Here is a 182,717-nt window from a genome sequence, read left to right on the forward strand (position 1 = left end):
GCCGGTCTTGGAGACGAAGTCGAGCGCCTGATCCGGATCGGTCAAAAGTTCCTCGCGCGACAGCTTGCCCTCGAAGCCGTGCCCGTCTTCCTTGTCGCCGGCGCCCGTTTCAAGATTGCCGAGACAGCCGAGCTCGCCCTCAACCGAGACGCCGGCTGCATGCGCGATCTTCACGACTTCCGCGGTGACGTCGACATTGTACTCGTAGCTCGCGACCGTCTTGCCGTCGGCGAGCAGCGAGCCGTCCATCATCACCGAGGTGAAGCCGTTGGTAATCGCCGAGATGCAGGTCGATGGCTGGTCGCCATGGTCGAGATGCAGGCAGATCGGGATGTGCGGGTATTCCTCGGCCGCACCGAGGATCAGGTGGCGCAGGAAGGCGTCGCCGGCATAGGCGCGCGCGCCGCGGCTTGCCTGCAGGATCACCGGCGAATCCGTCGCGTCAGCCGCGCGCATGACGGCCTGAATGTATTCCAGATTGTTCACGTTGAACGCGGGCAGCGCGTAGTTGTTCTCAGCAGCATGATCGAGCAACTGCCGCATGGTAATCAACGCCATTCCGTTTCTCCCTTTTCGAGTAGCCTTCGTCGACGGCACTAATCACAGATGCGCCGAGCCTGGCAACAGCCCTCGGCGCAGGAAAATATCACCAAATCGATTGAAACCGATTCAAATCGATTAGCAATAAATTTCAACATCTTAATATCCACATAGCGGGTCATGATACCGCTTGCAACATAGGCGATCGGAGCATGAGCGGTGAAATTCCACGCCCTCGGGAAAGGAGAGAGTTACAGCTGAAACGTCATGAGAATTTATGCTGCATTTTCAGTGTGCTAGGCGGGGATTAACCGTTCAGCCTTGGGTGTTGCGGCTTATTGGCCTTTGCCGCCGCCGACGCGGCGATCCGTGGCCACTTGCAGTGCGAACGCCGCAGCAGTCTCCTTCCGGCAGGGCCCGCCGGAAAGCAAAGGGCGGCTGGATCGCCGCCCTCACCCGCTTGTTGTCTACGCCCGATCCCGCTCGAAGCGGGTCACCAGCGCTGGCAGCTCCGTCGCCAGCCACTCGGCAAGCCCCGGCGACCGCCGATCGTCGATCGCAAACCGCGTCACGGTCCCGGTCCGCTCGATCACGACGGCCTCTCGCCCCGCTCCGTCCTTGATCGCGCTCCTGCTCGAGGCCGGCTTCTCCTTTGCCTCCAATAGCGAAAGCAGCATGGCAAAGCGCGCGTCACTGTCGGCGCTCAGCCACTTGTCGGAGGACATCAGACCGTTTGCCGCCGACGAACGCCCGGCCGGCAATTTGCGCTCGAAGAAATGCGCTGCGAGCTTTTCCCACTTCGGTCGCCCGGTCTTCGGTGCCGGACCGATCTTGCGAACGATCTCGGGCGCCAGCGCGGCAGCCAGTGACGTGAGGATCGAGATGTAGGCGAGCCCCTTGTCCTCGCTGCGGCCGAGGGCAGCCGCAATCGTCTGTCGATCAAAGCCGCGTTCTTTCAGTTCCTGCGCAAACAGCGCCTGCTCGATGAAGGACAGATCCTTGCGCTCGCTGTTTTCCTTGCCCTGAGCGATGACCAACGCATCGTCGGAAAGTTCGCGCACGATCGCCTTGACCGGCCGGTTCAGCGTGTTCGCTGCCCGCCAGCGGCGATGACCATAGGCAATCTGGTAGTGGCCGGGCCGGTCCGGGTGCGGACGGACGAGGATCGGCACCTGTTGACCGTGCTCGCGCAGGCTGCGGACCAGGTCATCGAGACCGGGATCGACGTGCTCCTCCATGCGGTCGCGCACGAAGGAGGGCACGAGTTGGTCCGGCGGAATCTCGATCACGGCTTCGGCGCCAGCGATCTGCTCGCGCAGCCGCACATTCTCGTCCTCGATCGCCGAAAAGGAATCCTGCATCGAGCGCACGGCGCCGGAGGAGACGCGACGGCCCGATTGCGAAAGCGGCGAGGGGGCAACGGCGGCCGCAAGTTCCTCAGGATTGATGCCGCCAAACATGGCCTTCATTCTTTTGGAGCGGTCACTGGCGTTGTTCATTTGCGTCCCCACACGGTCTTGATGTGACGGAAAATCTCTGCGTTGACCGCATCGACGGATTCGAGCGCCCGGTTGAGCGTGTCGCGGCCGACGCTGCCCCGGGTCATCTCGTATAGGCTTTTCTTCTCCAGCCCGGCGCTGGCGATGGCCGTGGTATCGACCACCGACGCCGCCAACACGTCCTCGCCGAACAAGGACCGCAGCAGTGCAACGACGTTCACCTGCGGCACGTCGTGCGGATTGTGGCGCGTCAGCACGTAACGAATGAAATCATGCTCCAACGCGCCGCCGGCGTCTTCGATGACGCCGAGCAAGTCGCTCGTCATGGCGAGGAACTGGTTCATCGAGGCGACGTCGAGCATCGCCGGATGGACGGTGATCAGCAGGCCGGTGGCGGCGTAGAGCGCGCCGAGCGTCAGATATCCGAGCTGGGGTGGAGCGTCGATCAGCACCACGTCGTAATCGTCCTCGACCTCGCTAAGCACCGTCTTGAGGCGGCGGAAGAACATGCCATCGCCGCGCGACTGGCCCCTGGCGATCGCCTGTGGCGTCTCGTGCTCGTATTCCATCAGCTCGAGATTGCCCGGCACGATGTCGACGCCGTCGAAATAGGTCTGGCGGATCACGGCGGAGAGGGGGACCCGCTCGCGCTCGTCATAGCGGATGGCCGCGTAGAGCGTCTGGTTGGCGTCCACGTCGAACTCCGGCTGATAGCCGAACATGGTCGACAGCGACGCCTGCGGATCGAGATCGATCGCCAGCACGCGCAGGCCCTGGAGGGCCAGGTAGTGCGCCAGGTGTACCGTTGTCGTCGTCTTGGCCGATCCGCCCTTGAAGTTGGCGATCGCCAGCACCTGCAGCTTGTCGCCCGGCCGCCGGCGCGGCAGGAAATCGAGCGCCTCCGCCGGACGGCGATTGGCCAGATAGGTGCGGATCTCGTTGATCTGCGCCAGCGTATAGACGCGCCGGCCATTGTCCTGCCGGTCGGGGATCACCCCTTCGCCGTCGAGCGACATCTGGCGCAGGGTCGATTCGGCCACGCCAAGGAGTGTAGCCGCATCCTTCGACGAGAAGGTCTTCAGCGATTTCATCGCTTCCGGCGGGTACATCTGCTGGCGAAGGTTCTGCAACTGGGCCGACAGAAGCTGCGAATGGCGCATGATCCGGTCAGCGGAGGAGGGGAGGTCCTGGGGGCGTCTGAGTGAATTTTCCATGATGTCCGACGGTTAGTGGAGGAAACTCGGAAAAAATCCGTCGCGACTGTTTTTCAACTGATTTGCGCGCCTGGTCAAACTCTTTATCGTTAACGATAGGTTAACGCTCACAGCCGCTGCCCCGCGCCGGCATGTAACGACACTGCGCGCCAGCTGCGAGAAGGGGAGGCGAGGGGAGGGGACAACACCGTATCCCGAAGGTTCGCAGTGCAAAATTTACCGTTTGTGAATGGAAACGGAGCAAGACCCCCGCACCAGCTTCAACCGGCCGCCACGGGGACACCCATTTATGGTCGGGCTGACGTGGCTGCGACCTCGCAACTGAATGCAATAAAAAGAAAAGAAAATACCGTGCGCCAACCTGCACCACCTCTCCAGTCCGCAGATGAACCCCACCATTCGAAGCCCCACACCAGCCTTGCCCGTTCCTTGGATCACGACCAGGTCTCGGCTGGGCGTGATGATGCGTTCTGGATCGATGCGGTTGATGCCGTCCTGATTGTCGCCGTCACCGACCCCGACGGTACGATCCTCTATGCCAATCAGAAGTTCTGCGACATCAGCGGATACTCCCAGCAGGAACTGATCGGCGCGAACCACCGCCTGCTCAACTCCGGCACCCATGACAGGCAGTTCTTCGGAGAGATGTTCCGCACCATCCGGAGGGGGCAGACATGGCGAGGCGAGATCTGCAACAAAGCGAAGAACGGCTCACTCTACTGGGTCGCGACGACAATTATTCCTCGGCTCGATGTCGATGGCAAAGTGACCCACTACGTCGCCTGCCGCTTCGACATTACCGCGCAAAAGCAGGCCCAGCATCGCCTGGCAGAAGCAGCAAGCGTTGATCCCCTTACCGGGCTTTTGAACCGCTTCGCGCTGCAAAAGGCGCTTGCGCAGAAGATCAAGCAGGCTTCCGACCTGTCCGGCCACGCCGCCGTGGCGATGTTGGACGTGGATAATTTCAAGGATATCAATGATATATACGGTCATCAGACGGGTGATGCGCTCCTGAAAATCGTCGCCCGCCGCATAAGGCAGGCGGTGAGACCGACCGACATCGTTGCTCGCTTCGGTGGCGACGAGTTTGTGATCGTTCTCACGCCGATTCCCGGTGAAGGTGACCTGCGGGACCTGTTGGACAATGTCCAGAAGACCGTTCAGCTTCCGATCGACCTCGGCATCGCCAAGACGATCGTTTGCGCCAGCATCGGGATTGCGCGCTTTCCGCGCGATGGCAGCAATTCCACCGAACTCATCAAGAATGCCGACATCGCCCTCTACAGTGCAAAAAAGCTTGGTCGCAATCGTTATGAGTTCTTCCAGGAGGGGCTCGAAATCGCCACGACCCGACGACTGAGGCTCCATGAGCAGGCGCGCAACGGTTTGGTGAGAGGCGAGTTCCTGCTCCACTATCAACCGATCGTTTCTTTGTCGACCGGGGCCCCGGAAAGCATGGAGGCGCTCTTGCGGTGGCAGCACCCCGAGCACGGCCTTATCGCGCCTGGCCGCTTCATGGAAGTCTTTGACGATCACCGTATCACCGCTTCGATCGGCAGCTTCGTTCGCCAGTCGGTTGTCGCGCAAGCGGCCGAATGGCTGAAAAGCGGCCTTCCGTTCGGCAAGATCGCCATCAACACGACGGCCGCAGATTTCGCGAGACCCGGATATACGGAACGCCTGCTGGAAGATTTGCGCGGCCATGGGCTTGGCGCGGACACGATTGCGATCGAGGTGACCGAGGGCATGTTCCTTGGCAAGCAGGCCGTTCGGGTCAGGGAAGAAATAGACCGGCTTCATCGTGCCGGTTTTGAAATCGCCTTTGATGATTTTGGTACAGGCTACGCCTCGCTCACGCATTTGAAGGAACTGCCGCTCGACCGCATCAAGATTGACCGCAGTTTCATAAAGGGCCTCGTCGTCGACGAAAGCGATCGAAAAATCGTGCGGGGCATCATCGATCTCGCGCATAGTCTCGGCCTTATCGTCACCGCGGAGGGAATCGACAGCGAAGAGCAGATGGCATTGCTCAAGGAGATGGGCTGCGATCGGATCCAGGGCTATCTGATCTCAAGGCCGCTGGCGGTCGAGGCCGTTCCGACCGCGTACCAGTCAACCATGCTGAGGCGGATGCTTCAGCAGGTTAGCTCGCCTAAAACAGCGGAAGCGCATGCAGCTGCGGCGTCATGCAACACTTGAAATGGTGGGGCGTCGGTTGGCGCCAGCGCCGTCGCTGCCGATGCAGATGGTCTGATATGACGCTAGTTCGAGGTGCCACCTCGTCCTCGTTCGGATCTTGAAGGCGACATGGCGCACTCCACTGCGCCAAGGCCCGCCTCCAGTTGCTTCAATCCGCCTGCACCGAGCATCGCGACCAGTTCGCGTTCATAGACTCGCGCCATCTCCACCATGTCCCGATAGATCCTTGCTCCCTGGGCGGTCAGTTCCAGATGCTCGACGCGCCGGTCGTCTTCATCGAGGGTCCGCTTCAGCCAGCGGCGGTCCTCCAGCGCCTTCACCGCGCGCGAAACCTTCGTCTTGTGCATCGTCGAGTTCGCGCCGATCTCCGTCGCCGTCATCCGCCCGCACGAGCCAAGGGCGGCAAGCGCCCGCCATTCCGGGCGGGTCATGTCGTAGCGCGCCTTGTATTGCGCGGCAAAGCGCTGGCTGACCATTTCTGCCGCCCGGTTCAACCGGTAGGGCAGGAATGCGCCGAGGTCGAAGTCCTCCTTGCCCGCTCCAAATTTCGACGTTTCGTCAGTGAAATTCCGGCTCATCGGACCGCCTTGATAGTTACAAAATAGACCGTTACGACTGTAACCAATTCCTGCGATATGGCAGTTTTGCAGAGGAGGTGCAAGCCATGCTGGAGAAGACCGACGAGACGGTCGCCCGAGGCACGACCACGTCCGATGGCGTCAACTACATGCCGGGCTTCGGCAACGATTTCGAAACCGAAGCGCTCCCGGGCGCCCTGCCGCAGGGCCAGAACAGCCCGCAGAAGTGCAATTACGGCCTCTATGCCGAGCAGCTTTCGGGCTCGCCCTTCACCGCCCCGCGCGGCACCAACGAGCGCTCCTGGCTCTACCGCATCCGCCCGAGCGTCCGCCATACGTGCAGGTTCGCCCATGCGAGCTACCCCTTCTGGAAGTCGGCCCCGTGCCTCGACGACCATTCGCTGCCGCTCGGACAGTTGCGCTGGAACCCGCTGCCGGCGCCGACAGAGGCGCTGACCTTCCTTGACGGCATCCGCACCATGACAGCCGCCGGCGATGTCATGACCCAGGTCGGCATGGCCGCCCATGCCTACACCTTTAACGCCGACATGGTGGACGACTACTTCTTCAACGCCGATGGCGAACTGCTGGTCGTTCCGCAAATGGGGGCGCTGCGGGTCGTCACCGAAATGGGCATCATGGAGGTCGAGCCGCTGGAGATTTGCCTGATCCCGCGCGGCATGATGTTCAAGGTCACCCGACGGGGGGAGGGGAACACCTGGCGCGGCTATATTTGCGAGAACTACGGCGCCAAGTTCACCATGCCCGACCGCGGCCCGATCGGCGCCAACTGCCTGGCCAACCCGCGCGACTTCAGGACGCCGGTCGCCGCCTTCGAGGACAAGGAGACACCCTGCCGCGTGCATGTGAAGTGGTGTGGCAAGTTCTACGTCACCGAGATCGGCCACTCGCCGCTCGACGTCGTCGCCTGGCACGGCAACTACGCGCCGTTCAAGTATGACCTCCGAACGTTCTCGCCGGTCGGAGCGATCCTGTTCGACCATCCCGATCCGTCGATCTTCACGGTGCTGACGGCACCGTCGGGCGAGGCGGGGACGGCGAACGTCGACTTCGTCATCTTCCCGCCGCGCTGGCTGGTCGCCGAGCACACCTTCCGCCCGCCCTGGTACCATCGCAACATCATGAGCGAGTTCATGGGCCTGATCCACGGGCAGTACGACGCCAAGGAGGAGGGCTTCGTCCCCGGCGGCATGAGCCTGCACAACATGATGCTGCCGCACGGTCCGGACGCCATGGGTTTCGAGAAGGCCTCCAACGGCGAGCTCAAGCCGGTGAAGCTCGACAACACCATGGCCTTCATGTTCGAGACCCGCTTTCCCCAGCACCTGACGAAGTTCGCCGCCGAGCTGGAGACGCTGCAGCACAACTACATCGACTGCTGGGACGGTCTCGATCGCAAGTTCGACGGCACGCCGGGCATCAAGTGATGGCCGGCGGCGCGACGGTCACGTCGTTGCCTCGTGATACGGGTCTTAAGGCGGGAAGCGAGAAAGACGAGGCACCGTCGTTGAGCACGCTCGATGCCGGACCTAGCACCCACTCACCAGCATCACCGTCGCCATTGTCGCGGTTCGTGGCCGACTTCAGACTGCCACTGAGGACGAAAATGTTCGACTTTTCAGGGTTTAGGTCGTCGACGAGATCCTCCGGACAGGGGGAACAAATGCCCTTGAGCGCCAGTTAATCCTCGCAGCCGAAGGGGCGGGAGGTTCAAGATGAGCGACCACAAACACAGAAGAAGGGAGCGTGCCGCTGAAAACGGCGCCATCTTGCAGCAGGTGGGCGCTCTGCCCTACCGAATCAGCAAAGACGGCGGTCTGGAAGTCATGCTGATCACGTCGCGTCAGACCAAACGCTTCACGCTGCCCAAGGGATGGCGGATGAAGGGAAAAAAAGACCACAAGGCCGCGCGCATCGAGGCGATGGAAGAGGCCGGCGTCGAGGGCAAGATCGCACGCCAGTCGATCGGCAGCTACTTTTACTGGAAAAGGACAGATCGCTGCTTCATCCCGGTCCGGGTGACCGTCTACCCGTTGGAAGCGAAACGGACCCGTTCACGCTGGAAGGAACGCGACCAGCGCATCAGAAAGTGGCTCCAGCCAGAGGATGCCGCCTTGCTTGTGGACGAGCCCGAACTCATGACGCTTCTACACCAGGCTGGTTCGAACGGAGGTGACGCGCCGTTCTCGGACGACAATAAAAATTAGGGTAACTCTTCCATCGATCCTCCGAGGGAAGAAGCATAGGTCTCAGATCGACAGAACCAAGATCGCCTTTGATTAAGTGCGCGTGTCGATGCTTGGCGCGCAAGTTCTGCTTGGCCTTCAACGGCCGTCGGACTTTTATCGCACCGGCCTCACGCCACACCTCAGCGCACGTGCGGGTCCCGGTCGCGTCTCATCCGCGAGGCCGTGACAACAGCCATATCCGGTGCGAGCAGGTCGTGCCTTTCGGCGAAGGCGGCGAAGAGGCCGCGCGCAGTTTCCACTTCGATTTCTCCGCGCAGCGCAGCACGGCAGGCTTTCAGCGCGATCGAGTGGGCGGTGTCGCTCGACGACGGCGGCCAGTCAGACAGATAACGGCAGGCGTCCAAGACGGAACGGATTTCTGCCGGAAAGCCCAAACCGACGAGAATATAAACCGGTTCTCGGAACATATCGGGTTTCATGACACTCTCCTTCCCAACCCGGAATGTTGGACGGGCGCCGTCGCAACGGCGCCCTTTTTCGCTGGGGCTTGTCTACGCGGCCTTCTGCGCCTCGATCTGCGCCGGAGCAGCCGGTTTCTCGATGCTCGGCACGCTCTGGATGGAGATTTTCCGCGGCTTCATCTCTTCGGGAAGCTCGCGAACGAGCTCGATCGACAGGAGACCATTGTTCAGGTCCGCGCCTTTCACCCTGACATGATCGGCGAGTTCGAAGCGATGCTCGAACGGCCGGGCAGCGATACCGCGATGGAGATAGCCTTCGGTTGGCGACTCCTGCTTCTTGCCGGTCACCGTCAGAAGGTTCGACTGGAACGTGATGTCGAGGTCATCGCGCGCGAAGCCAGCGACTGCGATCGATATCCGGTAATGGTCGTCGCCGGACTTGACGATGTCATAGGGTGGCCAGTCGCTCGCAGAGCGGGCCCGCTGGGCATTTTCCAGCAGATTGAAAACGCGGTCGAAGCCGACGCTCGAACGGAACAGGGGTGCATAGTCATAAGATGTTGCCATAGCCATATCCTCCTTGAAGCAACATGGTTACGGAACGCCGCAAATGGCGCTTCCAGACGAGGCCAGCCCTATTGTCAGCGGCTGGCGGCAAACGATTTGGTTTGTGCCGAATCTGGTTTCAAGAACCGTCCGGAAAATTTTGCGCCCACCTCAATGCGGCTTCAGTTCGCCGTCGACACGGGGCCGTTCGTTGGGTCCGATGCACTGCTGACGGGATAGATGCAGGGGCCCGAGAGCTGCCGTTCAGGATTGGATGAAAATTGTATGCTTCATCTTCGTTATCCAACGGTGAGATGGTGGCAAAAATTTTTCACGGCTTCCCCAAGTTTCTCAGGTGAGAGAGGTTCTTTTAATGTTGTTTTACAGCGTGTTAGTGCCAGCCACACGCAGGTGCTGTTTTTTTGGTTCGACCTCTTGAAATCGTAAAATCGCAAAACCAGATCGTCTCCCGCAAGACGCTCATTCGAGGTCTTGTACCCGCCCGGACTGGTCATCCGGTCCGGCTCGGGGGAGCAACGTCACCATTGTTTGTCCATTGGAGGAAAACATGTCGTTCCGACCGCTTCATGATCGTATTCTCGTCCGCCGGGTCGAATCCGAGGAGAAGACCAAGGGCGGGATCATCATTCCCGATACCGCCAAGGAAAAGCCGCAGGAAGGCGAAGTCATCGCCGTCGGCCCAGGCGCTCGCAACGATGCGGGCCAGATCCAGCCGCTCGACGTCAAGGCCGGCGATCGCATCCTGTTCGGCAAATGGTCCGGAACTGAAATCAAGATCAACGGCGAAGACCTGCTGATCATGAAGGAAAGCGATGTCATGGGCATCATCGAAGCCCAGGCCGTGCGGAAGAAGGCCGCCTGAGCCATCCATCCGACGAACACAATCAGTCAGATAGCTGCCTATTGAGGAGTTAACGAAATGGCTGCGAAAGAAGTCAAGTTCAACACCGATGCCCGTGAACGCATGCTGCGTGGGGTCGATGTGCTTGCCAATGCCGTCAAGGTCACGCTCGGGCCGAAAGGCCGTAATGTCGTGATCGACAAGTCCTACGGTGCCCCGCGCATCACCAAGGATGGCGTATCGGTCGCCAAGGAAATCGAGCTGGAAGACAAGTTCGAAAACATGGGTGCGCAAATGTTGCGCGAGGTGGCCTCGAAGACCAACGACCTTGCCGGCGACGGAACGACCACGGCGACGGTCCTCGCACAGGCGATCGTCAAGGAAGGCGCCAAGGCCGTCGCCTCCGGCATGAACCCGATGGACCTGAAGCGCGGCATCGACCTCGCCGTCGACGCGGTGGTCAAGGAACTAAAGACCAACGCCCGCAAGATCACCAGCAATTCCGAGATCGCCCAGGTCGGCACCATTTCAGCCAATGGCGACGAGGAAATCGGCCGTTATCTCGCCGAGGCGATGAAGAAGGTCGGCAACGAGGGCGTCATCACTGTCGAGGAGGCCAAGACCGCCGAGACGGAGCTCGAAATCGTCGAGGGCATGCAGTTCGACCGCGGCTATCTCAGCCCCTACTTCGTCACCAACCAGGACAAGATGCGGGTCGAGCTCGAGGACCCCTATATCTTGATCCACGAGAAGAAGCTGTCGAACCTGCAAGCGATGCTCCCGGTTCTCGAAGCCGTGGTCCAGTCTGGCAAGCCGCTGCTGATCATCGCCGAGGATGTCGAGGGCGAGGCGTTGGCGACCCTCGTCGTCAACAAGCTGCGCGGCGGGCTGAAGATCGCGGCCGTCAAGGCTCCCGGCTTCGGCGACCGCCGCAAGGCCATGCTAGAAGATATTGCGATCCTCACGGGCGGCACGGTCATCTCCGAGGACCTTGGCATCAAGCTGGAGAACGTCACACTCAACATGCTCGGCCGCGCCAAGAAGGTCGCGATCGAGAAGGAGAATACGACGATCATTGACGGAGTCGGCTCGAAGACGGAAATCGACGGGCGCGTGACCCAGATCCGCGCCCAGATCGAGGAGACCACTTCGGACTACGATCGCGAGAAGCTGCAGGAACGCCTGGCCAAACTTGCCGGCGGCGTTGCCGTGATCCGCGTCGGCGGCTCGACCGAAGTCGAGGTGAAGGAGAAGAAGGACCGCGTCGACGACGCGCTGCATGCAACGCGCGCTGCCGTCGAGGAAGGCATCCTGCCGGGCGGCGGCGTGGCGCTGCTTCGCGCCGTCAAGGCACTCGACAGTCTCACTCCGGCCAATCAGGACCAGCGCGTCGGCATCGACATCGTGCGACGTGCGATCGAAGCGCCGGTTCGCCAGATCGCTGAGAATGCCGGTGCCGAGGGTTCGGTGATCGTCGGCAAGCTGCGCGAGAAGGGCGACTTCTCATATGGCTGGAATGCCCAGACCGGCGAGTTCGGCGACCTTTACGCCCAGGGCGTCATCGACCCGGCCAAGGTGGTGCGCACCGCGTTGCAGGATGCCGCCTCTGTTGCGGGCCTGTTGGTGACGACGGAAGCCATGGTCGCCGAGAAGCCCAAGAAGGAAGCCGCACCGGCGATGCCCGCAGGCGCCGGCATGGATTTCTGACCGGTAAGGCCCGCCCGAAAGGGCGGGCCTTCTGCGCTCGCTTTTGAGAAGAGTTCGGTCTTGCTGTCGAAAAACGATGGAGTTGGGAGGTCGGCGCAGTCTCAATCGCAGCGATTCCAGTTGTCCACCAATGCGGCCTGGCGACGCGTCTGCAGTAGCCGAAACATTAACCATGCGCGGTACAGCCGAATCCTTGTGAGGCAGGCGAACGCTCCGAACCGACTGCGAACGCCTGAAATGCGATCGGATGCGAGGATCTTCACCACCTCACCAACAGGCGAGGCGGCGACAATCAGGCAGGACAACAGCCAGCGGAGGGTTCCCAGTCGGCGCGCTTCGATGTGGCGAAATTCGTGGGCCACATGCCGATCCCAACGCCGTGACAGCTCCGCAAACGACTTGCAGGATGGCGTCAAGACCTTCGCTTCCGGCACAAAGGCGATGCGGTAACCCATGGCGGTCGCTTTCTGACCCCACTCGGTGTCTTCCATTGTCGAGATGCCGCCGAAAGGTCCGACGGCCTCGAATACCGTGCGACGGACTGCCATGTTTCCGGTCGCCGCGAAGCCGTACCGCTCGACATAGGCGCGGGCGCGATAACTGTAGATGCTCTCGTAGGCTTCGATACCGGTGGGCTTGTCTGGATTGGTCATGCGAATTCCGATATCGCCTCCGACAAGATCGACCTCGGGCCGATCATTCAGGAAATCGACCAGCCCCTTGATCCAGCCAGGCTGGGCCACGCAATCGGCATCGATGAAGGCCAGCAATTCGGCCGAACTGAGCGCCGCACCGAGATTGCGCGCAGGACCGGGGCCGGGCGTAGGCTGGCTGACCAGGCGCACCCCAGGAAAATCGGCGCAGAGAGCTGCCGGCAATTCGACCGAACCGTTGTCGACGACGATGACTTCGAAAGAAATCCCATCGGCGCGCTGGGCCTGAAGCGCCAGAAGGCATTGGCGGAGATTGTCGTCAGGTTCGTTGAGATGCGGAATGACAACGCTTAACGCCGGCAGTTTCCCCATGAAACGCGATCCCACACAGTCGATTGCAGACATGGTGCAGAGATCGGTCCGGGAAGGAAAGGTGTGACACGGCCAACCTTTGAGCAAACGGCGTCATCATTTAGTTTGAGCAAGCCGACGCGGCCGAGCCGACGAACCGGCGGGCCTCAGCCAGGGCCGTGGTCCTGTTGTTTCAGGGCGGCATGACGAAGCGGTCATCCGGATACCGTCATGAAGCAACGCGCTCAGGGCGGTAACGGTCGTCCCCTTCACGCGATCGACGATGGAAAGAACCCGGCCGCGCGACCGGCAACTTCAATGAAGGCGCGGCGGCTCCCCCGCCAAGCATGCTGTCATGCCTGGTCGGCCAAGGCCGCAGCGTCAACGCGGTGCTCGGCGAGGAAGGAGCCGGTTCCCCTAGAGCATGAACCCGCAGCCCTCATCTCAAGGCTGTCGAGTCTTTCTCCACGGACTTCAAAAGCTGCTTCAATTGCGGCTCATCGACCAGTTCGCTCGCTTCCGCCAATGTGCACCAGCGGCGCTGCCGTTGCCCCTTCTCGGGCCAGTTGATCAATGTGCCGCGCACGCGCAGGCCGAACAGTGACACATCGCACAGATCGCTCGAGCCGTCATCGCGCTGTTTCAGATAGCTGTATCGTCCCAACGGCGTTGCGTGGATCTTGCCGATGACACCTGCCTCTTCATAGGCTTCACGAGCGGCGGACTGGGTCGGCGAAGTCCCCCGCTCGAGCCAGCCTTTTGGCACGATCCAGCGCCCACGCCGCCGCGAGGTGATCAGGAGGGTCCTGACGTTTCCACAACGCCCGACACGCCACGGCAGCGCCCCATATTGAAGCAAGCGACGCGGAGCTTCGATCTCACGAGCCAGAAGCGGAGACCGGTCGGTCGTCGCTTCCTTGTGCTCGTCTCGACCGCTACTGGATTCAGCGGACGAGCGGGACGGTGAACGGGCCGGGCGATAAGACGGAAGAGCGGCCGGCGTCGCACACCATGGGCAGCGCGGCGCCGCGCGCGGAAGGTGACGGTGGCAGGAACTGCAGGTTCGGCTGGAGGACGAAACTCTCATTGATAGGTCCAATCGAAGTGGCACCTGTACGGTGCGACAGGGGAGTGAACCGCATATGGCGTTGAGAAATGTCCCGGAGCGGATAAGGCGTGCGGTGTTCTGGGTTCAAAAGAGACCGCCCCGGGAAAAACCACGAGAGTCCCCGGTCAGCCTCGATACTCTTATGAACGTTTCCATGCACATGTTAAACAACATAGTGATCAATCGAGGCCGTTCAATGACCGCCGCGGGAAAATGATACAGAGATTGCCTATGAGCGGGGCGACGGCGCCTTTGGGCCCGCGGTGACGGGCTCCAGAGGTAGCTTGTAGCCCCCGCGTTCTCGCCGCGAGCCGGTTTGCCGCAGGAGACCAGCTGTGCGGCGGCCAGCCGCGCGCTCAGGTGGGGTCTCAGTCCAATGTCACCGGCGTGTAACCTTCAGCCGCAATGACGCCCGCGACGGAACGGGCATCTTGAACGCCCACGATCGTCACGCGATGGGTCGCTGCGTCGGCGGATACCTTCGCACCGGGAAAGGCCGCCTCAACGGCCGCCGTGATGGTGCGCACGCAATGGCCGCAGGTCATATCCGCGACGGAAAAGGCAAGGGTCGTCTCGTTCGTCATTTCACATTTTTCCTGTTGAACGAATGGATCCTGAACCTCTACCCCGTGGCAAGGTCAAGCGCTTTCTTGTGCTTTGATCTCCGGTGCGCCGGCCGGGCGGAAGCTTGCCAGTTGGCCGTGGATGATCTGCTTGAAGTCGACCAACATCATCTCCGCTTCATCCGCGGGAAGCGTGATCGCCAGCCTCACGACGCCGGCCGCGAGCTGAAAGAGCAGGAACACAAGCCGGCCGAAGCGCTCGCGGTCGGTTGGCGCCAGCAGGTGAGACGACATCGCGCAGAAAAGTTCGGCCTGCCGCCGCGTCTCCACGATGTCCATGTTCTGGAGTTCCTTATCCGCCTGGATGGCGTTCAGCAGGTCTTGGATCGCCGGATCTCCGGCAACTTGGAGATAGTATCCATTCAGGATTGCGTCGGCTGCATCGCGAATGCCAGCCATGTCCTGAACTCCGCATAGGCTGGCTTCGATGCCTGCGCGCGTTTCGGTGCTGTGTTGCTCGTAAAGCATGGCGATGATTGCCGACTTGTTTGGGAAGTACTGGTAGACGGAGGCAATCGGCCCGCCCGTAAGCTGCGCGACCTCCCGCATGGTCATGCCGTCGATGCCTTTCTCACCGATCAGCTCTTTTGCGACCCGCAATATCTCCTCGACGCGCCCGCGGCTGCGTTCCTGCTTCGGCCTGCGCCTGAGGCGCTGTTCCAAATCCGCGGCTTTCGCCGTCATGCCCATGCTTCCCGTGTGAATCACCACACCATTTTCTCACCAAATCAGCTGCAGCTTAAAGGAATTATTCTCCTTCGCCGCACGCTTTCTCCTTTCATGCGATGCCGCGCCGACTACTTTCGCTTATCGCCGGCGCGGTTCGCGGTCATTCCAGCGCCTTGATCATCGGCAATACCGAGAACTGTCCGGCCTCGGCCTTGCGCGTCAGTTCGCGAAGGTAGCCGCCGGGCGAGCGGATCTGGTCGGAACGCTCCAGGATGGCAGCCACCACCACAGCCGCGGCCCCGTCACCCATCGCCGCCCGGGCCTTTTCATAGGCGTCCGGCGAAATCCCGAGCATCGAGCGCACCAGCGCGGCCGCCTTGACGAGATCGGCCCAGGTGGCCACCCCGTCCTTCGCATATGAGCCTATTTCAGGGCACGCCGCCAAGACGCGCTTCAGGCTGACCGCCACCCCCTTGCGCGCCGGACCACCTTCTTGCCGCGGCGGCTCCGCCTGGTTTGACTCATGGCCGTTTATTTCAAAATTGAGGTCTGTATTTGAATTCTGAATATGCCGCTCATGTTGAAGGTCATTGGCGCTCATTTCTTCGCTTGATAGCGCTTTCAGGTAGTCGTCTTCCACCTGCCGCCGCAGCGTCACCAGGGCTGCCTTGCGTTCCTCCAGCGTCTCTGTTGACGCCTTGCGGCTGAGGCGTCCCGATAGCGTGGCCAAGGCGATCTGATGTTCGGCCCACGCGCCCGCCCGACCCTCGGCCAGCGCCGCCTCGATGACCTTCGCCACGTCGCGCAGATGTATCGTCACCTCGGCACGGAGCGCCTGGTATCGTCGCGCCTCCGCGCGCGCGCGCTCGGCCTGTTGATGGATATCGCCCGCCATCAGCGCCAGCGGCGCCAGGTCGAAACCGAAGGCTTCTTCCACCACGCCGCGCTCGTCGCGGCGGCAATAGCGCTTGCCGTTCGGACTATCGCGGCGCAAGAGCATGCCGGCCGCCATCAGCAGGGCCAGATGCCGCCGGAGCGTTGCCGGCGCCATTCCACGCGAGCGGACCGACAGCTCCGCATTCGACGGGAACACGACGATCGGTGCGCGACCATCGAGGATTTTTTCCGGATGGAACGTCAGCAGCGCCTCAAGTACCGCGATTGTCCGGTCCGAGAGGCCGTAGTGCGCACGCGCCTCCGTCAGCGCTCGCAGGAGCTGCCATTTCTCGGCAGTCCCGGTGTCATTGCCACCCGCGTCCGCCGCAAGCCTGGCCTGCGTCTCGAAAACCCGTTTCTGCATCGCAAACACGCGCGCAGTCATCCTGCCGCCGCCGAAAGGCGTCGTCGCCAGTCTCTCCGTCATGGTCGTCCCTCTCAAGGAGGCAAGAGGCTGGGCCCGAACGTCATAGCAAAGCCGTCACGCATTCGGACGAATGCGCGGATGGGCTCTAATCCTTTGAAATCAGAGCGTTTTTTGTTGCGTCGCAGATAGCGACAGACAATAAATCTCCGTTCCGCAACCGGCAAAACGGTGGCGGACTCTTGACTTTGACTGTCGGAAGTGATTCTCTCGAACTGCTACATTGAAGAGGGCTTCCGGAATGGCGACGTTTTGGAGGCCTTTTTTCTTGCTTCGATCCTTTCCCGTTTCGTTTCCATCGTTCCCGGCGAGGCCGCTCGCCTGGCCGGTTTCCTTGGGCTAAAGCGCGTAGCGATCCTTCGGATTCGCTCCACGCTTTAAGTCCTTGTTTTACCGCATGCCGTCTTCGCAAAACCGCTGCACACTGTTGCGCGACATGCTTTAGCCGTTGCGCCCCCAGGCGGAGAGCATCAGCCCTTCGATCTCGGCGTTGACGGCATTCATGCTTTCCATCGCCCGGTCGTAGGTGGTGCGGGTGAAGTTCTCCCGGCCAACCTCGTAGAGCGTTTCCTTCGTCAGGCCGGCATCCGAGACTGCTGTCGACTTGACCATCGGCGCCGTCAGCACCCGGTCGCCGAAGAGCGAACGCATCAGCCCGACAATCTGCGCCTGTGGCGCGTCGTTCGGCTCAAACCGCGTGACGAGATACCGCAGAAAATCGAAATTGAGCCGGCCGCCCGCCTCCCGCACGACCGCCAGCAAGTCCGAGGTCATGAACAGGAACTGGTTCATCGAGGCGACGTCGAGCATCTGCGGATGAACGGTGACGATCACCGAGGTCGAGGCGCAAAGCGCCGACAGGGTCAGGTACCCGAGCTGCGGCGGGCAATCGAGCACGACGACGTCATAGTCGTCTTCGACGGTGCGCAGCGCCGCGTGGACGCGGGCGAAGAACAGCGGCTGGCCGGGCGCGCCCGCCTGCCGGGTTGCTAGTGCGCGTGGGGTTACGTGCTCGAACTCCTGCAGTTCGAGGTTGCCGGGTACAAGATCCAATCCGTCGAAATAGGTCTTGCGGATGATCTCCCTCAGCGGCCGCACCTCGTCGTCATAGCGGATCGCGCCGTACAGCGTGTCGTTGCCGTCGAGATCGAGCTCGGGCTGGTACCCGAACAAGGCCGAGAGCGAGGCCTGCGGGTCGAGATCGACCGCCAGCACCCGGTAGCCTGAAAGCGCGAGATACTGCGCCAGATGGGCGGCCGAGGTCGTCTTGCCCGAGCCGCCCTTGAAGTTGGTCACGGCGATGACCTGCAGGTGTTCGCCGCCACCGCGGTCGCGCCATTTGCGATAGCCGCGTGCCTTGGCCAGGTTACCCTTGGCCAGGGCCTGGTCGGCCAAATGGGCCCGGAGTGCGTTGATATCGGTGAGGGAATAAAAACGCCGTCCGCCCGGGCCGGTTTCCGGCTGCGGCCCTTCGCCCGCAAGCGAAAGCTGTCGCAGGTAGCCGTCCGAAACCCCGATCAGACGCGCCGCCTCGCCCGAGGTGAAGCTGCGCAGCACCTTCTTCGCAGCGGGAGGAAAGAACCGCTCCCGCATCGCCTTGAGCTGCGCCGACAGCACGCGCGCGTCCGCCGCGATCGCCTCATCGGCGGCGGGTTGTGCGGCGTCGGTTCTGTGCGGCGCGACCCTCATCAGCACCTTCCTCGTCCTCGGGGCATCAACAGCCCAACACACAAATCGCGCTGCCGCGCGGTTACGTTGGATGACCGATCTAACAGAAAAACCACTCGGTAACGGCGAAATGCCGATCAGCCACCAATTTCCGTTAGAGACGGTGTGCCGATTCCCGTTCGGCGTCAAGGCGGAATTGGTTAACGAGGGATAAACACGCGGGCGGGAAACAGAATCATTTCCGCCACTTACCGGTCAGGGGCCGGTGACAGCCGTACCCGCCACCAGCCGCGACAACAGTGCTAGGAAAGCCTCCCGCGCCTTCACGCCGCCAAGCCGGGCTGTGCATTCGGCCTCGAACGCGGCTTCGACCTGGCAGATCTTCTGCACGAAGCTCTCCCCGATCGGTGTCAGGTAGAGCGCATTGGAGCGACGGTCCTGCAACGATGGTCGGCGCTCGGTCAACTGCCGCCGCTCCAGCGCATTGATGAGCGGCACGAAATTGGCTCGCTGGACGCCGAGCGCGTCGGCGATCTCGGTCTGTTTGCGACCCGGATTCGTGGCGATCAGGAGGAGGATTCCGTATTCGCCGGGGCGCAGATCGAAGCCCGCGAAACGCGACTGGAAGCGACGGGTCAGCAGCGCCTGCGTGCGCTTGATCTGGAAGATGACGCTGTGTTCGATCGACGAGACATCGAGCGCGCCGGCCTCACCTAGCTCCTCATTCACAACAATGTTTGTCATGGCGTCCCACATCGCCGTCTCTGAAACGAGGCTCCTCCGAAATACGGCAATTGGCAATACGCAAATGCCGGGCGACGGACACGACCTGGGGATAAATAGTATGACTTACATATGTCGTTCGGCTGAGGCGCCTCACACATTTGCGCGGCTGCAAAGTGTGCGGCGCCCCGACCGGATGCGTACCCTTAGGACGGGTCGTCGAACCGCTGCACTCGATCTCGCAATAGCCGGATCGTTTCACTGTTGGCGTTTGCGAAGGCAAAGCGGAGGTAGCGCTCCTGCCCCGGGCCGAAGTAGCTCCCGGGCAGGCAGAGTATGCCCGCCTTCCTGGCGAGCCCTTCCGCAACCTCGCTCGACGTTCTGTCCGCGAAGGGATGGCGGACGAAAGCGAAATAGGCGCCGACAGCGCCGATCGACCAGCCGTTCAACCCCTCCAGGGTTTCCTGGAGCGCCGCTGCCCGTTGAACGATTTCCATGCGGTTCTTTTCGCGCCATTCAGCCAGAAGAGGCAGCGCGTCGGCGACGGCGGCCTGCGCGGAGCGGGGCGGGCAAATCTGCACATTGTCCATGACCTTCGCAACCTGCTCGACGACAGCCGGACCAGCGGTGATCGCGCCGAGCCGGTGCCCGGGGATGCAGAAGGACTTGGAGAAGCTATAGAGGCTGATCAGCGTCTGCTGCCAGTCCGGCTTCTGGAACAATCCGTGCGGGCGCTGAACGCCTTCCGGCATGAAGTCGCGATAGGTCTCGTCCAGGATCAGCCAGATGCCCCGAGCCCGGCAAAGGTCGAAAATGTCGGACAAGAGCTCCGGCGGGTAGACCGCTCCCGTCGGATTGTTCGGGGACACGAGCGCCAATGCTCGCACCTTCGGCGTGATCGCTGCCTCAAGCATCGCCAAATCCGGCAGGAAACCGTTTTCGGGATCGCAGGGGGTCAGTTCCACCTTGATCCCCAGCATGGCGAGCGAAGTTTCCTGGTTGAAGTAGTACGGGTTGCTCATCAGCACGGTGTCGCCCGCGCCGGCGAGGGTAACCGCGGCGCAGACGAAGGCCTGATTGCATCCGGCCGTGACATGAACGTTTTCGGCACCGAGGCTGGCACCGTAGACCGAAGCCACGTGCGCCCCGTACACCTGCCGCAGGCGGGCGTCGCCCTCGATCGGGCCATAACCGGTATAGGCGCTATTGGCCGCATAGTCGCCAAGCAGCCGCAGCATCTCCGGATGGGCAGGATATCCCGGCACGGCCTGCGACAGGTCGATCATCGGGCCGCTGCGGCCGTCATAGCTTTTTCCCCAGGAGAAGACTGTGGGAATCGGCGGTGCGGCGAGGGTTTCAACGGCAGGGTTGAATTTGGGCATTAGCGCTTCTTTCAAGGTAAGGCCGCGTCAGACGCGGGTTCGTCGGTCCACGATTGGCTTGGCTCGCCGTCCGGCAGGCCGGGGAGGGGGCTGGAATTCTCTGCCGTCGTCCGCCCCCCTCGGCCGCGCAGCAGCATCCGCGCCGAGATTTGCGGCTCCGGCAAGCTGTCTTCCTCCAGTGAGGTGAACAGCCAGTCAATGAATACCTTGACGATGGGGGCCGCGCGGACGTCCTGCCGGCAAGCGACGTAGAAGGCATCATTGGCCGGAACCGACAAATCGAAAGGCACAACAATTTCACCGCGGGCGATCAGGCTCGCCGCCGTGATCGTGTCACCCAGCGCAATTCCCTGGCCGTGCAGGGCAGCCTCCGTCGAAAGGCGAGCGTCGCTCAAGAAATGCTGCGGCCCGCGCGGCAAGTGAACGGCATTGGCGGCGGCAAACCAGGTGTTCCACTCGCGCCCGTCGCGGTCGCCGTGCAACAGCGTGTGGTCGACGAGATCGCGCACGGAGCGCAAGGGCCGGCTGTTGAGAAGGGTAGGACTGGCAATCGGAAAGAGCCGCAGATGGCTCCAAAGGCGTGTCCAGCAGTCTGGCCAATTGCCGTCGCCATAGAGAATGGACACGTCGACGTCACCCGAGAACACCTGAGACGGATCGTTCGCCGGAATGAGGGTGAGCTTGATGCCAGGATATCGATCGGTAAAACGGTTCAGCCGTGGGATGATCCAGAGCGACAACAATGCTGGCACGCAGGTGATTGTCAGCGAACCGGTGGTCGCCGGCCGTTTCATCAATGCCGTCGCCGCCGCGATGCCGCCGAACGCCTCGGTCACCGCCGGCAGCAGCAGAGCGCCCTGCGAGGTCAGCTTGAGCCGCTTGCCGCCGCGCTCGAACAACGCGGCGCCAAGCGAGTCTTCGAGCGCCCGGATCTGATGACTGATCGCACCATGGGTAACGCTCAATTCGCGCGCAGCTGCCGAGACCGAACCTCGACGCGCCGCCGCCTCGAAGGCGCGCAGCGGGTTCAGGGGCGGCAGGCGGCTGGACATGGATGACGGTGCGCTCGATGTGAATTTTTCTCACGCAAAACGCTATAACAATGTCAATTGCTTTTCCAGCCGTTTTGTTACGTAATGATGACAACAAGGGCAGAAGCCCGGGGGGAGCAGATCGGCAAATACATCGAATCGAAGCCCCCGTGCGCCCGGCATTTCGGAAAGCGAGGCGGAAAATGGCATTCGACGAAAACAAGCTGAAGGCATTGCGGGACAAGTTCGCAGAGGGCCACGGCGGCGACATCTTCGACCCGGCCTTCCGCCGGGTCGCCGACAAGATCTTCTCCAAGAGCGGCACCCGCCTTGCCCCCTATGCCGGCGTGCCGACCTTCCTGGCTGCGCCGCACATGCCGGTCGACGCTGAAAACCCGGATTTCGGCAACCTTCAGGTCGCCATCACCGGCGTGCCGATGGACCTCGGCGTCACCAACCGCAACGGCTCGCGCTTCGGGCCGCGGGCGATGCGCACGATCGAGCGCATCGGCCCCTATAACCACGTGCTCGACTGCGCGCCGGTGCACGACCTGCGGGTCGCCGACATCGGCGACGTGCCGTTCCGCAGCCGCTACCGGCTGGAGATGAGCCACGAGGACATCGAGAAGCGCTTCAACCAGATCGTCGACGCCGGCGTGATCCCGCTCGCCGTCGGCGGCGACCACTCGATCACCCACCCGATCATGAAGGCGGTCGGCAAGAAGCAGCCGGTCGGCATGATCCACATCGACGCCCATTGCGACACCGGCGGCTCCTTCGACGGCACCAAGTTCCACCACGGCGGGCCGTTCCGCAACGCCGTGCTCGACGGCGTGCTCGACCCGACCCGCACGATCCAGATCGGCATCCGCGGCTCCTCCGAATACCTGTGGGAGTTCTCCTACGAATCCGGGATGACCGTCATCCACGCCGAGGAGGTCACCGGCATGGGCATCGCGGCGATCGTCGAGAAGGCGAAGCAGGTCGTCGGCGACGGCCCGACCTATCTCTCCTTCGACATCGACAGCCTCGACCCGAGCTTCGCGCCCGGCACCGGCACGCCGGAGATTGGCGGGTTGACCACCCGCGAAGTGCTGGAACTGCTGCGCGGCCTGAAGGGCGTCAATCTCGTCGGCGGCGACGTCGTGGAAGTGGCCCCGCAATACGACGCCACCACCAACACGGCGCAAGCCGGTGCGCAGGTGCTGTTCGAAATCCTCAGCCTGATGGTATTCAGCCCTTCCGTCACGGCAAAGGCCTGACCTATAATACAAAATGGGAACGAGCCGGACCGGCATGCAACCGGCCGGCACAAACTGGAGAAAGACGATGCGTGACATCCTCAACGCCAATATCAGCCGCCGCGGCGTGCTCGGCGCCAGCGTCGCCGGTGCATCGCTGCTGGCGATGCCCTCGATCCTGCGCGCGCAGGAAAAATCCCTGAAGGTCGGCGTCTACGGCGGCTATTTCAAGGATTCCTTCGACAAGAACATCTTCCCCGAATTCACCAAGGCCACGGGTATCGCCGTGGAGTCGGTCGCCGAGCCGACCGGCGAGGCTTGGCTCGTGCAGCTCGAGCAGGCCGCCAAGGCCGGCCAGGCCCCGGCCGACGTCTCGATGATGTCACAGGTGGCGATGCTGAAGGGCCAGGCGACCGAGCTCTGGGCGCCGATCGACACGGCCAAGATCAAGAACGCCGGCAACCTGCTCGACCGCTTCGTCAACAAGTATCCGGACGGCCGCATCGCCGGCATCGGCGCGGTGGCGTGGTACATCACGCTCGTCACCAACACCAACGTCTACAAGGAGGCGCCGACCTCCTGGCAGGCGTTCTGGGATCCGGCCAATGCCGACAAGCTCGGCCTGCTGGCGCTCGTCTCCAACTCCTTCCTGCTGGAAGTGACGGCCAAGACCTTCATGGGCGGCACCAATGCGCTCGACACGGAAGAGGGTATCCTCAAGGCCTTCGAAAAGCTCGCCGAGGTCAAGCCGAACGTGGCGCTCTGGTATCGCGACGAGGCGCAGTTCGAACAGGCGCTGAAATCGGGCGAGATTCCGATGGGGCAGTACTACCACGACGTCACTGGCCTTGCCGCCGCCGACGGCCACCCGGTCCGCTCGACCTTCCCGAAGGAAGGCGGCATCCAGGATTCCGGCTGCTGGGCGCTGTCGCGCGCTTCCAAGAAGGTCGACGAGGCCCACGTCTTCATCGACTACATGTGCCAGCCGGCGATCCAGGCGACGCTGTCGCGTAAGGTTGGCACGGCACCGACCGTCAAGCGCGAGCTGCTTGATCTGACGGACGCGGAATTCGCCGCGGTCTCGTCCGACATCGAGCCGATCATCCCGCGCTACGATCTCTACCAGACCAAGTCCGACTGGCTGAACCAGAAGTGGACGGAGCTGATCGTCGGCTGATGATTACCTTCCCCTCGAGGGGAAGGGTCGACACGCACGGCCAGGGTGGGGTGACCACAAGCGCTCGATGTCACACCACCCGCGCGTGCCCCCCAAGGGGAGGCGAAAGCCACATGACGAAGCTCGCCGAGGCCTCGGCTGTGGCGCGCAATCGTCGGGTGCCGCCATTTCTCTCAAGCGCGTGGCGCAAAATAACAGGAAACCAATGTCCGGACTGGCACTTCAGAACGTCACCAAGGAATTTGGCAACTTCACCGCGGTGAAGAGTGTCGACCTCGCCGTCCCGCACGGAACCTTCGTCTGCCTGCTCGGTCCGTCCGGTTGCGGAAAGACCACCTTGATGCGGATGATCGCCGGCCTCGATCTGCCAACCCGCGGCGTGATCAGTCTCGACGGGGCGGACATCACCCGCGTGCCGACCCACAAGCGTGATCTCGGCATGGTGTTCCAGTCGCTGGCGCTGTTTCCGCACCTGACTGTCGGCGAGAACATCGCCTATTCGCTGCGCATCCGCGGCGTCGCCAAGGAGTACCAGGTCAAGCGCGTCAACGAACTGCTGGCGATGATCCATTTGTCCGGCTACGCCGACCGGCCGGTATCAAAACTCTCCGGCGGCCAGCGCCAGCGCGTCGCGATCGCGCGCGCACTCGCCATCTCGCCGAAACTGTTCCTGCTGGACGAGCCGCTGTCGGCCCTCGACGCCAAGCTGCGCGAGGCGATGCAGGTGGAACTGCGCCAGCTGCAGCAGCGCCTCGGCATCACCACCATCGTCGTCACCCACGACCAGCGCGAGGCAATGACCATGGCCGACACGGTCGTGGTGATGAACAGCGGCGAGATCCGCCAGGCCGCACCGCCGGTGGAGATCTACCGCCGCCCGGCCGACGCCTTCGTCGCCGATTTCATCGGCATGACCAATCTGATCGACTTTTCCGCCGAGGGCGCGGGCCGCGCCAGCGTGCTCGGCACGAGCGTCGAGGGTCTGGCCATCCCGGAGGGGCTGGGCAAGGGCGTCCTGTCGGTGCGCCCCGAGGACGTCCAGCTGACCGCGCCCGGCCACGGCGCCATCACCGGCAAGGTCACCTTCGTGCGCGATCTCGGCGGCACGATCGAGACCTTCGTGGAGGCCGGCGGCAAGCAGGTCGTCGCCGTCTCGATGCCGAACGCCCGCCCTGACGTCTCGGTCGGCCAGGAGGTCGGCATCCGGCTTTCGCCCGACGCCTGCGTGGTGCTGAAGTCATGAGACGCGAAGCGCCGCAGAAATTTTCCGACTACGGTCCGCTGTTCTTCCCGGCGGCAATGCTGACGGTGTTCTTCGTGATCCCGTTCGCCACGATGATCGCCGTCTCCTTCTTCAAGCGCGACCCGGCCGGCTTCTACTCGACCGCCTTCGTCTTCGACAACTACGCCCGCTTCCTCAGCCCGTTCTTCGGCAAGGTGCTCGGCTTCTCGCTGTTCCTGGCAATCGCCGTCGCCATTTGCTGCGTCGTCCTTGCCGTGCCGTTCACCTACCTGCTGTCGCGCGCCCAGCGCCGCACGCAGGTCGTCTGGCTGGTGGCACTGCTGTCGGTGCTGTCACTGTCCGAGGTCATCATCGGCTTCGCCTGGTCGACGCTGTTTTCGCGCACCGCCGGCATCACCAACCTCCTCGTCACCATCGGCCTGATGAGCGAGCCGGTGGCGTTGAACCCGAGTTTTGGCGCGGTGCTGACGGCGATGGTCTACCAGGCGCTGCCCTACACCGTGCTCGTACTCTATCCGGCGCTGGTGCGCCTCGACCCGACGCTGACCGAAGCGGCCCGCACGCTCGGCGCCTCGCCGCTGAAATCCTTCTTCACGGTGGTGATACCGGCGCTGCGCAACACCATCGTCGCCACGCTGATCATGGTCTTCATCTTCGCGCTCGGCTCGTATCTGTTGCCGCAGATCCTCGGCCGGCCGCAGCACTGGACGCTGTCGGTACTGATCACCGACCAGGCGATCTACCAGTCGAACATGCCGTTCGCCGCCGCCATGGCCGTGTTCCTGGTGCTGGTCACGCTCGGCCTCGTCGGCCTCACCGTCTATGCTGGCCGCAAGGGAGAAGCCGCATGAGTTCGTTTCTTCCCCGCCTCTATCTCGGGCTCGTCGGCCTTTTCCTGTCGCTGCCGCTGATCGTCGTCGCCGGGGTCTCGGTCAACGAGAAGCAGACGCTGGCCTTTCCGCCGCAGGGCTTTTCGCTCGCTTGGTACGGTCAGATCTTCACCAACGACGAGTGGCGCAACGCGCTGCTCGCCTCGGTGACGCTTGCCACCGTCTCGGCGGCGCTGGCGCTCCTGATTGCTTTGCCGCTCACCTGGTTCCTGTGGCGGCGCCATGCGCCCTGGGCCAACATCTTCCAGTTGCTCGGCATCGCCCCGTTCACGCTGCCGCCGGTCATCACCGCCCTCGGCATGCTGACCTTCTGGGCGACCACCGGCTTCTACGGCGCGCCCTGGACGGCTGCGATCAGCCATGCGATCTTCTTCGTCACCCTGCCGCTGGTCACGCTGTCGCTCGGCTTCTCCTCGATCGACCGGTCGCTGGTGGAAGCCGCCGCGACGATGGGTGCCGATGACCGGACGGTCTTCCGCACCGTCGTGCTGCCGCTGATCCTGCCCTATCTCGTCTCCGGCTATGCGTTTGCCTTCGTGCTGTCGCTGAACGAATACATCGTCGCCTACATGACCGTCGGCTTCACCATGGAAACGCTGCCGATCAAGATCTTCAACGCGCTACGCTACGGCTACACGCCGACCATGGCCTCGGTGACAATCCTGTTCGTCGCGCTCGCCGCGGTGATCTTCAGCCTCGTCGCCCGCTTCGGCGACCTACCGAAGCTGCTCGGCGCGATGGCGAACAGCGAGAAGTAGGGGAGTGAAATTTATTCAGCTGCGCCGAGATTCCTCGGGGGCGTATTTTGAGGGGAGGATTGCTTCGGAAGCCCAAGTGCGCGTGAACCAGGCTGATCCACCAGCTGTTCGACGAGCCGCTTGAGATCAGTCGGGGTCGTATGCCCGGCGACGACCTCGTGATAGCCGATCCCGGCCCGTCGCAGCGCCTCTTTCTTGACGGCGTCGCGGGCAGCGGCGCTTCCCTGATAGTGTCCACTGCCCTGGTATTCGATGGCGTGCCGTGGATAGCAGTCGCTGTCCACCAGCAGCAGATCGACCCGTTTCGAATTGATGCAACCGTAAGCATCCGAATCGGCACTACGAAGAATCTCGCCGAGTGACACCTGAGCCATCACCTGCCATGTCGGGTTGGTCTCGATCACGAGGCGATCAAGTTCTTTGAACACACGCACTTCACGCTTGTTCAGGGGCGGCTGCACGCTAAAGTCCGATCGCATGACGATCCGCAACTGATCGACGGCATCACGTGGCCTTGAAGGCGATCCGCCCTCTTGCCAGGGGCCGTTGCTGATATTGCCTTCAGGGCGCCGGCCACCCTTCCTCGCCGTCAACAACTCGGGCCTGGTAAACACTGCATATTCGACGGCCATGCCGATAATTGCCCCGACAAACAGTACGAGGATCAGCAGATGCGGCTTGTCGATCAGTGCGATAATCTCGGACGGCATGCCGGCATTCTGGATAGTCAGTGTGCATAAGTTGTTTTTGCCGCCAAAACTCACATGAAGACGAAACAACAGTTATCGGCGGTTCGCCGCCCCGGAGGAGACAACATGAAGATCGCAGCCTTGCAGATGCAGGCCGTCAACGGCGACAGCGACGCCAATCTCGCCCGCATTGCGGCAGCCGCGAAGGAGGCCGCCGCCCGGGGCGCAAAGCTCCTGATCGCGCCCGAACTAGCCGTCAGCGGCTACGGGGCAGGGGAGGCTTTTCCGAAGATCGCCGCCCCCGCGGAGGGCGAACTGGTCGAGCGGATCGCCACGATCGCCCGCGACCACGGCCTTGCCATCGTCACCGGCTTTGCCGAGGCGGAAGGGGACGTCGTCTTCAACAGCGCACTGTTCACCGACGGCATCGGCACCAATGCCGTCTACCGCAAATCCCATCTCTATGGCGACTACGAGCGGCAATGGTTCCGTCCGGAAGCCCCCACGTCGGTGATCGTCAGCCACGGTGGCCTGAACCTCGGCATGCTGATCTGCTACGATGTCGAGTTCCCGGAGAACGTGCGCCGGCTGGCGCTTGCGGGCGCCGATCTCGTCGTTGTGCCGACGGCGCTGCCGAAGGGCGCCTCCGGTGCCTTCATCGCCGACAAGATGATCCCGGTCCGCGCCTTCGAGAACCAGGCCTTCGTCGCCTATGTCAACCATTGCGGCACGGACGGGCGCTTCAGCTATGCCGGGCTCTCGCGCATTGCAGCACCCGATGGCAGCCTGCTGGCAGCGGCGCCGGCCGAGGACGAGGCGCTGCTTTTCGCCGAGATCGTTCCGTCGGACTATGCCACGTCTCGGGCGGAAAACTCCTACCTCGTCGATCTGGCGCGGCGAGTCTGACCCTCGTCATCGGACCGCGGTTGGATCATGTCGTGTTTAAGGACACGCTTAATTCAATCGCCAGCGCCCGATGAAAGAGCCGCTCGATCATGACGACTGTAACCGTCCATTGTCGCGATCCTGTCGGGTGATCGTGGTCAATCCTGCACGACCTCCCATTCGTCGCTCGGGTTGAAGGTGCGGATCTTCGCGGCAATCTCCGCCGTGTTCTCGCCTAGGTCAGCCTGGTAGATGATGCCATTCTTGTTGACGAGGAACGTCTTGATGCCGGTGAGCCCGTAGGTGACCGGCCAGGCGACGGCCGCATGGCCGGCGATCATGTTGCCGTTGATGACATAGCTGAACTTGCCGCCGGCGATGTTGTCCCCTTGGCCGGTGAGGATGCGGTAACGGTAGCCGTTATAGCCCTGTCCGGCCTTGGCTCTCTGAAGGGCGTCGCCGTCGGCCAACGCCGGCCCGGCCGGGCTCTCCTCACCGCCGAATTCCTCGGCCGGCCAGTAGAGGCCGTCCTGCTTGCCGGGGCTGCTGACGGTCTTCTGCGCATATTCGAGCACGCCGTCGCCGTCCCGGTCCTGCGACGCATAGTCCTCCTGCGCATCGACATAGGCTTTCAGCGTGTCGATCGTCGACAGTTCATTCTCGCCGACATGACGATCGGCGATCTCCTCGAGACCGGCATGGGTGTCGAAGGCCCATTTGCCCTTGTCGTCCTTTGCGAGCGGGAAGGGCAGCGGCCATTGGATCTTGCCGATGTCCAGCACCTTGTTGCCATCCTTGTCCTCGATGCGCACCGTCTCCTTCACGCCGGCCTGGATGTCGGCGAAGGTGTCCATCGTCCCGGGGTTGGCCTTGGCCTTCGCCGCGTCCAGCCCTAGAAGTTCCGCCACCTTGTCGAAGTCGCTGTTGTTCACCGCCGCCTTGAAGGCCTCCACCGCCTGTTCGGGCGTGTCGAACGCCGGCGGGGCTTTCCCCGCCACGTAATCGTCGAGCGGGCCTTTCGCCTGCGCCGCGGCGGGGGCCGGGACTAGCTGGATGACACCCAAAGCGATCGCGCCTGCAAGCGAAACGGCGATCCTGTCACGCACAATTCTCGACATCGCTCTCTCCTGATCGCCTGTTGTTCAACGACGTCCACCGCCGCGACCGCCGCCGCCGCCACGCGGTCGCGCTCCGCCACCGCCACCGCGACGCCCGCCGCTGCTGGCACTCGGCCGGCTCCGGCCACCGCCGCTCATCGACTGCCGGCCGCGATTGGAGGCAAGCTGCGTATTTCGCTTGCTGCTGACATTGCCCATCGCTGACGGTCGATTGCTGGAGCGCTTCTGCACCTGGCCGCCTGGCCTCGGCTTGTTGACCTTGCGGTTGGCGCTCGCGACCTTGCCGGCACCGGCCCCGCCCGGGCGGCTGACGCCCGCTCCGCCGCCGTCCCGCCGCGCGCCGGCAGCCTGTCCGCCGGTCCGCTGTCGCGCCCGATCGGCCGCCTCGACCTTGCTTCTGCGCACGTCGTCGACCGACACCTTGCCGGCCCGGTTGGCGAGCGTCTCGCCGCCATTGCGCCGCACCTCATTGGCGCGGTTGGCGATGTTGTTATCGCGATTCCCCTTGAAGTCGTTCTTGAACTGGGTCCGATCGAGGTTGGCGAACTGGTTCTTGTCGAACTTGATCTTCGAGCGGTCGATGTTCGACCAGTCGACCTCGTTCATCTTGAATTTGTCGCGGTCGATGTTGATGTCGTTGAAACACTTGTCGCAATCGATGTCGACATCGCCGCCCCAATTGCCGCCCCAAACGCCCCAGTCGTTCCAGTCGATGGTCGCCGCCCAGATCGCGGCACCGGTGATCGCCGCCGCGAAATAGGGCGCCGAGGGATAATAGTAATTCGGGTAGGGGTCGTCGTAGTAGCTGATCGGGGCCGGTGCGTAGCCGGGGTCATAAAGCATCTCCGGCTCGTATCTGGGGACGTAGATCACCTCGGGATTGGCCGCCTGGATCACGACGTTGTCACCCTCGTTGACGACCTTCATCTTGTCATCCGATTTGATGACGCCATCCGCGACCGCCTTGTCACGCAGGGTCTGGATGGCCATCAGCACGTCCTTTTGCTGGTAGGCCAGCGCGCTGCCGAGCGCCTGCGTCCAGTCCAGATCCTCGCTCATCATTTTCACGATGTCGGGATAGTTGAGCAGCGATATCACGCTGTCGTCCCAATCGCTCTTCGGCTTCAGATCCTTGTTCTTCGCCTTCTGCTCGAGGAAGCGCTCGGCCTCGACGATCTGCAGCGGAAACAGCGAGGCCGAGGAAACCAGCGCGACGAGTTCATCCGGATAGAGCGCGATGCGCGCAACCAGCACCTCCAGCTCGTCCTCGGTCAGAAGGTCGGGCTGCTCGGCCTGGGCTTCTCCGCCGGACTTTGCCGGGGCGGCAGCCTGCTGCTGCTGCGCCAAAGCCGATCCCGCCCAGGGAACGCTTGCTGTCACCAGCAGAAAGCCCATGACGCTCGAGCACAGGCAGCTTGAAAACCGTTCGAAATCCATGACCTTGAAACCTCCATCCGGTACACACCGGTCAATCAGCTTCAGTCCCGAGAATGCTCAACCCGGCCGCCGCAAACAGGGCGACTGGCCCACACGAGCAGGCCGCCATCACGGCATGGTAAACCGATGGCTGATTGTCCTCCAAAGCGAACCGGAAAAATAGTGACCATGCCGTAGCTACATGTAGCTACGGCCGTATGCACCACCTGCGGCGAAGGCGAGTCTGTCCCATAGGCATTGGGGGGCCGACGCCACGCCGCTGCGGGGCGCGGATGTTCTTGGCCGGCTCACCGTCGCAGGCGTCAGGGAGGCACAAGGTCCTCAATCACTGCCGGTCAACGCTACGAGCCAACGGGTGAGAGCCGATGCTGCAGCCGGCGGTGTGACGCATCGGTCTGGTGGGGTCTCCCGATAGCTTGGCGCCCTACAGACTGATCAGTGCGATCCCGGCCACCGCCAGGATCGCCCCGCCCCAGGCCGATGCGGATGGGGCGTGGCCCGTGCGCACCCAGACCATTGGAAGGATCAGGACCGGTGTCAGCGAGGACAGCGTCGAGACGATGCCGACATTGCCGTTCACGAGCGCTGCCATCAGCAGGGACATGCCAAGCCCGATCCCGAAGAATGCGGCCCCGAACGCGATGAGGCGCGTTCGCATGGTGAAGCTGGTTGCGGACTTCAGGCCGGGGATCGGCAATGCCGACAATGCGACGAAAAAGACGGCCGCAATCCCAGAGCGGATCGCCATGGCTGTGAACGGTTCCGCCCCCGCTGCCATCGCCGGGCGGGCGGCGAGACTGCCGAGCGCCTGGCCGACGGCCGTGACCACGCCAAGGGCGATCCCGAGCAGGGCAAGACGTCCGCCGACCGAATGGGCGGCCACGAGGTCGCGCCCCTTGCCTTCTTTCGGACCGCCGATTGCGAGCACGACGCCGGCCAGGACCAGGGCGATCCCGGCCCCCTGCTGCCCCGTGACCGTCTCGCCAAGCCACAGATAACCGAACAGCACGGCAAAGGGCGCCGACAGCGAGAAGAGAAGGGCGGTTCTGCGTGCGCCGGCGATGTAGATGGCCGCAAAGTAGGTCGTGCTGGCAATGATGATGCCAAACAGGCCGGACAGCGCCAACGATCCCGCCTGCCACGGTTCGATCGTGCGCCAGCCACCGGTCACAAGCGAGGCTGCGCCCGTCATGGCGAAACTCGCGATCATCTGCCACCGGGTCAGCACCAGCAACGGTACGCGACCCTTCAGTTCACCAATCAGCATTCCGCTCAATGCGATGCAGGCGGCGGCGGCGATGGCGAGGAGTTCGGACAGGTACATGGGGCGATCGTCTGTGGAATGCTGCGCCGCCTATGGCACAGAGCGAAACGATGCGACAATCGCTAAAACTCGCACATAAGTTTCCGTTCACAGTTCCCCGTGCTGCAAAGGGCGACCCAGCAGCGAGAACCGTGTCGGAACAATCAGCTCGCAAGCCCGAACGCTTCCTCCAACGCCTCCCAGGACTCGTCCATGGCGAAGGTCGGCGACAGAACGGGGATGCCAAAGTGACCAAAGCGGATCGACAGCTGCTGTTCGGCGGTTTCCTCGTCAACTCCGGCGATCTGCTGAAGATAGATAAGGGAGGCAAGACCGGTCCGATCGGCTCCGGATCGGCAATGGATCAGGATGGGTTTCGGCGCATCACGCAGAAGTGCCACGAGTTCCTTTGCCCTGGCCAGGGTGAACGGTTTCGATGAGGACATCCCGAAATTGAAATGTTTGACGCCGAGCCGCTCGGACGTTGCCAGTTCGCCGACGTACCACGGCGCGCTGCTGGGGCCGCGAAGATTGACGATCGTTCGGATCCCGTACTGCCGCACATAGCGTTCGATCTGTCCGCTCGAAGGCTGGGCGGCGCGATAAAGTTCGCCCGGAATGACTTCATGGAAATTGCCCGCGAGTTGCAGGCCGATCAGAAAGGCACTGCCGACAACGCCGATCAGGGCCGCCAGTCTTCCCGCCCAGACAACGTATCTTCGCATCAAACCCAACCCGTGCGTCTCCGCAATCAGCATGAATTCCGAAGCCAGACAGCACGGAAAACGTGCGCACTGTCGCTTGAGAAGCTGACAAACGGCTGAACGCCACGGGCGGAAAGACCGAACCGCCGCGCACGCAATGGCGCGCGGCCGGGGTTGTCGTCAGGATTGCGCAGGCGGACCTTGCCTCTTGAAAACAGCGAGTAATCGCTCGCTTGCTAGAGTTGTCCGTCCAGGGTGACCAGCGCCCGATAGAGTTCCGGCCGGCGGTCGCGGAAAAGACCCCAGCTCGAGCGCTGTCGCTCGATCGCGTCGAGATCGAAGGTGGCGACCAGCACCATTTCGCTCTGTCGGTCAGCCTCGACGATCTTCGCACCGGTCTGGTCGGCGATGAACGACGAGCCGTAGAAGGTGATCGACGTGTTGTTGCGACCTTCCTCGGTGCCGATGCGGTTCGAGGCGACGACGGGCATCATGTTGGCCCCGGCATGGCCCTGCATCACGCGCTGCCAGTGTGCGGCGCTGTCGAGCGTGGGGTCCTGCGGCTCGGTGCCGATCGCGGTCGGATAAAGCAGGATTTCCGCGCCCATCAGCGCCATGCTGCGCGCCGCTTCCGGGAACCACTGGTCCCAGCAAATGCCGCAGCCGATGGTGCCGAACCGGGTCTTCCAAACCTGGAAGCCGGTGTCGCCAGGGGAGAAATAGAACTTCTCCGTATAGCCCGGACCGTCTGGGATATGGCTCTTGCGGTAGTTGCCGAGCACCTTGCCATCGGCATCGATGATCGCGAGCGAGTTGAAGCGCGCCTGGCCTGCCTCTTCGAAATAGCTGACGGGCAGCACAACGCCGAGTTCCTGCGCAAGCCTTGCGAAATGCGCCACCAGCGCATTGCCCGCCAACGGCCTTGCGAGCACATGGAAGTCGGAAAACTGGTCCTGGCAGAAATACGGCGTCTCGAACAGTTCCTGGATCAGGATGATGTTCGCTCCCCGTCCCGCCGCCTCGCGCACGAGCCGGTCGGCGGTGGCAATGTTTTGATCGGTGTCCCAACTGCAGGCCATCTGTGTGGCTGCCAGCGTCACTTGCCGCATGGTGATGTTCCCTTGTGTGCTGCGGAGTGGTTGCCCCTCACCCTAACCCTCGCCCCGCAAGCAGGGAGAGGGGATTTGCCATGCACGACGCATTCCGCTCGTGGATCCGATGCGGGGAGAAGTGCCGGCAGGCGGATGAGGGGCAGCGTTCCCTTTTATTCTTACGCCTGATAGGTGATCCGTCCGTCGCAGATCGTCGTCACCGGCCGCACCGAGGCGAGGTCCTCATACGCCGTGCGTTCGACGTCTCCGGAGAGCACGACAATGTCGGCGAGGTAGCCTTGCTTGAGCACTCCCTTGCGATCCTCCATGAACTCGACCCAGGCACTGGTCCTGGTGTAGGCCTCGAGCGTCTCCTTCAACGTCAGCCGCTGGTCGGCCATGCCCGCCTTCCAGGTCTTGCGCGTCATCGCGTCGTGGATGCAACTCATCGGATCGAGCGGCGAGACCGGCCAGTCGGTGGCAAAGACGATCTTCGCGCCGGCATCAACGAGGGTGCGCCAGGCAAAGGCATAGGGCCAGCGCTCCTCGCCGATATAGGAGAGGTAGGGCTCCAGCGGCAGGCCGGCATTGCCGGGCGGATGGGTCGGCTGCATCGAGGCGACGGTGCCTGTCTCGGCGAAGCGCTTGATGTCGTCGGGGTGGACGACCTCGATGTGCTCGATGCGGTTACGGCTGTCGCGCCCGCCGTTCGCCGTGATCGCCGCCGCGTAGCCGTTGAGCACCATGCGCACCGCGCCGTCGCCGATCGCGTGCACGGCGATCTGCAGGCCGAGCTTGTCGGCCACGATCGCGATGGTGTCGAACTGGTCCTGCGTGAACAGCGGCTCGCCCTTCCAGCCGGGCTGGTGTTTGTAGTCGTCGATGAAGACCGCGGTGCCCGACTCGGTGACGCCGTCCATGAACATCTTGACGAAATCGCAGCGCAGCTTGTCGGTGTCGAAACGGGCGCGCCAGGCGGCCGCCTTGTCCGTAAGATCACTGAGTGGCATGAAGTTCTTCATGTGGAAGGGCATGCGCACCCGCACCGGCAGGCCGTCGGTCTTCTCGATCTCGTCAAGCATCTCCAGCTGGTAGAGGCTGCCGTCCATGTTCTGCAGCGAGGTGATGCCGAGCGACGCGCAATAGGCAAGGCCCCGCTTGATGACGGCGATATCCTTGGCGCGCGCCTCGGTCGTGACGTGCTCCGGATCGCCGCCGGTGCCGACGCCGAGCATCTCGCGCCCGCCGGTCTCGCTGAGGGCCGCGACCGGGCGCATCGCGTCGGATTCGCGCAATTCGCCACTGGCAAGCCCGTCGTCGCCCATGACGATCTCGTTGCCGACGCCGACGTCGCCGCCCTTCAGGATCCCCGCCTTCTCCAGCGCGATCGTGTTCGCCCAGGCGGTATGACGATCCGGCGCCACCATCATGAAAGGCCGATCGGAGATGACGCGATCGAGGTGGTGGCGGGTGACGCGCTCGTGATCGGAGAGGATCGTATAGTCGGCATACTGTGCCTCGAGCAGCGGCAGGTCGGGATTGGCCGCCGCGTAGGCGCGCACCTTCTCCTGCAAGGTCTCGAAACCCTTGACACCGAAGAGGGAGAGCTGGGTGAGGCCGACCGAACCGCCGAAGATATGCATGTGCGCTTCGTTGAAGCCGGGCAGCACCGTACCGCCCTTGGCGTCGATGACATGCGTGTCGGGGCCGGAAAAGACGTCGATCTGCGCCTCGGAGCCGACAGCAAGAATGCGATTGCCCGAAATCGCGATCGCTTCCGCCGCCGGGTTCGCCTCGTCCATGGTGAGGATCCGCGCGTTGCGGATGATATAGCTTGCTTCTTTCTGCATGGTGTTCCCTCGGTCTTTTTTCGGCCGGTCGATCCGCGTCGTTGTGGCAGATCGCCGGCTCTATTTTGGTGGCGCGGCGCCACTGGCGCCCACGCAAGTGTCAGAACGCCATGGCGCTGATCAGGCGGAAGAAGGCGAATATGTCCTGCTTCAGTTCGTCATCCAGCGGATTGGGTTGCGAGGACTGCTTGACGATGACCGTCTTCGTGCTCGGGTCGACATAGAGCCACTGGCCATGGATGCCGATCGCGCAAAAGGCGCCGTCGGCTTCTCCCGACTGATACCACTGACTGCGATAACGGCCGTTCGGCAGCATCGTGTTGAGACCGGCGACCCAGGCCTCGTGGTCGCCGTTGGTCGTCATATCGGCGATCCAGGACTCGGGCACGATCTGACGGCCATTCGCTGCGCCGCCGGTGCGCAGCAGTTCGCCCACGCGGGCGAGGTCACGGGCGGTCATGCAGATGCCGCCGGCGCAGCGCGGCGTGCCGATCGCGTCAACGGTCACATAGGCGTCGTTCTTAGCCCCCATCGGTTGCCACAACAACTCCGACATGAGATCGGAGAAGCGCCGCCCGGTAACCCGCTCGATGATCACGCCGAGCAGGTCGGAATTCGGCGAAGCGTAAAAGAACGGGCCACCATGGGCGCGTTGCGCCTTCGGCAACGTCATCAGGAACGAGGCGAGCGTTTCGGTCGGGGCACCCGGCTCCGGCGGATTCCACAGTGTGGCACGGCGATAGCGCGCAAAGGCGCCAAGCGGATCGAGATAAGCCTCCTCGAAGTCGAGACTGACCCGCATGTCGAGCACGTCGCGATAGCTGCAGGTGCCATACGCACTGCCGCCCGCCTCCGGCAGGTAGTGGGTGACCAGGCGATCGGGATCAATCACCCCCTGGGCTTCCAGGATGCCCGAAATGATCGCCGTCATCGACTTCGAGATGGAGAAAATGAGGTGCCTCGCGTTCACGTCCGCATGGGGTGCGTAGTGTTCCGCGACGATGCGACCATCGCGCAGGACGACGAAGCCGTCCGTATGCGCGTAGTCGAGAAATTCCCCGACCGTTGCAGCGCCTTCGACGTCGGTTTCGACCCTCGTAGCCAGAAACGCTTCGGAAGCGATCGTCTCCTCCGGATCCGGACGGGACGCACGGATCTCCGCGGTCGGCACGAGGTCGCGGGCATTCTGGAAGCCCCAGCGGTTGAAGGGAGCCGTGCGCCAGTTCGCAAGCGTTACGTCGGAACGGGCAAAGCCGTGCTGGTCCCTGAAGGTGGAAGTCATCGCATCACCTGACCGGCTGGCGGAAAGTCAGGCTTTCGCCGCGGCGGTCTCCTCCTGATCGCGCAACCGGGCGCGAAAATTCATCATGCGACTGCGCCGCGCTATTTCGCGCGGCGCAGTTCTTGCGGCTGTCAGTTACTTATGCAGCTCGGTCCAGATCTTGCTGTAGAGCTGCAGCGTTTCCGGCTCGCAGTTCGCGAGGAACTCGCCTGCCGGTTGGAATTCGGCCGGGATGAACAGCTCCGGCGCCGACTGCATTTCGGCCGGCATGAAGGCTTCCGAGCCCTTGATGCCGTTGGCATACTTGGCAAACGCGGAAAGCATCGCCGCATTTTCCGGTTCCATGATGAAGTTCATGAACAGCTTGGCATTTTCGGTGTTCTTCGCGTCCTTCAGCAGAGCGACGCTGTCCATGAAGTAGGGGAAGCCCTCCTTCGGATAGCCGAACTTGATGTCCGCGTTCTTCGCGCGCGAGCGCATGATGGCGCCGTTCCAGTAGTACACGGCCGCGTAATCGCCGGCAGGCAGCTTCTCCGTCACGCTGTAGTCCATGGCAAGCCATTTCGACTTTGCCTCGACAAGCTTGTCGCGGACCTTGCGAAGGACCTCCTTGTCCATCGTGCACCACTCGCCGCCAAAATACTTGATGGTGGCGAAGAGGACGTCGTTCATTTCCGGCGCCACATTGATCTTGCCGACCAGCTCTTCCGGCGGATCCAGGAAGATTGCGGAGGTGTTGATGTCGCCCTTGTAGACCGAGGTGTTGACGCCGATGCCCGTCAGGCCCCACAGCCACGGAACGGTATAGTGGCGACCCGGATCCCACGGCACGTCGACCCAACGCTCGTCGACGTTCTTGAAGTTCTCCATCTGGTCGGGACGGGCTTCCTGCAGAAGGCCTTCCTTGACCCAGACCTGAACATAATTCGCCGAGGGCACGACGAGGTCGAAGCCGTGACCGCCAGCCCGGACCTTGGCGAGCGCGGTGTCGTTGGAGTCGTAATCGGTGATCGTCACCTTGACGTCGTATTTCGCTTCGAACTTCTTGATGAGCTCGGGATTGGTGTAGTCACCCCAGTTGTAGATGTTGAGCTCGCCCGCCGCCGAAGCGGTGTTCGCCAGCGCCAGCACGCCAACCGCCGCCATTGCTGTCGTTGCCATCCATTTCATTTTCATTCTCTGTTCCTCTCTGTGATTTGTTTCCGAGATGACTACTGCTTTCGCCGATTGATGAAGAAGAAGACCACGACGAGCGCAGTCGAAAGCGCAAGGAATACGGTGGCGATCGCGTTGATCTCCGGGGTAGTCTCGCGCCGGAGCTGTCCGAGCATGTAGGTCGGCAACGTGTCCTGCCCGCCGGATTTCACGAATTCCGTGATGACGACGTCATCGAGCGAAATGACGAAAGCCAGCATGAAGCCGGCGATGATCGCCGGGCGCAGCAGTGGCAGGGTCACATGCCAGAAGGTCTTCCAGGGCGTCGCGTAGAGGTCGGCCGCCGCCCGTTCCAGCGTCAGGTCCATGCTTTCGAGACGGGCGCGGATGGGCAAGTAAGCGAAGGGAATGCAGAAAGCGGTATGAGCAGCAATCAGGTAGCCCAGGCCCGAGTAGCCGGTCCAGACCTTGATCCGCGAGAAGACGATCAGCAGCGCCACCGCGGTGACGATTTCCGGCACCATGAGCGGCTGGTTGATCAGCGCGTATTTGAAGGTCAAGCCGCGATAGGGCTCCGTCCGCGTTGTCGCAAGCGCAGCCATCGTGGCCGCGATCGATGCGAGAAACGCCGCCCATGAAGCGATGACGAGCGAACGGATGGCTGCTTCCTGGACGGAAGCGTTCTGCCATGCCGCCACGAACCAGCGCGTCGAAAAGCCATCCCAGCGGGACAGCGACTCCGCCCCGTTGAACGAGTAGATTACGAGCGCGCCGATCGGCAGATAAAGCGCGAAGAACGTGAACAGGGTGATGAGCATGAAGCCGGGCTGGGCGCGGACGTCAAAGCGTGACTTAAGCATGGCCCGATCCTCCCCGCGAGGCATTGCGGACATAGAAGATCAGCGCGACCATCACCAAGGCCATCAGAGTAATCGACATCGCCGCCCCCAGCGGCCAGTTGCGGCCCGAGCCGAACTGCATCTCGATCAGGTTGCCGAGCATCATGTTCTTGCCGCCGCCGAGCACGCGCGGGATGACGTAGGCACCGAGCGACGGGATGAACACGAGGATCGAGCCGGCGATAAGGCCGGGCTTCACCAGCGGGATCACGACCCGCCGCAGCACCTGGAAACGCGTCGCATAGAGATCGTACCCCGCCTCGACCAGCCGGAAGTCGAGCTTTTCGATCGAGGCATAGAGCGGCAGCACCATGAGCGGCAGATACACATAGGTCATGCCAAGCAGGTTGGCGGTGTCGGTGTACATGATCTGCAGGGGCTGCTTGATGATGCCGAGCCAGATCAGGGCGTTGTTCAGGAGGCCCTCGTTGCGGATGACCTGCTGCATGGCGAAGGTGCGGATCAGCAGGTTGGTCCAGAACGGGATCGTCACCAGGAACACCCAGATTTCGCGGGTGTGCGGCGGGCGGGTCGCGATGAAATAGGCTGTCGGAAAACCGAGGATCAGCGTGAGGACCGTCGTGAAGAACGACAGCTGGATCGAGCGCCAGATGATGGACAGGTGCGCGTCGGCAAACCCCAGCGTGTCATCGAAAATGTCACGCTGGAAGAGGACCGAGGTCCACCCCTCAAGCGAGAACTCGCCGAACCTTACGTCGCCATAGTCTCCCTTCGCCATGAAGGAGTAGAGCAGCATGACGAACAGAGGCCCGACGGCCGCAAAGAAAATGATGAACAGAGCTGGCGCACTCAGCAGCCAGCGGGAGCGAATATCCTTTGTCTTGGCCGCGAGGGCGGCCTGCTGCGCGCCGTTCATCGTCAGTCCCTCAGGATCTGGGCGACGTCGTCGCTGAAGCCGATGCCGACCGTGTCGTCCTTCGAGAAGCCGCTATGGCCGCTGCGGGCATTCTGCTGGCGAACCATGAAGGCCTTGCCGTCGTCGAGGCGGATGTGAAAATGAGTGTCGGTCCCGAGATAAACCACCTCGTGGACGACACCGCGCAACAGCGAAGCAGGCGAAGGCGCGCTGACCTGGGCATGCTCAGGGCGGACAACGATCGTGACCTTGCCGCTCGGCGTCAGGTCGGCGGGGAAGGCCGCGGGAATCTCTGCGCCCGACGAGAGGCGCACACGGGCCTTGTTGCCGGAAACGGAAACGACGTCGGCTTCAAGGAAATTGGTCTCGCCGATGAAGTCGGCGACGAAGCGTTCGGCCGGGCGGTCGTAGATATCCCAGGGCGTGCCGACCTGGCGAACCGTGCCGGTCGACATCACGGCGATGCGATCCGACATCGTCAGCGCTTCTTCCTGGTCGTGGGTGACGAAAACGAAGGTGATGCCGGTTTCGAGCTGCAGGCGCTTCAGCTCCATCTGCATCGACTTGCGCAGTTTCAAGTCCAGCGCCGAAAGCGGCTCATCGAGCAGCAACACCTTCGGCTGCGGCGCAAGCGCGCGGGCGAGCGCCACACGCTGCTGCTGGCCGCCGGAAAGCTGCGTGACCGCGTTGTCTCCGCGACCTTCAAGATGCACGAGCTTCAGCATCTCCTTGACCACACTGTCGATCTTCGCTTTTTGCGTGCCCAGCATCTTGAGCCCGAAGCCGATGTTTTCCGCGACGGTCAGATGCGGGAAGAGCGCGTAGTTCTGGAAGACCGTATTGACCGGCCGCTGGTTGGGACGAAGGCTGGAGATGTCCTTGCCGTCGAGCAGCACCTGACCTTCGGTCGGAAGCTCGAAACCGGCGATCATTCGAAGCAGCGTGGTCTTGCCGCAACCGGAAGGTCCGAGCAGCGTAAAGAACTCGTTCGACCGAATATCCAGCGTTACGTCGTTGACGGCCTGAAAGGTGCCGAACCACTTCTGGATGGCGCGCATGCCGATAGCGCCGCCATTGGCGGACTTCACCTGGGTCTGGTCCATTTGTTCCCCATTTCACCCGGGTTCGAAAGGCTCGCCCTTCATCCCGGCGTCTGCACATGGCTGCTTGTCGCAGCTTCTATGTGATTGTCGTCGCTTGCTTATGATCACAACAAACCATAATTTGATCAAAACTGTAAAGAGGCAATTTCGCGGACAAGACAATAACAACCATACGTCGAAATAGGTCGGGGAACTGAACGCAAGCCTTTCCGGATCGGTGCGCCTGCGGAAAGAGAATATAAGCATTTTTCAAAGGGTTAGTACAATGCACGATGCGCCTGCACGAGGGGCATCGGGCTCTACCCACGGAGGGGACAGGCATGCTGGTGTCGGAGGGGAGGCAACCATGCGAATCAGTGAAGCACTGGGTCCATCGCACCCTACGCCATGCCCTCATGACGGGACGTTTCCAGCCGGGCGAACCCGTGACCATAAACGGCCTCGCCGAGATGCTGGCCGTGAGCGCGATGCCAGTGCGCGAGGCGCTGCAATATCTGGTTGCCGACGGCGCACTGGAGCTTCTGGACAACCGCCGTGTTCGCGTTCCGGAGATGGTGCCGGAAAAATTCGACGAGATCCTCGCCGCCCGCATCGCGCTGGAAACGGTCGCGGCCGAACGGGCTCTGCCGCAAATGGACTTCCTTCGCCTCGCCCGGCTCCAGCATCTCGATTCCCTTGTGGACGCTGCCTACGATGCCGGGGACATCGAGCGCGGCATCGTGGCCAACTTCGATTTTCACCGCTGCATCTATGAAGTCCACTCCAGCGGCGTCCTTCTGCCAATGATCGAATCTCTCTGGCTGCGGCTGGGCCCCTTCATGCGCCACGCCGCGGAAAACCATTGGCAAAGCTACAAGGTCGACCGGCACGCCGAAGCATTGGATGCAATCCGTGATCGGAACGCTGAAGCTCTGAAAACCGCGATAACCGCGGATATCCAGGACGGAATCGGCCATCTGGGCCGGGCGCAGTTTCTTGACACCGCCGCGCGCACGTTCTGATGGAGGGGGTCAACCGGTGCTTACCAAGAAGCGCCAATTGCCTGCACAAAGCCGCGCCCAGGATTGCGCCGACAGCGCTCAGATTTCGTAGTCGGCCATCACGTTCAGCGAAGCGATGAAACGCTTGGTCCGCTCGCGTTCCGGCCGGGAAAAGATCTGTGCCGGCGGCCCGCTCTCAACGATGACGCCGCCATCGAGAAACACGACCTTGTCGGCCACGCGCGAGGCGAGCCGCAGGTCGTGCGTCGCCATCATCATGGTCGTGCCCTCGCGCGCCAGCCGGCCAAGCACGTCGACGACCTCCTCGGCGAGTTCCGGATCGAGTGCGGACGTCGGCTCGTCGCAGAGAAGCACGCGCGGGGAGGGGGCGAGCGCGCGCGCGATTGCGACGCGCTGCTGCTGGCCGCCCGAAAGCGTCGCCGGCCAGGCGTCCGCCTTGTGCGCCATGCCGACCTTCTCCAGCAGTTCCATCGCCCGGCTCCGCGCGCGCTCCACCGGCCATTTCAGCACCGTCACCAGGCCTTCCATGACGTTCTCGATCGCGGTGCGGTGCGGAAAAAGCTGGAAATTCTGGAACACCATGCCCGTCTGGCGACGCAGACGCTGAATGTCGGCCCAACCGAGCCGTGCCGTTTCCGAGAAGGAAAGCATCTCCTCGCCGATGCGCACGGTTCCGCGTGTCGGGATCTCCAGGAGGTTGACGCAGCGAAGCAACGTGCTCTTGCCCCCGCCAGAGGGACCGACCAGCGCGGTCACCGTGCCTTCCGGCATTTCTACACTGACGTCGTTGAGCACGACATTGTCGCCAAAGCGCTTCTCGATGTGTCCGAGTTCGATCATGCGCGTGCCTCCAGGAAGCCGCCGTAACGGGAGAAGCGCTTCTCCAGCCGCACCTGCAGCGCGGAAAGGACCGAACTCATGGCGAGATAGATCAGCGCAGCCTCGATATACAGGATCAGCGGTTCGTAACTGGTCGCGACGATGCGCTGCGCCGTCTGGAACAGTTCGGGAACCGTGATGGCGGCTGCGAGCGAGGTGTCCTTGACCAGCGAGATGAAGGTGTTCGACAGCGGCGGCACGGCGGTGCGGCCTGCCTGAGGCAGGATCGTGCGGCGCATCGCCTGGCCCCAGCTCATGCCGATCGAATAGGACGCCTCCCACTGGCCCCGCGGCACCGAGGCGATCACCGCGCGGATGATCTCGGAGGTGTAGGCGCCGACATTGAGGCTGAAGCCGATCAGCGCGGCCGGGAAGGCATCGAGCAGGATACCCATGCTCGGCAGGCCGTAGAAGATCACGAACAACTGGACCAGAAGCGGTGTTCCGCGGAAAATCCAGACGTAGAAGCGCGCGATTGCGACGAAGGGTTTTGGCGCAAACAACCGGACGATGGCAGTCAGGAGGCCGAGTGCCAGCCCGAAGGCGAAGGACAGAAGCGTCAGCGGAATGGTGAAGATGAGGCCGGCCCACAGAAGGGGGCCAAGCGAATCGAGCATCAGTTGGAGCCAGTGCGGCAAGACAAACCTCGGAAGAAGCGTGCGGGCACTGCCCCGGCACGGATACTCGGAAATACGGTCAATCTACAGGAGAAGCGGCGAGGGCGTCACGTTCCTTTTGTGACGCCCTGCAGCAGAAAGAGTTGCGGCAGGGCCGGGCGATTGCATTCGCCCGGGGCCGCGTCATCCAGGCCTGCGGTTACTTCGATACGTCCTGACCGAAGTACTTGTCAGCGATCTTCTGATAGGTCCCGTCGGCCTTGATCTCGGCCAACGCCTTGTTGATGGCATCGACGAGCTCCGGCTCACCCTTGCGCACGATAATGCCGGAATAGTCGGCATCAGCCTGCTCGGCAGCGATCTTCACGTTAGCGTCCGGCTTGTGTTTCTTGAAATCGAGAAACGACAGGCTATCGTTGATCGTCGCGTCGGCACGGCCGGTCAGTACGAGCTGGATCGACTGGTCGAAGCCGTCGGTCCCGACGAGCTCGGCACCGTTTTCCTGGGCGAGCTTGCCGAAGTTGCTGGTCAGCGACTGCGCCGACTTCTTGCCCTTCAGGTCCGCGAAGTCCTTGATGCTGTCGTCGTCGGCGCGTACGACCAGCACGGCCTTGGAAGCGATGTAGGGGTCGGAGAAATCGTACTTCTGCTTGCGGGCGTCGGTGATACCGACCTGGTTGATCACCGCGTCGTAGCGGTTGGCGTCGAGGCCGGCGATCAGACCGTCCCACTTGCCTTCCAGAAACTCCACCTTCACGCCGAGCTTGGCGGCGACGGCCTCGCCGATCTCGACATCGAAACCGACGAGCTTGCCGGTTTGGTCGTGATAGGTGAAGGGGGCATAGGTGCCTTCCGTGCCCACCTTGAAAACACCGGCAGACTGGATCGCTGCCAGATTGTCGCCGGCGAGGGTCGGAACCAGGAAGGCCGCCTGCAACAGGCTTGCGGCAGCGATGGACTTGAACCAGGACATGTCGTTCTCCGTTTCTGGCCACTGAACTTGTGTGCTCTAGATCGCAAATATTCTGCGCGTTTGGAGCAAATGGAACTGCTTTCAAAGCCACGAACGACGAATATTTTTCTACTTTTCCGTGAAGTGGCGCCATCGCCTCCGCCTGATGAAAAATAGGCCGGCTGGTCGGCGTGTGGACCCGGTTTAGCGCCCGTCACCAAGCAGCGTCAGCGTACGCGGATCCGGCACGCCACCATGGAAGCGCTGCAGCGCCGCCTCGAACGGCGAAGGATCGGCGGCGGCGGCGGCAAACAGCGTCAGCGACGACCGGAACTTCATGTCGTCGGGTGAGCCGAAGATTTCGTGGGCTGACTTTCCGGGCACGGCGAGAACCGCCTCGACGCATTCTAAAAGACGGCGTCCAAGGATAGGGTCGGCCAGATAGGCCGAGGCCTCGGCGAGCGAACCGATGGCATAGCGCTGTGCCATCGCCGACATCCCGAGCCCTTCAATCTGCGGGAAAATAAACCACATCCAGTGACTCTGCTTGCGCCCAGCCCGCAGTTCTGCCAGTGCCCGCCGGTAGATGGGCGCCTGAGCCTCGTGGAAACGAGACAGGTCGTAATCCACCGCCTGGCTCCATCACTGCATAAGGATGACGACGCAAAGCCGAAGAGTAGCACGGTTGGTGCGCGTTGGCACCGCCCTGCGTCCGGGCGTGGTCGAGCGCCGACCGCCTGATGCAGTCGAAGCAACGGGGAAGGCGCTCGTGCTCAACGCCGGTCATCGAGGCGGATCGGCGCATAGATCTCGATGATCTGCAGTGCTGCGTTGCCCGTCGGCATTGCGAACACCCGCCCCGGATCGCTTGAGCTGTCTGCCTCCTGCGGAAAGAACTGTCCCCAGGGATCGTCTCGCCATTTTGAAATGTCCGCCTCTGCCAACTGTGGTTTGCCCGCACGAACCGTGAGGATCCGGCCGATCAGCGCACCGGTCGACGGAAATGCCGGCGCCGCATTGGTCTCGAACGGTTCGAGCGGAATTGCCTTCAATGCATTGTTGTAGCCATCCAGGGAGTGGTACAGGCCGATAAAGATCTCATCGTCGCCGCCCGTGACGCTGGCAACGCCCGCCGTGACGAGCAGGAGATTGAACAGGCCCTGATTTTCTTTCCCGGGTGCCCGTTCGTTCTTCAGGCCGTTGGTCGACAGCCAGCCACCTCCGGCGTTCAACAGGAGGTGGCCGGGCCTTCTCGGATCGATCCTCAGCGACAGGCTGTCGAGCGGCACCCGGCCGAGACGCCCAAGCACCTCCATATTCGGCAGAAACTGTGCCCAACGCCCCTCGGTCGGCTCGGACCTTGCAGCGCCCTGCTTACCCGCATCGGCCCCACCGCGGCATCGGTTGGTGTGACCTCGAGCGACAGCGTCAGTTCCGCCTCGGACGTGTCCGCGGCGTTATCCGGCGGTGCATCAAGCCATCGGGTCTGCCAGGCGACAAACCAATGGCCGTCGTGCTCGCGGACCAGCAGCAGGATTTCGAACCAGGCAAACCGCTGACTGCCGTCCGGATCAATGAGGGAGGTGTGGCGGATCGTCAGCACGCGTAAATCGAAGGTGACATTCTTCAGCGTAACTTTTTCACTTTTTGCGCCGTCGATGACGAGCGTGCAGGTGTCGCCATCCCACTCGACCCCGATCTCCAGCGAACATTGCGCCGTTTTATCGGCAGTGATTGCCAGTTGCGCCTCGATGCTGATGTTCGCCGCTGACGCTTGTGGCGGAGCTGTGATGGTGTGCTGTGTGATCGACAGTTGACCAGACCTCGAGCGGGCAGGGGAGGCGGAGGTTCCGGCCCAGTAACCGGCGATACCTTCTGCGAGCACAAGGCGGCGGAATTCGAGCTTGCCCATCCACCACGCATCCGGATCTTCCATGGCAAAGTCGGGCGGGCGCACGACGAAGGAACTGTTCAGATAGAGTCCGGTTGCCGTCCCGGTGTCGAAGCCATGTCCGAGCGGGCCGCCGATCTTGACCGGCGCAACCGTCCGCAACTCGCCGACAGTTACGGGAGACCGCTTCTCGAGCGGAACACGATTTGACAACCCATAGGTCCGCACGAGCGGATCAGGACCGATTTCCACCGCCCGGGCGGTCCTCTCTTCACTCTCTGGCGAAATCCGCAGCTTGGCGCGATTGGCAACTTCGACGCCCGCCAGCATCCACTCGGCAAGCCCTGCGTTTTCGTACCAGGCGCCATCGACGACGGCGAGTACGCCGGAGACCGGCAAGGCTTCGTCGCCCTCTTTCAATGCGCGCGTGAGCGGGAGAACTGCCTTGATGCTCGGCTTTGGAACGTCGGCGGGCGCAGCGGCAGGCCGCAGAATTCGATACCAGGGGGTCGTCCAGAGCCCGCTGGAACTCTCCCACTTCGCCGACTCTGGCGACAGTTGCGTGCCGATTGCCGCATAGGCTGCTTGTATTGGGCGTCTTGCCCGATCTCGAGGGCAAGGGTCTTCCTGCCATTGCTGATGGTGTAGAGTCGCATTGCGAGCTTGATCGCGCCTGCCATCCTGCCCTCCACTCGGCCGTCGACATCGACCGTCGGCTGCGCGCATGGGCGCCGCCGGCGAGATCAGCCGACTGTCTCTTCTCGGATCGTCGCTAGCCCCGCGACCTGGACGTTACGTGCAGAACCACCGAAATGGCTCGTCTGCGAACACGCCACCAAAGCCGGGCAGCAAAATTCTCCGCCGCCCTCGGAAATTCCCGACAGGACATCTGGCTTTGCGCATCTTTAACTTTATGCAGATGTTTCAGCTTATCACGAATTTCCTGAATTACAATCTAGACGAATTTCATTTCAGTAATTACCATCTTTAGTTGCGACCAAAATGATCCCGGGGCCGTCCGCGACATTCGCGTTGGCCGGGACGATGCCAAATGGCGTCGCCCAATGCATTTCCCTGTCAATCGCCGCAGAACTTGGCTCGACCTTAGAGTCGACAATGGTATCATTGCTGGAAAACAAGGACTTGCACGCGCGGTGCGGGCCGATACCAAGGAGAGGTGATGTCCATGACGGCAGAAAAGGTGGCGCTTGTGACGGCAGGTGGCAGCGGCATGGGGGCTGCAACAGCCCGGCGCCTTGCGACCGACGGTTTCCGCATTGCGATCCTCTCCTCCTCGGGCAAGGGCGAAGCACTGGCAAAGGAACTGAACGGGGTGGGGGTTACGGGCTCCAACCAGTCGAACGACGATCTGAAACGGCTGGTCGATCTGGCGATGCAGGCCTGGGGGCGGATAGACGTCCTGGTCAACAGCGCCGGTCACGGGCCGCGCGCGCCCATCATCGAGATCACCGACGAGGACTGGCACAGGGGGCTTGACGTCTACCTCATGAACGTCGTCCGCTCCACCCGCCTCGTCACGCCCATCATGCAGGCCCAGAAGGGCGGCGCGATCATCAACATCTCCACCGCCTGGGCGTTCGAGCCTGCGGCGATGTTTCCCACCTCGGCCGTCTTCAGGGCCGGGCTTGCCTCCTACACGAAGATCTTCGCCGACACCTATGCCGCCGAAAACATCCGCATGAACAACGTGCTGCCGGGTTGGATCGACAGCCTGCCGGCAACCGAAGAGCGTCGCGCCGCCGTTCCCATGCAGCGTTATGGCCGCAGCGACGAGATCGCCGCCACGGTGGCCTTCCTGGCCTCGGAGGGCGCCGGCTACATCACCGGGCAAAACATTCGCGTGGACGGCGGACTGACACGCTCGGTCTAAGGCGAGGCGATCGACCGAGACCTCATCCGCTGCGAAATCCCACAATCCCTCCTGACGGCTTTCGCTGCCGCAGGTCGCACCGGTTGAATGCGGCGCGACTGACAGATAGGTTCCGCGCGAACTGTATGCCCTCGGAGGTTCTCTTGAATTTAGTTCCCGCGCGCGTTCTGGTCGCTTTTCTCCTGTCAATGCCTGCCGTTGCTCGCGCTGAATGGCAGGCGGTCGAACACGTGCGGACCTACGCCATCAAGGGAACGACCGGCATGGAACTCTACCGTTCGATCGGCGAGCGGGGGCCGGAGGTCAGGGGCAGCCGCGCGATCGCGTTCACCGATTTCAAGCTGACCTGGTCGCGCAAGTATGAACCGAGAAACGGCGGCTGCGTGCTCGCCTCCGCGCGGCCCAACCTCGTCATCACATACATGCTGCCAAAGCCCGCCGAGAAGCTGCCGGCGCCGGTCCGCGCCAAATGGGAGACATTCATTGCAGGCGTCCAGGCCCATGAACGCGTGCACGGCGACTTCATCAAGGACATGGTGCGACAGATAGAGGACGTTTCCGTTGGCTTGACCGTGGCCGACGACCCCGACTGCAGGAAGATCAGAAAGGAACTCACCCGGCGACTCGGCCCCATCTCGAAAGCGAAAGGCAAGCGCGACAGCGACTTTGACCGCACCGAACTGAAGAGTGGAGGCAACGTCCGCCAGTTGGTCGTTGACCTTGTGAACGACGGGTTAGGACCTCTTTAGCCACAATGCGCGCGCAGAGGCGGCCGTCTCCTTGTGCTGTTTGCAGCCCCCTGGCGCTGCTGCCATTTTCGCATCGACCTGATCCCCTTTATGAGGTCTTTTCGCTCGTTAAGAAATGGGCGAGCCTGTGCGCCTCGTCGATCCGACCGTGGATCCATCCCGGGACAGCGCCCGATGTGCATGCAAATTTCACAAACACCGACACGCTCGCTGCTTAAGTAATTGATTTTCCAATCACAATGGCAGAGATGCGGCTGTACCGGCGTCCTGCCTGGCAGGCTTCTGGGGGCCGGAGCGAAAGGGGCTGTTAACCTTTATTTTCTATTCCGAGGGCAGGGGTTTCATGCCTTCCGGTAGTTCCAGCGTTGCAGGTATCCATGCGTCCTTCCCGTACGAATTCGCCCACCGCTCAAGACGTCTCCGCGACCCGTAGCGTCAACGCCGGCCAAGTCCGGCCAGCAGCCGCGGGGACGCTCCCCGGTATGACTATCACCGGAGAAGTGAAGGCAGGGTCCGACCTGCCGGCCTGGCAGAGTGCCTTCGTTCTCGGGCCGAATGTCCGCTTCACGCGAACGCCGGAAAGCGCATATGCGCGCAAGCCCGCACCAGCAGTCGAGCCGACAAAACCGGAAAAAGCCGTCGACGCCGCCGTCGACCAACTCCAGGTCGCGCAGGAGGTCACCCCTGCGCCGGCTCCGAATCCCGCGGATCTCGACAGCGCGGTCATGCGCAAGATCGAAGGCGGGCATGGACGGGCGCCGTCGGCCGAACCGCGCACGGCCCCGCCGGAGGCCACCGCGGCACAGAGCATCGAAGGCGACAACGGTGCCTTGGCTCTCTACCTGCGCCTGAAGCGCGAGATGACCGAGACGCGTCACGAGCTGCGATCGGCTCCCGCAGAGCCGGTTCGGGCCGCTCAGACGAGCGAGCCGAACGGCCCGCCTGCGCAAGCGTCGCTGACTGCCACGCCGGCGAAGCCCGCTGGGGCATTCGGTCTTTCCATCTCCGACTACGCCCTTTGGGAGGTCATGGGCCCGGATGTCGACCTCGCCGGACTTGCGCCGGCGGACCGCTTGGCGCTGCCCCACTTTAACGCAAGCCCGGATTCGCCCGCCTCGCTCTACCGCGAAGTCGTCATCAGACGCAGACAGGCCGGCGCGGCAGCTCGGATCGAAGGCGAGTCAATCGCCGCGGCGACGCCGGCGGCCGTCCAAGCCGAACGCGGCAGCGCCCGACCGATGACCAGGCCGTCGGCGGCCGGCCCGGCTGTCGTGACTGGCGCACGTCCCGTCGCCAGTTCGGCGAGCCCTGTTACCCCGCCGAACCCGTCTGCAAATGCAACGACCACGAAGCCAGCCACCCCACAGGCCTGGGTACGATCAGTCGCCGCGCGTGTCTCCGTTCAGTCCGGAACCAGCTTGCCTACGCCGGCGGCAGCGACAGACGCAGCGGAACCCGCGCCAGCACAAATCGGTCAGGTCGCGGACACCGCGAGTGATGGGGCATTCTCCGGGCTGCCGTCGTTGGCGGTGTTCCAGGCCGCGACCATGCAGGTCATGGCGACGGCCGGTGCGTGGCAAATGCCCCCGCTGATGTCCGCCTCGTTTGCGACGCCGGACGAAGCGCCGACGATCGCCGCTGTTGTGGAAGAAGTTCTGCCGCCGACGGCTGATCACGGCAATAAGGATGCACCGGCTGCTGCGACGCCGGTTGCACGACCGGCGCTCACCGCCTCGCGTTCGCTCGCCCGCTCCGGCCTGTTCTTTGCGGTCGACAGCAATCCCGACTACGAATTTCCGCCCGTCGACCTCCTGCAGCAGCCGGCAGGCGAGCAGGCGCATACCATGACGCAGGAGGCGCTGGAGCAAAGCGCGGGCCTGCTCGAAAGCATCCTCGAGGACTTCGGCGTCAAGGGCGAGATCATTGATGTGCGGCCCGGCCCGGTCGTCACCCTCTACGAGTTCGAGCCGGCACCCGGCGTCAAATCCTCGCGCGTGATCGGCCTGTCCGACGACATCGCCCGCTCCATGTCGGCGCTCTCGGCGCGCGTTGCCGTCGTTCCCGGCCGCAACGTCATCGGCATCGAACTTCCGAACGCCGTGCGCGAAACCGTCTATTTCCGTGAACTGATCGAGTGCGAGAGCTATTGGGAAACGAAGTTCAAGCTGGCGGTGTGCCTTGGCAAGACGATCGGCGGCGAGCCGGTCATTGCCGAACTCGCCAAGATGCCCCACCTGCTCGTCGCCGGCACGACCGGCTCGGGCAAGTCGGTGGCGATCAACACGATGATCCTGTCCTTGCTCTATCGGCTGAGGCCGGAGGAATGCCGGCTGATCATGGTCGATCCCAAGATGCTGGAGCTTTCCGTCTATGACGGCATCCCGCACCTTCTGACCCCGGTCGTGACCGACCCGAAGAAGGCGGTGATGGCGCTGAAATGGGCCGTTCGCGAGATGGAGGACCGCTATCGCAAGATGTCGCGCCTCGGCGTGCGCAACATCGACGGCTTCAACGCCCGCGCCGCCGCCGCCCGCGCCAACGGCGAAACGGTGATGTGCGACGTGCCGAAGGGCTTCGACCGCGCGACCGGCGAACCGACCTACGAGCAGGAGGAGATGGATCTCACGCCGATGCCCTACATCGTGGTCATCGTCGACGAGATGGCGGACCTGATGATGGTCGCCGGCAAGGAGATCGAAGGGGCCATCCAGCGGCTGGCGCAGATGGCACGCGCCGCCGGCATCCACCTGATCATGGCGACGCAGCGTCCGTCGGTCGACGTCATCACCGGCACGATCAAGGCAAACTTCCCCACCCGCATCTCCTTCCAGGTCACCTCGAAGATCGACAGCCGTACGATCCTTGGCGAGCAGGGCGCGGAGCACCTGCTGGGTCAGGGCGACATGCTGCACATGATCGGCGGCGGACGGATTGCCCGCGTGCACGGCCCGTTCGTCTCCGACGCCGAAGTCGAGGCCGTGGTCGCCCATCTGAAGACGCAGGGGCGGCCGGAATATCTCGGTACCGTCACCGAGGACGCCGAAGAGGACGACGCGGCCGAGCCGGAAGAGACCGCGGTGTTCGACAAGTCGGCCATGGCCGAGGAGGACGGCAACGACCTCTACGACAAGGCCGTCAAGGTCGTGCTGCGCGACCGCAAGTGCTCGACGTCCTATATCCAGCGCCGCCTCTCGATCGGCTATAACCGCGCCGCTTCGCTGGTGGAACGGATGGAACGCGATGGCCTGGTCGGGCCGGCGAACCACGTGGGCAAGCGCGAGATCCTGAACGGCAGCAACCGCGAAAGCGTGCCGCCCATGGAGATTTCGGATGACGAGGATTAAGGGGCTCGCCACGGCTTAAGCTGTGGCGGCAGGCCCGTCGCGCCGGACCTCCACAGAGGCTAGCGACATGAATTGAGTGGCGTCCGCCGCTTCGTTGTCGAAGCGGCGGACGATGTCATTCAGGCATCCGGACGATGCACCGTCTTGACCTCAAGGAAATCCTCAAGCCCGAAGATGCCACCCTCGCGACCGTTGCCCGACTGCTTGTAGCCGCCGAAGGGGCTGCCGTAGCGATGCGGCCCACCGTTGATGTGGACCATGCCGGCGCGAAGGCGCGCGGCGACGCGCTCGGCGCGATCCGGATCGCCCGTCTGGACATAGGCGGCAAGGCCATAGTTCGTATCGTTGGCGATCGCGATCGCCTCTTCTTCGGTATCGAACGGGATAATCGCCAGGACCGGACCGAACACCTCTTCACGCGCGATGCGCATGTTGTTGTTGACGTCGGCGAAGATCGTCGGCTTGACGAAATAGCCGGTCTCGAAGCCTTCCGGCTTGCCCGGACCGCCCACCAGCACCCGGGCGCCTTCGGCAACACCCGCCTCGATCAGCGCCTGAACGCGGCCGAACTGGATGTGCGAGACGAGCGGCCCGATGTGGCTGCCCTCCTCTTCCGGATTGCCGACCGTAGCCGCCTTGCCCGCCTTCTCAGCAATCGCAACGACCTTGTCGTACACCGACCGCTGCACGAGCATGCGGGTCGGCGCATCGCAGGACTGGCCGGAATTGTTGAAGCACTCGGCCACGCTGCCGGCCACGCGATCTTCAAGATCGGCATCCTCGAACACCAGGTTGGGCGACTTGCCGCCGAGTTCGAGCGTCACACGCTTGACGGTGTCGGCTGCATCCTTGCTCACGGCAATGCCGGCGCGGGTGGAGCCGGTGAACGACATCATGTCGATGTCCTTATGCTTGGAGAGAGCCGCGCCGCACTCGATGCCGTCGCCGTTGACCAAGTTGAAGGTGCCGGCCGGGAACCCGGCTTCATGGACCATCTCGGCATAGAGGAGGGCGTTCAGCGGCGTGAATTCGGAGGGCTTGAGAACGCAGGTGCAGCCGGTCGCAAGGGCAGGCACAACCTTCAGTGCGATCTGGTTGATCGGCCAGTTCCAGGGCGTGATCAGCCCGCAGACACCGATCGGCTCGCGCCGGAGGACGTCGCCGTTCGGAAGCACGTCGCGCATCTTCAGACGCTTCAGCGCATCGATGAACCCCTGCAGGTGGCCCACGCCGACATCCGCCTGCTGTTCGGTGCTCATGGTGATCGGGGCGCCGAGCTCAAGCGTGATCGTGCGGGCCATCTCGTCGTAGCGGCGCTTGTAGATCGAAAGCAGCTTCTCAAGAAGCGCGATGCGTTCGTCCACGCTCGTCTGGCTGTAGGTGGCAAAGGCCTTCTTGGCCGCGGCGACAGCGCGATCGATATCGGCGGCCGTGCCCATGGAAATCCAGGCGATCGGCGTTTCCGTCGCCGGATTGATGACCTCGAGATCGTTGGCCTTCAGCGGATCGACCCACTTGCCATCGATATAGAACTTGCGCTTATCGAGCATGCTTTCCTCCGTCGCATTTTTCTTCCGAATTCCGCCCCACCGAGCTGGTCGGTGAGTTCGCGCAAACTGTCGACTTTGCCGCAACAAAGAGCAATAGGTCTGCGGAAATTAATTTGATCACATTTCTCAAAGTGTGATCGTTTTCCGATCAGTCCCGGCCAGACTTGGCGTAGAAGCTCTGCACATCGGCGGTGAATTTCCGCCGCTCGTCGGGCGCGGTATAAAACATGTGGCCGCCGCGATAGACCTTGAGGTCCGCTCGGCCGGAGGAGAGCGAAGGTGGCAGGTGATCGATGACATAGCGGCTGGCACCGTAAGGCGTCAGCGCATCACTGTAGCCATGCGCCACCAGGAGCCGGAACGAAGGCACTACCGACAAAAGGTCGCGTAGATCCTGCACGGCGCTGGCCTCCGATCGCGCGCCATCCCAGTCCCAGCGCCGGTTCACGTCCTTGTTCAGAAGGCGATAGGACAGCTCGGTGGAAAAGCGCAGTTCGTCACGAGCGTAGCTTGCGAAGGCCGCGCCATAGGCCCGCGTATAGCCATCCAGAACCGGATCCGCCCCGCGGTCGATCGGCGTCTCCGGGTAGGGGTCTTCCATGAGGACGGCGGCATCATAGGGGCTTACAAGCTTGCCCTCCGCTGCGGCAAGGTTCTTGGTGTAGACGTCGCCGACAAATCCCCTGTTCCGGGCGACCACCTCCTGCTTGATTCCCGTCAGTTGCGCGATGCGCGCGTAGAAGCGCTCGGCCGTTTCTCCCACGGGAGCTGGACCGGCGAGCGAGACGAGATACTCGCCCATCGCGAACCCTTCCGCCTCGGCCACCGCCTGTTCGCTGAAGGCCGCCTTGCGTTCCAACTCCGCGGCGACCAACGAGGGAAGTTGCAGCGCCGCCCCCAACGGATCGTCGGACGAACTCAAGACAAACCGAGCATCGATCAGCGGGGAGACCATGACAATGCCCGAGACGACGAGCCCTTGTTCGTCCTTCAGTGCGCTTGCCACCTTGGCTGCGCGAAGTCCGCCGTAGCTTTCGCCAAGGAGGTATTTCGGCGAAGCGATGCGGCCGCTCTTCTGGATATAGAGCGCGATCGCCTTTGCCAGGCTCTGGGCGTCCTGCCGCACGCCAAAATAAGCCGATTCCGCATCCTTTCCGGCCGGGCGGCTCCAGCCCGTGCCCACCGGATCGATCAGCACGAGATCGGTGAAGCCGAGCCAGCTGTCGTGATTGTCGGCAAGCCGCGGCTGCGTACCGTCGCGATTGCGCGCGTCGAATTCGACGATTCGCGGACCGACCAGCCCAAGATGCAGGTAGGCAGAGGCCGCACCGGGGCCGCCATTGAAGGCGAAGGTGATCGGACGATCGGCAGAAGCGCCATCCGCCACGTAGGCGGTATAGAAGACCTTGGCGTTGATCTTGCCGTCCTGATTGCGCAACTCGAGCGTGCCCGCGGTGGCCGTATAGGCGATTTCACCGCTCGAATGCTTCAAGACGTGCCGGGTGGCTGCATCGGCGGGCAGCAGGTTCAACATGCCGCCATTCTGCTCCTGGTTCTGGTCCTCGCCCCGATCCTGCGCGGGCAAGGATGAGGGAACGGCAAGCAAGAGCAGGGCGACGATGGCCAGGAAGGGATGGAAACGCAAAGTAGGGCTCCTTTCGCCCGCCTCCCGATCGGAATCAGTCTAGGGATGGCGACGGCCTATCGAAATTCAACACTATTTGATCACGGCGCGACCACTGTCGGCTGGGGGGTCCGGCGAACCTCGAAAGGTGCCGCTATTTCTCCATCGCGCCCTGCACCCACTGCTGGAAGCGGTAGACGTCGAATTCCTGCGGCATCAGTGTGCCGCGCTCGAACTTCTCGCTCTTCAGTCCGCGCTGGTTCATCTCGCAGGCCTCGCCATCCTGGCGCATGACAAGGCTGGCAAAATCCACCACGTTGTCCACATTGAATTCCGGCGCGGCAAGCGTATCGGGCGGGAAGAGCCATTCCGCCTTCAGCTCGGTCAGTTCCGGCCCGAGCGGGCGCAGCGACACCGCACGGACATAATCGACGTGGGCGACGATGAACATCGTCGGCACCAGGGTGACGAACGTCTGCCCGGCGTCGCGTTGAGCCTGGGTGAGGCCCGAAAACTCAGGACCGCAGGGCCGGCCGTCCATCGTCCAGCTCCTTGCGCCCGCCTTCAGGACCGGATCGTGCCGGTCGGTCTCCGGCCGCCAGTCCGGCGCCTCGTTCGGCGCCATGTAGCCCTTCGAATAGATCGGCACCATCTCCGACAGTTCCGGATGGATGCCGGGGCAGTGCAGGCACTCGTTGTAGTTTTCCCAGAAGATCTTCCAGTTGCAGGCAAGGTTCTTGACCCAGGTGTGGCCGGTGACCAGGCTCCGCATCGGCCAGTTGTCGAGCGCATTGGGGCCCAGATCGGGAGCAGAAGCAAAATCCGGCGGACTGTCGGCCAGACAGACGAAGAGAAAGCCGTTCCACTCGCGGACGTGCACCCGGAAGAGCCCATGATCCTCCTTCCTGAAGTCGGCGGTGGCAGAGACGAAGGGCGTGCGCACCAGATCTCCGGAGAGGCTGTAGCTCCATTGGTGATAGGGGCAGGCGATGAGCTTCGACTTCAGGGGCTTTTCGTCTGCCGCGCAAAGCTCGGCGCCGCGATGGCGGCAGGTGTTGTGAAAGGCGGTGACGTCGCCGTCGCGGTCCTTGACGAGAATGAGGTTTTGCCCGCCGACGAAAAGCCGCCGCATGGTCATCGGCGGCAGGTCGTTGTCGCGGCCGACATAGATCCAGTGCCGGCACCAGATCGCCTTCTCTTCGGTAGCAAACCAGGCCGGATCGAAATAGGCGCGCGCGGGAAGCGAGGGCGGGCAGCGATCAAGGAGAGGTGACCCCGGCGGCGGCGCACTGATTTCGTTCATCGTTTACCTCCCCAACGGATATGTCATGGCGAACAAGCCTGAAATCCGGAGATAAATTTCGTCCGTATTGAATGAACTGTCAATCAATGATGCCCGACAACCCTAATGACAGCCGCCCGCGTCATCCCCCGTCGCCAATCGATCGAGGATGGGGCAGTCCGGCCGATCATCGCCCTGGCAATTGGCTGAAAGGTGCTGCAGCGTCATCACCATCTCCTGCAACTGGCGCATCTTCGCCGTCAGTTCCTCGATATGCGTGGCGGCAATGCGCTTGACGTCCGCCGACGCGCGGCCGCGATCCTGCCAGAGCGCCAGCAGGTCGCGGATCTGGGCAATGGAGAAGCCCAGGTCGCGGGCGCGGCGGATGAAGGTGAGGGTGGCAAGATCCTTCGGCCCGTAGGTACGATAGCCCGAGCCGGTGCGACCGGCCTCGTGGATGAGGCCGATCGCTTCATAGTGGCGGATCATCTTTGCGGTCACACCCGTCGCCGCCGCTGCCTCGCCAATGTTCATGCCCAGTTCTCCTTGCGCTTGCTTGGTCCGGCGGCGGGACGGAAACGCTTCAACCGCAGTGCGTTGCTGACGACAAAGACGCTGGAAAGCCCCATCGCGCCCGCGGCGATCGCCGGCGACAGCAGGATACCGAAGGCCGGATAGAGCACGCCGGCGGCGACCGGGATCAGCGCAACGTTGTAGCCGAAAGCCCAGAACAGGTTCTGGCGGATGTTGCGCATCGTCGCCCTTGAGAGGGCAATGCCGGTGGCCACGCCGCGCATGTCGCCGGCCATCAGCACGATGTCCGCGCTTTCGATCGCCACGTCCGTGCCGGTTCCGATCGCAATGCCGGTGTCGGCCGCGGCAAGCGCCGGGGCGTCGTTGATGCCGTCACCGACGAACGCCACCTTTTTCCTGCCCCCCTCGGAGAGCGACTTGACCGCGGCAACCTTTCCGTCCGGAAGCACCTCGGCCATCACGCGGTCGATGCCGAGCATGGCCGCGACCGCTTCGGCGGTGCGACGGTTGTCGCCGGTGATCATCGCCACCTCGACGCCCAACGCCTTCAATTGCGCGATCGCTTCCTTCGTCGTCGGCTTGACCGGATCGGTGACGGCGAAGAGGGCGGCCAGCCTGTCGTCGATGGCCGCATAGAGCGGCGAGGCGCCCTGTGCGGCCAACCGCTCCGCGTCCTTCGCGAACGGGGCAACGTCGAGCCCGCGCGCGGCCATGAAGGCGACCGATCCGGTTTCGACCTTGCGGCCCGAGACGGTGGCCGAGATGCCCTGGCCCGAAGTCGCCTCAAACGCGTCGGCGGCGAGGATCTCCAGCCCTTCCGATTTCGCCGCCTCATGGATCGCCAGCGCAATCGGGTGCTCGGACCGGACCTCGGCAGCGGCCACCAGCGAAAGCACGTCATTGCGCTCGAAGCCGCCGCCGGGAATGATCTCCGTCAGTTCCGGCCGGCCGAGCGTCAGCGTGCCCGTCTTGTCGACGGCGACGACATCGGTCGATTCCAGTGTCTGCAGCGCCGTGCCCTGGCGGAACAGCACGCCGAGTTCTGCCGCGCGCCCGGTGCCGGTGATGATCGAGGTCGGCGTCGCAAGCCCCATCGCGCACGGGCAGGCGATGATCAGCACGGCGACGGCGGCGACGAGCGCATGCGCCAGTTCCGGGCTCGGCCCGAGTACATACCAAAGGCCGAAGGTGGCGAGTGCGACCACGATGATTGCCGGTACGAACCAGGCGGTTACCCGGTCGACCAGCGCCTGGATCGGCAATTTCGCCGCTTGCGCGTCCTCGACCATGCGGATGATCTGCGACAGCACCGTATCGGCGCCGACGCGGGTGGCGCGGAAGGAAAACGATCCGGTCGTGTTTATCGTGCCGCCGGTGACGCTGTCGCCCGGCTTGCGCTCGACCGGCATGGGCTCGCCGGTGATCATCGATTCGTCGACGAAGGATCGGCCCTCCGTTACCTCGCCGTCAACCGCGATCTTCTCGCCCGGGCGCACCAGCACGATGTCGCCCGGAACGACGGCCTCGAGCGGGACGTCGACCGGCTGACCGTCCTTCAGGATTCGGGCGGATGTGGCGCGAAGGCCGGCCAGGTGCCGGATCGCTTCGCCGGTGCGCCCCTTGGCGCGCGCCTCCAGGTAGCGCCCGGCGAGGATCAGCGTGATGATGACGGCCGCCGCCTCGAAATAGACGTTCGCCGCGCCGCCCGGAAGCAGGCCGGGCGCAAACGTCGCGACGGTCGAAAAGCCCCAAGCAGCGGCGGTGCCGATCACCACCAGCGCATTCATGTCCGGTGCGCCGCGCAGCAGGCTCGGAATACCCTTCTTGAAGAAGCGCAGGCCCGGTCCGGCCAGCACGAGCGTCGCCAGAACGAACTGGATCAGCCGGTTCGCCTGCATGCCGATCGTTTCATGGATGTAGTGCCCGAAGGCCGGCACCGCATGCGCCCCCATCTCCATGATGAAGAGGGGTGTGGTCAACAGCGCGGCGACGATCAGCGAGCGGCGAAGCGCCGCGATCTCGCCTGCGCGCCGATCCTCCTCGGACGGCGTCTCGGCTGCGGCAGCCTCACGGATCGCCCGATACCCCGTTTTCTCTATGGCCGCAGCCAGATCGTCGAAGGTCACGGCACCGCGCAGGAAGCGAACCCTCGCGTGCTCGTTCGCAAGATTTGCAGTTGCATCGACCACGCCGGGCACCGCTTTCAGCGCCTTCTCGACCCGCCCGATACACGAAGCGCAGGTCATCCCTTCGACCGGAAACTCCAGCGTCTCCTCGCCCACGCCATAGCCGGCCGCACGGACCGCTTCGGCGACCGCCGACACGTCCGGCTTGCCGTCGAACGTCACGTCGGCCTTTTCGGTCGCGAGATTGACTGCCGCTTCCAAAACACCCGGAACCTTCTCGATCGCCTTCTCGACCCGACGCACACACGAGGCACAGGTCATGTCCTCGATGGAGAGCTTGATCGTCTGCCGGTCGCCCGGCTCATTGCCTATGAGCATGATGCACGCTCCTTTCTTTACCCAGATCGTGCACCTTCCCATGATGTCAAGGTCAAGCGATTTCTTGACGATCTGCAGCCAGCCTCACGGCGCCAATACGAATGCATTGGAGGTCAGGCAGGCGCTAAGCGCCAGCCCACCGGCGCGCTGTTTGTCGTGATCGTGCCTGCGCTAACCAACCAGGCGTGCGACCACCTTGCGCGCAACGGAACCGGCGCTGACCTGTCCTATCGTCGAGCGGAAGCTGCCTGAATAGACGTGCCGGATCATGACGGTGCGCATCCGCAGCGTCTCGTCGAAGGCGATGGCGAACTCGGCTTCGGAGCGGCGCACGATCGTCCCGTCGAAATGGGCGCTGTCCAATTCGACGGAAACGCGCGTTCCAACTGGCTCCCGCGCATTGCCCAGCAGGCGCATCCCGCCCACGGAAATGTCCGCCATCACGTAGACCTGCTGGATCGCACCGGTCGAGACGATCACCGTCTCGGCTCCCCGCAGCCGCTCATGCCGGCGCAGTCGCGGTCGCTCGACGCATACGGCGATTGCCGAGATCAGAATGGCCATGTTGTACCAGGACCAGTAGAGCGCCACGACACTGGAATCCTGCAGCGTCGGCGACATGCCGAAGGAAAGCAGCACGCCCAGAACCGTCAGTCCAAGCAGGAAGCCGAACTGGCCGATCATCCGCCACTGGATAACGGTTCGGCTCCGGTCGCCTCCCTTGGCCGTGACCTTGAATTTTTGCCCCCTGGGCCTGAACAGGCCGATCGCGACAGCCTTCAGGATTTCGCGGGCCGCGAGCAGCTGCGACACGTCGGTCATGATCGGCAATACACGCTGGCCGGAGAGCCACGCCATGACGGCGATCTGCGCCAGGTAGTAGGGTAGGAAATGGGCGATGCCGTCGGCCGTGTCCACGTTTACGGCGTTGATGCCGAACAGGAGATAGAGGATCGGGACCGCGATGCCGGCGATGCGGAAGAGGTAGGCCATGCTCCAGTAGAGGAGACTTTCTACCAGGCTGACGCGGTCGATCAACCGAAGCCCGTTGTTGAGGTTGAACGGGCCATCCTCGCCGCGGATGATCTGGATGAAGCCCAGGCACCAGCGGCTGCGCTGGGTCATGTATTCATTGAGGCCTTCCGGCGCCAGACCGAGAGACAGCCGTTCATTGAGGTAGACCGTGCGGAAGCCGTTGCGCTTCAATCGCAGCGTGAGCAGGTAGTCTTCGGTCACGGACTCGGTCGGAAAGCCGCCGGCGCGTAGCAGCGCTTCCATGCGGATAACCGACGAGGTGCCGCAGCAGAAGGCGGTGCCCCAGGCATCCTTCGCCGGCATCAGCACATCGAAGAAGTAGCGCTGTTCATCCGGCCAGGCGTCCGACGCCTGAAGGTTGGCCTGGATGGGATCGGGATTTACGAAATGCTGCGGCGTCTGAACGATGCCGACATCGTCTTCCCTGAACAGCGTCAGAGCACGCGAAAGGAAAACGGGAATCGGCACGAAATCGGCGTCCAGCACCGAGATAAAATCCGGCGGCGCCGGCAGCGCGGCGACATGGCGCAGCGCATGGTTTATGTTTCCGGCCTTGGCGTGCTGATTGTCCGGCCGGGCCAGGTAGTTGACGCCAAGTTCCTCGGCGAGGTCAGCCAGCCATGGGCGCCGCCCGTCATCGAGTACCCAGACCCGGTAGTTGGCATAGGTCATCCCGGTCGCGCCCAGAATCGTCCGCTCCAGGATTTCGCGCTCCTCATTGTAGGTACAGATGAAAACGTCGACGAGGGGCTGGGCCGGGAGGCCCGCCAGCCAGCCAGCGTTGCGCTCAACGTCGGCAGAGCGGTCGCTGGTGCGCGTCAGCGTGATATAGGAGATCACCGAACCCGTCACCGCACCGAGTTCAACAAGGAAGAACAGCCACCCTGCCGCCCAATCGACCGGATCGCTGATCGACGGGATGGTGACGGTGACACGCCAGTACAGATAATAGGCGGTCAGCGTCAGCACCAGCGCGATCGGCAGCACGCGAACTCTGCTGTGGCGGTCGATCCAGGGCAGTACCACCAGCAGCAGGCCGGCGATCAGCAGGCCGGGAATCGATCCCTCGAGCAGGACAGACAGGATCGGGTTGGTGGCCGGACTCATCAGGAGGCGGTCTTGCCGAACACGACGCGGCCGGTTTTGCCGACCGGACACGTGCCATTCCCGCCAAGACTGTCGGTCGCTACGGTGGCGCGATACGATTCCTTGGTCAGCGCCGAGGGGATGATGGCGAAATTCGAGCCCGCCGCAGCAACGCCGCTCAGTTGCACGACACGCCCGGCAAAAGCTGGTCCGCCTTCGTGGAAGGTGAAAGATGCCGGCATGCCGAGGGAGAGCGTATTGTAGACGGATTCGCTCACCGCGGTCGTCACCATCAATCTCGAGCAGTCGAGCACACTCACCAATGGCTGGCCGGCGACGACCTGCTCGCCGGGAGAAGTCAGGATTTCCCAGATCTGCCCACCGGCGGGCGCGGCAATGGTGGCCCGGCTTGCCAGGTCGAAGCGGGCCTCCTCGGCCTGCATTTCCGCCGTCAGTCGCCTCACGCGGGCTTCGAGTTTGCCTTTGTCGGTATTGAGCAAGGCGAGGTTTTCGTCGATCCAGTCGAGGCGCTGCATCGACTGCGGCACATCGTCATAGCCGTCGCCGAAAAAGCGCCCGGCCTTCAGCGCCTCTGCCTCGACCACCAGTACGGCCCTGCGCGCCTTGGCCTGGTCGACCGACGCGCGGGCAACGGCGAGATCGCGCTCTGCGGTCTGTCGTGTTGCCTGCGCACTAAATCCGGTGGCCGCAAGCGAGGACTGCCGGGCGACTTCCGCCTCAGCGCGATCCATCACCGCCTGGGCGGATGTGATCTGGGCATCCGCCAGCACAAGATCGGCACCGACCCGGAGGACCCTGTCGGCCCGATAGTCCTCGACACGGGCGGCAATCGCGGCACGCAGCGTCGTCAGGCGGTCAATGCGGGCGACCACCGCAACCAGGTCCTCATCCGCAGTCCGCAAATTCTCCTTTACACGCTCGATCGCGGCACGGTCGGCGCGCGCGTTCTGGACTGTCATGAGGACATTACCCGGCAAGACGGTCGCGCCGACGCGCAACGGGTCAAGCGCCTCCGACACCACACCGCCGACAGGCGCGCGCAAGGTCACGACCTGAGCATTGACCACCGCCTCGACGCTCGACACCTGAAACAGACGCTGTAAGGGCATCCAGCCGACCGAAGCCAAAAGGACCAGGCCGGCCACAGATTTCAGGAGCCGTGAACGCGTCGGCGACAGCGGCGGCGCCGCGCGCGGCGATTTGACGGCAGGCGCTTCGGCCTCTGCCGGCTGAACGAATTGCCGAGCCAGCAGGCCCTGCAGCGCGGACGCATCCTGCCGCGACGGCGCCTCTCCGGCCTGTGTCGCTGCCGCCGCGTGGACGGGCTGTGAGATGTCGTGTGCTTCTCCGGCCGTCCCGTGGACGGCCCCACTCCGTTCGGGCTGGATTTCCAGTGTCGATTTCATCTGCCGCCCCACTGACGTGGGTCCCCGTTGAAGTGTCCGGATCATGGACGTTTCTTGTACCGGCACGCGTTTCGATCGAAGCCATCTTCGGGGGGAGACGTTTCAAGAAATTAAACTTTGATTCGAAACTTACGCGATGACTAATATTCTATAAATGTATCCAGCGCCCGGGAGACGCCATCTGCTCTCCCGCATTGACAGTCGCACGGGATGCGCGATTAGCTTCTTGCGAGACTGGCAATGCACAGGTGGACAGGCGTGACTTTCACGGACATGAAAACGCGGCTCTATCGCCGGATCAAGTATAACCTCCTGCGGCCGCGCCCCCCGCTTGCACCTGCGCCCTTCGATGGACCGGTGGTCGTGGTCGGGTCCGCGCCAATCTCGAACAGGCCGGCCGGGTTCGACGAGCGTTTTCGCGTGATCTCCGTCAACGGATCGCAGATGGTGGCGGCGAAGTGGGGAAGAGAAAAACCCGACATCACCTTCATGATGTTCAACCAGGTCCGCGGCACCAACACGAATGCGATGGAGGTCCGGCGCGTTCTGCAAGGCCAGCGCACCGGCGCGCTGTATGTCTTGCTTTGGCGCGAGGGGTTGCCTTCCCTGCAGGAAGGACTGCAAGCCTTCGACTATCAGTACGACAGCCTGCGCATCATCGACCGCTACCAGCGCATGGCCCTTCTCGATCGCCTGTGTGGCTTCAAGAGCGAGGAACTCGACAGGGAAAGCAAGTGCTCGAACGGCATCCATGCAACCCTGTTTGCCCTCTATAACGGCGCACGGGCCGTGATCCTGACAGGGATCAGCCCGCAGGCAAGCGGCCACGTCTATAATCAGGAAAATCTGCCGCGCTTCCACAAGGACATGGATCAGAAGGCCCTTCAGGCCCTCATCGACCGCAGGCATCCCATCTTTACCGCCGACCCGGACGTGTCCGAATCGAGCGGAATACCGCTTTGGAAGGGCGAACGCTGACACCGGTTCGCCCGGCGTCCTCCTTACTGATTGACCGCGCTTTCCCCGCCGGGGCGTTCATCGTCGTGCAGCTTGATGCCATGCGCGGCGACGAATTCGACCATGGCGCGATCCTCCACCTCGGACCGCTCGATATTGCGCATCGTGACCCTGATCTTTTCTGCAAACCGGTCGGCGGAAACGACGTAATTGGAGCCGCGCGCCATCTTTGCGGCCAACTCCTCCTCGGACTTGCTGTAGTAGTGATTGAGCTGGAGATAGGCGTTGGAATAGAACTGCCGTTCCTTGCGCCCGCGTCGGCTGGTCAGAAAGCCGGCATCGTTCATCGTCAGGTCACCGAACTGGCGCGTCTTGAACTGATGAATCGTCACCTCCACGACCTCGCAGGGATCCACAATGCATTTGAAGTTGCAGGAGTGTTCCTGCCGTCCGAGCGGATCGGCGCATCGTCTCGTGTAGTTGGTGACGACAGGTCCGGCGGGCCTGGTCTTGTGCCCGCTTGTTCCGAACATGTGCCAGGGCAGCGAGACGTTGGGAAAATCGCCGGTCGCAACGAGAGCCTCCTCGATCGTCGCACCCGTTCGCGGCAACAGGAACTCATCGGCGTCGATGAACGCCATTCGGCGAAAGCGCCCGCCGAAGTTGAGAATGGCATGGGCGAAGGCGTGCACCTGTCCATCGATGAGTTGATCCGTCTTGCCAGACACGATCCGCCCGGCCCAGGGCACGATGGTCAACTCCCGAGGCGTCAGAATGCGGTGGAGGATGTCGCAGGTCCCATCCGTCGATTCATTGTCGTAGACAATGAAATGGCAAACACCGACCGCCCTGTGAAAGCGGACCCATTCTTCGATGTAGGCCCCCTCATTCTTGACGCAGACGGCAATGGCAATGCCCCTTCGTCCGGGGTCGGGCGCCGGAGGCGTGATGGAAAGGGTCTTGATGCCGCTTCTGTTTCTGCCAAACCAGCGCATTTCGCCTCCATTGGCCAGCGCACCCGGCGAGGTCGGTACTATATGGCCCGGCGGACCTCCGGACCAGATCCAGTGCCGCCCGCACCTTCAATCGCGCGGTCGCATTGACATCACTCCGGTCCTCATGCACACCATACGAACGGTAACAATGTCGGAATTCGAATTAAGGCAGCAGATGAACTGAGTGAAACGCCACCCAGGCGGAAGAAGCGGAAGGTATCGGCATGAAGGACGACCTTATACGCATTTTCATCGGCTTCGACTCCAAAGAAATTGTCGCCTATCACGTGCTTTGTCAAAGCATACTTGAACATTCCAGTGCCCCGGTGGCGTTTTCCCCGATCGTTCTGAGCAATCTTGGCGGACTTTTCACCCGCGAACGCAATCCGTTGCAGTCGACGGAGTTTTCCTTTTCGAGGTTCCTCGTGCCATACCTGAGCAACTACGAGGGATGGAGCATCTTCATGGATTGCGACATGCTTGCCCGCGCCGATATCGCCAAGCTCTGGTCGCTTCGGGATGACCGATATGCTGTGATGTGCGTCAAGCACGACTACGTTCCGAAGGTCGAGACAAAGTTTCTCGGTCAGACCCAGACGAAATATGAGAAGAAGAACTGGTCGAGCATGATACTGTTCAACAACGCCAAATGCAGGGCGTTGACCCGGGACTATGTCAACAGCGCCACCGGGCTCCAGTTGCATCAGTTCAAGTGGCTCGACAGCGAAGAGAAGATCGGCGCGATTCCGGTGGTCTGGAACTACTTGGTGAACGAGTACGATTACCGCGAGGATGCCAAGCTCGTCCATTTCACTGACGGCGGACCCTATTTCGAGGAATACCGAAACGACGACTATGCGCCGGAATGGTTCGCGATGCGCGATCGCGTCATCTCGGTGCAGCAGAAGTAGTCGCCGTGAAAGCGCCAGGCGAACCCCCGGATCACGGCCTGCCTCCGCCGGGGGCGGCCGGCGGACTGACACGGCCTGAAGAGTGGCGCCAACTCTTCTCGCCCTATTCCCATATCGTCCTTGTCGCCAACAGCGCGGCCGTGGACGTGGCGGCGCTGAGCGCCGAGTATCCGCCCACCGCCCTGTTTGTCTTCTTCAACCGGGTTTCCAAGGTGCTCAATCAGCCTTTCCGCGGACACGCGCTGCTCGTTGCCCGAGGGCAGCCGCGCGGCTCGAATATCGTCTACCGCGGTGAAGTGGAGGAGGTCCTGTCCTTTTTCGAGACGGCCAATTTTCTCGGCATCATGAACATCAGGCTCAATGCGCAGGAGAGGCTCAATACGGCGGCGGACTTCCGAAATGCACCGACCGGCCATCTGGACCTGCTCGGGCATTTCGATGACTTCTATACCGCGGGCAAGACGCCGACGAGCGGCTTTGCCGTGACGGTGTGGTTGAGCGAACTGAGGCTGGCCTCGATCATCGCCCTGGCGGGATTTTCAGCCAGACGGACCCAGCAGTGGCGGGTCGTGTCGGTGCACGACTGGACCTTCGAACAAGTCTTTCTTCGCATGATGGCGCGGCTTGACCGGATCGCCATTCACGGCGGCGTCGGCGTCAACGCCTATCACGCGCTCGCCACACACTTTCCCGAGATCGATCCTGCCGAAATTGCGCTCACGGCCTCGGAAGTGCTGTCGGAACGGCTCTCCAACACCGACAGCGAAGTCGACAAGCTGATCTCGCTGACGAACTTCATCCGCGCGGCGGACAATTTGTTACGAGGGCTCAAGCCAGGCTTCTTCAAACGACGGTCCAACCGCACGTGATCGCCTTTCGCATACGGCGCTACGAGTCGGGACCGGAGCGCGGCGCCACGACGGCTGGGGAGCAGCATTATGTGCATCAATTCCATAATAACTCTTACGCGAGTTTATGCTGTAGCCGGGTGGGTTCAAGTTTAAACTGCGACTTGCGAGACATAACAATGGCTTATCTCACGCGAGGAACAGCGCATGACACGCACCTATTCTCAGATCGACATGGATGAACGCCGCAGGATCGCTCGTTGGCGGATGGCGGGCATCGGCGTCGAGATCATTGCGGAAAAACTCGGCCGACACCGCTCGACGAGTTTCCGTGAGATCAAACGCAACACCTTCGTCGATCCGCAGATGCCGGATCTGAGCGGTTACTACTGCGTCACGGCCAACGCGATGGCCCGCGAGCGCCGTGCCAAGCTGCGCAAGCTCGCGCGCTTCGCCGATCTGCGGCAGTCGATCATCGAGCGGATCATGCACGGCTGGTCGCCGCAGCAGATCGCCGGACGGATGCGACTGGAGGTACATTCTATTTCCAAGTGCGACATGGTGACGACGACACTGCGCGGTCGGCGGCATCTGGCCGTTTTTCGGCGCCAGCATCGCCGTGCTGATGCTGGCCACCCATGTCCCGGCGCCATCGCTTCTGGCTTCCGGCGATGCTCAGGTGAGCGTCGGCGACAAAGTCCGCGCGCCTGGTGGGCCGCCACGCCGCCTGCGGTGTCGCCTTGGCGGCACTCAAATCCACGCCGTGCTCGCTGTGCCATGCAAAATCTGGCGATGTCGAAGGGCCTGATGAGCGTTAGGCGGATTGCAGCCTCGCCTCACAGCGCAGAAGCATCCCGTAGAGATCTCGCGGTTCATCGGGATCGGCAAGCAGGTCGAGATCGTCGTAGAGACCGGTCTCCTTGAGCTTGCTGCGAACGTAACGCAGGGCCGAAAAGTCCTCGATCGCGAAGCCGACGCTGTCGAACAGCGTGATCGTCCGGTCCGACTCGCGACCCGCGCGCTTGCCGGCGATCACTTCCCAAAGCTCCTTGACCGGGTGGTCAGCATCGAGCTGCTGGATCTCGCCCTCGATCCGCGTCTGTGGCGGATATTCCACGAAGATATCCGAACGCAGCAAGATGTCCTTGTGAAGTTCGGTCTTTCCCGGGCAGTCTCCGCCGACTGCATTGATGTGAACGCCCGGACCGACCATGTTGTCGGACAGGATGGTCGCATATTGTTTGTCGGCAGTGACGGTCGTGATGATGTCGGCGCCCTCGACGGCGTCCTGCGACGAGGTGCAGGTCCTGATCGAAAACCCCTTGCCGGCCAGGTTCTTGGCGCACCGTTCGCTGGCGCTCGGATCGATGTCGTACAGCCGCAGGTCGGTTACGCCGAGGATTGCCTTGAAGGCCAGTGCCTGGAATTCGCTTTGCGCGCCGTTGCCGATGATTGCCATGGTTTTCGAGCTTGGTCGAGCAAGGTGCTTTGCCGCGACCGCTGACATCGCCGCCGTGCGCAACGCCGTAAGGATGGTCATTTCGGAAAGCAACATGGGATAGCCATTGCCGACATCGGACAGGACACCGAAGGCGGTCACTGTCTGGCGGCCTTCCCTCATGTTCTTCGGATGGCCGTTTACGTACTTGAAACCGTATAGCGTTCCGTCGCTGGTGGGCATCAGCTCGATCACGCCTTCATCGGAGTGGGACGCCACGCGCGGCGTCTTGTCGAAGGCCTCCCAGCGACGGAAATCCTCTTCGATTACCTTGGCTAGTTCGGTCAGGAACGTTTCCGTGCCGATCGTCAGGACGAGCCGCATCATGTTTTCAACGCTGACGAAAGGTACAACGTTGAGGTTCGTATAGGCAGTCATTGTGGCCCCTTTTGATGGAGTTGCCGCCGGAGGGCCGCACAAGTCGGCCCCTATGCGGACGGCGAGATCTTATTCTTCGGTGCGATCGTCGGCGAGGAAGGTTCGAGCGATTTCCGACACCATATCCGGAAGCACACCGAAAGCGTAGGGCGCGTGCACGCGCTCGAATTTCTGGTGGAACTCGCGGCCCCATGGCCCAAGGTTGACGGTCGGGAAGCGTTTGGCGTCGGCCGGCGGATGATCGACCAGCCGCGAGATCGGCGTGTTTTCCGAGACGATCTCATTTCCGCTCGCCGCCCGTCCAAGGAAGCTCATGTCGGATATTCCCTGGAAGTGAGGCTTCCAGACAAGGCTTCGGGCCGGATCCTCGCCGAGCCCCTCCCTGGCCTTCTCGATCGCCTGATAAAGGGACCTGTCGTTGGGCTCGCTGAGGAGCAGCCGGCTTGAAGGATAGTGCAGGCCGGCGAAACCGATGACGATCGCCGGGCCGGAAAGGCGCGCCGTGCCGACCAGCCACTCCGTCAGAAGCCGCGAGAGCAGGAGCGGATTGTCGATGTGCGCGAGCAGCCGTTCCTGTGCAAGATAACGTTGATCGAAGCCCTCGCCAAAACATTCCCTTGCCAGGCCTTTCAGCTCCTGGAACGTGACCAGCCGAGGCATCGCAGGGGTGGCACCGGCGCTTCGACCGGCCATCTGGCCGTAGCGCTCCGATTGCCGCTTAAATCTTTCAACCGCTTCCGTTGCGCCAGTCAGCACCTCATCCCGGAATCGCGCAAACAGCTCGTTCGCGGCCATCGAATGATAGAGCCAGTTGAACGCGATCCAGAACCGCTCCGGCGTCGTGACCTCGTAGCCGTCGCGCAGGTCCTTCGCCTCAAGGCAGATCGGCGGTGGCGAGGTATCGGTGCTGTCGTGGTCGGCCAGGGCGGCATTCCCTTCCAGCCGCGTCAGAATGCCTGCTGCCATCGCCTGGGCGCTGACCCCTTCGAATGGGTAGCTAGCATGCGAGCTGCAGCCGACCACCAGGGCGAAGGGCAGGAGCTTGCCGATCGTGCCGGCATAAACGGCGCGGCCTTCGCTGCCGTCACCCTGATCGGACGTCACGTCCAGATTGATGCCTGCAGCGATATCGATGCCAAGATCCGCCGCCAGGGCAGGCAGTGCGTCACGGAACGATCGCATCCCGCGGCTCTCGCGTTCTTCGTCAGGCGTCGCCACGAACATGAGATTGCCCTGCCGATCGGGATCGGCCGCGAACTGCTCCAGGCATGCAATGGCTGCGGCAATGCCGCTTTTCATGTCGAGCAGACCGCGGCCGGGCAGGAACTCGCCGCCCAGCAGATCGTGCAAGGCCCGTTGTTCCTGCTCGGATCGGTCGCTGCGCGCCGAGAGGCTTTGAATGAGCGCGTCCTTGAGTGCCAGGCTGTCGCAGGCCAGCGATTTCAGGTCATGGTAGTTGTCGGTCGAAACGGTGTCGAAGTGCCCGGCCAGGATCAGTGTCCGCTTCCCGGTGCCGCGAACCAGCGCAACGACATTCCGCGTCAGCGGTTCGCCATGGCTGTCAACGAGACGCAGGTCCTCGGGATGTTCTTGGAAGTATGGACATTCGCTCAAGAGGCCATGGAGGCATTCGGCGAACGCGGCCTCCCCCGGCGACCCGGTCTCGCTTGGCCACGAAGTGATGCGCAGCGCAATCTCACGGACACGGTCACTGTCGATTCTGGCGCCGAAACGGGTTGCCAACTTTTCTTGTGTTCTGATCATCATACTGTTCCGTTCAGTTCGACAGGTGCGTTCGAAGGAAGGCGCGCGTCCGCTCTTCGACAGGGTCGGACAGGACCTGACCTGGAGCACCCTGCTCGACCACCACGCCGCCATCCATGAACAGGACGTGGTCGGAAACCTCGGCCGCGAACCGCATCTCGTGGGTGACAATCAGCATCGTCATATGCTCGGCGGCGAGCTGCTTCATCACCAGATTGACTTCGTCGACCAGTTCCGGATCGAGTGCAGAAGTCGCCTCGTCGAACAACATAACCTTCGGCTGCATTGCCAGAGCCCGGGCGATGGCGACGCGTTGCTTCTGCCCGCCCGACAGGCGGGCTGGATAGGCATCGCCCTTGTTCTCCAGTCCGACCTTGGCGAGCAGCGCATTGGCTCGGTCGAGCGCGGCAGCCTTCGACAGCCCCTTCAGCCGCATCGGCCCGATCATGATGTTCTGCAGCACAGTCAGGTGCGGAAACAGGTTAAACTGCTGGAAGACCATGCCCATTTCCTGGCGGATATGGTTGATGTGCTTCTCGAAGGCGCGCCCCTTGAGGGGACGGTTGACCTGCTGGCCATCGAGCCAGATTTCGCCGGAGGAGGTCTCTTCGAGCATATTGATCGAGCGCAACAGGGTGCTCTTGCCCGAGCCGCTTGGACCGATGATGGAGACGATCTTGCCGCGGCCAACGCTGAGGTCGATGCCTTTGAGCACTTCAAGGCTGCCGTAGGATTTGCGGATCTGGCGCAATTCAATCATGGGTATCTGTGAGGTCATCGGATGGCTTCCGCTTTCCGGGCGGCGATGCCGAGCACAAATTCCATCGCCAGATTGACGACATAATAGAGCAAGGCCGCGGTGAAATAGAACTCGAAGGGGCGGTACGTTTCGCTGATGGCTCGTTGGGCGTTCAGCACCAGTTCGGTAATGCCGAGAACCGAGACCACAGCGGTGTCCTTCAGGAGGATGATGCTGTTGTTGCCGACTTGCGGCAACGCCGTCAGCACGGCCTGCGGCAAGATGAAGTACCGCAGCGTGGAGCCGCGGCCAAAGCCAAGCGAGCGTGCGGCCTCGGCCTGGCCGGGGTCGACGGCCTTGAGGGCTGCACGGAAGATATCCGCGTTATAGGCGGCATAGTGCAGACCAAGACCGACCACACCGGTCCAGAAGGCCGGCAGCATGACGCCGACCTGGGACAGTCCGTAGTAGAGCAGGTAGAGCTGCAGCAGCAGCGGCGTCCCCATGAACAGGAAGACCACTCCCCGGACGGGCAGGCTCAGGATGGCAGGGCCGTGGAGCGTGGCGAGCGCGATGGCGACACCGAGGATCACGCTGAGAGCACCTGCCAGCACGGTTATCAGAACCGTCCAAGCCAGGCCGGTGGCGAGAATATGCGCGTAGGAGGGAACGACACTGAAATCGAGGGTCATGCGTTTGTCTCTTTGCCGACATCAAAGACCCGCTCGACCCCGCGCACGATGATGGCGATCACCGCAATGATCGCGATGTAGGCAGCACCAGCGACCGCAAACACCTCGAAGGGCTTGTAGGTCGAGGTTACGAAGCGCTGGGCTGAATAGGTCAGCTCGACCACGCCGATCGTCGAAACCAGCGCGGTGCTCTTGGAGAGGATCACCGTATTGACGCCGAGCGAGCGGATCATCAACGGCGCCGCTTGCGGCAGGACGAAGAACCGCAACGTATCAAAGCGGCCAAAGCCAAGGGAGCGCGAGGCTTCGCTCTGCCCCCGGTCGACGGCAACGATCGCGCCCTTTATGCCTTCCGACATATAAGCACCGATGTTGAAGCCCATCGTCAGCACGCCAGCCATGAATGGCGTGAGCTCGAGACCGAACTGCGGTCCGCCGAAATAGACGATGAAAAGCTGCACCAGCAGCGGAGTGCCGCGCATGATGCTGACATAGAACGTCGCCAGCCAGCGTACCGGCCGAACTCTGGAGAAACGCCAAACCACAACGAGTGTTGCAATCGCCAACCCGATAGCCAGCGAACAGGCCGTGAGCGCGACCGTCACCAATGACGCCTCGGCAATGAAGGGCACGATCTGCCCGATAAGTTGAAAATCCATCCCGGTCCCTTCGGACTAGACTCCTGGCGTTGGGCAGCGTCACGGCCGGGCTGCATCGCCCGCATTTAGGCTGTAGTTCGCTCAGGAGTGGGGAACCCGGCGACGCCGTGCACGCACAGCCGCCGCTGGATTCCGTACGTGCAACTGCAGAAGAAAATGATGCGCCGGGAGGCTGGCGCCTCCCGGTCTCCATGCTTAACGGATGTCCTGGCCGATCCACTTGTTCGAGATGGCCTCATAGGTGCCGTCAGCCATCATTTCATCCAGCGCCTTTTGCATGGCGGCGGCGAGTTCCGGATTGCCCTTGCGGATGGCGATGCCGATGTCGTAGCGCGGCATCCGGTCGTCCTTCACCTGCTCGACCGGCGCCTCGCTCTTGGCAATGGCCACGAAGACCGGCACGTCATCGGCAACGACGGCATCGACGCGCCCTGCACCGAGATCAAGGAGCATTTCCGGCAAGCCTTTGTAGGTGCGGATCTCGAAGGCATTCTGATCGCGGGCCCATTTTTCGGCCGCCTCCCCGAGGGTGACGCCGACGGTCTTGCCGTGGAGTTCATCGACCGTCTTGACTGCGGCGCCCTTCTTGACAAACACCGCAAGGCCCGAGCGGTAATAGGGGCCGACGAAGTCGACAGCCTTCTTGCGCTCTTCGGTGATGCTCATCGAGCCGATAATCGTATCGTAGCGACCGGTAACGAGACCGGCGATGATGCCGTCCCAAGCGGTTGTAACGATGTTTGCTTCGACCTTCAGACGCTTGGCAATCTCGGTACCGATATCGACATCGAAACCGACAGCCTGGTTGTTCTCATCGACGAAGCTGAAGGGAGGAAACGCACCTGAAAGCGCAACCGACAGCTTTCCTGCCTTTTCGACCTGCTGCAGGTCGTCAGCCTGAGCCGCTGTAAACGGCAAGCAGATCGTCGCGGCAACGACGAGAGCGGAAAATACACGATTCAGTCTCATTGAGTTCATCTCCCATTGAATGATCCGTCGCTGCGGACCGGCGCGTTGACGAGAATGCGAATTGCTCGGACCGATCGACACAGCGCGTGGCGTGGTTATTCGTCGTCCCGCTTTTTTGCGGCCACCGCTGATCGAACCCGGGGAGTCCTAGTACGAGCAGCGCGAACAAAAAAGAATGCAAAGTGCTGCAAAATGCCATACCGTGCCTAAATCGTAATTCTCTTTGACGAAATAGGAAGTTTCGGTGGACGATCTGGACCGGAGACTGATTGCTGAACTTCGGGTCAACGGCAGGGCATCCGTTCCGCAGCTTGCGCAAATTCTGGGCGTGGCGCGGGCCACCGCTCAGAAGCGGCTGGATCGCCTTGTGGCGGACGGGGACATCAAGGGGTTCACGGTTCGTCTGAAAGACGACATCAGCAAGGACCTGATCAGGGCCTTTATACTGATCGAGATGGTTGGTCCGCCGCGGCAGGCCATTTCCGCGATCAAGCGCCTTCCCGGGGTGGCATCATTGTCCAATACCAACGGCGTCTGGGATATGATCGCCGAGATCGAAGTCTCGACGATGTCGGAACTGAACGAACTGATATCGACGGTCAGGGCCACGGGTGGCGTTTCAAAGAGCGAGACTTTTATCATGCTGGGGCCGGCCTGATTTGGGTGAGGTCAGGCTTCACTGGCCCACTTTCGGCGTGGCGCGCGGCGCGGCGCTGGCGCGTCCGTCTGCCGAGCCATCGCACCCAGGCAAGCTGGTGCGTGAGACGCGAAACGGCTGGACCGCGAAAGCTCTGTCGGTGTTCCTTCCGCCTCAACCTTCCGGTCTGGTCCGATGCCGGCGCAGGGTATCAAAGCGGAAGTCCTCGGCCGCCGCGCGCAGCATCAGCAATTCACCGATCGTCTCGAGGTTCATCAGGCCGACGAGGCGCTTGTCCCGATCGACGACCGCAGCGGCGGATGAGTTCGCAGCCTGCATGATGCGGAGGCTGTCATTGATCGCCGTGTCCCTGGCAATCATCGGGATGTCGGTGCGCATCGCATTGCGCACCGATGCGTGCGCCCGCCCCTCCTTCATGGCACCGATGATGCCGTCGCGCGTCAGCAGCCCGTCGAACGTGCCGTCCTCACCGACGATCGGGAACTCGTTCTGACTCGTCGCAAGCAGAAGCTCGACCGCATCGTCGATGCGCGCCGATGGCTCGAGCACGGCGAACTTGGTCACCATGACATCCCCGACGGCGACCTGACCGGAGATCGCCTCAAGATCGCTGCCTTGCGCTTCTGCCTGCGCCGCGAGATAGACGAAGACCGCGATCAGAATAAGCAGCGGATTGTAGAACAGTCCGACGATCCCCATCGCGAAGGCGACCCCTTGGCCGATTTTTGCAGCAACCCTTGTGGCGCGTCCCCAGGACCAGCGCATCGCCAGGACTGCCCGCAGCACGCGGCCACCATCCATGGGAAAGGCCGGTATCATGTTGAACAGGACGAGGAAGACATTGACGCCGGCGAGCCGGACCAGGAAATTGACGCCGGGGTCCTGCGGCGTGACCAATTCAGCCCATCCGACTGTGCCGCCGATACCCGCGACGAGCACGGCGGCAATCACCACGTTGACGAGAGGACCCGCAACGGCGATCAGAAGCTCCTCGAACGGCTTGGTCGGCATGCGCTCCAGTCGCGCCACGCCGCCGATGGGCAACAGGATGATATCGGGCGTCCTTATCCCGAACCGCCGCGCGACGGCAATGTGACCGAACTCGTGCAGCACGACGCATGCGAAAACGCAAACGACAAAGGCCATGCCTTCCCAGGCGGCCGGTGCTCCGCCGATCCGGTAATGCATCAGCCAGATCCAGACCAGCAACAACAGGAACGTCATGTGCATGCGAATGGCAGTGCCGCCGACAGTTCCAAGTTTTACGGACCATTCCATGGTTTTCACCCGTTTTTGCAGCGGCGTCGCGGCCCCGCTCGCGCCACACCGGTCGGCCGAAAAGAGAACAGGTTTCGGCAGACAGCGAAAGCTCGAAGAGCTAAAGCGCGGCTGGAACGCCACGCACAGCGAATTCAAGTGTGGCGTCACCCGAGCTTGCCGTCAAATCAACCCGCGCGCCGGTCGGCTGGCGGGGTCGCAGCTATTCCTCGGCCTGTTTGTCGCGCGCGCCATTCTAGCGCGCGCCGAAACCTGCTGCAGACAATTTCCGTAGGCGCAGAGTTTCGACGCTGCTCGGAGGTGGCGCGGGCGCGAACGGGATGTCCAGCGCGGGGACAGCGGCGCTGGACGCTGAAGGCATTTGCGCATTCGCAGGACCAATGCGGCCCTTCGAACCCTATCGAAATATCCCGGTCCTGAACCCAGGTTCATGGAGAGCCGGAGCAGTCCGCGGCCAGCCCTCAGGCAACACGTTTGCGCACCGTAAATGGCCCGTGCGGGATTTCGGGCGGGGCGAACGTGTCCGCCGAAGCCCGGTCCCAGCGGCTGTGCCAGTCAGCGAGGCTTTCGATTTCCTCTTCCGCGAGCAGGAAGCCCTCGGGCAGATAGGGATAGGCTTCATTCCCATCCAGGAACTCGTTGTCCTTTTGCCTGAACATGAAGTGGTAGGGCATGAAGTCGCTCGGATTGCTGAGCCCGGCCGCGCCGGCGATCTCGCCCAATGCTTTCATCGTGTTGCGATGAAAACGGGCGACGCGGTCGCTCTTGTCGCCGACGTGGATCGCTTTCTGGCGCAACTTGTCCTGCGTGGCGATGCCAACCGGACAATGGTTGGTGTGGCAGGACTGGGCCTGGATGCAGCCCACCGCGAACATGAAGCCGCGGGCCGAATTGCACCAGTCCGCTCCCAGGGCGAGCGTTCGGGCGATGTCGAAGGCGGAGATGATCTTGCCGGCGGCACCGATCTTGACTTCGTGCCGGATTCCCGCACCACGCAGGGCATTGTGCACGAACGTCAGGCCCTCCAGCATCGGCATGCCGACACGGTTGGCAAACTCCACCGGTGCCGCGCCGGTCCCCCCCTCCTTGCCGTCGACCACGATGAAATCAGGGATGATGCCGGTCTTCAGCATCGCTTTCACCATGCTCAGAAACTCGCGGCGATGGCCGATGCAGAGCTTGATGCCGACTGGCTTGCCCCCGGACAAGTCCCGCAGTTGGCCGACAAACTCCATCAGGCCGATCGGCGTCGAGAATGTGCTGTGCGCCGCGGGGGAAATGCAGTCGACCCCCATCGGAATACCACGGGCCTCCGCAATCTCCTCTGAAATCTTTGAAGCCGGCAACATGCCGCCATGGCCGGGCTTGGCCCCCTGGCTAAGCTTGATCTCGATCATCTTGATCTGCGGATCGGCGGCCAGTTCGGCAAACCTCTCAGGCGAGAAGGTGCCGTCGTCGTTGCGGCAGCCGAAGTAGCCGGATGCGACCTGGTAAATCAGGTCGCCGCCACCCTGTCGATGGTAACGGCTGATGCTGCCCTCACCCGTGTCGTGTGCGAATCCGCCCTTCTTCGCACCCAGGTTCAGGGCGAGGATCGCATTCGCCGACAGCGAACCGAAGCTCATCGCCGATATGTTGTAGAGGCTGGCATCGTAGGGCTGCTTGCATGCAGACCCGCCGATCCTGACCCGGAAGTCGGTCGTTTTGATCTCCGTCGGCGCGGCAGAGTGGGTCAACCATGCATAGCCGGAACCGTAGACGTTCTCGATCGTGCCGAAGGGTCGCTTGTCCTCGACACCCTTGGCGCGCTGATAGACTAGACCACGATCCTGCCGGCTGAATGGCTCCTCGTCCCGATCGCTTTCCAGCAGATATTGGCGCAGCTCGGGACGAAAGCTCTCCAAGATGAAGCGCATATGTCCGATGATGGGATAATTGCGCAGAATTGCGTGTCTGTGCTGTCGAATGTCGCGCAGGCCGACAAGTGTCAGCGCCACGAACACTCCGGCGAAGATCCACATCCATGGGCTGTAGAGACTTGCCGCGATGATCGAGGCAAGCGCAAGGAGCACCACAGAAGCAAAGATGGCGTAGCGCTGGTACGTTGAGAAAATTCTCACGGTTGGGAACCCTTGGAAAATCAAATTCTCTATCGACATCAGTCGGGATCTGGCAACCTCATCACCAGTCCGGCGTGCCGCTGCTACAACGCAGCGGCACGCTCGTCAAATTGTCTTATCCCGCCTGCAGAAAGCCAACCTTGGCGGCGCTTTGGCTGGCGAAGTAAATATAATGAAATGCGTCGACTCGTCCGCTGATCAGGGACACTTCGTCGCGTCTCCAGTGCCAGGCGGCCTTGTTGAGCTCCTGCTCGAACGCAGGCGAACTGGTGGCGGACCAGAATGCGCCGATGCCCGCTGGCTTCAGGGCCTGCTTGATCTGCCCGATCCCGGCGCTTTGATAGATTGCTTCGTTCGGCGTGCGCACCGTGAAGTCGGGTCCATTGTCGGTGTCCATCAGGATGACGTCGAAGGGTTCACGCTCTTTCCCCAGCAACTCCATCGCGTCACCGATCCGGACCTTGACACGGGGGTCTCGCAGCGGATGGTCCGCAAGATGGCCAAGGTGGGTTCGGTTCCATTCGACGATCTCGGGAATCAGTTCGCACACGACAATCTCTGCATCCGGCTCCAGGTGCCGGAGGGCCGTCCTCAAAGTGAAGCCCATCCCAAGACCGCCGATGAAAATCCGGCGCGCCGGCGCGCCGTGCAGCCTCAGCGAGCGCTTGGCGAGGATGTCTTCGGATTGGTGGCTGAGGTTCGACATCAGTTCCAACCCGTTATAGCGGATCTCAAACAGTTCGTTTCGTGTACGCAGGATGATCTCGTCGCCAGCAGCGTTGCTGGCGCGTGCCAGTTCGGTCCAAAGGGTCACGGCCATTCCTAACAATTGTTCAGACTGCCTTGCAGCCTCATACTACGCTTCAGGGTGTCGGAAATTCGGGTTGCCCGGCTCGACTAAAGCCGCAGCAACCCCAAAGCATGGCCGGCGGTTGCGCCGTTCTGGAATGCGAAGATGGAGGAGCCGGTCGGCGCCATGGATCGGCGCGTCCGGTCGTCGGCCGGCGCGTCCGCCCGCTTCAAAATGGCCAAAAGATGCCCCGCCCCCCGGATCACGTTGAGCCGCGCAGGATGGACGTCATGACAGGAAGTGCAGATCTGGTTGGCGGGAGATACACCCATCGACAGGCCCAATAGTCCGTGCGGCGCCGGCGCGCTGCAAGAGAACGAACCGCAAATGATTATGAGGATCCCGGAGCGGTAGAAGCGTGCGGCGTCTGGTTCAGAAGGCCCCGCCCCGGGAAAAGTCGCGTGCTTCCCCGGCGAGCCTCGATATCCTGACGAATGTCTCCAAGCACATGCTGCCTATATGGTCCGCGAAAAGGGCTGTTCAATGGCAGCCGGACCAATAGCATTTTCGTGGATGATTGGCCATGACGGCGCCGCGCTCGTCCGGACCACGCGCAAGTCGGTCTTGGAGCACGGATCGAAGCCGGCCTTTTACGGCAGTCCTCGGCTCGTCCCAGCCATCAAGTCGATGGCTTTGCGCGCCCCTCTACGCGAACGGCCAACGCCAGATCGGGCCTGTCGCTGGTCAACTGGCGGGTTCCCTTCGCCAGCCAGTAGTGCAGTTCGGTCTCTGTATTGGCAACCCAGGGGCAGAGCCGCTCCAGCGGCAGTTCCGAAAGGATCCTGTCCCACCCATTTGCGAGCAGGTCCTTCTCCACCGCGACAATATCGGCAAGGGCGGCCAGTCGGCGGATCGCCGGCGTCAAACCACCGAGCATCAGCGCCGATTGGGTATTCATCGAGGCCAGTCGTCGTATGTCCGGTGCCAGCGAACGCAATTCCTCAAGGACCGCCGGCATAAAACCGGTCAGGATGCAGCGGTCCTCCATGCCGGCCTCGCGAACCGCGGCGACGGTGCGCGCCGCAAGTCCCTCGTAGCGGTCACCGCAGACCGTGTTCTTCAGCTCGATATGCAGCTCCATGGGTGTCGGACGGAAGACCTCGAGAACCTCCTCGAGCAAGGGAACGCAATCGTCGAGACTGTCGCGCAGCATCGTCTCGCGCCGCGTTTGCGGAGTCAGCTCCGCCACGTCGCCGGTTGCGTGGGTCGTGCGATCGAGGGTCGCATCGTGCAGAACGACAACCTCGCCCGAATGGGTGAGATGAATGTCGAATTCCACGGCTTCGATCCCAAGCGCGGCCGTCTTGCGGAATCCAGAGAGCGAGTTTTCCGGCCACAGGTTGCGGGCGCCGCGATGCCCGACGATTATCGTCATGATCTTGTCCTTTGAGGAGATGGGCGGCAGCGCCTGCCGCGCGCCAGAGAGTCAGCGAACCGTCGGGTCGAGCTTGTCGCGCAGCCAGTCGCCGAGGATGCTGATGCTGAGGGTCGTCAGCATGATGACGAAGGCCGGCGCCAGCATGATCCACGGCGCGCGCGTCAGATACTCGCGACCGTAACCGACCATGTTGCCAAGGCTCGTCATCGGCGGCTGCACGCCCAGGCCGAGAAACGACAGACTGCTTTCGAGCAGGATGATTTCCGGAAAGGTCAGCGTCATGGACACGATCAGCGTCGAGGCGATGTTCGGCAGGATGTGACGGATGTAGACGCGTGACGGGGTTGCTCCCAGTTGGACGACGGCGGCGGCATAGCCCTGGGAGCTTGCCGAAATCGCCAGACCGCGTGCGATGCGGGCATAGCGCTCCCAGCCATACAGGCCCATCAGGCAGGTCAGCAGCCAGAGCGAGTTGCCGAAGAACGCCAGCACTGACAGTGAGAGGATGAGGAAGGGCAGCGCCGCCTGGAAATCCGCCAGCATCAGCACGAGCTGTTCGACTGCGCCACGGAAACTGGCCGCGAGAAAGCCGAGAAGTGTGCCGAACACCGCCGAGATGATCGAGGCGCCGAGGGCGATCAGCAGCGAGACGCGGATTGATTCGATCAGGCGCGAGAGCGCATCGCGGCCGAGTTCGTCGGTTCCGAGCAGATGCGACGGGTTGCCGGGCGGGGAGAGCCGGTTTGAAAGGTCATAGGCGGTGATTTCATAGGGTCTGATGACGTCGGCAAGCAGCGCCACGGCAACCATCAGCCCGATCCAGACGATCGCGAAGACGACCAGCACAGGCACCGCGCGGCGCTTTTTCCTGCGACTGATCGCACTGGCCCCGGGAGAAGAAACGGAAAGATCGGTCATTGTTCTGCTCAGGCTTTGGCGCGACCGTCGCGCAGGCGCGGGTCCAGATATCCGTAAAGGACGTCGACAACGAGATTGGAAACCACCATCGTGGCGGCGACCAGAAGCAGGATGCACTGCACGACGGCGAGATCACGGTTCGAGACGGCGATGACGAGCAGCCGCCCGACCCCCGGCCAGGAAAAGACGGATTCGACGACGACGGCACCGGCAACCAGCGTTCCGACCATGAACCCGACGATGGTGACGATCGGGATTGCCGCATTCGGCAACGCATGGCCGCGCACCACCCGCGCCCAGCTGACCCCTTTGGCGCTGGCCGTACGGATATAGGGTTGGCCGAGGATCTCGATCATCGCACTGCGGGTAAAGCGTGCAAGAATCGCAGCACCACCGATGCCCATGGTCGAAATCGGCAGGATTGCGTGCATCCAGCCATCCTGCCCCCCCGAAGGCAGCCAGCCGAGGATCACCGAGAAGACGAGCACGAGGATGAGGCCGATCACGAAGCTCGGCATGGTGAAGCCGATGATGGCGGTGACCATGACGGCGCGATCGATGAAGCTGTCGCGGTTCAGGGCAGCGTAGACACCGGCGGGAATACCGATCAGGAGCTTGATCAAGAGGGCGGGGATGGTCAGCGCCAATGTGGCCGGAATGCGCTCGCCGACGAGTTCGACCGCCGAGCGCCCGTCGCGCATCGAGACCCCGAGATCGCCCTCGAAAATCGCGCCGACATAGGCAACGTACTGCACCCAGATCGGCTGATCGAGACCCCAGGCCTTGCGGAAGTTCTCGACCGCCTGCATCGGCGCATCCGGCCCAAGGATGATCATCGCCGGGTCGCCCGAGAGGCGCAGCACGATGAAGGCAAAGGTCGCAACCAGCGTTATGGTCACCAGCGCGCGCAGGATCCTGACAAACAAGTAACGCAGCATCAATACACCTCTGCCGCCCGTTGCGTCACGTTTGCCGGACCCAGAAGATGGCAGGCGACCTTGCGATCGCTGCCGGCGTCAAGGAGTTCCGGGTTCTGCGCTCTGCATTGGGCCGTTGCGAAGCGGCAGCGCGGATGGAAGGCGCAACCGGCCGGCCGCGCGGCCGGATTCGGCGGCTCGCCGTGCAGAACGATGCGATCCTTCAGTGCCGTGCCGGGCACGGGAATGCTGGAGACCAGAGCCTGCGTGTAGGGATGCAGGGGCTTGCGAAAGATCTCCTCGGAGGCCCCCTCCTCGACGATGCGGCCGAGATACATGACCGCGACCCGGTCGGAGATGTTGCGGACCACCTTCAGGTCGTGACTGATGAAGACCATGGCAATCGCGCGCTTCTCCTGCAGGTCGCGCAGCAGGTTGACGACCTGCGCCTGGATGGAGACGTCCAGCGCCGATACCGGTTCGTCGCAAACCAGAAGCTCGGGACCACAGGCAATCGCACGCGCGATCACCACGCGCTGACGCTGGCCACCGGACAATTCGTGCGGATAGCGGTCGGCCTGGTCCGGCCGGAGGCCGACGGCATCCATCAACTCGCGCACGCGCGCAATGCGCTCCTGCTGCGAGCCGAGCGCGTGGATATCCAGCGGCTCGCCGATCTGGCGGCCGACCGGAAGCCGGCGATCGAGGGCCGCAAGCGGATCCTGATAGACCAGCTGCATGCGCTTCCTGAGATCGCGCCATTGCGGCGTCTTCTCCCGCGGCATTGGCTCACCGGCAAAGCTGGCATGACCAGTTGTCGGTGTTTCCAGGCCGAGCAGCAGGCGCCCGGTCGTCGATTTCCCCGAGCCGGATTCGCCGACGATCCCGAGCGTGGTACCCTTGGCGAGCGACAGCGAGACGCCGTCGACGGCACGCACCTGCGTCGGGGGCGCGAAGAGGCCGCGCCGTGAAACATAGATCTTCGCCAGGTTGCTGGCAGCGAGAAGGGGCGTCCTCATGCCAGCTGCAGTTCGGGCAGGTTATGGGCATCCCGGTGGTAGTTCCGGATCGTGGCCGGCTCGATGGGATCGAAACAGGCCACGCTTCGCCCCGGTTCGACGGCCGTAAGCGGTGGCCGGGACGAGCGGCATTCATCGCCGGCTCGGACGCAGCGCGCGGAGAAGGCGCAACCCGCGGGCAGGCGCGACGGGTCCGGCACTGTCCCTTCGATCGGAACGAGCCGTTCGCGGCTGCCGTCAAGCCGCGGGATGGCGTCGAACAGGCCGCGCGTATAGGGATGGCGCGGGTTGCGGAACAGGCTCTCGGTCGGACAGGTCTCGACGATGCGGCCGGCATACATCACGCATACGCGCTCGCAGATCTGCGACACCGCGCCGAGATCGTGGCTGATGAAGACGATCGCCATGCCGGTCTCGGCCCGCACCTCGCCGAGCAGCTCGAGAATCTGCGCCTGGATCGTCGCATCTAGCGCCGTCGTCGGCTCGTCGGCGATGAGCAGGTCCGGCTGGCCGGCCAGTGCTATGGCGATCATCAGCCGCTGGTTCTGGCCGCCGGAGAATTCATGCGGAAAGCTGTCGAGGCGACGGGCCGCATCGGGAATGCCGACGAGGTCGAGCAACCTGCGCGCTTCGGCACGCGCAGCCTGTCCGGTCAGCCCCCGATGCAACCGGATCGATTCCTCGATTTGCCGGCCGACGCGGATGACCGGGTTGAGGGAACTGGAGGGGTCCTGAAAGATCATGGCGATCCGCTTGCCACGCACGGCTTCAAGCTGGCGTGCCGGCGCACCGATCAGGTTGTCGCCGCCGAGCAGGACCCGCCCCGATACGCCCGCCTTCTTCGGCAGCAGCCCGAGGGCTGCAAGCCAGGTGACGGATTTTCCGCATCCGGATTCGCCAACCAGCCCGACCGCCTCGCCCTTCCCGATCGAAAGGTCAATTCCGTGCAGTACGTCGACGCCGTCGAAGGCGACCCTCAGATTGGTGATTTCGACCAGCGGCATCATGCCCCCCATTCTCGGTGACCGGCAAAGGCGGCTGCGCCCGGCGTATCGGGCGCAGCTTTGCTATCGGCTTGGATCAGCCCCAGTTGCCCTGGCGGAAGTCCATGGCGAAGGCAGATGCGGCCTTCCACTTGATCGACTTCGGCTTGGCGGTGAAGGTGGCGTTCTGGTGCAGCACGTCGTAGGCGGGGTCTTCACGCTCGCAAATCTCCAGCATGCGGCGGAAGGCCTTGCGGCGCAGGTCCTTGTCGGTGCTCGTTTCCAGGATCACCGCCATCTCGTTGGCTTCCTTGTTGGTCCACTCGCCGAGCTGCTGCTGCTCGCCGTTCGGGCCGTGCTGGGTGACGATCGAGGAGACCGGGTCGTTGAAGCTTGCCGAGTTCGACCAGCCGCGCATGCCGCGGGTGTCGTTGCGCTCGTTCACCTGCGCCCAATTCTCCTTCATCTGGATCTCGACGTTGATGCCGGCCTGCTTCCACATCTCCACCTGCACCTGCGCGGTCGCGACCTGGTTGGTGTAGTAGTTGTTGAGCACCCGATAGGGGATCGCATCGCCCTTGTAATTGGCCTGCTTCAGCAGTTCGCGCGCCAGTTCCGGATTGTATTCCGGCACCTGCCAGTCGGCCTGGAACATGTCGCCATAGAAGTCCCACTGCAGGCCCTGCGGCACGCGAGTGCGACCGCCCCAGAGCGCATCGACGATCGCCTGCCGGTCGATGGCATGGCTGAGCGCGCGGCGCACCAGCGGATTGGCGAGCTGCGGATGGTGCATGTCGTAGGCGGTGATGCGGTGATTGAGGATCGTCGAACCGGTTACCTCGAAGGCGCTGTTGGCTTCGATGCCCTCGATCTGGTCCGGCGGGATGTCGCAAGCGAACTGGTATTCGCCGGACAGGAGCCCGTTGACGCGGGAGGAAACCTCCGGAACCTCGACGAAGCGGATTTCCTTGAGCGGCGGGCGACCGCCCCAGTACTCGTCATGGGCAACCAGCGTCAGCGAGACGTCCGGCTTGAAGTCCGCAACCATGTACGGGCCGGTGGTGATCGGCTTCTTCGCCCAGTCGAGATAGGTGGCAGCTTCGTCCCAGGCGCGCCGGTTCATGATCTGGCTGCCGAAGCGGAAGATACGGCCTTCCATGGTCACGTCGGGCGTGCCGTTGTGGAAGCGGACGGTGCGCTTGTCGACGACTTCGACGCCGAGCAACGACGGCCAGATGCGGCGGCCGACGGCCGGAACGATCGGCGGCAGTTCCTTGGTGGTACGGCCGGCAGCGACCGTCTGCACCTTGACGTCGATCGTCTTGCCGGAGGCCGGCTGCGTATCGCCGAACATGCGCTCGGCGCTGAAGGAAAAGGCCACGTCCTCGGCGGTCAGTTCGTCGCCGTTGTGGAACTTCACACCCTCGCGCAATGTCAGTTCGAGCGTCTTGTCATCGATGCGCTTCCATTCGCTGGCAAGCCCCGGCAGCAGACCCTGCGCACCGAGCCAGTCGCGCCCGATCAGCCCTTCCCACAGATGCGAGAAGAACACGCGTTCTCCGACGTTCGACTGTTCGAAAAGGGTGTCCAGCGTGCCGTTGTTGGTGATCTTCTGCACGGCGACCGTGATCGAGGGGCGATTGTCCGCCTGAGCGATCGAGAAGCGGGGAAGAATCAGTGTGGCGGCACTGCCGGCCGCGAGGCCGAGCGCGTGGCGGCGGGTCAACAAAACCATGGGCGTTCTCCTTGTATCACTTCGTCTCAGCGGTCCAATATTGGCCGCAACCGCTTTCAGGTCGCTCCGGGAGGCGTGCTTTTGACGGTCCCGGACGATGCGTCAGGGACGGTTTAGGGTGGCCATGTGTCGGCTGGATGAACCGTGGATTACGTTTCGATGAACCCTGAGCAACGGTTTCATGACAGCAAAGCGCGATCCACGTGCAACGCTAAAATACTGATTATTAATCTTTATCTTCACAAAGAAGGGCGAGACCGCTGAGAACGGCCCCGCCCTGTCATTTGCCAACTGCGCTTCGCCAGCACCCCCTGCCCCGATCATTGCGCAAGGCTGGCAGCGCGGGCGATGCGCTGTGCTACTCGGCGAGCCCCAAGGCCGCGAGGTAGGCGACGGACGCCGGTATCTTCGACTTGTCCTTGATCTCGATGATCAGCCGCGGATTGCTCTCCAGCTGCGACAGGGCCGAGAAGACGGCGCGCCAGTTGACGGTACCCTCGCCCAGCGCCCAGTGGCGGTCGGCATAGCCGTCCGCATCCTGCAGGTGGATATGCTGGAGAAGGTTGCCGGCCGCCTTGACATAGTAGTCGACCGGCGGTGCACCGGTCGAGCCGTGCGCATAGTGGGCGTGCCCGGTGTCGATCGAGACGGCAACGGCAGGCGAATTGAAGCTCTCGGCAAGCCGCACCCGATCGAGCGGGTCCTTGTCCTCGATGTTCTCGATGACCATGGTGCAACCCATGTCTTCGGCGCGCTTGACCGCCGCCTTCAGCGTCAGATGCGTGTTCTCGATGACCCGCTCGCGCTCACCGGCGTTGTTGTCCAGGTTGTTGAAGGACCAGGTCGTATAGGGGCTGTGGATGACGATCTGGTTGGCGCCGACCGCCGCACAGACCTCCAGCGCCTGGTCCAGTCGCTTGGCCACCACAGCGCGAATATCCGGATCCTGCGAATTGATGACAAAGCCCCAGAAGGGGCCGTGGATGCCGAGCCGCCCGCTGAAGCCGTCGAGGAGCTTGCGCGTCCGGTCGGCGAGCGGCCGCCAGTCGCCGTTGAGCGTCTCGGCCTCGATGAAGCTCTGCAGTTCGAGGTCGCGCGGCTTCTGGATCAGCCAGTCACGATGAACCTCCAGGTCCTGCAAGGTCATGGCGGCACCGACGACGGGAAGGGATGTCATTGTGGAAAACTCCATTGGTTCTGATGGTGGTTCCGGGAACGCGACGGTCGTCGGTCCCTGTTCCCCTGCGCCGGCAGAGGGATCTTTTCAAACCGGGCAGCTTCACTCCACCGCATCACTGCGACGTCCCCCGTGCGTACCCGCGGCAACGAGCCGTCCGCGTCGTGGCCGTCGTTCTCCGCCCAGTCTGTAGGCGGGGACCATGTCGGAACTCTGTTTCACGGATATGACAGGCGCGTCGAGCCACCCGCCCCCTTGCAATTTCCGGTCGATTGCTCCTATCTTCGCGGCGTTCTCAGGGCGGGGTGCAATTCCCCACCGGCGGTATCGGGAGAAATCCCGGAGCCCGCGAGCGCTTCCGGTCTCGCCGGAAGGTCAGCAGATCCGGTGCGATGCCGGAGCCGACGGTATAGTCCGGATGGAAGAGAGCAAGGTCACCGCAGCACTCCTTACGGGGGCGCGACGGTGTTTGTTCGCCCAAGGGAAGTTTTGCCGATGCGCGCAGGCGCGGAGGCGCAACAATGGCCGCGATCCGGCCCAACCCTTGAAAGACCGAAGCATGACTATCCATAAAATTGACGATGCGATCGCCGCCATTGCCCGCGGGGAGATGGTGATTGTCGTGGACGACGAAGACCGCGAAAATGAGGGCGATATCGTCTTTGCGTCGCAGGATGCGACGGCGGACAAGATCGCGTTCATGATGAACAAGGCCCGCGGCCTGATCTGCGTGTCGATGGAAGGCGCCCGCCTGGATGCGCTGGACATTCAACTGATGGTTCCCAAAAACACCGAATCGCTCAAGACCGCCTTCACGGTGTCGGTCGACTACCTGCCGGCAACGACGACGGGGATCTCGGCGGCAGATCGCGCCGCAACCATCCGGGCCCTGGTCGATCCGGCCGCAAGGCCGGAGGACTTCGCCCGGCCCGGGCACATCTTTCCGCTGCGGGCCAACCCGCAGGGCGTGCTCGGTCGCCCCGGCCATACCGAAGCTGCCGTCGATCTCTGCCGGCTTGCCGGCAAGTCACCCTCCGGCGTGATCTGCGAGATCACCAACGACGATGGCAGCATGGCCCGCTTGCCGGATCTTGAGGTTTTCGCCGAAAAGCATGGCCTGTGCCTCGTGACGATCGAGGACCTCATCGCGTACCTGCGCGACACCCAAGCTTCCCGACTGGCGGAAGCCGCCGCATAGTCGCGACCATAGATCCGGGGCGGCGTACGGTCGCCCCGGAGATGGTGCATGCGACGCGTCCTGTTCGCCCGAACGCGTCCGTGCTCCCCCTGTCCTGTCAGCCTGTCGCCGATCCCGCTGGACCGATGCGCCCGAATACTTGCGTTTTCGCAAAGAAGTCACCCGACGGACGCCCTATTCATGAGGTTGATCATACTAAAAAGATTGCTGCATGAGCCAGACGCACACCTTGCCCATTTTGGCCTCGCTGCATCCCATCGGGCGTACCGGCGCCATCACAGAAGGACGCTGACCATGGCGAGTCCAGCCGCGACAGAACCGTCTTCCGCCGTTGCGGGCTTCTTCTCCGCAGGCTTCCGCCCCTTTTTCCTCTTCGGCGCCCTGCAGCCGGCGCTGATGATGGCGCTTTGGGTGCCGTGGTTCCTCGGCTTGTCGCACCTGCCGTCGGCGATGCCACCGGTCGCCTGGCACCAGCACGAGCTGATGTTTGGATACGTGCCGGCGGTGATCGCCGGATTTCTGTTGACGGCGGTTCCCAACTGGACCGGTCGCAAACCGCTTTCCGGTCTGCCGCTCGTTCTGCTCTTTGTTCTCTGGCTGGCGGGCCGCGGGGCGATCGCCTGTTCGGACTGGATCGGCGCCGCCACGGCCATGGCCGTGGCCGCGGCCTTTCTGCCGGTCCTTGCCCTGATTGTCCTGCGCGAACTGGTGCTCGCGGGCAACCGGCGCAACTACAAGGTCGTCGTTGCTCTCGGTGCGCTGTTTGCCGCCGAGCTGCTGTTCTTCTATGAAGTGGACCGTTACGGCTTCGCCGAGTTCGCCGACCGGATGGCGATCGGCACGATCATCATGCTGGTCACCATCATTGGCGGCCGCATCATTCCAGCCTTCACCGGCAACTGGCTGCGCCAGCAAAACCCCGGCGGATTGCCCCCCTCCTTCGACCGCTTCGACATGGCCTGCATGGTCCTCGCCTTTGCCGCCCTCACCTGCTGGCTGATCGCTGCACGCATCGATGCCCTCGCCTGGCCGGCCGGCATGCTGATGCTTGCTGCGGGAACCGCGCAGTTCGCACGTCAGGTGCGCTGGGCGCCGCTTCGCACCTTCGCCGAACCGCTGGTGACGGTGCTGCATGTTGCGTTCTTCTTTGTTCCGGCCGGTTTCCTGCTGACGGGCGCGGCTCTGCTGTCGGGCGACCCCGGCCTGCGCACCGCGGGTGTCCACGCCTGGACGGTGGGCGCCATCGGCGGCATGACGCTCGCGGTGATGACGCGCGCCACACGTGGGCACAGCGGCCAGATGCTGCATGCACCTGCATCGACCGTCCTGGCGATCTATGTGCCGATCCTCCTTGCCGCGCTGGCACGGATTGGCGCAGCCCTTGCGCCGGAACTCACAATGGTGCTCCTGCCGCTTTCGGGAACTTGTTGGATTGTCGCGTTCCTTGGCTTTGTCGTGCTTTACGGACCGCTACTCCTGCGCAAGGCGTGAAACGAACCGGCTGCCGACCTTTCCGGCTCTAGCTCTCGGAAGACATGCCTTATCGAGGAAAGTTATACTTTTCCGTGATGTCCCACAGCCGGTGATTGAGCTCGATCAGCGAGCGGATGCTTTCCTTGATCCGCGCCATCTCCAGGTTGTCGAGCGCTTCAACCTTGCCGTATTTGACGTCGTCCTTGCTGTCGAATATCCGCATCAGCTGCGTCAGCCCCTGGCCACTGTCCGGATCAAACGAATAGATGCAGTGATTGTATTTGTTTCTCAGTTTCGACAGATCGCTGAGCCGTCTCGTCGCATCCAGCACGTCATTGCGGCATTCAGCCGTTGTCTTTTGCATCTTCGCCAGGCGCTCGACGAGATCGAGACGCGCCCGTGTCGTGTTCAAGGTCAGAAAGATGACGATGGCTGTTTCCTTGTCCACCTTGGCAAGGCCGGCAATCATGTGGATCAGCAGGCTCTCGGTATTCGTCCAAGTATAGTTTAGCTGCCCAACCAACAGGAGTATTTCCTGAAATTTCGGCATGTTTTCTCTCCAGACGCCGCCGCGAAGTATACCCGAGATACCACTTCCGCATATTTCCCAACTGGTAGACCATCATCCACCTCAATGAGGTGTCATGCATCACGACAATCCAATGGGTAACATCTGCAACTGCAGCTCAGCCGCAGATTTTTTTGCATCAAAGCACAGCCGTTAGTAGGACTACCCTAGTCATAAGGCAGGTCTCGTGCATAGCCCGCCCTACCAAATTCAAGCTTCCCCGGAATTCTTTTAGCGCAGCACTTCTGTCAACGGCAGTAGAGGGACCCGCCAGTATACCCGGCGGACGCTGTTGCATCATGCGCGCTAACTCCAATGGTCAGCTATAACATCGCTCCGTCCCGACAGACTATGACGCCGGGCTTGGGTCAAACATGGAATGCGCAGCGAGGCGGATAGCCCCGGTTACGACCACATGGACCCCGCTTTTGCCCTATTCCATTTCGACCCAAATCCGGTGGGAGGAAATGAACCCTCCAAACAGTGGTGCACGGCCGCGAGATCGCGCCCGGCACAACCATAAAGCACGACTCATGTTCAACCGCCGCGTGGTGATGACCCCAAGAAGATGAATGGCGGTCAAGCCAGCGGCTCAAGCGACAGAGGATAGAGCTATGGCTGACAGAGGCCGGACCAACTGGGATCTTATCAACGACGATCCTTCCCAGGAACAGGAACAACAACAACAGCAGCAAGAGCAGCAGCGCCAGCAGGAGCAGCAGCAGCAGACCCAGACGTCAACGCAGGACCAGACGTCCACCCAGGACCAGACATCCACCCAAGACCAGACCCAGACGAGCGAAAGCACCAACACCAATACCAACTCGAACACCAACGCCACGACCGTCGACGTCACCGTGGACGTTGGCCTGAACCTGGACGGCTACGAGCCGACCGACAACGACTTCGCCGACATCGATCAATCGGGCAACAACAACTCGATTGAAGGCATGTTCAACATCCAGTTTGACAACATCCTGAACAATGCCTTCAGCGGCGACGGCAACAACGTGGCGAACGTCTTCAGCCAGGTTGCCAACCTGCAGGACAACGACACGGTCGAGAACGCCAGCGTCTCCAATGACGGGACTGCCAACTTCAACCTCGGCGCGACCGGCGGCACGGCCAACGCGGAAGAGGGGATCAAGGCTGGCGGCAGGGGCGGCTCGGGCGGTGACGACGCCGATGCCGATGGTGGCGACGGCGGCGATGGCGGCGACGCCACTGGCGGCAATGGCGACGGTGGCGACGGCAGCGGCGGAAGCGCCGACAGCAGTGCCAATGGCGGCTACGCCAATGGTGGCGCAGCCACCGGTGGCGATGGTTCGAGCGGCAACGCCAACAGCGGCGATGCCACCGGTGGCGCAGGCACAGGTGGTGCTGGCGGCGCCGGCGGTGCCGGTCTCGGCCTCGGTCTCGGGCTCGGGCTCGGCCTCGGCGCCGGCCTGGCATTGGCCGGTAGCGGCGCCGAAGGCGGCGACAACAATGCCGGCGACGGCGACGAGGGCGGCGATGGCGGCAACGCCAACGGCGGCGATGGCGGCAATGGCGGCGATGGCGGCGACGGCGGCGACGGCGGCGACTCGACGGCCGGCGATGCCGGTGCGGCTGCAGGCAACCTGCTCGGCTTCCTCAGCCCGGCTCTCGCGGCGGCCCAATCGGCCATCGATGACTCGAGCAACGCCGGCGCTGGCGGTGCTGGCGGCGGCGGCGGTGCAGGCGGTGCCGGAGGCACCGGCGGTGCCGGTGGTGCCGGCGGTGCCGGCGGCAGTGCGACCGATGCCGGTGATGGCGGTGCCGGAGGCAGCGCTACGGGCTCGGGGAGCGGAACCGGAACCGGCACAGGTAGCGGCTCTGGTGCCGGTGGCGCCGGTGGTGCCGGTGGGGCCGGAACCGGTGGCAGCGCCGCCAGCGGCTATGCTGACAGCGGTGACGCCAGCGGCGGCGACGCTTCGGCCGACGGCGGCAGCGGCGGCGGTGCGCTCAGTGGGGCCTGGGCCGACGGCATTGGCGGCGATGGCTATGGCGGCTGGGCCTATGGCGGGGCCGGCGGCGCTGGCGCGGCCGGCGGCACGGCGACGAATGGTGACGGCGGCGCGGGTGGCGACGGCGGCTATTGGGGCTCCAACAACGGTGACGACGGCTTCGTCACCGGCACGAGCCACGCTTCGGCCGACGCTGCGATCCACCTCAGCGCCTTCAACCAGGAAATCGTGCTCGGCGCGAACCTGCAGCAGAACGCGGTCGACATGACCGTGGTCGGCGGAGACCTAACCAACACCGTTGTCGGCGAAGACGACGACGCATGACGCGATGAAGTGGCTTCGCCCGGACCGGGCGAAGCCACTTTCGTTTGGTCTGCACTGCGCAGTCCATTCCAGGCTGCAGCACTCGCCTAACGGCCAAAGTCGAAAGAGGGTCGCGTGTCATGACGGCAATGGACAAGATCACCGAAGAGATCGCCCATTTCATCGGCATGTTCCAACTCAATGCTGAACGCGCAATGCAGAGGGAGGCCTACGACGATTTTCTCGCCCACAAGCCCGTGGATCCGGATTTGCCGCCGCCTCTCCCCGACAAGAGTCCGTTCGCAGCACCCTATGATTTTCTCGGCTATGACCCGGGCGTGACCTATTTTTCCCCGGGCCCGGAGCTCATCTACGTCCCGCCGTGGAAACTTCCGCTTCCGCAGCTGCCGGCAACGCCGTTCAACCTGGAGTCCTTCCCCTTTCCCGAACCGCCCTGGCACACGCCGCACGGCTTTGTTGCGAGCACGGCTGTCAACACGGTTCTGTCGCCGCAAATCGACCCCATCGGTTCGGTGGTGACCCACATCAGCCAGGTGATCCTGCTGTCCGACAACGACTATTTCAGCGTCGGCGGGCACGGCCTGGTCTTCTCGCCTACTCCCGTCTCCAATGCCGAACTGCTCGATGCGGCAGAAATGGCCCACTCGCTGTCGCCGATCGGCGATCTCGAACGGCCTGGATCGAGCACTGAGATCATCGAGACGATCAAACTGGCGGGGACGCTGCTGGAAAAAATCGAGGCCGATCAGGATGGCCCCTTCAAGGTCTTCGTCGCCCAGTCGACGTCCCTCGAGGGTGTCTATGTCAATGGTGAACTGGTCGACGAAGCGCCCGATCTGAAGGACTATTACGACTTCGAGGACGAGGACGACGACGCGTCGGACAAGGATGGCGACACCTGGACCGGCAATGTGACGATCGGCAAGGACGGATCCTACGAGGTCGAGGCTTCGGTCACCCTGACCGCGGGCGACAACACGCTGGTGAACGAAGCCGTCCTGAAGAACCTCTGGACCGGGGCCAAAGTCACCGCGGTCGTCGGCAGCTACTACGAAATCAACGCGATCGTCCAGGTCAACGTCCTGTGGGACATCGACACGATCAGCGCCGGCATCAAGGACTGGTCGAGCAACGGTACGATCAACCAGGTGTTCAACATTGCCGAGTTCGAACGTATCGGCAGTTCGACCGATGACGACACCGATGCCGGTGTCGGCAGCTTCCCCCAGTACTGGTCGGTGACGAAGATTGACGGCGACCTTCTGATGGTGAACTGGCTCGAGCAGTTCATCTTCAAGACCGACGACGACATTGGTGTCCTGTCTTCGTCCGGCGTCACCACGAGCGTCATCAGCGGCGGCAACCTCGGCGTCAACCAGACGTCCATTCTCGACCTTGGATTTGCCTACGATCTGATCATCGTCGGCGGCTCCGTGTACGACGCCAACCTGATCCAGCAGATCAACGTGTTGTTCGACAACGACGTGGTGGGCGCGCTCCCCGGATTCCAGACGACGGGCACGGGCTCGGCATCGACTGGCGGCAACCTGCTGTGGAACGAAGCCTATATCGGAAACATCGGAGGCACCGACCGCTTTGAAGCTTTGTCGAGCAAGTATCTGGCGCTCGCCAAGGATCTCGCCGACGGCGGCGACAGCATTTCCAAGGGTGTGCTGGCAGACGACGCTTTCACCGGTTTGGATGGTTTGCGCGTCCTCTACATCAGCGGCGACCTTCTCAACCTCCAATACATCAAGCAGACCAGCATCCTGGGCGACAGTGACCAGATCGCCCTGGCCATGGACCAGTTGAAGCCGCATCTCGACGCGGACTGGTCCGTGTCGACCGGCGGGAACGCACTCATCAATCACGCGGTTATTCTTGATCTGGACTCGTTGGGAAAAACCTACGTCGGCGGTGAGAAGTACTCACAGGAAACACTCATCCAGGCCGAACTGATCTCGAACAAACCCGACTTCGGCGGCCCCAATCCGGATGCACTGGTCAGCGAAGCCGTCCTGTTCCTCGACGATTCGATGCTCGAGCCCGCCCACGAAGCAGCACCGGGCGTCTACCTCCCTGCCGCCCACGAAGGGCAGACGGACGACGGCCTGCAACACCTACTCGGACATTGAGGGGAAAACGATGTCAGACCACCGGAGGAGGGCTGCCGACCCGACCGATGCCTATGCACGGTTCGAGCAGGCCGTACAGCAATGCCGCGACGCGGCGAACGACCCGCATGCGCAACCCGCGCAGCCAGGGCCAGCCGCCGCTCCCAATCCACCCTTTCCCTCACCGATCCGGCAGGTAGATCCGCCTGCCGACGAACGGCCGTCCCCAGCGAAGGGTAGTCCGTCTGGCGACACCATCGGCGCCGGCGAAACTCCGGGGGATGTTCCCTTCTGGAGCAGTGTCCACCGGAGCTTCGAGCCCGCCCCGCCCGTTCCACACCAAGCCCAGCCCGATCCCGTGGCAAAGGCGCCCGCCGAGCCTCTGGCGCCGCCGGAACCGACCACGCGGATCGGCCCCAAGGGGTTTCCCATCGCGGGCGGGAACGAGTCGGGTCCGACCAAATTCATGGCGACCGTGACCGCGCTGGCACCTGCCCCACCAAGCCTGCGGCAGGCTCACCGCAGCCCGGCTCCCAAGACCGGCGCGCAAGACGGGACCGCGACGCATGTGTCGACCGGAAAACCGGAACAACCGCGATCCGACGGCTCCTTGGCCAATGCATCCGAGCGCGTCATACCGTTCGCAAATACCTTTGCCGCGAAGGCAGAGGAGACCCCCGCAGGTAACCGGCCGACGAACAACGCCGCCCAGGGCGCGACGGCTGAGCCGTCACAAGCGTCCCTCCACGATACGGCCGGACCCGCCGAATCGTGCAGGAATCCCGAACAGGCGGCGGCGCAGGCCCGCGCTGCCGTTTCGGACGTCGTGCATGCCAAAGAACAGGCGCTGCGGACCGGAGAGACCGATCCCGCCCCGGTGAAGCGTGAAGAGACGGTGGCCAAGGGCGCGGAGGGCATCAAAACGATCGAGGGAGACACGGGGCCGATCAAGGCCGACAGGCAATCCCCGAACAAGACCTTGTCGGGTGGTGGGGGAAAAGGAACGGGCTCGGGCGGCGGCACGTTTCACAAGCGCCTCGGCCCTGTCGATTTCTCCGCCAGCCTCAAGGCGGGCCTCGATGCTGTGCGCCGCAACCTCTTCGTCGTCATGATCTTCACGCTGGCCAGCAACATTCTTGTGCTGGCAATTCCGATCTATCTTTTCCAGATATCGGATCGCGTTCTGACAAGCCGATCGATGGACACCCTGATCATGCTGACACTCGTCATCGTCGGCGCCATCGTCCTGCAGTCGGTGTTCGATGCCATTCGCCGGTTCATCCTGATGCGCACGGCGGTCGAGATCGCTGCGCAGTTGGGCGCCCCCATCCTCAGCGCCGCAGCACGCGCGTCGCTGACCTCGAACGGCAGGGAATACCAGACCCTGAACGATCTACAGCAGGTCCGCTCGTTCCTGGTATCCAGAACGCTTCTGTCGTTCCTGGATGCACCGCTTGCGCCCTTCTTCGTGGTGGCCGTCTTCCTGATCCACCCGCATTTGGGAGCCATCGTGATTGCGACCGCGCTGCTGCTCCTGGTGTTCACTCTGGTCAACCAGCGCCTGACGGCAGCCCCGTTTGCGGACGCCAATACGGCGCAGGTGAAGGCCAACCTCCACCTGGAGTCGATGTCCCGCAACTCGCAGATCATCAATGCGCTGGCGATGATACCGGAGGCAGTACAGATCTGGGGCCGGGATACGGCGGCCTCGCTCAAGGCCCAGGTCATCGCGCAGGACCGCAACATTGCAGTCGCAGCCGCCTCGAAAGGCGTCCGGCTGCTGGCGCAGGTCGCCATGCTCGGATGGGGTGCGCACCTGGCCATCCAGGGCGAGATGACCGGCGGCATGGTGATCGCCTCCTCGATCATCGCCGGGCGCGGTCTGGCGCCAATCGAAGGCGCGATCGAAGGCTGGCACCAGTACAGCCAGTCGCGCGCGGCGTACGGGCGGATATCGGCCCTGCTCAGGGCCTCGCCGCTGAATTTCGAGCGCCTGAACCTGCCGCGACCGGAAGGTCGGCTGGACGTCGAGCGATTGCTCTACGTTCCCGGCGGCACCAAGCGCGTGGTTCTGAACGGCATCTCCTTTGCGCTGCAGCCGGGCGACTCCCTGGCAATCATCGGTAATTCCGGCGCGGGGAAAACGACGCTGGGCAAAATGCTGGTCGGCTCGATCCTGCCCACGTCCGGCAATGTTCGCCTCGACCTGATGGATCTGAGGAACTGGGACCAGCGTCAGTTCGGCGAGAACATCGGCTATCTGCCGCAGGACGTGCAGCTGTTTCCGGGGACGATCAAGGCAAACATCGCCCGCATGCGCGAGGATGCCACCGACGAACAGATCTACAAGGCGGCGATGCTGGCCGATGTGCACGAAATGATCGCAACGTTGCCGCATGGCTACGAAACAATGGTGGCGGCCGATGGGGCACCGCTTTCCGGCGGCCAGAAGCAACGGATCGCCCTGGCGCGCGCATTCTTCGGCGATCCCCGAATGATCGTGCTCGATGAGCCGAACTCGAACCTCGACAGCGCCGGCGATGCCGCACTCACGCGCGCCTTGCAACATGCGAAACAGCAGAAGATCACCACGATCACGATCACGCAGCGCCCGTCTCTCCTCAACAGCGTCGACAAGGTGCTCCTGCTGGTCAACGGCACCGTGGCGCTCTTCGGCATGCGCCAGGACGTGTTGAAGGCGCTGGAGGCGCGTGGAATCAACGTCGACACCGGCACGTTCGGCCATCTGTTGCAGTAGGAGTTTCCCGAGCATGTCCGACATAGCCAAGGTCCATGACATCGAATGGTACTCGGAGGTCCCCCGATCGATCCGGAAGCAGTTGACGGTCGGAATGATCCTGTTGTGCGCAACCTTTGGAGGTTTCGGCGCCTGGGCCTTCACCGCACCGCTGGCCGCCGCGGTCATCGCCCAGGGCAGCTTCGTCGCGACGGGGCGCAACAAGGTGGTGCAGCACTATGAGGGCGGCATCATCAAGGAACTGCTGGTCAACGAGGGCGACGAGGTGGTGGAAGGCCAGCCGCTGATCAAACTCGACGAGACAGCTGCCTTGGCCAAGGAACGGGAGCTGTTCCTCCGTCGGATCCGGCTGGAGGCGACCGTCGCGCGCCTGACCTCGCAGTTTGAAGGCGACGAACAGATGGAGGTGTCCGAACTGCTCGATAAATATCGTGGCGACGCGGAGGTCTGGTCCATCATCGTCAACCAGCAGCTCAATTTCAAAGCTCAGCGGATGAAGCAATCCAACGAACTGTCCCTGCTCAGCCAGAACATCAAGGCGCTGGAATTCCGCAGCATAGGCTATAACCGGCAACGTGATGCAATCATCGAGCAATTGTCGCTGCTGCGGGAGGAGCACCAGAACAAGAAAAAGCTGGTCAGCATGGGGCTGCTACGGCTGACCGAAATGAAAGCGATCGAGCGAGCAATGGCCGACGCCCAGGGGCAGATCGGCAGACTGGAGGCCGAGGTTGCCGAGACCCAGGCACAGATCGTCAAGGGCCAGCAGGAAATCAGCCGCGCCGAGGTGTCCTACCGGGAAGATGCGCTGGACAAGCTGCAGGCCATCCAAGGCGAACTCGACACGGTGCGGGAGCAGGCGCGCCAGGCCGAGAATATCCTGAAGCGCGTCACGATCACCGCGCCCGTCAGCGGAACGGTGATCCGCACCTATTATCACACGCCGGGCGGCGTTATCGAAAGTGGCAAGGGAATCCTGGAAATCCTGCCGAAGGGCGTGCCCTTGATCATCGAGGCCCAGATCCCGCGCAACAGCATCGACAGCGTCGCGGTCGGGCAGACGGCGACGGTTCGACTGGTCGCCCTCAATCAGAGGACGACGCCGGTGTTGCATGGTGAGTTGTTCTACATTTCCGCCGATGCGCTGGAAGACAGCAAACCTGGCATGCCTGCCCATGACGTCTATCTGGCGCGGATCGACATCCCGGCGAGCGAACTTGCAAAGGTCAAGGGGTTCCACCCGACCCCGGGAATGCCGGCCGAGGTGATGATCCAGACGGCGCAACGAACCTTCTTCAGCTACCTGGTCAAGCCGATCACCGACAGCATGTCCAGGGCCTTCACAGAGCGCTGATTCCCTGCGGGACGGCTATCCCGATGTTCAGGAAAGCGGAACGCCGTGTCCGCTTTCCGAACACCTCTCGGTCCGGGCAGTCCAAGCACGTCCGGACCATGCCACGGGCGCCGGTGCCTGGTTGCTCATGCGGCTGGGTCAGATGACGCCGAGGGCGTCCATGGCCTCCGCCACGCGGACGAAGCCGGCGATATTGGCACCAAGCACGTAGTCGCCGGGGGCGCCATATTCATCCGCCGTCTCGGCGCAACGGTCATGGATGTCGTGCATGATCGCCGCAAGCCGCGTTTCGGTCTGCTCAAATGTCCAGCTGTCCCGCGAGGCGTTCTGCTGCATTTCAAGCGCCGAAGTCGCAACGCCGCCGGCATTGGCCGCCTTGCCCGGGGCGAACAATACGCCGGCCTCCTGGAACAGGCGAACAGCCTCGGGCGTGCACGGCATGTTGGCGCCCTCGCCGACGGCCACGACGCCGTTCTTGACGAGGAGGCGCGCCTCCCGGCCGGTGAGTTCGTTTTGCGTGGCCGATGGCATGGCGACGTCGCAGGGCACGTCCCAAATCGAGCCGCCCTCCACATAGTGGGTCCCGGCACCCTTCAGCCGCGCGTATTCGGCGATCCGGGCCCGGCGGACTTCCTTGATTTGCTTGACCAGCTCGAGATCGATGCCCGCCTCGTCGACGACGTAGCCGTTCGAATCGGAGCAGGCGACGATCTTGCCGCCAAACTCGATGACTTTCTCCATGGTGTAGACCGCGACATTGCCCGAGCCGGAGACCACCACCCGCTTTCCTGCAAAATCCTGGCCTTTCGTGCCCAGCATCCGCTGCACGAAATAGGTTGCGCCATACCCTGTGGCTTCCTTTCGCGCGCGCGAGCCGCCATAGAACAACGCCTTGCCGGTCAGAACGCCCGCCTCGTAGCGGTTCGTAAGTCGCTTGTACTGGCCGAACATGTAGCCGATTTCGCGTCCGCCCACGCCGATATCGCCGGCCGGGACGTCGGTGTATTCCCCCAGGTGCCGGTGCAGTTCGGTCATGAAGGACTGGCAGAACCGCATGATCTCGCGGTCCGACCGGCCTCTCGGGTTGAAGTCCGATCCGCCCTTGCCACCACCGATCGGCATACCCGTCAGCGCGTTCTTGAATGTCTGCTCGAAGCCGAGGAACTTGATGATGCCCACGTTGACGGACGGGTGGAAGCGGATGCCGCCCTTGTAGGGGCCCAGTGCCGAATTGAACTGGACGCGGAAACCGCGGTTGATCTGCACCTGGCCGGCATCGTCGATCCACGGCACGCGGAAAATGATCTGACGCTCCGGCTCGCAAATGCGTTCGATGAGTGCGTTCTCGGCGTAACGCGGATGTTTGGCCACCACGCGTCCGAGGCTTTCAAGAACCTCACGGACGGCTTGATGGAACTCAACTTCACCCACATTACGCCGCAAAACCTCGGTGAGGATCGGCTCCAACTTCTCATCTACATTGGTCATCGTGCTCTCCGTGCGCCGATATTTAACAAGGCAATCGTTGGCGCGAAAGCGGACTATCGGAATATCGGGACGATTTGAACCAAAAATTGGCGGAGACCGGCGAGGTGCTCTCCCCGATCATCTTGGGTCGCCTGCTTGACACCGGATCGTTGAGCAGCAATCATTGTAAAATGACTATCGATTTCATCGCCCATCGCGGTAGCCGCTACCAAGACTGTCCGATCGCAGGACATTAGCCCGAATCCGGTCGCTGTCGCGCCCCGGGTGTCGGGGAGCATGGTAGTCATCTTCTGCAACGCGCGACATCAATCCCCAAATACATGCACCCCACTGCGGCAACGTTCATCGTGCGCGCAGCAGCGGCACATTGCAGAATTGAACAGGAGTTACATCGTTATGAACAAGCCGTTGATCTATGTCCGGGAGGCCGACTATGCTCGCCTCAACGATCTGGCCCAGGCAGCGCTCGACCGCAATTTCGAAGTCGCGGACGAACTGCTTGGAGAATTGGAGCGCGCGTCGGTTCTCCCGAACGATCAAGTGGCGTCCGATACTGTCCAGATGGGCTCGACCGTGACCTACGAAACCGAGGCCGGCCAGGCCAGGACCGTGACGCTTGTCTATCCGGGCGATGCCGACATCGAACAGGCGAAAATCTCCGTGCTGACGCCCATCGGCGTTGCCCTTCTTGGTCTTGCACCGGGACAAACCATCGATTGGAAGGCCCGCGACGGTCAGAGCCACCGGCTGAAGGTCGTCGAGGTGAAGTACAATGCCCCTGCAGAGGGCGCCTGATACGTCGCGCGCCCCAGGCAGGCCGATGGGACCAAAACCCGCTGCCGGAATTGTCGCTCCGCCTTGACTTCCAGGGCTTCGGGACTTAGATGGCGCCATGCTGACGTTCTTCTCTCACCGCGGGCAGAGGCTATTGCGACGTAAGGCGCGAACCTAGCCCGGCCGTTGCAACGGTTGTCCGCGGCCGGGACGAGGAATCGCGCAAGGTGCTCCCTAAGCTTTAAAAGTTGACAACCCCGTCACCGCGCCGATGTGCAGGACGCCGGTGCCGCTATGCGAATTGCGCACGACAGACCGACTGAGCGATCCATCGCGCGGCGGCCACGCACGCGGGAGAAGACCGCAAAGCCTTTCCATCCGACGAAAGACACGAAGATCCATGATCCAGACGCCCTACTATCTGATCGACAAGTCGAAGCTTCTCAAGAACATGGAGAGGATCGCCGAGGTGAGGGAGAAGTCCGGCGCCAAGGCTCTGCTGGCGCTGAAATGCTTCGCCACCTGGTCCGTCTTCGATCTGATGCGCGACTACATGGATGGCACGACGTCGTCCTCCCTCAATGAGGTCCGCCTCGGTCACGAGCGCTTCGGCAAGGAAACCCACGCCTATTCGGTCGCCTATGCCGACTACGAGATCGACGAAGTCGTCAGCCATGCCGACAAGATCATCTTCAATTCGATCGGCCAGTTGGAGCGTTTTGCCGACAAGGCCTCGGGCATCGTCCGCGGACTGCGGCTGAACCCGCAGGTCAGTTCCTCGAGCTTCGACCTCGCCGACCCCGCCCGCCCCTTCTCGCGGCTCGGCGAATGGGACGTCGCTCGCGTCGAAAAGGTGATGGACCGGATTTCCGGCTTCATGATCCACAACAACTGCGAGAATGCCGACTTCGACCTGTTTGACCGCATGCTCGGGACGATCGAGGAACGCTTCGCTCCGCTTCTGAGGAAGGCCGACTGGGTGAGCCTCGGCGGCGGCATCCATTTCACCGGCGACGACTATCCGATCGAGCGCTTCGCCGAGCGGCTGAAGCGTTTTTCCGGCGATTACGGCGTGCAGGTCTACCTCGAGCCCGGCGAAGCCTCGATCACCAAATCGACGACGCTGGAAGTGACCGTGCTCGACACGCTCTTCAATGGCAAGAACCTCGCCATCGTCGATTCGTCGATCGAGGCTCACATGCTCGATCTGCTGATCTATCGCGAGAACGCGAAGGTCTCTCCGAATGAAGGACCGCACAACTATATGGTCTGCGGCAAATCCTGCCTCGCCGGCGATGTCTTCGGCGAGTTCCGATTTGCGAACGAGCTGAAGGTCGGTGACCGAATCTCATTCCAGGACGCGGCCGGTTATACGATGGTCAAAAAGAACTGGTTCAATGGCGTGAAGATGCCGGCGATCGCCATCAAGGAACTGGATGGCAGCATCAGGACAGTCCGCGAATTCACCTATTCAGACTTCGAACAGAGCCTTTCCTGAAGGCTCTCGGCAAACGGGTAGAAGGAGATATCCCCCGAAATGAAAAAGAACGTTCTCATCATCGGCGCCGGTGGCGTGGCACAGGTCGTGGCGCACAAGTGCGCCCAGAACAACGATGTATTGGGAGACCTTCATATTGCCTCGCGCACGAAGTCGAAGTGCGACGCGATCATCGCATCGGTGCATGAGAAGAACGCGATGAAGCAGCCGGGCGTGCTCGAAGCCCACGCGCTCGACGCCCTCGACATCGAGGCGACCAAGGCGCTGATCCAGAAGACCGGCGTGCAGATCGTGATCAACGTCGGCACCGCCTTCCTCAACATGTCGGTGCTGCGCGCCTGCATGGACACCGGCGTCGCCTATATCGACACGGCGATCCACGAGGAGCCGGGCAAGATCTGCGAGACGCCACCGTGGTACGGGAACTACGAGTGGAAGCGCGCCGGCGAGTGCAAGGAAAAGGGCATCACCGCCATTCTCGGCGCCGGCTTCGACCCGGGTGTCGTCAACGCCTATGCGCGGCTGGCCAAGGACGAGTACCTCGACAAGGTCACCGAGATCGATATCGTCGACATCAATGCCGGCAGCCACGGCAAGTACTTCGCCACCAACTTTGACCCGGAAATCAACTTCCGCGAGTTCACCGGCGTCGTCTACTCCTGGCAGAACGGCCAGTGGCAGACCAACCAGATGTTCGAGATCGGCAAGGAATACGACCTGCCGGTGGTCGGCAAGCGCAAGGCCTATCTCTGCGGCCATGACGAGGTGCATTCGCTGGCCAAGAACATGGACGGCGCCGACGTGCGCTTCTGGATGGGCTTCGGCGACCACTACATCAACGTCTTCACCGTTCTGAAGAACATCGGCCTGCTCTCCGAACAGCCGGTCAAGACGGCGGAAGGCCAGGAAGTCGTGCCGCTCAAGGTCGTCAAGTCCTGCCTGCCGGACCCGGCTTCGCTCGCCCCGAACTACGAGGGCAAGACCTGCATCGGCGACTACGTCAAGGGCATCAAGGACGGCAAGGAACGGACGGTGTTCATCTACAACGTCGCCGACCACAAGGAAGCCTACAACGAGGTCGGCTCGCAGGGCATCTCGTACACCGCGGGCGTGCCGGCTGTCGCCGCGGCCATGCTGGTCGCTCGGGGCGAATGGGACGTCAAGCAGATGGCCAACGTCGAAGAACTGCCGCCGAAGCCGTTCCTCGAAGTCCTTGGCAAGATCGGGCTTTCCACCTGGATCCAGGAAAACGGCGAGGAGCGCCCGCTGTTCACCTGATCAGGCCGCTGATGGCCTTTGAAACGATGGACCTGCGGTCATTCCGCAGGTCCACTTGGGATCTTCGAGATCCACAGCCCTGGCGCTACCCGCCGCCTGCGTTTAAAACGTTTTAAACTTGCTCAAACATCAGTTCTGAGCAATAAGGTGGCTCTCTTTTCCGTCGACCTCCACGGGATCCATTCGAAGCGAGAGGCTCCCGGCATCGAACGGTTGACGGTTTCGTCCGACATTGAATTCGCGAGGAGGATACAGCGTGGGCACGAACGGACAGTTGAACCTTGCCTGGCGCAAGCGCGCCTATCACCGCGAATGGCTCTGGGCCCAGGCGAACGGCCTCTTCGATTTCTTCGAGAACAGCACGTTCAATCCGAATGGCGGTTTTTTTGAACTGGACGCCGATGGCCGGCCGCTGAACCCGGGCAACCCGACCCGCGGCATCCATTCGACCACGCGAATGGTCCATTGCTTCGCGATCGGCAGCCTGCTCGGCCGCCCGGGCTCCGACGACATCGTCGACCATGGCATGCGGTATCTCTGGGAGAAGCATCGCGACCATGCGCGGGGTGGGTACTACTGGTCGCTCGACAACTCCGGCCCACTGGATACCAGCAAGCAGGGATACGGCCATGCGTTCGTGCTGCTGGCGGCGTCCAGCGCCAAGGTCGCCGGCCACCCGGACGCCGATCGCCTGCTCGCCGATGTCACCGACGTCCTGAACACCCGTTTCTGGGAGGACGAGCACGGCGCCATCGCCGAGGAATTTACTGCCGACTGGTCGCCGGTCCCAGGTTATCGCGGCCAGAACTCGAACATGCACCTGACCGAAGCGCTGATGGCGGCTTTCGAGGCGACCGGGGAGACGGATTATCTGCATAAGGCCGAGCGGATCGCCGATCTGATCATCCGTCGCCGGGCCGGCGAGAACGGTTTTCGCGTGCCGGAGCACTTCGACGGGAACTGGGTGCTCGACAAGGATTACCAGGGCAACGAGATGTTTCGCCCTTCCGGCACCACGCCCGGCCATTGGCTCGAATGGGCGCGGCTGCTGCTGCAGCTCTGGTCGCTTGGCGGACGCAGGCACGACTGGATGCCGGAGGCGGCCAGGGCGCTGTTCTCGCAGTCCATCGCACTTGGTTGGGACGACGACAAGGGCGGTTTCTTCTACACGCTCGACTGGAGCGACGAACCAGCCAAGCGCAGCAAGCTCTGGTGGCCGATGGCCGAGGGCGTGGGCGCGGCGGCGTTCCTGTGCGAGCACCTGCCGAGCGCCTTTCACGAGACCTGGTACCGGAAGATCTGGGACGGCATTTCCCGGCATTTCATCGACCGCACCCGCGGCGGGTGGCACGAGGAACTGAGCGAGGATCTCACGCCGAGCTACACGCTCTTTTCCGGCAAGGGCGACATCTATCACGCCCTTCAGGCCTGCCTGATCCCGCTTTTTCCGGCGACAGGCAGCCTGACCAAAGGCATCACCGAGGCGGAAGGCCGTTAGTTGCCGTCTTATCTTTCAGCGTGCGCAAGCGCGAACTGATCGAATGCGCCACCGGCTGATTCCTCCGGCAGCCGGGGCGGCCGCTTGGACGCCTAGACGTGGACGATCCCTCTCCCCGATGCGAAAAACTGCCCCTGTTGCAGGCGGCAGCATTCTGCTAGCTGTGGCATCCCCTCCCCAGGCCTGATCCCAGTCATCCGGCTACCGTTTGCATAGTTCGAGCAGGAATCCATTGACCCAATCCCAGACCTTGCCAACAACGGCGGCCGCCAACCAGGTGGCCCTGGTTGCAATCATTGCCGGCAGCATCGCCATTGGTGGCTCACCGATTTTCGTGCGGCTTTCCGAAGTCGGTCCGTTGGCGACGGCTTTCTGGCGGGTTCTGCTGGCGCTGATCCCGTTGACCATCTTTTCACTGCTCAATCGGGGCAAGGTCGGCGACGCGCCGCCGCGGACACTTGGCGACTGCTTGCTTCTGACACTGCCCGGGCTGTTCCTTGCAGTTGACCTCGCCGCCTGGCACATAGCGGTCAACATGACCTCCGTCGCGAATGCCACGCTTCTGAGCAACGTCGCGCCGGTCTTCGTGACCATCTTCGGGCGGCTGCTGTTCGGCTTTGCGATCACCCGCACATTTGTTGCCGGACTTGCGATGGCGGCGATCGGCATCGTGGTCCTTAAGGGGGGGCCGGCGGCACTGGGTGGCGACCTTCATGGCGACGCCATCGCTGTCCTGGCGGCAATGTTCTACGCCGGCTATATCCTTGCCATCAACAGACTGCGCACCCGCTACGACACGCTGCGCATCATGCAATGGGGGTCGGCCTCGGCGGCCTGCTTCCTGCTGCCGGTCACGCTGTTCTTCGAGCCATTCCTGATGCCCGCCACCGTCAACGGCTGGGCCACCGTCTTCGGCCTTGCGTTTGTGTGCCATGCGGGCGGACAGGCGCTGATCACCTATGCCCTCGCCTACCTGCCGGCTGCCTTCTCTTCGCTCACGCTGCTGCTACAGCCGGTCGTGGCAGCGCTGCTCGCCTGGGGTCTTCTTGGGGAATCGCTCGGCGGCATGCAGGCGATCGGCGGCCTGATCGTGCTGGCAGGGATCCTGATCGCCCGCCGCGGATAGTCGCCGCGAGGAACCGCTTGCGGTGGCCGAAAGAGGGTGTGCCGCACGGTTTCCCTTCGCGTATCGACTCGTCCGACGGGCTATCCTAAGCTAGTTCCTTGCCGGAGGTTTCTGCCCAGAACCGCGTCCATTCGCGTCCGTTCAAGGCGCGCTCGATATTTCGATCACGAAGGAAATGCCGTTGCCGACTTCCATTGCCTGGTTTTTCTTCGCGTTCCGATCGATGCTCGTCGCCACCGCAACGGCCGGCCTGGCCGGCGGCACGATCGCCTGGCTCTATGGCAGCGAAATGTGGGCCGACCGGATTTGGTTTACTGCCACCGTCCCGGTCCTGATTGCACTCGGCATCGAGATCGTCACGTCCTTGCGAAAGGGCGAAGTCGGCCTCGATCTCGTCGCCGCGCTCTCGATGACGGCGGCGCTCGCCTTCGGCGAACCGCTCGCCGCAAACGTGGTGGCGCTGATGTATTCCGGCGGCCAGCTACTGGAAAGCTATGCGGAAGGACGGGCACGGCGCGAGATGACGGCGCTCCTGGGGCGGGTCGCACACACGGCGATACGCTATTCCGGCGACGCGCTGGAGGAAATCCCTCTTTCGGAGATCCGGGCCGGCGACCGAATTCTCGTTCGCCACGGCGAAGTCGTGCCGGTCGACGGCACGCTTGCGTCGGAGGCGGCGGCCCTCGACCAATCCAGCCTCACCGGCGAGAGCGCCACGGTCGACAAGGCGAGCGGGGAGGAAATCCTCAGCGGCTCCACCAACCTCGGCAATGCCTTCGACCTCCTCGCCACCCGCCCGGCCGCCGAAAGCACCTACGCCAACATCGTGCGTCTGGTGCAGCAGGCGCAGGCGAGCAAGGCCCCGAGCGTACGCATCGCCGATCGCTACGCGGTGTGGTTTCTTGTTCTGACGCTCCTGATCGCAGGCGTCGCCTGGTGGCTCTCCGGCGACCGCATTCGGGCGCTCGCAGTACTTGTTGTCGCCACGCCCTGCCCGCTGATCCTGGCGCTGCCGGTGGCGATCATTTCCGGCATGTCCCGCTCGGCCAAGCTCGGCGTCCTGATCAAGAGCGGGGGCGCTCTCGAGGCCCTTGCCAAAGTTCGCACCGCCGTCCTCGACAAGACCGGCACGCTCACCTACGGACAGGCCCGCGTCATCGACCTGAAGACGACAGCCGGCTGGGATGGACGGGAAATCCTGCGTCTGGCGGCATCGCTCGACCAGGCATCAAGCCACGTCATTGCCGAAGCCCTGGTCGGGGAGGCCCGCCGACGCGGCCTGCTGCTCGCCCCACCGTCCGATGTCAGCGAAGCGGCGGGCACGGGCGTCACCGGCGTCGTGGAAGGACGCCGGGTGACGATCGGCGGCAGCCGCTACGTCCGCGACAACAGCAAGGGTGATCCCTATGCGTTGCGTGCCGGCGTCCCCGACGACGCCGCGGTCGTGGCCGTCGCGGTGGACGGAGAGCTTGCCGGCATCATTGCGCTGGCTGATCGGATCCGGCCGGACGCGGCGGCGATGCTGGAAGCGCTCCATGGCGTCGGCGTTCGCCGCGTCGTGCTTGCTTCCGGCGATCGGACGGATGTCGTTGCGGCAGTCGCGATGAAATTGGGGATCGACGAGGCGCACGGCGAACTGGCACCCGCGCAGAAGGTCGAGATCGTCCGCCGGGAATCGTCCAAGGCGCCGACGATGATGGTCGGCGACGGCGTCAACGATGCGCCGGCATTGGCGACGGCAACCGTCGGCATCGCCATGGGTGCGCGCGGCGCAGCCGCGTCTTCGGAAAGCGCCGACGTGGTGCTGCTCGTCGACCGGCTCGACCACCTCATCAAGGCGATCCACGCCGCGCACCGAACGAAGAAGATCGCCTTGCAGAGCGTGCTGATCGGCCTTGGTCTGTCGGTCGTGGCGATGCTGGTCGCGGCCGCGGGCTATCTGCCGCCAGTCGCCGGTGCCTTCACGCAGGAGCTGATCGATATAGCGGTGATCCTGAATGCCCTACGCGCCTTGCGCTAGCCAGCACGATGCTTCGCCAGACTTCATGCAGCCATCAATATTGTTGACTGGATCGTTGCTGCCGAATGTGCGAGAGGCGGCAATCCATCTTCGTGGCCGGTAGACGCCTTGCGCAGGCGCAGTGCCCAAGCGCGTGAAAGCCACACAATGACAGACGCGACTGCTTCTCCCGCATCCCAATCCAGTGCCACGCGCGCTGGCGTCATCGCAATGCTGCTGGGCATGCTGTTGTTCTCGCTGAACGACGTGCTCGGCAAATGGCTCGTCACCACCTACTCGGCGCCGCAGCTCATGTTGATCCGCAGCATCGCGGCGGTTGCTGTGCTGTTGCCGTTCTTCTGGCGCTCGGGCTGGCACAGCCTGATCCGGGTGGAGCGGCCGCGCCTGCAGGCGTTGCGCTCGCTGCTGTTTGCCTTCGAGGCGACGGCCTTCTACTTCGCCGTCGGCTACATGCCGCTCGCCGACGCGATGACCTACTGGCTGGCCGCGCCGATCTATGTCGCCGCGCTCTCGCCGCTGATGCTCGGCGAGAAGGTAGGCTGGCGGCGCTGGACGGCGATCCTGATCGGCTTTGCCGGCGTCGTCGTCGCGCTCGAGCCCTCCTCCGAGAGCCTCACGCTGCCCGCCCTGATCGCACTTGCCGGCAGTGTCGCATTCTCCTTCGCCATGATCTTCGGTCGAACCTTGCGGGCTACGCCAGATACGACGCTGGTCTTCTGGCAGGTGGCCGGTGCGGCTGTTTTCTCGCTTGTGGGCATAGTCTTCGACCCGGCCGGCTGGACACCGGTACGCCCGGTCGATTTTGGCCTGCTCAGTCTGCTCGGCATCGCGGCGATGGGCGCACACATGCTGGTGAACCGCTCGCTGAAGCTGGCGGATGCATCGACGGTCGTGCCGCTGCAATACACGCTTCTGATCTGGGCCGTCCTGTTCGGCTGGATCTTCTTCGGCGACCTGCCGCGCACGGCGATGATTATCGGCGCCGGATTTATCGTGGCCTCCGGCCTGTTCATCTTCTTCCGCGAACAGACGTTGAAGCGGCACGGACGGCGCTCGGAATAGCGGCGCCGTCCCACCAGCCAACGTGACGTCTACTTGAAGCGTCCCTGCCGCTGCAGCACCTCGATCTTGTAGCCGTCCGGGTCGGTGATGAAGAAGAAGCGGGCAATCATTGCACCATCGCGATTGAACTCGACGATCTTGTTGGGGCTGAGGCCCAACGAAGAAAGGCGCGCGTGCTCCGCATCGAGGTCGGAGACCGAGACGGCGAGATGACCGTAACCGTCGCCGAGCGCGTAGGGTTCCATCCGGCCCTTGTTGATCGTGAGTTCGAGTTCGAACTCGCTTTCGGCATTGCTGAGATAGACGAGTGTGAAGGTTTCGAAATCGAGCCTTTCGGCCACGTCGAGGCCGAAAGCGCGACGATAGAACTCGATGGATCGTGCCTCGTCCAGGACGCGGATCATGGAGTGGATGGATTTTGCCAATTCGGGCCCCTTCTGCTTGTTGCGTTCGGCGAAAACCATTTGCCGGAGAAATGGTCGCAATCAACGACAGCCCGTTACCACAAACAACGGCCATAAAGCCATTGACGCCGGAAAAGACCGACCTTTTCCAGCGCTGCCTGCATGAGACGAGACGCTCACCTTTAAGCGCACCGTAATGCCGGCGCCACGAGGCGGATGTCCTCAGGCGGAGGGGCGGTCCACGTCTTCGGCGGCCTTCGGCACGCCGGGTGTCCCGGTCCAAATGCCGGTTGGCTTGACGAAGCCGATGATCTCCGCCGCCAGCAGCGTGTCGACGAATTCGGTGAACTCGATCAGCCGCCCGTCGCGAAAGGTCAGCTTGTCGATCATCTCGGTGTCGTAGAACGTGTCTTGCGGGATGAAGCGAACCGGCCCGGTACGGTGGACCACCGCCGTGTCGCCATCGACGTGCATGCTGTCGATCTCCATGTCGGACAGGTCCCAGTTCGCGATCAAATCGGCGAAGCGGGCACGGATCTCGGATGCACCCTCGACCACATGTGTCAGCGGACCCAGGCGCAAGTTTCCGGCAATCCGGAAACTTGCATCGGGGTCGACAAGGCTCATCACTGCGTCAAGATCGTGATCGTTCCGGGCCCTGTAGAACGCCCGGACAGTTCTGTCGAGTTCGCTGCGATCCATCATGGATGCCTCCCTCCGTTTGAACCGAGGGAGTGTGCGCCCGATGGCCGTCACTGGCAATTCAGGCCGCCGCATCATTTTGGATGGCTCTGCCGAGTATGGTGCGCAGGTGGACTGACAGGCCCCAATCCCCTGCCCACCGATCACCCCTGGTGCAGGTTCCGGCGGGACAAGTTGCGCACATCGCGTTCTCCGCAGAGCGCCATGGTGATGTCGAGTTCCTTGCGGATGATTTCGAGCGCCTTCGTGACACCCGCCTTGCCGCCGGCGCCGAGGCCATAGAGGAAGGGACGGCCGATATAGGTGCCCTTCGCGCCGTAGCAGAGCGCTTTCAGCACGTCCTGGCCGGAGCGAATGCCGCCATCGAGGTGCACTTCGATCTGCCCGCCGACAGCATCGACGATGCGCGGCAGCATGCTGATCGAGGACGGTGCGCCGTCGAGCTGGCGGCCGCCATGGTTCGAGACGATGATGGCATCCGCGCCGGTCGAGACCGCCATGCGCGCATCTTCTTCGTCAAGGATGCCTTTCAGGATCAGCTTGCCGCCCCAGCGCTCCTTGATCCAGGCGACGTCCTTCCAGGAGAGCTGCGGATCGAACTGCTCGCTTGTCCAGGCGTTGAGTGTGGAGAGATCGGTCACGCTCTTGGCGTGGCCGACGATGTTGCGGAAGGTCCGGCGCTGCGTGCCCAGCATCTGCATGCACCAGAGCGGTCGCGTGGCCATCTGCCAGACATGCTTCGGCGTGAACTTCGGCGGCGCGGAGAGCCCGTTGCGAACGTCCTTGTGACGCTGGCCGAGAATCTGCAGATCGAGGGTGAGGACCAGCGCCGAGCACTTGGCTGCCTTGGCGCGGTCGATCAGGTTGAGCACGAAATCGCGGTCCTGCATCACGTAGAGCTGGAACCAGAACGGTTTCGTGGTGACGGAAGCGACGTCCTCGATCGAGCAGATGCTCATGGTGGAGAGCGTGAAGGGAACGCCGAACTCCTCGGCCGCCTGCGCCGCCAGCATCTCGCCGTCGGCGTGCTGCATGCCGGTCAGCCCCGTCGGCGACAGCGCCACCGGCATCGACACCTTCTCGCCGATCATTTCACTCGCGAGCGAACGGTTCGACATGTCGACCAGCACCCGCTGGCGCAGCTTGACCTTGTGGAAATCCTCCTCGTTCGCCCGGTAGGTGCCTTCGGTATAGGCGCCGGAGTCGGCGTAGTCGAAGAACATCTTGGGCACACGGCGTTTCGCGCGCGCCTTCAGATCGGCGATCGTCAGGATTTCACTCACGGCAGTCTCCCCGGGCAGGACAAGACGGCACGCCGGACGGCATGCCGCGAAACGGAAAGCGGTGTCCGTGTTTTAGGGGCGAAACGTATATTCGGCAATCGATTCCGGTTTCATCTCGATCGAAAATCCCGGTCTGGTCGGCGGCATGTAGGCCGCCTTTCGAATGACGCAGGGATCGACGAAATGCTCGTGCAGATGGTCGACATATTCGATTACCCTGCCCTCCTTCGTGCCGGAGACGGCGATGTAATCGATCATCGACAGGTGCTGGACATATTCGCAAAGCCCGACGCCGCCGGCATGCGGCCAGACCGGCAGTCCGTATTTCGCCGCGACCAGCAGCACCGCCAGCACCTCGTTCAACCCGCCCATGCGGCAAGAGTCGATCTGGACGATGTCGATCGCTCCCTCCGCGATGAATTGCTTGAACATGATGCGGTTCTGGCACATCTCGCCCGTCGCGACCTTCACCGGACCCACGCCGGCGCGGATCTTGCGATGGCCGGCGATGTCGTCCGGGCTCGTCGGCTCCTCGATGAAGAAGGGCCTTGCGAAGGCGAGCTTCTTCACCCAGTCGATCGCCTGGTCCACCTCCCAGACCTGGTTTGCGTCGATCATCAGGACACGCTCCGGGCCGATCACCTCGCGGGCAATCTTGAGCCGGCGGATATCGTCGTCGAGGTCGCGGCCGACCTTCATCTTCACATGGTTGAAGCCGGCATCCACGGCCGCCTGGCAGAGGCGCCGCAGCTTTTCCTCCGGATACCCCAGCCAACCGGCGGAGGTGGTGTAGCAGGCGTAGCCTTCGCGCTTCAGCGTATCGATCCGCCCGGCCTTTCCAGCCTCGGCCTTTTTCAGTATCTCAACGGCCTCGTCGCGGGTCAGCACGTCGGTGAGGTAGCGGAAATCGACAATGTCGGCGATCTCTTCCGGCGAGAGTTCCGACACGAGTTGCCAGACGGGCTTGCCGGATTGCCTGGCCAGCAGATCCCACACCGCATTGACAACCGCGCCGGTGGCCAGGTGCATCGCCCCCTTGTCCGGTCCGATCCAGCGCAACTGGCTGTCGCCGGTGAGATGTCGCCAGTATCGGCCGGGTGCCCTGCGGACGTCGTCGAGGTCGGTGCCGAGGACCAGATGCTCCATCGCCCTGATCGCCATGCAGCAGATGTCGTTGCCGCGGCCGATGGTGAAGGTCAGTCCGTGGCCGGCAAGGCCATCCTCGTCGGTGTCGAGGATGACATAGGCCGCCGAATAGTCCGGGTCGGGGTTCATCGCGTCCGATCCGTCCAGACTCTGCGACGTCGGAAAACGCAGGTCGTACACGCGCATGCCAGTGATTCGGGGCATTCTGTCCTCCCATCGTCGAGCGAGCGGCTGCGGAGCAAGCCAAGCGCCGGCCTTGACGCTTGCGACACAAATGTCCTTTATACATAAAAAACAATCGGACTCAACGGAAGAACGAGCAACGCCTTGAACGTCAACGCTGTTTGCGCACAACATATCCGAGCGCGGCAACGCGGAGGAAACGCGCCATGTTCATCGACACGCACCTGCACCTGATAGACCAGTCGAGGCTTGCCTATCCCTGGCTTTCGGGCGCCGGCGACCTGAACCGCGATTTCACCTATGCCGAATACGCGCGGGAAGCGAGGCGGCTCGGCATCGAAGCGGCGCTGCATATGGAGGTTGATGTTGCGACCTCCGACATCGAGGCCGAGACCGAGATGGTGCGAGACCTCGCCGAAGCGAGCGGCAACACGATCCGGGGCGTGATCGCCGCCTGCCGGCCGGAAGAGGTCGGCTTTCCTGACTATCTGGAGAAATGCGAGGCCGACAGTTTCGTGAAAGGGCTTCGCCGCGTGCTGCATGTGGTTGCGGACGACATCTCGGAGCGGGCCCTCTTTCGCGACAACCTGAAGCGGTTGGCAGGCAGCCGGCTGACCTTCGACATCTGCATGCTGGCGCGCCAGCAGCCGCTCGCGCTGGCGCTGATCGACAGCGCGCCGGCCGTCCGTTTCGTGCTCGACCATTGCGGCGTGCCGGACATCGTCTCCGGTCACTTCGACGGCTGGAAGCGCGGGATCAGCGAGATTGCAAAGCGGCCGAACGTGACGGCCAAGGTCTCCGGCATTGTCGCTTATGCGGACCCGCAGACCTGGACCGTCGACGCCATCCGACCCTATGCCGAGCACATCGTCGCCGCCTTCGGCTGGGATCGGGTCGTCTGGGGCAGCGACTGGCCGGTCTGCACGCGCGGCGGCGGCCTTTCGACCTGGGTCGGCGCGACGCAGGCGATTTTCGGTTCCTGCACGCCCGAGGAGCGGGAAAAGCTCTATCGGGCGAATGCCGAACGCATCTGGAATTTATGAGACGTCGTCTGTGTGCACCGGCAATTGCACATGCCGCCTCTTCCGCCGCGCTCGGGCGGACCGATCAGGAAATGTGGATCGATTGCGGCGTGGTTTTGTGTGGCGAGCGCATCGTTTCCATCGCAGCAGCGTTCATCTGGGTCAAATCCGCCTAAACCGCCTGGCCACGGTCTCAATGACTGGATCCTCGTCATTCGTCGATCCTCGCATCACGGCCATTTTGGTTCGATTGCGGCCAGCAAGTTTGGCGTCGTAAAGCAACTTGTCGGCTCGTTCGTAGAGGTCTGCGAACTCGGCATCGGCATCTGGTGGCGCATCCGCCAGACCCATGCTGGCAGTCACGGATCGGCCAAGGCCGGGAACGGCCTTGGCGACGATTGCGGGAATGGCCTGGCGCCGTTGCTCCGCCTGAGCCTGGGCATCGTCTCCGCGCAAAAGCAGCACGAATTCCTCTCCGCCGAGGCGGAAAGCGTGAATCTGCGGGTCCGCCTGGAGCGCTTCGGCCACGGCTTTCAGCACGGCGTCGCCGACCACATGGCCGTGAACATCGTTGATTGCCTTGAAGTGATCCAGGTCGAGCACGGCAAGCGTGCGGTAGCCCTCGGCGAGGAACTTCTCGAAATTCTGCTCGATTGCCCGTCGGTTAAACAATCCCGTCAATGCGTCGCGTTCGGACAGGCGCTCAAGCACGTCAGCTTCGAAGCGCGCGCTGTCCCGCTGGCGCTTGATCGTCATGAAGCGGTCTGCCACGCCGAGCGTGGTGAACAAGACCTCGCATACGCAACCCACATAGAACAGGAACATGGCATCATTGCTCTCCAGCCAGGGAACCACACCCGTGACCAGGCGCACCAATCCGACCGTAATGACAGGCAGATAACCGACCGCCTGGAACTTGGCGGCCCGACTTCCGCGCCGCAGTGCGTCTGCAAGCGACAATATGAAAACGACGACCACCGGAGCAAAAGCCGCCGTGTATACCGTCGATTGAATCGGGCGCGCCACGAACGGAAATGCCGCGTGAAACGTGCTGAGAAACACCGCCCATGCGGCGCAGCAGAGCAGCCCCCGCCGCAGCAGCGGATGCATGCGGCCGGGTTCGATGAAGCTATAAGTAAACATCGCCCCGGACGCGACCGTAAGGCCGAAGATCACTGTCGTCATCCAGCTCAGCGTCATCGCTGGCGGATCGAACAGAATGACTGCAAGACCTGAAGAGACCAGGATGGTCAGCAGCAAGGAGATCGTGAGCATCGTATGCCAAAGCACGAATGGCTCGCGCAGGATCCGGTAGAAGGCCGCGTTGAAAATGAGCGGCATCGACAGCATTCCGGCAAGGATAGCCAGGAGAAGCAGGGACCGCAGAAGGTCCGGGCCCAGAACGAGGTCAGACGCTGATAGGTAGGCTCTCTCCAGCGTCATTCGGTGGCTCGGCAAATCGAACGCGACAACGACCTGTCGCGTGTCGCGGGTTACCCCCGGCAGAGTGGCCTTGAAATATCCGCCAGACAGAGCGCTCGGCAGTTCACCCGCCGACAGGGAGGACTGGCGCATTGCGCCATCCCGGTCGATCGCCAGCAGGTGCACCGCCGCGAGCGCGCTTCGCCTTGAAAAGAGATACTGGGGAAGGTCATCGTCTGGACCGATCTCAAACCGCAGCAGCGTCCGCTCGCCCTCGAGCGAATAGATGCGGTCTCCGCAAGTCCAGCGATGTGACGAGCGAACAACGGTGGCCAAGTCGTCCGACAGACCGCTGGCCGTCCAGCAAGAGCTACGGATGCCCATAGGTTCAGCCGCGCCAAGGGGCGCAGCGTGGAGAGGTTCAAGCATTAAGACGCTCAGGACCATCGCCACGAGCGCTTTTCGGAGGGCATTCCAGAGCATTGCCTGACGTTATACGCCAAGCATTGAGATGCCGTTACCGGGATCGAAATCAGTCGTCGCTTCTTGAATCAGACAGGGTTCACGTCAGCAAACCCAATGCAAGACATGCCGGAAATCCTTGCGCGTCAGATCAGGCCGAAAACCAAGGCTACGACGAACAGAAAGGCCGCGGCGGCGACCATATTGCAGACAATGCCGTCAAGGGCCCAGCGGTGAGTGCGATCTGGACGTGCGGGCTGCGCTTCGCGTTTGTGACCAAAGCCGGGCTTGCCGACAGCATTCGCGTTGCCCATCGTCGTCTTCCTTCTCGTTCGGACGCCCTGTTGGACAAGCGCCATCCGTCGGACCAGTCATGACCCGCGACGACGGATTATAAAGAATGTCTATAAGAATGATAGGGTTCAGTTTCTCTTTTATGCCACATTCGTAAATGGCCGTTTGCTGGCGGCAATCAAAAGGGAAAGCTTCGCCCTCTCAAACCCTGCAGATCAGCGCGATCCCGCCCTCCGACCTTCGAAGGTAATGATCCAGTCATCGGCGTTTGGCGCCCGGCCGTGCTCGTGGCTGCCCGAAACGACGATGTCGCGGAAACCGGCAGCCTCCATTGCAAGCATGAATTCATCGACTCCCCACCAGCGCAGCGTGAAGAGCTCGAGCTGCGTCTCGATCAGACGCGTGTCACGCCAGCGTTCATAGCGAAGATGGGAAACCCGACGCTGGGCGATGTAATCGAAGGACGCATGCTGCGCCTGCAGCGTGATGAGCTCGCCATCATCGGTCGGCCAACTCCTGATGCTTGTTGAAGAATCGATGATCTTTCCGGCCGGGTCGAGATCGATGATCAGGCGACCATCGGGAACAAGATGATCGTGGAAACGCCTCAGCACCGAAAGCGCCTCCGCAAATTCACCGATCAGTTGGAACGACCCGACCGGAACTATCACCGCGTCGAAGCGGTGAGCGTAGCTAAAGTCCTGGAACCGCATCTGATCCAGCCTTGGCGAGAGGTGACGTTCGCGGCAATGCGCCAGGCAACGCAAGAGCATATCCTTTGAGGCATCGAAGCCCTCGACGTTCAAGCCGGCTTCCAGGAGAGGGATCAGCAGGCGACCGTTACCGACACCCGGCTCCAGAATCGGGCCACGGCACTCCGACAGGCGGCTGCGGTAGAAGGAAAGCTCGTTGCCGAATGTGCGACCGATGGGCTTGTCGAGATCATAGACGAGGGCGGCAAGGCTGCCGTAGTGGTTGTTCATGGCTATCCGTCAAATGTCTTTGCGTCAGATCCGGGGCCGCTGCCCGGCACGGCCAATGCTGGGCCGGAATCTCGCGCAGTGGTTGATCCGAATACGCCTTTGATCCCAGAGTTACTCCCTGTTTTCAATGATAATTTCTCTGTCCATGTGCAAAGACGCCACTTGCACGACAAACACGCCGATGCTGCAGAGCCCCCGGCGGCTCACGCATCCCAGATCGGCCGCCAGATACAAACATTGACCGCGACCTGCAACGCCCGCTCGATTTCGCGGCGGCATAACACTGACCATGGCGTCGCGATGCTTTCGTCGGGACCACAGGTTGAGCCTGTGATCCCATGCTAGGCGCCGATGAGTCAGGCGAGCGGGCCGCCGCGCTCCTTCACCATCCTCATGAGGCGGGTGAGCACGGCGCCGGATTGGCGTACCCCGTCGTGTTCGTATTCGTTTGTGACCCAGGTTTCGAGGTTACCGACGCGACGCGCGGTGTCGAGCGACAGTTCCGCGTCCACGTACATGTCGTCGAAATAGATGGCCGCAGCGACCGGCACTTCGTTTGCAGCCAGCCGTTCGGGATCATAGAGCCGGCCGTGGCTCTTCTTGGCGGCGAGAGCCTCCGCGCCGGCGCGGAACGGGCGCAGCGAACGGATCTCCTCGAACATCCACGGATACATCATCTCGCCGGTGAGCAGCAGCGGCCGATGGCCGTCGGAAAAATCGGGGTACTCGGCCCGGATACGCTCTGCCGACCAGTCGGTGGCTCCATCGCCCTGGCCGTAGATGCTTTCATGGAGAACGGCAAAGAGCGGATTGGCGTCATAGGAGGTGAGCGCCATGACGGAGGCAAGGAAGTGGTCCGACAGGCAATCCTCGCCCGGACCTGAAAAGGCCTCGTCCATCAGCCAGTGGAGGTTCTCGAAGCCCGGCCCCATGCCCAGATCGATGCCGAGGGTCTGCAGCCGACGCACCGTCAGCCGGTCGCCGTCCGGCAGACGCACATCGTTCCCGGCGAGAAAGTCGGCGATGCGCCCAATCCTCGCGCGATCGTGCGGGTAGCGACGATAGTAGCGCGCGTTCTTCTCTGCGACGCGCGGATAAGTCCGGCGATAGACGTCGCTCGCCGTCGCATCCAGTCCCGCCAGTCCGCCCGTTACGTAGCAGGCCGAAAGCCCTTCCGGCGCCTTCGACAGGTAGGTCAGCGTCAGGAAGCCACCGTAACTCTGGCCGAGCGTCGACCACTTGGCGCCGCCGAACACCGCTTTTCGCAGGTGCTCGCAATCGGCGACAATGCTGTCGGCGCGGAATTGGGAGAGGTAGGCGGCGGCCGCCTCGCCGTCGTCAAACCCGGCCATGGTCGCGCTTTCGATGCGGGTGCTTCGGCCGGTGCCGCGCTGATCGACGAGGATGACGCGGTGGGTCTTCAGCGCCTCGGCAAGCCAGGACGGCCCGCCACCCGACGGGCGCGGCGACTTCCCGCCGGGGCCGCCCTGCAGGAAAACAAGCATCGGCAGGGTCTCGCGTTTCCGCGCCGGATCGCAAACCTCGCGGGCGAACACGTCGATCGTCGCGCCATCGGGCTTCGCCCAATCCAGCGGGACGGGCACGAGATGATCGCGAAAAAACATTCCCGGAATGGTATACTCTCGGACGGTCACTGACTGATCCTCGTCATTGGATTGAACCGCTCTGGCCGGAGGAGCGGGATGGGAAGAGAGCAATAGCAGCTGCCGCGGCTGTCGACAAATTGCCTACAAAGGAAATATGCTCTGCCCCTGCTGTAACGTGCCCCGCATGATCGGGGTCGGCCTTGCCCGCAAATTCGAACCTGGAGCCTCGCATGTCTTTTTCAACCCCTCCCGAAGCGATCACCGACGCCGAACGGCAGCTGCGGCTCGTTCGGCTGCGCGAGGACATGCAGGCGGGCGGCTTCGCCGGCGTTCTGCTCGGCTCCACGGAAAGCCTGCGCTACTTCACCGGCCTTGAATGGCACCAAAGCGAGCGCCTGCTCGGCGCGCTCGTCACCCCTTCCGGTCTCATCTACATTGTCCCGGCCTTCGAGCGCAGCCGCGTGGAAACCCTGCCACACCTTCCGGGCGAGATCGCCACATGGGAGGAGGAGCAAAACCCCGCGGCGCTCGTGGCCTCGCTGCTCGGGCCAAAGGGACGGCTGGCGCTCGACGACGCGCTACCCCTCTTCAGCTTCCATGCGCTCGCGGCACGCGTGGGCATCGATCGACTCGCCGACGGTGGCCGTCTGATTCGCAACCTGCGCCTCTGCAAGTCGCCGGCCGAAATTGCGATCATTCAATACGCGATGGAGCTGACGCTGGAGGTGCAGAAACGCGCGCACGCCATGATGAAGCCGGGCATCCGCGCTTCCGACGTCGTTCGCTATATCGATGAACAACACAGGGCGCTGGGCGCAGCCGGCGGATCGACCTTCTGCATCGTCTCTTTCGGCACGGCCACCGCGCTGCCGCATGGCGCCGAAGGTGACCAGACGCTGGCGGCGGGCGACGTCATCCTCGTTGACACCGGCACGAGGATCGACGGCTACCACTCCGATCTGACCCGGACCTATGTGCTGGACGAGCCGGATGCCGAGTTTGCCCGCGCCTGGGCCATCGAGCGCAAAGCCCAGCAGGCCGTTTTTGATGCGGCGACGATCGGCGCACCCTGCCACCGTCTCGACGACGCCGCGCGCGCGGTGCTTGCGCGCCATGGGCTGGGACCGGATTACAATCTGCCTGGTCTGCCGCATCGGGCCGGCCACGGGCTGGGTCTCGAGATCCACGAGGAGCCCTATCTCGTTCGCGGCAACACGGTGCCGCTTGCTGAGGGCATGTGCTTCTCCAACGAGCCGATGCTCGTCTTCCCCGACCGCTTCGGCATCCGGCTCGAGGACCACATCCACATGACGGGCGACGGTCCGGCATGGTTCACCCAGCCGGCGAAAGGTCCGGCCGAGCCGTTCGCCTGAGCGATCCGACCGTGACAGCGGCACCCCGTTGCCGTCGACCCGGTCAACTGCCCGTTCCGTGCCAGGCAACGATCCGCTACGGAACAAGGACGGCCGCGCCGCTGAGCCGGCCGGCCCGCAGGTCGGCCAACGCATCATTAGCCCTCGTCAGCGGATAGCGGACGGTGTGCGTCCGGACGGACGCCCTGCGCGCGATCTCGAAGAATTCCCGCCCGTCCTGGCGCGTCAGGTTGGCAACCGACGCGACGCTGCGCTCGCCCCAGAGGATGGAATAGGGCATGGCCGGAAGATCGCTCATATGGATGCCGCCGCAGATGACGCGGCCGCCCTTGCGGACCGCGCGGAGGGCGGCCGGCACGAGTTCGCCGACGGGGGCGAAGATGATCGCGGCGTCAAGCTCGACGGGCGCCGGCAAATGCGAACTGCCCGCCCAGACGGCGCCAAGGTCGACGGCAAAGGCCTGCGCATCGCCGTCGCCCTGGCGCGTGAAGGCATAAACCGCGCGTCCCTGCCAGCGGCAGACCTGGGTGATGATATGGGCGGCTGCACCGAAGCCGTAGATGCCGATGCGGTTCGCATCTCCAGCCTTTTTCAGCGCGCGCCAGCCGATCAACCCGGCGCAGAGGAGCGGCGCGAGCGAAACCGCATCTTGATCGCGCTCCAGCTCAAACGCGAAGTCGGCATCGGCAAGGGTATGCGTGGCAAAGCCGCCGTCGCAGGTGTAGCCGGTGAACAGCGGATCGTCGCAGAGGTTCTCCTCATCTCTGCGGCAGTAGGGACATTGGCCGCAGGTGTGGCCGAGCCACGGAACGCCGACGCGGCGCCCGATCATGTCGCTGGAGACTCCGCCTCCCACCGCTTCGACGACGCCGACAATCTCATGACCTGGCACAAGCGGCAGTTTCGGCTCGGGCAGGTCGCCATCGACGACGTGCAGGTCGGTGCGGCAAACGGCGCAGGCCTCCACCCGGATCAAAATCTGGCCGGGAAGCGGCAATGGATCTGGCCGCTCGACCAGACGAAGCGGATCGCCGAGCCTCTCCAGGACCATCGCCTTCATCGGCCTTCCTTCCGCACAGGAAATTTATGCATTGTCATTGTATCGCGCGTTCACGCGATTGGGAAAGGATCGGAATCCCAAGGTCAATCCGGTTCCGGCCGGGGTTGGCACTCAGGGGCGGCGAGCCTCGGATAGCTGCTCCTGCGAAACCTTGCGCAGGAGCGCTGCGACCTCGGTCAGGAAGTCGCTCATCGCCGAGCTCTTGCGCCAGCACAGGGCGATCCGCCGGCTCGGCGTCGCGTCGCGGAAGCGCAGCAGACGGACCTGGGCGGGCGATGGCTGGCGCGTTGCGAGTTCGGGCAGCAGCGTTATGCCGACATCCGCCCCGACCATCTGGCGCAGGGTTTCCAGGCTCGTCGCCCGGAATGAGCTTCGCTCGCTTGCGCCCGACAGCCGGCAAACGTCGAGCGCCTGGTCGCGCAGGCAATGCCCGTCTTCCAACAGCATCAGGTCGTGACCGTCGAGCTCGGCGAGAGTGATGTCATCCCGCCGCGCCAGTTCATGGCCAGCCGGAACCGCCAGCAGGAACTGCTCCTCGAACAGGAACTCCGCCTGCAGGCGGTCGTCATCGACCGGCAGTGCCAGCACTGCCGCGTCGAGCCTTCCCTCGCGCAGGCGCGTCTTCAGGCTCTCGCTCTTTTCCTCCAGCAGCAGCATCTCCAGCTCGGGAAAGCGCTCGCGCATGCGCGGCACGACGTGCGGTAGCAGATAGGGACCGAGCGTCGGGAAGATGCCGAGCCGCAGCGAGCCGGTTTCCGGGTCGCGGCAGCGCCGGGCGGCACGCCGCAATTCCTCCACCTCGCCGAGGATGCGGCGTGCACGTGCCACCGCATCGCAACCGAACGGCGTCAGCATCACCGACCGCGGCGTGCGTTCCAGCAGCGGTGCGCCGAGACGATCCTCGAGTTTCCGAATCTGCGTCGACAGCGTCGGCTGGCTGACATGGCAGACTTCGGCGGCGCGGCCGAAATGTCGATGGTCGGCAAGCGCGATGAGATATTCAAGCTCTCGCAGGGTCATGTCGCGATCAATCCGGGTGCACGCCCCGGAACCTGGTCGGTCACCGGGGGGGCGCATGCGCCGATTCAAGTTGCGACTGCGCCGCGCCCCGCTGGAGGTGCGGCGCAGTCATGCCGGCTCAGGCCGCCTTGGCGTTGTCGGTGTCCGGCGCCGACGTGCGCATCAGATGGTCGAAGGCGGCAAGCGAGGCCTTGGCGCCCTCGCCGACGGCGATCACGATCTGCTTGTAGGGCACCGTGGTGCAGTCGCCGGCGGCAAAGACACCGGGAACCGAGGTCTGGCCGTGATCGTCGACGACGATCTCGCCGCGCGAGGACAGCTCGATCGTACCCTTCAGCCATTCCGTGTTCGGCAGCAGACCGATCTGGACGAAGATACCCTCCAGCGAAAGCGTGTGGCGCTGGCCGGCAATCCGGTTCTCATAAACGAGGCCGGTGACCTTCTGGCCGTCACCGACCACCTCCGTCGTCCTGGCATTGAGCAGAATGTCGACATTCGGCAGGCTGCGGAGCTTGCGCTGCAGCACGTCGTCGGCGCGCAGCTTGCCGTCGAACTCGATCAACGTCACGTGACCGACGATGTTGGCGAGGTCGATCGCCGCTTCGACGCCGGAATTGCCGCCGCCGATGACCGCCACCCGTTTGCCCTTGAACAGCGGCCCGTCGCAATGCGGGCAGTAGGCCACGCCCTTGTTGCGGTACGTGTCCTCGCCCGGGACGCCCATCTGCCGCCAGCGCGCGCCGGTGGAGAGGATGACCGTCTTCGAGCGCAGCGTCGCGCCGTTGGACAGCTCGACGGCAATCAGGTCCCTGCCCGGCACCAGCTTCTCGGCCCGCTGCAGGTTCATGATGTCGACGTCATAGTCCTTCACATGCGCCTCCAGCGACGCTGCGAACTGCGGCCCCTCGGTATGGCGGACGGAGATAAAGTTCTCGATCGACATCGTGTCGAGCACCTGCCCACCGAACCGCTCGGCGGCAAGGCCGGTGCGGATGCCCTTGCGCGCCGCATAGATCGCAGCCGCGGCCCCGGCCGGACCGCCGCCGATGACAAGCACCTCGTAGGGTTCACGCTCGTTGAGCTTGGCTGCGGCACGGGCGGCGGAATTGGTATCGAGCTTGGCGACGATCTCCTCGATCTCCATGCGGCCCTGGGCGAAGACCTCGCCGTTGAGGTAGACGGTTGGGACCGACATCACCTGACGGCTTTCGACCTCCGCCGGGAATACGCCGCCGTCGATGGCGACGTGTTTGATGCGCGGATTGAGCACGGCCATCAGGTTCAGCGCCTGCACAACGTCCGGGCAGTTCTGGCAGGACAGCGAGAAATAGGTCTCGAAGGTCAGATCGGTGTCAAGTTCGCGGACCTGGTCGATGATCGCCTGCTCGACCCGCGGCGGATGGCCGCCGACCTGCAAGAGCGCAAGCACGAGCGAGGTGAATTCGTGGCCGAGGGGAATACCGGCAAACCGCAAGTGGATGTCGTGGCCGGGGCTGCCCAGTGCAAACGACGGGGCGCGCTCGCCGTCGTCGCGGCGCTCGGTCAGGGAAATCTTGTCATTCAGCGCAACCAGCTCGTTCAGCAGCGCCATCATCTCCTGCGACTTCGCGCTGTCATCAGTGGAGGCCGTGATCTCGACGGGGCGAACGAGCTTTTCGAGATAGGCATTGAGCTGGGATTTGAGATTGTCGTCGAGCATCGGGCACTCCGTATCAGAGCAATTCCGGCAAGTGTGCGGGTCTCGCGTCAGGAATTGCGTACAAACAAGCAGTTAGTCGCGGCCGCGGTCTTGGGAGGAAAACGCGCCAGGGTCGCCACCCCGCATCGGGCGGGGCGGCGAATTGCCAAAGGTCAGATCTTGCCGACGAGTTGCAGCGAAGGGGCGAGCGTCTTTGCGCCCTCTTCCCACTTGGCCGGGCAGACTTCACCGGGATGGGCACGGACGTACTGGGCGGCCTTGACCTTGCGCAGCAGGTCGGCGGCATTGCGGCCGATGCCTTCGGCCGTGATTTCCATCGCCTGGATGATGCCGTCCGGGTCGACGATGAAGGTGCCGCGGTCGGCGAGGCCCTCGCCTTCGCGCATGACCTCGAAGTTGCGCGTAATCGTGCCGGTCGGGTCGCCGATCATGGCGTACTCGATCTTGCCGATCGTCTCCGACGCGTCATGCCAGCCCTTATGGCTGAAGTGCGTGTCGGTCGAAACCGAGAACACCTCGACGCCGAGGCGCTGCAGTTCGGCGTAGTGATCGGCCAGGTCGCCCAGTTCGGTCGGGCAGACGAAGGTGAAGTCGGCCGGATAGAAGAAGAAGATCGCCCACTTGCCCTTGATGTCGGCTTCGCTCACTTCGATGAACTTGCCCTGCTTGAAGGCCTGCGCCTTGAACGGCTTGATGGGGGTATTAAGGACGGACATGGGTACTCCTGTAGAATTTGCTGCAAAGCGAAAGTCGCTTCGCGGCGCAACATAGACAGGTGCTATTCATAAGTAAAATAGATAAAAAATGAAAGTTCGATAGGTGCGAACTATCGCCGCGGCTGCGCCTTCCTACTTCAGCCGCAGTTCCATCGCGCGCGCGATCGCCAATATCGTACCATCCGCGCCGGCCAACCCTGCAACCATCAGACCGACCGGCGCCTCGCCGGGTTTGCTGATCGGAACCGATATCGCGCAGCCGTCGAACATGTTGACGAAAGAGGGATTGCGCAGCACGTAGAGATTGGCGCGCATGAACGCGTCGTCGTCGGCGAGGTCGGCAATGCGCGGCGGCACGATGCCGACGGTCGGCATCACCATCGCGTCGAACCGGGCGAACCGCTGCTCGATATCGGCGATGAGGCGGCTGCGCGCGATCCCGAGATCGATATAGTCTGCCGCCGATTGCGCTGCGCCGGCGCGGATGCGCGTGGCGACGCGGGGATCATAGACGTCCCCCTTCCGCTCGATGAGCGACCTGTGCCAAGCATAGCTTTCAGCGGCGCTGAACCCGCCTTTTGCATTCATCTTCGGGATGTCGAGGAATTCGGGAACCGCGATCTCTTCGATCACGGCACCGGCTTCGGACAGGCGCGACAGCGCCGCGCCGAACGCCTCGGCTACCACCGCCTCCATCCCGTCGAGAACCAGGGTCGTCGGCACGGCAAGGCGAAGGCCAGCCACCGGGCGCTCTGGCAGGGGCTTTGCCGGCCCACCGGCCAGGATGGCATCCAGGATCGCGCAGCAGTCCACCGACCGGGCGATCGGGCCGATGGAATCAAGGGTGGACGACAGCGGCACGCTGCCTGTCCGCGGCACCCGGCGCGCGGTCGGCTTGTAGCCGACCAGGCCGTTGAAGGCCGCCGGAATGCGGCAGGAGCCGCCCGTATCGGTACCGAGTGCCGCGTGTGCCATTCCTTCGGCAACCGAAACCGCCGCACCGGAGGACGAACCGCCCGGCACCCGGGCGTTCTCACGGTCCCATGTGCTCAGCGGAGTACCGTAGTGCGGGTTGATGCCGAGACCGGAATAGGCGAACTCGGTCATGTTGGTGCGCCCGATCACGATGAAGCCGGCCCGACGCAAACGCGCCACGGCCGCCGCATCGGCCTTGGCCGGGGCGCTGTCGGCGAGCGCCAGCGAACCGGCCTTTGTCACCTCGCCTGCGATGTCGAACAAGTCCTTCACCGAAACTGGGATCCCGGCCCAGGGGGACGGCGCGGCCCCGGCCCGGCGCAACAGATCCATCGCCTCGGCCGCCTGCAGCGCCGCTTCACCCGAGACCTGGATGAAGGTCGCCTTGCCCTCGCTCGACGATGCGATGCGCGCCAGGCAGGCCTCCACAAGCGAGCGGCTCGTCGTGCGGCCCGAGGCGAGGTCATCTGCGAGTTGCATCAAGGTGCGGGCGGATTCGATCATCTTGCTTACTCCCTGGCCATCTGCGCGATGCAAACCCTCGCGCTGCTTGGCGGCTTTTTCGTAGCCTTGGAATGTCACGCCGTTTTAACACGGGCAAGCACGGAATTGACGATTGCGACGCTCAGGGCCCGAGGTTCGTGTCACCACCGGCTTATCGATAGTCAGGATACCGTTACTCGTCTTCGTTCGCCCCGACGGCAATCTCGTCGTTGGGGACATCGATCTGCGCATCCTTGCCCAACAACCCCGCATCCTCGAGCGCCTCGATGTCGGGCAGATCGCGCAAGGTCTCAAAGCCGAAAACCGAGAGGAAGTGCTTCGTGGTCACGTAGGTGTAGGGCGCGCCCGGCGTGGGGCTACGCGGCCCGGGCGCGAGGAAGCCGTCGGCACGCAGGCTGGCGATCGTGTCGCGCGAGATCTCCTTGCCGAAGATCTTCGACAGATCGGCGCGCGTGACCGGCTGAAAATACCCCACCGCCATGAGAACCGCCGCCTCGTGCTCGGAGAGCTTGGCCGGCACGGAGCGGGTCGACGCGTCCGAAGCGCGGATGCAGGGCCCATAGGCCGGCCGCGTCCTGTGCTGCCAGCCGCCGGCGACCGGAACGATGTCGTAGGGACGATTGCGCAACTCTTCACGGAGATCGTCAATGATGAGGTCGATGCTGCAGCTCGCTCCCACGACGCGCACGAGCGTTTCGCGCCGCACCGGCTCGACGGACGCGAAGATCACGGCCTCCACCCGCATCATCCATTCCCGCCAACGCAGGCCGACAGGCAGGTGCTCGAGTTCACGGTCGAGACCGGCTTCCTCCTGCGGCCTCGCCCTCCTGTCCGTCTTCGCTGCTCTGGCTTCACTTCCCCCCGCCATCGTCACAACCCGTAGATCCGGAAGCTCGACCGGCCAGAAAGCTCCCGCGCCGCACCCAATGTCTCCAATCGTTCGAACAACCGCCGACTTGCCCAGCGCGACAGGCCGGCGCCGGGGGCCGAGGCGGACACGGCATCGTCGTCGAGCAGCGTCCGGATCACCCGCTCGGCTCCCTTGGTTCTGACCTTAGGCGCCACCGCCAGCAACCGGTCGGCCCGCCGACCGATCTCGTTTGCACTCCGCAACGCTTCACCCACACCTTCGACGAGTGCCAGGCAGACCGCACGGGCAAAGCCGTCCTCGCCGGGCCGAATGCGCCCCCTGCCCCCTGACAGGCGAAAGGCGGGCCCATGGCGCGCGTTCATCAGCAGCGGTACTGGCCGCTCCCATTTCAGCTTGTGTGCAACCACCCAATCGGCCAGCCACCCGGCCAATGCCTGTGCATCCGGCCGTGCGGCGCAGATCGCCGCAACCAGCCCTGCCGCTGCGAACGGCACGGCCCGGCCGGACTGTAGGGCTTCGTCGACCTGTCCTGCGGCCTGCGCCAGCCGATCGTCCCATCGCAAGGCCATCAGGTCCGCGAGCTCGGCCAGAAAGCGCCCGTCGATCGCTCTCCGGCGCGCCGCGAGCGCTTTGTGGGCGAGATACATCCGGCCGGCCGGCCCGGGATCGCTGCCGGGCACCGCCAGAAGGATGGCGTCGCGCAGCCCCGCCTCGTCTTCGGTCCGGCCGGCCATCCGGACATCCGCGACGGCCGACTTGAGGGCCAGCCGCATGCGCCAGCAGCCGCCCCAGACGGGTTCCGTCCGAACGAGATTGTCGAGAGTGGTCAACGCCGAGCCCGCGGCGAAGGCGGCGTCCGCCTCGCTCGTCGCCGCGCCGCGCGACAGGGCCCAGCCGGGCACGACGCGGGGCGTGGGGTCAGGCAGCGGAACGGGGGCGGGCGAATCCATGCGCGGAGCATAGTTCAGACGAGCGCTTTCGGCCAACGCTAAGAATGAAACCGCACCTGCCTGGCCGGACCCGCAACGCCCGTGAAAGCCGGCCACCGGATCACCACACCGGCGATAGTGTCGGTGTTTGGCGTTGCTCGAATTGACGGGGCCGGATCATGCCAGTGTCCTCGTTGGGCGCGCTCAGGAGGTCTTCACGCCGGATTGTCTGCGCTTCACCTACGACATAAACATCGAGCGAATGCAGCTTCCCGACGGCACGCCGATCGTCGTACCGGTCTGATGCATCAAGGCATTGCTCGGGGCGGTGCGGCCCACGCGCGCCTCGCACCGCGTCGTATCTTCTCAGGTGCCTGCCTCGCCACGCAGGTGCGCGACCAACACGGGATCGATTTCGTGCAGTTCCGGATCGTAGCTGTCGCGCGTCAGCCTCGCGTATTTCCAGTTGCTGCCGATCTCCCGGAAATGGCGATGCGAGAATTCGCGTGTGATGCGGTGCGCGGCGAGCCAGCCGGTGATGCGATGCACCGCCCATTGCGCCCATGGCGGGCAGCGCTTCGGCACGACGGTCCATTTCGGCGCGGACGCCATGGTGTCGTACGGGAAGAGGCCAAAACGCCGGGCGATGCGCTCCCGCATCACGGTGTCATAGTCGCGGTGCCGCAAGAGCGTGCCCGCATTGACCGGCGGCGTCCGATCCGTCGCAACCACCCAGCGCCCCCGGTAGCGCACGACGCCAAACCGGTCGTTCTCGGCTGCGGCAAAGACGCTTTGGCCGCGTTGGGACAGGACGAGTTCATCGACATCGCCGGCCTGAACGCTGCGCGCGTCGGCCAGAAAGCGCCATCGGGCATGCTCCCATGCGCCCATCTGGCAGAAATCCGAGTCCCAGAAGCGGGTCGCATCCAGCCCCTGCGGGCCGAACTTGAAGGGCCACGACAGAACCTGGATCGCCTTGATTCCGTCGATCCGACGGAGTTCATCTTCCACCTCTTCCGTGCCGTAGCGATCAGATGCATTGTCGTAGAGCAAAACCGCGTCCGCGCCGTGAAAGCGCTGGGCAAATGTCGCCCAGTCCCGGATCCAGGTCAGCTCGTTGTTCTTCGATTGGGTCAGAAGCACGCGTCGGCCGGCGAACAGTGCAGCCTTGCCGGGCCGGATTTCGACCTCGACAGACGCGCCATCGAGGCTGATTTCGAGCGCTTTGCAGGTTTCCGGGACGTTCACGATCAATTGCACCTGCCTGTCCAGGCGGCGAACACGGAACGGACACGGCTGCCGCGAAGGCATGGCGCGGATGCTGTCAGGGCGGATGAACTGCGCCAGATTGAACAGCGGCGGCCCAAGGAGCGTCACCATCCCATCGGCACGACGGAAGATGTCATAGAACAAGACGTCGTCGTCGAATTTCTCGTCAAACCCGTCTGTTCGATAGGCGATCGGCCTCGTGGCCTCCCGACGATGGGTCGTGAACGCGGAAAGCAACACCGGCGACAACGCCGTGTTCGATGAAGTGTCTGTCATGATTTGCTCTGGAAACCTTCAGCTTGCGCTACACGTCAAGCCATTACAGTGATTGGCCCCTGGTCACGCAGGACACCGGACGAAGACCCGCAGGAGCCACCCTGTCATGGGAAGCCGAGGTCGATTGCCTCTTCGACGATGCGGAACAGTTCAGCCCGGGCAGCCTTGTCCGTCACGTTGTGATCCGCCGCCGGGATGCGGTGGTGGCATGCACCCGGGTAGGAGCGCAGACCGGCGCCATCTTTGCCGAAATGGAAGGCGAAGCTTTCTTCTCCCTCGTCCTGCGCCGAATAGACGAGGACAATTCGCTTCCCGCTCGCGGACATGCGGCGAAAGTCCTCGTGTACGAGTCGGTTAAAGCGGCCGACGGCGAGCAACGGCCCCGTGAACCGCATCAACTTTCGTTCGATCCGTTCGTGGATCTTCCGGCCGATGTTCTTCGCGGCGTTGCGCAGGTCGATCTCCCCTGCGACCAATCGCCGTGCCGTGTCCATGGATATGGCCTTGCGGGCATAGGTGTCGAGAGAGCGAGGCGCCTGCGCGATCTCCGCGTCGGTCGGCTCACGGCGCCAGCGGAAGAGCCGAAGATTGACCGAGATGCAAGCCGCCAGCCGATCGTCCGCCAGCAGGCCGTGATAGGCGAGGTAGGCGCCGCTGCAGCGCCCGAAGACCGCCAGGTTGCGGTGAAGGCCACGCTCCTCGATCAGGTCGATTGCGGCGGACAAGTCCTCGAGCTGGGCGTGATCATAGAGGATCTGGCGCTTGCGGCCGGGAATGGGCAGGCTGTCGCCCACGCCGGCGCTATCGAAGCGAAACGAGGCAATGCCCCGACGCGCAAGTCGCCGGGCCAGATCTGTCGACGAGCGCGCCCAGCCCGAGAGAGGATCGTGCGCGGTGGTCAAAATAATGACGGTCGCCTTCGCCGGGCCGGAGCGCGGTTCGCAGATGATCCCGTATAGCCGCCCTCCGGGGCCGAAACGTGTCGCGTGCTCCGAAAATGCCGCATCCGCCAACGCGTCGGCATCGCACCGGGCGATGGCAACGTCGGCGACGCGGATGGGCCGCAAGGGCTCCTCGAGCGAGATGAGCCAGTCCCGCAACTGGGAGATCAAACCTTCCGGGATGATTTGCGTCATAGGGCTTTGCAGCAAATCCTGATACCCTTCGAAGGTGATCGTCTGCGCGTTGCAGCCCTTTTGTGCCAAACAGTCCGCAAGCGGCGCCAGCGCGCTATCTCCCGGTCGCGCGGCAACGAGCAGATTGGCGATTTCGGGCAGGTCCTCCTGGAGCAGCTTGACCGCCTTCAATGCATCAGCGACGCCTTGCGGCGGCTCGAATCCGGCTATGGCGCCGGGCGGTGGCACATCATCGCCGCGTTCGATCGACAGGGCCGCATCGGCCATCTTGGCCCAGGCGGACAGTTCCCGCAGATAGCCGCGGCCGTTCACGACCGGCGCCAAGGCGGCTACGCCTGCGATGCACTGGCGGTCGAGCGGGGTGGTGAGGGCGAGTGTCCCGCCAACCCCCTGACCGACCAGCACGACAGGCCTGTTTCCCGTCAGCGATCGCAGGCGCGCCACGGCTCCTGTGACGGCCGCGTGCCAGGGCGCAAGACCCGACTGGTCCGGAGGAAAATCGAGTGCATTGGCCGTTCCCGGCAGGTCGAAGCGTAGGCTGGCTATCCCTGCTTCGGCAAACGCATTCGCCAGTATCCGGTAGAATCGGCGCGTCGACAGCTCTTCCAAACCCCACGGACTGATGAACAGAACCGAAAGGTTGCGCTGGGCGGATTCCACCGCTGCCGGCGTGAAGAGGGCGTGACTGAAGCTTAACGTCAGCGGCGCCGAAATGGCTGCCCGATCCTGCATTGGTCCCGGCGCCGCCTCTACCTCGGCAATCTGGCCGCCGGGCGCCTCCGCAGTCCTCTGAATCGCCTCGTTGCTCACTACACTCTCGGTACGCTGGGGCTCACACTGTGACATTTGCGACATGGACGAACGGTCAATCGCGTGCATTCAGGATCACTGGCTATCTAGCACCGGGACCTTTAAGAAAGGCTGAGTGGCCTCCGCCAAGGCGCCGGCGAGCTATCGGTCGATTGCGGCAGCACGTTTCTGTTGAACGGTACACGTCATCCAGACATAGGCGATCACCAAAGGCCAGATCGCCGAAGCCGCCAGCCCGATAAAGCGATGGACGTCCCAGGCGGGGATGCGCCTCATTCCCTCAAGATAGGTGCAGGCAAAAAAGAAGAGCGCACCGACAAGGTAAACGGCCGCGACCACGGGCAACCAAGTCATCATGCCTTCCTTTTCCCTTCCAGCCGGGCTGCGACAGTACGCGCCCGAACCGGCGTCGTCAGTTCGAGTTCAAAAGGATCTGCCGCAGCGCGACCGGATTGGTTGTCAGATATCGAACCGCCAGCCTGCGCGGTTCCAGAATGGTCCGGTATGCCCACTCCAGACCGACCTTCTGCATCCATTTCGGCGCACGACTGTTCTTGCCCGCGAGGAAATCGAACAGCCCGCCGGCCGTCTTGATCACGCCGACACCACGCAGCTTTTCGCGGTTGCGCGCGACAAACTGCTGTTCATGGGGAACGCCCATGCCGATCCAGAGAATATCCGGCTTCAGTCGGGCGATCTCGTCCACGACATCCGCCTCCTGCTGACCGGACAGGTACCCATGCGAAGCGCCGGCAAATTTCAGCTTGGGATACTTTTCGCGCATGTTTGCCACAGCGCGCTTGTTGATTTCGGCGGCGGCACCAAGGAAATAGAAGCTGAGACCTTGCTTTTCGGCGGCCTCGGCGACCACGTGCACCAGATCGGTGGTCGCGACGCGCTCGCTCAGCGCGTTGCGTGTCAGCATCCGCGACAGCAGCACCATCGGCATGCCGTCCGCGTGAATCTGGTCTGCGGTGAGCAAAAGCTCCCTGAATTCGGGATCACGCGACGCCAGGGCGATGACCTGGCCGTTGGCCGACGTCGAATAGTAGGGAAGCTGATCGCGACCCCTGGCCTTAAGGGCAATTCTGACGAACTCGTCCGCCGACTCCTGCATGCCGATGACCGTTATCGGAAGCCCGCCAAGCACGGTGGTCGCCCATGCGGGACCGCCCTCCGCTTCAGAGGGTTCATCGATCTGCACTGACATGGCGGAACGCTCAAGACACGCAATACTCATAGGAGCGCTATGCACTTTATAGGAGAAACATGTCAAACCGGGATTGGTTTCGTCGTTAAAAAACTGCAGCATTAACAAGGACGTCGGAAATTTTTATGAAAACTTTAACAATCCTCAATTGCGGCTTGCCCGAGAGCAAAAGCCGGTTCACTCGCGTTGAACCGCATCGAGCCGTTCGATGATGGTCTGCCAGAGCATCTCCATCTCATGCGCGAAATCGAGTGCGCCCGGCTGGTGCTCGAACGCCCGGGCGACTTCGCTCGCCATGGCTTGCGCATTCGCATCGGTCGCGGTCAGTCGGATGTTCCCGTTAGCGATTAGGGTCTTGAACAGACGATGATCGAACAGTGACGCTGCGTCCTGCGGAGCATTCGTCACCACGCACCTGCCGGCCAGGGCGGCCGCCAGCACGCTGCCGCGCCGTGATGTCAGCCCTTCGATGAATTTGTAGCAAACGACATCGAGTTCGCGCAGTGCCGCGAAAACATGACTATCTTCGGCGATGTAGCCGGTGACCAGCACTCGGTCTTCCAGACCATGTGCCCTCACCTGCGCATGAAATTCTTCCTCGACGTTGTCGGTCGCCTTGATGAAGGACCCGATGAACGCGACGGCGACATCCTGCCCCAACTTGCGAAGTTCGGCCGCGATCGACAGCAGTTCGGCGCAGTTCTTCTTCGGATAGATGGAGCCGAACTGGCCAATGATCTTCCGCCCATCCTGTCGCAGCGCGCGAATCGCGCGGGCGGCCGGGACGTCGGGCCGGAGCGGCGACGGCAGGAGATTCGGCGGGATTGGGATCAGCGCGCTTTTCTTGGAGCGGCTGGCCGCGTGGCTTCCAGACCATTCGTCGCGGATCTCGGGCGCCGAAAACAGGATCGCATCGGCCAGCTTGACGACCGGAAGGAGAACAAGCCGCCGCTTCCAATCGAGGCTCGCCCACTCGTGAAGAACCACGGTCAGCCGCTTGCGCCTGATCTTCGCGAGCAGCGCCACGATCACGGGTTCGACAAGCCGCTTCTTCCAGGCGACGATCGGAAAGTTCAAAACGACGCCGTCGCTTTTGTTGAGGGCATCATTCAGGCGTCGTGGATCGCCCGTCATGGCGAGCGTATCGGCCCGTGCCCCCAGACGCGCTGCCAGGTGCCGGGTAAACGCCTCGACGCCGCACAGGTTGGCGGCGTCGGACGTCAGGACGAGATAGCGCTCCACAGGCACCGGTTCCTGCACGCCGGCGACATCCGTGCGGCTTGGGCGGTTCGCGGCGTCCATCAGGCGAGCCTCTCCTTGAGCCGCTGCAAGAAAACAAGCGCTTCGCCGCGCAGCGAAAGGACGTTCAACAGCAGCGCGGATCCGGCGTAGGATGCGATGCCGACAAAAATGCTGACGATCAGGGTCGGCAGCGAGCCCTCGGGGCCGAGACGCAGGCAGATCGTCGTGGCCAGCGCCATCACCGCGGTCGCAGCTCCGCTCCGCATGAAATCCGACAGTTTGAAGAAAAGGCGCTGCGCCTTGAAGGACAAGGCGTAGCCGATCACCATGCCGAACATCTCCGCAATGACGAGCGCCCAGGCCGCCCCCTGAAGGCCATAGCGCGGAACCAGCGCAAACATCGCGCCCGCATTGACCGCGAGCATGGCCAATGCCTGGACCAGCATCAGGACCGGCTTTTGCCCGAGATGGAAACTCGCATGGATGTATTGCTGCGTGAACGCCTGGAAGAGCCAGGAAAAGGCGAGGATCGGGATCAGTTGCTTTCCGGCCTCGCGGAACTCGGGCCCCAGCATGAGATCCGAAAGCGGGCCCGAGACCAGCGCAAGGCCGACGACGGCTGGCAGCAGGACCGCGACGAGAAGCTCAGCACTTCGTTCCAGATGGCGGTGGGTGGCCTCCGGTCCCGTTTCGGCGAGCAGGCGTGCGGCTACCGGTATGATGGCAGATCCGATTGCAATTGCGGGAAACAGGATGATCTGGCGCACCAGATCTGCCGCCGCGCCGTAAGCTCCCGCCCCCGCGTCTCCAAGATAGGCGAGAATGATCAGCCGGTCGAACAAGGCGTGCAGGGCGAACACGCTGCCAGACAGCGTCATCGGTATCCCGAAACGGGCGAGCTTGCGGAGAATTTGCCGGTCAAAGCCCCTCAGAGGCCTACGCCAGACCTTCGGCGCAAAGACAAGCGCGGCCAGCCCATATCCGAGGCAGATGCCGATCAGCAGGCCTTCGCCTTCGTAGCCGGCCAGCACGAGCGCCATGGAAAAGGCGAAGGACGTGGCGGCGCGCACGATGAGAGCGCCGGCATAGGCACCAGGGGTTTGCCGGGACCGGAAGATATCCTGTCCGAACTCGAAGAACCCAAGGCAGAAGGCGACCAGCACCGCGAACGCGCCTTGCCAGACAGGAATGCCCGAGACCCAGGCGACGATGGCCGCGACCACGGGACTGACGAGCATCAGCCCGAGATAGCAGACCAGCGCGGTGCCGCGCATGTCCGATTCCCGCGTCCCCTGATTGAAACGGATGATCGACAATCGGATCCAGGAAAAGAGCACGGCGGCGATGACGCCCGCAAGGCTCATCGTCACCACATAGAGACCATACGCGGCCGGGCTCAAAAGATGCGTGAAAACAGCGATGGAGGCGAAGCCGAACAAGGCCGAGACCGCGTGGGCGGCAAGATAGGTCGATGCCTGGCGAAGCATGGCCTAGCCTCCCGTCACGGCCTGGATGGCCTGCATCATCGGCTTGGGCTCGAAGGTGTCGGTCAGCGGCAGCGGTCGGTTGGGTTTGCCGTCCCCTCGCTTGTACCAGATCGGCACCCAGGTGTAGCGGTCCGTCAATCCCCAGGTCAGGATTGCCGTTGGCTGCGTGACCGACAGGATGGCACCCAGTAGATCCTGAACCCGCCTTGCAACGATCGCGTCACGCTCGATGATCTCGGCGGGTAGCGTATCGTCGATGACGTCGAGTTCGGTGACCAGCACCTCGATGTCCATCGATTTCAGATCGGCGACGAGCTGCGACACGCCATCCGTGTCGATATCGAGATCTCCGGGCAAATGCGCCTGGAAGCCGACGGCATCGAGCGGCGTGCCGCGATCGCGCAACCGCCGGACGAGATCGAGCAGTGAAAGGCGACGCGCCCTCGCCTTCTCCGTCGCGGCCTCAAGACCATAGTCGTTGATGACCAGTTGGGCGCGCGGATCAACGGCGTGTGCCGTGCGAAGAGCGATGTCGACATATCGTTCGCCAAGAGCCGCGGCCCAGACCGAGTCCCGGAGGCCGACGCTTGCGCTTGAGTCGTCCGAAAGCGGCTCGTTGACGACATCCCAGCTCGGTATCTCGCCGCGATAGCGACCGACGACGGTTTCGATGTGGGTGGTCAGTTCCCGTTCCGCCTCGGCTGCACTGGTGATCGCGTTCGTCCATTCCGGCATGGCGGCATACCAGGCCAAGGTGTGGCCGCGCATTTTCATGCCGTTCTGGCGGGCAAAGGCCAGCAGGCGGTCGGGTTGATGGAAATCGAAGCTCGACCGGTCGGGCCGCAGATCGACCCATTTCAGGCCGCCTTCCCCGACGACGAGCTGGCAGTATTGCACCAGCGCCTGCCGGTAGGCCTCGTCGTCCTGCAAAGGACCGTCGCGCACCGCAGCACCAAAGGGTATCTTCGGCTGACCGGCCGCGGTCGCGCCATCGGTCGCACCGCGATGCAAAAGCGCCAGGGTGGCAGCCGCTGTCGCCGCGACGAATTCTCTTCTGCGCATGAAACACGTTCTCTCAGTTTGCGTTCGCCAGCGTCGCGCGTCGCCAAACCCCGCAGCGCTGACAGCACGTCTGATCCGCCGCGATGATAGCGGGCAGTTGTGATCGGAGGGTTAAAGGCCACCGTTAACCCGTCTTTCAGGTTGCAGCCCTAGTGTGCGCAGGATCCGGTCTGGCCGGCTCCCGCCCGCCCGAGGCATTACCCGTTTGCGCAAACAATCGCTGAAATTGCGGTAGAATTCGATGAACCAGCCCACTCCTGCCGCAGCGATCGAAGCGGTCGTCTGCATACCGACCTTCCGCCGGCCGGAATGGCTGCAAAGGACGCTTCTGTCCGTGCTGGCGCAGAAGACCGATTTTCCCTTCGCCGTCGTCGTCATCGACAATGACGGCGCCAATCCCGCAGGCGCTTCGGTCGCACGCCAACTGTTGAGCGAGCACGGCATCGCCCACGCGGTCGACGTGGAGAGCCAACAGGGGAACTGCCACGCGATCAATTCCGCATTCCGGCTTGCGCTCGACCGCTTTCCCGGCGCCCGTCACCTGCTGATGATCGACGACGACGAGACAGCGGCCGACGCATGGCTTCAGAACATGGTCGAGGCCGCCCGCACGAATGAGGCCGATATCGTCGGCGGCCCGGTCATCCGCACCTTCGAAACGGCGGCACCCGCGGCCATCCGCAATCACAGCCTGTTCGGCTCCATCGACGGCGCCAGTCGCGCCGTGCCGATGATTCACGGCTCGGGCAACTGCCTGATCCGCCGCCATGTCTTCGAGCGGATGCCCTTTCCCTTTTTCGATCTTCGCTTCAACTTCCTTGGCGGCGGCGACATGGAGTTCTTCACCCGTTGCCGCCTCGCCGGCTTTCGGTTCTGGTGGTGCGCCGAGGCCGTGATCCAGGAGACCGTCCCGGCGGACCGCGCCAATGCCAAATGGCTGATGACGCGCTCCATCCGGACCGGCAGCATCAATTGCGTTATCGATCGCCTGCATATGGGCGCGTTCGCAACACCGAAGGTGATCGCCAAGAACCTCGTCAGCCTCGGACTCGGCCTGGCGCGCTCGATGGTGATCCTGGCGCATACGGGCCAGGTGATACCGGCAACGCATCCCCTGCTCATGTCGGTCGGACGGATGGCACCGCTGCTCGGGCTCCTGCCCAAGCCGTATGAGGCAAAGAGCTAGCCGGTCCCGCGGCTGATCCGGATGACCGGCGATCCCGTTGCCTTCGACCCGCTGCTTATCGCCGGCCGGACAATGGCATAGACGGGCCGTGCGGCGGCCGGCGCGCCAGCCACCGGAGGCAACGGGCTGAAGGTCCCGTCTGCTTCGCTTTCGCCGACCGGCGCCAGCGTGGAACGTGCCTGCAAGCCGAGGCCAAAGACGCCGATCAGGATCGTGAACCAGATCGGTCCGGTGTTGACGTAGAAGGCGCTTTCGAGGCAGGCGAGGAAGATGCCGAACAACCAGATCCGCAGAAACAACCGGGTCAGGTGGATATCGTTGTCGCCTTCAAGGGCGGCGGCGGCATTGCGCATCGGCGCGCGCACCAGCCAGAGAAGCGTCAGGATCAGTCCGGGGACGCCGGCATTGATCAGGGCTTCGACGAAGCCATTGTGGGCGTTGGCCGCTGTCACGGCCCAGGTTTCCGACGCCGCCTGGCCGGTAAATAACGTGTCGGTCTGCCAGAACGACTGGAAGCCGTAGCCCAGAAGCGGCCGGTCCGCGATTGCCGAGATGGCCAGCCGCCAGATCGAGCTGCGGTCGGTGAAGGTGGCGTCGATGCCGAGGTTCTCCAGTGTGCCGCCAATCTGCTCGGACACGGCTGCGCCGATCAGGATCGTATTGGCAGCGATCAGCGTTCCCCATACCAGCAGCACGCGAAGGCTCCTGCAGCGCTCGAAGAGCCAGGCCACCAACAGGGTGAGCGGCACCATGATCGTGGACGTCTTGCCACCCGAAAACAGCACGAACAGCAAGGCGCCGGCCGCGAGAAACCAGCCAAGCCTCCTGGACCCGGTCGCGGCCAGATAGAGACCGAAGAACACCGACATCGCCATGGCGGCGGCGGTAATGTTCTTGTGGCTGTAGATGCCGCGCCAGTCGCCGGCGAGCGAGCTCTCCAGACCATCGGTCGCCTGATGGATCGCCCGCACCGGCATCGCCGCGACACCGAAATACGACAGCAGCACTACCACGCACACGATTGCGGCGATCACCACGTTGAACTGGGTCTGGTTGCGCGGCAAGAGCAGGACGGCGTTGGCGCAGAAGATCACGATCCCGGCGAAGATCACACGGCGCAAGGCTGATCCCGGATCGTCTCCGAGAACCGCGGTCAGCAGAAACCAGAACAACAGGACCGAAAGCAGAGCCCTCTGCTGAAACAGCAGCCCCCAAGCGCCACGCATCCACAGGCCGGCCAGGAGGGCACCGAACATGGCAAGGACGACAATCTGGTTGACGACGTTGGACGTCCCGCCCCAAGGCGTGTCCGACGTCAACCCGGACATGTCCGGCAGCGGAGAAAGCGTGATCCAGAAGTAACCCGTGACCGCAAACAGGAGAAAGGTGAGGCGCCTGTCGCCGACGGCGGACGCGGCGGGAACGCTGCTCATGCCACTTTGGCCCGGAACGGTCTTCTCCACCACCGTTCACCGAAGACTTCACGCAGGAAGCCCAGCAGCAGCGCGACGAACGCACCGGCGATAGCACCCGCAACCAGGCCACCAGCCAGGACCACCGCGCTTCGCGGCGGGAAGCTGCGGGACACCGGCGGCAGCGGCTGGCTGACCACGCGCACGTTGGTCGCGTCGATCTGCTGCCGTTGGGCGGCCTCGCTCGCGCGGGTCATGAAGGCCTCGTACACGGAGGCCTTGGCTTGCGCTTCGCGTTCGAGCTGCCGCAGTTGGACCTGTGCGGCGGTATCGGTAAAAACCGAGCCCTTGGCGGCATCCGCCTCCTTCGTCAGACGATCGACCGCATTCTGCGCCTCTTCCAGTTCGGCGCGGGCCAACTGCACGAGCCGCCGGGTCTCGGACTGAATCTGCGCCTCGAGCGCCTTGGCCTTGGGCTGGAGGGCGATCAGCTCGGGATGGCGGGGACCAAGCACCGCCGACTGCGAGGTGATCTGCTGCCGGATCAACGAATATTGCGTGCGCAGGGCCGTCATGGTGTCCGATTGCAGGCTCGCGGCATTCAGCCGGCTTTCCTCCGATTCGGACGTGAGTTCCTTGTAGCGGGACTGCGCCCGGATAAGACGCTCCCTTGCATCGACCATCTGCGCATTGACCTGGTTGGCCGTGATCGAGCTCGCCAGTTCACCGGCGCTCGATCGCAGGCCGTTGCTGCGCTTGAATTCCTCGACCTTCTCTTCGGCCTTCCGCACGTCGTCCTTGAGCGTCTCGAGACGCGAGGTCAAGGCGCCGGCGGCGCGCCCGGCACCTTCCGCCTGTGCACTGACGAGTTCGTCCTGGAAGGACGCGATCAGCTTGTCGAGAATCTCGACAGACTTTTCCGGCTGGCGGCTCCAGGCGCTAAGGCTCACCAGGAACGACCGGGTGTCGCGGCTGGCTGTCACCCGCTTCTCAAGCGCACCCAACGCATCCCGCAGCGGGTTCTTGCTGCCCGGGCCGACGAACTCCGGATCATTGACGAGATCCAGGTCCTTGACCACCCGCGCCAGGACATTGCCCGAGGTCAGCAGCCGCAGCTTGCTTTCAACGGCGAGCAACTGCGAATCCCTCTGGAGACTTTGAACGAAAATGTCGTCCGCGACCAGGTTGAGATCGGTGGGCTCCACCAAAAGTTCCGCGCTGGAGCTGTAGCGCGGTGGCACGGTCAGGATGAACGCCGCTCCCAAAAGGACGCCGAACACGGCCGCGGCGATGATCACAAGCTTGTAAGACAACAGCCAACGGAAGGCATTGCCAATCGTAACAATGTCGAGCCATGCGGCAACGGCGGTCCCGTTCGCAGCGACCGCGGTTCGCGCCACCACTGCCTCGGTGGCTGCCTCCTGTCCGTCTGAATGGAAGGTTTCATCCTGGCCCGGGTCCGACGCACGCCAGTCCCCCGCGCGCGTGCTCACGCGCACGGTCGGTGGCAATGGGCCCGTTACCGCTGCGGCACGGGCGGCGATCCTGATCTTCGGACCGCGGTTGTTACTGCTGGCGGTATACATGGGCCTGCTGCGTTGCGCCGTTTGGCTGTAGCGTCCAGAAGAACAAAACAGGCTTAACAATTGGTTACTGTCGCCGCGGCTCTATGGCGACGGTACGGTTCGGCGGGCCTTGCAGTTCGATATGGCAGGCGGCTCAGGCAGACCGGTCCGCCCGGCCACCTTCCCGATTCAAGGATCTTGCCGGATTTCCCGCGCCAGAGCCTGAAGTTTCTGGAAAGCCTCGTATCGCCGCGCATGCGCCGCTGCGATCTCGCCATCGGCGGGCGCGTATGTCCGATCTGTCCTCGAAAGCCTTGCCATCGCCGATCCGACATCCGGGAACGAACCCGACGCGACACTTCCGAGGATGGCCGCGCCCAGCAGCACCGGTTCTTCCGATTGCGTGGCGAGCACCGGCTTTCCGGTGGCATCGGCAAGGAGCTGGCGAACAAGATCGAACTGGCCCGCGCCTCCGCTGATCACGACCTTGTCGACCGGTGCGCCGGACGAAGCCTGAACGTCGATGATCTGGCGCAGTCCATATCCGATGCCGCACAATCCGGCGATGTAAAGCGAGACGAGATTGTCGATGTCGCGCTCCATGCCGAGCCCCGCGACGACGGCCCGGGCATTCGGATCGGCAAAGGGCGCGCGGTTGCCAAGAAACTCCGGAACGACGTGCAGGTCGTCCGCCAGCCTGACCGCGGCAGAGAGGGACCCCGCCTTCTGCGTGGCCATGTCCGTCAGCAGGACGGGGAGCGACGACCCGCGGCTCTTCGCCACCTCGGTTGCCTCGCCCGCCGCCGGGTGGAAAGACAGCAGCTGCTCGATCGCAGCACCGGCAGCCGACTGGCCGCCCTCATTGAGCCACATTCCCGGGACCATCGCCGAATAGTACGGCCCCCACACGCCCGGCACGAACACCGGCGCCTTGGTGGACGTCATCGTGCAGGACGACGTGCCAAAGACGTAACCGAGATTGCTTTCCGGCGTGCCGTCTACACCGACGGTGCCGATCCCGCCTGCATGGGCGTCGATCATCCCCGCGCCGACCGGCGTGCCGGCCGGCAGCCCGAGTTCCTCGGCGGCGCGCTCCGTCAGGCCGTTTCCGACCGGAGTGCCCGGTTCGACGATGCGCTGGCCGATGCGCGCAAAGTCTTCCTCCGCGAGAACCCCGAGGCCGATCTGGTGGAAGTAGTTCGGATCCCAGCGCTTTTCGTGCGCCAGGTAGGTCCATTTGCACGTCACGGTGCAGGTGGAGCGCGCGAGGTCCCCGGTCGAACGCCAGGTCAGGAAGTCGGCAAGATCGAAGAACTGCCAGGCGGCGTCGAAGACCTGCGGACGATGCTCACGCAGCCAGAGAAGCTTCGGCGTCTCCATTTCGGGCGAGATGCGGCCGCCGACATAGCGTAGCACTTCGTGGCCCCTGGCGTTGATGCGCTCCGCCTGGTCGACCGCACGATGATCCATCCAGACGATGATATCGCGCTGCGGGTCTTCCGACGGCCCAACGGGCAGGGAAGCGCCGTTCTCGCCCAGAACGACCAGCGAACAGGTCGCGTCGAAGCCGAGGCCTGCCACCCTCTGCGGATCGATGCCCGCTGTTGCGACTGCTTCGCGCACGGCTGCGCAGACGGCCGACCAGATCTCCGTGCTCGACTGCTCGACAATGGACCCGGCTTCGCGAAAGAGCGTGATATCGCGCTTGCCCGACGCCAACATCCGGCCATCCAGATCGAAAACACCCGCTCGGGCGCTTCCGGTGCCGACATCGACGCCGATGAGATACCGTTCGCCGCCCGCCGGGCGTGCGGAGGAAGTGGTGGTCATGGTCTTACCGCCTGCAAACAGAGCATGGATTGGCTCAAGGCTGCAGCCTCGCGCCGGTTCACGTCACAGATCGACGCTGTTGGGCAGGATCACCAGGTCGCGGATCGTCACATTGCGCGGACGGGTCAGCATGAAGAGCACCGCGTCGGCCACTTCCTTCGGCTGCATGAGGCTGCCGTTGGCAAGCGCTTCGTCCATCTTCTCCTTCGGCCAGTCATCCAGCAGCGCGGTGACCACAGGGCCGGGCAAGACCGCGCCGACGCGCACACCGTGCGGGGCGAGCTGGCGGCGAGTGCTGTGCACGAAGGCCTGCACGGCGAACTTCGAGGCCGTGTAGATCGGTTCCCAGATGACCGGAACGACGCCGGCGATCGAGCTTGTGAAGAGGATATCGCCCGACTTCTGCTCGATCATGTGCGGCAGCACCGCATGAACCGAGCGGAAGGCCGCATTGATGTTGAGGTTGAGCATCCGGTCCCAGGCGTCGGGATCGCCCTCTGCGACCGGGCCGCCGATATAGGCGCCGGCGTTGGCGTGGAACACGTCGAGCTTGCCGGCAATGTCAAGGATGCGCGGCAGCATGCCGGAGACCTCGGCCGGCTTGAGCAGGTCGACGACGAGCGGCAGGGCGTTCGGGCCCAGCTCGCCGCAAAGCTGCTCCAGCTTATCCTTGGCGCGGTCGATGAGCACGACCTTGGCGCCTTCGCCCAGAAGCGTGCGGGCGCATTCGAGCCCGATGCCGGAGGCGGCGCCGGTTATGGCCGCAACTTTACCCTTCATGAGGTCTGCCATCTTGAAAACTCCATTCCGATCTGTTGGATCACGCGCGCCCGTGGCTGACGCGCGAGCGCCGGGCCAGCGAGTCGACGATGACCGCGATTGCGAGCACGCCGCCGGTGATCATGTAGCGAAGCGACGAGCTGAGGTTCAGGAGCGTCAGGCCGTTCGAGATCGCCTGAATGACGATGATGCCGAGCAAGGCCGAATAGGCGCTCCCGCGTCCGCCGAAGAGACTGGTGCCGCCGATGACGGCTGCCGCGATCGCGTTTAGGTTGACGTCGCCGGTGCCGGCCTGCTGGCTGGACGAGGCAAGCCGCGAGGCCGAGAGGACGCCGCCGAGGGCTGCCAGCGTCGAGCAGAGCATGAAGGCGCTCATGTAGATCCGCTTCACGTTGATGCCCGAGCGGCGCGCCGCTTCCTTGTTGCCGCCGACGGCGAACATGGACCGGCCCCACTTGGTGCGCGTCAGCGCATAGTTGAGGATCACCGCGAGTGCCACGAACAGGGCGAACATCCACGGCACGCCGCGACCGAGATTGAGATAGTAGACGGCCAGCTCGAGCGCCACGGTCAGCACCACGGCCTTGAGGACCAGCGCGCGGAGCGGCTGGGCGGAAAGGTTCGCGGCCTGGCGCTGGCGCATGGTCCGCATGCCCTTGCCGATCATCACGAGCCCCGGCAGCAGCGCCAGCCCATGCGACAGCCAGTCCGGCATGATGAGGACCTGGCCGAAGCGGACTAGCGGGGAGGCATAGGGAAGGTTGATCGAGCCGGTTGCGCCGAGAATGTAGAGCTGCATGCCAAGGAGAGCGAGGAGGCCGGCAAGCGTCGCGATGAAGCTCGGCATTCCAAGGCGGTTGTAGAGGGTTGCGTAGAGCAGCCCGACTGCGGCGCCAGCCAGAAGCGCGACGATGATCGCTCCGGCGACCGGCCAGCCCATATTGACCCACAGCACGCCCACCATGGCGGAAGCAAGCCCGCTCATCGAACCGACCGAGAGGTCGATTTCGCCGAGCACCAGCACGCAGATGACCCCAAGCGAGATCACGCCGACGGTGGCGCAGTCGAACAGCAGGTTCACCAGATTGTTGGGCGCGAGGAAGACCGGGTTAAGGGTCGAGAAGACGACCGAGATGACGATGAGCCCGACGGCGACCGGGAGCATGCCGAGATCGCCGGAGCGGACGCGATCGATGAACCCGCGCGCCATGCCGAGGATGCCCTCGTCATGGCGCACGCGTTCATCGCTGCGGTCCAGCTTCTGCTGGCCTTGGGAGAGGTTGCTCGAAGGATTCTGGCTCATGCGGCTCCCCCGCTTGTTTCATTGACGAGGCCGGCCTTGCGGTCGAGGCGACGGGAAACGGAATTGTCCGTGGCACCGGTAATGGCGGAGACAAGCTCCTGATTGGACGAATCCGGCGCAAAGACGCCGTTGTTCCGTCCCAAGCGCAGCACGACGATCCGGTCCGCCACCGCGCGCACGTCTTCCATGTTGTGGCTGATGATGATGACGCCGAGGCCGCGATCGCGGACGCGCTCGATCAGGTTCAGCACTTCGGCGGTCTGGGCCACGCCAAGCGCTGCCGTCGGCTCGTCGAGCATGATCACCTTGGGATCGAGCAGCAGCGAACGGGCGATCGCGACCGTCTGGCGCTGGCCACCGGACAGGGAGGCAATGGGTTCGCGGACAGATGGAATCCGGGCGGCCAGCTCGCGCAACAGCGTCCAGGCCCGTACTTCCATGGCAACCTCGTCCAGATGCCATGGCGACAGCTCGTGGCCGAGGAAGAGATTGGCGACGACATCGAGGTTTTCGCACAAAGCGAGATCCTGGAACACCGTCGCAATGCCCAGGTCGAGCGCCTTGGCCGGACTGTCGAGGGTCACGGCCTTTCCGCAGAATTCGATGGTCCCCTCGGACGGCTGGTGCACACCGGCGAGAACCTTGACGAGCGTCGATTTGCCGGCGCCGTTGTCGCCCACGAGCGCCACGACCTCGCCGGCGTTCACGTCGAGGTCGATGTCGGTCAGCGCGGAGACGGCGCCGAAATTCTTGGAAATGCCGCGAAGCCGCAGCACGGGCTCGCCCTTTGCCGGAATGCTTTGGATGTTAGCTGTCATGGCCTATGACCTCTCGACCGAAAGGGGCACCCGGCCGCAGGCCTGCGGCCGGGCACGTTAGTGGGCAGCGTCAGTTGATGATGCCAAGTTTGCGGCAACCTTCAACATACTCTCCGGTGCAAATTTCTTCCGGCTTGTTGATTCCCTTGTCGAAGATCTCGGCCTTGATGTTCTCGGCCGTGACGACCGCCGGCACGAACAGCTGTGAAGGCGTGTTGTAGAGCGTGTTCGGCGCGTCCGGCGTCTCGCCCTTCAGCAGCTTGACGGCGACATTGGCCGCTGCGGCCGCAACGATTTCGGACGGCTTCGAGATCGTGTTGTACTGGTCGCCGGAAATGATCAGCTGCAGAGCGGCGATCGTCGCGTCGTTGCCGGTCACCGGCGGGAGCGGCTTGACGCCGGCGGCCTTGAGGGCTGCGATGGCGCCGCCGCCCGTGCCGTCGTTGGCGGCGACGATGCCCTTGATCTGGTCCCCGAAGCGGGTGATCTGGCCGGCAGTCCATTCCTGGGCCTTGGGCGGCGCCCAGTCCGGCGTGTCGAACTCGGCGAGCGTCTTGTAGGGGGATGCATCCAGCGCGGAATCGATGCCGTCGCGGATCAGGCCGGCGGCCGCATCGGTCGGCGAGCCGTTGATCTGAAGCACACCCGCGCCATCCGGAACGCCGGAAGCCTTCAGGTGATCGACGAGCGATTGCGCGATCGCGCGACCGATGCCTTCATTGTCGAAGGAGACATAATAGTCCGCCGGCTTGTCCGGAATCGGACGGTCATAGGCGATGACCTTGACGTCCTGGGACTGGGCGATCTCGACCAGCGCTGCGGCTGCCGCTGAATCGACCGGATCGAGGACGATGACCTTGGCGCCCTGGGCGATCACGGAATTGAACTGCTGCTGCTGGAGCGATACGTCCGCATTGGCATTCTGATAGATGACCGTGCAGTCCGGGCAAAGCTTTTCCATCTCCGCCTTGAAACCGGGATAGTCGTGCTGCTCATAGCGGGTCGAAGCCTGGTCCGGCATGAGGAAGGCAACGGTTGCTGCTTCCTGCGCCATCGCGGCGCCGCCGAGGGACACGGCCAGACCGGTCGTGGCAAGCAAGTAAGTGAGCGTCTTCATATGTTTCCTCCACAAATGAATTGGGCCGGCGAGCTCAAGCCTTGGGAGGAGGTCCAGACTTCGGATCGCACCCGCCACGCGCCCTCACGGCACGCGTAATCGTTCGTTGCAGCCTTGCTGCCGCGTCGATCTCAGCGGTTCCGGATCCAACTCCTCCCTGAGTCAGCTGTCGCTTTGCTAGGGCACTTCATCGATTGAGCTTGCTTGCTCAATCGATGAAGCAGAATTGCCACTTATGAACATTGATGTCAAGGTGACCGAAAGGGGAGACGATATTCGTGAAGCGTGGAACGCAGACCAAGAGGACGACAATCTACGATCTGGCGGAGTTGGCCGGAACGTCGGCAAGCGCCGTCAGTGCCGTCCTGAACGGCAACTGGAAGAAGCGTCGCATCAGCAGCCAGCTTGCGGAAAGGATCACCCGGCTTGCCGAGGAGCAGGGCTATGCGCTGAACATGCAGGCGAGCGTGCTGCGCCGCGACCGCTCGAAGATCATCGGGATGATCGTGCCGAAATACGACAACCGCTATTTCGGCTCCATCGTGGAGCAATTCGAGGCCATGGCCCGCGAAAGGGGGCTGTTTCCCATCGTGACCTGCACGCGCCGCGACCCGGCTCTTGAGGTGGAGGCGGCGCGCGCCATGCTTTCCCATCGCGTCGACTGCCTGATCGCGACCGGTGCGACCGATCCGGATCGGATCGTCGAGTTGTGCGCGGCGGCCGGCGTTCGCACCGTGAACCTCGACCTGCCGGGATCACGTGCCCCCTCCGTGATTTCCGACAACTTCGGCGGCGCCCTCGAACTGACGCGACGCGTTTTGGCAAACTGCAAGAAGGAGTATGGGGAAATGACGCCGCTCCTGTTCATCGGCGGACGGGGAACGGACCATAACACATCGGAGCGCATCAGGGGTTTTCGCGCCGCCCATGCCGAGGCGGGCGTGGTCGTCGATGAATCGCTGGTCCTGGCCTGCGGCTACGCTCCCGAAAAGGCCGAGACCGCCATGCGGCAGCTGGCGGAAAAGACCGGGACCTTGCCGCGGGGCATGTTCGTCAACTCGACGATTTCGCTTGAAGGCGTCATGCGCTGGATCCGCCGTTCGGGCCACTATACCGATCGAATGCCGATGCTCGGCTGCTTCGACTGGGATCCTTTCGTCGCCATGCTCGGCGACCACATCGAAATGGTTCGGCAGGATGTCCCGGGAATGCTCGACGCGGTCTTCGAGATCATCGATTCCGGCAACTCGGACCTGAAAGTGGTGCAAATCCCGCCGGTCGTCGAAACGATCGGATGAGAGCGTCACGAAAAGACGCCCTTGGCGCTCTTGCGAGGGCCATTTGGATTGGGGTGGAACCTAGCCTCGAAACCACCCGTTTGTCCTGGCAGCGGGGAGGTGAGCGTTAATTTGCCGCCAACGCCGGAGGCAATCGCTTTTGCGATCGCAAGCCCGAGCCCGGAGCCGCTGGCGCGCGTATCGCCCCGCTCGAAGGGGCGGGTGAGACGGGCGAGCGTCTCCGGCGGGACCGCAGGGCCGGCATTGGTGACGACAAGCACGCCGTCTTCCGACAGGGCAACATGGATCGGATCGTCGTGCGCCCCATGTTTCAGGGCATTCTCGATCAGGTTTCGCGACAGGATGGCGAAGGCATCCGGGTCCATCCTCGACAGGACCGGGCCCGGCGGGAGGCCCAGTTCGATGCGATCGGCGGTCCCCTTTGCCATCTCTTTCGCGACCATCCGCAGAACCGGCGCAATGTCGGCCGCCTGCTCCAGCCGAAGACGCCCGCCCTCCGCCCTTGCCAGGTGCATCAGCTTCTCCGATAGCCGCGCAAGTCTGCGCAAGGCCGTCTCGATCTGCGTTGCCCGATCGAGCGTCGCGGGATCCGTCGATTCGGAAATCAGTCTCTGTGTCTGCGCCAGCGCCGCAGCCACCGGCGTGCGCAATTCGTGGGCGGAGCTCGCGGTGAAGCTACGCTCGGCCTCGAGCACGCGCCGCAGCCGATCCAGCAGGCTGTTCAGCGCTTCCGCGACTGGCTCGATTTCTGAGGGCAGGTCCACGGCGGGCAGTGGGCTAAGATCGCCGCCGCCACGCTGTTCGATGCCGGTGCGAAACGCGCGAATGGGCGCCACCGAGACCCGTACGATGACCCAAACGCCCAAAAGGCTGAGCACCACGAGGGGACCGAAGGCCAGCATAAGCCCGATGAACGTCTGGTTCCCCACCGCCCGGCGATGCGCCAGCGGCTCGGCAACCGCAATCGTCACCGTCCCCTGCAACGCGGCATCGAAATAAATGCGATGCGTCGGCGAATTGACAAACCCCATCCCGCTATAGGGCGGGAAGGTTGCATCGTCCGCGCCATGCGAGCGCAGTAGAACATTGCCCTTGTCGTCCCGCACGACGTAGGTGAAGTATTCGTCGTGAGTGCGAAGGGTGGCTATTTTCTGGCTGGTGACGCCGTCGTCTTCGCGACCGATTATGTCGAGCACGGCAAGGGGCAGGAGGCGCTGCGCCGTCTCCTCCAGGGCACTGTCGAACACCATGTCCAGCTCATGGCGCAGGTTGCGGATCGTGACCAGCGCCGTCGCAAGCCACAGCAAGGCCATGCCGATTCCCAGCCAGAGGGAAAGGCGCCATTGCAGGCTGCGGGGTGCCCTCATGGAGCCGTCCCGAGGCGATAGCCCACACCGCGCACCGTATCGATGGCGCCGTGGCCGAGCTTCTTGCGCAACCGGCTGACATGCACTTCAATGGTATTGCTGTCCACGTCGGTGCTGAAGGAATAGAGGCGCTCTTCCAATTGCGCCTTCGACATCAGTTGTCCCGGTCGCTGCAGGAAAGCCTCGTAGAGAACCCACTCTCGGGCCGTCAAGGCAATGTCCTTGCCGTTCCGCCTGATCGATCGGGACGCCAGATCGATCTGCAGGTCGCCGATCTCGATCAAGGGATTGGGATTGCCGGCATAGCGGCGCGCAACCGCCTTGAGGCGGGCAGAGAGTTCCGACAGATCGAAGGGCTTGATCAGGTAGTCGTCGGCGCCCGCGTCCAGCCCCTCGATGCGGTCGGAGACCTGATCAAGCGCACTCAGGATGATCACCGGCGTGGCATCCCCCCTGGCGCGGAGAGTGCGCAGGAAGCCGATACCGCGACCGTCCGGCAGCATCAGGTCGAGCAGAACGAGGTCGTAGGCGGCGTTGTTGGCATAGTCGGCGGCAATGTCCAGCCGCTTGACCCAGTCGACGCAATGGCCGTCGGCATTGATCTGGTCGCGCACCGCCGCTCCCAGAATAGTATCGTCTTCGATCAGCAAGATCCGCATCGGACAGTTCCATTCGACTTTGCCGACTTTCACTACAGCGCGAAACTGACGGCCCGCTTAAGCTGAAAATCGGTCAACTTCAGCTGCCGGTAAGGATGTGGCCTCAAAACAAGGTCATGACAAGCCCCGATGCGGAGTACGATCATGAAGAAAACCATTCTGTTTGCGGCCATTGTCCTCTGCGGACTGGGCGCCGGCGCCGTGATGGCGGATGATGACGACGATAACGACTGCAACGTGCCGATGACCAACTGGCAGCCCCGCGAGGCGGTGCAGAAAATGGCGGAAGGCCGCGGCTGGACCATTCAAAAGATCAAGACCGATGACGGCTGCTACAAGATCCGGGCGCAGGACAAGGATGGCCGGAACCTGCGGGCAAAGGTCAATCCCGGTACGCTCGACGTTGTGAGCATGAAATATGCCGACGACCGCGATCGAAAGGAGCGTCGCGAACACGAGGACGACCACGAAGGCGAAGGCGAACGCAACCGCAACAACACGACCAGTTCGGGGACCGCGACACCCCCCAACAACGGGCTTTTCGGCAGCGGCACCCCGCCAAAGGTCCAGGTCCAGTAACGCCCGTCAGCCAGGCCAGGAAATTGAACGCCCCGCCCAGTTGTGTGGGGCGTTTTGCTTTCGATCGGCGGAAAGCTTACGGCAAGCTGAAGCAGATTTTCACCAAGCTTCAGCGGGTGGTCAGTCCGCAGCCGCAATCTCCGGGCCATAGCAACCAATGGAGATACCCATGCTGAAGTCGCTGATCGCCGGTCTGGTCCTCACCACCGCACTGACCCTGCCCGGGCTGGCCCTGGCCCGGCCCGTCACCTTGACGACGACGCTCAACAATTACGGCGGAGACGGGGCCTACCTGACGCTCTACGTCACCGACGCGGCCGGTGCCTACAAGGGGACCCTGTGGATGGCGGGCGGCAAGTCCAAGTACTACAGCCACCTCAGCGACTGGGCCCGCCTTTCAGGCGGAGACACCGCCGAGATCAGCGGCATTACCGGCGCGAGCGTCGGGGCCGGCCGAACGCTGAAGATTACCCTGGACCTCGCCGACGCCCTGTTCGACGCCGGCTATGAATTGCACATCGATGCGGCAGTGGAGGACATGCGCGACAGCCCGTCCGACGTCGTCGTGCCCCTGACCTCCGGCGGCGCCGATCAGGCCGTATCGGGGCGCCGCTATGTCGGCTCCTTCACCTACAGCATGTAACGCGAGCAACGAGGATCAATCCCATGCTGCGCCAGTTGCACAAGTTTTCCGGCCTTCTCGCCGCTCTCCTCGTCAGCGTCCTCGCGGTCAGCGGCGCAATGTTGTCGCTATACCCGGCCATGGACCGCGCCAGAGCGATCAGCGTTGCCGAAGGCCAAGTCACCATCGCGGAGCTGGCGGGACGGATCGCGGCGACCCACCAGGGCGTTGAAGAGATCGAGCGCACCCCATCGGGCACGATCATTGTCCATCATCTCGAAAATGGCCGCCCGGCATCGGTTGTCGTCGATCCCGTCACCGGGCAGTCCCTCGGCCCCTATGAGCGATCATCGCTCGAACGCTGGACGAAGAACCTGCACCGTTCGCTCTTTCTCGGCGATGGCGGACGGATCGCTGCGGCCCTGGGTGCTGCGGCCATGCTTCTGCTGACCGTGACGGGGCTGCAGATGACGGCGCGCCGCATGGGCGGCTGGCGTCATTTCTTCGCCCGTGCGCGAGGCAGCCGTTCCCAGCGCCTGCATGTCGAGACGGGCCGGCTGGCGGCCGCCGGGCTTCTGCTGTCCGCCCTCACCGCGCTCTATATGTCGGCAGCAACATTTGGGCTCGTCCCCAGCAAGGGTGCGCCGCCCCTCGAGGCTCCCATCGAAGTCAGCGGCGGCCCGCACCTGCCGGTGGAGCAGAACCAGGCGCTTCAGCGGTTCGACTTGTCGGAGTTGCGCAACCTGACCTTCCCCGATGCGGCTGACCCGAAAAGCGCCATGGAACTCAAGACGATCGGTGGCGCAGGCTTGATCGATCCGACGACCGGCGAGATGGTGGCGTGGCAGGATCAGCCGCTGCCGCAGCGGATCTACGGCTTCATTAGGATGCTGCACACCGGACAAGGCCTGTGGTGGCTGGGGCTGATCCTCGGCATGACCGCGCTCAGTGTTCCGCTTTTCAGTGCAACGGGCGCCATCGTCTGGTGGTCCGGTCGGCGCGGACGTCCGCAGATTGCCGCCAACGCCGCCGCTGCGTCCGCCGATACGATCATTCTGGTCGGCAGCGAGGGCGGGAGCACCTGGGGGTTTGCCGCGACGCTGCACAAGGCGTTGGCGGACGCCGGGCACACGGTGCATACCGGCCCGATGGACAAGCTGGCACAATCCTATCCAACCTGCCGGCGAATGTTCATCCTTGCCGCCACATACGGCAACGGCGAAGCGCCCGCCAACGCCCGCTCGTTTCTCCAGCGGCTCGAAACGATCGCCCCACCGCCCGCCTATCCGGTGGCCGTGCTCGGCTTCGGGGATCGACAGTTTCCGAAATTCAGCCAGTTCTCCCGCGATGTGGAGGCGGCACTCGCCCGCAACGGCTGGCGCTTCCTGATCCCGGCAGAGACGATCAACCGGCAGTGCCCACAGGAGTTTGCCCGCTGGGGACAAGCACTGTCGGCGGCCCTTGGCAAGACGCTCGTGCTCGACCACCGGCCGGCGACGCCGCGCACGCTTCCGCTGACACTGGTTTCGCGCCGCGACTATGGCGCGGAGGTCCAGGCGCCGACCGCCGTCCTGCGTTTCGCGCCGGCAAAGCGGAGCCTGCTTGAGCGCCTGTTCGGACGCGGACGCCCGAGCTTCAACGCCGGCGATCTCCTCGGCATCGTCCCGCCCGGCAGCGCACTGCCGCGCTACTATTCGCTTGCCTCGTCGTCGCGCGACGGTTTTCTGGAGATCTGCGTGCGCAAGCATCCCGGCGGCTTGTGCTCCGGCTACCTTCACGACCTGCGGCCGGGGGACACCATCGCAGCCTTCATCAAGCCCAACCCGGCTTTCCGACCTGGGCGCGGCAAGGCGCCCGTCATCCTCATCGGCGCCGGCACCGGGGTCGGGCCACTCGCGGGCACGATCCGCGCCAACAGCGATGCCAGGCCGATGCATCTCTATTTCGGCGGGCGCGATCCGCGGTCGGATTTCCTCTACAAGCACGAGATCGAAAAGTGGCTCGACGAAAGCCGGCTGACGAGCCTGCGGGCGACCTTCTCGCGCGTGCCAGGCGGCAGCTACGTGCAGGACCGCCTTCGCGAGGACGCCGGCCGCCTCCGTGCGCTGATCACCGGCGGCGCGCAGATCATGGTGTGCGGCGGACGCGAGATGGCGGCAGGCGTCATGGCCGCACTCACCGATATTCTGGCCCCGGCCAACCTCGATCCGATCGCCCTGAAAGCCCAGGGGAGGTATGTCGAAGATGTCTACTGATTTGATCCGCCACGCGCTGAACGGCGCCACCATGGGAACACGGTGGTCGGCGCTTGTCTACGCGCCGCCCGCGACCGCCATCGACGCGCTCAAGGCGGCATTGAGCCGATCCGTCGACCGCGTCGACCTGCAGATGTCCACCTGGAAGCCGGAGAGCGACCTGATGCGCTTCAATGCGGCACCACCCGACACCTGGGTTTCCCTGCCCGCCGAGCTGATGCAGGTGCTGGAGCGAGGGCTGGAGATCGGCCGCGCCTCGGGCGGAGCCTTCGACATCGGCGTCGGCGCCATGGTCAACGCCTGGGGCTTCGGGCCGGAGCGCTCCGGGCCCGACACGGAACTGGTCCGGCAGTCGCTTCGGGTGCGGCTGCCGCCAACCCATGACGTCGTGGAGCTGGATCGGCCGGGAGGCCGGGCCCGCAGCCACGCCCCCGTCGCGCTCGATCTTTCCGGGATCGCCAAAGGGTTTGCCGTCGACGAAATGATGCGGACGATCGAGGCGTTCGACATCCCTGGCGCGCTGGTCAGCCTCGACGGCGAAGTGAAGGCGCGCGGCACCAGGGCCGGCGGCGCGCCATGGCTGGTGGCGGTGGAAAAGCCCGACTTTGCGATGCGCAGCCCGCTCGGCGTGATTGCGCTTTGCAACCAGGCCGTCGCCACCTCGGGCGATTATCGCCACTGGGTCGATATCGGCGGAAGGCGACTGTCTCACACCATGGACCGGACGCGCGGGGGGCCGGCCGACAATGGAACCGCATCCGTCTCCGTCGTAGCCGAAAGCTGCATGGATGCCGACGCCTGGGCAACGGCGTTCATGGTCCTGGGACCGGCGGAAGGAGAAGCGCTTGCACGCAAACAAGGCCTCGACGCGCTGTTCGTGCAACGGCGCGGCGGCGAGCTTGCCCGGACACGGGTCGGAGACGTCTTCCGAGCCGACCAGCCCCGTGCGGCGGGACTCGCAACCATGCCGGCAATCTGACATAAGAGCGGGTGCCAAGGGGCCATCACGAGTCGGCTGGAACTGATCCAACAGCACTGATCCGCAACACATGACCGCACCAAACGACGACACCATTGCCAGCCGCATCAGTCGCATCCTCGCCGACCGGATCGTCACCGGGGAACTGGCACCGGGAACGAAGCTGCGGCAGGACCATTTCGCCGAGGAATTCGGGGCGAGTCACGTCCCGGTGCGCGAGGCCTTTCGCCGGCTTGAGGCGCAGGGGCTGGTGGTCAGCGAGCCGCGCCGCGGCGTGCGCGTCGCCGCGTTCGACCTCAAGGAGGTCCGCGAGGTGGCGCAAATGCGCGCAGCCCTCGAGGTGCTTGCGCTCAGGCACGCGGCACCGCACCTGACGCCCTCCATCCTCGACGAGGCCGAGCAGGCGACCATCGCCGGCGACAATTCGCGGGATGTCCGGTCCTGGGAAGACGCCAACCGCCGCTTTCACCGGCTGATCCTTTCGCCCTGCGGCATGCCGCGCCTGCTCGCCGCCATCGACGACCTGCACGCCGCAAGCGCGCGCTTCCTGTTCGCGACCTGGCGCTCCGAATGGGAAGTGCGGACCGACCATGACCACCGGGCAATCCTCGCATTTCTGCGGCAGGGCAAGATCGACAACGCCGCGGCGGTCCTGGAACGGCACGTCCAATGGATCGGCCAACGGCCGGTCAAGAGCGCTTCCGGCGCCACGCGCGACATCTTTGCCATCGTCGGCTGACCGCTCCCGCAGTTCCGTTTTCACTTCCACTGGTTGAAGGATTGGCGCCTCTCGCCATTTGGGCGCTTGCGCTTGCTCATGTCCTGGCAAATTATAGATAAAACTTCATTCTATCTATTTTGATCCGACGAAGAGGGGAAGAAGATGCCGAAACTGCTGGGCGAAAACGCTGGCGGCGACCACAGATCGATCGACACGCTGGAATCGCAAGCGCTCAGGGCCGCTCAAAAAATCTATAATTTGCCGTTCAACGATCTACTCTTTCGCGCACACACCGTCCATCGGGCAAATTTCGATCCCAATGCGGTCCAGATGAGCCGGCTCCTCTCGATCAAGACCGGCGGTTGCGCCGAGGACTGCGGCTATTGCAGCCAGTCGGCGCACTACCCGACCGGGCTCAAGGCCTCCAAGCTGATGGAGGTCGAAAGGGTGATCGCCGAGGCGCGAAAGGCCAAGGAGGGCGGCGCGACGCGTTATTGCATGGGCGCGGCCTGGCGCAGCCCCAAGGACCGCGACATGGAGGCGATCATTGCCATGGTTCGCGGCGTCAGAGCGCTCGGCATGGAGACCTGCATGACGCTCGGCATGCTGTCGCCAGAACAGAGCGCCGCGCTCGCCGAGGCCGGTCTCGACTACTACAACCACAACATCGACACCTCCGAACGCTTCTACGGCGAAGTCATCACCACCCGCACCTTTGCCGACCGGCTGGAAACGCTGTCGAATGTGCGTCACGCCGGGATCAAGGTTTGCGCGGGCGGCATACTCGGGATGGGGGAAACGGCAGAAGACCGCATTTCGATGCTGGTGACCCTCGCCAACCTGCCCTCCCCGCCCGAGAGCGTGCCGATCAACATGCTCATCCCGATCCCGGGATCGAAACTGGCCGACGCCGCGCCGGTCGACCCGATCGAGTTTGTTCGCACGATTGCGCTGGCGCGCATCCTGATGCCGAAATCCCATGTCCGTCTGTCGGCCGGGCGGACCGGGATGAGCGACGAGATGCAGGCGCTCTGCTTCTTTGCCGGCGCCAACTCAATCTTCGTCGGGGAAACGCTGCTGACCGCGGACAACCCGGGCGAGGATCATGACGTCACCCTCTTCCGCCGCCTCGGCTTGAAGCCGATGGAACTGGAGCCGCACGCATGATTCGCGATGGGCTGGTCCGCTACGAGCGGACACTGGCGGGTCTGGAGCGCAAGGGACGGCGCCGGGCGCTGCTGCCGCCGGGCGGCATCGACTTCACCTCCAACGACTATCTCGCCCTCGCCGACGCGCCGCGCCTCAAAGCCGCCGTGACGTCTGCCATCGAGCGCGGCGTGCCGGCAGGCGCCGGCGGCTCACGGCTGTTGCGCGGCAATCACCCGGAGCATGAGGCGCTGGAGGCCGAGGCTGCCGCCTATTTCGGCTCGGAGCGCGCGCTCTATTTCGGCAGCGGCTTTGCCGCCAACACCGCGCTCTTTTCCACCCTGCCACAACGCGACGACCTCATTGTCCACGATGCGCTCGTGCATGCGAGCGTGCATGATGGCATTGCGGCGAGCAAGGCGCCGGCGGTGTCTGTGCCGCACAGCGATGTCGACGCCTTTGCCGACGCAATCCGAGATTGGCGAAAGGCGGGCGGCACCGGCCATCCATGGATCGCAGTCGAAAGCCTCTATTCGATGGACGGCGATCGTGCCCCGCTGGTCGAACTGGCCGAACTGGCCGACCGGCATGACGGCTTCCTGGTGATCGACGAGGCGCATGCGACCGGTGTTTTCGGACCCGGCGGGCGCGGCTTCGCGACCGGACTGGAACCGCGGGAAAACATCATCGTCGTCCACACCTGCGGCAAGGCGCTGGGACTTGCGGGGGCACTAATCGGCGCGAGCGAAACGCTCTGCGATTACCTGGTCAATCGGGCGCGCGGCTTCATCTATTCGACGGCGCCGTCACCGCTGATGGCGGCAGGCGTCCGCGAAGCCTTGCGAGTGCTCGCCGAAGAACCGGAGCGGCGGGAAGCATTGGAGGCACTGCAGCGCTTCGCCAATGCCGAGATGGCCCGGGCACTCGGCTTGGAAGGCAGCGGATCGCAGATCCTGCCGGTGCGGATCGGCGACAACGCACTGTACGTGCGAATCGCGGCGCGCATGCGCGAGGAGGGCTTCGACATTCGCGCGATCCGGCCGCCGACCGTCCCAGAGGGAACGGCGCGCTTAAGGGTCGCCATCACGCTCAACATCGACAGGCCGACGATCGCGCGCATGTTCGCAGCCCTTGCGGCAATCCTGGATGAGGAGATGCCATGAGCACGCGTTTCGTCATCACGGGCACCGATACCGGCATCGGCAAGACGGTCTTCTCTGCCGCCCTGACCCATGCGCTTGAGGCTTACTACTGGAAACCGGTGCAATCCGGGCTCGAAGAGGAAACCGACAGCGATGCCGTCCGGCGGCTCGGCCAAATCTCGTCTGCGTGCATTCTTCCCGAAGCCTATCGCCTCCGCACCCCTGCCTCGCCGCATCTGGCGGCCAGGATCGACGGCGTGCAGATCGACGTGGAGACGCTTGTGCCGCCAGTGGTGGACGGGCCTTTGGTCATCGAGGGCGCCGGCGGGCTGCTCGTGCCGCTCACCGAGCGGGCTGTCTTTGCCGACGTGTTTGCCCGCTGGCAGATTCCCGTCATTCTCTGCGCCCGCACGGGCCTTGGAACGATCAATCACACGCTGCTGTCGCTGGAAGCGCTGCGGGCCCGATCCATTCCGGTTTTCGGCGTCGCCTTCATAGGCGAGCCGCAAGAGGACACCCAGGCCATCATTGCCGAACTGGGAGGCGTTCGATCGCTCGGCCGCCTGCCGAACCTTTGCCCGCTGACCCCGCCGCGGCTGCAGCAGGTGTTCCGGGAAAACTTCGACATCGACCTTTTTCGAACGGAGCCGACATGACGCGTTCACCCGTGTGGCACCCCTTCACCCAGCACGCACTTGAGCCGCCGATGAAGCGGATCGCAAGGACGGAGGGCGCCTATCTCGTCGACGAGGACGGCGCCGCCATTCTCGACGCCATTTCCTCGTGGTGGGTGATTACCCACGGTCACCGCCATCCGGCCATCATGGCGGCGATCCAAGAAGCGTGCGAAGCCTACGACCAGATCATCTTTGCCGAATACACGCATGAGCCGGCGGAAGAACTGGCCCGCGGCCTGATCGAGTTTGCTCCTGCCGGCCTGAGCCATGTGTTCTACTCCGACAGCGGATCGACAGCGGTCGAAGTCGCTTTGAAGATGGCGCTCGGCTTTTTCCACAATGCCGGCAGGCCCCGCAGCCGTATCGCGGTGATGGAGCACGGCTATCACGGCGATACGATCGGCACGATGTCGACCGGCGAGCGCGGCGTGTTCAACGCGGCATACGAGCCTCTGCTGTTCGAAGTCGACAGGCTGCCCTTTCCCGAGCCAGGCCACGAGCAGGCCACCCTTGATGCCTTCGAGGCTGCCTGCAGGTCAGGCCAGGTGGCGGCACTGCTGATCGAGCCGCTGGTTCTCGGGGCCGGTGGAATGAAGATGTACGGGGCGGCGCTGCTGCGAGAACTGAAGCGCATCGCCGAGCGGCACGGCACGCTGATGATCGCCGATGAGGTGATGACCGGATGGGGCCGGACCGGCAGCCTCTTCGCCTGCGAGCAGGCGCAGATCACCCCCGATATCCTTTGCACGTCCAAGGGACTGACCGGCGGCGCGCTGCCGCTGGCGGCGACGCTCTGCACTGCCGAAATTTTCCAGGCGCATCGATCGTCGGACCGGAGCAAGACCTTCTTCCATTCGAGTTCCTATACGGCCAACCCGATCGCCTGCGCCGCCGCCGTTGCCAACCTGCACGTCTGGCGGAACGAACCCGTCAGCGACCGGGTTGCGGCCCTTTCGGACCTCCAGCGGACAAGGCTTGCCCGCTTCGAGGCCGACCCGCGCTTCGCCAATGTTCGCCAAGCCGGAACCATCGCCGCGCTCGATCTCGTCGTGCCGAGGGGTGGTTACCTGTCGGAGGTCGGACCGCGGCTGCGGGCCCATTTCCGGGCGCGAAAGCTGCTGATCCGCCCGCTCGGCAACGTCATCTACCTGATGCCCCCCTACTGCGTCACCGCAGCCGATCTCGACCGGGCCTATGACGCGATCGATGAGGCGGCGGGCCTCGTCGAGAAGGGACAGCTATGAAGGGCGCCCGCTCTTCATGCCTGGCGGGACTGGGCCATGCCGTTCCGTCTCGCCGCGTCGAAAATGCCGAGATCGAAGAAAGGCTCGGGCTGGAGCCGGGCTGGATCGAGCGGCGGACCGGCATACGGGGGCGATACTGGGCCGAGGACACCGACACGCTGAGCGGACTTGCCGCACGAGCGGGAGAATCGGCCCTCAACGATGCCGGCATGGCCAGCGACGACATCGCGCTGACCCTGTTGGCCACCTCCACCCCCGATCATCTGCTGCCGCCGTCGGCCCCGCTCCTGGCCCATCGGCTGCGCCTCAAAAACAGCGGCGCGGTCGATCTTGCCGGCGCCTGCTCGGGCTTTCTCTACGCACTGACGCTTGCCGACGGCTTCGTCCGCACCCAGGCAAAGCCGGTCCTGATCGTGGCGGCCAATATTCTCAGCCGGCGGATCAACCCGGCGGAGCGCGCCAGCGCGGTTCTCTTTGCCGATGCCGCCGGCGCTGTCGTCCTTGCGCCGACGAGCGAGCCAGGAAAGGGGATCCTCGGCGTGGACCTCGCCTCCGACGGCGGCCGCTACGGCCTGATCTCCGTTCCGGCCGGCGGCAGCAACAGGCCCTTCGCGCCCGGTATGGCATCGGAGGACTTCCTGATGACGATGCGCGACGGACGCGAAATGTTCACACAGGCCGTGGAGATGATGGCGGGTTGTGGCGCCCGGGCGCTTGGCGATGCCGGCCTCGATGCGGCACGAATCGACCGCTTCGTGCCGCACCAGGCAAACGCCCGGATCTTCGATGCCGTGGCCGGAAGGCTTGGCATAGATCCGCAAACGACCGTCCGCACGATCGAGGACTATGGAAACTCCTCGGCGGCGACGATCGCGCTGTCGCTGTCATTGGCGCATCGCGACCGGCCGCTGGTGCCGGGGGAAAAACTGCTGCTGACGGCGGCGGGAGCGGGATTGACGGCAGGTGCCATCGTGTTCGGCGTGTAGGCGGGGCCGCAAGCCAACGCGTGTGGATGCAACGACCTGCTGGTTGCTGCCGGACCGTCACGCAGAAGCCAACACCTCGCTAGGCGAGAATGGTCAGTCCGCTGCCGGAATCGACCCGCCCGACAAGCGCCGCGGCAGGATATCCAGCCGCGTGTATGCTTTGCAGCAACGCCTCCGCGCGGCGATGATCACAGGCGACCAGCAAGCCGCCCGATGTCTGCGGATCGGTCAGCAAATGCCGCTTCCACGACGGCAGATCGTCCGGCAGGCGGATACCGTCGCCATAACTGGCCCAGTTGCGGTTCGACGCACCGGTGACGAACCCCTGCTCCGCGAGCGCTTCCGCCTCCTTGAGGAACGGAAGGGCGTCGTAATGCAGCGTCATGCCGACTCCGGAGCCGCGCGCCATCTCCAGCCCATGACCGAGAAGGCCGAAGCCGGTGACGTCGGTGATCGCGTGGACGGCCGGATCCCCACCGAGATCCGCGCCGATCCGGTTCAGCAGCGTCACCGACGCGATCAGTTCGCCATAGGCGTCGGAGCCGAGCCTCTCCTTCTTGAAGGCAGCCGAATAGATGCCGACGCCGAGCGGCTTCGTCAGGATCAGCGCGTCACCGGGCACTGCACCGCTGTTTCTGCGCAGGTTTGCACGCTTGCAAGTGCCGATCACCGCCAGGCCGTAGATCGGTTCCGGTGCGTCGATGGAATGACCGCCGGCCACCGGAATGCCGGCTTCGGCGCAAATGCTCGCGCCGCCTTTGAGGATGGCGCGGATCATCTCGGCGGGAAGCTTGTCGAGCGGCATGCCGAGGATCGCCAGCGCCAGGATCGGGGTGCCGCCCATGGCATAGACATCGGAAATGGCGTTGGTGGCGGCGATGCGGCCGAAATCGAACGGATCGTCGACCATCGGCATGAAGAAATCGGTCGTGGCGATCACGCAGTTGTCGTCGTCCAGCTGCCAGACGGCGGCATCGTCGCCGGTTTCGGTACCGACGAGCAATTGCTTGAAGGATTGCATGGCCGGTTGATCGGCGAGCAGGTCCTGCAGGACGGCGGGAGCGAGCTTGCAGCCGCAGCCGCCGCCGTGGGCGAGGGTGCTGAGACGGATCGGCGCGTTGGTGTCCATGGTGGCCTCCGGCAAACGGTCAGTCGGCATGGTCAGCTGCGCCGCACACGTTGATCGGCGCACCCGATCCGCGGAGAAGGCAGTGAAGTCAGCGCTACAATCTGTGTCGTTTGGCTCACCGCGTCAATGCGGCCGTCGGCACAACCTGCCCTGAAGCAGCACGCGCCGACACGTATCATGGCTTGCAGAAAGAGCGATGTTGACAGTTCGGTGTTATTGCGGTGAACTGCTTCAATGCACCGGGTTAATTGATTGCCTGAACTTGCCGAAATGCCGTTCGGGACAGCAAATGCGGAGGTGTGATGCAATGAACGTGGAGCTCTCACGCCGGCAGTTTCTCGGCGGAGCCGGAGCGGCGGTTGCAGCGACGGCAATGGGTTCATTCGGCTTCGGCGCGGTGGAAAGCGCCTATGCGGCAGCGATCCGTCCCTTCAAGCTGACGAACATGGCCGAAACCCGAAACACCTGTCCCTATTGTTCGGTCGCCTGCGGCGTCATCCTCTATTCAAGGGGGGACGTGCGCAAGGGCGAAAAAGCCGAACTCGTCCATGTGGAAGGCGACACGGACCATCCGACCAATCGCGGCACGCTCTGCCCCAAGGGCGCAGCGCTCAAGGACTTCGTCAAGGCGAAGACGCGGCTGCAATATCCGATGGTGCGCAAGCCCGGGTCCGACAAGTTCGAGCAGATTTCCTGGGACGATGCACTCAACCGGATCGCCCGCCATTTGAAGGACGATCGCGACGCGAACTTCATTGCGAAGAACGAAGCCGGCGTCACAGTGAACCGGTGGACGTCCACCGGTTTCCTGGCCGCATCGGCCACCACGAACGAAACGGCGTTTCTCACCTACAAGGTGGTGCGCAGCACAGGGATCGTCGCATTCGATAACCAGGCACGCGTCTGACACGGCCCGACGGTGGCGAGTCTCGCCCCATCCTTTGGCCGTGGAGCAATGACCAACTCCTGGACCGACATCAAGAACACCGATCTCGTCGTCGTCATGGGCGGCAATGCGGCGGAAGCACATCCCTGTGGGTTCAAATGGGTGACGGAAGCCAAGGCCAACCGCGGCGCGCGGCTGATCGTCGTCGATCCGCGCTTCACCCGCACCGCATCGGTCGCCGATTTCTACGCGCCGATCCGCCAGGGCACGGACATCGCCTTCCTGCTCGGCGTGATCAACTACTGCATCGAAAACGACAAGGTGCAGTGGCCCTACGTCAAGGCCTTCACCAATGCGAGCTACATCGTCCGGGACGGGTTCGATTACAAGGACGGCCTGTTTACCGGTTATGACGAAGCCCGCCGCGACTACGACCGCTCCAGCTGGGAATATGTGATCGGCCCCGACGGCTTTGCGACGGTGGACGACACGCTGCAGAACCCGCGTTGCGTCTGGAACCTGCTCAAGAAGCACGTCTCCGTCTTTACCCCGGACATGGTCGAGCGCATCTGCGGCACGCCGAAGGAGAAATTCCTGAAGGTGGCGGAGATGATCTCGGAGTGTTCGTCGCCGACCAAGACGATGACGTCGATGTACGCGCTGGGCTGGACCCAGCATTCCAAGGGGTCGCAGAACATTCGCTGCATGGCGATGCTGCAACTGATCCTCGGCAACATCGGCGTGCGCGGCGGCGGCATGAACGCCCTGCGCGGCCACTCCAACATCCAGGGACTGACCGATGTCGGGCTGATGTCGAACCTCCTGCCCGGCTACATGAACATCCCGCTGGAAAAGGAAATCGATCTCGAAACCTACATGTCGACGCGGGCCTACAAGCCGCTGCGGCCGAACCAGACGAGCTACTGGCAGAACTACAAGAAGTTTTTCGTCAGCTTCCAGAAAGCGATGTGGGGTCCGGCGGCAAAGCCGGAAAACGACTTCGCCTACGACTGGCTGCCCAAGCTCGACGTGGCGAACTACGACATGCTGCGCATCTTTGACATGATGCATGCGGGCAAGGTCAACGGCTATCTCTGCCAGGGCTTCAACCCGCTGCTGGCGGCGCCGAACCGGAAGAAGATGACGGATGCCCTGTCGAAGCTCAAGTTCCTCGTGACGATTGATCCGCTGGAAACCGAAACCTCGCGCTTCTGGGAGAATCACGGCGCCTACAACGATGTCGACACGGCCTCGATCCAGACCGAGGTGTTCCAGCTGCCTTCGACCTGCTTTGCCGAGGACGAGGGGTCGCTCACCAATTCCGGCCGCTGGCTGCAATGGCACTGGCCGGGGGCGACGGCTCCAGGCGAGGCGAAGAACGACAACTGGATCATGGGGCAGCTCTTCCTGCGGCTCAGGGACCTCTACCGCAAGGAGGGCGGCGCGTTCCCCGATGCGATCCTCAATCTCGAATGGCCTTATGAGGATCCGGGCGAGCCACGGGCCGACGAACTGGCCCGGGAGTTGAACGGCCGGGCGCTGGCGCCGCTGATGGACCCGGCCGACCCGACGAAGGTCGTCTTGGAAGCGGGCAAGCAGGTGCCGGGCTTCGCCGTGCTGCGTGATGACGGCTCGACGGCGAGCGGCTGCTGGATCTATGCCGGTTGCTTCACCGAGGCCGGCAACAACATGGCCCGTCGCGACAACCACGATCCAGACGAGACCGGGACCTTCCTCAACTGGGCCTGGGCCTGGCCGGCCAACCGGCGCATTCTCTACAACCGCGCCTCCGCCGACCTCGACGGCAAGGCCTGGGACCCGAGCCGGAAGCTGATCGAGTGGGACGGCCAGAAGTGGAGCGGCTACGACGTTCCGGACATCTCGCCTACTGCCAAGCCGAACGAGGTCGGGCCGTTCATCATGAACCCGGAAGGGGTTTCGCGGCTCTTCTCGCGGGGGCTGATGCGCGACGGGCCGTTCCCGGCGCACTACGAACCGTTCGAATCACCGGTCGCCAATGCCATCGCTCCGAATGTCCGCGGCAATCCGGTGGCGCGCGTCTTCGACGACGACTTCAAGCAGTTCGCCGATACCGCGTCGGAAGAGTTCCCCTATGCGGCAACGTCCTACCGGCTGACCGAGCACTTCCACTACTGGACCAAGCACGTCCATGAGAATGCCGTGCTCCAGCCGGAGTTCTTCGTCGAGATCTCGGAGGAACTGGCGGCCGAAAAGGGCATCGGCAAGGGCGACTGGGTGCGGGTCTGGTCCAAGCGCGGCGAGGTCCGGGCGAAGGCGGTGGTGACCAAGCGCATCAAGCCGCTGACCTGCGACGGCAAGACGATCCATGTGGTCGGCATCCCGCTGCATTGGGGCTTTACCGGCGCGGCCCGGAAGGGGTTCGGACCGAACTCGCTCACCCCGGTCGTCGGCGATGCCAACATCGAGACGCCGGAGTTCAAGGCGTTCCTCGTCAACATCGAGCGCAGCACGGCGCCGGTGGCGTAGGGAGGAAGAAGATGTTTGCGCCTGTTCCCAATCCCGACACCGCGCCGCAGGAGCCTCGCTTCGGCGAGAAGGATCTGATCAGGCGGTCGGCGTCGACAATAACGCCACCCTCTGAACGCCAGACGGAGGTCGCCAAGCTCATCGATGTCAGCAAATGCATCGGCTGCAAGGCGTGCCAGGCCGCCTGTGCCGAATGGAACGACACGCATCAGGAGGTCGGCATCAACGTCGGCGTCTACGACAACCCGCACGACCTGACGCCCGACACCTTCACGCTGATGCGCTTCACCGAGTGGGACAACCCCGATACCGGCAATCTCGAATGGCTGATCCGCAAGGACGGCTGTATGCATTGCGAGGATCCGGGCTGCCTCAAGGCCTGCCCCGCACCCGGCGCGATCGTGCAATATTCCAACGGCATCGTCGACTTCGTCCACGAGAACTGCATCGGCTGCGGCTACTGCATCAAGGGCTGTCCGTTCAACATCCCGCGGGTCTCCGAGGTGACACACCGGGCCTACAAGTGCACGCTCTGCTCCGACCGTATCGCCGTCGGCCAGGGTCCGGCCTGCGCCAAGGCCTGCCCGACGCAAGCGATCGTTTACGGCACCAAGGACGAGATGAAGGAGTGGGCCAAGGGCCGCATCGAGGATCTGAAGTCGCGCGGCTTTGCCGATGCCGGCTTGTATGATCCGCCCGGCGTCGGGGGCACCCATGTCATGTATGTGCTGCACCATGCCGACAAACCGGAGATCTATGCCGGCCTGCCGAAGGACCCGCGTATCAGCCGGGTGGTCGAGGTCTGGAAGGGAGCAACCAAATACGCCGGCATGGCGGTCATGGGGCTCGCCGCTGCGGGGGGGCTGCTGCACTACCTGTTCCGTGGTCCGAACGTCGTGACCGAGCAGGATGAGGAACAGGCCGAACGGCTCACGGGAGATGAACGCTCATGAGCAAGCTGGACTATGATGTCGAGCGCGGCGACAGCATCGAACCCGGCAGGCCGGTGAGGGTGCACCGCTACTCGGGCGGAGCGCGCGTCAATCACTGGATCACCGCCATCAGCCTGGTGCTGCTGGCGCTCTCCGGCCTGGCAATGTTCCATCCGTCGCTGTTTTTCCTCACCGGCCTGTTCGGCGGCGGACAATGGACCCGCACGATCCATCCGTGGATCGGCGTCGTCCTTTTCTTCAGCTTCCTCGGATTGTTCCTGCGCTTCTGGAGCGCCAACCTGTGGCAGCGCGTCGACACCCAGTGGATGGCGCAGGCCAATGACGTGCTGGCGGGAAACGAGGAAAAGCTCCCCGAGGTCGGCAAGTACAATGCCGGCCAGAAGCTCGTCTTCTGGTCCATGTCGATCCTGATCGTCGTGCTGATCGCTTCCGGAACAATCATCTGGCAACAGTATTTCGGCGCCTACACGACCATCGAGCAGCAGCGCTGGGCTCTGCTGGTCCATTCGGTCGCCGCCGTCGTCGCGATCTGCGTCTGGATCGTGCACGTCTATGCGGCCATCTGGGTTCGCGGAACGATCAGCGCCATGACGCGCGGCACCGTCACCGGCGGCTGGGCATGGCGGCATCACCGCAAGTGGCTGCGCGAGCTGGTTACCCGGCAGAAGCACGGACCCTCCGGAACGACACCGGCCGAATGAATAAAGGATCCGCCTTTCCGGATGAAGCGTTTCCGGGCATGATGCGGAAATATCACCACGTGGCCCGGCGGGTTCGTGAGGGAGCGACATGACAGGCAAGCCAGATCTGGCACCGGATCCAACGGCAATCGGTGCCGTATCGTCGCCCCCCTTCGTGCGATTGCCGGATCCCTCCACACTCTTTTCCGCTCGCGCGGCGCGCTTGCGCCAACTCGCAGAATTGAGCCCGCTCAAGCCCTATCTCACCTTCGTTGCGGCGCTCACCGAGGCGCAAGCCCTCGTCCAGGCGGATCCGGTCCCGGCCCATAGGCCGGATCCGGATGCGATTGGCCGTGCGCAGGAGTTTGGCATGCCCCTGATCGACCGCGCCAGGGCCGCGGACGACGACCGCCTCGGCCCCGTCTTCGATCGACTCTTTGCCGAGGCCGCCGGGGTCGAAATGCCCGAGAACGCGGCTGCGGCACTCGCAAAAGTCGCCAACGCCAGCCGGCAGCAGCGGCGGGCCATGGTCGATACGGTCTTCGCCGGCAGGTTGCCGGACGACGCGATCGCCGAGCACATCTATGTCTGGTCCGGGCTCCAGGTGTATTTCGCGGGCCTGGCATCGGCTTTGGATCCCAAGGCCGCGCGGCCCGTTGCGGATGGTCTCTGTCCAATCTGCGGCGGCCTCCCCGCCTCTTCCATGGTCGTCGGCTGGGCCGGTGCGCATGGTGCACGCTTCTGCGCCTGTTCGCTGTGCAATTCGATGTGGCACTACGTGCGCATCAAATGCACCTGCTGCGGTTCCACCAAGGGCATCGGCTACAAGCAAGTGGATGGCGGCGACGGGGTCGTCAAGGCCGAGACCTGCGACGAATGTCAGAGCTGGACGAAGATCATCTACCAGCAGTCGTCTTCCGGCGCCGAGCCGATTGCCGACGACGTCGGCAGCCTGGGCATCGACCTGTTGATGCGGTCGGAGCCTTATCGGCGTGGCGGCTTCTCGCCGCTGCTCGCCGGCCTGTGAGGCGTGTTATGGAGCAACGCAACACCGACTGCGATCGCGACAACCTCCAGACGGCGCTGCGCCGACTTCCGGCGGTCGATCAGGTGCTGCAATCGGAGCGGGCCCTTAGTCCGATCGAACGATTTGGCCGGCCGGCCATGACCGGTGCCCTACGCGATACGCTTGCGGCTGTGCGGGAGGAGATAAAGGCGGGCACGGCACCGCCGTCGGCCGACGCCATAGCCGAGCGGGCCGCGGCTCTGCTCGAAACGGCCGACCGCTCGCGCCTGAGCCCGCTGTTCAACCTGACCGGCACGGTGCTCCATACCAATCTCGGACGCGCGGTTCTGGCGGAAGCAGCGATCGAGGCCGCGACCATGGCGATGCGGGAAGCGGTGGCTCTGGAATTCGACCTCGAGACGGGCAAACGCGGCGAGCGCGACGAACACCTGCGCACGCTCATCTGCGAACTGACCGGCGCCGAAGATGCCACCATCGTCAACAACAATGCCGCCGCCGTCCTTCTGGTGCTGAACAGCCTTGCCGCCGGCAGGGACGCGGTCGTCTCACGCGGCGAACTGATCGAGATCGGCGGCGCGTTTCGCATGCCCGACATCATGACCCGCGCCGATGCGCGGCTGGTCGAGGTTGGAACCACCAACCGCACCCATCCGCGCGATTATGCCGACGCCATCCACGACGAAACGGGCCTGGTGCTGAAGGTCCACACGTCCAACTACCGGATCGAGGGCTTTACCCGCGAGGTCCCGGCGGCGGAGCTTGCGGCGATCGCGATGGAAAAGGGCGTCCCGCTCGTCAACGACCTGGGGTCCGGCACGCTGGCTGATCTGGCGGCTTTTGGCCTGGCGCACGAACCGACCGTGCGCGAGGCTGTGGCCGAGGGCGCCGACATCGTCACCTTCTCCGGCGACAAGCTTCTGGGCGGACCGCAGGCGGGTTTCATCGTCGGGCGCCGCGACCTGATCGCACGGATCAACAGCAACCCGATGAAGCGGGCCTTGCGCGTCGACAAGATCAGGCTCGCCGCCCTCGAAGCGACGCTGAAGCTCTATCGGGATCCGGACCGGCTCTCGGAGAGGCTGCCAACGATGCGCTTTCTGTCGCGGCGGAAGAGCGAGATCCGGGCGCTGGCGGAGCGCCTCGCCCCTGCCCTCGTCCCGGTGTTCGCCCCGGACTTCGATGTCAACGTGATCGACTGCCAAAGCCAGATCGGCTCCGGCGCCCTGCCGCTGGCGACGATCGCCAGCGCCGGGCTATCCATTTCGCCCAAGGACGACAGCGGCACAAGGCTTGCCGGCCTCTCGGCCGCGCTGCGACGGTTGCCAATGCCGGTGATCGGGCGGGTCGAGCGCGGCGCGCTGATCCTCGACCTGCGCTGTCTGGAGGACGGGGCGCGCTTCCTCGCCAACCTCTCCGGCCTCCGCGCGGAAATGGGCAGGCCCACCGATGATGCGGATCGCTGACCTCTTCACCCGCAAGCCGAAGACGGACAAGGTCGCGGAGGCGATGCAGATCGCGCTCGACGCGGCAAGGGCCGGCGACTACGCCACGGCGCTGTCTGTCTGGGAGCCGCTCGCGCGCGACGGCAACGCCCGCGCCCAGAGCAACATCGGCGCCTGCTTTGCCGGCGGGCTCGGCGTCGAGCGCGACGCGGACCTGGCGCGCCGTTGGCTGGCGCTGTCCGCCGAGGCTGGCGACTCTTCCGGCCAGCGCAACCTGGCATCGCTGCTCTTCAATGGCCTCGGAACCGAACCCGACCTGGCGGAAGCCGCACGCCTCTATGCTCTTGCCGCCGAACAGGGCGATGCGCAGGCACAGGACATGCTGAGCTGGATGCTGTTGGAGGGCGACGTCATCCCCGCCGATCCGGTTGCGGCGCAGTACTGGGCTCTAAAGGCGGCGGAAGGCGGTGTCGCGGCCGCCATGACCCGGCTCGGCATGATCCACCACAATGCGCTCGGCGTTCCGCGCGACGCGCAACACGCCGTGTCATGGTGGAAGAGAGCTGCCGAAGCAGGAGACGCCGATGGTCAGGCCATGCTCGGTGCCGCCCTGCACCTGGGCACGGGTGCCAGGCGCGACCCGGTTACCGCCCTGGTATGGCTGCTGCGCGCCGAGACGGGCGGCAGCAGGCTTGCAGCCCCGTTCCTGAAGGCCGCACGCGACGCGCTGACGGATGACCAGCGTCTCACCGCCGAAGCGGTGGCCGGAAAGGCCGATCCGCGATGATCATTGGAACGGCAGGGCACATCGATCATGGCAAGACGTCGCTGGTGAAGGCGCTGACGCAGGTCGATACCGATCGCCTCAAGGAAGAAAAGGCGCGCGGCATCTCGATCGACCTCGGCTTTGCCTATCTGCCGCTGCCTGAAGACCCGGAGGTGATCCTCGGGTTCGTCGACGTGCCGGGGCATGAGAAGTTCATCCACACGATGCTGGCGGGTGCGGCCAGCATCGACTTCGTCCTGCTGGTGGTCGCCGCCGACGACGGCGTGATGCCGCAGACGCGCGAACATCTGGCGATCGTCGATCTGCTCGGCATCTCCCGGGGCGTTGCGGTAATCACCAAGAGCGATCTCGCGCCCGCAGAGCGCATCACCGAGGTCGAGGTGGCGATCCGCAATGAATTGAGCGCCACGGCATTGGCCGGCATTCCGATCATGGCGGTGTCGACCCGCACGGGCGAAGGCGTCCCGCAATTGCAGGCGGCGCTGGCCCAGGCCGCGCGCGGCTTCGGGCATCGTCGCGACGCCGCGCGCTTCCGCCTCGCCGTCGACCGCTCCTTCACCATCCAGGGCGTCGGTACGGTGGTCACGGGCTCGGTCCTTTCCGGCAGGGTCAGCGTCGGCGATCACCTGACCGTCAGCCCGTCGGGCAAGGCGGTGCGGGTCCGCTCGCTGCACGCGCAGAACCGGCAAAGTGAAACCGGCCAGGCCGGGGATCGGTGCGCGCTCAATCTCGCTGGCGACGGCATCTCGAAAGCGGAAATCGGTCGCGGCGACATGGTGGTTTCCCCCACCCTCCATGCCCCTACCGGCCGCATCGACGCGACATTGCGGCTCCTGCCGTCGGAACGAAGGCCACTCGGCCAGTGGTTCCCGGCGCGCCTGCACCACGCCTCGACGGAGGTCGGCGCCCGCATCGTGCTTCTGGGAAACGACGACCTGCAGCCCGGGTCCGAGGGCCGCGTCCAGCTGGTGCTGGACCGCCCGATCGCCGCGGCCGTCGGCGACCGCTACGTCATCCGCGACGTCTCCGCCCGGCGCACCATCGGCGGCGGGCGCTTCCTCGACCTGCGCGGCCCGCAGCGTAAGCGCCGAAGCGCTGAGCGCGCGGCGCAGCTTTCAGCCCACGCGATCGCCGACCCGGTTGCGGCCGCACGGGCCCTGCTTGCGATCGAGCCCTATTCCCTGGATGCTTCGGTCTTCCTGCGCGACCGCGCCTTGCCCGAGGATACCGCCGCCTTTGCGCGGACGCTCGGTGCCGTCGTGCTACCGTGCGGCGCATCGGCGCTCCTGATGCTGCCGGAGCCGTGGCGGGAATTCCGTGCCGCGCTTCTGGAGCAGCTTGCGTCTTTCCACGCCGCCAATCCCGACCTTGCCGGCATGGGGCTGGAGCGCTTGCGGCAGGTGCTGCAGCCGCGCTTACCCGCCCCTGCCTTCCGCGCTGCGGTTTCCATGCTGCTCGCGGAAGGACCGGTTTCGCTCGACGGCGTCTGGCTGCGGCTCAGCAGTCACGAGGCGAGGATGAGCGCTGCCGACGAGTTGCTCTGGCACCGATTGCTGCCGTTCATCGGCGGTGAGGCGCGGTTCCGGCCACAGCGCGTCCGCGACATCGCCGGAATGCTGGGCGAACGCGAAGCCGACATCCGCCGCCTGTTGAAACTCGCAGGTCGAATGGGCCGGGTGCACGAGATCGCACAGGACCGTTTCTTCCTGCGTGACACGATCGCGGAAATGATCGGCATCGTCACGGGCATGGACGCGCGCATCGACAATGGCTGGTTTACCGCCGCCTGCTTTCGCGATCATGTCGACAGCGGGCGAAAGGTGGCGATCCAGATTCTCGAGTTCTTCGACCGCAGCGGCATGACGATCCGGCGCGGCGACCGGCGCAGGATCAATCGAAGCAAGCTGGACTTGTTCGGCAATCTCACACAGGCTGGCCCTGGAAGAGACTCGTTCCCGGTGGGGAGTCCGGAGTTCAAATCCTAGCGGGCCGTGTTTTTTGGAAATCCCACGTCCAGACAGTCGCCGGGGCATCGACTGCCCCGGCCGGTGCAAAAATGTTCATCCGACAGTGACATCCGTGGTACCTCGGCTGCGGACGACATTTGATCGACCTGATGAACGCGCTGATGCGTTCCGGGTTCCTGTAGGGGAACTAGACTTTTAGCCGCATTGCCACGGGCGCGTTCTGATGCTCTACTGCCGCAGTCGTGGGGCCGTAGCTCAGCTGGGAGAGCGCCGCAATCGCACTGCGGAGGTCGGCGGTTCGATCCCGCTCGGCTCCACCAACACGATCAGTTGGCAGTCTCGGGCCGTTGATCTCTGCTCCCCATTCGATCCGTGGCAAGCGAATCTGAAAGGTCGCGACGCGCTTTAGGGCAGTCCACGATCCGGATCACGCTCGACCTCTGCTTCCCTGTGATGCCGGGAATGAGAGGCCGCAGCACAAATTGACGCCATGATGAGCAGAGCGTTCGGGAAGCAGGTTTCAAGGTAACCGTAGCAAAGCGGCAGCAATCGTGCTTTGCTGACACCGTTGCAATTGGGAAAGAATAATAAAATCAATCGACGGAAGAGACTCGTTCCCGGTGGGGCGTCCGGACTTCAAATCCGGGAGGGGCCGTCAGACGGTCTTTGGTGGGTTCGACTCCCATTCTCTTCCGCCAGGGCCTCCAGACTGGACATGGCCGGCGGCCAGGCACACAGGCGGCCGCCGCGGTTCTTGATGGTCGCCCAAAAAAATCTATCGTCCGGCGCGGCTGCAGCTCGATCTTCGCGCCTTGATGCGCAGCGCGGTCGGCGTCGAGCCGAAGTTCGCGCGGAACTTTCTGCAAAAGTGCGAACTGCTCTCGAAACCAACCTCGAGCGCGATTTCAATCAGGGACTTGGACGTGCGCTCCACCAAGAGCAATGCCTTCTTCATTCGGATCTTCTCATAGGCCGCCGCAGGAGAGATTCCGGTCTTGTTCTGGAAGACGCGTTCAAGCTGGCGCCGTGACAGACCGACCTTCTCCGCGATCGTCTCGATGCCGACCTTTTCCTCGATATGCTGCTCCATGCACAGCAAGGCGGCCTTGATCCGCGCATCGTCATGCATCGGCAGCATGATCGGCATCCGGCTCTGCAATTCGCTACCCTCGCGCCGGCGCTCGACCTGAAGGATTTCGAGCGCGTTTCGCTCGGCGTTTTCGCCCACGTGCCGGCGCACCAGCAACGCGGCCAGGTCGGCGACCGCGCTGCCGCCTGCGCAGGTGATCGTGTTTCTGTCCTCGACAAACAGCCGTTGCGAGGTCAGCCGAATTGCCGGATGGCGCGCCTTGAACTCGGCGTGGTGGAGCCAGCTTACGCAAGCAAGCCGGTCCTGCAGCAAGCCCGCGCCGGCAAGAATGAAGCTGCCGGTGCAGACACCGATGATCCTGACCTTCTTGCGCGACGCCTCATGCAGAAAAGCGACCGTTTCGCGATCAAGCGGCTCCTCGACATCAAGGAGCCCGCCGATGACGGCGATGTAGTCGAAGCGTTCCGGATTGCCGAGCCTTGTGGTCGGCGACACCTGAACCCCGCTGCTCGACTTGATCATGTGCGGAGTGGCGCTGATGACTTCCCAGTCGCACAGGACGCGACCGGAGCGATCATCGACATCGCTGGCAAGCCTGAGGGTATCGACGAACAGGGAGAACGCGCTGAGCGTGAAATGCCGAGCAAGAACGAACCCGACCCGAAGAGCGGTCCCTTTGGGCTTTTTCCCGTCTCGTTCCGTGTCGGACACCCGCTGGTTAGCCACGACGTGTCCGATGCCGCGTTCCAACATCTCAGCTCCCTTTCCCAACCCTGCCCGGCAGGATCGCACGATATATACCGGCCTCCGCTTTCCCGCAAACAGAGACCGGCCCCGGCGTCAAACGCCGTGCCGGGTCAATCCTGTCCCGGCAGGATATGCGCGGCCTCAGGACGCCAGGAGACCCATACCTGGGATCCCGGAGAATGACCGATCTTCTCCAGCTCGTCATGGCTTTTCTGGGCCTTCAGCTCCAGAGCGCCCGCCGCATTCTCCAGATGGATGATCGCGGTCGCGCCGACGAACTCCTCGCCCACCACCGATGCCCGGAGCGCGTTGTAGCCATTCGTCGGCGGTTGGCTGCTGAGGTGGACCCGATCATCCGACACCACAAAGGTCGCCTTGTCGCCCTTGCTGAGGGGCTTTGCGGCCCCGGACGCTACGACGAATTCACCGGCGGGTGTCGCGATCTTCACGGACGCGCCATCGACGCCCGAGACGTTGCCGCTAAAGATGTTGTTCGACCCGAGGAACTCCGCAACGAACCGCGTGCGCGGCGCGCGGTAGATTTCCTGCGGGTTGCCGATCTGCTCGATCCGCCCGCGGCTCATGATCACGACGCGATCGGCCATCGAGAACGCCTCGGACTGGCTGTGCGTGACGTAAACGAAGGTGATGCCGAGCTCGCGTTGCAGATTGGACAGCACCGTCTGCATGCGCACCTTCAGATGGGCGTCGAGCGCCGACAACGGCTCATCCAGCAACAGGATCTCGGGCTCCGTCACCAGGGAGCGGGCGAGCGCAACGCGTTGGCGCTGCCCCCCGGAAAGATGCGCGACGTTGCGCTCGGCGAACTCGGTGATCTGCATTCGCTCCAGCCAGGTGTCGACCCGCTTGCGGCGCTTGGATTTCTCCATTCCCCGCATGCGCAGAGCAAACTCCACATTCTCGCGCACCGTCAGGAAGGGGAAGAGGGCGAGGCTTTGCCACACCATCGGCGTATCGCGCCGCCAGGTCGGCAGGTCGTTGATGCGCTTGCCGGCCAGGCGGATCTCGCCTTCGCTCGGGGCTTCCAATCCGGCCAGCATGCGCAGCGTCGTCGTCTTGCCGCAGCCGCTGGAGCCCATGATGGCAAGGAACTCACCCTTGTGAATTTCGAAGTCCGTCCGTTCGACCGCGAGGAATGCGCCGAACCGCTTGACGACGCCGTCGAAGACAACGAGAGCCTTGTCGTTCATGATATTTGTACTCCGGCAGTTTCCGCGGCCACCTTGGGCGCACCGCTGCGTTTCATGAGAAGGACCTGGGCGAGGATCACCAGCGTCATGGAGACGATGAAGACGAAGGTGCCGATGACATTGATGCGGGGGCTGACCTGACCCTGCAGGAAGCCGAGTACCTTGACCGGCAACGTCTCGTTCAGGCCCGAGACGAACCAGGCGACGGCGAACTCATCGAAGGACACCGCCATCGTGATGAACAGTGCCGCAAAGAGCGCCGGTCTGCAGAACGGGATGATGACATGGCGCATCGCCATCCACTCCGACGCACCGAGGTTCCAAGCCGCGGACTCCAGCGAGGGATCCATCTGTGACAGCCGCAGCCGGACGATGGCCATCGCGAACGGCGCGCACATCACCACATGGGCGATGATGACCGAATGAATGGCCCCGGAAAGGCTGACGTTCGATAGGAAGGCGAGCATGGCAAGGCCAAGGATGACCACCGGGATGGTGGGCGGCAACAGCGCCAGTGCGACATAGAGCGACTTGCCGAAGAACCTGTAGCGGAAGTCGGTATAGGCGGCGCCGAAGCCGATCGCCGTGGCCAGGACCGACACCACCGCGCCTGCTATCAGCGTGTTGCGAAGTCCTTCCCAGACCAACGGATCGTTGGCGACCGCTTCGTACCAAATGGTCGAGAATCCACCGAGCGGAAGCGAAGGGAAGCGGTCGACATTGAACGAGAAGACGAAGCTTGCGCCAATCGGCGCGAAGACGAACGCGAAGACGAGCAACAGGTACAGTTTCAAGGCCCAGTCGATCAGCCGGTTGCGGTTGAAGGTCATCGTCCGCGCTCCTTGTAGGCATAGTTGACCAAGGCGAAGGCAACGGCCAGCAGCGTTGCGATCATGACCAGGGCAATCACCGCCGCCCGTGGCCACTGCTGGCCCGATTTGGTCGTGTCCGTGATCAGGATGGAAAGGGTCGGCGGGTCGCCGCCGCCGAGGTAGAGCGGGCTGACGAAATCGCCGAAAGTCAGGATGAAGCAGAACAGCGCGGCGATCACGAGACCGACCCGTGCCGAGGGCACAATGACCTCGAAGACGGTGCGCAGCCGGCCACAGCGCAGGTTGTGCGCGGCCTCGATCAGCGTCCTGTCGACGAAGATCAGGCTGAAGAGCTGCAGCAGCACGACCAGCGGCAGGCTCAGCGTCAGGTAGCCGACCATGACCCCGAACGTGGAGTTGAGCATCCCGAACGGCCCGAGCCCGACCTTGGCAAACAGCGCGTTGAAGATGCCGTTGTCGGACAGGAAGATCTGCCAGGAGTAGATGCGCACCAGGTAGCTGGTGAAGAAGGGTATCACCATCAGAAACACGGCCCAGCGCCGTGCGGTGTCCGACAGCTTGTAGGCGATCGCATAGGCGCAGGGAAAGGCAAGCGCGCTGGTGATGATCGCCGCCGCCGTGGCCAGCGCGAAGGTGCGCAGATAGGCATCCCAGAAGACGCCGCGCGAGAGCATCCAGACCCAGTTGACGGGGTCGAAGTTCGGCTCCATTCGGAAGTTGCGGACCGTCCAGAAGCTGAGAGCGATCAGGAACAACAATGGCGCGAGGAAGAACATGACCTGCCAGACGAGCATCGGCAGCGAGAAGGTCAGACCGTAGAGAGTTATTGATTTCCGCATCGTGTAGGTTCCACGTCCATGCGACTGCACAGCCAGGGCCGCGCAGGATTGCCGGAATGAGCGGGCGGGCACTGAGGCCCGCCCTGACGAGTGTCGGCAGTATTGCAGGTCTGGTGGCGCTACGCGCTCTTGTACTCGGACCAGAAGTCGTTCCAGGTCTCGAGGCTCTGCTGCACGGGCAGCTGCCGGTACTTGATGCGGCCGTTGCGGATCAAGTCCATCGCGTTGCTCTCATTGAGCAGCATGCCCTGGCGTTTGGCCTCTTCCGGCGTTTCCACGGCCAGCAGTTCCCAGCCCTTCTTGTTCGGGATCAGGCAGGGATAGGCGGCCATGTTGGCCGACTTCACCTGGCCCTTGGCCGAGGTGATGTACTGGATCCACTTCTTGGCGAGATCGGCTTTCTGCGAGCCCTTGCCGATGGAGAAAGATTCGGTGAACTGGAGACCGCCTTCCTCGGGGATGACGCTGCGCACCTTGGCGCCGCCCTTTTCAAGGGCGCCGGTGATCCAGTCGCCGATGCCGGCCATGACCAGCATCTGGCCGTTCTGCAGCGACGAGAAGGTGCCGCCGTAGTCGAAAAAGCCGCCGATCTGCGGGCGTAGCGATCTTGTTACTTCCTGCACCTTTTCCCAGGCGGCTTCGTCGATGTCATAGGGAGAGGGATTGCCGTTCAACAGGCTGATCTGGCCGAGATTGGGCAGGTGCCAGTCGAAATGACCGACCTTGCCCTTGAGCTTCTCGTCCCAGTAGACCTTGTAGGTGGAAGCCTCCTTCTCGGTGATCGCCTCGGTGTTGTAGGCGACTCCCAGGAACCCGAAACGGGTGATCACCGAATAGAGCTTGCCATCCTGCCAGTGGCCGGGGAACTGCTGGAACTCCGGAAAGAATTCGTCGAAGGCGTAGTCCTTGGGGTCGAGTTCCTCGATGTAACCGGCGGCGTTGAGCTGCTGGACGTATTCGGCATCGGACAGGATGAGGTCGAAGGTGCCCGGAGGCGACTGGGCGATCAGGCCCAGCATATTGTCGCCGCCGGTGTAGTATTTTGGCTTGAACTTGACGTTGTTCTCCGCCTCGAACTCGGCGACGACGTCGGGTTCGGCATGGCCGTACCAGGCCAGCATCGTCAGTTCGGTCGGGGCTGCGAAAGCAAGGCGGCTCAGGTAGGGCGTAGCCAAAATCCCGCCACCCACGACGGCGGTACTCTTGAGGAACTCACGCCGGGTGCGGCGCTCTGACGGTATAACCTTGACGCTCATTTTATTCCCCTCCCGTTTGTTATGAGAGAAGCGTATGCAGCGTCCATGCATTTGAAAAATTAATTCTCATAATTTTTGCATTTACTATTCTTATCGCCGATCAAGTTCCGAATATCGGCTCCGCGGCGACGAAGAAACGCCCGCTTCGTCCAGCCGTGAGATGATGTGGTTGACCAGTCCGATGCCGGCATCGGACAGACGCGGGTGCTTGTAGAACAGACCCACGCGGATCTCGGCGAGCGGCGGGAGGCCGTCGCGCTCATCAAGCGCGCGCATGCCCGGAAGCATCGTGTACTGCGTCAGCGCACTGACGCCGAGACCGTTCACCACGGCATTCTGGAGGCCGGCGATACCGGAGCCGGTATAGGCGACGCGCCAGCGGATCTGCGCGTCGTCCAGCGCCTGGATCATCCTTGCGCGATAGGCGCAGCCTTCGGGATGAGCGGCCAGCGAAACCCCCACGGTGGTATCGACACCGACGTCTGCCGCCGCCGCCCAAATCGGCCGCTCGATCCACGACCGCGACAGATACTGCGCCCGCTCTCCATTGACCATGGCCACCGCTATGTCGAGTTCATCGGCGTGCAGCCGGTCGAGGATCTCGGCACTCCACCCGCAATGCAGCTCAAGCGATATCTCCGTATGCTGGCGGGTGTACTCCGTGATCACGCCCTGCAGGAAGGCCACGGCATAGTCGTTGGGAAGGCCGACGCGGATGACCCCGGCGATTTTTGACCGGTCGAAATAGGAGGCAACCTCGTCGTTCAGCCGCAGGATCTCGCGCGCATAGCTCAAGAGCATCTCCCCCTCGCTGGTCAGCAGCAGCGTGCGGCCGACCTGCTTGATGATCGGGGAGCCCACGAGTTCCTCAAGCCGCCTGATCTGCAGCGAGATCGCCGGTTGCGTTCGCCCAAGCGCTTCGCCCGCCTTGGTGAACGCACCGAGGTCGATCACCGAGACGAAGGTTCGCAGAAGGTCTGTCTGGAAGTTGACGATGGTGCGCACGGATTTGAATTTCTCATGTAACGATGACGATTATAAATTTCCCATATTCTCCGGCAGGCAGCAATCATTGCTCTCCAACTTAGAGGAGGAAAAGTTAATGCCAGCCGATTCCGTTTTCGCCGCCGAACTGCCCTGGCCGGATTACGATGCCAAGGTGCGCGACGGCGCCGTCCCGATCCTGATCCCGATCGGTTCGATGGAACAGCACGGCCATCACATGCCGATGCATGTCGATGTGCTGTTGCCGGTCGAGTTCGCCCGGCGTGTCGCAGCCCAGGTCGGCGCGCTGGTGGCCCCGCCGTTCACCTACGGCTACAAGTCGCATCAGAAATCCGGCGGCGGCAATCACCTGCCGGGAACGACGAGCCTCGATGGCTCCACCCTGGTCGCCGCGCTGCGCGACGTCATCAAGGAATTCGCACGCCACGGCGTCCGCAAGATATGCCTGGTCAACGGCCATTTCGAGAACTCCTGGTTCATCATCGAGGGAATCGATCTGGCACTGCGTGAACTGCGCTGGAGTGGCATCGACGACGTGAAGGTCGTCGTGCTCTCCTATTGGGACTTCGTCGACAAGGCGACGATTGCAAAGCTCTATCCGGACGGCTTTCCCGGCTGGGACATCGAACACGGCGGCGTGCTGGAGACGTCGCTGATGCTGGCGCTGCATCCGCACATGGTTCATCTCGAGCGCGCCATCGACCATGCGCCCGCCAGTTTCCCCCCTTACGACGTCTATCCGCCGAAACCCGAATGGACGCCGCAGAGCGGCACGCTTTCCTCACCCAAGCAGGCGTCCGAGGAAAAGGGACGAATCCTGCTCGATGTGTGCGTGCGCGGCATCGTCGATGCGCTGCGAACCGAGTTTCCCGGCTGACGAGCCAAGCGTTTGACGGCCACCAAGAAGGGCCGCCCGGCACCCGGGCGGCCCTTTTCTGCTTCCCATCCGTATTCAGTTACGGATGATGTTGTGCTCCGGACCGAACGGGAAGCCGGTGATGTTCTCGGCACCGTCCTCCTTGACGATCAGGATGTCATGTTCGCGGTAGCCGCCAGCGCCGGGCATGCCTTCGGGCAGCATCACCATCGGTTCCATCGACACCACCATGCCGGGCTCCAGCACCGTGTCGATGTCCTCGCGCAGCTCCACCCCGGCCTCGCGGCCGTAGTAATGGCAGAGCACGCCGAAGGAATGGCCGTAGCCGAACGAACGGTACTTCAGCAGATCCCACTCGCGATACATCTCGTTGAGCTCGATGGCGATGTCCTTGCAGCGCGCACCCGGCTTGATCAGCTCGAGGCCGCGGCGATGGACGGCGACGTTCTTCTCCCAGATGTCGAGGCTTGCGTCGTCGACGTGGTCGCAGAACAGCGTCCGCTCCAGCGCCGTGTAGTAGCCGAAGATCATCGGGAAGGTGTTGAGCGACAGAATGTCGCCCGACTGGATGATGCGGTTGGTCACCGGGTTGTGGGCGCCGTCGGTGTTGATGCCGGACTGGAACCAGGTCCAGGTGTCCATCAGCTCGACGAAGGGATGCGACTTGGCGATCTCGCGGATCATCGCGTTGGTCGTGGCGATCGCCACCTCGTGCTCCGGCACGCCGGCCTTGACGGCGGCCACGCAGGCGGCGCCGCCGACGTCGCAGACGCGGGCGCCCTCGCGGATCAGCTTCTGCTCCTCGACCGACTTGATCGTCCGCATCCACATCGACGGCTGGCCGACGTCAACGAACTCGACGCCTGGCAACGCCACCTCCAACTGGCGGCGGAAATCGAGCGTGACATGGTCGAACTCGATGCCAATGCGCTTGGCACCGGGGGTGAGCTGCCGCACGGCCTGATAGAAATTGTCCCGGCGCCAGTCCGTGTAGGTGATGTTGTCGCCGAAGCTGCGGCGCCAGGGCTGGCCGCCGTCGATGCCCGCCGAGATCGTGGTTGCGTTGTCGTGGTCGATGACCATCCCGTACTTGCGGCCGAAATAGCAGTAGAGCCAACCGGAATAGTAGTTGATGCAATGATAGGAGGTGAACAGTGCCGCATCGACATTGTTTTCGGCCATCCAGCGACGCACGTCGTCCTGGCGGCGCGTCATCTCGGCATCGGAGAAGGGTGAATAGTCCTTCTCGCCATTATGCCATTTCATCACGTGCAGCATGTCGTCCATTTTGGTTCTCTTCCTGTTCAAAATCTGGTGTGCGAGTGAAGTCCGGGTGGTCAGGCTGGCAGCGGTGCCTCCCCCTGCCGGCGGGTGAAGGCCAGCAGGCGGGCGAGCCTTTCAGGATCGAGATTGTGGAAGTCGCCTTCGTAGCTGATGCCGGTGCCGACGATGAAGCAGTCGACAAGCGGCGCGAACACAGGCGCGTTTTCCGGGGTGATCCCCGAGGCAAGGGCCAGCGCTGCGTCGCCGACGCCACGCCTGAAGGTCTCGATCTTTTCCAGTTCCGGCGCGTGGCCGGTGGCGATGCCCGAGGTCGTCACCACGTCCATCCAAGAGACTGCAATCCGTGCAGAGACTTCGTAGTGCTCCGGGGCGACCTCGCGCTGCTTCTTGAAGCAGGTGCCGCCCATATAAAGGCCTTCCCAGCCCGAGGCCTTGCGGATCGCCTCGATTTCGGCTGCGTCCTTCTGGTTGTCTACCGGTTCCATCTCGTTCAGGCAGGCGTCGTCTGCCCAGTAAGCGTCGACCGCGACGCCTTCGCGCTGCAGCTCTCCGAGGATCGGAAACGCCGCCTTGCCGGTCACCGCCAGGAAGTTCACGCCGATCCAGGCCGATGGGAACCTGGCGCGGGCGCTGCGGATGATCGGCAGGAACGCCTCGACGCTGATGTCGTGGTTGATCAGCAGGACGCCGGGCGCGCCCGCCTGCATCGCGATGCGGAGGTTACGCTCCGTCTGCTCGGAGTCCAGGACGTGGATGACCGGGAGGACGACCGGCCCGGGTGACTTGAAGAGCTTATGGAAATCTTGCCTGTGCATATCGAATCCGTTCTTGGCAATGGGTGTTTTTTGACGAGCGGTATCAGCGCCGCCGGACGGGGTCCGGCGGGTGGGTGCGGGCAATCGCAATGCGTTCGGTTGGCTAGGCCTGAACGACCTGCAGCGCCTGCGCCGACCAACCGAGCTGAACGCGGTCGCCGACGACTGGCGGCGCCGTTTCGGCAAAGAAGTTCTGCTTCACCGTGAAGTGGGAGGAGCCGGGAAAATCGATCCGCAGCCGGGTATGATCGCCCTGGAAGATCGTGTCCGCGACCCGCGCCTCGAAACGGTTTTCGCAATTGGCCGCAGCCGCGCCGATCGAAGCCCGCTCCGGGCGGACATAGAGAAGGACTTTATCCCCGATCCGTACCTGCTGGCCCAGCCTCGCCGCGACCATCATGCCTGCATTCGTCTGGATCGAGCCCCCCTCGCCGTCGCGTGACACGAGGGTCCCAGACAGCCGGTTGTTCTCGCCGACGAACTCCGCAACGAAGGCGCTTTCCGGCTCGTCGTAGAGCTGCTTCGGCGGTGCGCATTGCAGCAGGTGGCCGTCATGGAAGACCGCGACCCTGTCGGACATCGTCATCGCCTCGCCCTGATCGTGCGTCACGTAGATCATGGTCACCGAGGTCTCGCTGTGCAGCTGCTTGAGCTCCAGTTGCATGGTTTCGCGCAGCTGCCGGTCGAGGGCCCCCAACGGCTCGTCGAGAAGCACGACACTCGGCTCGAACACCAGCGCGCGCGCCAGCGCGACCCGCTGTTGCTGGCCGCCGGACAGCTGCGCCGGGCGGCGCTCGCCAAGGCTTGCGAGCTTGACCATGTCGAGCGCGCGTTTGACCCGCTTGCCGATCTCCAGCTTCGCCATGCGCCTAGCCTTCAAAGGATAGGCGAGATTCTCGGCGACTGTCATGTGGGGGAACAGGGCGTAGTTCTGGAAAACCACGCCGATGTTGCGCCGGTGCGGCGGTATACCCTCGATGGGAACGTCATCGAGCAGGATGCGACCGCTGGTTGGCGTCTCGAGGCCGGCCAGCATCATCAGCGTGGTGGTCTTGCCCTGTCCGTCGTCGAATGATCTGAGACTTTTGGGACTTCCGAAGATTGGAGTTTCCGGCTCGGTTTGCGGGTTGATTTA

Annotated in this window: 156 protein-coding genes, 2 tRNA genes, 1 pseudogene and 1 riboswitch (1 of these 160 cut by a window edge); of the genes and pseudogenes, 59 read left to right on the forward strand and 100 right to left on the reverse strand. The window is 63.4% G+C overall.

Going from position 1 to position 182,717, the window contains the following annotated elements:
* From fba to repA (JNC62_RS03635), 3 genes are all read right to left on the reverse strand, one after another.
* A protein-coding gene (fba, locus tag JNC62_RS03625; protein ID WP_374836041.1) for a class II fructose-bisphosphate aldolase crosses the window boundary here: on the reverse strand, nucleotides 1-558 show its 5' portion. It extends 489 nt beyond the left edge of the window; 558 of the gene's 1,047 nt are visible here — the first part of the coding sequence; it begins with the start codon at nucleotides 556-558; the stop codon falls past the left edge of the window.
* A 449-nt stretch (nucleotides 559-1,007) separates the two neighbouring features.
* Nucleotides 1,008-2,039 carry a plasmid partitioning protein RepB gene (gene repB / locus JNC62_RS03630; protein ID WP_374836043.1) on the reverse strand — a complete coding sequence of 344 codons (1,032 nt, stop codon included), beginning with the start codon at nucleotides 2,037-2,039 and terminating at the stop codon, nucleotides 1,008-1,010.
* A complete protein-coding gene (gene repA / locus JNC62_RS03635) occupies nucleotides 2,036-3,253 on the reverse strand; it encodes a plasmid partitioning protein RepA (protein WP_377174712.1) in 1,218 nt (405 codons plus the stop codon). Before repA (JNC62_RS03635) ends, repB begins: the two co-directional genes overlap by 4 nt.
* Nucleotides 3,254-3,556: 303 nt before the next feature.
* Here repA (JNC62_RS03635) and JNC62_RS03640 point away from each other — a divergent pair, with 303 nt between their 5' ends.
* Nucleotides 3,557-5,452, forward strand: a complete 1,896-nt coding sequence (locus tag JNC62_RS03640) for a putative bifunctional diguanylate cyclase/phosphodiesterase (protein ID WP_374836046.1) — start codon at nucleotides 3,557-3,559, stop codon at nucleotides 5,450-5,452.
* Nucleotides 5,453-5,514: 62 nt separating this feature from the next.
* Here the strand turns inward: JNC62_RS03640 and JNC62_RS03645 are convergent, their stop codons facing one another.
* A complete protein-coding gene (locus JNC62_RS03645) occupies nucleotides 5,515-6,030 on the reverse strand; it encodes a MarR family winged helix-turn-helix transcriptional regulator (RefSeq protein WP_374836048.1) in 516 nt (171 codons plus the stop codon).
* A gap of 86 nt (nucleotides 6,031-6,116) precedes the next feature.
* On the opposite strand from JNC62_RS03645, the gene hmgA reads away from it, so the two are divergent.
* Both hmgA and JNC62_RS03655 read left to right on the forward strand, forming a co-directional pair.
* Nucleotides 6,117-7,478: a homogentisate 1,2-dioxygenase gene (gene hmgA, locus JNC62_RS03650; RefSeq protein ID WP_374836050.1), complete on the forward strand. Its 1,362-nt coding sequence runs from the start codon at nucleotides 6,117-6,119 to the stop codon at nucleotides 7,476-7,478.
* A gap of 288 nt (nucleotides 7,479-7,766) precedes the next feature.
* On the forward strand, nucleotides 7,767-8,258 hold the full coding sequence (locus tag JNC62_RS03655; RefSeq protein WP_374836051.1) for an NUDIX hydrolase: 492 nt from the start codon (nucleotides 7,767-7,769) through the stop codon (nucleotides 8,256-8,258).
* A gap of 161 nt (nucleotides 8,259-8,419) precedes the next feature.
* Here JNC62_RS03655 and JNC62_RS03660 read toward each other — a convergent pair whose 3' ends face one another.
* Both JNC62_RS03660 and JNC62_RS03665 read right to left on the reverse strand, forming a co-directional pair.
* Complete coding sequence (locus JNC62_RS03660; RefSeq protein ID WP_374836053.1) at nucleotides 8,420-8,719, reverse strand: DUF982 domain-containing protein; 300 nt, start codon at nucleotides 8,717-8,719, stop codon at nucleotides 8,420-8,422.
* A 72-nt stretch (nucleotides 8,720-8,791) separates the two neighbouring features.
* Entirely contained in the window at nucleotides 8,792-9,268 is a 477-nt protein-coding gene (locus JNC62_RS03665; protein ID WP_374836055.1) for an Hsp20 family protein, read from the reverse strand.
* 547 nt (nucleotides 9,269-9,815) lie between these two features.
* Here JNC62_RS03665 and groES point away from each other — a divergent pair.
* Entirely contained in the window at nucleotides 9,816-10,130 is a 315-nt protein-coding gene (gene groES / locus JNC62_RS03670; protein ID WP_374836057.1) for a co-chaperone GroES, read from the forward strand.
* A gap of 57 nt (nucleotides 10,131-10,187) precedes the next feature.
* Nucleotides 10,188-11,816: a chaperonin GroEL gene (gene groL, locus JNC62_RS03675; protein WP_374836059.1), complete on the forward strand. Its 1,629-nt coding sequence runs from the start codon at nucleotides 10,188-10,190 to the stop codon at nucleotides 11,814-11,816.
* 101 nt (nucleotides 11,817-11,917) lie between these two features.
* Here groL and JNC62_RS03680 read toward each other — a convergent pair whose 3' ends face one another.
* From JNC62_RS03680 to gcvA, 9 genes are all read right to left on the reverse strand, one after another.
* Nucleotides 11,918-12,841 (reverse strand): glycosyltransferase family 2 protein, encoded by a 924-nt coding sequence (locus JNC62_RS03680; RefSeq protein ID WP_374836061.1) that lies wholly within the window; start codon nucleotides 12,839-12,841, stop codon nucleotides 11,918-11,920.
* Between the two features lie 418 nt (nucleotides 12,842-13,259).
* Entirely contained in the window at nucleotides 13,260-13,907 is a 648-nt protein-coding gene (locus tag JNC62_RS03685) for an NUDIX hydrolase (RefSeq protein ID WP_374836062.1), read from the reverse strand.
* 389 nt (nucleotides 13,908-14,296) lie between these two features.
* A complete protein-coding gene (locus JNC62_RS03690) occupies nucleotides 14,297-14,512 on the reverse strand; it encodes a heavy-metal-associated domain-containing protein (RefSeq protein WP_374836064.1) in 216 nt (71 codons plus the stop codon).
* Between the two features lie 54 nt (nucleotides 14,513-14,566).
* On the reverse strand, nucleotides 14,567-15,235 hold the full coding sequence (locus JNC62_RS03695; RefSeq protein WP_374836066.1) for a TetR/AcrR family transcriptional regulator: 669 nt from the start codon (nucleotides 15,233-15,235) through the stop codon (nucleotides 14,567-14,569).
* A 145-nt stretch (nucleotides 15,236-15,380) separates the two neighbouring features.
* A complete protein-coding gene (gene repC / locus JNC62_RS03700; RefSeq protein WP_374836068.1) occupies nucleotides 15,381-16,583 on the reverse strand; it encodes a plasmid replication protein RepC in 1,203 nt (400 codons plus the stop codon).
* Between the two features lie 438 nt (nucleotides 16,584-17,021).
* The gene (gene repA / locus JNC62_RS03705; RefSeq protein WP_374836070.1) at nucleotides 17,022-18,269 is read right to left on the reverse strand and encodes a plasmid partitioning protein RepA; all 1,248 of its coding nucleotides are present in this window, start codon (nucleotides 18,267-18,269) and stop codon (nucleotides 17,022-17,024) included.
* Between the two features lie 234 nt (nucleotides 18,270-18,503).
* Nucleotides 18,504-19,004, reverse strand: a complete 501-nt coding sequence (locus tag JNC62_RS03710; protein ID WP_374836073.1) for a MarR family winged helix-turn-helix transcriptional regulator — start codon at nucleotides 19,002-19,004, stop codon at nucleotides 18,504-18,506.
* Between the two features lie 173 nt (nucleotides 19,005-19,177).
* Nucleotides 19,178-20,353: an aminotransferase gene (locus tag JNC62_RS03715; RefSeq protein WP_374836075.1), complete on the reverse strand. Its 1,176-nt coding sequence runs from the start codon at nucleotides 20,351-20,353 to the stop codon at nucleotides 19,178-19,180.
* 11 nt (nucleotides 20,354-20,364) lie between these two features.
* Nucleotides 20,365-21,405 carry a transcriptional regulator GcvA gene (gene gcvA, locus JNC62_RS03720; RefSeq protein ID WP_374836077.1) on the reverse strand — a complete coding sequence of 347 codons (1,041 nt, stop codon included), beginning with the start codon at nucleotides 21,403-21,405 and terminating at the stop codon, nucleotides 20,365-20,367.
* A gap of 182 nt (nucleotides 21,406-21,587) precedes the next feature.
* Here gcvA and speB point away from each other — a divergent pair, with 182 nt between their 5' ends.
* The 5 genes from speB (at nucleotide 21,588) to JNC62_RS03745 (ending at nucleotide 26,693) form a co-directional block, all read left to right on the forward strand.
* Nucleotides 21,588-22,646 carry an agmatinase gene (gene speB / locus JNC62_RS03725; protein ID WP_374836079.1) on the forward strand — a complete coding sequence of 353 codons (1,059 nt, stop codon included), beginning with the start codon at nucleotides 21,588-21,590 and terminating at the stop codon, nucleotides 22,644-22,646.
* Between the two features lie 67 nt (nucleotides 22,647-22,713).
* Nucleotides 22,714-23,802 carry an ABC transporter substrate-binding protein gene (locus JNC62_RS03730; protein ID WP_374836082.1) on the forward strand — a complete coding sequence of 363 codons (1,089 nt, stop codon included), beginning with the start codon at nucleotides 22,714-22,716 and terminating at the stop codon, nucleotides 23,800-23,802.
* Between the two features lie 205 nt (nucleotides 23,803-24,007).
* Nucleotides 24,008-25,045 carry an ABC transporter ATP-binding protein gene (locus JNC62_RS03735; RefSeq protein WP_374836084.1) on the forward strand — a complete coding sequence of 346 codons (1,038 nt, stop codon included), beginning with the start codon at nucleotides 24,008-24,010 and terminating at the stop codon, nucleotides 25,043-25,045.
* Complete coding sequence (locus JNC62_RS03740; protein WP_374836086.1) at nucleotides 25,042-25,896, forward strand: ABC transporter permease; 855 nt, start codon at nucleotides 25,042-25,044, stop codon at nucleotides 25,894-25,896. Before JNC62_RS03735 ends, JNC62_RS03740 begins: the two co-directional genes overlap by 4 nt.
* Nucleotides 25,893-26,693, forward strand: coding sequence for an ABC transporter permease (locus JNC62_RS03745; protein WP_374836088.1), 801 nt, complete (start codon nucleotides 25,893-25,895; stop codon nucleotides 26,691-26,693). The genes JNC62_RS03740 and JNC62_RS03745 overlap by 4 nt, the downstream gene beginning before the upstream one ends.
* 11 nt (nucleotides 26,694-26,704) lie before the next feature.
* Here the strand turns inward: JNC62_RS03745 and JNC62_RS03750 are convergent, their stop codons facing one another.
* Nucleotides 26,705-27,403 carry a DUF2726 domain-containing protein gene (locus JNC62_RS03750; RefSeq protein WP_374836090.1) on the reverse strand — a complete coding sequence of 233 codons (699 nt, stop codon included), beginning with the start codon at nucleotides 27,401-27,403 and terminating at the stop codon, nucleotides 26,705-26,707.
* 105 nt (nucleotides 27,404-27,508) lie between these two features.
* Here JNC62_RS03750 and JNC62_RS03755 point away from each other — a divergent pair, with 105 nt between their 5' ends.
* Nucleotides 27,509-28,288: a carbon-nitrogen hydrolase family protein gene (locus JNC62_RS03755; RefSeq protein WP_374836092.1), complete on the forward strand. Its 780-nt coding sequence runs from the start codon at nucleotides 27,509-27,511 to the stop codon at nucleotides 28,286-28,288.
* Nucleotides 28,289-28,425: 137 nt separating this feature from the next.
* Here JNC62_RS03755 and JNC62_RS03760 read toward each other — a convergent pair whose 3' ends face one another.
* From JNC62_RS03760 to JNC62_RS03810, 11 genes are all read right to left on the reverse strand, one after another.
* Nucleotides 28,426-29,385 (reverse strand): DUF2950 family protein, encoded by a 960-nt coding sequence (locus tag JNC62_RS03760; RefSeq protein WP_374836094.1) that lies wholly within the window; start codon nucleotides 29,383-29,385, stop codon nucleotides 28,426-28,428.
* A 24-nt stretch (nucleotides 29,386-29,409) separates the two neighbouring features.
* Nucleotides 29,410-30,822, reverse strand: coding sequence for a DUF3300 domain-containing protein (locus JNC62_RS03765; RefSeq protein ID WP_374836096.1), 1,413 nt, complete (start codon nucleotides 30,820-30,822; stop codon nucleotides 29,410-29,412).
* Nucleotides 30,823-31,246: 424 nt separating this feature from the next.
* Nucleotides 31,247-32,146 (reverse strand): DMT family transporter, encoded by a 900-nt coding sequence (locus JNC62_RS03770; RefSeq protein WP_374836098.1) that lies wholly within the window; start codon nucleotides 32,144-32,146, stop codon nucleotides 31,247-31,249.
* 143 nt (nucleotides 32,147-32,289) lie between these two features.
* Nucleotides 32,290-32,850, reverse strand: coding sequence for a dual specificity protein phosphatase family protein (locus tag JNC62_RS03775; protein ID WP_374836099.1), 561 nt, complete (start codon nucleotides 32,848-32,850; stop codon nucleotides 32,290-32,292).
* Between the two features lie 215 nt (nucleotides 32,851-33,065).
* Complete coding sequence (gene aguB / locus JNC62_RS03780) at nucleotides 33,066-33,938, reverse strand: N-carbamoylputrescine amidase (RefSeq protein ID WP_374836101.1); 873 nt, start codon at nucleotides 33,936-33,938, stop codon at nucleotides 33,066-33,068.
* A gap of 161 nt (nucleotides 33,939-34,099) precedes the next feature.
* A complete protein-coding gene (locus JNC62_RS03785) occupies nucleotides 34,100-35,770 on the reverse strand; it encodes an amidohydrolase (RefSeq protein ID WP_374836103.1) in 1,671 nt (556 codons plus the stop codon).
* Between the two features lie 100 nt (nucleotides 35,771-35,870).
* Nucleotides 35,871-37,052, reverse strand: coding sequence for a serine hydrolase domain-containing protein (locus JNC62_RS03790; RefSeq protein WP_374836105.1), 1,182 nt, complete (start codon nucleotides 37,050-37,052; stop codon nucleotides 35,871-35,873).
* Between the two features lie 135 nt (nucleotides 37,053-37,187).
* Complete coding sequence (locus JNC62_RS03795) at nucleotides 37,188-38,222, reverse strand: extracellular solute-binding protein (protein ID WP_374836335.1); 1,035 nt, start codon at nucleotides 38,220-38,222, stop codon at nucleotides 37,188-37,190.
* A 41-nt stretch (nucleotides 38,223-38,263) separates the two neighbouring features.
* Nucleotides 38,264-39,067: an ABC transporter permease gene (locus JNC62_RS03800; protein WP_374836107.1), complete on the reverse strand. Its 804-nt coding sequence runs from the start codon at nucleotides 39,065-39,067 to the stop codon at nucleotides 38,264-38,266.
* The gene (locus JNC62_RS03805; protein WP_374836109.1) at nucleotides 39,060-39,983 is read right to left on the reverse strand and encodes an ABC transporter permease; all 924 of its coding nucleotides are present in this window, start codon (nucleotides 39,981-39,983) and stop codon (nucleotides 39,060-39,062) included. Before JNC62_RS03805 ends, JNC62_RS03800 begins: the two co-directional genes overlap by 8 nt.
* A gap of 2 nt (nucleotides 39,984-39,985) precedes the next feature.
* On the reverse strand, nucleotides 39,986-41,086 hold the full coding sequence (locus JNC62_RS03810) for an ABC transporter ATP-binding protein (protein WP_374836111.1): 1,101 nt from the start codon (nucleotides 41,084-41,086) through the stop codon (nucleotides 39,986-39,988).
* 320 nt (nucleotides 41,087-41,406) lie between these two features.
* Between JNC62_RS03810 and JNC62_RS03815 the strand changes: the two genes are divergently transcribed.
* The gene (locus JNC62_RS03815; protein WP_374836113.1) at nucleotides 41,407-42,087 is read left to right on the forward strand and encodes a GntR family transcriptional regulator; all 681 of its coding nucleotides are present in this window, start codon (nucleotides 41,407-41,409) and stop codon (nucleotides 42,085-42,087) included.
* 78 nt (nucleotides 42,088-42,165) lie between these two features.
* Here JNC62_RS03815 and JNC62_RS03820 read toward each other — a convergent pair whose 3' ends face one another.
* From JNC62_RS03820 to JNC62_RS03845, 6 genes are all read right to left on the reverse strand, one after another.
* The gene (locus tag JNC62_RS03820; RefSeq protein WP_374836115.1) at nucleotides 42,166-42,927 is read right to left on the reverse strand and encodes an amino acid ABC transporter ATP-binding protein; all 762 of its coding nucleotides are present in this window, start codon (nucleotides 42,925-42,927) and stop codon (nucleotides 42,166-42,168) included.
* Nucleotides 42,924-43,604: an ABC transporter permease subunit gene (locus tag JNC62_RS03825; RefSeq protein ID WP_374836116.1), complete on the reverse strand. Its 681-nt coding sequence runs from the start codon at nucleotides 43,602-43,604 to the stop codon at nucleotides 42,924-42,926. The genes JNC62_RS03820 and JNC62_RS03825 overlap by 4 nt, the downstream gene beginning before the upstream one ends.
* Before the next feature lie 178 nt (nucleotides 43,605-43,782).
* The gene (locus JNC62_RS03830) at nucleotides 43,783-44,556 is read right to left on the reverse strand and encodes an amino acid ABC transporter substrate-binding protein (RefSeq protein ID WP_374836118.1); all 774 of its coding nucleotides are present in this window, start codon (nucleotides 44,554-44,556) and stop codon (nucleotides 43,783-43,785) included.
* A gap of 183 nt (nucleotides 44,557-44,739) precedes the next feature.
* Nucleotides 44,740-45,165: a DUF1810 domain-containing protein gene (locus JNC62_RS03835; RefSeq protein ID WP_374836120.1), complete on the reverse strand. Its 426-nt coding sequence runs from the start codon at nucleotides 45,163-45,165 to the stop codon at nucleotides 44,740-44,742.
* 143 nt (nucleotides 45,166-45,308) lie between these two features.
* Complete coding sequence (locus JNC62_RS03840; RefSeq protein WP_374836122.1) at nucleotides 45,309-45,845, reverse strand: hypothetical protein; 537 nt, start codon at nucleotides 45,843-45,845, stop codon at nucleotides 45,309-45,311.
* Nucleotides 45,800-46,846 (reverse strand): hypothetical protein, encoded by a 1,047-nt coding sequence (locus tag JNC62_RS03845; protein ID WP_374836124.1) that lies wholly within the window; start codon nucleotides 46,844-46,846, stop codon nucleotides 45,800-45,802. The genes JNC62_RS03840 and JNC62_RS03845 overlap by 46 nt, the downstream gene beginning before the upstream one ends.
* A 766-nt stretch (nucleotides 46,847-47,612) precedes the next feature.
* Here JNC62_RS03845 and JNC62_RS03850 point away from each other — a divergent pair.
* The 3 genes from JNC62_RS03850 to JNC62_RS03860 all read left to right on the forward strand — a co-directional run bounded on the left by JNC62_RS03850 (nucleotide 47,613) and on the right by JNC62_RS03860 (nucleotide 52,410).
* Nucleotides 47,613-48,317: an SDR family oxidoreductase gene (locus tag JNC62_RS03850; protein WP_374836337.1), complete on the forward strand. Its 705-nt coding sequence runs from the start codon at nucleotides 47,613-47,615 to the stop codon at nucleotides 48,315-48,317.
* A gap of 125 nt (nucleotides 48,318-48,442) precedes the next feature.
* Complete coding sequence (locus JNC62_RS03855; protein ID WP_374836338.1) at nucleotides 48,443-49,066, forward strand: DUF922 domain-containing Zn-dependent protease; 624 nt, start codon at nucleotides 48,443-48,445, stop codon at nucleotides 49,064-49,066.
* A gap of 482 nt (nucleotides 49,067-49,548) precedes the next feature.
* Nucleotides 49,549-52,410: a DNA translocase FtsK gene (locus tag JNC62_RS03860; RefSeq protein WP_374836126.1), complete on the forward strand. Its 2,862-nt coding sequence runs from the start codon at nucleotides 49,549-49,551 to the stop codon at nucleotides 52,408-52,410.
* Between the two features lie 119 nt (nucleotides 52,411-52,529).
* On the opposite strand, the gene JNC62_RS03865 is transcribed toward JNC62_RS03860, so the two are convergent.
* The 7 genes from JNC62_RS03865 to JNC62_RS03895 form a co-directional block, all read right to left on the reverse strand.
* Nucleotides 52,530-53,960 carry an aldehyde dehydrogenase family protein gene (locus tag JNC62_RS03865; protein ID WP_374836128.1) on the reverse strand — a complete coding sequence of 477 codons (1,431 nt, stop codon included), beginning with the start codon at nucleotides 53,958-53,960 and terminating at the stop codon, nucleotides 52,530-52,532.
* 148 nt (nucleotides 53,961-54,108) lie between these two features.
* Nucleotides 54,109-55,605: a S10 family peptidase gene (locus JNC62_RS03870; protein WP_374836131.1), complete on the reverse strand. Its 1,497-nt coding sequence runs from the start codon at nucleotides 55,603-55,605 to the stop codon at nucleotides 54,109-54,111.
* Nucleotides 55,606-55,738: 133 nt separating this feature from the next.
* Nucleotides 55,739-56,887 (reverse strand): aromatic ring-hydroxylating oxygenase subunit alpha, encoded by a 1,149-nt coding sequence (locus tag JNC62_RS03875; RefSeq protein ID WP_374836133.1) that lies wholly within the window; start codon nucleotides 56,885-56,887, stop codon nucleotides 55,739-55,741.
* A gap of 102 nt (nucleotides 56,888-56,989) precedes the next feature.
* On the reverse strand, nucleotides 56,990-57,400 hold the full coding sequence (gene cueR, locus JNC62_RS03880; RefSeq protein WP_374836135.1) for a Cu(I)-responsive transcriptional regulator: 411 nt from the start codon (nucleotides 57,398-57,400) through the stop codon (nucleotides 56,990-56,992).
* Nucleotides 57,397-59,904: a heavy metal translocating P-type ATPase gene (locus JNC62_RS03885; protein WP_374836137.1), complete on the reverse strand. Its 2,508-nt coding sequence runs from the start codon at nucleotides 59,902-59,904 to the stop codon at nucleotides 57,397-57,399. The genes cueR and JNC62_RS03885 overlap by 4 nt, the downstream gene beginning before the upstream one ends.
* Nucleotides 59,905-60,075: 171 nt before the next feature.
* The gene (locus JNC62_RS03890; RefSeq protein WP_374836139.1) at nucleotides 60,076-62,046 is read right to left on the reverse strand and encodes a glycosyltransferase; all 1,971 of its coding nucleotides are present in this window, start codon (nucleotides 62,044-62,046) and stop codon (nucleotides 60,076-60,078) included.
* Nucleotides 62,046-63,452 (reverse strand): HlyD family secretion protein, encoded by a 1,407-nt coding sequence (locus tag JNC62_RS03895; RefSeq protein WP_374836141.1) that lies wholly within the window; start codon nucleotides 63,450-63,452, stop codon nucleotides 62,046-62,048. Before JNC62_RS03895 ends, JNC62_RS03890 begins: the two co-directional genes overlap by 1 nt.
* 273 nt (nucleotides 63,453-63,725) lie before the next feature.
* Between JNC62_RS03895 and JNC62_RS03900 the strand changes: the two genes are divergently transcribed.
* Nucleotides 63,726-64,430 (forward strand): membrane-anchored protein, encoded by a 705-nt coding sequence (locus JNC62_RS03900; RefSeq protein ID WP_374836340.1) that lies wholly within the window; start codon nucleotides 63,726-63,728, stop codon nucleotides 64,428-64,430.
* A gap of 23 nt (nucleotides 64,431-64,453) precedes the next feature.
* Here the strand turns inward: JNC62_RS03900 and JNC62_RS03905 are convergent, their stop codons facing one another.
* Entirely contained in the window at nucleotides 64,454-65,404 is a 951-nt protein-coding gene (locus JNC62_RS03905; RefSeq protein ID WP_374836143.1) for a glycosyltransferase family 92 protein, read from the reverse strand.
* A 224-nt stretch (nucleotides 65,405-65,628) separates the two neighbouring features.
* On the opposite strand from JNC62_RS03905, the gene JNC62_RS03910 reads away from it, so the two are divergent.
* The 3 genes and pseudogenes from JNC62_RS03910 to JNC62_RS03920 all read left to right on the forward strand — a co-directional run.
* Nucleotides 65,629-66,315 carry a glycosyltransferase gene (locus JNC62_RS03910; protein ID WP_374836145.1) on the forward strand — a complete coding sequence of 229 codons (687 nt, stop codon included), beginning with the start codon at nucleotides 65,629-65,631 and terminating at the stop codon, nucleotides 66,313-66,315.
* 5 nt (nucleotides 66,316-66,320) lie between these two features.
* The gene (locus JNC62_RS03915) at nucleotides 66,321-67,184 is read left to right on the forward strand and encodes a 3-deoxy-manno-octulosonate cytidylyltransferase (protein ID WP_374836146.1); all 864 of its coding nucleotides are present in this window, start codon (nucleotides 66,321-66,323) and stop codon (nucleotides 67,182-67,184) included.
* Nucleotides 67,185-67,370: 186 nt separating this feature from the next.
* A pseudogene (locus JNC62_RS03920) lies at nucleotides 67,371-67,712 on the forward strand (transposase); the annotation flags it as partial.
* Between the two features lie 265 nt (nucleotides 67,713-67,977).
* Here JNC62_RS03920 and ocd read toward each other — a convergent pair.
* From ocd to JNC62_RS03950, 6 genes are all read right to left on the reverse strand, one after another.
* Nucleotides 67,978-69,039: an ornithine cyclodeaminase gene (gene ocd, locus JNC62_RS03925; protein WP_374836148.1), complete on the reverse strand. Its 1,062-nt coding sequence runs from the start codon at nucleotides 69,037-69,039 to the stop codon at nucleotides 67,978-67,980.
* Nucleotides 69,040-69,108: 69 nt separating this feature from the next.
* Complete coding sequence (locus JNC62_RS03930) at nucleotides 69,109-70,803, reverse strand: M20/M25/M40 family metallo-hydrolase (protein WP_374836150.1); 1,695 nt, start codon at nucleotides 70,801-70,803, stop codon at nucleotides 69,109-69,111.
* A 13-nt stretch (nucleotides 70,804-70,816) separates the two neighbouring features.
* Nucleotides 70,817-71,581 (reverse strand): amino acid ABC transporter ATP-binding protein, encoded by a 765-nt coding sequence (locus JNC62_RS03935; RefSeq protein WP_374836152.1) that lies wholly within the window; start codon nucleotides 71,579-71,581, stop codon nucleotides 70,817-70,819.
* Entirely contained in the window at nucleotides 71,578-72,234 is a 657-nt protein-coding gene (locus JNC62_RS03940) for an amino acid ABC transporter permease (RefSeq protein WP_374836154.1), read from the reverse strand. Before JNC62_RS03940 ends, JNC62_RS03935 begins: the two co-directional genes overlap by 4 nt.
* The gene (locus tag JNC62_RS03945) at nucleotides 72,231-72,893 is read right to left on the reverse strand and encodes an amino acid ABC transporter permease (RefSeq protein WP_374836155.1); all 663 of its coding nucleotides are present in this window, start codon (nucleotides 72,891-72,893) and stop codon (nucleotides 72,231-72,233) included. Before JNC62_RS03945 ends, JNC62_RS03940 begins: the two co-directional genes overlap by 4 nt.
* A gap of 195 nt (nucleotides 72,894-73,088) precedes the next feature.
* Entirely contained in the window at nucleotides 73,089-73,862 is a 774-nt protein-coding gene (locus tag JNC62_RS03950; protein ID WP_374836157.1) for a transporter substrate-binding domain-containing protein, read from the reverse strand.
* A gap of 244 nt (nucleotides 73,863-74,106) precedes the next feature.
* Between JNC62_RS03950 and JNC62_RS03955 the strand changes: the two genes are divergently transcribed.
* The gene (locus tag JNC62_RS03955; RefSeq protein ID WP_374836159.1) at nucleotides 74,107-74,520 is read left to right on the forward strand and encodes an Lrp/AsnC family transcriptional regulator; all 414 of its coding nucleotides are present in this window, start codon (nucleotides 74,107-74,109) and stop codon (nucleotides 74,518-74,520) included.
* Nucleotides 74,521-74,673: 153 nt separating this feature from the next.
* On the opposite strand, the gene JNC62_RS03960 is transcribed toward JNC62_RS03955, so the two are convergent.
* Nucleotides 74,674-75,798, reverse strand: a complete 1,125-nt coding sequence (locus JNC62_RS03960; RefSeq protein ID WP_374836161.1) for a site-2 protease family protein — start codon at nucleotides 75,796-75,798, stop codon at nucleotides 74,674-74,676.
* On the opposite strand from JNC62_RS03960, the gene JNC62_RS03965 reads away from it, so the two are divergent.
* Nucleotides 75,797-76,072 (forward strand): hypothetical protein, encoded by a 276-nt coding sequence (locus JNC62_RS03965; protein WP_374836163.1) that lies wholly within the window; start codon nucleotides 75,797-75,799, stop codon nucleotides 76,070-76,072. The genes JNC62_RS03960 and JNC62_RS03965 overlap by 2 nt on opposite strands.
* 187 nt (nucleotides 76,073-76,259) lie before the next feature.
* Here JNC62_RS03965 and JNC62_RS03970 read toward each other — a convergent pair whose 3' ends face one another.
* The 9 genes from JNC62_RS03970 to JNC62_RS04010 form a co-directional block, all read right to left on the reverse strand.
* On the reverse strand, nucleotides 76,260-77,957 hold the full coding sequence (locus JNC62_RS03970) for an FMN-binding glutamate synthase family protein (RefSeq protein WP_374836165.1): 1,698 nt from the start codon (nucleotides 77,955-77,957) through the stop codon (nucleotides 76,260-76,262).
* Between the two features lie 76 nt (nucleotides 77,958-78,033).
* A complete protein-coding gene (locus tag JNC62_RS03975) occupies nucleotides 78,034-78,732 on the reverse strand; it encodes a spermidine synthase (RefSeq protein WP_445482859.1) in 699 nt (232 codons plus the stop codon).
* 655 nt (nucleotides 78,733-79,387) lie between these two features.
* On the reverse strand, nucleotides 79,388-80,143 hold the full coding sequence (locus JNC62_RS03980) for a glycerophosphodiester phosphodiesterase family protein (protein WP_374836168.1): 756 nt from the start codon (nucleotides 80,141-80,143) through the stop codon (nucleotides 79,388-79,390).
* A gap of 51 nt (nucleotides 80,144-80,194) precedes the next feature.
* Complete coding sequence (locus tag JNC62_RS03985) at nucleotides 80,195-81,064, reverse strand: ABC transporter permease (protein WP_374836170.1); 870 nt, start codon at nucleotides 81,062-81,064, stop codon at nucleotides 80,195-80,197.
* A gap of 8 nt (nucleotides 81,065-81,072) precedes the next feature.
* Nucleotides 81,073-82,002 carry an ABC transporter permease gene (locus tag JNC62_RS03990; protein ID WP_374836171.1) on the reverse strand — a complete coding sequence of 310 codons (930 nt, stop codon included), beginning with the start codon at nucleotides 82,000-82,002 and terminating at the stop codon, nucleotides 81,073-81,075.
* A complete protein-coding gene (locus JNC62_RS03995; RefSeq protein WP_374836173.1) occupies nucleotides 82,002-83,000 on the reverse strand; it encodes an ABC transporter ATP-binding protein in 999 nt (332 codons plus the stop codon). The genes JNC62_RS03990 and JNC62_RS03995 overlap by 1 nt, the downstream gene beginning before the upstream one ends.
* Complete coding sequence (locus JNC62_RS04000; protein WP_374836175.1) at nucleotides 82,997-84,016, reverse strand: ABC transporter ATP-binding protein; 1,020 nt, start codon at nucleotides 84,014-84,016, stop codon at nucleotides 82,997-82,999. Before JNC62_RS04000 ends, JNC62_RS03995 begins: the two co-directional genes overlap by 4 nt.
* Before the next feature lie 64 nt (nucleotides 84,017-84,080).
* Entirely contained in the window at nucleotides 84,081-85,718 is a 1,638-nt protein-coding gene (locus tag JNC62_RS04005) for an ABC transporter substrate-binding protein (protein WP_374836177.1), read from the reverse strand.
* Nucleotides 85,719-86,076: 358 nt separating this feature from the next.
* The gene (locus JNC62_RS04010) at nucleotides 86,077-86,895 is read right to left on the reverse strand and encodes a sugar phosphate isomerase/epimerase family protein (protein ID WP_374836178.1); all 819 of its coding nucleotides are present in this window, start codon (nucleotides 86,893-86,895) and stop codon (nucleotides 86,077-86,079) included.
* A gap of 287 nt (nucleotides 86,896-87,182) precedes the next feature.
* A riboswitch (FMN riboswitch) is annotated at nucleotides 87,183-87,329 on the forward strand.
* A gap of 125 nt (nucleotides 87,330-87,454) precedes the next feature.
* On the opposite strand from JNC62_RS04010, the gene ribB reads away from it, so the two are divergent.
* Both ribB and JNC62_RS04020 read left to right on the forward strand, forming a co-directional pair.
* Nucleotides 87,455-88,093 (forward strand): 3,4-dihydroxy-2-butanone-4-phosphate synthase, encoded by a 639-nt coding sequence (gene ribB, locus JNC62_RS04015; RefSeq protein ID WP_374836180.1) that lies wholly within the window; start codon nucleotides 87,455-87,457, stop codon nucleotides 88,091-88,093.
* A 294-nt stretch (nucleotides 88,094-88,387) separates the two neighbouring features.
* Nucleotides 88,388-89,584 carry an NnrS family protein gene (locus JNC62_RS04020; protein WP_374836182.1) on the forward strand — a complete coding sequence of 399 codons (1,197 nt, stop codon included), beginning with the start codon at nucleotides 88,388-88,390 and terminating at the stop codon, nucleotides 89,582-89,584.
* A gap of 49 nt (nucleotides 89,585-89,633) precedes the next feature.
* On the opposite strand, the gene JNC62_RS04025 is transcribed toward JNC62_RS04020, so the two are convergent.
* Nucleotides 89,634-90,116 (reverse strand): hypothetical protein, encoded by a 483-nt coding sequence (locus tag JNC62_RS04025; protein ID WP_374836184.1) that lies wholly within the window; start codon nucleotides 90,114-90,116, stop codon nucleotides 89,634-89,636.
* A gap of 632 nt (nucleotides 90,117-90,748) precedes the next feature.
* On the opposite strand from JNC62_RS04025, the gene JNC62_RS04030 reads away from it, so the two are divergent.
* The 4 genes from JNC62_RS04030 to JNC62_RS04045 all read left to right on the forward strand — a co-directional run bounded on the left by JNC62_RS04030 (nucleotide 90,749) and on the right by JNC62_RS04045 (nucleotide 98,669).
* Complete coding sequence (locus tag JNC62_RS04030; protein ID WP_374836186.1) at nucleotides 90,749-92,443, forward strand: hypothetical protein; 1,695 nt, start codon at nucleotides 90,749-90,751, stop codon at nucleotides 92,441-92,443.
* A 119-nt stretch (nucleotides 92,444-92,562) separates the two neighbouring features.
* Entirely contained in the window at nucleotides 92,563-94,578 is a 2,016-nt protein-coding gene (locus tag JNC62_RS04035) for a hypothetical protein (RefSeq protein WP_374836188.1), read from the forward strand.
* A 445-nt stretch (nucleotides 94,579-95,023) separates the two neighbouring features.
* Nucleotides 95,024-97,315 (forward strand): type I secretion system permease/ATPase, encoded by a 2,292-nt coding sequence (locus tag JNC62_RS04040; RefSeq protein WP_374836189.1) that lies wholly within the window; start codon nucleotides 95,024-95,026, stop codon nucleotides 97,313-97,315.
* Nucleotides 97,316-97,328: 13 nt separating this feature from the next.
* A complete protein-coding gene (locus JNC62_RS04045) occupies nucleotides 97,329-98,669 on the forward strand; it encodes an HlyD family type I secretion periplasmic adaptor subunit (protein ID WP_374836190.1) in 1,341 nt (446 codons plus the stop codon).
* 138 nt (nucleotides 98,670-98,807) lie between these two features.
* Here JNC62_RS04045 and gdhA read toward each other — a convergent pair whose 3' ends face one another.
* The gene (gdhA, locus tag JNC62_RS04050; RefSeq protein ID WP_374836192.1) at nucleotides 98,808-100,157 is read right to left on the reverse strand and encodes an NADP-specific glutamate dehydrogenase; all 1,350 of its coding nucleotides are present in this window, start codon (nucleotides 100,155-100,157) and stop codon (nucleotides 98,808-98,810) included.
* A 396-nt stretch (nucleotides 100,158-100,553) separates the two neighbouring features.
* Here gdhA and rnk point away from each other — a divergent pair, with 396 nt between their 5' ends.
* The 7 genes from rnk (at nucleotide 100,554) to JNC62_RS04085 (ending at nucleotide 109,413) form a co-directional block, all read left to right on the forward strand.
* Entirely contained in the window at nucleotides 100,554-100,952 is a 399-nt protein-coding gene (rnk, locus tag JNC62_RS04055) for a nucleoside diphosphate kinase regulator (RefSeq protein WP_374836194.1), read from the forward strand.
* A 379-nt stretch (nucleotides 100,953-101,331) separates the two neighbouring features.
* Complete coding sequence (gene nspC, locus JNC62_RS04060; protein ID WP_374836196.1) at nucleotides 101,332-102,429, forward strand: carboxynorspermidine decarboxylase; 1,098 nt, start codon at nucleotides 101,332-101,334, stop codon at nucleotides 102,427-102,429.
* A gap of 39 nt (nucleotides 102,430-102,468) precedes the next feature.
* Complete coding sequence (locus JNC62_RS04065; RefSeq protein WP_374836198.1) at nucleotides 102,469-103,707, forward strand: saccharopine dehydrogenase family protein; 1,239 nt, start codon at nucleotides 102,469-102,471, stop codon at nucleotides 103,705-103,707.
* 256 nt (nucleotides 103,708-103,963) lie between these two features.
* The gene (locus tag JNC62_RS04070; protein WP_374836200.1) at nucleotides 103,964-105,205 is read left to right on the forward strand and encodes an AGE family epimerase/isomerase; all 1,242 of its coding nucleotides are present in this window, start codon (nucleotides 103,964-103,966) and stop codon (nucleotides 105,203-105,205) included.
* 232 nt (nucleotides 105,206-105,437) lie between these two features.
* Nucleotides 105,438-106,331, forward strand: coding sequence for a DMT family transporter (locus JNC62_RS04075; RefSeq protein ID WP_374836202.1), 894 nt, complete (start codon nucleotides 105,438-105,440; stop codon nucleotides 106,329-106,331).
* Between the two features lie 175 nt (nucleotides 106,332-106,506).
* Complete coding sequence (locus JNC62_RS04080; protein WP_374836204.1) at nucleotides 106,507-108,351, forward strand: heavy metal translocating P-type ATPase; 1,845 nt, start codon at nucleotides 106,507-106,509, stop codon at nucleotides 108,349-108,351.
* 147 nt (nucleotides 108,352-108,498) lie between these two features.
* Nucleotides 108,499-109,413: a DMT family transporter gene (locus JNC62_RS04085; RefSeq protein ID WP_374836206.1), complete on the forward strand. Its 915-nt coding sequence runs from the start codon at nucleotides 108,499-108,501 to the stop codon at nucleotides 109,411-109,413.
* Nucleotides 109,414-109,442: 29 nt separating this feature from the next.
* Here the strand turns inward: JNC62_RS04085 and JNC62_RS04090 are convergent, their stop codons facing one another.
* The 4 genes from JNC62_RS04090 to JNC62_RS04105 all read right to left on the reverse strand — a co-directional run bounded on the left by JNC62_RS04090 (nucleotide 109,443) and on the right by JNC62_RS04105 (nucleotide 113,152).
* Nucleotides 109,443-109,838, reverse strand: a complete 396-nt coding sequence (locus JNC62_RS04090; RefSeq protein ID WP_374836208.1) for a VOC family protein — start codon at nucleotides 109,836-109,838, stop codon at nucleotides 109,443-109,445.
* A gap of 201 nt (nucleotides 109,839-110,039) precedes the next feature.
* Entirely contained in the window at nucleotides 110,040-110,522 is a 483-nt protein-coding gene (locus JNC62_RS04095) for a nuclear transport factor 2 family protein (protein WP_374836210.1), read from the reverse strand.
* Between the two features lie 140 nt (nucleotides 110,523-110,662).
* Nucleotides 110,663-111,802: an alpha-hydroxy acid oxidase gene (locus tag JNC62_RS04100; protein WP_374836212.1), complete on the reverse strand. Its 1,140-nt coding sequence runs from the start codon at nucleotides 111,800-111,802 to the stop codon at nucleotides 110,663-110,665.
* A gap of 72 nt (nucleotides 111,803-111,874) precedes the next feature.
* Complete coding sequence (locus JNC62_RS04105; RefSeq protein ID WP_374836214.1) at nucleotides 111,875-113,152, reverse strand: L-fuconate dehydratase; 1,278 nt, start codon at nucleotides 113,150-113,152, stop codon at nucleotides 111,875-111,877.
* Nucleotides 113,153-113,337: 185 nt separating this feature from the next.
* Here JNC62_RS04105 and JNC62_RS04110 point away from each other — a divergent pair, with 185 nt between their 5' ends.
* Entirely contained in the window at nucleotides 113,338-114,174 is an 837-nt protein-coding gene (locus tag JNC62_RS04110) for an amidohydrolase family protein (RefSeq protein WP_374836215.1), read from the forward strand.
* A 141-nt stretch (nucleotides 114,175-114,315) separates the two neighbouring features.
* Here the strand turns inward: JNC62_RS04110 and JNC62_RS04115 are convergent, their stop codons facing one another.
* The 4 genes from JNC62_RS04115 to JNC62_RS04130 form a co-directional block, all read right to left on the reverse strand.
* Nucleotides 114,316-116,004, reverse strand: coding sequence for a sensor domain-containing diguanylate cyclase (locus JNC62_RS04115; protein WP_374836217.1), 1,689 nt, complete (start codon nucleotides 116,002-116,004; stop codon nucleotides 114,316-114,318).
* A gap of 179 nt (nucleotides 116,005-116,183) precedes the next feature.
* Nucleotides 116,184-116,351, reverse strand: a complete 168-nt coding sequence (locus JNC62_RS04120) for a hypothetical protein (protein ID WP_374836219.1) — start codon at nucleotides 116,349-116,351, stop codon at nucleotides 116,184-116,186.
* Between the two features lie 195 nt (nucleotides 116,352-116,546).
* Nucleotides 116,547-117,314: a class I SAM-dependent methyltransferase gene (locus tag JNC62_RS04125; protein ID WP_374836221.1), complete on the reverse strand. Its 768-nt coding sequence runs from the start codon at nucleotides 117,312-117,314 to the stop codon at nucleotides 116,547-116,549.
* A 356-nt stretch (nucleotides 117,315-117,670) separates the two neighbouring features.
* Nucleotides 117,671-118,939 carry an alpha/beta fold hydrolase gene (locus tag JNC62_RS04130; RefSeq protein ID WP_374836342.1) on the reverse strand — a complete coding sequence of 423 codons (1,269 nt, stop codon included), beginning with the start codon at nucleotides 118,937-118,939 and terminating at the stop codon, nucleotides 117,671-117,673.
* A gap of 212 nt (nucleotides 118,940-119,151) precedes the next feature.
* Between JNC62_RS04130 and JNC62_RS04135 the strand changes: the two genes are divergently transcribed.
* Entirely contained in the window at nucleotides 119,152-120,294 is a 1,143-nt protein-coding gene (locus JNC62_RS04135) for a M24 family metallopeptidase (protein ID WP_374836223.1), read from the forward strand.
* 76 nt (nucleotides 120,295-120,370) lie between these two features.
* Here JNC62_RS04135 and JNC62_RS04140 read toward each other — a convergent pair whose 3' ends face one another.
* The 7 genes from JNC62_RS04140 to JNC62_RS04170 form a co-directional block, all read right to left on the reverse strand.
* Complete coding sequence (locus JNC62_RS04140; RefSeq protein WP_374836225.1) at nucleotides 120,371-121,354, reverse strand: zinc-dependent alcohol dehydrogenase family protein; 984 nt, start codon at nucleotides 121,352-121,354, stop codon at nucleotides 120,371-120,373.
* Between the two features lie 111 nt (nucleotides 121,355-121,465).
* Entirely contained in the window at nucleotides 121,466-122,374 is a 909-nt protein-coding gene (locus JNC62_RS04145; RefSeq protein ID WP_374836227.1) for a LysR substrate-binding domain-containing protein, read from the reverse strand.
* Nucleotides 122,375-122,492: 118 nt separating this feature from the next.
* Nucleotides 122,493-124,073: an alkyl hydroperoxide reductase subunit F gene (gene ahpF, locus JNC62_RS04150; RefSeq protein ID WP_374836229.1), complete on the reverse strand. Its 1,581-nt coding sequence runs from the start codon at nucleotides 124,071-124,073 to the stop codon at nucleotides 122,493-122,495.
* Between the two features lie 152 nt (nucleotides 124,074-124,225).
* Nucleotides 124,226-124,789 (reverse strand): alkyl hydroperoxide reductase subunit C, encoded by a 564-nt coding sequence (gene ahpC / locus JNC62_RS04155; RefSeq protein ID WP_374836231.1) that lies wholly within the window; start codon nucleotides 124,787-124,789, stop codon nucleotides 124,226-124,228.
* 132 nt (nucleotides 124,790-124,921) lie between these two features.
* Nucleotides 124,922-126,268 (reverse strand): amidase, encoded by a 1,347-nt coding sequence (locus JNC62_RS04160; protein WP_374836233.1) that lies wholly within the window; start codon nucleotides 126,266-126,268, stop codon nucleotides 124,922-124,924.
* Nucleotides 126,269-126,440: 172 nt separating this feature from the next.
* A complete protein-coding gene (gene scpB / locus JNC62_RS04165; RefSeq protein WP_374836235.1) occupies nucleotides 126,441-127,136 on the reverse strand; it encodes an SMC-Scp complex subunit ScpB in 696 nt (231 codons plus the stop codon).
* Between the two features lie 2 nt (nucleotides 127,137-127,138).
* On the reverse strand, nucleotides 127,139-128,089 hold the full coding sequence (locus JNC62_RS04170; protein ID WP_374836237.1) for a DUF1403 family protein: 951 nt from the start codon (nucleotides 128,087-128,089) through the stop codon (nucleotides 127,139-127,141).
* Nucleotides 128,090-128,222: 133 nt separating this feature from the next.
* Here JNC62_RS04170 and JNC62_RS04175 point away from each other — a divergent pair, with 133 nt between their 5' ends.
* The gene (locus JNC62_RS04175) at nucleotides 128,223-128,372 is read left to right on the forward strand and encodes a hypothetical protein (protein WP_374836239.1); all 150 of its coding nucleotides are present in this window, start codon (nucleotides 128,223-128,225) and stop codon (nucleotides 128,370-128,372) included.
* 62 nt (nucleotides 128,373-128,434) lie between these two features.
* On the opposite strand, the gene JNC62_RS04180 is transcribed toward JNC62_RS04175, so the two are convergent.
* The 7 genes from JNC62_RS04180 to JNC62_RS04210 form a co-directional block, all read right to left on the reverse strand.
* Nucleotides 128,435-129,613, reverse strand: a complete 1,179-nt coding sequence (locus tag JNC62_RS04180) for a hypothetical protein (protein WP_374836241.1) — start codon at nucleotides 129,611-129,613, stop codon at nucleotides 128,435-128,437.
* A 104-nt stretch (nucleotides 129,614-129,717) separates the two neighbouring features.
* Nucleotides 129,718-131,559, reverse strand: a complete 1,842-nt coding sequence (locus JNC62_RS04185; protein WP_374836242.1) for a serine aminopeptidase domain-containing protein — start codon at nucleotides 131,557-131,559, stop codon at nucleotides 129,718-129,720.
* Between the two features lie 141 nt (nucleotides 131,560-131,700).
* On the reverse strand, nucleotides 131,701-131,913 hold the full coding sequence (locus JNC62_RS04190) for a hypothetical protein (protein ID WP_374836244.1): 213 nt from the start codon (nucleotides 131,911-131,913) through the stop codon (nucleotides 131,701-131,703).
* Between the two features lie 58 nt (nucleotides 131,914-131,971).
* On the reverse strand, nucleotides 131,972-132,871 hold the full coding sequence (locus JNC62_RS04195; protein ID WP_374836344.1) for a WecB/TagA/CpsF family glycosyltransferase: 900 nt from the start codon (nucleotides 132,869-132,871) through the stop codon (nucleotides 131,972-131,974).
* A 75-nt stretch (nucleotides 132,872-132,946) separates the two neighbouring features.
* Nucleotides 132,947-134,071 (reverse strand): glycosyltransferase, encoded by a 1,125-nt coding sequence (locus tag JNC62_RS04200; RefSeq protein WP_374836245.1) that lies wholly within the window; start codon nucleotides 134,069-134,071, stop codon nucleotides 132,947-132,949.
* A complete protein-coding gene (locus JNC62_RS04205; protein ID WP_374836247.1) occupies nucleotides 134,071-135,498 on the reverse strand; it encodes a lipopolysaccharide biosynthesis protein in 1,428 nt (475 codons plus the stop codon). Before JNC62_RS04205 ends, JNC62_RS04200 begins: the two co-directional genes overlap by 1 nt.
* A 3-nt stretch (nucleotides 135,499-135,501) precedes the next feature.
* Nucleotides 135,502-136,560, reverse strand: coding sequence for an endo-1,4-beta-xylanase (locus JNC62_RS04210; protein WP_374836248.1), 1,059 nt, complete (start codon nucleotides 136,558-136,560; stop codon nucleotides 135,502-135,504).
* 241 nt (nucleotides 136,561-136,801) lie between these two features.
* Here JNC62_RS04210 and JNC62_RS04215 point away from each other — a divergent pair, with 241 nt between their 5' ends.
* Nucleotides 136,802-137,746, forward strand: coding sequence for a glycosyltransferase family 2 protein (locus JNC62_RS04215; protein WP_374836250.1), 945 nt, complete (start codon nucleotides 136,802-136,804; stop codon nucleotides 137,744-137,746).
* Here JNC62_RS04215 and JNC62_RS04220 read toward each other — a convergent pair.
* The 7 genes from JNC62_RS04220 to JNC62_RS04250 form a co-directional block, all read right to left on the reverse strand.
* Nucleotides 137,743-139,179, reverse strand: a complete 1,437-nt coding sequence (locus tag JNC62_RS04220; protein WP_374836252.1) for an O-antigen ligase family protein — start codon at nucleotides 139,177-139,179, stop codon at nucleotides 137,743-137,745. The genes JNC62_RS04215 and JNC62_RS04220 overlap by 4 nt on opposite strands.
* The gene (locus tag JNC62_RS04225; RefSeq protein ID WP_374836254.1) at nucleotides 139,176-140,804 is read right to left on the reverse strand and encodes a GumC family protein; all 1,629 of its coding nucleotides are present in this window, start codon (nucleotides 140,802-140,804) and stop codon (nucleotides 139,176-139,178) included. Before JNC62_RS04225 ends, JNC62_RS04220 begins: the two co-directional genes overlap by 4 nt.
* 108 nt (nucleotides 140,805-140,912) lie before the next feature.
* Entirely contained in the window at nucleotides 140,913-142,553 is a 1,641-nt protein-coding gene (locus JNC62_RS04230; protein ID WP_374836255.1) for an FGGY-family carbohydrate kinase, read from the reverse strand.
* 63 nt (nucleotides 142,554-142,616) lie between these two features.
* Nucleotides 142,617-143,345, reverse strand: a complete 729-nt coding sequence (locus tag JNC62_RS04235) for an SDR family oxidoreductase (protein WP_374836256.1) — start codon at nucleotides 143,343-143,345, stop codon at nucleotides 142,617-142,619.
* Nucleotides 143,346-143,373: 28 nt separating this feature from the next.
* Entirely contained in the window at nucleotides 143,374-144,636 is a 1,263-nt protein-coding gene (locus JNC62_RS04240) for a sugar ABC transporter permease (protein WP_374836258.1), read from the reverse strand.
* A complete protein-coding gene (locus JNC62_RS04245) occupies nucleotides 144,633-145,454 on the reverse strand; it encodes an ATP-binding cassette domain-containing protein (RefSeq protein WP_374836260.1) in 822 nt (273 codons plus the stop codon). Before JNC62_RS04245 ends, JNC62_RS04240 begins: the two co-directional genes overlap by 4 nt.
* A 70-nt stretch (nucleotides 145,455-145,524) precedes the next feature.
* A complete protein-coding gene (locus JNC62_RS04250; protein WP_374836262.1) occupies nucleotides 145,525-146,571 on the reverse strand; it encodes an ABC transporter substrate-binding protein in 1,047 nt (348 codons plus the stop codon).
* Nucleotides 146,572-146,849: 278 nt separating this feature from the next.
* On the opposite strand from JNC62_RS04250, the gene JNC62_RS04255 reads away from it, so the two are divergent.
* The gene (locus tag JNC62_RS04255; protein WP_374836264.1) at nucleotides 146,850-147,869 is read left to right on the forward strand and encodes a LacI family DNA-binding transcriptional regulator; all 1,020 of its coding nucleotides are present in this window, start codon (nucleotides 146,850-146,852) and stop codon (nucleotides 147,867-147,869) included.
* Nucleotides 147,870-147,874: 5 nt separating this feature from the next.
* On the opposite strand, the gene JNC62_RS04260 is transcribed toward JNC62_RS04255, so the two are convergent.
* Nucleotides 147,875-149,236, reverse strand: a complete 1,362-nt coding sequence (locus JNC62_RS04260; RefSeq protein ID WP_374836266.1) for a sensor histidine kinase — start codon at nucleotides 149,234-149,236, stop codon at nucleotides 147,875-147,877.
* Nucleotides 149,233-149,895 (reverse strand): response regulator transcription factor, encoded by a 663-nt coding sequence (locus tag JNC62_RS04265; protein ID WP_374836268.1) that lies wholly within the window; start codon nucleotides 149,893-149,895, stop codon nucleotides 149,233-149,235. Before JNC62_RS04265 ends, JNC62_RS04260 begins: the two co-directional genes overlap by 4 nt.
* Nucleotides 149,896-150,039: 144 nt before the next feature.
* Between JNC62_RS04265 and JNC62_RS04270 the strand changes: the two genes are divergently transcribed.
* The 10 genes from JNC62_RS04270 to bioZ all read left to right on the forward strand — a co-directional run bounded on the left by JNC62_RS04270 (nucleotide 150,040) and on the right by bioZ (nucleotide 160,246).
* The gene (locus JNC62_RS04270) at nucleotides 150,040-150,474 is read left to right on the forward strand and encodes a PepSY domain-containing protein (protein ID WP_374836270.1); all 435 of its coding nucleotides are present in this window, start codon (nucleotides 150,040-150,042) and stop codon (nucleotides 150,472-150,474) included.
* Between the two features lie 172 nt (nucleotides 150,475-150,646).
* A complete protein-coding gene (locus JNC62_RS04275; protein WP_374836346.1) occupies nucleotides 150,647-151,117 on the forward strand; it encodes a DUF2271 domain-containing protein in 471 nt (156 codons plus the stop codon).
* Between the two features lie 23 nt (nucleotides 151,118-151,140).
* Entirely contained in the window at nucleotides 151,141-153,351 is a 2,211-nt protein-coding gene (locus JNC62_RS04280) for a PepSY domain-containing protein (RefSeq protein WP_374836272.1), read from the forward strand.
* On the forward strand, nucleotides 153,332-154,330 hold the full coding sequence (locus JNC62_RS04285) for an FAD:protein FMN transferase (protein ID WP_374836274.1): 999 nt from the start codon (nucleotides 153,332-153,334) through the stop codon (nucleotides 154,328-154,330). The genes JNC62_RS04280 and JNC62_RS04285 overlap by 20 nt, the downstream gene beginning before the upstream one ends.
* A gap of 70 nt (nucleotides 154,331-154,400) precedes the next feature.
* The gene (locus tag JNC62_RS04290) at nucleotides 154,401-155,069 is read left to right on the forward strand and encodes a GntR family transcriptional regulator (protein WP_374836275.1); all 669 of its coding nucleotides are present in this window, start codon (nucleotides 154,401-154,403) and stop codon (nucleotides 155,067-155,069) included.
* 144 nt (nucleotides 155,070-155,213) lie between these two features.
* The gene (gene bioB / locus JNC62_RS04295) at nucleotides 155,214-156,218 is read left to right on the forward strand and encodes a biotin synthase BioB (protein ID WP_374836277.1); all 1,005 of its coding nucleotides are present in this window, start codon (nucleotides 155,214-155,216) and stop codon (nucleotides 156,216-156,218) included.
* On the forward strand, nucleotides 156,215-157,360 hold the full coding sequence (locus JNC62_RS04300; RefSeq protein ID WP_374836279.1) for an 8-amino-7-oxononanoate synthase: 1,146 nt from the start codon (nucleotides 156,215-156,217) through the stop codon (nucleotides 157,358-157,360). The genes bioB and JNC62_RS04300 overlap by 4 nt, the downstream gene beginning before the upstream one ends.
* A complete protein-coding gene (bioD, locus tag JNC62_RS04305; protein WP_374836281.1) occupies nucleotides 157,357-157,995 on the forward strand; it encodes a dethiobiotin synthase in 639 nt (212 codons plus the stop codon). The genes JNC62_RS04300 and bioD overlap by 4 nt, the downstream gene beginning before the upstream one ends.
* Nucleotides 157,992-159,260 carry an adenosylmethionine--8-amino-7-oxononanoate transaminase gene (locus JNC62_RS04310; protein WP_374836282.1) on the forward strand — a complete coding sequence of 423 codons (1,269 nt, stop codon included), beginning with the start codon at nucleotides 157,992-157,994 and terminating at the stop codon, nucleotides 159,258-159,260. Before bioD ends, JNC62_RS04310 begins: the two co-directional genes overlap by 4 nt.
* Complete coding sequence (bioZ, locus tag JNC62_RS04315; RefSeq protein WP_374836284.1) at nucleotides 159,257-160,246, forward strand: 3-oxopimeloyl-[acyl-carrier-protein] synthase BioZ; 990 nt, start codon at nucleotides 159,257-159,259, stop codon at nucleotides 160,244-160,246. Before JNC62_RS04310 ends, bioZ begins: the two co-directional genes overlap by 4 nt.
* 79 nt (nucleotides 160,247-160,325) lie before the next feature.
* On the opposite strand, the gene selD is transcribed toward bioZ, so the two are convergent.
* Entirely contained in the window at nucleotides 160,326-161,375 is a 1,050-nt protein-coding gene (gene selD / locus JNC62_RS04320) for a selenide, water dikinase SelD (RefSeq protein ID WP_374836286.1), read from the reverse strand.
* Between the two features lie 307 nt (nucleotides 161,376-161,682).
* Between selD and fdnG the strand changes: the two genes are divergently transcribed.
* The 9 genes from fdnG to JNC62_RS04365 all read left to right on the forward strand — a co-directional run bounded on the left by fdnG (nucleotide 161,683) and on the right by JNC62_RS04365 (nucleotide 172,323).
* Entirely contained in the window at nucleotides 161,683-164,769 is a 3,087-nt protein-coding gene (gene fdnG / locus JNC62_RS04325) for a formate dehydrogenase-N subunit alpha (protein WP_374836288.1), read from the forward strand.
* Nucleotides 164,770-164,780: 11 nt separating this feature from the next.
* The gene (fdxH, locus tag JNC62_RS04330; protein ID WP_374836289.1) at nucleotides 164,781-165,722 is read left to right on the forward strand and encodes a formate dehydrogenase subunit beta; all 942 of its coding nucleotides are present in this window, start codon (nucleotides 164,781-164,783) and stop codon (nucleotides 165,720-165,722) included.
* Nucleotides 165,719-166,423 carry a formate dehydrogenase subunit gamma gene (locus JNC62_RS04335; protein ID WP_374836291.1) on the forward strand — a complete coding sequence of 235 codons (705 nt, stop codon included), beginning with the start codon at nucleotides 165,719-165,721 and terminating at the stop codon, nucleotides 166,421-166,423. The genes fdxH and JNC62_RS04335 overlap by 4 nt, the downstream gene beginning before the upstream one ends.
* An 88-nt stretch (nucleotides 166,424-166,511) precedes the next feature.
* Nucleotides 166,512-167,429, forward strand: coding sequence for a formate dehydrogenase accessory protein FdhE (fdhE, locus tag JNC62_RS04340; RefSeq protein ID WP_374836293.1), 918 nt, complete (start codon nucleotides 166,512-166,514; stop codon nucleotides 167,427-167,429).
* Nucleotides 167,430-167,437: 8 nt separating this feature from the next.
* Nucleotides 167,438-168,892, forward strand: a complete 1,455-nt coding sequence (gene selA, locus JNC62_RS04345; protein ID WP_374836295.1) for an L-seryl-tRNA(Sec) selenium transferase — start codon at nucleotides 167,438-167,440, stop codon at nucleotides 168,890-168,892.
* Nucleotides 168,876-169,658: a tetratricopeptide repeat protein gene (locus JNC62_RS04350; protein ID WP_445482860.1), complete on the forward strand. Its 783-nt coding sequence runs from the start codon at nucleotides 168,876-168,878 to the stop codon at nucleotides 169,656-169,658. Before selA ends, JNC62_RS04350 begins: the two co-directional genes overlap by 17 nt.
* Nucleotides 169,655-171,643, forward strand: a complete 1,989-nt coding sequence (gene selB / locus JNC62_RS04355) for a selenocysteine-specific translation elongation factor (RefSeq protein ID WP_374836296.1) — start codon at nucleotides 169,655-169,657, stop codon at nucleotides 171,641-171,643. Before JNC62_RS04350 ends, selB begins: the two co-directional genes overlap by 4 nt.
* 226 nt (nucleotides 171,644-171,869) lie before the next feature.
* Nucleotides 171,870-171,945, forward strand: a tRNA-Ala gene (locus JNC62_RS04360).
* Nucleotides 171,946-172,227: 282 nt separating this feature from the next.
* A tRNA-Sec gene (locus JNC62_RS04365) sits at nucleotides 172,228-172,323 on the forward strand.
* 77 nt (nucleotides 172,324-172,400) lie between these two features.
* Here JNC62_RS04365 and JNC62_RS04370 read toward each other — a convergent pair.
* The 6 genes from JNC62_RS04370 to JNC62_RS04395 form a co-directional block, all read right to left on the reverse strand.
* On the reverse strand, nucleotides 172,401-173,468 hold the full coding sequence (locus JNC62_RS04370; RefSeq protein ID WP_374836298.1) for a GlxA family transcriptional regulator: 1,068 nt from the start codon (nucleotides 173,466-173,468) through the stop codon (nucleotides 172,401-172,403).
* Nucleotides 173,469-173,572: 104 nt separating this feature from the next.
* Nucleotides 173,573-174,673, reverse strand: coding sequence for an ABC transporter ATP-binding protein (locus tag JNC62_RS04375; RefSeq protein ID WP_374836300.1), 1,101 nt, complete (start codon nucleotides 174,671-174,673; stop codon nucleotides 173,573-173,575).
* Complete coding sequence (locus JNC62_RS04380) at nucleotides 174,670-175,503, reverse strand: ABC transporter permease (protein WP_374836302.1); 834 nt, start codon at nucleotides 175,501-175,503, stop codon at nucleotides 174,670-174,672. Before JNC62_RS04380 ends, JNC62_RS04375 begins: the two co-directional genes overlap by 4 nt.
* Entirely contained in the window at nucleotides 175,500-176,345 is an 846-nt protein-coding gene (locus JNC62_RS04385; RefSeq protein WP_374836304.1) for an ABC transporter permease, read from the reverse strand. Before JNC62_RS04385 ends, JNC62_RS04380 begins: the two co-directional genes overlap by 4 nt.
* Before the next feature lie 119 nt (nucleotides 176,346-176,464).
* The gene (locus tag JNC62_RS04390) at nucleotides 176,465-177,601 is read right to left on the reverse strand and encodes an extracellular solute-binding protein (protein ID WP_374836305.1); all 1,137 of its coding nucleotides are present in this window, start codon (nucleotides 177,599-177,601) and stop codon (nucleotides 176,465-176,467) included.
* Nucleotides 177,602-177,691: 90 nt separating this feature from the next.
* Nucleotides 177,692-178,606 carry a LysR substrate-binding domain-containing protein gene (locus JNC62_RS04395; protein ID WP_374836307.1) on the reverse strand — a complete coding sequence of 305 codons (915 nt, stop codon included), beginning with the start codon at nucleotides 178,604-178,606 and terminating at the stop codon, nucleotides 177,692-177,694.
* A 97-nt stretch (nucleotides 178,607-178,703) separates the two neighbouring features.
* On the opposite strand from JNC62_RS04395, the gene JNC62_RS04400 reads away from it, so the two are divergent.
* Entirely contained in the window at nucleotides 178,704-179,483 is a 780-nt protein-coding gene (locus JNC62_RS04400) for a creatininase (protein WP_374836309.1), read from the forward strand.
* Between the two features lie 75 nt (nucleotides 179,484-179,558).
* On the opposite strand, the gene JNC62_RS04405 is transcribed toward JNC62_RS04400, so the two are convergent.
* From JNC62_RS04405 to JNC62_RS04415, 3 genes are all read right to left on the reverse strand, one after another.
* Complete coding sequence (locus JNC62_RS04405) at nucleotides 179,559-180,770, reverse strand: M24 family metallopeptidase (RefSeq protein ID WP_374836310.1); 1,212 nt, start codon at nucleotides 180,768-180,770, stop codon at nucleotides 179,559-179,561.
* Nucleotides 180,771-180,820: 50 nt separating this feature from the next.
* Complete coding sequence (locus JNC62_RS04410) at nucleotides 180,821-181,582, reverse strand: BtpA/SgcQ family protein (protein WP_374836312.1); 762 nt, start codon at nucleotides 181,580-181,582, stop codon at nucleotides 180,821-180,823.
* Nucleotides 181,583-181,685: 103 nt separating this feature from the next.
* Complete coding sequence (locus tag JNC62_RS04415; protein ID WP_374836314.1) at nucleotides 181,686-182,621, reverse strand: ABC transporter ATP-binding protein; 936 nt, start codon at nucleotides 182,619-182,621, stop codon at nucleotides 181,686-181,688.
* Nucleotides 182,622-182,717 lie beyond the last annotated feature (96 nt).

This window comes from Mycoplana ramosa, assembly GCF_041930185.1.
Lineage (GTDB): Bacteria > Pseudomonadota > Alphaproteobacteria > Rhizobiales > Rhizobiaceae > Mycoplana > Mycoplana ramosa.

Coding starts and splice junctions, on each gene's coding strand:
- repB (WP_374836043.1), bottom strand. CDS start 2,039: ATGAACAACGCCAGTGACCGCTCCAAAAGAATGAAGGCCATGTTTGGC.
- repA (WP_377174712.1), bottom strand. CDS start 3,253: ATGGAAAATTCACTCAGACGCCCCCAGGACCTCCCCTCCTCCGCTGAC.
- JNC62_RS03645 (WP_374836048.1), bottom strand. CDS start 6,030: ATGAGCCGGAATTTCACTGACGAAACGTCGAAATTTGGAGCGGGCAAG.
- hmgA (WP_374836050.1), top strand. CDS start 6,117: ATGCTGGAGAAGACCGACGAGACGGTCGCCCGAGGCACGACCACGTCC.
- JNC62_RS03655 (WP_374836051.1), top strand. CDS start 7,767: ATGAGCGACCACAAACACAGAAGAAGGGAGCGTGCCGCTGAAAACGGC.
- JNC62_RS03660 (WP_374836053.1), bottom strand. CDS start 8,719: ATGAAACCCGATATGTTCCGAGAACCGGTTTATATTCTCGTCGGTTTG.
- JNC62_RS03665 (WP_374836055.1), bottom strand. CDS start 9,268: ATGGCAACATCTTATGACTATGCACCCCTGTTCCGTTCGAGCGTCGGC.
- groES (WP_374836057.1), top strand. CDS start 9,816: ATGTCGTTCCGACCGCTTCATGATCGTATTCTCGTCCGCCGGGTCGAA.
- groL (WP_374836059.1), top strand. CDS start 10,188: ATGGCTGCGAAAGAAGTCAAGTTCAACACCGATGCCCGTGAACGCATG.
- JNC62_RS03680 (WP_374836061.1), bottom strand. CDS start 12,841: ATGGGGAAACTGCCGGCGTTAAGCGTTGTCATTCCGCATCTCAACGAA.
- JNC62_RS03685 (WP_374836062.1), bottom strand. CDS start 13,907: ATGAGAGTTTCGTCCTCCAGCCGAACCTGCAGTTCCTGCCACCGTCAC.
- JNC62_RS03690 (WP_374836064.1), bottom strand. CDS start 14,512: ATGACGAACGAGACGACCCTTGCCTTTTCCGTCGCGGATATGACCTGC.
- JNC62_RS03695 (WP_374836066.1), bottom strand. CDS start 15,235: ATGACGGCGAAAGCCGCGGATTTGGAACAGCGCCTCAGGCGCAGGCCG.
- repC (WP_374836068.1), bottom strand. CDS start 16,583: ATGACGGAGAGACTGGCGACGACGCCTTTCGGCGGCGGCAGGATGACT.
- repA (WP_374836070.1), bottom strand. CDS start 18,269: ATGAGGGTCGCGCCGCACAGAACCGACGCCGCACAACCCGCCGCCGAT.
- JNC62_RS03710 (WP_374836073.1), bottom strand. CDS start 19,004: ATGTGGGACGCCATGACAAACATTGTTGTGAATGAGGAGCTAGGTGAG.
- JNC62_RS03715 (WP_374836075.1), bottom strand. CDS start 20,353: ATGCCCAAATTCAACCCTGCCGTTGAAACCCTCGCCGCACCGCCGATT.
- gcvA (WP_374836077.1), bottom strand. CDS start 21,405: ATGTCCAGCCGCCTGCCGCCCCTGAACCCGCTGCGCGCCTTCGAGGCG.
- speB (WP_374836079.1), top strand. CDS start 21,588: ATGGCATTCGACGAAAACAAGCTGAAGGCATTGCGGGACAAGTTCGCA.
- JNC62_RS03730 (WP_374836082.1), top strand. CDS start 22,714: ATGCGTGACATCCTCAACGCCAATATCAGCCGCCGCGGCGTGCTCGGC.
- JNC62_RS03735 (WP_374836084.1), top strand. CDS start 24,008: ATGTCCGGACTGGCACTTCAGAACGTCACCAAGGAATTTGGCAACTTC.
- JNC62_RS03740 (WP_374836086.1), top strand. CDS start 25,042: ATGAGACGCGAAGCGCCGCAGAAATTTTCCGACTACGGTCCGCTGTTC.
- JNC62_RS03745 (WP_374836088.1), top strand. CDS start 25,893: ATGAGTTCGTTTCTTCCCCGCCTCTATCTCGGGCTCGTCGGCCTTTTC.
- JNC62_RS03750 (WP_374836090.1), bottom strand. CDS start 27,403: ATGCCGTCCGAGATTATCGCACTGATCGACAAGCCGCATCTGCTGATC.
- JNC62_RS03755 (WP_374836092.1), top strand. CDS start 27,509: ATGAAGATCGCAGCCTTGCAGATGCAGGCCGTCAACGGCGACAGCGAC.
- JNC62_RS03760 (WP_374836094.1), bottom strand. CDS start 29,385: ATGTCGAGAATTGTGCGTGACAGGATCGCCGTTTCGCTTGCAGGCGCG.
- JNC62_RS03765 (WP_374836096.1), bottom strand. CDS start 30,822: ATGGATTTCGAACGGTTTTCAAGCTGCCTGTGCTCGAGCGTCATGGGC.
- JNC62_RS03770 (WP_374836098.1), bottom strand. CDS start 32,146: ATGTACCTGTCCGAACTCCTCGCCATCGCCGCCGCCGCCTGCATCGCA.
- JNC62_RS03775 (WP_374836099.1), bottom strand. CDS start 32,850: ATGCGAAGATACGTTGTCTGGGCGGGAAGACTGGCGGCCCTGATCGGC.
- aguB (WP_374836101.1), bottom strand. CDS start 33,938: ATGCGGCAAGTGACGCTGGCAGCCACACAGATGGCCTGCAGTTGGGAC.
- JNC62_RS03785 (WP_374836103.1), bottom strand. CDS start 35,770: ATGCAGAAAGAAGCAAGCTATATCATCCGCAACGCGCGGATCCTCACC.
- JNC62_RS03790 (WP_374836105.1), bottom strand. CDS start 37,052: ATGACTTCCACCTTCAGGGACCAGCACGGCTTTGCCCGTTCCGACGTA.
- JNC62_RS03795 (WP_374836335.1), bottom strand. CDS start 38,222: ATGAAATGGATGGCAACGACAGCAATGGCGGCGGTTGGCGTGCTGGCG.
- JNC62_RS03800 (WP_374836107.1), bottom strand. CDS start 39,067: ATGCTTAAGTCACGCTTTGACGTCCGCGCCCAGCCCGGCTTCATGCTC.
- JNC62_RS03805 (WP_374836109.1), bottom strand. CDS start 39,983: ATGAACGGCGCGCAGCAGGCCGCCCTCGCGGCCAAGACAAAGGATATT.
- JNC62_RS03810 (WP_374836111.1), bottom strand. CDS start 41,086: ATGGACCAGACCCAGGTGAAGTCCGCCAATGGCGGCGCTATCGGCATG.
- JNC62_RS03815 (WP_374836113.1), top strand. CDS start 41,407: ATGCTGGTGTCGGAGGGGAGGCAACCATGCGAATCAGTGAAGCACTGG.
- JNC62_RS03820 (WP_374836115.1), bottom strand. CDS start 42,927: ATGATCGAACTCGGACACATCGAGAAGCGCTTTGGCGACAATGTCGTG.
- JNC62_RS03830 (WP_374836118.1), bottom strand. CDS start 44,556: ATGTCCTGGTTCAAGTCCATCGCTGCCGCAAGCCTGTTGCAGGCGGCC.
- JNC62_RS03850 (WP_374836337.1), top strand. CDS start 47,613: ATGACGGCAGAAAAGGTGGCGCTTGTGACGGCAGGTGGCAGCGGCATG.
- JNC62_RS03855 (WP_374836338.1), top strand. CDS start 48,443: ATGCCCTCGGAGGTTCTCTTGAATTTAGTTCCCGCGCGCGTTCTGGTC.
- JNC62_RS03860 (WP_374836126.1), top strand. CDS start 49,549: ATGACTATCACCGGAGAAGTGAAGGCAGGGTCCGACCTGCCGGCCTGG.
- JNC62_RS03865 (WP_374836128.1), bottom strand. CDS start 53,960: ATGCTCGATAAGCGCAAGTTCTATATCGATGGCAAGTGGGTCGATCCG.
- JNC62_RS03875 (WP_374836133.1), bottom strand. CDS start 56,887: ATGAACGAAATCAGTGCGCCGCCGCCGGGGTCACCTCTCCTTGATCGC.
- cueR (WP_374836135.1), bottom strand. CDS start 57,400: ATGAACATTGGCGAGGCAGCGGCGGCGACGGGTGTGACCGCAAAGATG.
- JNC62_RS03885 (WP_374836137.1), bottom strand. CDS start 59,904: ATGCTCATAGGCAATGAGCCGGGCGACCGGCAGACGATCAAGCTCTCC.
- JNC62_RS03890 (WP_374836139.1), bottom strand. CDS start 62,046: ATGAGTCCGGCCACCAACCCGATCCTGTCTGTCCTGCTCGAGGGATCG.
- JNC62_RS03895 (WP_374836141.1), bottom strand. CDS start 63,452: ATGAAATCGACACTGGAAATCCAGCCCGAACGGAGTGGGGCCGTCCAC.
- JNC62_RS03900 (WP_374836340.1), top strand. CDS start 63,726: ATGAAAACGCGGCTCTATCGCCGGATCAAGTATAACCTCCTGCGGCCG.
- JNC62_RS03905 (WP_374836143.1), bottom strand. CDS start 65,404: ATGCGCTGGTTTGGCAGAAACAGAAGCGGCATCAAGACCCTTTCCATC.
- JNC62_RS03910 (WP_374836145.1), top strand. CDS start 65,629: ATGAAGGACGACCTTATACGCATTTTCATCGGCTTCGACTCCAAAGAA.
- ocd (WP_374836148.1), bottom strand. CDS start 69,039: ATGACTGCCTATACGAACCTCAACGTTGTACCTTTCGTCAGCGTTGAA.
- JNC62_RS03930 (WP_374836150.1), bottom strand. CDS start 70,803: ATGATCAGAACACAAGAAAAGTTGGCAACCCGTTTCGGCGCCAGAATC.
- JNC62_RS03935 (WP_374836152.1), bottom strand. CDS start 71,581: ATGACCTCACAGATACCCATGATTGAATTGCGCCAGATCCGCAAATCC.
- JNC62_RS03940 (WP_374836154.1), bottom strand. CDS start 72,234: ATGACCCTCGATTTCAGTGTCGTTCCCTCCTACGCGCATATTCTCGCC.
- JNC62_RS03945 (WP_374836155.1), bottom strand. CDS start 72,893: ATGGATTTTCAACTTATCGGGCAGATCGTGCCCTTCATTGCCGAGGCG.
- JNC62_RS03950 (WP_374836157.1), bottom strand. CDS start 73,862: ATGAGACTGAATCGTGTATTTTCCGCTCTCGTCGTTGCCGCGACGATC.
- JNC62_RS03965 (WP_374836163.1), top strand. CDS start 75,797: ATGGTTTTCACCCGTTTTTGCAGCGGCGTCGCGGCCCCGCTCGCGCCA.
- JNC62_RS03960 (WP_374836161.1), bottom strand. CDS start 75,798: ATGGAATGGTCCGTAAAACTTGGAACTGTCGGCGGCACTGCCATTCGC.
- JNC62_RS03970 (WP_374836165.1), bottom strand. CDS start 77,957: ATGTCGATAGAGAATTTGATTTTCCAAGGGTTCCCAACCGTGAGAATT.
- JNC62_RS03980 (WP_374836168.1), bottom strand. CDS start 80,143: ATGACGATAATCGTCGGGCATCGCGGCGCCCGCAACCTGTGGCCGGAA.
- JNC62_RS03985 (WP_374836170.1), bottom strand. CDS start 81,064: ATGACCGATCTTTCCGTTTCTTCTCCCGGGGCCAGTGCGATCAGTCGC.
- JNC62_RS03990 (WP_374836171.1), bottom strand. CDS start 82,002: ATGCTGCGTTACTTGTTTGTCAGGATCCTGCGCGCGCTGGTGACCATA.
- JNC62_RS03995 (WP_374836173.1), bottom strand. CDS start 83,000: ATGAGGACGCCCCTTCTCGCTGCCAGCAACCTGGCGAAGATCTATGTT.
- JNC62_RS04000 (WP_374836175.1), bottom strand. CDS start 84,016: ATGGGGGGCATGATGCCGCTGGTCGAAATCACCAATCTGAGGGTCGCC.
- JNC62_RS04005 (WP_374836177.1), bottom strand. CDS start 85,718: ATGGTTTTGTTGACCCGCCGCCACGCGCTCGGCCTCGCGGCCGGCAGT.
- JNC62_RS04010 (WP_374836178.1), bottom strand. CDS start 86,895: ATGACATCCCTTCCCGTCGTCGGTGCCGCCATGACCTTGCAGGACCTG.
- ribB (WP_374836180.1), top strand. CDS start 87,455: ATGACTATCCATAAAATTGACGATGCGATCGCCGCCATTGCCCGCGGG.
- JNC62_RS04020 (WP_374836182.1), top strand. CDS start 88,388: ATGGCGAGTCCAGCCGCGACAGAACCGTCTTCCGCCGTTGCGGGCTTC.
- JNC62_RS04025 (WP_374836184.1), bottom strand. CDS start 90,116: ATGCCGAAATTTCAGGAAATACTCCTGTTGGTTGGGCAGCTAAACTAT.
- JNC62_RS04030 (WP_374836186.1), top strand. CDS start 90,749: ATGGCTGACAGAGGCCGGACCAACTGGGATCTTATCAACGACGATCCT.
- JNC62_RS04035 (WP_374836188.1), top strand. CDS start 92,563: ATGACGGCAATGGACAAGATCACCGAAGAGATCGCCCATTTCATCGGC.
- JNC62_RS04040 (WP_374836189.1), top strand. CDS start 95,024: ATGGCGACCGTGACCGCGCTGGCACCTGCCCCACCAAGCCTGCGGCAG.
- JNC62_RS04045 (WP_374836190.1), top strand. CDS start 97,329: ATGTCCGACATAGCCAAGGTCCATGACATCGAATGGTACTCGGAGGTC.
- gdhA (WP_374836192.1), bottom strand. CDS start 100,157: ATGACCAATGTAGATGAGAAGTTGGAGCCGATCCTCACCGAGGTTTTG.
- rnk (WP_374836194.1), top strand. CDS start 100,554: ATGAACAAGCCGTTGATCTATGTCCGGGAGGCCGACTATGCTCGCCTC.
- nspC (WP_374836196.1), top strand. CDS start 101,332: ATGATCCAGACGCCCTACTATCTGATCGACAAGTCGAAGCTTCTCAAG.
- JNC62_RS04065 (WP_374836198.1), top strand. CDS start 102,469: ATGAAAAAGAACGTTCTCATCATCGGCGCCGGTGGCGTGGCACAGGTC.
- JNC62_RS04080 (WP_374836204.1), top strand. CDS start 106,507: ATGCCGTTGCCGACTTCCATTGCCTGGTTTTTCTTCGCGTTCCGATCG.
- JNC62_RS04085 (WP_374836206.1), top strand. CDS start 108,499: ATGACAGACGCGACTGCTTCTCCCGCATCCCAATCCAGTGCCACGCGC.
- JNC62_RS04095 (WP_374836210.1), bottom strand. CDS start 110,522: ATGATGGATCGCAGCGAACTCGACAGAACTGTCCGGGCGTTCTACAGG.
- JNC62_RS04105 (WP_374836214.1), bottom strand. CDS start 113,152: ATGCCCCGAATCACTGGCATGCGCGTGTACGACCTGCGTTTTCCGACG.
- JNC62_RS04110 (WP_374836215.1), top strand. CDS start 113,338: ATGTTCATCGACACGCACCTGCACCTGATAGACCAGTCGAGGCTTGCC.
- JNC62_RS04115 (WP_374836217.1), bottom strand. CDS start 116,004: ATGCTTGAACCTCTCCACGCTGCGCCCCTTGGCGCGGCTGAACCTATG.
- JNC62_RS04120 (WP_374836219.1), bottom strand. CDS start 116,351: ATGGGCAACGCGAATGCTGTCGGCAAGCCCGGCTTTGGTCACAAACGC.
- JNC62_RS04125 (WP_374836221.1), bottom strand. CDS start 117,314: ATGAACAACCACTACGGCAGCCTTGCCGCCCTCGTCTATGATCTCGAC.
- JNC62_RS04130 (WP_374836342.1), bottom strand. CDS start 118,939: ATGTTTTTTCGCGATCATCTCGTGCCCGTCCCGCTGGATTGGGCGAAG.
- JNC62_RS04135 (WP_374836223.1), top strand. CDS start 119,152: ATGTCTTTTTCAACCCCTCCCGAAGCGATCACCGACGCCGAACGGCAG.
- JNC62_RS04140 (WP_374836225.1), bottom strand. CDS start 121,354: ATGAAGGCGATGGTCCTGGAGAGGCTCGGCGATCCGCTTCGTCTGGTC.
- JNC62_RS04145 (WP_374836227.1), bottom strand. CDS start 122,374: ATGACCCTGCGAGAGCTTGAATATCTCATCGCGCTTGCCGACCATCGA.
- ahpF (WP_374836229.1), bottom strand. CDS start 124,073: ATGCTCGACGACAATCTCAAATCCCAGCTCAATGCCTATCTCGAAAAG.
- ahpC (WP_374836231.1), bottom strand. CDS start 124,789: ATGTCCGTCCTTAATACCCCCATCAAGCCGTTCAAGGCGCAGGCCTTC.
- JNC62_RS04160 (WP_374836233.1), bottom strand. CDS start 126,268: ATGATCGAATCCGCCCGCACCTTGATGCAACTCGCAGATGACCTCGCC.
- scpB (WP_374836235.1), bottom strand. CDS start 127,136: ATGGCGGGGGGAAGTGAAGCCAGAGCAGCGAAGACGGACAGGAGGGCG.
- JNC62_RS04170 (WP_374836237.1), bottom strand. CDS start 128,089: ATGGATTCGCCCGCCCCCGTTCCGCTGCCTGACCCCACGCCCCGCGTC.
- JNC62_RS04180 (WP_374836241.1), bottom strand. CDS start 129,613: ATGACAGACACTTCATCGAACACGGCGTTGTCGCCGGTGTTGCTTTCC.
- JNC62_RS04190 (WP_374836244.1), bottom strand. CDS start 131,913: ATGACTTGGTTGCCCGTGGTCGCGGCCGTTTACCTTGTCGGTGCGCTC.
- JNC62_RS04195 (WP_374836344.1), bottom strand. CDS start 132,871: ATGCTGCAGTTTTTTAACGACGAAACCAATCCCGGTTTGACATGTTTC.
- JNC62_RS04200 (WP_374836245.1), bottom strand. CDS start 134,071: ATGGACGCCGCGAACCGCCCAAGCCGCACGGATGTCGCCGGCGTGCAG.
- JNC62_RS04205 (WP_374836247.1), bottom strand. CDS start 135,498: ATGCTTCGCCAGGCATCGACCTATCTTGCCGCCCACGCGGTCTCGGCC.
- JNC62_RS04210 (WP_374836248.1), bottom strand. CDS start 136,560: ATGCGCAGAAGAGAATTCGTCGCGGCGACAGCGGCTGCCACCCTGGCG.
- JNC62_RS04215 (WP_374836250.1), top strand. CDS start 136,802: ATGAACCAGCCCACTCCTGCCGCAGCGATCGAAGCGGTCGTCTGCATA.
- JNC62_RS04220 (WP_374836252.1), bottom strand. CDS start 139,179: ATGAGCAGCGTTCCCGCCGCGTCCGCCGTCGGCGACAGGCGCCTCACC.
- JNC62_RS04230 (WP_374836255.1), bottom strand. CDS start 142,553: ATGACCACCACTTCCTCCGCACGCCCGGCGGGCGGCGAACGGTATCTC.
- JNC62_RS04235 (WP_374836256.1), bottom strand. CDS start 143,345: ATGGCAGACCTCATGAAGGGTAAAGTTGCGGCCATAACCGGCGCCGCC.
- JNC62_RS04240 (WP_374836258.1), bottom strand. CDS start 144,636: ATGAGCCAGAATCCTTCGAGCAACCTCTCCCAAGGCCAGCAGAAGCTG.
- JNC62_RS04245 (WP_374836260.1), bottom strand. CDS start 145,454: ATGACAGCTAACATCCAAAGCATTCCGGCAAAGGGCGAGCCCGTGCTG.
- JNC62_RS04250 (WP_374836262.1), bottom strand. CDS start 146,571: ATGAAGACGCTCACTTACTTGCTTGCCACGACCGGTCTGGCCGTGTCC.
- JNC62_RS04260 (WP_374836266.1), bottom strand. CDS start 149,236: ATGAGGGCACCCCGCAGCCTGCAATGGCGCCTTTCCCTCTGGCTGGGA.
- JNC62_RS04265 (WP_374836268.1), bottom strand. CDS start 149,895: ATGCGGATCTTGCTGATCGAAGACGATACTATTCTGGGAGCGGCGGTG.
- JNC62_RS04270 (WP_374836270.1), top strand. CDS start 150,040: ATGAAGAAAACCATTCTGTTTGCGGCCATTGTCCTCTGCGGACTGGGC.
- JNC62_RS04280 (WP_374836272.1), top strand. CDS start 151,141: ATGCTGCGCCAGTTGCACAAGTTTTCCGGCCTTCTCGCCGCTCTCCTC.
- JNC62_RS04285 (WP_374836274.1), top strand. CDS start 153,332: ATGTCGAAGATGTCTACTGATTTGATCCGCCACGCGCTGAACGGCGCC.
- JNC62_RS04290 (WP_374836275.1), top strand. CDS start 154,401: ATGACCGCACCAAACGACGACACCATTGCCAGCCGCATCAGTCGCATC.
- bioB (WP_374836277.1), top strand. CDS start 155,214: ATGCCGAAACTGCTGGGCGAAAACGCTGGCGGCGACCACAGATCGATC.
- JNC62_RS04300 (WP_374836279.1), top strand. CDS start 156,215: ATGATTCGCGATGGGCTGGTCCGCTACGAGCGGACACTGGCGGGTCTG.
- bioD (WP_374836281.1), top strand. CDS start 157,357: ATGAGCACGCGTTTCGTCATCACGGGCACCGATACCGGCATCGGCAAG.
- JNC62_RS04310 (WP_374836282.1), top strand. CDS start 157,992: ATGACGCGTTCACCCGTGTGGCACCCCTTCACCCAGCACGCACTTGAG.
- bioZ (WP_374836284.1), top strand. CDS start 159,257: ATGAAGGGCGCCCGCTCTTCATGCCTGGCGGGACTGGGCCATGCCGTT.
- selD (WP_374836286.1), bottom strand. CDS start 161,375: ATGGACACCAACGCGCCGATCCGTCTCAGCACCCTCGCCCACGGCGGC.
- fdxH (WP_374836289.1), top strand. CDS start 164,781: ATGTTTGCGCCTGTTCCCAATCCCGACACCGCGCCGCAGGAGCCTCGC.
- JNC62_RS04335 (WP_374836291.1), top strand. CDS start 165,719: ATGAGCAAGCTGGACTATGATGTCGAGCGCGGCGACAGCATCGAACCC.
- fdhE (WP_374836293.1), top strand. CDS start 166,512: ATGACAGGCAAGCCAGATCTGGCACCGGATCCAACGGCAATCGGTGCC.
- selA (WP_374836295.1), top strand. CDS start 167,438: ATGGAGCAACGCAACACCGACTGCGATCGCGACAACCTCCAGACGGCG.
- JNC62_RS04350 (WP_445482860.1), top strand. CDS start 168,876: ATGATGCGGATCGCTGACCTCTTCACCCGCAAGCCGAAGACGGACAAG.
- selB (WP_374836296.1), top strand. CDS start 169,655: ATGATCATTGGAACGGCAGGGCACATCGATCATGGCAAGACGTCGCTG.
- JNC62_RS04370 (WP_374836298.1), bottom strand. CDS start 173,468: ATGTTGGAACGCGGCATCGGACACGTCGTGGCTAACCAGCGGGTGTCC.
- JNC62_RS04375 (WP_374836300.1), bottom strand. CDS start 174,673: ATGAACGACAAGGCTCTCGTTGTCTTCGACGGCGTCGTCAAGCGGTTC.
- JNC62_RS04380 (WP_374836302.1), bottom strand. CDS start 175,503: ATGACCTTCAACCGCAACCGGCTGATCGACTGGGCCTTGAAACTGTAC.
- JNC62_RS04385 (WP_374836304.1), bottom strand. CDS start 176,345: ATGCGGAAATCAATAACTCTCTACGGTCTGACCTTCTCGCTGCCGATG.
- JNC62_RS04390 (WP_374836305.1), bottom strand. CDS start 177,601: ATGAGCGTCAAGGTTATACCGTCAGAGCGCCGCACCCGGCGTGAGTTC.
- JNC62_RS04400 (WP_374836309.1), top strand. CDS start 178,704: ATGCCAGCCGATTCCGTTTTCGCCGCCGAACTGCCCTGGCCGGATTAC.
- JNC62_RS04405 (WP_374836310.1), bottom strand. CDS start 180,770: ATGGACGACATGCTGCACGTGATGAAATGGCATAATGGCGAGAAGGAC.
- JNC62_RS04410 (WP_374836312.1), bottom strand. CDS start 181,582: ATGCACAGGCAAGATTTCCATAAGCTCTTCAAGTCACCCGGGCCGGTC.
- JNC62_RS04415 (WP_374836314.1), bottom strand. CDS start 182,621: ATGATGCTGGCCGGCCTCGAGACGCCAACCAGCGGTCGCATCCTGCTC.